This is a genomic window from Streptomyces sp. NPDC028368, from assembly GCF_055565615.1.
The window spans coordinates 228,468-457,916 of sequence record NZ_JBVHTY010000004.1; the positions used below are offsets into that span (position 1 = coordinate 228,468).

A 229,449-nucleotide genomic window follows, 5' to 3' on the forward strand; every position below is an offset into this window, starting at 1 on the left:
GCGCGGCCGTTCGCGCCGACGACCACGCTGCCGCGCTGCGCGCCCTGACCGCCCTGGCCGCCGGCGAGGCCGACCCCGCCGTGGACACGGGCACGGCCCACACCGGCCGGGACGCCGTCCTCTTCTCCGGCCAGGGATCGCAACGCATCGGCATGGGCCGCGAGCTGCACGCCCGATACCCGGTCTTCGCGGCGGCGTTCGACGCGGTCTGCGCTGCCCTGGACGAGCACCTGGACCGCCCGCTGCGGGACGTCGTCTGGGGCGAGGACGCGGAACTGCTGAACCAGACGGCCTACGCCCAGGCCGGGCTGTTCGCCATCGAGGTGGCCCTGTTCCGGCTCGTCGAGTCCTGGGGAGTACGGCCGCGGTACGTGGCCGGGCACTCCGTCGGCGAGATAACCGCCGCGCATGTCGCCGGGGTGTTCTCGCTGGCCGACGCCTGCACGCTGGTGGCGGCACGCGGACGGCTCATGCAGGCCCTGCCCGCCGGCGGCGCGATGGTGGCTGTCCAGGCCACCGAGGAGGAGGTGCTCCCGCACCTGACCGAGGACGTCGCGATCGCCGCCGTGAACGGCCCCCGCTCCACGGTGGTCTCCGGCGCCGAAGCCGCCGTGCTCGCCCTCGCGGCGCACTTCGAAGCGGAGGGCCGCAAGACCACCCGGCTACGGGTCTCGCACGCCTTCCACTCGCCCCTGATGGACCCGATGCTGGCCGACTTCCGTGCCGTCGCCGAGGGCCTGTCCTACGGCGAGCCGGAGCTGGCCGTCGTATCGAACGTCACCGGCGAACTCGCCACCCAGGACCAGCTGCGCACCCCCGAGTACTGGGTGACGCACGTCCGCTCGGCGGTGCGGTTCGCCGACGGGATCCGCGCCCTGTGTGCGCAGGGCGTGACGCGCTTCCTGGAGTTGGGTCCCGACGGCACGCTCGCGGCCCTGGCGCGCGAATCGCTGCCGGACGGGGACCCCGCCGGCCAGAGCACTCCCGAGGAGACCCTTCTCGTCCCCGCCCTGCGCCGGGACCGCCCGGAGGCGGCGACCCTCCACGCGGCCCTGACGCGACTGCACGTACACGGCACCGAGATCGACTGGACCGCATTCCTCGCCGGCCGGGACGCGCGCGTCATCGACCTGCCGACGTACGCCTTCCAGCACCAGCGGTTCTGGCCGACCCCCGATCACACCCGCACCGGGGACCTCGGCGCCGTCGGCCTCGAAGCGGCCGGGCACCCGCTGCTGAGCGCCTCCGTGGAACTGCCCGACGGCGACGGCGTGCTGCTCACCACGCGCCTGTCGCTCTCCTCCCACCCCTGGCTGGCCGGGCACGTCGTCATGGGCTCGGTCCTGTTGCCGGGCACGGCCTTCGTCGAACTCGCCATCCGCGCCGCCGACGAGGTGGGCTGCGACCGCGTCGACGAACTGACCCTGGCCGCCCCGCTCGTCCTGCCCGAACACGGCGGCGTACAACTCCAGCTGCGCGTGGGCCCCGCCGACGAATCCGGCCGCCGTGCCCTGACCGCCCGCTCCAGGGCGGAGGGCGACGGCGACCGCCCGTGGCTGCAGCACGCCACCGGCGTCCTCGCCACCGGCCCGCAGCCGGCCGCCGACGGCTTCGACTTCGCCACCGCGTCCTGGCCGCCCGCCGACGCCGAGCCCGTCGACCTGACCGGCATCTACCCGCGCCTGGCCGACCGCGGATTCGACTACGGCCCCCACTTCCAGGGCCTGCGCACCGCATGGCGCCGAGGCGACGAAGTCTTCGCCGAGGTCGCCCTGCCCGCCGCGGCCGAAGGCGACGCGCCTGCCTACGGCCTGCACCCGGCGCTGCTCGACGCGGCCCTGCACGTCGTCACCTTCAACGGAGTCGACCAGGGCGTCGTGCCCTTCTCCTGGGAGGGCGTCTCGCTGCACGCCTCCGGCGCCGCGGCGGTACGGGTCCGGGTCGCCCGGCACAGCGGCGACACGGTGTCCGTGGACGTCGCCGACACCGCGGGCGAACCCGTCGCCTCCATCGGCACGCTCGTCCTGCGGGCGGTCTCCGCCGACCAGTTGGAAGGCGGTGCGAACCCGGTCGGCCGCGACGCGCTGTTCCGCCTCCAGTGGAACCCCGTACGCCTGCCCCCGGCCGAGGCCGCGGAGACCGTCGCGGTGATCGGTTCCCCCGCGGGCCCGTCGTTCGAGCGGTACACGGACCTGGTCGAGCACTACGAGGACCTGGACTCCCTGGCCGCATCCGGCCGTGTGCCCGGTGCGCTGCTGGTGACGCCGACGACCGGGACCGCGGGAACGGTGGAGTCCGTGCACGCCGCGACGGCGTGGGCGTTGGGCCTGATGCAGTCGTGGCTGGGCGATGAGCGGTTCGCCGCTTCGCGTCTGGTGTTTGTGACGCGGGGTGCGGTGTCCGGTGCGGATCTTGCGGGTGCGGCGGTGTGGGGTCTGGTGCGGTCGGCGCAGTCGGAGCACCCGGGCCGTTTTGGGCTGGTGGATGTGGGTGACGATGCCGAACTGTCGCTTGTGCCGAGGGCGTTGGCGTCGGAGGAGTCGCAGTTGCTGGTGCGCGGTGGTGAGGTGCTGGCGGCGCGGTTGATCCGCGCTCAGGCGCAGCGGGCCGTCGCGTGGGACCCGTCCGGCACGGTTTTGATCACCGGTGGGACCGGTGGCCTGGGCCGTGTGATGGCGCGTCACTTGGTGGCGGAACACGGGGTGCGGAATCTGCTGCTGGTCAGCCGCCGTGGTCCCGCGGCCGAGGGCGCACAGGAGCTGGTGACGGAGCTTCGGCGCAGCGATGCCGAAGTGACCGTGGAGGCGTGCGATGTGACGGACGCGGTGGCTGTGGCCGACTTGGTGGCCCGGTACCGGATCAGGGCGGTGGTGCATACGGCCGGTGTTCTGGATGACGGTGTGGTGGAGTCGCTGACTCCGGAGCGGTTGGCGGCGGTTCTGTGTCCGAAGGTGGACGCGGCCTGGCATCTGCACGAGGCGACCAAGAATGCGGGCCTGGATCTGGACGCGTTCGTGGTGTTCTCGTCGGTGGCGGGCACGATCGGCAGTCCCGGTCAGGCCAACTATGCGGCAGGCAACGCGTTCTTGGACGCGTTGGCGCATCACCGTCGGGCGGTGGGTCTGCCCGCGGTGTCGCTGGCGTGGGGCCCCTGGTCTCAAGACGGGGGGATGACCGGCACCCTCACCGAAGCCGACCTCAAGCGCATCGCCCGCCAGGGCATGCCCGAACTCACCCCCGCACAGGGCGTGGCCCTCTTCGACGCTGCGCTGGCAGCCGGAGACGCCCAACTACTCCCCGTTCGCTTCGACTTGGCGGCACTGCGAGAGCAGGGGGAGGTGCCCCCGTTGTTGCGCGGCCTGATCAGGACCCGCGCCCGACGGTCGGCGGTCGGCGGCTCGGCCGCGGCAGCCGGTCTGGTGGGACGCCTGAGCGGACTGGGGGCGGGGGAGCGGCGCGAGGTGATCCTGGACCTGGTACGTACCCAGATCGCGGTCGTCCTGGGCCACGCGAGCCCGGAGACGATCGAGGCGACCCGCGTCTTCCAGGACCTCGGTTTCGACTCCCTGACCGCGGTCGAACTCCGCAACCGCCTCAACAACGCGACCGGTATGCGTCTTTCGGCCACCGTCATCTTTGACTACCCCACGGCGGACGCGCTCGTCGACTTCCTGCTGGACGAGCTGTTCGGCGCGCAGGAAGAGGCCGAATCGCCGGCGCGGGCGTCGTCACCGGCGGGGGCAGCCGACGACCCGGTAGTGATCGTAGGGATGAGCTGCCGCTACCCGGGCGGCGTCGCCGCCCCCGAGGACCTGTGGCGTCTGGTGTCGGAGGGCGTGGACGCGGTGTCCGACTTCCCCACCGACCGCGGCTGGGACGTGGAGACCCTCTACAACCCGGACCCCGAGGCACTCGGTACCTCCTACACCCGCTCCGGTGGATTCCTCCACGAGGCAGCGGAGTTCGACCCCGAGTTCTTCGGGATGAGCCCGCGAGAGGCGCTGGCGACCGACGCCCAGCAGCGGCTGCTGCTGGAGACGACCTGGGAGGCCATCGAGCGGACGGGTATCGACCCGACCACGCTGCGGGGCAGTCGAACGGGCGTCTTCGCGGGCGTGATGTACACCGACTACAGCGAGATCATGGTCGGCGATCAGTACGAGGGCTATCGAGGCAACGGCAGCGCGGCCAGCATTGCTTCCGGCCGGGTCTCCTACACCTTCGGCTTCGAGGGTCCGGCGGTCACGGTGGATACGGCGTGCTCGTCGTCGCTGGTGGCCCTGCACCTGGCGGCTCAGTCGCTGCGCTCGGGTGAGTGCTCGCTGGCCATGGCGGGCGGTGTGACGGTGATGTCGACGCCCACGACGTTTGTGGACTTCTCGCGGCAGCGGGGTTTGTCGGCGGACGGGCGCTGCAAGGCGTTCGCCGACGCTGCCGACGGCGTCGGCTGGGGTGAGGGCGCCGGCATGCTCGTGCTGGAGCGTCTGTCGGATGCGCGTCGTCATGGGCATCGGGTGTTGGCGGTGGTGCGGGGTAGTGCGGTGAATCAGGATGGTGCGTCGAATGGTTTGACGGCGCCGAATGGTCCGTCGCAGCAGCGGGTGATCCGGCAGGCGTTGGCGAGTGCGGGGCTGTCCGCGGCGGATGTGGATGCGGTGGAGGCGCACGGTACGGGTACGACGTTGGGTGACCCGATCGAGGCGCAGGCGTTGCTGGCCACCTATGGTCAGGAGCGGTCGGGGGAGCGGCCGTTGCTGCTGGGCTCGGTGAAGTCCAACATCGGTCATGCGCAGGCGGCTTCGGGTGTGGCGGGTGTCATCAAGATGGTGCTGGCGATGCGCCACGGCGTGCTCCCGCGGACGCTGCATGTCGATGAGCCGTCGACGCATGTGGACTGGAACGCCGGTGCTGTCGAGCTGCTGACCGCTCCGGCCGAGTGGCCGCAGAGTGACGGGCCGCGCCGGGCGGGCGTCTCCTCCTTCGGCGTCAGCGGTACGAACGCGCATGTGATCCTGGAGCAGCCCGAGCCGGTCGCGGCCGACGCCGAACCGGACGCCGCCGAGGACGAGCCCGGCGCGCTGGCGTGGGTGCTCTCTGGCAGGAACGAGGCCGCGCTGCGCGGCCAGGCGGCACGCCTGCTGCCCCTGGTCGCCGGCCGTGACGCGCTGTCCGCGCGGGACATCGGGCACTCGCTGGTGGCGGGGCGGTCGAGCTTCACCCACCGTGCGGTGGTGTGGGGCCAGGACCGCGACGCACTGGTGCGTGCCCTGTCCGCACTCGCGGTGGACGAGGCCGACGCCGGTCTGGCGGAGGGCTCGGCCGGTGCGGGGAAGACGGCGTTCTTGTTCTCGGGGCAGGGTTCGCAACGTCTGGGAATGGGCCGGGAGTTGTATGGCCGCTACCCGGTGTTCGCGGCGGCGCTCGACGCGGTGTGCGCGGCGTTGGACGAGCACCTGGACCGCCCGCTGCGGGATGTCGTCTGGGGCGAGGACGCGGAACTGCTGGACCAGACCGCGTACGCCCAGGCCGGATTGTTCGCCCTTGAAGTGGCCTTGTTCCGGCTGGTCGAGTCGTGGGGTGTGCGCGCGGACTTCGTGGCCGGACATTCGATCGGCGAGGTCGCGGCGGCGTATGCGGCGGGCGTGTTCTCGCTGGCGGATGCCTGTGCGCTGGTGGCGGCCCGGGGTCGGCTGATGCAGCAGCTGCCGGCTGGTGGGGCGATGGTGGCGATCCGGGCGACGGAGGAGGAGGTTCTTGCGCATCTGACGGGGGAGGTGTCGATCGCGGCGGTCAACGGGCCGTCGTCGGTCGTGGTCTCCGGCGTTGAGGCGGCGGTGCTCGGCATCGCGGCGCACTTCGAGGGGGAGGGCCGCAAGACCAGCAGGCTGCGGGTCTCGCACGCCTTCCACTCGCCGCTCATGGAACCGATGCTGGCCGAGTTCCGCGCGGTGGTGGCACGGCTGTCCTTCGGCACGCCGACGATCCCTGTCGTGTCGAACCTGACGGGCCGCCTCGCCGAGCCCGAACAGCTCGCCCACCCCGACTACTGGGTCCGGCACGTCCGCGAGACAGTGCGTTTCGCGGACGGGATACGGGCTCTGCGGGCGGAAGGGGCGACGCGGTTCCTCGAACTCGGCCCGGACGGTGTGCTGTCGGCGATGGCCCGGGAGTCGGCACCGGACGAAGCCGTACTCGCTCCCGTACTGCGCAAGGACCGCCCCGAGGAGACGACGCTGCTGGGTGCCCTGGCGCAGCTGTACGTCCGGGGCGCGAGCGTGGACTGGGCGGTGCTGTTCGCCGGTACGGGTGCGCGGTGGGTGGATCTGCCGACGTATGCGTTCCAGCACGAGCGGTTCTGGCCTTCGGGCGGGGCGGCGCGCGTGGGCGATGTGCGGTCCGCTGGTCTGGGCTCGGCGGGGCATCCGTTGCTGGGTGCGGCGGTGGAGCTGGCGGGTTCGGGTGGTTTGTTGTTCACCGGGCGACTGTCGGTGTCCTCGTATCCGTGGCTGGCGGATCATGTGGTGCTGGGGTCTGTGCTGGTGCCGGGTACGGCGCTGGTGGAGCTGGTGCTGCGGGCGGCCGACGAGGTCGGCTGTGACCTGGTGGAGGAGCTGACGCTCGCCGCGCCGCTGGTGCTGCCTGCCTCGGGCGCCGCGATCCAGGTGCAGGTGTGGGTGGGCGAGCCCGATGACGAGGGGCGCCGGCCGGTGTCGGTGCATGCGCGTGAGGGCGAGGGCCCGTGGACGCTGCACGCCGGCGGTGCGGTGACCACGGGGGCCGAAACGGCCTCCTTCGATGCCGCCGTATGGCCCCCGAAGGGCGCGGAGCCCGTGGAAGTGGCGGACTGCTACGACGAACTCGCCGATGCCGGGCTCACATACGGCCCGGCCTTCCAGGGCCTGCGGGCGGCCTGGAAGCTCGGCGAGGACATCTACGCCGAGGTGACGCTTCCCGAGGGAACCGACGGTGACGCCTACGGCCTGCACCCCGCGCTCTTCGATGCCGCGCTGCACGCGGCGGCGTTGGGCGGCGGAGAAGCGGGCGGAGTCCCGTTCTCGTGGACCGGAGTGTCCCTGCACGCTTCTGGCGCCTCGCACCTCCGCGTCCGTATCCGCAGCGCGGGCGGCGCAATGTCCGTCGCGATCGCGGACTCGTCTGGTGCGCCGGTCGCCTCGGTGGAGTCGCTGGTGGTTCGTCCGATCTCGGCCGGGCAGTTGCAGGCCGCCGACCGTGATGCCCTCTTCAAGGCCGACTGGGTCCCCGTCCCGCTCACGGAAGAGCGCGTCGAGCTCGGCACCGGTCCGGAGGGCGAGCCGATCCGGACCTTCGCGGATCTGGAGTCCCTGACGGGGGCGGCCGTGCCCGGGGCGGTCCTGGTCGCGCCGCCCGCCGGCGCCGCCGGAACGGTGGAGTCCGTACACGTCGCGGCCGCCTGGGCGTTGGAGATGGTGCAGTCGTGGCTGGCCGACGACCGCTTCGCCACCTCGCGCCTGGTGTTCGTCACGCGCGGGGCGGCCTTCGGCGCGGATCTCGCGGCCGCCGCCGTCCGGGGCCTGGTGCGGTCGGCACAGTCGGAGAACCCGGGCCGCTTCGGCCTGGTGGACCTGGACGGTGACGCCGATGTGACCGTGCTGGCGCAAGGGCTCGCGACCGACGAGCCCGAACTTCTGGTGCGCGGGAACGAGGTGCTGGCGGCCCGGCTGGCCCGGACGCAGTCCCAGCACGCGATGACGTGGGACACCTCCGGCACGGTCCTGATCACCGGCGGTACCGGCGGCCTGGGCCGCGCTGTCGCCCGGCACTTGGTGACCGAGCACGGGGTGCGGAACCTGCTGCTGGTCAGCCGGCGCGGCCCGGCCGCCGAGGGCGCCGAGGAGCTCGTGGCCGAACTGCGGGGCAGCGGCGCCGAAGCAGTCGTCGAGGCCTGCGACGTGACCGACGCGGCGGCCGTAGCGGACCTGATCACCCGTCATGTGCCCACAGCCGTGGTGCATACGGCCGGTGTTCTGGACGACGGTGTGGTGGAGTCGCTGACCCCGGAGCGGTTGGCGGCGGTTCTGCGTCCGAAGGTGGACGCGGCCTGGCATCTGCACGAGGCGACCAAGAACGCGGATGTGGACCTGGACGCGTTCGTGGTGTTCTCCTCCGTCGCAGGCACGATCGGCAGTCCCGGCCAGGCCAACTACGCGGCAGGCAACGCGTTCCTGGACGCGTTGGCGCACCATCGTCGGGCGGCGGGTCTGCCCGCGGTGTCGCTGGCGTGGGGCCCCTGGTCTCAAGACGGGGGGATGACCGGCACCCTCACCGAAGCCGACCTCCAGCGCATCGCCCGCCAAGGCATGCCGCCGCTGACCGCCGAGGAGGGTCTGGCCCTCTTCGACGCCGCGCTCGGCACCACCGAGCCCGCGCCACTCCCCGTCCGCCTGGACCTCGCGGCGCTGCGCGCACAAGGCGAGCCTCAGCCGCTGCTGCGTGGCCTGATCCGTACGAGGACCCGCCGATCCGGCGCCGTCGCGGCATCCGGCATCGTGCAGCGCCTGACCAGGCTGTCCACGGCGGAGCGGCGCGAGGCGCTGCTCGATGTCGTACGCGCCCAGATCGCTGCGGTCCTGGGCCACGCGAGCCCGGAAACGGTCGCTCCGGACCGGGTCTTCCAGGACCTCGGCTTCGACTCCCTGACGGCGATCGAACTCCGCAACCTGCTGGGCAAGGCCACCGGACTGCGGCTCCCGGCGACGACCGTGTTCGACTACCCGACGGCCGACGCCCTGGCGGGCCACCTCCTGGACGAGCTGTTCGGCGCCGAGACGGAGACAAAGACCCCCCTCCCGGTGTCCGCCCTGCCGTCCCTGACGGACGATCCGGTCGTGATCGTCGGCATGAGCTGCCGCTTCCCCGGCGGCGTCGGCTCGCCCGAGGACCTGTGGCGGCTGGTGTCCGAAGGAGTGGACGCCGTCTCGGACTTCCCGACCGACCGAGGCTGGGAGATCGAGGACACGGACGACCCCGAGCGGGAGGGCGCCATCGCCACCCGTTCCGGAGGATTCCTCTATGACGCCGCGGAGTTCGACCCCGAGTTCTTCGGGATGAGCCCCCGAGAGGCCCTGACCACCGACGCCCAGCAGCGGCTGCTGCTGGAGACGACCTGGGAGGCGCTGGAGCGCGCCGGCATGGACCCGGCCACCCTGCGCGGCAGCCGTACGGGCGTCTTCGCCGGCGTGATGTACCACGACTACTCGACGCTGCTCTCCGGGCGCGAGTTCGAGGGCTACCAGGGCAGCGGCAGCGCGGGCAGTGTCGCCTCCGGCCGGGTCTCCTACACCTTCGGCTTCGAGGGTCCGGCGGTCACGGTGGACACGGCGTGCTCGTCGTCGCTGGTCGCCCTGCACCTGGCCGCTCAGTCGCTGCGCTCGGGCGAGTGCTCGCTGGCGCTCGCGGGCGGTGTGACGGTGATGTCGACACCGCTGACCTTCGTGGAGTTCTCCCGCCAGGGCGGGCTCTCCCCGGACGGACGCTGCAAGGCGTTCGCCGACACCGCCGACGGCGTCGGCTGGGGTGAGGGCGCCGGAATCCTGGTGCTGGAGCGTCTGTCGGATGCGCGTCGTCATGGGCATCGGGTGTTGGCGGTGGTGCGGGGTAGTGCGGTGAATCAGGATGGTGCGTCGAATGGTTTGACGGCGCCGAATGGTCCGTCGCAGCAGCGGGTGATCCGGCAGGCGTTGGCGAGTGCGGGGCTGTCCGCGGCGGATGTGGATGCGGTGGAGGCGCACGGTACGGGTACGACGTTGGGTGACCCGATCGAGGCGCAGGCGTTGCTGGCAACGTACGGTCAGGAGCGGTCGGGGGAGCGGCCGTTGCTGCTGGGCTCGGTGAAGTCCAACATCGGTCATGCGCAGGCGGCTTCGGGTGTGGCGGGTGTCATCAAGATGGTGCTGGCGATGCGCCATGGTGTGCTTCCGCGGACGTTGCATGTCGATGAGCCGTCGACGCATGTGGACTGGAACGCCGGTGCCGTGGAGCTGCTGGCCTCCGAGGTCGAGTGGCCGCAGAGTGACGGGCCGCGCCGCGCGGGCGTCTCCTCCTTCGGTATCAGTGGTACGAACGCGCATGTGATCCTGGAGCAGCCCGAGCCGGTCGCGGCCGACGCCGAACCGGACGCCGCCGAGGACGAGACGGCCGGGTCCGATGCGCCCGTGCCGGTGCTGCTGTCGGGCAGGAGCGACTCGGCGTTGCGGGCCCAGGCAGCACGGCTGCTGTCCCATCTGGACGGTGAGCCGGGGCCGCGGGTCACGGATGTCGCCTACGCGCTGGCGACGGGCCGCTCGGCGTTCCAGCACCGCGCGGTGGTACTGGCCGCAAACCGAGAGGACCTGCTGCGCTCGTTGTCCGCCCTGGCCGAGGGCCGCAGCGAGGCGGCCATCGTGGCGCAGGACCGGGCCCACTCGGGCAAGCTGGCGTTCTTGTTCTCGGGGCAGGGTTCACAACGCCTGGGCATGGGCCGGGAGTTGTACGGTCGCTACCCGGTGTTCGCGGAGGCGCTCGACGCGGTGTGCGCGGCATTGGACGAGCACCTGGACCGCCCGCTGCGGGACGTCGTCTGGGGCGAGGACGCGGAACTGCTGAACCAGACCGCATACGCCCAGGCCGGGCTGTTCGCGATCGAGGTGGCACTGTTCCGCTTGCTGGAGTCGTGGGGCGTGCGCCCGGACCAGCTGCTGGGGCACTCCGTGGGGGAAATCGTCGCGGCGCATGTGGCGGGTGTCTTCTCCCTCGCGGATGCCTGTGCGCTGGTGGCGGCTCGGGGTCGGTTGATGCAGCAGTTGCCGGCTGGTGGGGCGATGGTGGCGATCCGGGCGACGGAGGAGGAGGTTCTTGCGCATCTGACGGGGGAGGTGTCGATCGCGGCGGTCAACGGGCCGTCGTCGGTTGTGGTCTCCGGCGTTGAGGCGGCGGTGCTCGGCATCGCGGCGCATTTCGAGGGGGAGGGCCGCAAGACCAGCAGGCTGCGGGTCTCGCACGCCTTCCACTCGCCGCTCATGGAACCGATGCTGGCCGACTTCCGCGCCGTCGCCAACGGCATGACATACGACGCACCGCGCATCCCCGTGGTCTCGAACGTCACCGGCGAGCCCGCCACGGCGGAACAGCTGTGCTCCGCGGAGTACTGGGTCAGCCACGTCCGCGAGGCCGTACGGTTCGCCGACGGGGTCGGCACGCTGCGCACGCAGGGCGTCGTGGCATTCCTGGAGCTCGGCCCCGATGGCGCCCTCTCCGCGCTCGTCGCGGAGTCCGCCACGGACGAGTCGGTACTGGCCCCCGTACTGCGCAAGGACCGGCCCGAGGCACCGGCACTGCTCACGGCCCTGGCACGACTGCACGCCCACGGCATGCCGGTCGACTGGGCCGCCGTCTTCGCCGGTACGGGTGCGCGGTGGGTGGATCTGCCGACGTATGCGTTCCAGCACGAGCGGTTCTGGCCTTCGGGCGGGGCGGCGCGCGCGGGCGATGTGCGGTCCGCCGGCCTGGACTTGGCGGGGCATCCGTTGCTGGGTGCGGCGGTGGAGCTGGCGGGTTCGGGTGGTTTGTTGTTCACCGGGCGACTGTCGGTGTCCTCGCATCCGTGGCTGGCGGATCATGTGGTGCTGGGGTCTGTGCTGGTGCCCGGTACGGCGCTGGTGGAGCTGGTGCTGCGGGCCGCCGACGAGGTCGGCTGTGACCTGGTGGAGGAGCTGACGCTCGCCGCGCCGCTGGTGCTGCCTGCCTCGGGCGCCGCGATCCAGGTGCAGGTGTGGGTGGGCGAGCCCGATGACGAGGGGCGCCAGCCCGTGTCGGTGCACTCGCGTGAGGGCGAGGGGCCGTGGACGCTGCATGCCGGCGGTGCCCTGGCCCCGGCCGCCGAGGTGGTGTCGTTCGATGCCGCGGTGTGGCCCCCGCAGGGTGCCGAGCCGCTTGACGTGGCGGGCTGCTATGAGCGGTTCGCGGATGCCGGGTTCGAGTACGGCCCGGTGTTCCAGGGCCTGCGGGCGGCCTGGAAGCTCGGCGAGGACATCTACGCCGAGGTGACGCTTCCCGAGGGAACCGACGGCGACGCCTACGGCCTGCACCCCGCGCTCTTCGACGCGGCGCTGCATGCGGCGCTACTGGGCGGCGGGGGAGCGGACGAGGGGGCTGTCCCCTTCTCCTGGAACGGAGTGACACTCCACGCCACCGGCGCTTCCCAGGTGAGGGTACGCATCCGTCCCACCGAAAGCGGCACGTCGATCGCCATCGCGGACACCGTCGGTGAGCCGGTCGCCTCGGTGCGATCCCTGACCGTGCGTCCGATCACCGCCGGACAGTTGCAGACCGGCGACCGCGATTCCCTCTTCAAGGTCGACTGGAGCAGCATCCCACTCACCGGCGAGGCCACGGACTCCCTCGCCATGCTCGGCAAGGACACCGAAGGCATCCTCAACGGAATCTCGCTCCAGCCCCACACGGATCTCAACGACCTCGCGGAGGCCGGCGGCCACGACACTGTGCTCGTCCCGCCGATGACCGGGACCGCCGGGACCGCCGGGACGGTGGAGTCCGTGCACGCCGCGACGGCGTGGGCGCTGGACGTGATGCAGTCGTGGCTGGGCGATGAGCGGTTCGCCGCTTCGCGTCTGGTGTTTGTGACGCGGGGTGCGGTGTCCGGTGCGGATCTTGCGGGTGCGGCGGTGTGGGGTCTGGTGCGGTCGGCGCAGTCGGAGCACCCGGGCCGTTTTGGGCTGGTGGATGTGGGTGACGATGCCGAACTGTCGCTTGTGCCGAGGGCGTTGGCGTCGGAGGAGTCGCAGTTGCTGGTGCGCGGTGGTGAGGTGCTGGCGGCGCGGTTGATCCGCGCTCAGGCGCAGCGGGCCGTCGCGTGGGACCCGTCCGGCACAGTTTTGATCACCGGTGGCACGGGCGGCCTGGGGCGCACTGTCGCCCGGCACTTGGTGACCGAGCACGGGGTGCGGAGCCTGCTGTTGGTCAGCCGGCGCGGCCCGGCTGCCGAGGGCGCCGAGGAGCTCGTCGCCGAACTTGAGCAGCATGGCGCGCAGGTCGCCGTCGAGGCATGTGATGTCACCGACGCGGTGGCTGTGGCCGACTTGGTGGCCCGGTACCGGATCAGGGCGGTGGTGCATACGGCCGGTGTTCTGGATGACGGTGTGGTGGAGTCGCTGACTCCGGATCGGTTGGCGGCGGTTCTGCGTCCGAAGGTGGACGCGGCCTGGCATCTGCACGAGGCGACCGAGAACGCGGGCCTGGATCTGGACGCGTTCGTGGTGTTCTCGTCGGTGGCGGGCACGATCGGCAGTCCCGGTCAGGCCAACTATGCGGCAGGGAACGCGTTCTTGGACGCGTTGGCGCACCATCGTCGGGCGGTGGGTCTGCCCGCGGTGTCGCTGGCGTGGGGCCCCTGGTCTCAAGACGGGGGGATGACCGGCACCCTCACCGAAGCCGACCTCCAGCGCATGGCCCGCTCGGGCATGCCGCCGCTGACCGCCGAGGAGGGTCTGGCCCTCTTCGACGCCGCGCTCGGGACCAGCGAGCCCGCGCCACTCCCCGTCCGCCTGGACCTGGCGGCGCTGCGGCGACAGGGCGACATCCCTCCGCTGCTGCGCGGCCTGATCCGTACCCCGGGCCGAAGCACGGCGGCGGCCGCCGCGACGGATGGCGACGCCGAGGTCGACTTCGCCCAGCGCCTGACCGGTCTGTCGGCGGCAGAGGGACGCGAGGTCGTACTGGACGCCGTACGCGGCCAGGTCGCGGCGGTCCTCGGACACGCCGGAGCCACGGAAATCGACCAGGACCGCGCCTTCCTGGACCTCGGTTTCGACTCCCTCACCGCGGTCGAACTCCGCAACCGCCTGAGCGCCCTCACCGGAATCCGCCTGCCGGCGACCCTGCTCTTCGACTACCCGACGCCGGCAGAACTCGTCGACCACCTCCATGCCCGGATCGCACCCGAGCCGTCCTTTGGCCCGGAGGCACTTCTGGGCGAACTCGAAAGGCTGGAGAAGACCTTCGGCGGACTCGACATCACCGAGGAGGTTCACGAGCAGATAGCCGGCCGCTTGGAAGTCCTCAGGGCAAAGTGGAACGCCCTGCGGGATACGGCCGCGGCGGCCGGGCACGACGGCTCCCCGGCCGACGAGGACTTCGACTTCGAGTCCGCCTCCGACGAAGAGGTCTTCGACCTCCTCGACAACGAACTCGGCCTGTCCTGATCCGAGGAAGCGGCCCCTACCGGTAACTCCCGGACACCATCGGCCGATTCGAGCATCGCCACCGTGCGCCGCCGGGCAACTCGGCGGCGCACAGTGCTGCGCGGCGACTGGTGCCGATGGCCAGGGCCTCTCGGCCGGCCGACCGAGAGGTCGGTCAGTCGGTCAGTCGGCCAGCCGGTCAGTCGGTGAGCAGCGCCTCCCGCAGCCGCTCCAGGTCCCGCTCGCTCAGGCCCAGCCCGTCACGCAGATAGGCGTCCAAGGTGCCGAAGCGGGCCTTGACCTCGCCGAAGGATGCGTTCAGGTACCCGGCCCTGGCGTCCAGGACCGGCTTGAGACGGGCGGCCATCTCGGGGGTCTGCTTGGTGAGGGTGGCGGCGTTGCTCGCGGCGAGGTAGTCATTGGTGGCCAGGTAGTCCTGCATGACCGTGTCGCGGTCCACGCCCAGGGCCGTGAGCAGGGCGGCGGTGGCCCAGCCGGTACGGTCCTTGCCGCCCTCGCAGTGGTAGGCCAGCGCGTAGGAGCCGGGGTCGTCGGCAAGACGGAACAGCGAACGATAGGCGTTGATCGCCGAGGGCTTGGAGACGAGCCACTGGTAGGCGCCGACCATCATCTGCTCGGACGCCTCGGCCGTGGCGGGCAACTCGCTCTTGACATCCTCGCCGAAGACATCCCCGCCGAAGACATCGGCGACGACGTAGCGCGCGCTCGCGGGCACGCGGTCCGGGGCGGCCTCGGCGCGCTCGCTCGGCATGCGCAGATCGAAGTCCGTATGGATGCCCAGGCGCTGGATCTTGGCCAGGTCGGCGTCGGTGAGCGCTTGCAGGTCGTTGGTGCGGTACAGCACGCCCATCTTCACCCACCGGCCGTCGGCGGTGCGATAGCCGCCCGCGTCGCGGAAGTTGGCGGCGCCCTCCAAATGCAGCGAGCGGTCGGCGAGAGTGAGCGGGTTGCCCCGGTCGGGGACGAGGCGGAACCACTGGCGGTCGGCGGCGGGCAGTCCGCGTACGGTGACGGCAGCCTCGGCCCCGCCGTGCGCCACGGCCTTGTCGCCGGCGTAGACGGTCACCGAGCCGACGCCGGGCGCCTTCCAGGACACAGCGAACGAGCTGTCCTTCTGCTGGGTCACCGTGGCGTCGGTGAACGGAATCCCGTGCGCGGCAAGCGGTGCCGGCGGCGCGTGCCGGCCCGCTCCGGTGGGCGCGCCGAGCGGCTCGGCCGAGGCGAGGGGCGCGGTGACCCCCACTGCCGATATGGCGGCCACGAACGACATGGCGATGCGGCGGGCGGTCAGCACCGCCGCCGGGGAAGGGGAGTTCATAGCGGGACCGTACGATCGGAAATAGCCTGAAATTACCTAGAATTGGCGAAGAGGGCCGCCGCCAGGCCGGGAAGGGGGTCGCGTCCGTCGGGCTCCCGCGTGCCGCTTATGGGTTGGGCCGGGACGGGGCGGAACCGGACTGCGGGCCGTATGCGGTCAGGAAGCGGTTGCGGAAGGTGTCCATGCGCCAGACCGGTGCCTTCGGGCCGGGCCTGAGGCCGGGCGTCCAGCGCCAGCCGGAAATGCGCTTCAGCACTGCCGGGTCGTGGGCGACGAGCGTGACCGGGACGTCATGGCTTGCGTGGTCGCCGGAGACCTTTGCGACGGGCTGATGGTCGCCGAGGAAGACGAGGACGGTGTTCTTGGTGCCGTACTTCTGCAGGTACGAGATGAGGCTGTGCAGCGGGTACTGGATGGACTTGCCGTACTCGGTACGTACTTGGGCGGTGTGCTTCCAGACGTCCACAGGTTCCTTGCCCGCCTTCTTGATGTCGTTGTAGACGGAGCCGTCACCGATCTCGTCCCAGCCGATCGTCTTGGGGAGGGGCGCCCAGGGGTTGTGGCTGGAGGTGAGGATGACGAACGACATCAGCGGCTTCGAGCGTTGCTCGGCTCGCTGCTCGGCCGGCTCTTCGGCGTGGTTCCTGCCGCGTTCCAGGCGCTCGAAGGCCGACAGAGTGTACTGGTCGGGCATCGTTGACCAGCTGAATTTCGGGCCTTTGTAGCCGAGGTCCCGGGAGTCGTAGACGTGGTCGAGGCCGTAGAAGGATGCCTCCGGCCAGCCCTTGGTGAGGCCCGGCATGATGCCGACTGTTCGCCAGGCGCCGGTGCGTTTGAAGGCGCTGGTGAGGGTCAGGTGGTCGCCGGCGGTGAGGGTGCGGTAGCGCTGTTGGTTATCGATCCACAGGCCCGACATGAAGGTGGAGTGGCCCAGCCAGCTGCTCCCGCCGTAGGTCGCCGAGGTGAGCCAGCCGCTCCGTGCGGAGTACCCGGCCGCGCGCAGCCGTTTGGTCCCGTCCGCAAGGGCTGCGTCGACTCCCGGTGCCATCAAGGGGTCCTCGATGGCACTGCGTCCGTAACTCTCAATGAACGTGAAGATGACGTCCTTGCCGCGCAGCCCGGTCAGCAACTGGTCGCCCGGGGTGTCGCGGAATGCGTCGGCGGCGGCCTCTTTCGCGAACGCCTGCTCGTCCGCCAGGCTCGCCCGCACCTGCTGCGCACGGTTCTGTACGAGCCCGGCCGCGCTCTCTGCGGCGACCGGCACGCCGGCCACTTGCACGCCGAGCGCCGTGCAGGCGACCCAGACGGTCCCGAGCACCAGGGTGGTACGAGTCGCGGTGGCGCTGTGCCGGGCCATGACATTGCTGAGCCGGACGACCGCCAGCGTCATGAGGACGAGCAGGGTGAGAACGAGGGCCAGGGCTCCGATCGCGACATCGATCGCCTTCGCCCGGCCGATCGAGTCCTCGAGGAACGATTCGCCATCGCCGAGCAGGGGCCAGTCGAACACCGGGTTGAACCCTCGGCCGAGAGTCTCGTTGAAGCCGATATCGAGGAGGTTCAGCACGGTCAGCAGGCCGAGACCGGCCCCGGCGAGGGCAGACGCCACCCGCCTCGCCCTCGGAGGGAGGACGAGCAGAAGCGCGGCACCGAAGATGCCCTCCACCGGGATGCGAGCGAACTGACCGGGGGTCAGGAGGGTGAGCTGATTCGGCAGGAGGAGGGCGAGGAGGACCAGGACGGTGGAGAGTGCTGTGGTGGCGTATGCGAGGGTCCGCGCGGTGGCCGGATGACGGTCGCGCCAGGTGCCGCCACCAGCGGCGTCGTTACCCGCGGAGGTATCGTCCGGGATCCGCTCCGGAGGACCGTCCGGCGGCGGGCCCGCATCCGTGATGGGCTCTTCGGCTGTGACTGCCTCGTCCGCCGTAGCCGCTGCGTCCGCATTCGGCTGCTGGTGACAGCGCGTGGAGGGTGACAACGCGAAGGTCCTTCCGTGTGGGGCCCGGCGGTAGCACGGCAGACCGGACTGCTTGACCAGAGCCGCCGCCCTTGTCTATACGGCCGGGCGGCGGATTCCGTTCACGGCCGGAGCAGCAGAATCCGCTCACCGTCGGCCGAGCGGGTCATCAACCGGGACGATGCGACAGAGGTTGACTGTTGCGGTGGCGCCCTGTGTCTGCCAGGTCCGGCCGTCCGGCTGCACGGCGAAGCCTTCGTAACCGCCGAGCGACTCGAGCCAGGCGCGCGCGGCCGGGCCCATGGCGAAGGCGGCGGTGGCGTAGGCATCGGTGAGGGTCAGGCTGCGGCCGATCACCGTGACGGAGGCAGGGCCGTCGGCGGGGGCGCCGGTGCGCGGGTCGAGGATGTGGGGACCGCGTTCTGCGGTTCCGGAGGTGGCGATGGCGAGGTCGCGGCCGGTGACCACTGCGCACAGTTCACCGGGGTGTGAGGGGTGGGCGATGCCGATGCGCCAAGGTGATCCGGGTGCCGCTTCGCCGTGCAGCTGGAGGTCGCCACCGCCGTTCACGCAGGTGTTGCGTGCCCCCGCGGCGTGGAGAATCCGAGCCGCGCGCTCGATGGCCCAGCCTTTGACCAGCCCTGACGGGTCGAGGGTGCCGTCCGGTGTGTGGCTGAACCAGCCGTCGGTGGTGCGTCCGACGCGCTCGCAGAGCTCAAGGACCTCGCTTACCTCCGACGAGCAGTCGTCGCGTCCGATCTCGCCTCGTGAGAGCCGGCTGATGACGCTGTCGTGGCGGTAGGTGGAGAACACCTCATCGACGTGGTGCAGCCAGCCGAGGGCCTGCCCGAGGGCATCGGTGATGGCGGTTGTCGGTGTGTCCCGGATGTCGAAGGAGAACACGGTGCCCATCGCCTGCTCGACGTGCCGCAGTCCCCCTTCCATGTCAGACACCGGCCTGGTCCAGTGCACTCTGGAGGGACCGGATGTAGCCCGCGCTGGTGTAGCTGGCGCCGGATACTGCGTCGATGCGGGCGCCCTGGAGGCTCAGCGCCTCGTGCGTCAGGCGTGGCAGGGCGTAGGCGGCGATCTCACGGTCACGGCCGTTCTCGGACGGTTCGTGCAGCACCTTTACGGCGGCCAGCCGTCCGGCCCTGACGGTGGCCGCGACCTGAACGGTGCCGTAGCGGGTGCTGATCGGTGCGCCGGTGTACGTGCCGTTGGCGGGGTGGGTGCCCCGGTGCGGGGTGCCGGTCGGTGCCGGAGCCGGTGTGGTGTCCGGCGGCGCGGCTTCGCCGGTCAGGCCGGCACTGTGGTGCGGCTTGAGGGTGAGCAGCAGGATGACCAGAGCGCCGGTGGACGCGGCGGTGAGGACGGCTCGGCGCACAGGGTGACTCCTCAGAACTCGAATGACTCGTGGTGGATGTGGCGGCGCGGCACGCCCGCCCCTCGTAGGGCACGTATGGCGGCTTCGGTCATGCCGGGCGGGCCGCAGAGATAGACCTCGTAGGTGGCCAGGTCCGGTATGAGGCGGTTCAGAGCACGGGCCGTGAAGGGCATGGAATACGCGGCCGGTTCGCTGACGACGTAGTGCACGACCGCGCCGCGGGCGGTGGCGATGGCGTCGAGCTCGGCACGCAGCGCGAGATTCTCGGGCCGCCGTGCCCGGTAGAGCAGTGTGACCTCGCCGGGGAGGGTTTCGAAGAGGGCCCGCAGCGGTGTGATGCCGACACCGCCGGCGATGAGAAGCACCTTGGGGGCTCTGAGGCGGGCCGCGGTGAGCGCACCGTACGGGCCTTCGGCCCACACCCGCGTTCCCGGCCGCAGTCGTGCGAGTGCCGCGCTGTGCCCGCCGGCCTCCTTCACCGTGATGCGCAGGCGGTGGGGGAGCGGTGGCGCCGAGAGAGAGTAGGGGCTGGCGGTCCACCACAGTCCTGGTGCCAGAAAGCGCCAGCGGAAGAACTGGCCGGGCTGCGCGCCCAGTTCGGCCAGGTGGTGACCGGTGAGATGGACCGAGACCACGCCCGGTGCCTCCTGGCGGACGTCGGCGACGCGGAGCCGGTGGCGCAGCGCCCGCCGTACGGGAAGCAGGAAGCGGTACCAGGCGATGAGCGCCGCCACGGCGCAGTAGAGGGTGTACCAGGCCAGTTGGGCAGGACGGTGGCCAACGAAGTCGGCACCGTTGGAGAGCTGGTGGCCGAAGGCGAGGAAGACGGCCAGATAGGTGGCGAAGTGGAGGTAGTGCCACGCTTCGTAGGTCATTCTGCGGCGCGCCGCCCGCGCCGAGACGATCCCGGTGGCGATCAGAAGCAGAAAGGCCGCGGTCGCTTTGAGCATGTCGGGAAAGTCGAGGACGAGATCGCTCGTCTCGCTCACCACGTTGTTGTGTGAGGCCAGCGAGTACCCCCAGATGATCAGCAGGGTGTGGGCGAGGACGAGGGAGATGGTGTACCGGCCGCCCATCGCGTGCCAGCGAGCCAGGCGGTCCGTTCCCAAGCGGTGATCCAGCAGGGGAACCCGGGCCATCAACGCGACCAGCACCGCGCAGGCGTATCCGGCGAGCAGGCCGGTGATCCGGCCGGCACCGGTGAGCCAGTCCGCGGGGCCCACCACCGATGTGGTGCCGGTCCACCACAGGCCGAGGACTCCGGCGGCGCCCGCCCAGATGACTCCCTGGGCCAGCAGTGGGGTGAGGGACGGTGGCAGACTGCGGGATGCACCGCGGCGGGTGTGCGAGATGGTGCTCATGTGGCTCCCTTTCCGTGGTGGGCGCCAGCGTCGCAGTGCAACCTCTGAAGAACTTCTGAGCGCCGCGAGGACTCCGCACCGCACGGGGAACCCAAGCGGGATTCACAGGAAACTCAGAGCAAGCTCTTAACCTTCGCGCCGGAGTGCGGGTGATGCTGGACAGACCATGAACACTCACCTCCCCACTGCCCCTCTGCGAAGCGACGACGGCTCGCCGATGCGGGTCCTCGTGATCGACGACGAGCCGGACCTCACCGAGGTGCTCTCCGGCGTTCTGTCCGGCGAGGGGTGGCAAGTCCGCACCGCGGCCGATGGCGGCACGGCGCTCGCCGTGGCGCGGACCTTCCGCCCCCACGCCGTCGTCCTGGACTGGATGCTGCCCGACATGGACGGCCTGCGAGTGCTGCACCTCCTGCGCCAGGAGCTGGAGACGGTGCCTGTCCTCTTCCTGACCGCCCGAGACGCCGTCGAGGACCGCATCGCCGGGATCACTGCGGGCGGCGACGACTACGTGACCAAACCGTTCAGCCTGGAAGAGGTGCTGGCCCGCTTGCGTGGCCTGCTGCGCCGGGCCGGCATGACACGGGAGACGGACGGTGACCGCCTGGTCGTCGGGGATCTGGTGATGGACGAGGAGGCCAGGGAGGTCATCCGCGCGGGCGAACTGATCGACTTGTCCCGTACGGAGTTCGAACTGCTGAGATTTCTGATGCGCAATCCGCGGCGGGTGCTGTCCAAGGCACAGATCCTCGACCGCGTCTGGTCCTATGACTTCGGCGGCCGGTCACATGTGGTCGAGCTCTACATCAGCTATCTGCGCAAGAAGATCGACGCAGGCCGGGCCCCGATGATCCATACGGTCCGCGGCGTCGGATATGTCCTCAAGCCGGAGTGGTGATGACGAGCGCCCCCCATGTCCGGACCCTGGTGAAGCGGCTGCTCCCGCGTACGCTGCGCAGTCAGCTCACCGCGGGGCTCGTCGCGCTCCTGGCGCTCGCGTGCGTGGCCGTGGGGGTGACCACGGTCGTCGCGCTCGACGGCTTTCTGGTCCGGCGCCTGGACCAGCAGCTCGCCGCGTCGGCCGGCCGGTTCGCGGTGAGTCTGGAACACGAGGCGCGGCCGGACGCCGACAACCGGCCCGATACCCGCGGCCAGTCGGAGGGCACCTTCGGCGCACGGCTGCTCCGCGGCACACCGACGCAGGCAGCCGTCGTGCGGCGGCAGACGGATGCCACGGTGGCGCTCACCGCCACCGACCGCCGGGCTTTGGCAGGCCTGCCCACCGACGGCACCGGGCATGGCATCCGCCTGTCCGCGCTGGGCCGGTACCGCGTCAACGCCGTAGCGGGGGACGACGGCGATGTGCTGATCACCGGCCTGCCGCTGCATCCCGTCGAGGAAACCGTGCACCAGTTGGAAGCGGTGGAGACGGCGGTCTTCGGCGGGGCACTCGTGGTCACCGGTGTGCTGGGGGCGCTCTGGGTGCGGCTGTCGCTGCGACCGCTGCGGCGCGTGACCGCCACGGCCGCGAGCGTGGCGGAGCTGCCGCTGGCCAGTGGTGAGGTGGCCATGCCGGAGCCAGTGCCGGTGGCCGACCCTCGCACGGAGGTCGGCCAGGTGGGCACCGCCCTCAACCGCTTGCTCGGTCATGTCGGAAACGCCTTGGAACGCCGTCAGGCGAGCGAGGAGCGACTGCGCCACTTCGCCGCTGACGCCAGCCACGAGCTGCGGACCCCGGTGGCCAACGTCCGCGGTCACGCAGAACTCGCCCTCCGCCACAAGGGGCCCGTGCCCGGCGAGGTACGGCGTGCCCTGGACCGTATCCAGTCCGAGTCGGAGCGGATGAGCCGCCTGGTGGATGACCTGCTGCTGCTCGCCCGCATCGACGCGGGCCGTGCTCTGCAGCGGAAGCCGGTGGATCTGACCCGACTCGTACTCGATGCCACCGATGACGCACGGGCGGCCGGGCCCGACCACCGGTGGCTGCTCGACCTTCCTCAGACGGCGGTGACCGTTGCCGGGGACGACCACCGGCTCCAGCAGGTCATCGGCAACCTTCTCGCCAACGCCCGTACGCACACCCCGGCCGGCACCGCGGTGACGGTACAGCTGGTGAGTGGCGAACAGGGCACTCGGCTGTCGGTTGCGGACGACGGCCCCGGCATCCCCGAAGAACTCCGGCCCGAGGTCTTCGGCCGCTTCGTGCGGGCCGATCACAGCCGTTCGCGGACCGCCGGCGGCACCGGCTTGGGGCTCGCGATCGTCCAGGCAGTGGTCATCGCGCACGGTGGCACGGTCACCGTGACGAGCCGTCCCGGGGGCACGTTGTTCACGGTGGCGTTCCCTCCGAACCCGAGCGCCGAAGGCTGACCGGTCGGCTCCGGGGTCTCGGGTGGCGCGCACCGCGCTCTGCCACGCCGAGTGTCCTGTGGCTGCGGTACCGCCGCGCGGGTGAGGGGCGCCGGAGTCACTCCAGCCCGGCCGCGTGGTCGGGAACGTACGTCTGCAGGTCCCGGGGCGGCCGCTGGTAGCCGGTGCCCGGCGGCCTCGGCGGCAGTTCGAGCGCCGGCGGGGCGATGTGGCGATACGGCACCGTGGACAGCAGGTGGGCGATCATGTTCAGGCGGGCCCGGCGTTTGTCGTCGCTTTCCACGACGTACCACGGTGACCCCGAGATGTCCGTGTGCACCAACATCTCGTCCTTGGCGCGCGAGTAGTCCTCCCATCTGGTCAGCGACTCGAGGTCGATGGGGGAGAGCTTCCAGCGGCGGGTCGGGTCCTTGAGCCGGCGCCGGAACCGCTGCTCCTGTACCTCGTCGCTCACTGAGAACCAGTATTTGCGCAGCAGGATCCCGTCCTCCACCAGCATCCGCTCGAAAGCCGGGCACTGCCGCAGAAACAGCTGGTACTCGGAGGGGGTGCAGAAGCCCATGACCCGCTCGACGCCGGCCCGGTTGTACCAGCTGCGGTCGAACAGCACGATCTCGCCCGCCGCGGGCAGGTGCTCCGTATAGCGCTGGAAGTACCACTGCGTCCGCTCACGCTCGGTGGGGCGGGGCAGCGCCACGATGCGCGCCACCCGGGGATTGAGATACTGGGTGACGCGTTTGATCGCGCTTCCCTTGCCGGCCGCGTCGCGCCCCTCGAAGACCACCACGAGCCGGGCCCCCTCGGTACGCACCCACTCCTGCAGCTTCACCAGCTCCGTCTGCAGCCGGTACAGCTCCGGTTCGTATACCGACCGCGACAACTTCGCACGACTCCCGCTACCCGGTGACTCCGCCATGCGACGACCGTACGAAGAATTGCCGCCCCCAGCTCGGGCAGGAGAGCCGAACGGGGCCAGGGGCCGCTCGAGGCTCCAGGCCGGGTGTCACCAGCCCGAGGCGGACGCCGTGCAGTCCCAGTCTCCGCAGGGCCTGACGGGTGCCCTGCAAATCGTCCCCACGACGTCCGGCGCAGTCTCGGCCACCGGTATGTCGGATTTCTCTATCCTGCGGTTCGCCCTCGAAGTCCCTGGAAGTCCCTCGAAGTCCCTCGAAGAGGTGCCGGATACAGCTTTCGTGCAGAATCCAGGCTTGGCACAATTCATCACCGACGAGTGCGAGACGGACTCTTGGTCCTGGAGAGTCGCGACCCGGACGACATCCCCCTTGGCCATTGGCTAATTCTGGTGAACATGGAGACCGGCATGTCCCGTCTTGGGGCAGTGGAAGACCGGCCCTTTTGCAAGGAATAGACCCAAATTTCCCTACGCCGAGGGCCCCACCAGGGGGCCCTCGGCGTTTTCTGTCTACTTGCCGGACTTCTCGTAAGCCTCACGAATGGGAGCGGGTACCCGGCCGCGTTCGTTGACCTCGTAGCCGTTCTCCTTCGCCCATGTCCTGATCGCGGCAGTGTCCGTAACTCCGGCGGCCGCGTTCCGTGGCTTACGGGACCTTCCGGTCTTACGGCCGGCCTTCAAGAATGGGCCCACTGCCTCCATCAGCTGGTCGTAGCTGTCGGGGGCCAAGTCGATCTCGTAAGTCACACCGTCGATGGAAAGGGTGTGCGTTGCGGCCTCGGAGGACTCTTCGCCCGTGAGGTCGTCTGTGTAGATGGTGACAATCTTCTGTGCCATGCGCAGAGTATAAAGGCGATTCCGGCTTGCCATCTCCGCGACGGCTGGGCCGGCGGACGTCGAAAGTTCCTCAAACAGCGGTCGGCAACGCGTTCAGTCGTTCGCGGAATTCGCGTACGGCCCGGTATGGGCCGATGTGTGGTGAGGCGCTCTGGAAACTCTTTCCGCCGCGATTCCGCGAAACCCCAGGTCAGCGGATGTGAGCAGGATCGTCCCTGCCAGGACATCCTCGATCGGTGAGACTAAGGGCTGTCCCGTAAAAGATCTCTGAGGCGTGTCCGGGCCCTCTGCGCGCCGGCCGCTAATCCGGCAAGGACGAGGTTGTGCAGGAGGGCGAGGCCGAGCATGGCGTGGTGGAAGCCGCCGCCTTTGGGGCCGATTCTGTTCTCCTGACTTACCGTCATCTCCGCCATCGCACGCCCAGCCCGTGTGGCGGCAGCCGTTCACACGACCTGTGAGACTTTGTAGGCGATTCCGCCTTCGACCAGGTATCCCGACCCCACGCAGACGATGTCGTTCAGCCATGCGTATCGCTTCGCCCCTGTTTCGAAGAGCGGATTCGTCCGGAAGTAGTAGCGAGCGGGGTCGACCTGGTGCCTCTTGTCGGCATTGGCCATGTCGGCCCGCAGTTCGGGCGGGGTGACCCAGCGGCCACCGTAGGTCATGTGCAGCAGATCATCATCGTGCGTGTGCAGTGTCAGCCGGACGTCGAGCGTCATCACTCCGTCGGGGCGGAACAACGTCCAGTCGCCGCCGCCCGCCAGCACTTCGCCCCGTAGCCTTGGCCCTTCGAACGTTCCCCCGGCGGCGCCGAAAAGAACTCGTTGTCCCATCGGGCCGTCGCCGATGTTCAGCCGCGGATTCAAATCGACGACCATGTCGAAGAGATGCACCGTCTTGATCTCGCCGACGTTCTTCACCCGTGGATCTGATGTCATGTTTCATCGCCTTTGATCGATTCGATCTGGCTGGTCGAGAACGGGGGATGCGGGCGGCTCGTGTCCAAGAAGCCCGGTTGCCGATGCTGATGCCGATGCCCATGCCGATGCCCATGCGGCAAAGCCTCGGGATCCACGGTGTCCCCGAACAGCGTTCGCCTGACCGCGTCGGCCGAGACACCTGACTGGGCACAGAGTGCCGACAGGTCGAAAAAGAACCGCTCGCCGGCGATCAAGCCGTCCTTGAAGGCGAACTGGATGAACACCGGAAACTCGGCACGCCTCCCGTTGGGGACCACGCCGAACCGGTCGCCCGTCATGGTCATCCTCGCTGTCCCCCAGCAGACCAGCGCGTCGCCGCTTTCGGCGTGGCCCTGGAGGTCGATGCCGTAGTCCGGAAACGAGGCAAAGAATCTGATCAGCGCCTTCTCGTTCTCATCCGGGCCGCGGGCCGTCGTCCCGAATGCCGGAGTCTCCAGAACCATGTCCCGGTGAAAGAGCTCCATGGCCGCGGACACGTCCTGCCGGCTTTTGGCGACAGCCAGCTCCTGCGCCAGTTCGAACATTCGATGGCCGTCCAATGTGCGAGCACCCCCGGTTGCCGTGCGGACTCCAAGCACCAGGACTTGCGTGCGCCAGAGACAGGAAGGAGTCCGCGATGAAGGGCGCTCAGGTGACCGCCCCAAACAAAACGTACGACCGGTCGTACTCTTACGCAAGGAGTCTGGCAAAATGACGGCGATGAGCGAACTGGAGCAGCGGTCGGATGCGGACGACGTCGTCCACCCAGGCGACGGCGAGGGTGCCGACGCGGTGATTTCGGACCAGCGCCTGCTGCGTGGCGCGCGGTCCAGGCGGACGATCGTCCGCCATGCCGTGGACGTGGCCTCACTGGAAGGGCTGGGCGGGCTCAGCCTCGGCCGGCTGGCCACCGATCTCGGGATCAGCAAGAGCGGTGTCCAGACCCTTTTCGGGACGAAGGAGAACCTGCAGGCCGCCGCAGTCGAGGTGGCCCGTGACGTGTTCAATGACGCCGTCGTCCACCCCGCTCGGACCGCGCCTCGCGGCGCGGCGCGAGTGCGTGCGCTGATCGAGCGGTGGATCGAGTACGCAGCGGTGCCGCTGTTCCCGGGAGGCTGCTTCTGGGCGGCGAATCTTGCGGACTTCGACAGCCGCCCCGGGCGAGTCCGTGACGCACTGTTCCATTGCCAGCGCGACTGGCGTCACCTCATCGCCGCCGAGCTGCGACACGCCGCCGACGCCGGGGAGATCGCCGAACTCGATGTCGACCTCGCGGCTTTCCAGATCGACGCGGTCCTCATCGCCGCGAACACCGCGTTGCGGATGGGCGACGAGGAAGCCGAAGACGTCGTGGACAAGGTCCGCCGCGTGGCCGAAGGGTTCCTCGCACCCCCACGCTGATCCGTCGTCCCGGGCACCGTGCTCGGGGGCGTGTCCCCGACGCGTGGAGCGGCATGACCAATGTTCGGTGAGACCGAACAGGTGGCATCGGTACTCGGCGAGGCACACCCGCGCGTGCGGGTCGGACGTGCCGCCCGACGTAATCGTGGCGTGGTCTTCGAAACGCGTGCCGGTCGACGCGAACCGCCGAGGGCCGTGGTGGTGATGTCTTCGACAAGCTTGGAGATGTCGGGGACGTGCTTGCCGAGCGCAGTCGCTGTGCCAAGGGTGGGAGCGGTGCCGGAGTGGGCGGATGCGGTGACGGGGACGGTGCCGTAGAAGGCGGCGATGGCTGCGGCGGGCTCGGATCGGTGGCGCTGGTTCGAGCACGCCGCGATGTTCGTTCCGGGGGATGGGCGTAACAATTCCTGGGCGTCTCCCCGCGATCCAGAACCCGCGTGACGTGAAGAGCGCCCCTAGCCGCCCCTGACCGATCTCCGGGAAGTGCCGTCATCGCCGCGGTCTGCGGGACGGGGTGCCGGCAGCCGGGACCGGCCGACCGCGGCAATCGGTTTCACACGTGCCCCGGAAGGGCGTGGGCGAACCGGTGGGGGCAGCCGGGTCGGGTAAAGAAAGACCTCAGTAACCTCGGCTCTTCCGAGGCCAACCAGCAACTCGACGGGGGACCCTCCCGTGGGCGCCAACTCCCTCCGCGCAGGCCTCGTTTCGCGTCGGCCGTGGCGGAGCCGATCGGGGGCGCGCATGGGTTGCGTCAAAGCGGCGACTGCGGGGCTCGCCTCATGACCCGCCTGGCGTAGCGTTCGGCTGCGGGCGTGTTTCGTGCACGTTAACTGGGCGCCCGTTCCTCGCCGTTGACAGGGGCTTCATGTGACGACCTCGCGTCAGTGCGTACCACCGTCCATACCTTCCTCCGCGCTCGACGGGCCGGTTGCCGTCGAGGCAGAGGGTCTGGTGCACCAACTCGCGGCCGAGGGACACCTCTTGGCCGACGCCGCCGGCCGGCGGGTCAGGGAGATTGCGGACGAGCTGGTTGCGACGGGCACCTACCGGCAGAGCGCGCAGGAGCTACTGCTGGGCACTCGAATCGCCTGGCGGAACAACCCCCAGTGCATCGGCAAGTTCTACTGGAAGGGACTGGAGATCCGGGACTGCCGTGAGATCGGTGCCGACGGAGGTGACGAGAGCGCCCTGGCCGAAGCCCTCGTGGACCATCTCCGGCTGGCCTGGAACGGCGGCAGGGTCCGCCTGCTCCTGAGCGTCTTCGCTCCGAGCCGTCCCGATCGGCCCGGCCCCCGGGTCTGGAACGGTCAGCTCATCCGCTACGCCGGTTACCGGCAGCACGACGGGTCCGTCGTGGGCGACCCCGAGACGGTGGATCTCACCGAGGCGGTCTTACGGCTCGGCTGGCGCGGTCGGGGCACCGAGTACGACGTCCTGCCCCTGGTCATCCAGTGGCCGGGGCGCGAACCCCGGTGGTTCGACCTGCCGCCGGACGCGGTCCCCGAGGTGCGCATCAGCCACCCCGACTACCCGTGGTGCGAACGGCTCGGCCTTCGCTGGCACGCCTTTCCCACCATCTCCAACCAGGTCCTGGAACTGGGCGGCCTGCGCTACACCCTGGCACCGTTCAGCGCCTGGTACACCTGCACCGAGATCGGCGCCCGCAACCTCTCCGACACCAACCGCTACGACAAGCTCCCCGAGGTGGCCCGAGGGATGGGCCTGGACACCGGACGGGACCGCACCCTGTGGCGTGACCGGGCGCTGATCGAACTGACCGCAGCCGTGTTGCACTCCTTCGACCAGGCCGGAGTCTCCATCGTCGACCACCACTTCGCCACCAAGCAGTTCGTGCGGCACGAGGAGCGTGAGCGCAAGAGCGGTCGCGGCTGCCCGGCCGACTGGTCGGCCATCGTGCCGGCCACCAGCGGGTCGACCACGCCGGTCTGGCAGCGCCGGTACGAGCCCACCAGGGAGCGTCCCAACTTCTCGCCCCACCCGGTGCCCTGGCCGTCCGGTGGCGCCGAGGGCTGAACGGATGCCGCTCAGCTCGTTCGTGGTGCCGGCCGGAGCGGTCCTCAACATCTGCGGCAGCGGCGTCTATGCGCTGCGAACGCTGCGCGGATCGGTCCGGCCCAACCCCGTCACCTGGCTGTTCTGGGCCCTCGCACCCGGCGTGGCGTTCACGGCCCAAGTCGCCCGCCACGTCGGCCTGCCCGCCCTCACCACCCTCAGCGTGGGCCTCGGTCCGCTGCTGGTCGTCCTGTGCGCCCTGCGCCGCCCGGGATTCCGCGGCACCCGGCCTACCTTGGCCGAACTCGCACGGTCTACGCCCTGATGGCTCTCAGTGCGGCGCTGACCCTTGTCACGCTGCCCGCCTGGACCTTCACCGCCGCCGGCTTCTCCTGCTATCTGCTGACGTTCTGCGGCACCCTGCTGGTCCTGCTGTGCCGGCGGTCGGACCCGTCCGGCGTTGGTGCACACCCGCTCTGACCTTCATTGGCGCCGTTCGATGGCGGTCACCTCGGGGCCCCGGCTGCCAGCAGCCGCACTGGGCCCTCGACCTGTACGAGTTCCCAGTCGCGCGGGCAGGCCAGCCTTTTTTCGACAGGGTGAACGGGAGCCAGTGGGGCATCGAGATTGGGAGCCACTGCTTCGGCAATGGGACTGAGAGCCACCCTGCCTGACGGCGGGTGACATGCCGCTGATGGCGTAATAGGGGCTTTGGGCTGTTTGGTGGGGTCACGCTGTGCTGCGTTGATCACGGTCGTGTCAGGAGCCCGTGGGTGTACAGGTCGCGTGAGTGGATCTTTGAGCGGATCCGCCGTGACCGCCGGTTGGATCCGACGGTCTCGGGGCGGGTTTTGGCTCAGCGGTACAAGGTGTCGAGGAACACGGCGATCGCCGAGGCGGGCATGTCGGTGCGCTACACCACCACCTCCGCGCTGGTGAACGAACTCGCCGAGGCCGACGCCGCCCGCCGGCTGTCCTCCGTGATCGCCCGCTACAGCAAGGTCGATCTGCTCTGCCTGGACGAGTTCGGCTACCTGAACCTGGACAAGAAGGGCGCGAGGCTGCTGTTCCAGATCTTCACCGAACGCGAAGAATGCAAGGCCACCGCGGTGGCCACCAACTCCCCGTTCGCAGAATGGGACAAGATCTTCGCCGACCCGAGGCTCTGCGCGGCCATCGCCGACAGGATCACCTTCCGCTGCACCCTGATCCAGACCGGCACCGAGTCCTACCGGTTCCAGGCCACCGGATCCGAACGCCAGGCAAGCCCCGGCCGGTGAACGAGATTCTCCCCGTCGACACGCACAAGCCTGGATCAGCGAGAGACTCACCCAGTTCCGCCGAATACTCACCGGCACCCTCGGCCCCCACCTCCAACTGTTCAACAACAGCACCTGGGCCGAATACCTCACCGCCCAAGTGCGGGCGATCGAATCCAACCTGGAGATGGCCTCCAGGCCCGGGGCGCACTGAACCGCCCGTCACCTGCCGAGGAGATCCTCGATCGCCTGGAGTACGGCATCTGGACGGCGAAAGTGGAACGTGGCGTGCCCAGCGCCGTCCACGAGACGGATCTCGCCGCGTGGAACTGACGCGGCCATTGCCGTGTAGAGCTTCCGCTTGCCGTCGATCTCCTCACGCATCAGCGATTCGGGGGTGCCCTGGGAGGCAGCCGCTTTGAAGGAATCGACCGCCATGGAGGACAGAACGATCAACGGCACGTCGGGCAGGGGCCCGGCGTCTCGCATCTCGGCATAGAGCTCGTTCACGTTCTTGGCCTCCTGGAAGCCGACGCGCATCCAGCCCGGGCTGACGTGCTGGTCGATGAGGAGGTCGCGAAGCTCCTGCGGCCAGTCGGCCAGCTCCTGGGCGAACAGACCGCGGTAGAGCTGCATGACTTCGTCGGGCAACTCGTCGGGCATCGCCTGGTCGGGATCCCATGCCTCCCACTGATCGACCAGTTGCTGAGGCATGTGGGCGTTGTAGTCCTCATGCGCGGGATCGAGCAGGACCAGGGCGGCCACCTCGTCCGGAAAGCGTGTCGCGTAGTGGCGGGCGTACAGGCCGCCGAGGGAGTGGCCGACCAGCAGGTAGGGCGCCGGAACGCTAGCGGCCCGAAGCAGTCGACGCAGCTCGTCGGTCACCTCGGCGGAGCTGCGGGGCAGTCCGACTCTGCTGCTCCAGCCCGTTCCAGCCCGGTCGTAGACCACGCTCGTGGTGAGCTGGGCGGCTCGCTCGTGGACGTTCCAGTAGTCGAGGCCGACCGTGCCGCCGCCGGCGAGGAACACCACGGACGGGCTCCCACTGCCAGAACGGTGCAGGTAAAGCCTGCGGCCTTCTATCTCGTGGTACTGCCCGAGCGGAGGCGCCGTCTCGGCTGTCTCGACGGATCGGGCTCCGGAAGGTTGGTCTGCCATTGCTGATTCCCCTGCTGCCGAACTGTGCTTTCCCAGTTTTGGAAGTGCTTTCCCAGTTTTGGAAACGGTACCAGATGTGGGATCGTTGTCCTGTGGACACCTTGGAGCTTCTCCTGCACCCGGTGAGGGTGCGCATCGTGCACGCCATGTCCGGCGGGCGCACTCGCACCACCGCCGACCTGTGCGCGGGCCTACCTGATGTCCCCAAGACCACCCTGTACCGGCACGTCGGCCTGCTGGCCGAGGCAGGAGTGCTCGAAGTCGTCAGCGAGCAGCGGGTTCATGGCGCCGTCGAACGCCTCTACCGCTTGCGTCGCGAGCGGGCAACGATCGATGCCGATGCTGCGGCGTCGATGTCGCTGGAAGACCACCGTCACGGGTTCACTGCGGCCCTGGCCGCGTTGCACGCCGAATTCAACGCCTACCTCGACCGGAATCATGCCGACCCGACCGCCGACTCAGTGGGCTACATCCAGGTCCCGCTCTGGCTCAGCAAGGACGAACTCGCCGAACTCATCGGCGAGGTGAGCAGCGCCATCGTGTCCAGGATGGAAAACAAACCCGCGCCGGATCGCAACCTTCACCTGCTGAGCCCAATCTTGTTCCCGATGGAGGAACGACCACATCAGGGCTGACAGAGAGGGCCCTTGGTCGGCTAAGCCGCTCTGCGCCACGGGAAACGATCACACTGCGGATGGGAAGCGATCTTCAACCCCTTCCCGACACCGCAGGTCATCCCCACTCGTGAACACCCGACGCAGCGGGACCTGGTCGCCGATGCCCACCGCACCGGCATCGTAAATCTCCAGGGCCTGGCCCTGCTCACCGACCTGCACAAAGCACTGCTGGTCGAACACGGCCGCACCCCGCCCGGCAACATGCCGCAGTGGACCGTCCCCAGCGCCTCCGTCCTGCCCGGCGAGCTGATCTGTGATGCCCTGGACCGGCTGTGCTCCCAGCACCTGCGCATCGACCCCATCGCTTGCCCGGTCAGCTTCCTCGGCGACATCGTCGTCGACGAACTCGACGTCGTTCAGTACGTGTTCGCACCTAACATCAGCAGCCTCGGGCACCAGATCGCTGGCATCGGGGCCGATGTCGGACCGCACCGCTGGTGGAACACCCGGGACGGCCACGCGGTGAACCTCGCCCCCGGCACCGCCAGGCCCTGGGCTCCGTCTATCTCCTGCCACCGGCCAGAGCTCTCACATAACGGAGCCGGGCCCACCTGAACCGCACCTGTCAGGGACACGGGGCAAGAGGGCCCGGGACCGCCAAGCTATCGGTTCACGACCACATCACTACCGCGGACACTCCCGCTCATCCCGGCACAGCCGGATGTCACCCGATAGGGGTGGCTCCCATTCTCGTTGCCGATCATGGACCTCTGTCGTGCTCCATCCCCGCCGTCAACGGAGCAACGTGGCTCTCGATCTCGTTGCCCCACTGGCTCTACTTCACCCTGTCAAAGACAGCCAGCCCCTTTGGGTCCGTGTCGCGGATCCGCAGCCCGTCCCCGGCGCGGCTCAACTCGGGCCGCAGGTGGGCACCGACGCGATGCGGCAGGGTGGAGCGCACGATCTCCCACCGGTCGGCGAGTACCCGGCCGACAGACACCTCGCAGTCCAGCAGCGCGGCGGCGTCCGCGCGGCGGCCGCAGCCGCGGACCTGTTCGACGAGCGGGACCAGCGGTGCGGGGAGTGGTGCGGACCGGTCCCGGGCGTAGCCGAACCAGGAGCCCACCCGGACCAGCACGCCCGTGCGGCCCTCCGCCGGATCCGCGAGAAGAGCGGCCACAGGGCAGCCCGTTGGTCGCTCGACGAGCTTCCAGTGCTCCAAGTAGTCCTCGTGCAGGCCCTCCTCGACCAGCACGCCGTCCTTCCAGTGCAGGGTGCCTGCGTCGGGAAGTGGCGCCGGCGGGTGCAGATCGATCCGGCGGACCCAGCTGAACGCGTTGGCATCCTCCTCCAACGTGCCGGCGAACGCCTTCTGCGCGCACAGCGCCAGCAACTGCGGGCGGTCCAAGTCGTCCCAGCACATCCCCTTGACAGTCTTCTCGAGACCGGGCGGCTGGCGCAGATCCCCGAACAGCGACGGACCCTGGACTCAAGTCGTGACGGTGTCACGGTCCGTCGATCCGTCCGCCTCGCGGGCGAGCTTTCGTCGCCAGACGCCGTACAGATCCGCGGTGGTGGGGCGGAACCTGGACATCAGCACTCCTTACCTGGAGAGGATGGAGACGGGCCGGGAACGCATCCAGCGGACCACGCTACGCAGAGAGTGCGGGGCGACCCCGGCAGGACAGGCGGCCCGGGAGTGCGTGAGGCGGGAAGCGGCCGCGCACTTCGAGAAGTGACGCCTGCTCCCGAGACGCGTCAGTGTCGGGTTGGGCAGGTTTGCCACCCGCCGCCGCTATCCGCGCACAGTGAGCCGGTCTTGCCTGATCGACGGCAGGGCGACGTTGAGGATGGTGGCGTCGAGGCTGACCAGCAGGACGCTCAGGCAGCAGACGGCCAGCACCAACGGCCGTCGGCCGCGGCCGGGTTCTCGCACGAGACACTCCCCTTCGGACAGCCCTTAGTGGTTCGGCCGGTCGGTGGCGTGGGCGTGGGCGTCGGCGAAGTCCCGTACCAGGGGGAGGAGTTGCTCGGGACTCTCGATCTGGGGCATGTGACCGGTGCGGTGGAGGAGCTCGAACCGGGCCTCGGGGATGGCTGCCGCGTAGGCGCGTCCGTACTCGGCGTCCACGACCTGGTCGCTCTCACCCCACACGACGAGAGTCGGGTGCATGATCTTGGCGAGGTGGTCACGGAGGGCGGGGTTGGCCATGGCGTGCGGCCCGGAGTAGATCTCCAGGGCGGCGCGGTTGGTGGCCATGACCGCGCGGGCGGCCTCGGGGAGGGCGACGGGGTCGACGGCGAACTTCGCGGGGTCGTGGAAGGCGAGCCGGGACAGTTCGGCGGGGGTGAGACAGGAGGCGTCGGCGATCGGGTGACCGGGGACCTGGATGCCGACGGCGTTGACGAGGACGACGCTGCTGATCCGGTCGCTGCCGAGCAGGGCAAGTTCGGCGGCGATCCAGCCGCCTATGGAGTTGCCGACGACGGTGACGTCCGTAAGGCCGAGTTCGTCGAGCAGTCGCGCATAGGTCCGGGCGAGTGTGGGGACGTCGGTCAGCCAGTCGGGCCGGGCGGTGCCGCCGAAGCCGGGGTGGACGGGCGTGATGACCCTGGCCTGCTGTTGGTCGGCGAGCAGCCCGGCGAACGGCGCGACCGTCTGCGGACCGCCGCCGCCGTGCAGCAGCAGGATGGGGCGGCCCTGGCCCCGGTCGTCGACGGTGACGTCGAGGTCGCCGGAGGGGAGGGAGAGGGAGTGGACGGTGCTGCTCATGGGGTTTCTCCTTGGATGAGTGGCCGTCAGGCGAAGTCGGTGGCGGGAACGGTGGCGTAGCGGCTCATGACCCTGACGGTCGACTCGGCGGTCAGCTCCTCACCGCCGGCGATCATGTCGCGCAGGTCGCGGAAGTACTGCACGTACAGGTCGGGAGTGAAGGTGTTGAGCATTACCGCCGGCTCGTCGCCGAGGTTGGCGAAGGTGTGCGGGGCGCCGGGCGGGATCATCGCGAGCGTCCCGGCCGGGGCGGCATGGGTGGTCTCCCCGATGGTGAAGTGCACGGTGCCGGAGACGACGTAGAAGCCCTCGTCGTGCTGGGCGTGACGGTGCTGCGGCGGGCCTTCGGTGTGTGGGGCGAGCGTGATCTCGCCGATCCCGATCCGGTGCCCGGTCGTGCTCCCGTCCTCAAGGATGCGGATCTGCGCCGGGCCCAAGCGGATCGTCTCGCCGCCGTCCGGACCGACCACGGAAACCTTGTTCATCAAATCTCCTTCGTGAGAGTTCGCTCTCATGAATGTAGAAGGATGACTCTCTTCGTGCAAGTGGACTCTCATGATGAGATTCCACCGTGCTAAAGTGGGTCCCGGCAGAGTGAGAGGAAGGGCGACGCGCTGATGGCAACGGAGCAGGCCGGCACAGGCCGCAGCAACCAGAAGAAGCGCACTCGTACGGCGATCGTCGAGGCCGCCCGCGAGCTCATCGGCACGGGCGCCGAGGTGACCATGCCCGCGATCGCCCGCGCGGCCCTGGTCTCCGAGGCCACCGCCTACCGCTACTTCCCCGACCTCCCCTCGCTGATCAGTGAGGCTCTCGCCGGCGTATGGCCCACCCCCGCGGACGCGCTGCGCCCGGTCGCGGACTCCGTCGACCCCGTCGAACGCATCGCCTTCGCCTGCGAGTTCCTGCTCCGCGGGATACTGGCCCGCCAGGGCGCGGTGCGTGCCATGATCGCGGCCACCATCACCCGGCCCGAGACGGCGACCGCCCGCCCCGGCATCCGCTTCGGGCTCATCGACGAGGCACTGGCGCCCGTCGAAGGCATGCTGCGGGCGGTGGACTCCGCAGCCTTCGCGCAGCTCAAGCGGGACCTTGCCGTGACGGTCGGCGCGGAAGCCCTCTTCTGCCTCACGGACCTGTGCGGGCTCGGCCCCGACGAGGCTGTCGCCAGCGCCGTGCGTACGGCGACCACGCTGACCGACGCCGCGGTGCGCAAGGCCGCCGAGCGCTGAGGCGCAGCCGGGGGAGTGAACGGCGCGTATCAGAGAGTCGGCAGCGTGACGGACCTGCCTGGGCGGGCATCGTTACGGGACCTGCCTGGGGAGGATGAACTACCCGGAATTGGTGTCGGTGCGGGCGAAAATACCCTCCAGCATTCCGGTGGCCTGCCCGACCTCGATCAGGTAGCCATCAGGATCGCGCAGGTAGCAGCGGACCTCGGCACGCCGGTCGATCGGCGGAGTCAGGAACTCCGCTCCTTTCGCGCTCCATTGGGCGTAGCAGGCCTCGATATCGGCGACGCGCAGGTTCATGAAGCTGGAGACGGTGTGCGGTTCGCTGGGCGGGACCAGCGTCACGTCGGGCTTGTCCGGGGTCGGGCCGCCGCCCGGATTCATGATGATCCAACTGTTGGCGAGCTTTACGATGCAAGGGTTCTCGTCCAGGACGACCTGCCCGCCCATCACCTCGCTGTAGAAGCGGCGCGAACGCGCCACATCACGCACCGTCAAGAAATGCGTCATCAGAAGCCCCTCACTCGGGGCTGGAATACCGTCGTTGACCATCTCCAGCCTCTCTCCGCCGACCGCGACACTCAGTGAGCCCCGTGGCGGCGCTTCCCTCGTGGACGGCCTCCGCCTTCCATGTCATCGCGCCACGGCGCCCGCTGCAACCCGTGGGTGCCCGGCCGGAGCCCGGACGGCCTTTCCGCCTGCTCGGGGGATGTATGGCACCTGCTGCCACTGACGGGACCGGTGAGCGCCTGCCGGGCGGGACGGGGCCAGGCGGGTGACGATGGAACCGGACCCATCTGACCGTGCTCTTTCCTGGAGGAGGCAGACGGCATGACATACCCCTCCGATTCCGCAGGCACCGGCCCTCCGCGCGGCACCGGCCCTCCGCACGGCACCGAGCCCGGAGATGTATCCCCGGCCGGGGGCCTGGGCGCCCTGGCGAACATGGGCTGGCAATTCCTGCTCACCATGGGCCTGGCTGCGATCGCCCTGGGCGTCGTTGTCCTGTCCTGGCCCAGCCAGACCCTGCGGGTCGTCGGTGTGCTCTTCGGCATCTACTTGCTGGCCACGGGTGTCTTTCAGCTGGCCGCTGCCTTTGGCACACACGTCCCTCGGCATCTGCGGGTGTTGCATTTCGTCGCGGGCGCGCTCTTCATCCTGCTGGGCCTGGTCTGCTTCCGGGGCACTCTGGAATCGATTCTGTTGCTCGCGCTGTGGATCGGCTTCGGCTGGCTGCTGCGCGGCATCATGGTGACCGCCACGGCGGCCTCCGCCGAGGACATCCCGGCGCGCGGCTGGCAGCTCTTCTCGGGGATCATCACCACTCTGGCAGGCATCGTGCTGATCGTGTCGCCCTTCAGCTCGATCGCCGCGCTGACCTTGGTGGTGGGCATCATGGCCATCGTCGTGGGCGCTGTCGAGGTCTTCCACGCCATCAAGATGCGCGTCGAAATCGGCCGCCTCACCCAGGGCACAGCCACCAAGCGGCGGCCCGTGTTCCACTCCCGCCCCCACCCCCAGCACTGATCACGGGGCGTGCTGCCACCCAGGCAGCGAAGCGTTTTCCGCCGGGAATTACGGCCCTGCCGAGCTTGCCGACTTGGTGTGCGCAGCCGTCGAGGCACAGAGCACGGTGGGACGGCCGGCCGCCGGACGCTGACCGAGCCCCGCTCTTCGGTCGGGTGGCCCCGATCACGACGCGGGCTCGGCCACAGCGCGCTCATCGGGCCGTTGGCTTCGTACACGGCCGTGCGGCAGAGGGAGGTGCCGAAGGAGCTCAGCCAGCAGCCTCCCGAGGAACGGCGTTTGCCGGCGGCTGGGGGTCGTCGGCCCGCAGCAGGCAGGCATCCATGATCCAGCCGTGACGCTCCCGGGCCGCGGCACGCAACTCCGTTACCCGGTCAGCGACTTCGGCCAGCGGGCCGGAGACGAGCAGTTCCTCAGGCGTGCCGACATAGGCGCCCCAGTACATCCACCAGCCCTCCTCCCGGTGCGCGGTGAGGGCCGCGCCGACATCGAGCATCACGGCGACGTCCTCGCCCCCGGCAAGTCCGGACCCGGCGATGTGCCGGCCGGGGGCGATCCGGACCGGCCTGCCGAGCCGGGTCAGCGTCGTACGGTGGCGGGCGGCCAGCACCGAGAGGCTGCTCACCCCGGGAATCACGTCGTACGTGAAGGACATCGCACCCCGGTCGGCAACCTCCTCCAGCGTGTCGATCGTGCTGTCGTAGAGAGCGGGATCGCCCCACACCAGGAAAGCGCCGGTCCGGCCCGGCGCCAGCTCGTCCCGGATGAGCCGTTCGTACAGGGCGGCGCGGCGGTGACGCCAGTCGACGACCTGTTCCCGATAGCCGGCCGGGCTCGCGGGGGAGCGGTCACGTCGCGGGTCCTCGGCCTCGACCACCCGGTGCCCGGGGCCGGCGTGTTCGGCCACCAGATCCCTGCGCAGCTGGGTCAGCTCGGACGCCCGCGCGCCCTTGTCCAGCAGGAAGAACACGTCGCAGGCCCGCATCGCCCGAACGGCGGCCAGCGTCACATGCTCCGGATCCCCCGAGCCGATCCCGATCACCAGGACCCGCCTCAAGCCCTCCCCGCTCATGAGGACACCGCCCCGGACGGCGCCTTCGCGCACACCGCCGGACCGGGGCGGCCGGGCGCGGGGCCGCCGTCCCGGCTGTCCGCGCCGGCCTCCCCCTCCCCGCCGGTCTCTCCCGGGTGCATGACCTGGACGTCGCGCAGCAGACTGTCCACCACGTCGTCCAGGTCGAGGCGCTTCTCCACTGAACGCAGGTCGGTCAGTCCGGCCCGGAGGGAGACCCGGGGTGGTGCGAGGAGCTTGCAGCAGTCCTCGTCCGGCAGTACGGAGATCTCCGCGGTGCCGATGGACCGGGCTTCGTCGATGATCTCTTGCTTCTCCCAGCCGATCAGCGGCCGTAGCACCGGCAGGGTGGCGGCGTCGTCGACGGCGGCCAGGTTCGCCAGGGTCTGGCTGGCCACCTGTCCCAGGCTGTCACCCGTCACCAGGGCCTCCGCTCGGGTCCGGCCCGCCAGCGCGGAAGCGGCGCGGACCATCAGCCGTCGCTGCGCGACGACCTGGAGCCTGCCGGCCCCTGCGATGGCCAGTTGCTTCTGGGCGTGGCCGAGGGCGATGACGTGCAGCCGCCCGCCGGGCTGGTAGCGGTTGAGTTCACGGGCGAGGGCGTAAGCCTTGTAGACGGAAGCGGCGTTCGTGTACGGAGCGCCGGTGAAGTGGACGAAGTCGCAGCGCAGTCCGCGACGCATCGCCCGGTAGGCCGCCACGGGTGAGTCGTACCCGCCGGAGAGCAGCACCAGAGCGCGTCCGCTGGAACCGACGGGGAGTCCGCCAGGTCCCTGGTGACGGGTCCAGGAGACGTAGCTCTCCTTGCGGTCGATCTCGACCGATAGCCGTACGTCCGGGCTGGAGAGATTCACCGGCAGAGGACCCAGGGCCTCCCGGACGCGTGCCCCGAGAAAGCGCTCGAACTGCGACGAGGTCATCTCGAAACTCTTGTCCCGGCGCTTGACCCGCACGGCGAAACTGATTCCGGGGCGCTCGGCACGGGCGTCGGCGAGCGCGTCCACGGCTGCCTCGGTGATGTCCGCCACGGCACTTGGGACGCGCAGGGCGGGCTCCACCGAGTTGAACCCGATCACCCGTCGGGCGCGCTCCACTAGGACATCCAGGGGGACCTCGCCGCCGAGCACGGTGACGTTCTGGCCGGACTTGATCCACGTGGAGCCGCCGATGTCCCGCAGGGCGCGGCGGAGGTTGTCGTGCAGCCGCTCGGTGAACAGGTGCCGGTTGCGGCCCTTGAGGAAGACCTCGCCATGCTTGAGCAGGACACAGGGCCCGCTCGGGTGGGGCGTTCCGGGGGAAGGGACGGAGGGAACGCTCGGTTCGCCGGGCACGAAACTCTCCTTCGCGAGTCGTCGTGAGGACCGGCGCCGGGCCGCGAACGGGATGCGGGCCCGCCCCGCGCACCAAGGGCACGGTGGCGTGAAACGCACCACTCGCTCAGCGGTCCCGCTACCGGGTCGCCATGGGATACGTGCGTGGTGATCGCACCCCGCACGAGCAGTGGCAGGTCTTCGGACTCGTGGGCACATCCCGAAGGACGGGACACCTACTGGCCGTCGCTTCCCAGGTCACCTGCGTACCCAGTGCTTGATGACGGCGGTCGTTCCCACTCACCGCTGCGAGGCAGTCCCGGACTCCCACCGGGTTCCCTCTTACGACACCACGCCTGGCGGACGGGGCGAACCAGCTGCGGGTCCAGGGTAGACAATGCGGCGCGCGGTCCGTGAACGAGGCGACGGGCGAGGACCCGGGGCACCGGCCTCCGTCCCCGCCTCGGTCGCTGCGTCGGGTGTCAGTGGCGTCCCAGAACCGGAACACCGGCCCCCAGACAACCAGCCGTCGGCGATCCTGAGCCTGGGGTTCGGCCCACAGGGGGCCCAGGACCACGCGACGTTCGGTGGACCAGGCGTTGACGATCAAGCTGTGAAGTTTGTCGGACGGGTTCAGCATGTCCATTGCCGTGTTTACGGCGCGTCGGGCCCGTCCACGTGAGCCGCTTTGGCTGCCGCAGGCGCGTCACCAGCCGTGGTGTCGCCCAGTGACCGAGCTACGTCACCAGCCGACACGGTCGTCAGCGCGGTCGCACCGCTTGCCGCAACCTACCCAACAGGGCCGCCGAGCTGGTGCGCCCCGCGTCGTCGGCCGTGCCGCCCTGCGGCCGGTTGGAACCCCGGCCGGGACTCAGCCGTCTCTCTTCTCGCCGGATACGCCCAGGCCAGTTTCGTCAAGAACATCGGCAGAAGCGATCAAAAAAAGCCATCATTCGATCGATTTTGCAGTGATTCTCGTAGGGATAAGTCAGAAGGCGCTACGTGTCCCCGGCCCAGACCACCGGATGTTGCAGCGTCCCGAGCCCTGAAGGAGAGGTATGCGACCGTTCGCTCTGAGCTACGCCCGTCCGCTGGCTCGGTCGTCGTCCGCCGTGCCGTACACCTACGACGCCACACGGCAGTTGAACGTTCTCCCTGACGGCCGTCCGGCGACGCACAGCAGGGCGGTGCTGCTGGCCACTGGCACCACCGCCTCCACTGCCGGTTCCAAGACCCACTTCGACGACTGATCCGCGATGACCGTCCTGATTCTCACCTGCGAGGAGGACGTGACGGCGGACATGGTGGTGGCGAGGCTGCACGAACTCGGCATCCCGCTCGTCCGCCTCGACCCCGCCGACCTTCCCGGGGAGGTCGCCCTGTCGGCGGAGTACGCCAAGGGCGACTTCGACGGCTACCTCAAGGCGGGCGAACGCGTGGTGAGTTTGAGCAGTCTGCGGTCCGTCTGGGTCCGCCGCCCCGGCATACCCGGAGCACGTGCCCCGGAACCGTCCGCATGGCTCACGGCCGAGTCCGAGCATGCCCTGAACGGTGTGCTCGACTGCACCCGGGCACACTGGATGAACCATCCCGTCGCGGCCGCACGAGCACGCCGCAAGCCCTGGCAACTGCGCGCCGCCCACCACAGCGGATTCCCCGTGCCCCCCACAGTGATCACCTCGTTCCCGGCGGTCGCCCGGCAGTTCGCCAGAACGCATCAGGATGTCGTGGTGAAATCGTTGTCCGGCGGGCACTCCACCGATCCGCCGATGGTGCTGCCGACCACGCGCATCAGCCCGGATGTGGACTTCTCCGGGGTGGCGGCCGGTCCGACCCTGCTCCAACTGCATATCCCCAAGCGGGCCGATATCCGGCTCACCTGCGTCGGAGGGCAGCTCTTCGCCGCCCGCAGGAAGGCCGACCCCGAAGAGGTGGACAGCCGCTTCAGCGAGGGCGGTCTCTGGGAGCCGGCCGAGGTGCCGGACCGCGTCCGAGACGCGGTGGACGCCTATATGCGTCATGCCCAACTCTCCTACGGGGCCTTCGACTTCGCCGAGGATGCCGACCGGACGTGGTGGTTCCTGGAGTGCAACCAGGGCGGCCAGTTCGGCTTCGTCCAGCTCGACACCGACCAGCCCATCGCTCAGGCGGTGGCCGCCTGGCTCGCAGCCGAGCCCTCCGCCCGTTGAGGCGGGCTCGTCGCGGACCTTGCCGAGTTGGCGTTCGGCGAGGGGCGAGGGGCGATCGGGACGGATTCCACGACAGGGAGAGACGATTGCGCGCCGGCGCGGAATGACTCTCCGCTGAGCACGGGCGGCGGCTCGATTGTCAGTGGCTGGCGCTACGGTGCACAGCATGGAAGCAAAGGCCTTGGAACGAAAGCTGCGTGAGCGCCCAGGCGACGAAGCCTCGTGGGATGCCTACGGCGGCTGGTTGTCGGAGCAGGGCGATGTCCGGGGCGAGTTGATACGTCTGGGACAGCGCCACGCGCATGCCAGGCCCGCCGACCGGGATGAACTCAAGCGCCGGATCGATCTGCTGGTGGAGGAGCACCAGAAGAACTGGGACGCGGAGCTGCCACCTGAGGTGACCGTCCCGGTGCGCCTGCACGGGTTCGCCCGGAAGGTCGCCGTCGAATGGTCCGAACAGGCGCCCACGCTGATCGGACTGGCCTTGCGGGGCCGCTTCGTGACCGGGTTGTGTATCCGGCCGAGCGATGAAGCGGAGGAGGCGGACGAGGACTACTACAACGACGAGCCCGACTTCGACGAGAACGACATGCCCCTGCTGCCGCCGCCCCACGAGGCCGGCTTCCTGGCGGACCTCGACTTCGGGGGGCTGACCGAGCTCAGCCTCGCGTACTTCCGCATCGGCGATCCCGGCGCCGAGGCCCTCGCCGCCGCGACCTCGAACGGGCGGATCGAGACGCTCGATCTGCGCTATTGCGGCATCGGCGATGCGGGCCTGGCCGCCCTCGGCACGTCCCCCAACTTCCGCAACGTCCGGAGCCTGCACCTTCAGCGCAACCGGCTCACCGCCCAGGGCGTGCGCGCGCTGGCGCCTTTCGAGCGGCTCGAGGAGCTCGACCTCCGTTACAACCGGATCGGCGCGGACGGGGCGCAGGCCCTGACCGAGGCGCCGTTCGTCGGCTCGCTCAAGCGCCTGCTGCTCTACCGCGAGGACGTCTCCGACGCCGGCGTGCAGATACTGGCGCACGCCCCGCAGCTTCCGACGGCCCTGCGCAGCTTCTGGAGGAGCGTGTGAGCATCGAACTCCGCGACCGTTTCTTTGCTCTGTCGACCGGCCAGGCTCCCGCCAACGAGGTTGCCCGGTACCGCGCCGAGGTCGACGCGACCGACACCGAGCCCGCCGCGACGCTGGACGGACTCGCGATCTCCTGGCACCCCACCACGCGCTTCAAGGCGGTGCGCTTCGTCGATGCCGAGCGCATCGACGATGGCGTGCGAGGGCAGTTCGCGCGGCCCAGTGAGCGGGCGCCCCATCTGGCCGCCGTCTTCGTCGACCCACGTGAGCTCTCGTTCCGTACCTTCGAGAACATCGTGCCGCTCGACCGCTGGTTCGCAGGCGGCCAGGACACCCCGCTGGAGCTCGAGCTCACCGAACCCGTGGAGCTCACAAAGGACGCATACGCGTCCACGTTGCGGCTCCCGGACGCCGACCGCGCCCGCCTCGAAGGCCTCGACGCGCTGAACCTCTACGTCCCTCCGCTGAACGCCGCCACCCGCGGCGGCGAACGCTTCATCTTCCACTCGGCACTGCTCGCCGAGGCACTCACCAAAGCGGTGGCCAAGGCGATGCCGGAGCCACTGCTCGACGGCTTCTCACACGTGAACCCCGTGTTCCGCTGCAACCGCTTCGAGCCCGGCGACTCCAACTTCCACCGCCACCGCGACACGCCCTACTACGACGCCGCCCGCGGGCACGTCTCCCGCTACACGGTGCTGCTCTACCTCACCGGCGGCTCGGCAGAGCCCGCTCTCGACCTCACCGGGGGCACGGCGGTCAAGGACATCGAAAGCTTCACCTGCGTCATCTTCGACCAGCGGTACGAGCACGAGGGCGCGCCCTTCCGCGAGGGCCGTAAGGTCTTCCTGCGCACCGAACTCATCTTCGCCGAGGTTCCCGAGGTCACCCACGACCCCGAGATCGGCGCGCAGTTCAGCAAGGCGTGCTACCTGACCGGCGAGAGCGTCTTCGCCCCAGAGCTCGCCCGCCACGCCGACGCCTACTACAACCAGGTCGCCGCCGCGCACTGGAACGGCCTCACCCGCGACGACCCCGCGCGCGAGCCCTACGTCCACAAGCAGTTCCGCGGCGTGCATTTCGTCGCGAATGGCTACGACTTCTGGTTCGGCAAGAGCGACAAGCTCTCGCTCGCCGAGTGTGCCGCGATCACGCTGCTCGACTACTTCAACTGCAAGCTCGCCGAGACGGCCTTCCGTGACCTGTGCGAATCGGCGGTGATCGAAGCCGAGGACGACGCATGGATCCCTGCTTTCCTCAAGTGCAAGGGCGAAGCCAAGGGCAGTGCCGGCGCATCGGCCGTGGCGCCGTTCGACAAGTCCACTCTCTTCCCCGAGTCGGAGCTGACGGACAACGTCTGCTGTCCGTTCCACGACCTTGGTCGGTTCGACCCCACGCGCTTCGACGAGATCGTCGACCTGAACGAGCGTGCGCAGAGCTTCGCGAAGGCGCACATCATGCCGGCGCCGATTCTGATGCTCGGAGAGGATGTGGTTCTCGATCCGGAGAAGTTCGTGATCCGGGGCAACCAGATCCACGTGCTGGGCAAGGAGTCGCTCACCCCCGTGAACTTCGCCGCATGCTGGAACGCCGGCGGAGTCCCGGGCAATTACATCGACGTGGCGGCCACCGTCGGCGCGGCTCACTTCCTCGTCCCGCCGATCGTCTTCTCCGAGACGGACGACTGCTACCACCTGCAGTTCGACTTCTTCCGCAACACCTGGATGGTGAAGCACCAGCAGGCGACCGTCCCCGTTCCCAAGATCAGCTCGCTCGCCGAGCTGGATCTCGATGAACTGGAAGAGGGCGCGAGCGAACCCTGGATGGACGCCGTCGATCCCTCGCTGGTCGACGGCAGCTCGGGCAAGCGGCCGACTCCGTGGTGGGCAGATAGCTCGCCCCTGGTCGACGAGCTCTACGACTATCTCAGCGACTATGAGTACGAGCACTACGACGAAGACGAAGACGAAGACGAAGATGAAGACGAGGAGGGGGGCGAGAGCGGCGCCTGAGAGACGCCGCCGGGCGGCGCGTCGCCGCGGGCGAGGGACTCGGTCGCTCGCGCGGAGGTTTCACCGCCAAGCTGCATCTGAGCGCGGACGGGACTTGTCGGCCCTTGTCCTTGACCATCCCCCCGGGACAGCGAGTTGACCGCACACAGTTCGAGCCGGTCATGAACAAGATCCGCGTTCCACGGACCGGCCTGGACCGGCCTGGTCCGTCCCCGTCGGCGCCTCGCGGTAATGGTGCACCTCGTCTCCTGGACCCCGGCGAACGGCTACGGCTTCGGCTTCGACGAGGACGTCGTACGCGTCCCGTCTGCGGTGGACCACCTGGACGGCATCGCCGTGGCCGGTGCCGGAGACGCTTGCCCTCCACGGCGATCTGATCACTGATGGGCTGGTGCGTTGAGGCGTCGCAGTGCGGTGTGTGTGGGTGGCTCCAGGTGGGCTTGCCTCCAGGGCGGCACCGGATGGCTGCCTCTCCGACGAGGATTCTGCTGAGGGCCCGCACACCGCCCATCCGCGAGCCCGGCTCAAGGTCGAGGATTCCGGGGATTCGACAGCAATGTGGCGTGACCGGAAGGTAGAGAGGATCGTTGCTGATCACAACTGAATATCAACGGCCGGATACACACGGCGCGATGGCATCATTCTGGCCAGTCGCGGGCAGTGCGGTTCGACCGCTCGAGTGGATCAGCTGACAATCCGGAGAACCGATGAACGCTCACCCTGTCACTCAGTCGCGCGCAGATGGTCCGGCGTTCGATGACACGGAAGTGCCGCGTTACTACGCACGCAAGACCCAGGACATACTTCACAAGTACGGTCCAGGGCCCCGGGTCCACTTCCATGTGGGCCTGTTCGATCCGGCAGGCAAGCTCAACACGACCGTCTCCCAGCGGGTGCTCAAGGGCCGGATCATCAGCGCCCAGGAGGCGATTCTCGACCGCGCCGCGCGCACCTGGGCGGACGGCCAGTCATCTCCTGCGCACTTGCTCGACATCGGTTGCGGGCTGGGCGGCGGCAGCCTCTACTGGGCGCAAGAACATGGCGCGAAGGTCACGGGTCTCACCGTCGTGAACGACCATATACCGGTCATCAGGGAACTCGCCCGGCAGGCAGGTGTTTCCGGCCGCGTCGCCCCTCGCGTCGGCGACATCCACGACATGACCCTCGAGCGCCGCTACGACGCCGCCTACGCCATCGAAAGCTCCGGCTATATGGACCGCCAGCGGCTGTTTCAGGTCGTGGCGAGGGCGCTGCGGCCCGGGGGTTGGTTCGGCATCCAGGAGCACTTCATCTGCCGTCCCGAATGGATCGACTGGATCGACGGCTACTACAAGACGCGGCTCGGCACCCTCACCGAGTACATCCGCGCTGCTGAGACCGCAGGCTTCGAGCTGGAGCAGGATGAGGACGTCACGGACGGCGTCAGCGAGTTCTGGCTACAGTCCATGGCCTGGAACACGGCCGAACTGTCCCGTCTGGAACAGGGCGGCGAACGGGCATCCTGGTCTCAGGAGAGGCTGCAACAGAGCGCCCTCGCCCACGGCAAACTCTTCCGCATCTGGCGCGACCACGCCGTGGAAACCCGCCTGCTGCATTTCCGGCTCGGAGGCAGCTGACCGTGATCGCCGAACACGGCCACGCTTCACGAATCGGCTGGCAACTCCCCCCGTTCTTCTGCCCCTTCGCCTCCACCTGCCACCCCAAGGCAGCGGAGATCGAGCAGCACGCCACGGAATGGATCGATACCTTCGGGATCTACCCCGACGCCACCGAACGCGCCTGGGGCCTGGCCACGCACAGCGCCGACTTCTCCTGCAGGATCATCCCCAACGGCAACATCGACCACGTGCTGACGTTCACATTGTGGAATTACTGGGCGAACGCCGTTGACGACTGGCAGGACTCCGGACCGGCCGCCACCAGTACCGCGTCGATCACCGACCACGGCGCCCGACTTGCCCGGGCCCTGGAGATGCCCGGCTGCGCCCTCCTTCCCCCGGGGCCCCTTACCTCGGCGCTGGATGATCTGGTGCAGAGGACACACGACCTGCTCACGCCATTTCAGCTGCGCAGGTTCGCAGAGGGAGCAAGGGACTGGTTGATCGGGGCGGGCTGGCGCACGGCTCAGGCTGAGCGCGGCCGCATGCCCGGCCTCACTGATTACGCCGGTCTTGGCGCTCTCGCGAACGGCACCCGGTTCAGCCTCACATGGGCCGACTCCGCGAACGGGATCGACCTGCCGCCGGACACCCTCTACGCGGCCCCGGTGCAGGCTGTGACCGACGCGGCGGGGTGGATCGTCGCCGCCGACAACGATCTCTTCTCCTACAACAAGGACGACGATCAAGTGCCATGGGAGCAGAACTTGATCAACGTATTGGCCCACGAGCGAGGATGCGTCCCCAGAGAGGCAGTCACTGAGGCAGTCGCCCTGCGGGACCGGGTGATGACCCTCTTTCTCCGTCTGCGCGCACAGCTCGCTCGGGGGGCGGACGAGCGGCTTCAGCGATACCTCGATTCCCTGCAGAGCTATATCGCCGGCAGCATCGCGTGGCAGAACGTCGCTCCCCGCTACGCGAGCCCCCGCAACCGCAACGCCTGGCCGGTGGAGGGGGCGACATTCGATGTGGTCTGGAGCGATTCCCCGAGCGATCCGAGCATCGCGCCGCCCGCCGTGCCGTCCTTGAACTGGTGGTGGCAGCAGCTGGAGCAGTGACCAGCCGGCGACGGCTCGGCGCACCTGGCGCCTGGGCCGAGCAGGGCAAAGGGCCCGCAGCGATGTGCTGCGGGCCCTCATAGCGGGGCTAGCGCCGGCGGAGCAGGCGGCTCAGCCACGACCACCGTGAAGGCCGCGGCCGGACTGTCGCCGGCTGAACAGCCTCCTCCGGCGGAGCGAGCGGCGGCAGCGGATCGGGCTGGGGTCGCGCAGCGGTGGCGGCGACAGACCTGGGCGCGAACCGCACCGGTAGCTGTACGAGGTGCTGGGACATCAGCGTGCCCCGGCGCTCCAGCTCGAAGTCGTGCACAGTCAGCTCGATGTCGGGCAAGCGTGCCAACAGGGCCTCGATGCCGGTGTCGGCGATGGCCCGACCGATGTCCTGGCCTGGGCATTCGTGGGCGCCCGCGCTGAATGCCAAGTGGGAACGGTTTCCGTGGACCGGCGCGTTCAGGTCCGGCCGGACCGCGGGATCGACGTTGCCCGCGGCGAGGGACAACAGGAGCATGTCACCACGCTTGATCTCCTGCCCGCCCAGCTTGGTGTCTGCCGTGGCCCAGCGGCCCAAGACGGTGTTGATGGGAGTCTGATCCCACAGCACCTGCTCCAGAGCCTCCGCCAGCGTCATGCGGCCACCCGAGAGGTTCGCGCGAAAGCGAGGATCGGTGAGGACCATCCGCAGGGTGTTCGCGATCAGGTTCGCGGTGGTTGCGTACGCTGCGACCAGGACCACTCGTACGTGCGCCAGAACCTCGACATCTGTCAGCTCGGCGGGGTGGTCGAGCAGCCAGGACGTGAGGTCGTACCCACGACTGGCCTTCTTGCTCTCCACCAGCTGATACAGCATCTTCGTGACGTACTCATCGCTTTCGAGGGCGGTCTCCGTGCCCTCCAGCATGTCAGGCACTGCCCGAACGAGCCTGGGACCGTGTTCCTCCGGAGCACCGATCAGCTGCGTCATCACCAGCATCGGCAGCTGACTGGAGAACTCCGCCACGAGATCGGCCTGGCCGTTGGAGGCGAAGGCATCGATGAGCTGGTGGGCGAACCGGGTGACGTACCGGCGAATCCCGCGCCGGTCGAAGCGCTGCAGGGACTCGAGCACCGCGCCCCTCAGCCGCTCGAAGACCGGGCCGTCATTGAAATTGATCACCGGCCACCAGGTCACCATCGGCGCGAGTGCGTACTTCTCGGGGACCACCGTCCCGTCCTGCACAGCGCCCCATTCGCGGGGGTCGCGAGAGAACCGGCTAGGGCTTCGGGCTACCTCCAGATTCTCTCGGTGGCCCAGGACGAGCCAGGCCGGCTGATCGTCATGCACCAGCACGGGCGCCACCGCGCCGTGCTTGGCGCGCAGTTCTTCGTACAGGGCCATGGGGTCGTGCTCTGCGGCTGGACCGTAGAGGCGCTGCGGACCGTCCTGGCCCAGGCCATGGGCCGGGCACCCGGGCGGCGGGAGGAGGGGAGGCGTGCTCATGAGGACTCCGTTACAACGAGGGAGTGCAGGTAGTGCATGAGGGAAATCAGGACGTCACGGCTGGAGTCGCGATGCCGCGCATCGCACGTCATCAGGGGTACGTGTGAAGGGAGGTCGAGGGCGCTGCGGAGTTCCTGCAGCGAGTGTTCTGGAGCGCCCACAAAGGAGTTCACCGCGACGAGGAAGGGCACGCCGCTCTCTTCCAGGCGGCCCATGACGTCGAAGCTGTCCTCCAGTCGACGGGTGTCCACCAGCACCACCGCGCCGAGAGCGCCTTCGAACAGCCCGTTCCACAGGAACCAGAACCGCTGCTGGCCGGGGGTGCCGAAAAGGTAGAGGACGAGTTCGTCGCTGATGCTGATCCGGCCGAAGTCCATCGCGACGGTGGTGGCCGTCTTGTGTTCCACACCCGCGCGGTCGTCGATTCCGGCGCCGGCCTGGGTCATGGTCTCTTCGGTGGTCAGCGGCCGGATCTCGCTCACCGATCCGACCATGGTCGTTTTGCCGACCCCGAATCCGCCCACGATCACGACCTTGACCGCCGCGGACGCCGTGTGGGGGAGCCGCTCCTCGTTGAGGGGCTCTGCGAGCTCAGAGCTTTTGAAGGCCATGGATCACCTTTTCGATGAGGGCAAGGTCGGGCAGATCCGCCGGCGGTACTGGCGGGCGCGTGAGCACCTGTTGCTCGTCCAGCAGGTCGCTGATCAGGACGGTGACGACACTCACCGGCAGTTCTATGTGGGCGGATATCTCGGCGACCGAGAGCGGAGCCTGACACAGGCTCAGGATCGCTGCATGCTCCGGCTGCATGCCGACCGTGGCGACTGTCCTGGCCACGATCAGCGTGACCAGGTCGAGGTCGTTGGATGCGGAGGAACGGCCACTGGTGATGACGTAGAGGCGCTCCGGACCTTCCTCCGTGCCGTCCTGGTGGGAGTCGCTCACCTTGCCTGCCCGTCACTGCGGGGCGGGCTGGTGATGTGAGCTCCGAGTCGCGCGATCAGGTCCCGCATGCGTTGGCCCATGAGCCCGGCATCCACACCGTCGTCAGCGAGCACCGCGAGGTAGGCCCTCGGGCCGGCCGCCATCAGGTAGAAGAAGCCGCCCTCCATCTCGATGACCACCAGCTGCATTTGGCCCGCCTGGTGCGGGAGCTCGCTGCCGACCGCACTGGCGAGGCTCTGCAAACCAGAGCAAGAAGCGGCCAGCCGCTCGGCCGACTCGGTTGTCCCGCCGTGGTGTCCCATACGCAGTCCGTCTGAGGACAGCACGAGGGCCGTGAGGGTCTGCGGCACGCTCTCCGCGAGGTCCTTGAGCATCCAGTCCAGGCTGGCCGTCTGCTGACTCACAGTTCTCCTCTCGGCTCGGCGGCGTCGTCGCCACCACTACTGCCCTCCGCCGACAGTCCGGTCTTGAACGCGGCCAGCCACTCTCCCGGCGCCCGCTGCCGTCCCTCCGCCGGCCGGGCGTTGCCCGCAGGCGCCTGCGCCTCCGGCACTCGCTCTCTGCGTCGCCGCTGGGGGAGTCCGTTTGCCGTCCGCTCCACCACTTGCGGCGCATCGTCGGCTCGAATCGCCGCCGGTGGCTTCGCCGTCTGGCGAGGCGATACCTGGCCCGGTTGACTCGCTGCCCGCGGACCGGAGAACGTCCCGATACCGTGCGCCACACCGGACGCCTCAGCCGCGCTGGTGATCAGCTGCTGAGGAACCACCAGCACCACCCGCACGCCCCCGTAGGCGGATGTGCGCAGTGAGACCTGCAGACCGAACGCCTGAGCAAGGCGCCCCACCACCGCCAGGCCGAGCCGCGGGGTCTCTCCCAGGTCACTCAGGTCGATGCCCTGCTGCGCCTGTTCAAGGCGCCGCTCGGCCAGGTGCCGGGCCTGCTCACTCATGCCCACACCGCCGTCCTCGATCTCCACCGCGACCCCGGACTGCACCTCCGCGGCCGTGAGATGGACCTTCGTGTGGGGCGGTGAATAGCGCGTCGCGTTGTCCAGCAACTCCGCCAGTACGTGGATGAGCGGCTCGACGGCCGGCCCCACGACGGCGCATTCCGTGCTGGTGCTCAGCTCGACCCGCTCATAGCCCACGATCCGCGACATCGCACCCCGCAGCACGCTGTACAGCGGCACCGGCCGGTTCCACTGTCGGCCGGACCGGGCGCCGCCAAGGACGGCGATGGAGTCGGCGAGCCGGCCGGTGAGCGCGGTGTTGTGGTCGATCCGCAGGAGATCGCCGAAGACGGCGGGGTCCTTGCCGTGCCGGTCTTCCATCTCGCGCAGCTCTCGCGCCTGCTGATGGACGATCGCCTGCATACGCCTGGCCAAGTTCACCAAGGCCCGCTGAGCAGAGTCCCTCAGCCCCTCTTCAGCAGCCACGGCATCGATAACGGTGCGCAGCACCGCCCAGTGGGCCTGCTGGAACTCGGGAGGAAGGCCGCTGTAGGAGCCCGCCCAGCGTGCCGTCAACCAGTTGAGAACCTCCTCCGGAGCCTCATCCAGGCGCAACCGCGTCAGCATCTCCGGCACCAGGCTGTCGGCCAGCCGCGCGGTCGCTTCCTGCTGCCGCACCGACGCAGCCGACTGCGCTCGGCCGGCTCCCTGCAGTTGCGCAACCCGCCGATTCCGACGCACGGCCACGCCGGCGGCGCCGGTTACCGCGCCCACAGCCGTGACGCCGATCCAGACAGCCGCAGTGAACACAGGAGGTTCAACCAAGCATGCCACCGTCACGGCAGCAACCACCGGTATGAGCCACGCATACACCACCACGGACGGCAATCCGGACAGCGACTTCTCCTGGACCATGAGCACCCTCAACCTGTGGGAATAGACGATCGTCCGAAGACCTGCGGGAGCGTATAGGCATATGCGCAAGGAAATTGGCGGAGCGTCAGCTGGACCACCGAGACGGGCGTAGCTTTCTCATTCCGGTGGCGATCCTCGCCTCAAAGGGCGATACTGCGCGCCGCGACGTGGGGGACGGACGGGGCCTTCCCGACTGCAACCGGCCACCTGCCGCACCAGGCCTCGGCGCAGGGCGTACGGGACCGCACGGCTGCAACCCGCCCCTGAACAGGAGAATCTGCGCCCCTGCGCCGGCATGACCACAGCCACGATGCCTACCGTCGGGTCTCCAGCGCGCAGCTCTGCGCAAGCGCGCTCGCGGGCGACGTGTTTGTGCGGAATCCGGGGCCGACAGGGCAACGGCGGGCGGCACAGGCGCGGTGCGCGTGGTGGCACGCAGGCTGCTGCCGCTGCTGCCGCTGCTGTTCGCGCTGTACGTCGTCAACTTCCTCGACCGCGCCAACATCGGCGCCGCCGCCCGCGGCGTGAGCGTCCGGCACCGAATAGCCCAACCCCGGTTCCCGGCAGGTCAGATGGCCTGCTGGACCTCTGCCGTGCGCACACATTTCTTCGTCCTTGGAGGCATGGCCATCATGGTGATCTGATGAGCTTGTCTCATGATCGCGCCGCCTCGCACTGGCCCTCACCAACAGACCAGCCGGCCCGGCCGGCGTCCTTCGCTGTGCAGTCCCTCTGAAAGACGACCGGTGGATCCAGGCTAAGCGGGCTGATCCCTCTGACCGCCAAGCGGCTCCGGAGAGGTGCACAAGCGCACGGCGAGGGCGGCGATGTCGTCGTCGAGGAGTCCTCTGCTGTAGTGGAGGAGGTCATGGTGAAGAGCGTTGAGCAGTTCGCCGGGTGGCCCCAGGGTCTGCCGACGCAACCAGGCGGCCACCGGGAAGAACTCGCCGTCGCGGTCGCGGGCCTCGGCGACACCGTCGGTATAGAGGAGCAGCAGGTCGCCGGGGGCGAAGCCGAAGGTGTCGATGCTGTAGTGATCACCGATCAGCTCTGCGAGGTTGAGAAGCGGCGAGGGAGCGGTGGGCTCCAGGGCGCGGACTTCCCCGCGGTTCAGGAGCAGCGGCGGGGGATGTCCGCAGTTGAGGATTCCGATACTGCCGCCCCCGTGTGGGATCTCGGCGAGAAGGGCGGTGGCGAAGCGCTCCATCATGCCCTCGGTGGGAAAGGCGGCGTTGTAACGGGTACTGCTGGCTTCCAGGCGACGGGCGATATTGACCAGGTCGGCCTCGTCGTAGGCTGCCTCCCGGAAGGAGTTGACCATCGCCGCGGCCGTGCCCACCGCCGGCAGACCCTTGCCCCGCACATCGCCGATGAGTAGCCGGACCCCGTACTTCGTGTCGACCACCTCGTAGAAGTCGCCGCCGATACTGGCCTCCGCCGCGGCCGCGAGATACAGCGCCTCGATCTCGACGCCCCCGAAGCGGCGCGGCATCGGGCTCAGGACCACCTGCTGCGCCGCGTCTGCGACGAGCCGGACCTGGAGCAGGGTCTGCTCCCGCTGGAGCCGGACATGACTTCCGTACGCGGCCGCCACGGTGACAGTCACGATCCCCGCCGCCGTCCACCACGTCCCCAGGTCGGGGAACACGATGCCGAGGCCGATCATGAGGAGAAGGCCGACCGTCCCCAGCAGGACGGTGGGGAGCACGGGCCACATGGCGGCGGCGAGGGCCGGCGCTGCGGGCAGGAGCCGGCTGAAAGCCAGATCTGGGGGAGTGGCGTACGCCAGGCCGGCGATGACAGCGGTCAGGATCACCGGAGACAGCAGAGTAAGTCGCCTCCGGCCGTGGCGATGACGGAGGCGCGGCCGTCCAGGCTTGATCACACTTCGCAGGATATCCACGCACAGCGGACATGGCGCTCTGGTGAGTCGGAGTCGGCCGCCTGTGCCCGGACGGTGCACCCTGGTGGGCGATGGTGCCGAGGCTTACACGCTTCCGGCTGGGATTCGAAGCCGAACGACCTGGAAGCGCCCCGCATCGCCTCTCGTCTACTGACCCGTATTGGGCTGAGGTCTGTCCGATGGGTCAGGGGGGCGGGGGATGGGCAGGGCGACGCGGGGATTCTCCGCCGAGGAGTTGGAGATCCAGCTGCGGTGAGATCGCCGTCCAATGCGAGCGCCGGCTTGCTGAGCTCGACGAAAGGGGAAGCCGGCCCATAGAGACTGCGGGGGCCGGGGAGATCCAGTGGCATCACTACCTTAACCCCGGCGAACGCTCACTGTATATGGAAAACTACTCCGCGTAACGGTGTTCTGTCGCGAGGAGAAGTTCATGGCGAAAGCGAAGTTCGAGCGCACCAAGCCGCATGTCAACATCGGCACCATCGGTCACGTCGACCACGGCAAGACCACGCTTACCGCGGCGATCACCAAGGTGCTGCACGACGAGTTCCCGGACCTGAACCCGTTCACGCCCTTCGAGGACATCGACAAGGCGCCTGAAGAGCGTCAGCGCGGTATCACCATTTCCATCGCGCATGTCGAATATCAGACGGCGAACCGGCACTACGCCCACGTCGACTGTCCCGGTCACGCGGACTACATCAAGAACATGATCACCGGTGCCGCCCAGATGGATGGCGCGATCCTCGTGGTCGCCGCGACCGACGGTCCGATGCCGCAGACCAAGGAGCACGTCCTCCTGGCCCGCCAGTCCGGCGTTCCGTACATCGTTGTCGCCCTGAACAAGGCCGACATGGTGGACGACGAGGAGATCCTTGAGCTCGTCGAGCTCGAGGTCCGTGAGCTTCTCTCGGAGTACGAGTTCTCGGGCGACGACCTGCCGGTCGTCAAGGTTTCGGCGCTGAAGGCGCTTGAGGGCGACCCGGAGTGGACCAAGACCGTCGTCGAGCTGATGAAGGCCGTGGACGAGAACGTCCCCGAGCCGAAGCGCGATGTCGACCAGCCGTTCCTCATGCCGATCGAGGACGTCTTCACCATCACCGGTCGCGGTACGGTCGTCACCGGTCGTATCGAGCGCGGCGTCCTGAAGGTCAACGAGACCGTCGACATCATCGGCATCAAGACCGAGAAGACCACCACCACGGTCACCGGTATCGAGATGTTCCGCAAGCTGCTCGACGAGGGCCAGGCCGGTGAGAACGTCGGTCTGCTGCTCCGCGGTATCAAGCGCGAGGACGTCGAGCGCGGCCAGTGCATCATCAAGCCGGGTTCGGTCACCCCGCACACCGAGTTCGAGGCCACGGCCTACATCCTGTCGAAGGACGAGGGTGGCCGCCACACCCCGTTCTTCAACAACTACCGCCCGCAGTTCTACTTCCGTACGACTGACGTGACCGGCGTGGTGACCCTCCAGGAGGGCACCGAGATGGTCATGCCGGGCGACAACGCCACCATGAACGTCTCGCTGATCCAGCCGGTCGCCATGGAGGAGGGCCTGCGCTTCACCATCCGTGAGGGTGGCCGTACCGTCGGCGCCGGCCAGGTCACCAAGGTCGTCAAATGACCTGGCGCCAATGACTTAAGGCGTGTCCGGTGGTGAGGCCGGACAACGATGAAGTCCCGGCCGGAATCCGGTCGGGACCTTCGTTTGACCTGATGGGCGAGTGTGGAGAATACGAGATTCGAACCCGTGAGGAGTTTCCCCTTCCGTTTGGCCATGCCCGTCGCAAGGGCTAAAGCGGTGCTTGTAGATCGTCCTGTCGAAGCCAGTGGGCCGGCCTCCCGCGCTGCCGCGGTGTTGGCGGTTGGCCCCCTGGTCCTTGCGCTCGGGAAGGGTGTGTGGCCCAGGCGCGAGACTCGGTGCGTTCGAGGACCGGGATCAGTTGCGGGGCATCGCCCCACTGGCCTGGGGTGATGACGAACGCGAGCGGACGTCGGCCGCCCTCACTGGCCAGGTGGATCTTGCAGGTCAGGCCGCCCCGGGAACGGCCCAGGGCCTCATCTGAACGATGCGCAACAGGCTGGCCGTGCCGGCCCGGGATGCTCGGCGCGTCGGTGCGGGTGCCCGTGGCGTGCTGATGGGCCCGGCAGGAGGGGTCTTCCAACGCCCGCCCCGCCCCACGTTGGAACTGCGCATCAAATCTGGTTCGCCGTTCCGCCTGGGGAATGGTCACCCGCTGCTGGCCGTCCCGTTCGGTGCCGTGCTGGGGAGTTTCTTGCCGAGGTCGGCAGGCACGGCGGTGGGCTCGGCTGCCTCGGCCGCGCCCTTCTCCCTGGCGAGGAAGGAGCCGAGTTCGCCGATGGTGCTCATGAGCGGTGCCGGGAAGACGACGGTGGTGTTCTTGTCCACGCCGATCTCCACCAGGCTCTGCAGATTGCGCAGTTGAAGCGCCAGCGGGTGCTGCATCATCGTGTCCGAAGCATCGCCGAGCGCAGCTGCCGCGAGCGACTCGCCCTGCGCGCTGATGACCTTGGCTCTCTTCTCCCGCTCCGCCTCGGCCTGCCGGGCCATGGCCCGCTTCATGGTCTCCGGCAACTGGATGTCCTTCAGCTCCACCAGGGTGACCTCGATGCCCCATTCAGTGGTCGTGCCGTCGAGGATCTGACGGATGTCCAGGTTGATGCGGTCGGTCTCCGAAAGGGTTTCGTCCAGTGAGTGCTTGCCGACGACCTTGCGGAGCGTGGTCTGCGCAATCTGGTTGATAGCCGTGTCGACGTTCTCGATGGCGATCACTGATTTGACCGCGTCGACGACCCTGAAATAGGCGACGGCCGAGACATCGACGCTGACGTTGTCCTGGGTGATGATTCCCTGGGACTGGATCGGCTGCGTGACGATACGCAGCGAGACCCGGTGCAGCACATCGACGAACGGGATGATCAATCGCAGTCCCGGGGAACGTGTCCCGACGAGCTTGCCGAACCGGAACAGCACTCCGCTCTCGTACTGCCTGACCACCTTGATGGCCATGGCCAGAATTATCACTGCCAGGACGACGGCGATGATCACGACAAGGATCAGAATTCCCATGTGACGCTCCTCCATAAGGCCCCGCGATCGCAGCGGTAGCCTTCGGGTGCCCGTGGCACGGCGCGGGTGCTCGTGGCACGGCCAGCGGGCCGCCTCTCTCGCAGTGACCAGGCTGGGCAGCCCGGCAGCATGGTGAGCCGTAGGCGGTGCCTCACGTCCAGCATCGCGCGCATCGCCGAGGAAATCAGGGGCCGAACGGCCCCGCTACGCTCCACCCGGGCGGCCGTCCGGTCCCCCCGGGGCGGCCGGTCCGGCTAGTGCGTCTCGACCGGGGAGGCCCCTCCCCCTCGGTGGCCTCGAAGAAGAAGCCGATCCGCTCCACCTCATCGTCCTGCCGGAAGTGCACGACCTGCACGAGCCGCCCCGCTGAGAAAGGAGGATCTTGTCGCCGTCGCGGACGATGACGTGGGTGTCGATGACGGCTGTGCCAGTTGTTCGCTCATGATTCCTGGGGGGCTGGTGGCTGAGGCCACCGACGGTAGTGGCAGGGGCGGGATGGCATCGGCGATCGGCTTGCGACCTCCGATGGGGTGGCATTGCTGGTGTCGAGGATGAGGACCTGGACTCCGGCATTCGTGAGGATCGCGCAGGTATCCCGATACAGATCGACTTCTCGGCTCGGCGCGGTGGGGTCACCGCGGAAGCGGTGCGCAACTCCCGATGCGGCGATCTGCCGACTCGCGCTCACGAAAGCTATCCGGTCGGTGTGGATGTCATCGACCAATGCCAGGCAAGTGATCTCATTGGCGCCGTGCGGTGCCCTCGGCTCCGTCACCAAGTCGAGATCGAAGGACAGGTCGCTGATCAGAAAGCGGGCCGTGGGGTGCACATCGAAGTGACGCAACGGAATGTAGATGCCGAGCCGGCGCAAATCTGGACGACCCTCCACGGGCTGTGCCGGTCATCATGCCTGAGGCTCTGACCGGCCTGCCTCGCATCGGGACGCCTGGACGGGCAGCATCGTGGCAAGGCGCAGCAGTGGGGACTCGCTGACGGTCCGGCGCGCGGTCGCCAAGGGCGAGACCCGAGCAGCTCGAGCACGGGGGTGGTCGATTTCCGCAGCTGCGCCCGGCCTCGGACGCCTCCCGGGGCGGGCGATGGTACGAGGCGCCGCGTCTCGCCACGCTCGTGCCACGGAGCCGGCTCGGCCATACAGCTCCGCCATATAGCTCCGCCGTACGGCTCGGCCGGTACGGCCAGAAAATCGTTCCCACGCACGCACGTGTGATCAAAGATCAAACCCCCGCTCAGCCACTCACAAGGAGATCGACCGTTGGTTGCCAGCAATCTTGTTCTCATCGCCAACGCCGGTGGCGTGGGCCGCACGGTCCTCGACCAGCTGCGCGCGCAGGACGTGCCGGTGCGCGCGATGGTCCGCCACGACGACGAGCGTGCGGCGGAGTTGCGTGCGCTCGGCGCGGAGGTCGTCATCGGAGATCTGACCCGACCCGAGAGCGTCGCGGCCGCGCTGAAGGGTGTCGGGCGGATGTACTTCGCGATGCCCGTATCGCCGGACCATCTGCTGGCGGCGACCGTGGTGGCCAGCGTGGCGCGCGAGCAGGGGGAGCTGGACGGCCTGGTTGGCATGTCCCAGATGACGGTGTCGCAGATGACCGCCACCAGCACCGCGGAGTCGCATCAGCAGCGGCTGCACTGGCTGGCGGAGCAGGTACTGAACTGGTCGGGTCTGCCAGTGGTCCACATCCGGCCGACGGCGTTCCTGGACAATCCGCTGTTCACCACGCTGGCGGCGCAATCGATCCGGGACAACGGCACGATCGCGCTGCCGTTCGGCACCGGACGCACATCGCCGGTCGCCGTGGACGACGTCGCCCGGGTCGTCGCCACCGTGCTCCGCGACCCGGCTCCGCACATCGGGCACGTCTACGAGCTGACCGGGCCACGCACGGTCGACATGACCGAGATGACCGAGGAGTTCTCACGAGCGCTGGGGATTCTGGTGTCCTATGTCGACGTGCCGCTGGACCGGTGGCGGACCGAGGTGCTCGCCAAGGCTGGGCTGCCGCCGCACACCGAACAGCACATCGCCACCATGGCCCGACTGCACCAAGAAAACCGCTACGACCGCAGATCCGACGACGTCGAACGCGTCACGGGCGTACCTGCCCAAACGATCGAGGCGTTCGTGGCCGCTCGCAGGGATTTCTACCTGGGCTGACCCCCTTCCGGCCGGGCCACGCCGCTGCACAAGAACCGTCCCTTGGGTGACTGCCGTGGCGGACCCGGCCCTCGTTGGCCGTGCCGGCCCGCAACCGACCGGGATCTCTCACCAACCGGCCGAGGAGACGATGCAATGCAACCTGCGCAGGAGAGCCCTGATCTGTCGAAACGTCGCGCCGCGCCCGGTTCGGCAAGCCGCCGAAGCGGAGGCCCACGCCGGGTAGTGAGTGCCGCCGCTGCACTGGCACCTCCCGAAAATCACATGCCCACCAGCTCGGATGTCCACCGACCGCCCGGTTATGCCTGCACGCTGTGGCCAACGCCCACCACCGAACTCGGCGACGCGCACGAGCTCCTGGGCCGGGTTCGCCTACGGATGACGTGCGGTGATCAGGTGAGACCGAGCTGTTGCAGCATGCCGAGCTCATCGCTGCTGCCCCAGCGCTCAACCATTCTCCCGTCGGCGAACCGGCTGATCTGCATGCCTCGGTAACTCACCGTCTTTCCCGTCGCACTGTGCCCCATCAGTTCACCGAGGTGTGTGCCCGTGATGGTGTATGCGAACGCGATTTCGTCGTCGGTGGCCATGACGTGCTCGACCTCGATGTGGAGATCCGGGAAGGCTCGCCTCATCGTGGCGAACATCTCCTCATAACCTTCGGGTCCAGGAACCTGTCCTGGGGCCGGGTCGTGGTCGACAGAGTCGGGCGCCACGTATTCCTCGAGCTCGCCGAGGTGGTCACTGTTCACCGCTGATCCGAAGCTCTCCAAGACGGCGACGTTGCTGCTGCGCGACATGACGCGCTCCTTGACGTTGCAGTCCTGGGCGACTGCACATCCAGGATGTGGAGTTGCCCCTTCCTCCCCTCCACGATAGGTCTGGCGGCCTGAGGTGGCCTGCTGGAACGGGAGGTGAAGACCCTCGCGAATTTCCGCGGGCAGGCAAGCCGAATGCGACCACCCCGCGCTTCTGGACTGCGCCGATGTCGCCCGGTCGCGTATTCCAGGGTGTCCTGCCGGGATCACTGTTCTGTTTGATCGGGTGGATACCGTCTATACCCAAGTGTGCGTGGTGGACGATGTGGCGTTCCCCAAGTGCGGCCCGCCGGCCGGCGACAGCGACGGGGCCGTGGAACTCCTGCGTCCGCTCTCCCCGCGCGACGCCTGCCATATCGCGGTGCGGCTGGCCGCGATGGCCGCCGACGCGCTCGTCGTCACCGAGGACGCCGGGGCGACCGCGCCGAGGCACTGGCGCAGTGGCAGCAGTGCATCCTCCGGCACGCGGTGGAGCACGGCGGCAGCTGCTCCCGGTGAGTGCCTTGTGTGGTGCTGTGAAGGTCAGCCCTTCCTCGTCGGCGGCTTGATCAGGTAGATCCGGCGGGCCAGGTCCAGCGCGGTCAGCAGCACATGGGCCCCGTTCCAGTTGTATTCACGGCGCTGCTGCCACACCTCGCCATAGCCGGTCGGGTCGGCGGCGCGTGCCTGGAAGACGACCCTGGAGCGCTGGTCCCAGTTCCTGATCTCGTCCGCGTGGTCGCCCACGACCCAGGACGTCCTGCCACGGATCGCTTGGGCGATCTGCGCGGGAATCGCCTGGAACCGCGCCCCTTCGGCCAGGGCCACGGCCAGTGCCTGGACTCCGGTCTCCAACGTGTGGGTGCTCGTGTTCGGGTCGTGATGGAAGATGGCGAGCGCCGCTTCCCGCAGGCGGCTCCGGCTGATAGTGGTTTGGGGGAGACCCCGGTAGGTGACGCCCCAGCCGAAGTGCTCCCTGCGGACGCCCGGGTACACGTTGTCCGGGATCATGTCCTCCGTGCGGCCGTTCCTTTGCTCGGTGAACGTGTAGAAGACCCGGCGGGTCGCGTCCCGGTTCTCCACGTAGAACCCAAGGAGATAGCTGTCGGACCGGCGGAAGACTGCTCGGAGCATGCCGCCCAGGATGAACTCGTCCTCGGTGAACCGTCCGATGTAGATCGACTGAAAGGCGCCGGGGTCGGGGTTCTGGATCAGGTGGCCGGCGCCGGGCCGTCGGACGCTCTGCTCTCCCAGCATCGAGCCGCGGACGTTCGCGACCGTACGGGTATAGAGGTCGGCGAAATCCTCGTCGTCCGTCACCGCCCTCGGCTGCGCCTGCATCTGGAGCTGGGCTTGGGCGCTCCGGTCCTGTCCGGGCCGGGCCGGTGCGCCGTAGGTGACCGCCTCTCCCGCGCCCAGCGTGCCCGCCAGCACCGAGACCACCACTGCCGCGCTGACCAACCGCCGCCGTACCGGCCCGCGTTCGGACCGTTCGGCCCGTCCAACCCTGCGCGTCATCTCTTCCGTGTCTCCCATGTCAGGCCCAGAACTCGAACTCGGCCTGGAGCGTGCCCTTGGTGACCCGGCCCCCGTCGCTGTAGTAGAGGGCCTTGTACTCCTTGCCCCTCGTCAGGCCCGCGTCGATCAGGGTCGAACCGTACGCGCCGCAGTTGGCGTTGCCGCAGGCCCAGTCCCACGTGACGCGCTTGCCGTTGCTGTCCTGGATCTCGATCCAGTCCCAGCCGTTGTACGGATCCCGCCCTGAGGGCGCCACCCACGTGACGCTGACGCCCTTGATGTGGGACTGGTACCAGTAGCCCCTGAACTGCGCCGGCGATACCTCACTGATCAGGTAGTCGGTGTTGATCTCGCCTGGCTTCGGGTCCTCGGGGCCGTCGGTCCGGACCGTCGGCGGCTGCCAGTGCTCACGCGCCGAGTCGGCCGCCGGAGCTGCCTGCACAGCGGCCTTCGTCGGTTCCCCCGAACCCTGCGGCGCCGCGGAAGCCGTCCCCAGCGCCACCACGGACACAGTCACGAGCGCCCCGGCCATGACCGCGGTCCGCCGCCGGGGCGCGTTCGCCCCGGCGTATAAGGAAGAGACCTTGCCTTTGCCTCGCGTGCGGAACAGCATGCGTACTTCACCTCGCCGTTGATCGGAGATCGATGCGCCAGAAACGTTAGGAAGCCGCGATCAACGTTCCTTTGACGACTGCTCAACGCGAGCCTTCACGTAGGCGAGGCATGAGCCGCGACGGTCACGGTGCCGTGGAAGATGTGCGCCCTCTTGTCGAATCGGGTGGCTACAGCGCGGGAGCCCTTGAGCGCGTTGATCGGTCGCTCGATGTCGATTCGTCGTTTGTAGGTTGTGTCGAAGCTGGTGGGTCGGCCGTGCGCTACCACGGCGCCGGCGGTTGGCTCGCTGGTCCTTGCGCTCCGGCTGACCGGTGGTGCAGCCACAGCGGCGCCGCCGGAGAACGGACCCTGTGTGCCACATATGAGAGACGCACCTGTCAAGAGAATCCGTCGATTTTAGACAAGGCGCCACATCGAGCGGTGTGCTGAGCGCGGCGTCAATGGGCGTCGTACTACGGACCACTTGTGCCCGGGCAACAACAAGCGGTCCCCCAGCCGTGAGAAGCATCGTTGTACGGGCCTTTCGGACGAGACCACGGCGATCCCGGACGGGACTCCGCCGGAAGGGAACGAACGACCGTGACATCCCACCGCACCGCTCGCCTCGCCGCCCTCCTTGTTCTGCCTGCCGCCCTGGTCCTCTCGGGTGCCGCCGCTCCGGCTACCGCCGGGGAGAAGGCGTACCAGATCAATCTGGACCAGCTGAACGACTCTCAGGGCAAGGGCACGGCGCTGCTCAGTCTCAACGGCACCCGGCTGACCGTGAAGATCGAGTCGGAGGGGCTTGTGCCGGGCCAGCCACACGCACAGCACCTCCACGGCTCCACCGACGGCCATGACTTCCAGTGCCCGGACGCAAGCGCCGACACGGACGGCGACGGGATCATCAACAACACCGAAGCCACGGTGCATTACGGCGATATCAACATCTCGCTCACCACCGACGGCGACACCAGCCCGGACAGCGGGCTCGCCGTCGACCGCATGCCCAAGGCGGACGCCCAGGGGAACCTCTCCTACGAGCGCACCATCCCCGTGTCCCAAAAAGTGGTCGATCACATCAAGGACCTCCACATCGTGCAGCACGGCATCGACCCGAACGGCAACAAGAAGTACGACTTCGGCGTGGGCAAGAGCGAGCTCGATCCCAAACTGCCCCAGGAAGCCACCGCGCCCGCGGACTGCGGAATGGTGGAGGGCGCGGCGGTGGGGTCCATTCCGGTGGGAGGCGTGGAGACGGGTGGCGGCACGGCCACAAGCGACGGGGTCCCCGGGGCACTGGTGGGCGCCGGCGGGCTTGCCTTCGTAGCAGCCGTCGGAGCGCTGCTCCTGAACCGCAGAAGGCGCTCGACCGCCTCTGCCGAGCCGACCGGACGGAGCGCCGCGTGAGGGGCTGGGGCAAGCGCGAAGCCGTATCCTGTGCCGCTGCCGCAGCGATGGTGCTGCTCGGCGGATGCGGGGGCCAGACGCCGGTCTCGCAGTCACCTCCTGTCCAACAGCAGTCCGCGCGGGGCGGCCAGGCCGCCCCGGGAACAGGAACAGGAGCAGGAACGGGAACAGGAACGGGAGCTGAGAGTGGTCAAGGCGGTGAGCAGGAAACGGGGGGTGCAGCGGGGAAGTCGGCTCCACAGCGGATCTCCGTCCCGTCGCTCAACATCTCGTCCGTCCTTGAGCCTTTGGGCCGGAAGAAGGACGGCACGATGGAAACGCCCGCTGACCCCGACAAGGCGGGCTGGTACACGCCCGGCCCAGCTCCCGGCGAAAAGGGCCCGGCTGTCATCGCCGGTCATGTCACCTGGAACGGAAAGCCGGGGGTATTCCAGCGGCTGTCCGCGTTGAAACCCGGTGACGCGATCGAGGTTGCACGGACGGACGGGAAATCCTCGAAGTTCACTGTCAGCCGCATCGCCCAGTACCCGAAGAACAAGTTCCCCACCATCGAGGTCTACAAGAACATCGATCATGCGGGGCTGCGTCTGATCACGTGCGGGGGGCAGTACGACGCATCGCAGCACTACTACCCGGACAACGTGGTGGTTTTCGCCGAGCTGGCCGGGGCGGAATAGCACCGCCACCGATCCAGATAGCCGGGCTCCGGTTGCCGGGTGACCGGTGCTGGTGCCAGGTGCCAGGTGCCGGCGCCTCCAGAGCGTCGCGGGGCCGGCACCTGGCGTCCCCCGTCGGCGTGCGGGGTCGTCATCCGGCGGGCGCACAGTTCCAGCAGCCTGGGAGGTTCGTCTCGTACGTCCGCCTGGTGCATTCCGCAACTGGGCGTCGACGGCCCTCAGGCGGCCGGTGCTGAACTGCCCGACACCCAGCACCTGTGCCCCGCCTGAGGAACGGACGTCGAGTCCGCCGCCCGCACTGATCACCGCGGCGCCATGGTTGATCCGGGTCATGGCCGGTCGGGTCTGGGCGCGGCCGGGCAGTTCGGGACTTTCTCCCACTCGATGGAGCTCATCCGGGAGCTCATCCGGGAGCATTCCGGGAGAAAGACGCCCCGGACTCAAGCCCGGGGCGTTCCTCGCAGACTTACTGGATTGGGGAGTCGGGCGGGGGGAGCTGGATGGTGCGCTCCCGGTCGACGGATTCGACGCCGTCGACCGTCTCCAGGGCCGGTATCCGGTCCTCGGCGACGGTGCCGGAGAGCGTGCCGAGCGTCGGCTGCTCGCCCGTGACCGTCAACCCGGCCCGGCGCAAGGCCTTGACCACGTCCGCGAACCGGTCGGGGTCGACCGCGAGGATGACCCCGACCGGCGCGGACTGGGACGACTCGCTCACGGTGCCTGGAGCAGACCCGAGCCGACGTCCCTGCCGGGCTGCGTCAGCGGGAACGCACTGGACAGCAGACTGGCCTTGAGATCGGTCGCAGAAGCGTTGGGATTCGCCTGGGCGAGCAATGCGAGGACACCCGCGACGTGCGGCGTGGCCATGCTGGTGCCGCTCATGCTCTGGTAACCGCCGCCAGGGGCAGCCGAGCGCACGTCCCTGCCGGGCGCGGCGATGTTGACCTCGCCGCCTTGGCCGTTGGTGCCGCCGTTGGAGAAGAACGACGGCGTGAGTGCCTTGTCGAGGGCGCTCACCGCGAGGATGGAGGGGCAGTTGGCGGGCCGGCTGACGGGAACGATTTCCGGGGGCCGATGGCTGTCGTTGCCCGAGGCAGCGACGATCACCGTCCCGCGCTCGAGCGCGCGTTGGGCCAGCTTCTCGTATGTCTGAGGGAAGAGCTCACCCGGTCGGACCCGAGCGCCGAGCGACATGGAGATCACCCGCGCGCCGTGGGCGACGGCCCAGGCCATGCCCGCCAGGATCTGGCCGTCGGTGCCGCTGCCCGCCGCGTTGCTGAGCACCTTCGCCGCGAGGATCCGGGCTTCGCAGGCCACACCGTAGCGGGGTCCCTGCTGGGGCTTTGCCGGACCGGCAGCGGTGCCGATGCAGTGCGTGCCGTGGCCATTGCCGTCCTCGACGGCCTCGCCGGGCACGAAGGAGGCCGACGCCTCGATGCGCCCGACCAGGTCCGGGTGGTCGGTGTCCACGCCGGTGTCAATGACGGCGATCTTCACACCGCGTCCGGTCAGGCTGGACAGATTGGCCCGGATCGCCTGCAGGCCCCAGGTCCAGTTCTGCTCGTCCAAGGCCGGGCCTTGGGCAGCTGCGATTTCGGCCCTGGTGTGGTGGGCGACCACTGCCTCGTCGCTGCGGTAGGCCGGGAAGAACTCGGTCGGTGCCTGCTGCGGGGCGGTGATCGGCGAGGCATAGACCATGCGCTCCGGCTCCGCCGCGATGATCGAGGATTCCGCCTCGGCCGTGGTCACCAGGTCGTGGCGCTTCTCGGGCCGCACCTCGACGACGGCGGCGCCGAGTTCCTCGAAGAGCACCGAGACGTCAGGGCGCTCAAGGAGTTCGGCGACGTTCGCGGCCTCGGTTCCTCGGACACGTTCGACGGACGCGATGTCGGCGGAGGAACGCAGTGCGTTCAGCCCGCTCTCCTGGTCGCTCGGGTCGAGCAGGACCACGTATCGACCGGTGTACTCCGCACCCTGGCCCGTGACGGGGCCATTGGGCTGTTCGGGATGCTCGCCGAAGGCGCGCCTGTCCATGGGTCCGTTCGCCATTGAATTTCCCGCTCTCTCTGCGCGTTTGTGGACGCGCGCCGATTCACGGAGTGCCAGGCGCCAAGGATGGTGGGGCGCGGATAAGTCGCGATATCGACGCGTAGTGCCGCCGCCTGCAAGGCTGTCCATTGCCAGGCTGTCGGCATGGCCCCCCGTACACCGTCGCACTGGGCACGGAGGCCCGCAACACAGCGCCGCATCCATGGCAGGAAAGCGCCGCCCCCGCCGCCCGGTGTTTCCGAGAAGCCGCCTTGCCGGCTTGCGGCCTCATCTGCTGGAGACGCCTCAAGAGAGCCCGACCATGATCGTGTTACGAGCTCCAAGGTAGGCGAGCCCCGCCCACAACACCTTCCAGGCCGACGCCGAAGCCGCGTTCCGGCCCTACCGGGCCGAATCGCCCAGCCTGGTGGCTCCGGCCGCCCCAACGACACCATCTCGCACGATGACGTCGCCCACGAACTCACCCATGGCGTTACCCAGTTCACCGCGGGATGGATATATCAGGACCAGTCCGGTGCCCTCAACGAGTCGACCTCCGACGTCTTCGGCTCGCTGGTCAAGCAGCTTGCCCGACGCCAGACCGCCGAGCAGGCGGACTGGCGTCGGGCAGGCGGACTGGCTGATCGGTGCCGGCCTCTTCACCCCCACGGTGCGTGCGCAGGGCCTGCGCTCGAATGCGCCGATCCGGAGCTCAGCGAATGCCAGGACGAACCGGTCGACCTGTGCTCCGGGAAGGCGAATAGGTGCCGCCACCCGTCGACCGGGCCGGTGACGCTGAGTGTGCGGCCCTGCACGCCGTGCGATAACGGCAGCATGACAAAGACTCCAACGGCCACGGCCGTGGAAATCAAGATCGGCTTTTCCGGAGACGAGGCCAGGAAGGCGGCCTGCGCGTTTGAACTCCAGGCCGACGAGGGCCGCAGTCGCACCATTCACTTCTGGGACAGTCCGAGGAAGGGCGGCGACGGCACCTCGTTGCCCTTTCTCGACCGCGGGGTCATCTTCCGCCTGCGTCTGGACGACGGGGACCACGGGTCCAGGCGCGAATCGGACATGACCGTCAAGCTGCGGCCGTGCCCCCCGCTGCCGCCCGACTGGCAGAAGAACCGCAAGGATGCGGACGGGGGCTGGGAGTTCACGATCGAGGAGGACCGGACCGGCCCCGCCTTCACGCCCGTGGTGTCCGCTTCGCTGCAGGCCGACCGGAAGGTCGAGGCGAAGCTCGTCGAGGCGGCGCTCAGGCCCGAGCCCGGAGCGCTGGACCACGTCCTCGCCAAGCCGCACCGCCACCTCCTGGAGGACGCCGCAGGAGTGAAGCAGGGTGACCTCGCGGATCTGAGGGCGCTCGGCCCTGTGTACACCGTCAAGTGGAAGCAGGACTGGGAGACTCTGCCCCGCCCCGTGGTCATCGAGGAGTGGATCGCCAAGGACCTGCGCTTCCTCGAGGTCTCGGTGCGTACGGGCACGGCCGACGCGGCTGAGACTGAGAAGCTGCTCGAACAGGCCCTGCGCCGGCGCAACGTCGCTCCGCCGCGATCCGGCGAAACCAAAACCCGGGCCGTGCTGACCGTCCTCGCCCGTGACCTGGCACTCTGACGACGCCGCCGTCGGGATCCCGTCGCCAACCTCCCCTTTCCAAAGGGGATTTGGTGGCACTTCAGGTTCAGGCGGCGATGTTTAGCCTGTTTGCCGGCTACGCCGCCGGCGCTTCAAGTCCCGCACTGGCGGCCAGAAATTTGGGCCTTTCACTGCAACGCCCAACACAGTGAGTTGATCTGGCCGTACGTGAGCAGGCAGCAGGCAGCAGGCAGCAGGCAGCAGGCAGCAGGCACGGCGGAGGAGGCATCGTGGATGTCTGGCCGCCGTTCCCAACGGACGCGGAGGTGATTGAAGCCATGCCGGCGGGCAAAACTCCGCTCGACCACCTATCGATAGGTGCCCAGTCCGGTACCGTGCCGGGCCCTGCGGCGGGCGATGGCGCATGCTGCACGTCCGCTGCGGAACCATGAGACCGTCCCGCTTCCTGCCGGCTTGCCATCGGCCTTCGCTGCCCACCACCAGGACGGCACTTCCCTCGGCATCTACGATCCGGCGGCCGACATCTGGCTCGGGCGCCCCGTCTGGCTCAGACGGGTTGGTGCTCCTCACGCTCCTGCCGCAACCTGGCCTGGTCACCGATTGACTGCGCGCCGGCCTCACGAGGCGCACGTGCCTCGGGAAGGCGTTTCAACATGCCGGAGCGATCACCCATCATCTACCTGCGGGGATATGCCGGTCCGCCGAGCGGTGTGGACAAGCAGGTCGACGACCCGTTCTACGGGCTCAACAGCGGCGCCACCCACATTCGCGTCGGCGGCGAGGGGACGCCGCGCTTTTACCAGTTCGAGGGCCCCCTGCTGAGGCTGATGAGCGACGAGAGCTATCAGCTCCTGGTGCGCGGCGACCAGCACGCGTATCTCCAGTCGCAGGCCGATGGCGCGGTTGCGCCCGAGTCCATCTGGGTGCACCGCTTCTACGACTATGCCGCGTCCACGTTCGGGACGTCCGTAACCGCGGCCCCGGAGGAATTCGACCTCGAAAAGGCGGCAGAGCGCCTGTATGACTTCGTCCAGCTCGTCCGCCGGAAGACCGGCGCCCCCAAGGTGCATCTGGTCGCCCACTCCATGGGGGGTCTGCTCGCACGCTGCATGATCCAGAAGGTTTCCCGCACGGCCGATCCGCGCACGGGTGAACCTCGCCGCCCCGGCAGCGAACTCGTGGACAAGTTCTTCACCTACGGCACCCCGCACGGCGGCATCGCCTTCGACCTCGGCGGAGGGCTCGTCGACTGGGCGATGGAGACCTTCGGGCCGAATGGATCGGACATCTTCGCCCCCGATCGGATGTACGCCTATCTGACCCCCGGGGCGTCCCACGGCGACGATCCCCCGCCGGGCTGGCGGCCCAACGAGATTCCGGCCGGGGCCTTCGACGCGCGCCGAGTGTTCTGTGTCGTCGGGACCAACGCGGCCGACTACGGACTGGTCGAGAAGGCGGTCGGACCGCGCAGCGACGGGCTGGTCCACATCGACAACGCCTATGTGCGCAACGCCCACCGGGCCTTCGTCCACCGCTCCCACTCAGGCCGCTACGGATTGGTGAATTCCGAAGAGGGCTACCAGAACCTGCGCCGCTTCCTGTTCGGGAACTACCAGGTTCGGGCAGACCTTCGCGGCCTGGACCTGCCCGAGCAGCCCTCCGGTGAATCACGGGTGTGGCAGGCAGAGGTGCGGCTGGCCGTCCGGGGCTTGCCGATCGTCATGCATGAGCAGCGCGCGGCCCACTACTGCCCCATCCAGCTGAACCAGGAAGCCGCCCAGCACGGCTCTGCGGAGGGCAACACCGGCGGCGTACCCCTGGCCACCGCTTTCCTCCTCGACCAGGTCAACGTACGTGGCGGCCGGGAGGACCGGCTGATGCTCCGCTCCCGCTACACGCTGGTGCTGCGCGTCTTCCACCTCGTGGAGAAAAGCGGCCGGTTCTTCTGGGAGGACCACCTCGAGCAGGTACCCGACTGGGAGGACACGCTCATCGTCGACGTCGGCCGTCGCGGCTTGAACGAAGAGACAGGTTTGCAGGCCTGGGCGGCATGGAATTCAGGCGTCCCCGGCAGCATCGACGACACCGACCCGATCGCTGCGGAACCATGTCGGATGGTCGGGGACGGCGAGGAACTGCACACCGAGATCCCGATGCCCGAGGTGGTCCGTCCCATCCTCGGCAGCGAGTCCCGACTCCGCCTCACAGCGAGCCGCTTCAGCTGAGCTTCAGCCGAACGAAGCCAGCTCCCGGTGTGCGGACCAATCGCGCAGTGCCACCTTGTCCTTGAAGTTTCCGACGCTCGTATCGACCGGGTCGTCGGTGTACTGGTGGAACATCCACGGGTGCTGAATGTCGGGCCGACCGGGATTGCCGTTGTACTGAGCTATCCACAGGCCGTCCCCGGCGAAGGACGTACTGTCACGGTGCAGCCAGAAATCCCGGTTGCAGTAGAGAACCGTCCTGTGCTCGGGCGCGCTGTGCTGCATGCGCTTGATCCAGTTGTCCTTGAAGGAGTTCGAGACGTCATGGTCCTCCCAGTCGAGGGCGAGAATATCCCCCTCCGCCAGCTTGATCTTGGAGAGGAAGAAATCGGCCTGGGCTTCAAAGGAGCCAGGCCGGGCGAAATGATAGAAGCCGGTCACCATTCCGGCGTCTCGTGCGGTCTTACGTTGAGCGACCCACTTGGGGTTCGTGTAGGTCGTCCCCTCCGTAACTTTGATGAATACAAAGGCGAATCCGTCGGTGTGGTATTGCTCCGGCTGGAATGACGAGACATCGATTCCTTTGACGGTCATGGTCAGCTCCTTAGGCGGCGGCGAGGCGCCTGGCGATCCTCGCGCGCATGCTATCCATCGTGAATCCTTTGGGATCGATCTTGCCGGGCTGCCACTCCAGGTGGCCGATCACGCTGCCGGCGTGCCAGTCGTATGCGCGGCAGATCGCGGCTGCTGCCTTTTCGATCGCCTCGAGCTGCTCCTCCGGCCAGGGGTCGATTCCGTCGCCGAGGTTCTCGCATTCGAATCCGTAGAACCTCGCGTTGCCGTCGGTGTTCTGCTCATTGTCAGGAGGCAGCGGCCTCTCGTCGATGACGGCCCGAAGCACATCGTCGTCACCCCCGCCGGCGTGGTTCGTGCGACCGTTGCCCACCATGTAGACGACTCCGTCCTTGCCGATGACGCCGTGGCACAGCGGGCCGGGGAGATCCGGGCGGCCGTCATAGCAGAGTTTGACGGTGTTCTTCGTGTCGGAAGTGACGGTGTGGTGGATCATCACGCCGTTCACATTGTTGAAAGGACCTTTGTGGTTGCGGTTGTGGTGGCGCCAGTCGCGGGTCTCCTCGACGACCAGGTCTTCGCTGCGGAGTGCCCGGAGCATCTGGTCCGCGGTCATAGGTACGGCCATGGTGTCCTCCCTCCAGCGATGGAGGGTTCCTGAACGAACCCCCCCGTTGCGGGGGACTCAGTCGATGGGCGTGCTGTGGTGCGCTACGGGGCCGCCTGCGGGGGTCCAGGAAAAATGCCCGTCCTGGAACCCGTTGTCGCGATGGAACCTGTTGTTGCGATTGCTTCCTTGCCCCATTTCATCCGAGACGGAATAGCGCAGGAACGAACGTTCCCATCCCGTGCGCTGCCACAGTTCGCGGATGGCACCGTGGACTTCATGGCCGGCGCCGGCGTCCACCGGTGCGCCGATCCAGGGGATCTGCCCCCACTTCTCGTCGATGGCGGTGAGGGAACCCTCCCGGGGCAGTCACGGGTTATCTCCATTTTCGCGCTGCGCCTCGACTGTGGCATCTGGATCAACCTGCCCGGCCGGAGCGCGACGCAGGCACCGGAACCACCGTCGGCTTTGCACGCCCAAATGCGGGAGGTTTGCGTCTCACCCGCGATGGTCGACGGGGCTTACCCGGGCACGTCGACGTCCACGCCCCGGCCTTCGATGCCGCGCTCCGCACGGTGTGGGGTGAGACGAAGTGACCGTGAAGTCCTTGCCGCCGCTCTGCACGGACCGCCCTGACCGCGTGGGGCGGGATCGGCCGGAGATCCTCACCGCGCTGATCGGCGCCCCGTCCTTCGACCCGACTTTCCGCGACGTCATCATCTGCGTCCCGCAGGACCCACCAGGTCTACCGGTGGGCCTGTGTGGCCGACGGCTGCGAGCGGGTCCGGACCGGTGGGATGGACCTTTGCTCGATTCACTTCCAGGAGTGGGGAACGGCCGCTGAGGCCGACGGCCGAGGGTCACCAAACGAGACACGAACCCCCACCTCGGCCGGTACTTCACGATGCGTCATCAACGCACCATGCAGGTTTCCCTGACCGCTTGGCGGCGGTTGGAGCCTCTCTAAACGGGACAGCCCTTAGCCGACGGTGTCGCTGCCGCCTCGTGTCGCGTCGGGCGACAGCGGATCGGAGGCGCTGCGCCGGCCGGGGGGAACCTGCTGGGCGAAGGCCTGCAGGGCCACATCGCTGTTCGGAGGCAGGACGGCCATCAACCCGCGGTCCTGCGCCTCGGCGACCGCGGGGGCGGCGGCGCTTCCTTCGGGGACGAAGGCCAGGCGGACGTGCCCGTCGCCGGAGCCGCGGCGGTCCACCGGCGCGACGGCGCCGTGAGTGCCGTCGGGCAGGGTCACCCACAGCTGGAAGTCGTCGTACCGGACGAAGTCCGCGCCCTTCACCGGCCAGGGGTAGTGGTGTTCACCGGGCACGCTGGGAAGGATGCCTTGGTGGTTCCCGTGGCTCAGGGGCACGCAGGCGTTGAACAGGGAGTCGGTCCACGCCTCGACACCGTCGGCGTCCTTGATCGGCGTGCGCAGCAGCTCCTCGGCGCGCTTGTAGCCCAGTTCCGCCAGGGCGGGCAGCGTGAGCGGGAAGGCGTCGACCAGTTGGGCGGCATCCTGCCGGAGCCGGTCCACCTTCTCGGGGTCGGCGCAGAACTGCATGCTCCACTCGATGCCGACTCGGGCGCGGTACATGCACCAGCCGCGGGAGCCCTTGACCCACAGGCTGCCGCCGTGGTGCATCTCCCAGCGCTCGGAATTCTTCGGCTCCTGCTTCGGATCTGTCGGCCTGGGCCCGTAGGGCAGGTCGGCGTCGTCCATGGCGTGGAGAATCTTCTGTGCTGTCGCTTTGGCCGCCCGGAAATACGACGATTCAAAGCGTTTCGGGTGCTCGACGAGACGAATCTTCCACGGATGGTTTTCCGATTCGACGCCGCCCGGCTGGGGTTGGGGGTGACCCATGGCTGGCCTCCTTGGCTCGGCCTCACGGGCTGGCCACCGGCTCGCGGGGCGAAACCCCCCCCTGTTTCCATCGTGCTCCGCGAACCGGCCGGCAGCGACTGGAGAACCCGGCCGGCAGCGACTGGAGCTGGCAGCGACTGGAGAATGATGATCGTGGGCAAGGCCCCTAACGCCGCCGTACTTCTGCGGTGTGACGACAGAGCGGCCACCGCAACCAGGGCCTCGGCGATTCGCCGCAGCATTCGCCGCATCGTGACCCCCTGTTCCGACAGCCAAGCGGAGAGATGTCGTCAACCAGCCTCGTCACCGATCCGAAAAGGTGCCGGACGTCGGCCGATTGACGTCGGCAGTCTGGTTGCGGGGCATTCGGGGGAGAGTAGCCTGGAGTTGATTTGACGGTTCTGGAGGTAGGCGATGTTTCACCGATTGCTGCGGCGCCGTAAGCCGCATCGGCTCGTCCTTCTCGGTAACGGCCGTCTGATCCGCGGCTTCAGCGGCGGATTCTACGACGGTCACGGATACCAACACTGACACCATTCACGGTGGAATCCTGGAGGATATGCGGTGGCAGAGGACCCCGATGCCCTGGCAGCCATGGCGGCCATGGCAAGGATCCTGTCACCGCATTGCCGTGTCACCCGGATGACCGACGGAGCGCTGATCGCGGACTGGAAGCGGACGCGATTTCTCGGATTGGCGACGACGGAAGTCCAGAAATTCGCCTCCGGAAGCCCTGAGGAACGCGCCGAACTTGTCACCGGTCTCATGCGTGCCGGGTGCGCGACGGGCCGCCGGAAGAAATACGCGGACGTCGGCGTCGGGCTCTGGCTGGGTGGAGTGCACCTGCTGATCCGGACCCTTGGATTCGGGCGCGTCCTCCGGCTGCTGTCCTTGGCCGCCCCGGGTTACGCCCGTGCGGATCTCCCCTCCGCGGAGGAGGTCGGACGGCTGAAACGAGCAGTGCAGTTTCGCAGCAGCAGAAGCTGGTTCGTCAACGGCGACTGCAAGTCCGAGGCGGTGACGGCCTTTGTCCTGCTGCGGCGGTGTGGCCTGAAAGCCGTACTCCACGTCGGTGTGCATGAACACCCGTTCGCCCTGCACGCGTGGACAGCCTCGGGCGGCCTGTGCATCCCCGACGCCGATCCGCGAGGGCACGCCTTCACACCGGTGCTCTCGATCGACTGCGGAGGACAGTGACATGGATGCGCTCCGCCTCGAGTGGGCCGGGGGCGCACCGAGGCTCCGGACCAGCGAGGCCATGGCGCGTCAGGGACTCGTGACGACGGTCTCCTCGCGGGCCGGCACCGCGGCGGTCGTCGGCTGGGTCGGCTCGGCCCGTGACCGGGCGGCGGGCGCGCGCGGCCTCCTCGACGACTCCGCCAGGCAGGGGGCCGCCCCGCCGTTGCCGACCGGCGACTACGCGGCTGTTCTGGTGTACCGCGACCGCATCCTTCTGACGCGCGACGAGCAGGCACGCATCCCGCTGTTCTTCAGGGAGTCCGGTGGGCGCGTGAGCGCCGTAAGCACCTCGGTCCGCTGGCTGGGGAGCGTCACAGAGCTGGAACCCCGCTACTTCTGCCGATACCTCACCGGGAACATGGCGCAACCGCACTCGGACCTCACCCCTTTCGTCGGGGTGCACCGCGTCCTCGGCGGCGAGGTGGTCGAGCTGTCCCTCACCGGGCAGATGCGCAGTCGTACGCTGCGACGCGCCCCTCGGGCCACCGACCCGCCCGAGCCGACTGCAGACGGGTCCGGCCTCGACGAAGCCGCGCAGGAGTTGCGCCTCGCGCTGGAGAACGCCGTCGGACGTCGCATGGGCACGACGACGGCATGCCATGTCTCGGGCGGCACCGACTCCACCAGCGTCGCGCTGCTCGCCGCACGCCTGCTGGCCGCGGAACAGGGCGGCGCCGGGGAACTGGTCCTGCTCGCCGGGCGTTTCTCCCGCGGGGAGCTGGCCGCGGAGCGGCCGTACCTCGACGTCGCGGTGGAGGAGATCCGCCGTCACACACCCGGGGCCCGCCCGGTGATCGTCGACGCCGACGACGTAGCCGACTTCGACGACTTCCAGCACCACGCGGGAGACGCCGACGAGCCCCATGCGCATGCCTTCCGCGCCCCGTTCTGGGCCAGGCTTCACGCCGCGGCCGCGGAACTGGGCTGTGACACGCTCCTGACCGGCTGCGGGGCCGATCCGATCGCGGACGCCAACCCGTTCCACCTGCACAGGCTGGCCCGCACGGGACAGCTCCGGCAGATGACCGAGCAGGCACGTGCCTGGGCCGCGGGCAGCGAGCGGGGCCTGCGGGACATCGTCCGCGACTACGTGGTGCAGCCGGCTTTTCCGCTGGCAACCGAACGGATCACCGCGCTCCTGCGCGGCGGAACGGTGCTCGGCGGCCTCGGCACCTTCAACCGCCCCGGATGGCTGCGATCCGGCTTCGCGCGCGCTCACGGCTATCGGGATGCGGGCATCGCGGAGAGCCGGTTCGTGTTCGGGCGCAAGCCGGAACAGTCGCTCTACGACGCCGCCAATTACGTCGCCGCTCCCGACCTGCTGTCCTGGCAGCGCGCACGACGGGACGGGTTCTTCCTCTCGCACCCCTTCCTCGACCCGGCGGTCGTCGCCACGATGAGCCGCCTGCCCGCCGCAGCCACGTTCCGGCCGGGTCGTCCGAAGGCCGTTCTCCGTGAGGCCATGGCGGATCTGCTCCCGGCCTCGATCCGCGGCAGGGCGGTCAAGGTGCCCTTCAACGACCTCTATGCCCGCGGCCTGCGGACACACGGCGACGAACTCATCGCCATGTGCCGCTCCGCCCGACATCCGCTGATCGCGGAGATGTTCGACGTCGAGACGCTGTGCCGGGCCGTGCGGGAGGCCCAGCTCGGCCTGGGGGACTCGTACTCCTGGGATCGTGTGAACAGCTCGCTCGCCCTGGTGGCCTGGCTGGAGCGATTGGACCGGCGTTCCGGCGAACTCGGCGCGGCGGTGCCCGTCACCGCTGTTTCTTGATGTCCCACAGGGTCCGCTCGACCGGGCCGGTGACGAGGTCGACGAGGCCGTACCGGCTCGCCAGCTCGCGTGCTTCCGCCGGTGGGGCTTGGTGGCTTTCCTCGCCTTTTCGCGTAATGGATGACCCCACGTTCGCGCCGTGCGGGCCGAACGTCCAGTAGACGGTGACGACACGCGGGTCCCTCGTGTGTTCGTCGATCGCATTGTTCTCGTGCACCCTGGCACGGGAGATGAGAGTGTCAACACCGCCCTTCTGTTGCTTCTTCACCCATCCAGGGACTTTTTGCGTACCCCAGGAGTACGCCACGAAGTCGAGCGGTGACTGCATCACGAGCCGGTCCTTGCGTGCGAGGCTCGCGGTGGCATAGAACGCCACCTGGTCGTACGGCGTGTCCATGGGCAGTTGCACCACCACTCGCGTGGCGAAGGTGTCGTTCGACTCAACCCAATTTCCATCCTGCATCCACGGTTTCGCCTCGACCAACTCGCCAGGCTGGTTCATCTCCCGGCGGGAGAGCGGGTTCACTTCCGAGGAGCCGCGCCACTGCTCGGCATCGGTCCGCCACTGCTGGCGGAGCCGGTCCTTCGGGCTCAGCGGCACCTTTTTCCCCATGGCGTGGACCTCGGTGCCGAGTACGTAGAAACCCGTGTCGCCGTGGTTCCGGAGGGTGATGTCGACCGGTACGGCGAATGCCGTGCGGTCCTTGCTCAGCACCGGCTTTCCCATGGACAACGTAATGAGAGGCCTGGTTTGTCGCTGGTACGGCTGATAGAGGTTCTGGTAGCCGAAATTGGCGATCGCGATGGCCGAGGAGACGATCAGCGCGGCGGCCACCCGCTTCGGAGCGGGGATCGCGACCGACGTCCGCCACACCGCGAAGACAGCGTATGCCGAACCCGCCGTGAGCGCGCTGAACAGCGCCGGGTAGGCCACGGAATCGCCGTTCTTGAGTGTCTGCACCAGGAGCATGGCGTTGGTCAGCAAGGCCGCGAACGTGCCGATCAGCGCGACCAGGCCTGAGTAGGGGAAGCTCTGCCGGATGTAGTGGTCCAGGACCGCGGCGGCGGCCACGAGCGTGGTGAACGAGACCACGAGAAGGACGGCACCGGTGATGCGACCGGCGAAGGTCAGATCATGGGCGAAGTCCTCGAGGCCGAACCGAGCCAGCAACAGCGTGGTCATAAGGAGGACCAGCACGATCACTGCCAGGGTCACCCGCGACTGCCAGGTTCTCAACGAGGGCTGTCGCATTTTCGGGTGCGAGTGGGAGTGAGGCCTCGGGGGAGTCCGCACGCGATTACCTCCTGAGGCCGCCGGTCGTGTCCCTGCACGCGTGCAGCGCGGACTGCAGGAGATCTGCCGCCGCGCCGAGGGTTCGAACACCATCGTCCGTGGCGATCCATCGGGTCGCCATCCGGATGCCGCCGCACGTGCGAGCCGGTGGTTGGCCAGGTGGGCTTCGCGACGTCGCCGTAGGACCAGCTGTGGCCCTTGTGGCCCTTGGACATCTCGAGATGCAGGTGCGGCCCTGTGGCGTTGCCGGTGGCCCCGACCTTGCCGAGCTGCCGGCCGGCGGTGACCTTCTGAGCGTCGTTCACCTGCCGCTGCGACACATGGCAGAGGTGTGGACATGGCCGTTGTCGGCGCGCAGCCCGACCCAATGGCTGTACGGTCCGCCCTTGCCGTTCGACCAGAAGATGGTTCCGTTGCGTGCGGCGACCACGGGGGCGCCCGGCGGTGCGGCGAAGTCCTCACCCACCTGGCGGCCGACGCCGTCCGGTTTCTCGGTGAAGGCGTGCACATCGACGCCTCGCTCACCGTGGCCCGGCTCAGCGCGCGCCCCGCGAGGCAATGAAGAAGCCTCACGTCATCAGTTTCGGCCGGTGCGGACCAGGCCATGCAACTCCGCGGAACGTTTGCGGACCGATGGATCGGCGACGAGACTCGAAACTGACGCGCCTCGCATTGCGGACGATGAGCGAGGCAGGCTTGTCGCCGGCGGGATGCCACCGTTCCTCGGTCTTCCGGATTGCTGGTGGGAGGACGGAACCATGCGAGTTCTCCGGCTGCAGACGAATGGCCCGGCGACCATCTCTTGGGGGCATGTCCAGGTTCTCCTGTGGATCCTGGTGGCCGCCGTCGTGGCCATCGGGGTCGTCCTGGTGGTCGCCCGGCGCCTTGTGCCGAGCCGCTCGGCGTCGTCGGACAGCATCGTCCGCAGCTGGGTCGCCATGGCACTCGTCACCGGCCTCGTGGTGTTCTGCGCGGTGGCTTTCGCCGTACGCGACACCAACCTCCGCAGCACACTGATCGGAGCGCTTGCCGCGGCCGTCGGCTCGACGGTGGCCTTCTACTTCTCGGGCAAGGTCGCCGAGGATGCCCGCAAGGACATGCTCAGTGCCGCGTTCGGGGGCCAGGAAGTGGTTCCCAATCTGCTCGGGTGTACCAGGGCTGAGGCGGCCGCGAAACTGGGCACGACCACGCTCAAGCTGGAGCCGGCACCCGATTCGGGACCATCCGCAGAACCGGCCACCATATCCCGCCAGGACCCCACCAAAGGAGCGACCGTCCCCAGAGGCACGGCGGTGAAGGTGACGTTTCCTTGATCTCTGACGAGGCAAGGGCAGCTGCAGCCCGTCAAGTCTGGTTGAGCTGTTCACGAGTTGACGGAGGATCAGGACCGTTCGCCAGTGGGTCGGTGCCTCCTTCGCTGGTGAAGCGGCCTCGTACCCGAGCCTCCGCACTCCGCATCGCCCGAGCTTGCTGCCCATCTCAGCAACGACATGACCGACCGGACGCCGGGGAAGGGCTCGTTCAGTCAAGATTCGCCTGGCCCCACGGATGCCCCACCACCGGCGCCGGTGCTCGCGTCTGAAGCCGGTGTGCCCCTGGAGCGGCGAACTTGATCGACAGCTCGTCGAAGGCGCGGTTCATCTGCTGTGTCGCGACGTGCCGCTCTTCGCCTTCCGGACTTGCTACGTCTCCATGTCCTACTGCGGCTTCTACTGGTGCCCTGGTGACTGTCCTGGTGTGACTCTGGTGTGGGGAGTTGCTGTCGGTGAGGGGTTCGGCCAGGGCTGCTCTTCCACTGGCGGTGGGCTCCACGGCGTGGGCTCAGGCGGCGGAGCGAAGGGACCCGCCTGTTTCTTCATGAGGACCATCATCACCACCACGAAGATCATGCTAATGACGATCAGTGCAAGGCCCACCGGGTTGTCGGGATTGTAGACGTACCGGTTCGTCCCCCACTGGCTCTTTTTGAAGACCGGCTCGTCGTCTTGATTCACGGTCCGGATGCTAGCGAACAAGGGAGCGATGGTTGAGGGGTTGAGCGTCCGCGCACGGTCCCCTCCGTGTCCCCGTAGGACGGGAACCCAGTCGTGATCATCGCTGGGCCGACGACGCGAACTCGTCAAGGTTTGTGAAACTCCAGGTCGGCAAAGGGTTTCGGATCGCCGTGAGATTCCTGCCTGCGATGAATACAGGCCCTGCCTTCACAGGCATCGCTGCCGAGATCATGACGCGTTCTTAATGATCAAGGTCGGTCGGGGCCGGTCAAGTTCCCTTAGCCTGGCCGGCGGATACGTGTTCATATCCGCCGACCATGTCCGGGGGAATTCTTGACGATCCGTCACCATGTGCGTGGTGCCGCAGCTGCGGCGTGCGGTGTGGCCGTGCTGTCGACCACAATGGGTGCCACACAAGCTCAGAATCCGACGCCGAAGCCCACCGCTGCAAGGCCGCGGAAGCCGGGCTGCCGGCATTGCTGTCGAAGCTCCGGGCGCAAGGCGTGGCGCAGGGCGAGGGTTCGCTGGCTGCGTCGCGGACTGGGCCGGCGTAGGTAAGTGAGAAAGTGAGTGCGTCATGGCAGCGTTGGAGCCCGAAGATCTCTTCGCTCCTGTCGACCACGACCTGCGGGCCTGCGGTCTGCGGCCGCGGCTGGTTTATACCGCCCCACCTGGTGAGGACCCGCAGCAGTGGCGGGACCTGGTCGTGTCCGGGGTACGGCTCGGCCCGCTCGAATTCGAGCCGGAGCCGGCCGGGGAGCCCGGCGCGGTAGTGGAGTCACTGGCCTTCCATGCCCAGGCGGCCGTCCTCGAGAATCTGCAGCTGATCGAGGGTGGCCGCGCCTGGCCTGTATGCCGAGCAAGGCACCGCCACCCCATGGTGCTCGCCTCCGACGGCGAGGGAGCCTGGCCGGATTGGAAGTGCCCGTCGGATCCCTCCTACCGCTGGCCGGTGGGAGAGCACCCCGGAGTCACGGATGCGGAGTGAGCGATCGTCAGCTCTTCGGCGATGGCATCAACATCCTGAGCAGGGATGACGAATAAGGCTGCGTTGCCTTGAAGGGAAGGTTGAGGGAACCGGAACGCGCGCACTCGGTTACGGGATTCTCGTTTTCGACTTTTCGGCTCGGGGGCTTCAGGACGCTTTCGGACGAACTTTCGCTGAGAACGCTGCACTGCGATTCCTATTCGTCTTCCTGCGGGTTGAGTACGTGTCTGTAGTCAGCAGGCCTGTTGGCGTATGGGATTGGTAAGGATCATTCGTGGCTCCGCACACCGGCTAAGGCTGCACGTAGAGTTCGATCATGGTGTCCAGGTTGAAGTACGGAGTGGTGGGAGCGGCTCGTGGCGGACGATGAGACCTTGAATGACCCGTCGTTGCTTTCATTGGGGAAAGAGCTTGAGCGATATGCTGCGAACTTGGAAGCCTATGTAAGGGGCTTCACCGAAAAGGTCAATACCGGAGAGGTTCGTGAAGGGCTCGACGGCCTCTCGCAAGCCTCGGAAGCGGCTGATGCCTGCATTGAGATGTCCAATGTCATGATGGAGTCGCTAAATCGTCTTCGGGGTCAACTTGGCCCGATGAGTGAGGCAAAGAGCCCGGGGGACAGCCCTTAGCCGGTGGTGACTGGCGCGGCTTGAGGCACGATCGGCCCGTGGTGGTCAGCGCCGCCTGTCGCCGAGTGCTCGCACCCGGCGACAGGCGGCAGGGGAGTGGGCGCCGCGCGCTATCCCGCCCGGACTTCGGGAGTGGGCTGACCCGTTTGCCCCACGAGGGTGGACAGGTATCCGGGGGCCTCTTCGACCACGAGGTGACCTGCTCCGGTGATCACGCCCAATTCCTTGCCGAGTGTGCTGCGTACCACTGGTTCGAGTCGCCGGGGCGGCAGGAAGGCATCGTGCTCCCCCGTGACGATCAGGCGGGGCACTGGCCGTGCCGGCAGAGTGGCGGTGCCTGGCGCCCCGCTGGAGCGTGAGTGCCGCGCGACCAGTGTCATCCACTCCACCAGTTCCTCGCGGGGAGGATGGCCAGGCGCGAGCATGACGCGCAGGAGCCGGGCGCTGTGTGTCGGTGCGGGCCGGAAGAACCATGCTGCTGAGGCGGCCAGCACAGCTGGGGTCAGCCTCAGCTTCGTCAGGCCGCCGGGGGAGACCAGCACCAGCCGGTCGATGCGGGGAGAGGCGCTGGACAGCGCGATGGCGGCGCCGAACGAGTGACCCATCACCGCTACCGGCTCGGCCGATATCTCCTCGACCACCTCGCTCAACCATGTCCCGTACCAGGACAACCGGCCGCCGGAGAGCCCGCGTTCGCCGGAACTGAGACCGGGCTGGCCCGGGACGTCCACCAGCGCAACACGGTGGCCCGCAGCGACCAGTTCGGTGGCCAACGGCAGGGACGCGGCGGCATTGAAGTTGGTGCCCGGGACGAACACGACCGTCGTCGTTCCGGAGCCGGCGAGGACTATATGGGTCTGTGCGTCCCTGGCCGTGACCGTCTTCCGTTCGTGTGGCACCGGCCACGCGGCGAGCTGGTCGAGGCACCAGCGTCGGATGAGGTTTTTGCCCGTCGCAGTGCGGTAAATCGAGTCCACCCGTTGAGTATCGCGCTCTGAGCCGTCCGCCGGTGGTGTCGCGGACATTGTCGGGGGTCAGTGCCTCGGACTTCCCCCGCCGCTGCCCGCCCGGTAGCGGTGGACGAGCGCGACGGCCATGGCGCCCTCGCCCACGCCGGAGGCCACCCGTTTTATCGACTGGGCGCGCACGTCGCCTGCCGCGAAGACCCCCGGCACGCTGGTCTCCAGCAGAAGGGGGGCGCGTTCCAGTGGCCAGGAGGCGGGCGGGTTGCCGGACCGTAGGAGGCCGGGACCGGTGAGGACGAAGCCGCGTTCGTCGCATTCCACGACACCGTCCAGCCAGCCGGTGCGTGGGCGTGCCCCGATGAAGGTGAAGATGAACCGTGCGGCTTCCTCGATTTCGGTGCCTGTCCGGTCGTTGATGAGTGTGATGCGTTCCAGGTGCCGGTCGCCGTCGAGGGAGAGAAGCCGAGTGCTCAGTCGTACCTCGATGTTGGGGGTGCGGTGTATCTCGTCGACGAGGTATTGGGACATGCCGGATTCCAGTGAGTCGGCGCGCACGAGGACGGTGACTTCGGCCGCGTACTTGGCGAAGTGAATCGCCGCCTGACCGGCCGAATTCGCGCCGCCGACGATGAAGACGTGGTGGGAGATGCAGGAGCTGCTCTCGGTCGTCGCGGCGCCGTAGTACAGGCCCTCGCCCTCGAAGCGGTCCGCGCCGGGGACGTCCAGGCGGTTGTACGACACGCCGGTGGAGAGCAGCACGGTCTCGGCGCTGATTTCGGAGCCGTCCGCCAGGGTGATGATGCGGGCCGGGTCGGCCAGGCGCAGTCCGACGACCTCTACGGGGTGGAGCAACTCGGCGCCGAATCGACCCGCTTGGCTCACCGCGCGCCGGGTCAGGTCGCCGCCGGAGAGGCCGGTGGGGAACCCGAGGTAGTTCTCGATGAGGCTGGAGGTTCCTGCTTGTCCGCCGGGGGAGTTGGCGTCCAGGAGGAGGGTGGCGAGCTCCTCGGAGGCCGCGTAGACGCCCGCGGCGAGCCCGGCCGGCCCCGCGCCGACGATGACGGTGTCGTAGTGCGGGCGGGAGGCGGTGGTGGAGAGGCCGAGCTGATCGGCGAGTTCGGTGTTTCCGGGGGCGGAGAGCACAGCGCCATCGGGAAAGGCGACGAGGGGCAAATCGGGGTTCGGGATGGGGTGTTGGTCGATGAGCCGTCGCGCCTCCGGGTCGGTCGCCACGTTCAGGAAGAGGAATGGCTGGCCGTTGCGGGTGAGGAAGTCGCGTACGGCGCGGGTGCCGGCCGACACCACATGGCCGGCGACGCGGATGCCCTGATAGGCGGGGCGGTAGGCGGCGAGCCAGTCGGAGAGCAGGTCGTCCAGGACGGGGAAGAGCCGTTCGGTGGGTGGGTCCCAGGGCTTCATGAGGTAGTAGTCGAGGCGCACCTTGTTGATGGCGGTGATGGCGGTGATGGCGGTGATGGCGGTGATGGCGGTGATGGCAGTGATGGCGGTGATGGCGGTGATGGCGGCGATGGCGGCGTCGGTTTCGGCGTAGGCGGTGAGCAGCACCCGGCGGGCGTCGGGGAATCTGCTCACGGCTTCCAGGAGGATCACCGGTTTGGCTGCCTTATCGGCCGGAGCCGGAGCCGGAGCTGGGGTCGGAGCCGGAGCCGGAGCCGGAGCTGGGGTCGGGGTCACTGGGGCGTCCCTTCGATGAACTCCAGGAAGAGCTGGTCCGGGAAGCACCAGCCCCAGTTCTCGTCCGGCTGGGCGGAGGCGACGACGGGATGGTGGGTGGACTCGTAGTGGCGGCTCGCGTGCCGGTTCCTGGAGGAGTCGCAGCAGCCGATGTGCCCGCAGGTGAGGCAGCGGCGCAGATGGACCCACCCGTCGCCGGACTGCAGGCATTCCTGGCAGCCGTCGGACGCCTGGGCGGCCATGGTGGTGATCTGGTCGAGGTGTGAGCAGGTGGGCATGGGTGTCTCCGTCGGGGGAGGGGACGTGGGGCGGGGCACAGCGGTTGTTCTGTCGCACACCGCTGTGCCCCGCCGAACGATCGAGCTGCCGCGCTAGGCCAGGGTTTCCGTGAAGTGCCGGGCCGCGATTCCGGCGGCCTCGGAGACCTTGGCGTCCTGGTCGTAGAAGTCGAACTGGGTGCCGCTCGTCCAGACCAGCCGCTTCGGGCCTTCGAGCGCGTCGTAGAACTTCTCCGCCCCTTGGGGAATCGCCCCGTCGCGGCTGTGCACGAGCAAGGTCGGCGCCTTGATGCGGGAGGCCGCCGGGTGCGGGTCGAACGTCCAAGCCGGTCCGCCGCCTATAGGCCCGCGGCGTGCAGGAAGAAGCCGACCGGGCCACCCTTCTGCGCGCCCACAAGCTCGCGTGCTGGGCCTCGTCCTGTTATGTCGCCGAACTCTCCGTTCGAAGAAGGTCGTTGACCGCCTGGAGCACGGCGTCCGGGCGTTCCTCATGGAGCCAGCCGTGTCCTGCGTCATCGAGGATGCGGTGTTCGCCGCGCGGGGCTTCCGCGGCCAGTTCCGCGTGTAGGGCGCGCTTGTTGTCGTTGATCTCGCGCAGCAGCTCTTCGGGCCAGAGGTGGGCCTGTGTGATGTCGTGTCCCATGGCGGAGAGCACGATCAGCGGCACGTCGGGGGTGTCCGGTGCGTGCCGGAATTCGTCGGCGACCTTGTCGTAGAGGTTCTGGTTCTCCTGTGAGGCGACCTGCCAGGTGGCGAGGTGGCGTTCGACCAGCGGCTCGCGCACGGCCTCCGGCCAGGCCGTGAAGTGGTGGATCATCTGGTCGCGGGACTGCTGGATCTGCTCCTCCGTGGGCTCCGCCAGCTCCTGGTCCCGCATCTGCTCCAGCATCTGGTCCAGCCGCTCCCGTGCTGCCAGGGGTGCGCGTATGGCCATGTCCTCGTGGAACGGATCGAGCAGGAGCAGGCCGGCGACCTCGCCGGGGAAGCGCCTCGCGTAGTGGCGCGCGTAGGCCCCGCCGAGGGAGTGGCCGACCAGCAGGTACGGGCCGGGTACGGCGGCGGTGTGCAGCAGTGCATGCAGTTCGTCGGTGACCTCGGCCGCCGTGCGGGGCAGTTCGACCGGGTCGCTCCAGCCGCTGCCCGCACGGTCGTAGAGCACGCTGCCGGTCAGCTCGGCGACACGGTTGTGGATGTTCAGGTAGTCCAGGCTCATCAGCCCGACTCCTGCCAGAAACACCGTGGTCGGGCCGCCACTGCCGGAGCGGTGCAGCATCAGCTGCCGCCCGTCGATGTCGTAGTGGCGTCCCAGCAATAGCGATTGGTGCGGCATGGTCCGCTCTTCCCCGTTCACTCGAACTCGCAGTTCAGTGGCCATTGGCCATCATTCTTAACTTTGAGAACAGTATCAGCTATGAGAAAGTAAGCCCATGGACACGGTCGATCTGCTTCTGCACCCGGTACGGCTGCGCATCGTGCACGTCATGACCGGCGGACGGACGCTCACCACGTCGCAGGTGTGCGCGCTGCTCCCCGACGTGTCGAAGGCCACCGTGTACCGGCACGTCGGACTGCTGGCCGACAGCGGCCTCCTGGAAGTGGAGGGCGAGCAGCGGGTACGTGGCGCCGTCGAGCGCCGGTACCGGCTGCGGCGGGAGCGGGCGGTGATCGACGCCGACACCGCGGCGTCGGTGTCGGTGGAGGACCACCGGCGCGCCTTCGCCGTGGCCATGGCCACGCTGCTGGCCGAGTTCAACGCCTACCTCGACCGGGACGGCGCCGACCCGACCGCCGATCTGGTGGGCTTCCGCCAGCACGCGCTCTGGCTCAGCCCCGACGAACTCGCCGAGCTGATCGGCGAGATGCGCGACGTGCTCGTCGCCCGGATGGGGAACAAGCCCGCACCCGAGCGCACCCGGCACCTGCTCAGCCCGATCCTGTTCCCCGCCGAGGGGCCACCCCCGGCCGACGACAGGCCCTAAGGGCCGTCCGGCAGGCACGAGGGGGGCCGGTTGGGCGTGTCCTTCCGGCCGTCCACCTTCGGCCGTAAGCGGCGCAAGGCCCAGGCCAAGGTCGGCCTGCGGGGCGACTTCCGCTTCTACGACCCGCACTGCATCGGCCACAGCCTGTCCACTCGGTCTGGCGCCATCAGGGACACCATGGTTCGGGCCGCGAGCCGTAACCCGGTGAACCTCCCTGGTCACAGCACCAGGGACGCTTCGCGAAGTCCAGCCCGCATTCGGTTGGTTGAGCGCACGCCTTGGGAGTGTCGTGGACCGGTGCCGTCGAGCGGGGAATACGGGGCGGGGCACCGAGAACGTCGCAGTGGGGGTTCACATGACGGGCACGGGTATCTGGCGCGTCGTGGAAGGGGTGACCTGGACCGCCGTCGTCGGAGCGCTCTGCGCCGCCGTCGTCGCTGTGACCCTGGGCGCCCGCATCCGGCGCTTGCGGACCCGCAGGGCCGAGGCGAGGGACCCGCGCCGCTTTCAGACCATGTCCGATCTGCGTGCGGAACTCGCCGCCGCCCGGCCGGACGACACCGGCCTGGTCCGGATCGAGGCGCCGCATTACGCGGCCCTGGCCCCGGCCGATCTGGCCCGCGCCGCGGCCAGACGGCCCGCCCGCCGTACCAAGCGCGCCAGCGGACCGCTCCCGGACAGCGTCCTCCCGCTGCGTAACAGAGCCGCGCTCGAGCTGGACGACGATGACGGCGGCGCGGACTGAGCGGCTACCACTGCGGCGGGAGGAGGTGATCCGGGCGCTGCGGTCCAGGTGCGGACCGAAAGGGGTCACCAGGCCCTTGCCGACGCTCTCGGTCAGCCAGGCGTCGTCACCGGCTTCGCCGCAGCGTACGTACAGGTGCCCGTCGATCTCCACGAGCAGTGCGGCCCGCTCGGGGTCCCTCCGGTAAAGCTGCTGAACTGAGCGCTTGTGGTGCCGGCTTGGCTCTCCGCTATTCCGTCTTGCTAAGTACTGGTAGTCAGCGTTACGGTGTACCAGTACTCAGTGTCGCTGAATAGCTCGGGGAGGAGGTGTTCCATGGCCAAGCTGCTGACGGAGATGCTCAAGGGCACGCTGGAGGGCATCATTCTCGCGTCCCTGTCCGGCCGGCCCGCCTACGGCTACGAGATCACGGCACGGTTGCGGGAGCAGGGTTTCTCCGACATCGCCGAAGGGACCATCTACGCGCTGCTCATCAGGATGGAGAAGCGCGGTCTCGTCAACGTGGAGAAGGTCCCCTCCGAGAAGGGGCCACCACGCAAGGTGCACTCCCTCAACACTCAGGGACGGGAGTACCTCGAAGAGTTCTGGAGGACGTGGAGCTTCCTCGCGGAACGACTGGAACAGCTCCGCGAAGGGGGCAAGTAACCATGCCCGATGTCGAAAAGAGCGGCTTTATCTCGAAGGTGATCGGGCCCAAGAAGCGCTGGAGGGCGTACAAGGCGCGCGTCAAGGAGCTTCCCGAGAACTACCGCACGGCGGTCGAAGCGATCGAGCGGTACCTGATGCACTTCGTGCCGACCGACGGCGACAGCAATGCGTCGATGTTCGAAGACCTTGCCGACCTGTTCGAGCAGGCCGCGGCGGACGGAACGTCGATTCGCGAGATCGTCGGGGAGGACCCGGTGGAGTTCGTCGAGGCGTTCGTCCAGAACTACTCGGAGGGTGGCTATGTCCCCACCCGTGCGCGGAAGCGGCTGACCGACGACATCGAGCGCGCCGCCGGCGAAGACACCGGAAAAGAAGACAAGGCAGTCTGACAACGACGCGGCACATCGTGCCCGGGGGCCGAGCACCACTTTCCTCGACTGTCCGCGCTACGTGGCCACGGGGTCATGCCCGGTCGGCCACCTCTCGCCGCATGTCAACGGCGACGTCACGACGGCGACAGCCGGCATCAGAGCGGTTGGCGATGGCGGATGCCATGACCGGTTCAGCGATTGCGCCCTCAGGGCTGCGAACCGGGCCACGCCGAGCGCGCCCATGCAAAGCCCATGAGCGCCACGCCGGGACGGGTCTCGCAAGATCAAACATCGTGTGCATCGAACACTTACACAGGGGGATTCATGATGCGAAAAGGCAATAGCGGCTTCTCCGAAGCAGGGCTGCGCAGACTGCGCGAGGTGCTGGCACGGCATGTCGATTCCGGGAAGATTCCCGGGCTCGTAGCCCTGGTCAGCCGGGGCGAGGAGACACACGTCGAAGCGCTCGGGACGATGCGCCATGACGGTGGCGTACCGATGCGCCGGGACACCATCTTCCGGATGGCCTCGACGACCAAGCCGGTCGCGGTCGCGGTGGCGATGGTCTTGCTGGACGAGTGCCGGCTGCGGCTGGACGACCCGATAGACCGGTGGCTGCCCGAGCTCGCCGACCGGCAGGTGCTCAAGCGGCCCGACGGCCCGCTGGACGACATCGTGCCGGCGCGGCGTCCGATCACCGTGCGGGACCTGCTCACCTCCACGTTCGGGCTCGGACTCGATATGACAGCGCGGACCTCTCCGATGATGGGCGCGCTCTTCGAGCAGGGGGTTTACGGCCAGGAGGACGGATGGCTGTTGCCGGCACCGGAACCGGATGAGTGGATGCGCCGCCTTGGCGCGCTCCCGCTGATGTACCAGCCCGGAGAGCGGTGGCTGTACAACGTCAGCGACGACGTGCTCGGCGTGCTCGTCGCCAGGGTCACCGGCCAGTCGTTCGAGACGTTCCTGCGCGAGCGCATCTTCGATCCGCTGGGCATGAAGGACACCGGTTTTCACGTGCCCGCTGACAAGATCGACCGGCTGCCGCCCCTGTACGCCCCCGATCCGCAGACCGGAGAGTTCATCGTGGCGGACGAGGTCGAAGGGGGACACCACAGCAAGCCTCCGGCGTTCGAGTCAGGCGGCGGCGGACTCGACTCCACCGTCGACGACTATCACGCCTACTTCCGGATGCTGTTGAACCACGGGATGCACGGGACCCAGCGGATCCTGTCCCGGCCCTCTGTTGAGCTGATGACCACCAACCGCCTCACGCCCGAGCAGTTGGCTGCCCGAGAAGCCTGGGGCCGCAACGTCGTCCATTTGTCACACGGCACGGGACAGCACGGCGGCTGGGGCTTCGGGATGGCGGTGCGCACCTACCGTGGTGACTTCGCGCCCATCGGCCAGTTCGGCTGGGACGGCGGAGCCGGCACCACTACGTACGCCGACCCGGCGAACCGGCTCGTCGGCATCCTGCTCACCCAGACCGGGATGTCCACTCCGGATTCGGCGCGGGCCATCCACGACTTCTGGACCACCCTCTACCAGGCAATCGACGACTGACTCGCCTACCTGGTCGAAGACAACTGGGACCCCGCCCCGAGTCCGACGACATCGCCGACAGCCACCTGGACCGCAGCGCAACCGCAGCACCGGTGCCCCCGTCCCCGGCGGGCGGCGACGTTGGTGGGGCTGAAGTTGGCCCATGTGGGGCGGGTTGGTCGACTGTGACGTAGCGGGCGATGTTGCCCGACGACAGCACCGTGTACCTGGATGCCGGCTACGAGTCGGGCAACACCCGCACCACCTCGCCGCACGCGGACTACGAAGCCGGATTGCGCACAAACCGGATTGCGCACAAAGGCGAGAAGGCCCCTGTCCAGGCCACCCAGCGCCGGCGCGTAGAGCGCACCAGCGCCTGGCAGAACGCCGTCTACCGGCTCGCACACTGCTACGAACGCCGCCCCAGCGTCATCAACGCCTTTTTCGACCTCGCGGATGCCGTCATCACCCTGCGCAGCCTGTTCCGACGCGCCTGGACCACCACCGCTGGGACCACCGACCCACCCGACGACCCTGCCCCCGACACCTATCCGAGCGAGCTCTTCCTCACCTGAGACGTCTTGCCTCCGGGCCGTGACCCGTGGATGTACTGGTCGGCCCAGGCGCTGATGATGTGGGCGGCTCGCTGCGCTTGTCCTCGTGCGGTCAGGAAATGATCTGCCCCTTCGAGCGAGACGAAGCTTCGCGGGTGTCGTGCCTCGCGGAAGATCTCCCCGGCGTTGTCGATGTCGACAGTGTTGTCGGTAGGCGAATGCAGGACGAGCAGCGGCAGGTCCAACTCACGGATCCGGTCGCGCAGATGAGCACGGCGGACGTCTTCGACGAAGGCGCGCTTGAGGACCAGGGTCCGCCCGCCGACGAACCACTCGTGCGACCCGTCACTGAGAACGCGATCCACGACCGCGTCGTACTGTCGCTCGACGTGGCTGGGGTCGGCAGGCGCCCCGATCGTGGCGACCGCGCGGACGCCGGTTGCCTCGGCCGCTGCGGCGAGGACGGCGGCGCCTCCCCATGAGTGCCCCACCAGCAGGTCTGCTGGAGTCCCTCGCTCCGCCATCAAGGCTGCCGCACGGACCGTGTCCTGGACCTTGACGGTGAAGGAACCGTCCCCCCAGTCGCCGTCGGAGTCCCCGATCCCGAGGTTGTCGTAGCGCAGCATGCCGATCCCCTCGCGTGCCAGCTGCTTGCTGACGCGCGAGGCGGCCGGCGAGTCCTTGCCGAGTGTGAATCCGTGCACGAAGATCCCCCAGCCTCGGATCTCGCCGTCTGGCAGGTCGATCGTTCCGGCCAGTTCGGGGCCGACGACGCTCGGGAATCTCACTTTTTCGGTCATGTTGCGATCACCTAGGCAGGGACGGTTCGTGGGGCAGAGGGGACGAGGGCGACACCGGCTGGTGCCACGCGCGTGCTCCGAGCAGGAGAGCAGTGAGCGCGGCGCTTGTCGCTGTCGGCGCGTCAGACGGTCGGCTTCTGTACGGAGGTCGGCTTGGTGGTGAGCAGTGCAGTGATCTCCTCGGCGAGGTGCGGGCCGAGCTCGCCCCAGCCCTCCTTGTAACCGTAGACGCCGGCCAGGGTGCGGGCCTCGTAGTCGCCGTTCATGATTTCGATGTCGGTGGCCGTGATGAGCGCCGGGTGGGCGACGCCGACGGCCGCCGAGACCTTTATCAGCTCCTTGCGGAGGGTGCGGAGGTAGACAGCGGCCCGGGTGGCCTTCGAGGTCGGGTCGAGGCCGCGGGCCAGCCACGGGTTCTGGGTGGCGATGCCGGTGGGGCACTTGTCGGTGTGGCACTTCTGCGCCTGGATGCAGCCGATCGACAGCATCGCCTCACGGGCCACGTTGATCATGTCGGCACCCAGAGCGAAGGCGACCGCGGCGTTCTCGGGCAGGCCGAGCTTGCCGGAGGCGATGAAGGTGAGGTCATCGGTCAGCCCCAGCTCGGCGAAGGCGCCGTAGACCCGGGAGAAGCCCATCCGGAAGGGCAGCGACACCGAGTCGGAGAAGGTCAGCGGTGCCGCCCCGGTGCCGCCCTCGCCGCCGTCGATGGTCACGAAGTCGACACCACGGTCACCACGCGCCATCAGCGTGGCCAGCTCCTGCCAGAAGTCCATCTCTCCCACCGCGCTCTTGATTCCGACCGGCAGACCGGTCTCGGTGGCGAGCAGTTCGACGAAGTCGAGCATCGAGTCGACGTCGCTGAACGCGGTGTGCCGCGACGGGGAGGCGCAGTCCTCGCCGAGCGGGATGCCGCGGATCTCGGCGATCTCCGGGGTCACCTTCGCGCCCGGCAGCATCCCGCCCAGCCCTGGCTTGGCGCCCTGGGAGAGCTTGATCTCTATCGCCTTGACCGGGGCGCCGGCGACCACATCCTTGAGCTTGTCGATGTTGAAGCTGCCGTCCTCGTTGCGGCAGCCGAAGTAGGACGTACCGATTTGAAGGACGAGGTCGCCGCCGTTGCGGTGGTACGGGGAGAGGCCGCCCTCTCCCGTGTTCTGCATCGTGCCGGCCAGCGCCGCTCCCTTGTTGAGCGCCGTGATCGCCGCGCCGGAGAGCGATCCGAAGCTCATCGCCGAGATGTTCACCACGCTCGCCGGTCGGAACGCCTTGGCACGCCCGCGAGGCCCGCCCAGCACCTTGGCTGAGGGCAGTGGGGCCTGCGGGTCGTGGGCGTCGGGCAGCGTGTCGGCGAACGTTCGCTGCTTCAGGTACGCGTGCCCCTGCATGTGCTCAACGTCGTTGTCGGTTCCGAACCCGAAGTAGTTGTTCTCCCCCTTCGCCGACGCATAGATCCAGGTGCGCTGGTCACGACTGAACGGGCGCTCCTCGTCGTTGGAGGTCACGATGTACTGCCGCAGCTCCGGCCCGATCGTCTCCAACAGATACCGGGCATGCCCGATCAGCGGGAAGTTCCGGAGCAATGCGTGCTTCTTCTGGACAAGGTCACGAGCGGCCACCAGTGCCAGTGCCGTTGCGGTGGCCGTGACGATGCTCCGGGCGCGCATGAACGTTCCTCTCCTCGATGATCGACGCCATCGCCATGCGATGGACGTCGTCGTGTCGTGTCGGGCGTTGGGCGGCGGACACGACCAAGCGGGCGTCAGCGTCCGTCGGAGAACGCGAAATGATATTAGAGGCCCGCACGGATGGGTACGGGGGCAGGGTCGTCGGGTGGGGTGGTGGTCCCAGCGGTGGTGGTCCAGGCGCGTCGGAACAGGCTGCGCAGGGTGATGACGGCATCCGCGAGGTCGAAGAAGGCGTTGATGATGCTGGGGCGGCGTTCGTAGCGCTGGGTGGCCTGGACAGGGGCCTTCTCGCTCCCGGCGAGGCTGGGTCGGCGATGCCCGGCAGATGGCCGGCGGGAGCGGCGCACGGGCCCTGGACGCCGACGGGGCCGGGTGGACGAAGGTGCCGTCGGTCAACGGCCAGGAGCCGCCAGCGATGCTAGAGCGCGACGGGAAGCTCCACATCGTCTGCACCCACTATCAATGGGGGGACCAGCAGGCGAGCCGGGGAGACAAGCCGTCAGAGCGGGTTCGGCGGCGCGATCCAGCCGAGCGAGCGCTCGACCGCCCGCTTCCAGTTCTCGTACTCCGACTGCCGCCGCTGGGGGGACATGTCCGGCAGCCACTGGGCGGCCCGGTGCCAGTTGCGGCGCAGGACCTCCAGGTCGGGCCAGTAGCCGGCGGCGAGCCCAGCGGCGTAGGCGGCGCCCAAGGAGACCGTCTCGACGGCCATGGGGCGCACCACGGGCACGTCGAGCACGTCGGCCAGGAACTGCATGAGCAGATTGTCGGACGTCATACCGCCGTCCACCTTGAGCACCTTGAGGGCAAGCGAGGAGTCGGCGTTCATGGCGTCGACCACCTCCCGGGTCTGCCAGCCAGTGGCCTCCAGCACGGCTCGGGCCAGATGCTCCTTGGTGATGTACGAGGTGAGGCCGACGATGACGCCGCGGGCGTCGCTGCGCCAGTGCGGCGCGTACAGGCCGGAGAACGCCGGGACGATGTAGCAGCCGCCGTTGTCCTCGACGGCGCGGGCGAGGGTCTCGATCTCGGGGGCGGTGCTGATCAGCCCCAGCCGGTCGCGGAACCACTGGACCAGCGCGCCGGTGACGGCGATCGGGCCTTCGAGTGCGTAGACCGCGGGCTGGTCCGCGATCTTGTACGCGACGGTGGTGAGCAGCCCGTGCCGGGACCTTACGAGCTCGGTGCCGGTGTTGAGCAGCAGGAAACTGCCGGTTCCGTAGGTGCACTTCGCCTCGCCGGGGGCGAAGCAGGTCTGTCCGAACAGCGCCGCCTGCTGGTCACCGAGTGCCGCGGTGATACGGACGCCCGGGAGGACGGAACGGGCGGTTCCGTAGGTCTCGGCCGAGGAGTGGATCTCCGGGAGCATCGGGCGGGGGACCCCGAAGAACTCCAGCAGCTCCTTGTCCCAGTCGAGGGTGCTGATGTTCATGAGCATGGTGCGGCTGGCGTTGGTGACGTCGGTGAGGTGCTTACCGCCGGCCGGCCCGCCGGTGAGGTTCCAGATCAGCCAGCTCTCCATCGTGCCGAACAGCACCTCGCCGTCCTCGGCGCGCTGCCGCAGCCCGTCGAAGTGGTCGAACAGCCAGCGGATCCGGGGGGCGGAGAAGTACGTGGAAGGGGGCAGGCAGCAGCGCTGGAGGAAGAACTCGTCCCCGGGCCGGCTTCTGAGCTCCTCGACCAGGGGGGCCGTACGGGTGTCCTGCCAGACGATCGCCCTACCCAGCGGGGTGCCCGTACGCCGGTCCCACAGCACGGTCGTCTCGCGCTGGTTGGCGATCCCGATGGCCGCGACCTCATCGGGGCCGACATCGGCGTCGGAGAGCGCCTGCGGCACCACGCGCTGGAGGGTGTGCCAGATCTCGACGGCGTCGTGCTCGACCCACCCGGGTTGGGGGAAGTGCTGCTGGTGCTCCCGCTGGGCGACCGACACCAGCCGCCCCTGGTGGTCGAACAGGATGCATCGGGTGGAGGTGGTGCCCTGGTCGATGGACATCACATACCGCTCAACCATGATCAGCCTTCCGTTGCGGTGCACAAGGGCGGCGGGGCTCACCAGCGGGCGGCCCCCAGATCTCTGGAGATCGCGCGGGCCGCGTGCCGCACCTGGGTCACCAGGGCCGGCTGTGGGACCCCTTTGGAGTCGCAGATCCGCTCGACCGTGCCGGAGATGCCGATGGCGCCCACCACGAGGCCACCGTGGCCCCGTATCGGCGCGGCGATGCCGGCCTCGTCCGTGATCATCTCTTGCACTTCGGCAGCCCACCCGAGCTCCCGGACCTCGGTGAGCGCGCGGGTGAGGCGCTCCGGGGCGACCAGGGTGTGCCGGGTGTACGCCTCCAGCCCGGCCTCCACGGCCGGCTCCAGGGGCACGCTGCCGAAGGCCAGCAGCACCTTGCCGAGCGAGGAGGCGTGCAGGGGCAGCAGCGCGCCCACGTCCAGTGTCTGGAGGGTGTCGTCGGGGCGGAAGACGTGGTGGACGATGAGCACCTGGCCCTCCAGGGGCGCGCCCAGGCGGACCGCCTCCCCGCTGCGGGCGGCCAGGGCGTCGGCCCAGTTGATCGAGCGGGACCGGAGCTCGTTCACGTCGAGGTAGCTGGTGCCCAGGTGCAGCAGCGCGGCCCCGAGCTGGTACTTTCCGGTCGCCGGGTCCTGCTCGACGAAGTCGAGATTCTGCAGGGTGCGCAGAATGCCGTGGGTGGTGCCCTTCGCCAGCCCGAGCGACGCGGCCACCTCACCCAGCCCGAGCCGACGGGGTCCGCTGGCGAGCAAACGCAGGATTGCCGCCGCCCGTTCGATCGACTGGACCGGGCCGGCCATGAGGCAATCGTAGTCCTGCGGTCGGCATCTGCCGGTAAGGATGGTCTCCGCAGGCGGGCGTTCGGTAATGCCGACCGATGTTCATTGACCGCGTCCACCGTCCCCCATAGCGTCCCTCTCAAGCCCGGCGTCCAGCCGGTAGTGGGCCTCGGAGGAGGCAGCATGACGGCACAGCTTGATGTGGTGGTTCGGGAGGCGGTCGAACATGTCTGTCCGCTGCCGCACATCCCCGAGGCCGTCTCGGTCGTACGCCGGCGGGCGCGTACGGTCCTGGCGGACTGGAACCTGGCCCCGGACCTCGCCGAGGACGCGCTCCTCGTGGTCTCGGAGCTGATCACCAACGCGGTCGTCCACGCCCTGCCTCCGGCGGTGCTGCGGCTGTCGCAGGTCGTCGACGGGCGCAACGCCCTGCGGGTTGAGGTCACCGACGCGGGGCCTGCGGCGGCGGGCGGGCGGCCGGTCGTCGAGCCCTGTGCGGGTGAGCGCGGCCGCGGACTCGGCATCGTCACCGCCCTGGCGGACGAGTGCGGAACGCGGGTCCATGCGGGCGGTATCACACGGTGGGCGGAGCTCCTCGCAGCGTGAGCCGGTGGGCCCCCAGCCGGCCCGGGGCAACGCACGCACGACGAGGCGCTTGCGGGCGGCGTCCCTCGTCCACGGCGGGCGGTGCACGGACGCAAGCGGCCCGAAGGCTGCCGGATTCCCTCACGGCCACTGCCTCCAGGTGCAGGGCGGGGGTCGGGTCCGGTCACCGCCGCGGACAGTGTCGCTGATCCTGCAGAGGACGCGACCGGGGCGCGGAAGGTCGACATTGGGATGCGCCGGGTGTCAGGGAACCCATCAGAGGTGCTACGGCGTTCGGAAGGCCAGGACCGCGTTCTGACCGCCGAAGCCGATGGAGTTGCTGAGTGCCGCACGCAGTCGCTGGGAGCGGGGGGCCCGGGTGACGACGTCCAGGTCGATGTCGGGGTCGAGGCGGTCGAGGTTGGCGATAGGCGGGATGGCCTGGTGTTGCAGGCTCAGTACGGTGACGGCGGCTTCGATGCCGCCCGCGCCGCCGATCGAGTGTCCAAGGACGCTCTTGTTCGCCGTGACCGGCGGCGGTGTGCCGAAGACCGAGCACAGAGCGCGCGCTTCGGCCAGGTCGTTTTGCTGAGTGGACGTCCCGTGGGCGTTGACGTGGTCGATGTCCGATGCCGACAGGGCGGCATCGGCGAGTGCGGCGCGGATGGCCCGTACCACTCCCTGGCCCTCCGGGTCGGGCGAGGTGGAGTGGTAGCCGTCGGCGGAGGCTCCGTATCCGGCGACGAGGGCACGGACCAGCGCATTTCTGGCGCGGGCGTCTGCCAGCCGTTCCAGTACGAGGACGCCCGCACCCTCGCCCAGCACGAACCCGTCCCGGTCCGCATCGAACGGCCGGCACGCACCGGCGGGGTCGTGCACCCTGGCGGACAGGGCTCCCATCTGACCGAAGCTGGCCGCGGCCATGGGGTAGCAGACGCTTTCGCTGCCGCCGGTGATCGCGATGTCGCACGCTCCGGAGACGAGCAGGTTGCGGGCGATGCCAATGGCTGTGCCCCCGGACGCGCAGGCGGTGGAGGTGACCAGGCTGGGACCCAGCGCCTTGAGGTCCGTGCTGATTTCGCCGGCGAGCATGTTGGCCACCGTACGCGTGATGCTCAAAGGGGAAATTGCCTTGTGCCGACCGCTGCTGAGCAGGTCGTACTCCTTTTGGCTCTGGTCGTTGCCGCCGTTCCCGTTGCCGAGGACCACGGCGACGCGGGCCCCGTCCCAGGAGGTGGGGTCCCATCCGGCATCGGTGACCGCTTCGCGGGTGGCGACCAGTCCCATCTGGATGAATCTGTCGATACGCCAGCTCAACCGGCGCCCAAGGAGGGCCACGGGGTCGAAGCCGGACACCCGGCAGGAGAAGTTCACCGGAAGGCCGGCCAGCTGCTCGTCCGTGGCGGCCGGCGACCGGCCGGAGAGCAGCCCGTCCCACGTTGCCTGGACACCGATCCCGGCTGGGGTCACCAGTCCCAGCCCGGTGACCGCGACATCCACCGCCGTCATGGGATGGTGGGGGTAGCCGGTACGTCCTGCCGGGCGGTGTCCGTGCCCACGGCCTCCCCGTCGTTGCGCCGCTTCTCGACGATCTGGCAGAACTCCCCGAGCGTCGGCTTGATGTCCTCCTCTGTCAGTTGGACGCCGAGCCGGTCCTCGATGATCACGGTGAGTTCGGTGATCGAGAGCGAGTCGAGTTCCAGGGCCTCGAAGGTGGCGTCGGGCTTGATGATGTTTTCGGGCACGCCCAAGTGCTCGCTGAGCAGGTCGGCGACGAATTCGTATGTGGTGGTCATCGGTATCCCTCGTGAAGTGCGTGCGGATGGTGGAGGGTTGGGAGGTCGGGAGGTCGGGAGGTCGGAAGGGGTGGGTGACTCAGTGGTCGGGTGTAGACGTTGCGGGCCGATGGATCAGCCCCTGACACGACGTGACATTCATGGTGGTCGGTGCGGTATACGGGCCCTGGCCAACCAGGACAGGACGTGGGCACGAACCCTCAGGAACGGAGCGGGGGCCCACCAGTTCCAGCGGCCTGCCAGGCCCATGAGGGCCGGCACGATCAGGCACCGTACGAGCGTCGCGTCGATGGCGACCGTGAGGGCCAGGCAGACTCCGAGCTCTTGCAGAACGGCCAGCGAGGAGGCCGCCAGTGCGCCGAGGACGATGACTACGGCGAGCGCACCGACGGTCACCAGCCGTCCGGTGCGCTGCAATCCGGTGACGACGGCCCGTTCGTTGTCCCCGGTGCGCAGATATTCCTCGCGAATACGCGCCACCAGGAAGACCTCGTAGTCCATGGACAGGCCGAACGCGATACAGAACACCACCGCCGGAATCAGCGGATCGACATGACCGGTGGCGGTGCCGCCCAGGAGCCGGGACAGATGCCCCTCCTGGAAGAGAGACACCATGGCACCGAACGCCACCGTCAGGCTCAGCAGATTCATGACCAGGGCCTTGACCGGGACGAGCACGCTCCCTGTGAAGAAGAACAGCAGCACCGCGACGGCGGCGATGATCAGCGCGGCGGCCCAGCCCAGGTGCCGTGCAAGGGTCTCCTTCATATCCACCAGCGCGGCCGTCTCCCCGGCCACCAGTACCGGGCCCGCCCCCTTCTGCGCCCTGACCGCGCCGACCAGCTGCTGAGCCGTCGCACTGTACGGTCCGGCTTGTGTGGTGACGGAGTACCAGGTCCCGTGCCCGACGCCGCCGGCAGGCCGGGCGGGCGACGCGGCGAGTCGTCGGCCGTCGCGGAAATTCCCCTCGGCACCCAGCACCAGGTCGGCGCCCGCCAGCCGGGAGAGGGCCCGGCCCATGCGGTCGGCGGCCGGGGAGCCGGCCCGGATCCCGGGGGTCAGCGCCGTGAGCGTGGTCCCGTTCAGCAGTGGGAACTCGGCGTGCGCCCGCTCCGCAGCGAGGCGCGGAGCCGCATCGCGGGGCAGCCAGTCCTCGTCGATGAACCCCATGCGCGCCCCGAAAGCAGGCACGGCGAGGAGTGCGAGGAACGCGGACACGGTGATGAGTACGGCCAGTGGGCGCCGCAGCACCGCGCGGGCCAGCCGCTCCCAGAAGCCCGGAGCACCGGCGTCCCGGGCCCGCCACCACCGTACGCGCACGGGGCGGCGGCTCAGGCGGCGCCCGAAGAGCGCGAGCAGTGCCGGCTGGACCACCAGCGCGGCGACACCGGCCAGGCAGACCACCGCCACGGCGCCGGCGCCCAGCGAGCGGTGGAAGGGGGTGGGGAAGAACAGCAGCGCGCAGAAGGACAGCGTCACCACGGCTACCGAAATCGCGACCGTGCGGCCTGCCGAGCGCACGGTGGCGCGCACCGCATCCGACACCTCCAGCCCGCGGTCCAGCTCCTCTCGGAAGCGACTGACCATGATCAGGCTGTAGTCCACCGCCAGCCCGAATCCCAGGGCGGTGAGGATGTTGAGTGCGAAGACGTTCACCTGATAGTGCCGCGCCAGAAGGTCCAGGGCGGCCATCGCGCCGGTGACGCTGACCAGCCCCATGGCGAGTGGCAGCGCACAGGCCAGCACCGAGCCGAACACCATCAGGAGCACGGCGGAGACCAGCGGAACACCGATCATCTCGGAGCTGACGAGGTCGCGGCGGCTCTGCTCTTCGGTGTACCGGTTGACGGACAGCCGTCCGGACGCCTCCACGGTCAACGGAGGCCGGGCACCGGCGTACTTCCGGATCAGGCGCTGCGCGGTGCGTGTCATCTGCTGGTCGTCCCCTGCGACGGCGAGCGTCAGCAAGGCGGCATGTCGGTCGGCCGACAGCAGGGACCGGGTGGGCGGGGACCAGGGGGCGCGTACGAAGACGACACCGGGTTCGGCGGCCAGTTCGGCGACGAGCCGCCGACCGGCTGCCGAGGCCTGCCGCCCGTCCACCGCACCCGTCGAACGGGCCACGAACACCAGCTTCGGGGTCCCGGATTTGTAGCGCTGTGTCAGCAGTCGTTCCGCACGGCTCGACTCCGCCGACGGGTCGAAGTATCCGCCGTCCACCAGGCGTCCGTGCACGCCGCCGGCGGCGATACCGGAACCGAGTACCGCCACCAGGGCCAGGCCCAGGATCAGCCATCGGTACGTCACGGCCCAGTGTCGAGGGGCGGCCGTGGCGGGCCGCTCCTTCTCCTGCTCCCCGACCGCTTCTCTGCTCATCATCACAGCCCGGCGCGCGCCGTCATCTCGTCCAGCTCATGCATCCACAGCTGCACCAGGCCGTCGCAGCCGCCTACTGTCCGGTCCGCGACGAAGCAGATCTGTGCGGTGGCGGCATAGCTGGAAAAGCATGCCGCGAGCGCATGGCCGGCCGGGAGGAGATTCAGCGGGATGACGTCGGTAATGACCCGGTCGCCGAGGCGGAGACGCTTCTCGGGTCCGGGAACGTGGGACGCCAGTACCGTCGTGCTCCGCGGGTGCAGATCGAGTTCGAGGAGCCAGCGGCCGAACCGGTCGGGGACCATCCGTCCCAGGGCGCCGGCGTGGGGATTGAAAAGCGATGAACGGACCTTGCGCGTACGGGCTTTCACGTACTCCAGTCGCTCAACGGGATCGTCCAGGCCGACGGGCAGCCGTACTGCCGCGCCCAGCACCGAGTTCCCCCTCTTGCCTGCGTTGTCCCGACGCCGCAGGGTGACCGGCACCATCATGCGCATCGGTTGCCGGCCGAGCGGTCGGCCGCGGTCCCCGGACCAGCTCTTGAGCGCGCCGGCCAGGGACGACAAGTACAGGTCGTTGGGGGTGGCTCCGTGTACGGCGGCGACTTTCCGGAAACGGGCCAGCTCCACGCTGCCCCACGCATAGTGCAACTTGCCTGTCAGGGGAAAGCCGTCCGGTACGAGACGAGCGGCCCGGCCCAGTCCGCCCAAGGCGCCGATGCCTTCGCGGACGGCGGTTGCCAGTTCGGCTGTGGTGCCCCGGCGGGCCGTGCGGCCAGGCGGCGGGGCGCCTGCCTTTGAGGAGGCGGCGGGCCCGCTGAGGGTGCCACGGAAGAGTTCGCTGAGCAGCATGCCGTCGAAGTGCGCATGATGCCCCCGCAGTACGACCGCGAACTCGTCGGGGGCGTAGCCGTGCAGAATCCATACTCCCCAAAGACGTTCCGGCAAGGGTGCCGCGGCCAGATCCGCCAGCGCGGCGCGCAGTCCGTCCAGCCGTGTCCCCGCGGCGACGGGCGTACGAAAGACATGGTCTGCGGCGGCGAACGGGGCCCCCGCCCCTCTGCCGGACCCACCTGGTGGTACTTCTGCGAGTTCCGGATAGCGGGCTACCGCAAGGTCCACCAGGAGACACATTTCCTCGTGGTCGGGCACGTCCCCCGTGATGCGGCTGACGCCCCCCACCGCGACCGATGTGCCCGGGTGCGCCGCTGCGTAGTCGAAGAAAGCTCCCCTGCATTCCCTGACGCCGGCCTGCCGCCCAGCTGTGGGCGCCGGATCCTGTCCGGCAGTGGCCCGACGAAGGGCATCTCGGAGACCCATCTCGATACCTTCCTGAAAGAGGACGAGGACGTGAACGCAAGAAATATGTGCTGGTCCGTCAGATATCGGTGTGCTCAAGGGCAATTGGGCCGAACGAGGTGTGCCAGAGAGCCGGCATCTGCCGCGCTCGGCGCCGGCAACACCCGGCACTAATTCAAAGGTCTAAAGAATCCGGGCGCGATGCCTGGCGAGTTTGCCGAGAGTGTCCAGGGAGTTTTCCGATCCGCTCAAAAGCGAGGAGCCGTCCCCGATGAAGCGTTCGCATATACCGATGTGCGCGGTGTACACCTCGTCCACGGCGTTCAGCAGATTCCGGCGGATTTTGCAGGAATCCCTGCATATTTCACTGTGCATTGCACCCCAGGCGCGCAATCGGGTGATGAGCACGCGGTGATCGGCCGACCAGAGTCCGGAGAACCCTTCGGTGGAATGCTGGGGCGGCGCCATGGAAGGCCGCACGATGCGCTCATACGTGGACCGGGAAAAGGAGGCGGTCAGGCGCATGGCGGCGGCACTCGCGTGCAGGAAGACGCGAGTGGCCTGAACTCCCGGCCCGCAGGAACGGGCGCGCGGTGCGGCCAGCGCGTCCTGCAAACCCACGATGGCCGCTTGGGTGAGCGTGAAGAACAGGCGGTGCCCGTGTATCCAGCGCTGCTGAGCGGCCGTATCGGGCGTCAGTCCCGGTTCCGCGACGGGAGCCAGGCAGACCGCATCCAGAGCCTGGTGGAGCGCCGGTTCGGCGGCGCCTTCAGGTAGCGAGGCCATTGCGCTCACCGTGGTGACCAGCGCCTCGGAAAGCAGCAGGGCCGGCGCACCGGAGACCCGGATGACACCGAAAAAGGAGTCGTAATCGGATTCCCGCGGGTCGGACAGCGGGCACCGGACCGAGCGAACCGGGCGACCTTCTCGAACGGATGAACGCCACAGCGACTCAAGTCGCTCTGGTAGCTGTTCCGGGTCAGGAAGCCGGAGTTCGACACGACGAGGATGCATAAGCGACATAATAGACAAAGCACAATAAAGCCGCTACTTTTCTGTTATGGGTGATGAGTTTGAAGAGGCGATAGAAACGGCCACCAGACAACTCGTCGCCCATTGGCGGGCATTGGCAGCCCGGGAGGTGCCGGTGACCCCACCGTGCGAACCCGGCTCGCTGCTCACCGCACTGCCGTCGGCGCCTCCCGAGCAAGCGGAGAGCCTCGGAGAGCTGCTGGCCGACACCTGGAAGCTCATCGTTCCGGGCCTGACCCATTGGCAGCATCCGGCATTCCTGGGCTACTTCCCGACCAGTAACTCCCCTTCGTCCGTGCTCGCCGAGTACGTCACCGCCGGGCTGGGCGTACAGGGCATGATGTGGTCGACATCGCCGGCGGCCACGGAGCTGGAGCAAGTGGTCACGGACTGGTTGGCCCAAGCCCTCGGCCTGCCGGAAGCCTTCCACCATTCGAGTGGCCGCGGCGGCGGAGTCATTCAGGACTCCGCCTCATCGGCGGTACTCGTGGCCACTGCGGCGGCCCTTCAACGGGCGTCGCAGGGGCGGTGGCGTACGGCCGGAACCGAGGGCCGTTACCGGATGTACTGCACGGAACGGGCCCACTCCTCCATCCCCAAGGGCGCCCGGCTCGCCGGCCTGGGCGAGCCGCAGCTCATCGCCACACTGCCGGGCACCGGCCGGATGGATCCCGACGCGCTCAGCGCACGCATCGACGTCGACCGTGCGGCCGGCTTCATCCCTGCCATCGTCGTCGCTACGATCGGCACCACCGATATCTGCGCCGTGGACCCCGTACCGGACATCGGGCAACTGTGCCGGCGGGAGGACGTGTGGCTGCACGTGGATGCCGCCTACGCGGGCTCCGCGACACTGTGCCCGGAATACCGGCACCTCATTGACGGCATCGCCTTCGCCGACTCCTACGCCGTCAACGCCCACAAGTGGATGCGTACGGGGACCCCGTGCGACGTCATGTGGACCTCCGACCGTGCCACACTCACCGACGCCATGAGCATCTCCCCCTCATACCTGCGGAACCCTGCGACCGACTCCGGCCGGGTCGTGGACTTCCGCGACTGGCAGGTACCCCTCGGCCGCCCTATGCGTGCCCTCAAACTCTGGTACGTGATGCGGGCCCACGGCGTAGAAGGCCTGCGCAAAGCCATCCGTCACGACATCCGCCTGGCGGCCCGGCTGGCCCGCCTCATCACGGCCGAGCCCGGGTTTCACCTGGAGGTGCACGAGCTGGGCCTGGTCGTCTTTCGTCGCGACACCGATGACAACACCCGTGACCTGCTTTCCCGCCTGCAATCCGACCCCACGCTCCTGTGCACCCCCACAAGCGTCAACGGCCGCCCCGCCGTCCGGGCCGCCTTCGGATCTCCGTACGTCGATGCCGACACGCTGCACTACGTCTGGAAACGGATCCGCACCCACGCCCAGTACCCGGAGAATCTCTCGGCCTCCCCTTCGTGACACGGCGGCATATGACGTCGTCTCAGCCCTCGCGATCACGCCGCAGAGACGCGCATCGGCGCGGTCAATCCGTCCCTCACGGCCATGGCGAACGCCCTACGGGTGGGCGACCACCTCGTGGACCGACTGAGCTGACCGCGGGTGTCGTTGGTCCGACCGGGCGGTGATGCTCGGCCGTGCGGACCAACAGCAGCTCGTGCGGGCCGCCGCTCCCCGCCGTCGGTGCTTCCGTGACCTTCGGACCCTGCCGAGCCGCAGTCCGGCGGACCGGTTCAGACAGTCGAGGAGGCAGTCGATCGTGAGTTCCACCGAGGGGGCACCGGCAGGCGTGGTCCCCGCTCAGCTGCTCAAGGGCCAGAAGGCGATGGTCACCGGCGCCAACTCCGGAATCGGCAGGGCCACGGCCATCGGTCTGGGCCGGGCAGGCGCCGATGTGGTCGTGAACTACGTGGCCGGCCGCGAAGAGGCCGAGAAAGTGGTCGAGGAGATCATGGCCTTCGGCGTGCGCGCCGCCGCGTACGAAGCGGACGTGTCGAACGAAGACCAGGTCGTGGCCATGGTGGACCGGATGGTCCAGGAGTTCGGGACGATCGACATCATGGTCGCCAACGCCGGGCTGCAGCGCGACGCCTCCTTCACTGAGATGACGCTCGCCCAGTGGCAGAAGGTGCTGGACGTCAACCTCACCGGGCAGTTCCTCTGCGCCCGGGAGGCGACCAGGGAGTTTCTGCGGCGCGGGGTCGTCCCGGAGGTGTCCCGCTCGGCCGGGAAGATCATCTGCATGAGCTCCGTCCATCAGGTCATCCCCTGGGCGGGGCACGCGAACTACGCCTCCTCCAAGGGCGGCGTCCAGATGCTGATGGCGACCCTTGCCCAGGAACTCGCGCCCCAGAAGATCCGCGTGAACGCGATCGCTCCGGGAGCCGTCAAGACGCCCATCAACCGCAGCGCGTGGGAGACTCCCGAGGCGCAGGAGGACCTGCTGCGGCTGATCCCGTACAAGCGCATCGGTGAGCCCGAGGACATCGCCCACGCGGCCGTCGCCCTCGCCTCCGACCTCATGGACTACGTCGTGGGTACCACGCTCTACGTGGACGGCGGGATGACCCTCTTCCCCGGCTTCGCCACCGGCGGCTGAGCTTCGTCCGACCTGTCCTCCCGAGCGGCAAGGGAACGTATGCACACCACGGTTCACCTGCTGGCGGACGCCCCGGCCCAGATGCTCCCGGCCAGATCCCTTATGGCCTTCACCCTCGCCTCCCACATCATGCTGGTGCCGCTGGGAGTGGCGCTGCCGCTCATCACCCTCGTCATGCATTCCCGCGGTCTGCGCCGGGGCGGTGGCGACGCCCTGCTGCTGGCGCGGCGCTGGTCGGCCGTGATGGCGGTGCAGTTCGCGATCGGTGTCGTCACCGGCACCGTCTTGTCCTTCGAGTTCGGCCTGCTCTGGCCGGGGCTGATGGGCAGATGGGGCGATGTCTTCGGCATCGGGTTCGGCGTCGAGGCCTGGGCGTTCTTCCTCGAAGCGGTGCTCATCGCCATCTACCTGTACGGCTGGCGCAGACTCAAACCGCGCACCCACTTCCTGCTCGGGCTGCCGCTGCCGGCCGCCGCGCTGCTCGGGGCCTTCGGCATTCTGGCCGCCAACTCGTGGATGAACACCCCGCGGGGCTTCTCGCTCGACTCCGGGGGCAACCCGGTCGACGTGGACGTCTGGAAGGCCGTCTTCACTCCGATGCTCGGGCCGCAGTACTGGCACTTCGTGGTGGCCATGCTGGTGACCGCGGGCTACGTCGTGGCGGGCATCTACGCCGTCGGATGGCTGCGCGGGCGCCGGGACCGCTACCACCGGCTCGGATTCACGATCCCCTTCGCGATCGCCGCGGTGGCCACTCCGGTGCAGTTCGTGCTGGGCGACTCCCTCACCCGGTCGGTGTTCCACAAGCAGCCTGTGAAGTTCGCGGCGATGGAGATCGTCTGGAAGACCGACACCCATGTGCCGGAGTACCTGTTCGGCCGACTGCACGCGGACGGATCCATCTCCGGCGGTATCAAGGTCCCGCAGCTGGACTCCATCCTGGCCGGGTCCCGCCCGGACACCGAGGTGATGGGGCTGACGTCCGTACCGGCGAGCGACAGGCCGACGGCCACTCAGGCCACGATCGCCCACTGGGCCTTCGACATCATGGTCGGGATCGGCTCCGTGCTCGTGCTCCTGGCAGTCTGGTACGGCCTGGTCTGGCTGCGCCATCGTCGGCTGCCCCGCTCCCTGTGGTTCTTCCGCGGCGCCGCCGGTGCCGGAGTCGCCTCCCTCGTTGCCGTCGAATGCGGCTGGATCACCACCGAGGTGGGACGCCAGCCCTGGATCGTCTACCAGAACATGCGTGTCGCCGAAGCGGTGACCTCGACCCGCTCCACCGCCCTGTGGATCATGTTCGGCCTGGTGATCGTGATGTACGTGCTCATCTTCGGATCGTTCCTCACCGTCCTGCTGAAGATGCGCACCCGCTGGCGCCAGGCCGACGAACAAGCAGGTGGGCGGCCGGGGGAGGCACCGGAAGCAGTCACCCCCTACGGCCCTCGCCCCCCGGCCGCGGCCGGTGACGCCCCGGCCTCCGGCGGCAGCGGTTCCACACCGGCCGGAGACGGCCGGTCGTGATCGCCGGCCTCGTCGCCTTCGTGCTGCTGGTCGCCGTGGCCGCCTACGCCTGCGCCGGGGGCACCGACTACGGGGCGGGCTTCTGGGACCTGACGGCCGGCGGAGCCGAGCGCGGCAAGCGCCCCCGATGGCTGATCGACCACGCCATGGCTCCGGTCTGGGAGATCAACAACGTCTGGCTGGTTTTCGTCCTCGTCCTCATGTGGACCGGATTCCCCGTGCTGTTCCAGACCGTGTTCACCGCGATGTGGCTGCCCCTGGCGCTGGCCGTCCTCGGCATGGTCCTGCGCGGCGCCGGATTCGCACTGCGCAAACCCATCCGCCGCCTGGCCCGACGCCGCGTCTACGGCGCCGTGTTCGCCATCGCCTCCCTGCTCACCCCGTTCTTCCTCGGCGCTGCCGTCGGTGGCATCGCCTCCGGCCGGGTCGCGCCGGGTACCGAAGCCTCGGCGGACGCCTGGTCCAACCCCACCTCCGTCCTCTTCGGGCTGCTCACCGTCGCCGCGACCGCGTTTCTCGGCGCCGTGTTCCTGACCGCCGACGCCGCGCGCTTCGATGCGCCCGACCTCGTCGCCTACTTCCGGCGCCGCGCCCTCGCCAGCCTGGTCGTCGTGGCTCTGCTGGCCGTGGCCACGCTCGTCGTCACCCACCGCGACGCCCCCCACGTAGCGCGCGGACTCACCCACGGTGCAGGCCTCGTTCTGACCATCGTGTCCGCGGTGTTCCTCGTCGCCACCGGACTGCTCCTGCTGCGGGACCAGGCCCGCCGGGCCCGCTTCAGCGCCGTCGGCGTCGTGGGCGGGGCCGTGTTCGCCTGGGGCCTCGCCCAGCGTCCCTACCTCATCCCTCCATCCCTGACCGTGGCGGACGCCGCAGGTGATCCCACGACGCTGGCCTGGCTGTCGTGGGTCAGCCTTGGCGGCCTGCTGCTCGTCGGCCCGGCCGTCTTCCTCCTCTACTGGCTGGACACCCATGGCGAGCTGGAACCCCTCACCGACGCCGAGCTGCAGCGGAGCCGACCCACACCGGGTGACACCGCCGACGGCGACTGACCTCCTGGGCCCGGCGCTGTGAGCGAGAGCGAGTGAGGGCATCCAGGGCACCCCGGTCGTCCCTGGCCCAGGCGGCGTACGAGACCAGGCGCCGTGCAGCACGTCGAACTCTGCCGCGGGCAGCCTTGACGGTCGTGCCGGACGGGCATGCGTGTCCATGGCTCAGCGCCGGTCCTCCGCGTCGAGTGCCTCGTCGAGGGTGATGGCGGCCATGATCAGGGATAGATGGGTGAACGCCTGGGGGAAGTTGCCCAGTTGCTCCCCGCTCGGACCGATCTCCTCGGCGAACAGCCCGACGTGGTTGGCGTAGGTCTGCATCTTCTCGAAGGTGTAGCGGGCCTGGGACAGCCGCCCCGCCCGGGCCAGTGCGTCGACGTAGAGGAAGGTGCACAGACTGAAGGTGCCCTCCGAGCCGCGCAGGCCGTCCGGCGATGCCGCCGGGTCGTAGCGGTAGACAAGGCTGTCGGAGACGAGCTTGCGGTCCATCGCGTCGAGCGTGGAGAGCCAGGCACTGTCCCGAGGAGCGATGAACCCGACCCTGGGCATGAGCAGCAGCGAGGCGTCCAGGACCTCGCCGTCGTAGTGCTGGACGAAGGCGCGCTCCTTTTCGCTCCAGCCGCGTTCCATGATCTGCTCGAAGACGGCGTCCCGCGCCTTGCGCCACCGCTCCAGGTCAGCGGGCCTGCGGAAGGACTCGGCCAGGCGCAGCCCCTGGTCGAGGGCGACCCACGACATCACCCGGCTGTAGGTGAAGTCCTGGCGGCCGCCGCGGGTCTCCCAGATACCCTCGTCCGGGCGGTCCCAGGCGTCGGCGAACCAGTCCAGGGTCCTGGCCAGCGCTTGCCATCCCTCGAAACTGGCCTGCTGCGCGATCTCGGCACCCTGGGACACCGCATAGAGGGCCTCGCCGTAGATGTCCAACTGGAGCTGGTCGGCGGCGCCGTTGCCGATGCGGACGGGGGAGGAGCCGCGGTAGCCCTCGAAGTGTTCGAGTGTCTCCTCCGGCAGGTCCGGGTCGCCGTCGATCCGGTACATCGTCTGGAGCGGCTCTTCCTCCTTGCCCGCGCGCTCGCGCAGTCTGTCCACCAGCCAGTGGACGAAGGCGGTGGCCTCCTCGACGAAGCCGAGGTCCAGCATGGCCCGTACGGACAGCGAGCCGTCGCGTACCCAGGTGAACCGGTAGTCCCAGTTCCGCTCCCCGCCGACCTGCTCGGGCAGACCCGTGGTGGCCGCCGCGATCAGGGCGCCGGTGGGGGCGTAGGTGAGGAGTTTGAGGGTGATGGCCGACCGGTGTACCCGCTCGGGCCACCGTCCCCGGTAGTGGGACTGACGCAGCCAGTGCCGCCAGAACAGGGCGACTTCCTCGAACTGCCCGCTGAGCCCGTCGACCGTGGGGGGTGCGGGCGCCTCGCCGCCGGACGCACAGACGGTGAACACGGCGCCGCCGGACTCGCCGGCGCGCAGCGTCACCTTTCCGCGTACATCCTGGCCGTCCCGCTCCAGCGGGAAAGTGGCCTGCAGGTGCCCGTCGATCCCGGGGGCCCGGAACAGAGCGCCGTTCTCGCCGAGTTCGAGTTCGAGCTCGTGCTCGGTCCGGCCGTAGTCGAAGCGCGGCCGGCATTCAAGAGTGAAGTCGACGGTCCCCCGCACGGCACGGATGCCGCGGACCAGGGTGTGCCGGTCGGTGGCGGTGCGGGTCCGGTCCGGGGGCATGAAGTCGACCACCTCGCCCACTCCGTCCGGCGACAGGAACCGGGTGACGAGGATGGCCGTGTCGGGGTAGTAGAGCTGCTTGCAGGTGACGTCGGGATGCTCGGGGGCCAGCAGCATGTACCCGCCGCGGTCGTGGTCGAGCAGGGCGGCGAAGATGCTGGGCGAATCGAACCTGGGGGCGGCGAACCAGTCGACGACACCTTGCGACGAGACGAGCGCAGCGGTCTGCAGGTCGCCCACCAGGCCGTGTTCGGCGATGGGAGGGTAGCGGTCCATTGCAGCTCCGAAGTCTCGGAAAGCCCCCTAAGTCCACTATCCGGCACCTCCATCACTCCTGCCACGCCCCAACTCGGGGCACGGGCACGGCAGCGCCTCGATGCCGCCGCCGGCCAAGCGGATGTTGGGCGTGCTGACACTCAGGTTCCAGCGGGCTGTCCGGCGGTGAGGGAGGCGCCGGCGCGCATTGCTCTTGCCCTCGGCTGCCGCGTTCACCGTCAGCTCTGCTCGATGTGCAGATGGATGGGACCTCGCAGGATGGGGCTGGGCCGGTAGGGCGGCGGGTCGGCGACCAGCCTGGGTCGGTCCAGGCGACGTACCAGCGCGTTCAGCGCGATCTGGGTCTCCAGCCGGGCCAGCGGTCCGCCGAAGCACAGGTGGATGCCGCTGCCGAACCCCAGGTGCTGGTTGTCCTGCCGATCGGGGTCGAAGCGGTCGGGATCGTCGAAGCGGTCCGGATCCCGGCTGCCCGAGGCGAGCATGAGCATGATCTGCGAGCCCTTGGGGATGGTGGTGTCGGCGACGGTGATGTCGCTGTATGCCGCCCGCCACGGAATGATGTGCACGGGGGGTTCGTAGCGCAGCAGTTCCTCGACCAGTCGCACGATCAGGTGCGGTTCGTCGCGCAGCCGCTGCAGCACCTGCGGGTGGCGCAGCAGGGTCAGCATGCCGTTGGTGATGAGGTTGACGGTGGTCTCATGGCCGGCGATGAGCAGCAGGTTGGCGGTGCTGACGATTTCGTCGTCGGTCATCCGCCCGTCGGGCCCGTCATCGTTGGCCAACCGGGTCAGCAGGTCGTCGCCTGGCCGGTCGTGGCGGTGTGCCAGCAGCCCGCCGAGGTACTGGCGCAGGTCTTTCCCGGCCTGCACGCCGTTGTCCAGTTTCTCCTTCGGGTCGGTCTTGGGGTCGTAGTCGAGCGAGTCGACGATGGCGTTCACCCACACGTGGAACCGCGGTTCGTCCTCGCGTGGCACGCCGAGCAGGTGGCAGATCACGGTGACGGGGAACGGGTAGGCGAAGTCGTCGACGATGTCGATCCGCTCTTTGCCCGCGAAATCGTCGATCAAGCCGCTGACGATGGCGGTCAGGTCCGGTTCCGTATCGGTCACCAGCCCCGGGGTTTTCGGGGGGCCGAAGTGGCGCATCGCCAGGCGCCGCAGACGGTCGTGCTCGGGCGGGTCGAGGTTGATGAACGACGGCGCGGCACGTCCCTCGGTCGCGGGCATCGGCCGCGACAGGTTGCGGACGTCGGAGCTCAGATGCGGGTTGTGCAGGAGGTCGGTGAGCTCGCGGTAGGTGCTGATGACGTAACTGCCGTCCTCCTGCAGGGCCACTGGGGTTTTGCGCAGTTCGGCGTACAGCGGGTACGGGTCGGCTCGGGCGGAGTAGTCGAGGATCCGGTGCAGGATGTCGGGCGTCTCGGCCGTGGTCATATCGCTTCCTTCCTACCGGTGCTGCCACGCAGCTGTGACGCGCCGCTCTCCCGGGTCATGGCCGGTGACGACCACCGTGGCGCCCGTGCTGAGCAGGACGGGGCCGGGGAAGTCGACGGGCACCGGTTTCGCGTCGGCCGGCTGGTCGGGCGCGGGGCAGGGCGGCGGGAAGGGCGCGGCCGTCTCGATCAGCTGCCGGTAGTGGTCCAGCCACTTCGCGTTGTTGAAGCTGACCGCCGCGGTGACGCGGCCCTGGTAGCCATATGCGGCGACGAAGCGGTGGTCGGACACCGATCCCTGGGTGACGACGACCTCGTCGGCGAAGGTCGGCACACCGACGGACTTGATGTTGACGCCGAACTGGATCGACCAGAACACCGGGATGGACAGGTGCGGCCAGCGGTCCGCCTGGGCGCTGACCATGTTGTGCGCCGCGACCTCGGCCTGCTCCACGGCGTTGGCCCAGTGCTCCAGCGAGATGAGCCGGTACTCGTAGATCGGGTTCGGACAGCGCGCCACGTCTCCGGCGACGAAGATGTCGTCAGTGACCAGGCCGTTGAGGTCGAGGGCGCGGCACCCCGTGTCGCAGGCGATTCCCCATACGCCCGCCGCCAGCCCCGAGTCCCGCAGCCAGTCGGTGTTGCGGATGCCGCCGAGCGCCACCACCGCCACGTCGGCGTCGACGGTGCTGCCGTCGGAGAAGTGAGCACGGCGAAAATGCCCCTGCGCATCACCCTCCAGCTGGGTGACCTTGACACCGCAACGCAGGTCGACGCCGTGGGCGCGCTGCATGTCCGCCGCGACCTGGCCGATCATGGCGCCGAGCGCCCCGACCAGCGGGGCCGGCGCGAGCTCGGCGACGGTCACCGGGATGTTGCGCTCGCGGCAGATGGAGGCGATCTCGGAGCCGGTGAAGCCCGCGCCGATGACCAGTACACGGGAGGGCCCGGCGGCGAGAGCTCGCTGCAGGCCGTCGGCGTGCTCACGGGTGCGCAGGACGAACACTCCGTCCAGGTCCGCCTCGGTCTCGACGAACCAGGGCCGGGCCCGTACCCCGGTGGAGATCAGCACTCGGTCGAAGGGAACCTCGCGGCCGTCGGCGAGATGCACGTGGTTGGTCGCCAGGTCCAGCCCGTCGGCGGGCACGCCCAGCAGCCACTCCGCATCGATGTCACGACGTCGCGGCAGCGTGGTGCCCCCGGCCGGCACCCACCCGGTCAGCACCTGCTTGGACAGCGGGGGCCGGTCATAAGGCTCGCCCACCTCGTCACCGATCATGGTCAGCGACCCGGTGAAACCTTCCGCGCGCAGAGCCTCCGCGGCCCGCAGCCCCGCCAGCGACGCCCCGACGATCACGATGCGGCCGTCGCGCTTGAACGCTTGCAGGGTGTCAGCGCTGCTCATGACGGCGGCGCCTCCACCGGTGCGTCCCGCTCCTCCAGCTGGTCGACCAGAATGGCCTGAAGCGGGCAGGCCGCCGCGGCGCGCAGCACCTGTTCGCGCTGGGCGTCGTCGGGATTCGGGTTGTACATCAGCGCTTCCTCGCCGTGCATCCGGAAAGCGTCCGGAGCCAGGAACGCACACTGCGCATACCCCTGACACCGGGAAAGATCAACGACAACTTTCATCCCGAACTCCATTGCAGGGACTGTGCAAAACTGCGGGCCCTGAGGCGGCACTACTACGGCGCCCAAAGCGCGAGGCACGCCTTCGAGGAAGGGATTCGGCAGCCGCTCACCCCTGCAGAGGGAAGGGTGCACCACGCTCGCCAAAGGTCTCCGCAGGAAGAATTGATCATTGCGAATGAGGTCCCGGCGTCTGCAAAACCGCCTGGAGAACCTGACCTTGTCGTCAAAAGCGTATCCCGCGCCCACGTCGTCCGCACCCTGGGACAGACGGTTTTTCAGTCGGTGACTCTGCGGTAGCTGATGAGGGCTGCGGCTATGCCGACGAAGGCGAGGAAGTGCTCTGCCTTGCGCTCGTAGCGGTGTTGCAGGCGGCGGTATCCGGTTGACGTGGCGCTGGAGGACGCCCCGGAACCGGCAGGCGAGCGGGGGCGGGAGTCGGCCGGCGAGGGCGAGAACTAGGATCGCCTCTCATGCGGATCGTCCGGATCATGCTCCTGGTGGTGGGAGCGATTGTCGCGCCCTTCGCCGGGTTTGTTCTCGGCGCGATGGCTGCCGCCATCCTCGCAAGGCAGCTGACCGGTGACCCGGCCACCGTGGACACGGCGATCCCGCTGGTGGGCATCGGCGGAGCTGCTGCCGCCGTCATCGGCTGGACCAGGCTGCTGCGCCTCGCGCACTACCGGCACCTGCGACGGTTGCGCCGCTCCGGCCCGGCCACGCAGGGGAGGGTCGTCGCGGCGCGCACCTCGTTTGCCAAGAACCCGCGGGGCCCGGGCCACTGGACGGTGCGGCTCGAGGTGGCCTGGACGGATCCCGGCAACGGACGCACACACGAGGCGAGCAAGGCTTTTCGGTTCTCCGAGCGGGACGGGGAGGGAGCTCGTGACTTCCAGCGTCGCCACCGCGCCGAGTCGGCGATCGGCGTGCTGCCCGGTCGGCGGCGTGGGTTCTTGCTCGACGTCCCGGAGCTGCCGGCCTGGTGGGATCGCCGCTAGCACCCGTTCCAGCCTGTCCGGTCAGCACACCTGGAAGCCGCTGGAGCCGGCCTCGTCGGCTGCAGCCGCTCGGCCGTCAGGAACTGGGCGAAACGGCACGCGAACGTCCCGAAAATCGCGCTGCTGACGGGAATCGGCGACAGGCGCATGAAGTACATCCCGCCCCCCGAGTTCCTCGACCTCGCCCACAGCAGCCGAACAAGTAACACGACGGAACCCGCCCCGCAGCACCCCTTCGTCCCGCGGTCCTCCTACGAGTGGACGATCGGTGATCTGGCGACGCTGTGACGGGGGATACGGAGCGGGGGTGGGGGCGTGGATAGGCTCCGTGTCCATGACATTCGCGGGATCTGGCGATGATCGGGGAAGCCTGCTCGGGCAAGGCGGCGGTCCGGCCGCTCGCCGCCGGGGCGGTCCGGGCGGGTACGCACTCGGGGCCCTCGGCCTCCTTCTAGCCTTCGCCTTTTGCTACTACGGCGCGACCAACGCGGCCGTCGCCACCGGGCTCGCAGGCACCCACGGCACGCTGACCGTGACCGCGTGCCAGAAGCGTTCGGGCGGAGCCCACTCCGGGCCGTCGCGAGACTGCCAGGGGATCTTCCGACCGGACGGTGACCGAGGGCCGGACGGCGACCGGGCCGGCGATCAGCGGGGTGGCGAGGACAGCGGCGGACGGGACTCGCGGGCGCATATCGCGTCATGGACGGCGCGGCCGGGTGACGTCATCGAGGTCCGGCAGGGCACCGGCGAGTATCTGCGCCCCGGCCACAGCTCGCCCTGGGGGTTTCTCGCCTTCGCCTTCGCCGGGCTGCTGCTGGCCTCCGCCATGCTGCCCGTCGCCGTCTGTGGAACCGGGCCGCGGCGGGCGCTCAGGAAGGGCCGCAGTCTCCTGACCGAGGTGCGCGGGACGTGGACAGGAAGAATCTCGAAGTGGCTGGCGATCAGCGGCGCCATTTGTTTGGCGGCTGACATCCTTCTTGCCGTTATCCGCCCATAAGACATATGAGCCGGAATCGCCATGTGCCGGTCGTGGTAGGGGAGTTGGACGCCATAGCGAGGCAAGGGTGGACTGATGTCCTTGGAGAGACCCCCTGAGCCTCAAGCAAGGGCATGCGTGGACCCGTAGTGGACGCACAGTGGACGGAAGGACCCGGAACGATCAGGAAAGGGTCGCGGAAGTCAGGACAGGGAACCGGCTCTGACCTGCGGCAACGGGAAAGCCGAGGCGGGCTGTACGTGGCGGCAGCTCCCGCCCGTCTTCGGCCCGTGCCGGCAACGAGGTCTAAAAGCGGGAGATGTCTTCTGAGAACTGCATTGTGCGAATATCCGGGGCCACAGACGCTACTGGCGCGTCACAGATCCGTCGGTCCGGAACGCGCTTCCGTTGCGCGGACCGAGGCTGGCTGTGACATCCACCCTCGGTGACGCTTCGGCTATCGAGAACTCCATGCTCGCCTCGGTGAGCCTGATCCTCGCCCCGTTCCTGGAATCCGGCTCCGAGCAGGCCCTGACCATCGGTGTGGGTCAGGCTGTCGTGAGTTGGCGGTCGGGGAGGGCGGGGCCCGGCGCCGCGCACTGCCGCACCGCCATGAGTGGGCGGACGGAGTTCCGCGTCAGCCCCGGCCGAGGACGCAGAACTCGTTGCCCGCCGGGTCGGCCAGGACGACCCAGGAGACGTCACCCTGACCCACGTCGGCCCGTATTGCGCCCAGGCCTTCGAGCCGGGCGACCTCCCTCGCCTGATCCTCGACGGGGTCGGACATCAGGTCGAGATGGACGCGGTTGCATACGACCTCGTCGTCGGGCGTGCGGCGGAACTCCAGGTACGGCCCGACGCCCTTGACGGAGCGCAGCAGGGCGCGGTCGTCGGTCAGCTCGTGGACGGTCCAGTCGATCGCCTCGCCCCAGAACCGGACCATGGCCCGCGGGTCGGCGCAGTCGACGACCACGGCGGCTATCGGCCCGGTGTCCCGGTAGAGCTCCCGGGGCTCCAGGACGCTGAACACGTTGCCTTCCGGGTCGGCCATCACCGTCCACGGCGCGTCGCCCTGGCCCACATCGGCGGGCGTCGCCCCGAGCTCCTTCAGACGTGCGACCAACTCCGCCTGATGGGCGTCGGAGGTGGTGGCGAGCTCGATGTGCACGCGGTACTTCACCGTCTCCGGGTCCGGGACGCGGACGAGATCGATGCAGACGGCGGACGGGTCCGGCCAGTCGAAGCCCACGGGTACCAGGTTGGTGACGCCGGGCCCTTCGCTGGAAACACCCCAGCCGAGCACCTCCGCCCAGAACTGGCCGAGTGCCGAGTCGTCCCGGGCCTTGAAGTTCACCTGAACAAGTTGCAGCGTCATGCCGCATACCCTAGGTGATCCCCCACCGGGCAGGCGTGCGAATATTCAGGCTCTCCTGCTGCATATATGGCTCAGGCGATTGCGAGTTGGCGGCCGGGGAGGGCGGGCTTGTCTCCGGCGAGGGTGAGCATGACGTGGGGATCGGTGGCGGCGATCCAGGCCGGCCTGGCCGCCTGGCGGTCGGTGAGATCGCTGGCGTTCTTCCACAGAACCAGGCCCCGCTCACGGCTCGCCACGAACCGTTCGACGATCGCTCCGACGGTGCGCCATGAGGTCCGCATCAGCCCGAACCGGGCACGGGCATCTGCTTGAGGCCACTGCGCACCGCATTCCGAAACGATCAGCTAGGCCTGGGCGGTTCCAAGGGCGTTGCGCAGGAACGCCGTTGCCTGGTCGATGGCTCCGCGGGCGGCTTTGGAGTGACTCAGCGAGTTGAGCATCATGAAGTCGTGGACCGTGCCGTCGTAGCGCACCGTGGTCACCGGAACGTCGGCTGCTCGGAGCTTGGCGGCGTACGCCTCGCCCTCATCGCGCAGCACGTCGGCCTCGTCGACGATCAGCAGTGCGGGCGGCAGGCCGGAGAGCTGCTCGACGGTGGCGTGGTTGGGAGACGCGGTGATCTCCGCGCGTTGGTTCGGGTCGGTCGTGTAGGCGTCCCAGAACCATTCCATCAGCTTGCGGCTCAGGTAGTAGCCGGTGGCGAATTGGTCGTAGGAACCGGTGTTCATGGCCGCATCCGTGACCGGGTAGTACATCGACTGCTGTACGAAATTGACGTCACCGCGCTCCTTGGCCATGAGGGCGAGTGCGGCGGTCATGTTCCCGCCGACCGATTCCCCGGCCACTGCCATGCGCTGTGCATCCAGCCCCTTGAACGCCCCCTCGCGGACGATCCACTGCGCGGTGGCGTAGCCCTGCTCGATGGCCACGGGATAGTGCGCCTCGGGCGACGGCGTGTACTCCACGAAGGCCACCGCCGCACGGGCACCGACCGCCAACTCGCGCACCAGGCGGTCGTGGGTACCGGCATTGCCCAGCACCCAGCCACCGCCGTGCATGTACAATACGACGGGCAGCGTTCCGGTGGCGCCCTTCGGCTTGACGATGCGTACCCGCACATCGCCCGCCGCTGCCGGAACCGAAACCCACTCCTCGTCGACCGGCAGCTTGTCGACCGGCGCGGCCTGGAGGTCGTCGAGCACCTTGCGCGCTGAGGTCGGATCCAGCTCGTACAGGAACGGATGGTGCGAGGTTGCGTCGGCGAGCTCCTGTGCCTCGGGCTCGAGGACGATGGAGGCGGTTTGACCAGCCATGGGAATGCTCCCTGGGAAATCCGCGAAGCGCATCATAGAGAGCGCGGGGCGCTGGGGAGCGCCGCGCTGCGCTCGGGCTGTGGGGCGGTCGGCAGAGCCTCCGCCTTTGTTCAAGCCCCTGATGGGCATATTTGTCCATTGTAATTGCCCGTCCTCCGCAGATGCATTCCAAGGAACCGCCTAATCCGTTCGCCGGGAGCGAGACGCGTTCTGCGGTCTTTTGCCGCAGACGGCGCCACGCACGTCGAAGGACGCGCACGCGTTGCCATTTCACCCTCAGGAGCGGAAAGCCGCATGCTCGCTCCGGGGCACTGGGGCGACGCCCCACAGCTCATCGCGGTCAGTCCCGGTTTGTCAGTGGCGGGTCAAATGCCTGGGCGGGGAGCTCGTAGGTGCCGGCGCCGGGCCAGCTCTTCGTCGTCGACCAGAGTGAGCATGGGCTGACCCGGTGCGCACATCATGGTGACGAGGAAGCGACTCCGAGAGTCCGTCCGGTTGTTTCCGTCCTGGTAGTGGATGACATCGCCGCCCGGCTCCCAGAACGTCTCCCCGGCCTTGATCACCCGCTCCGGCTCACCTTCCAGCTCGAAGAGCATCTCCCCCTCGAGCATGTAGCCGAAGGCAGGTCCCGAGTGCCGGTGCGGAGGGGTGCCGGGATCGCCGGGAGGGAACTCGACGAGAACCGTCATCGCCTCCGCCCCCTCCGGAACGAACGGCGGTTTCGCCGACTGCAGCACGGTGAGTGCCGTCTTCCATGCTTCCGAGCGCGGTTGACTCCCGGCGCTGCCTGCCACCTGTTCGTTGTTCGCCATGGCGAGGTCTCCAGCGGTGGGCCGGCCGGGTCAGGTGAGCCAGTCGGTGTAGTGGGTGGGGGCGATGCGTGCGTCGCCCTTGGTGGTGAGCACATCGCCGTCGACGGCGGCGAACATGCCGGCGGTGTCGTCGGTGATGACCGTGCGGCCGTCGGGACGGGCGTTCAGGGTGATTCGGCCGAGTTCGTCGAGGGGATGAACGTCGGGCCCGCCGACGTTGAGGGTTCCGTTCAAAGGGGTACCGGCGGCGACTTCGGCGACGGTGTCGGAGACGTCCTGGGCGGCGATCGGCTGGAGTGGGGTGGTGGGTAGGCGGACGGTGTCGCCCTCGGTGGTCCAGGACATGAAGGCGTCGATGAACTCCATGAACTGGGTGGCGTGGACGATCGAATAGGGGATCGGCCCGGCCTTGAGGATGTCTTCCTGCAAGACCTTGGCGCGGTAATAGGCGAGGTCGGGCACCTGGTCCGCGCCGACGATCGAGAGGATGACGAAGTGCCCCACCCCGCCCTTGTGGCCGGCGGCCAGGAGGTTGTCCATCGAGGTCTGGAAGAAGGCCGGAGAGGCGTCGTCGAAGGTCGGGGAATTCGTCAGATTGACGATGCCGTCCGCTCCGGCCACCGCCTCCTCCACGCCCTGGCCGGTGATCACGTCGACACCTGTGGTCTGCGAGTGCGGCACGGCCTCGTGCCCGGCGGCGTTCAACTTCTTCACGACCTGCGACCCGATCAGACCGGTACCGCCGATGACTGCGAACTTCATGGGTCACCTTTCGTCGCGCACCGATAGGTCATGCGTCCAGATTGCGGCGATGCAGTGCACGGCGCACGCTGGGCCGTGCACTGCTGGCATGCTGGTGGATCTGCTTGCGGGTGTTTGTGCTGATGGATGGGCAGTTATGGGCTGTGTCCGCATCGTGTGTAGTGACTGATGCGGGCTTGGTGCTCGCGTCTGCGGCGCCAGTGTGACCAGTGCAGGATGTGGTCGACGGGTGCGGGTTGGCGGTCGGCGAGTCGGGTGACCAGGCGTCTGATCTCGGCGAGGCTGAGGTGGATGAACTCTGCCCGAGCCGGGCGGCGTCGCGGGCGTTGGCGGCTTTGCCCCCGCCGCAGCCGCACCGCTGCCGGCGCCGGCAGGGCCGCTTCCTACCTGTCGTCCTTGTCCCGGCCGTCTTCGAAGACGAAGAGTGGCTTGGCGTGATGTGCGGGTGTTTCGGCGAGCGCGATGGCTTCAGTGAAGCGTTCGAGCGGGAACGGCCGGCCCTGGGGGATGCTCAGCACTTCATCAGCGACGAGACTGCGGACCTGGGACAGCGCGTGCAGCGCATCCTCCGGTGAGGCGGTGCCGAACCAGCGGTTCAGCCAGAAGCCACGGACCACTTTGGTCTCGTAGATTACCGAGCGTGCCTGCAGCGGGATCGTCAGCGCTGCCGGATCAGTCTGCCGGTGGGTGGAGAGCGCGCCGTAGACCACGACCTCTCCCCCCGGAGCCAATGCCTGGGACACCTGGGCACCTACGGGTCCCGCGACACAGTTGATGGCCTTGCGCACGCCGGCCGGTCCTGCTGTCTCAGTCACACGCTGCAACAGATCCTCGTCCTCGGTGCAGATGACCTCGTCACCACCAAACGCTTTGATCTCCTCAACGGCACCGCGTCGCCGCACGACATTGATCGTGCGAATACCCAGATGCCTGGACAGCTGGATCACGAGCCGGCCGACGGTGGAGCCCGCGGCCGTCTGCAACAACCATTCACCCGGCCGTACGTCGAGTTCGCGAGTCACGAGGAGCAGCGCGGTCAACGGGTTGACGGCGAGTTGACAGGCGCTGGAGTCGCTCAGATGGTCGGGGACCGGCAAGAGCCTTCGCGTATCGGCAACAAGGTATTCCTGCCAAGTTCCGGCCACATGGGGCCCGGGTACCGCCGGTACGGCAGCGACCACCACACGCTCGCCGACCTTGAGCCCCTCGGTATCCGGACTCAGGGCCTCAATACGGCCCACGCATTCCATGTGACCCCCGACAGCGGGAAACTCGGGGGAGAAACCGTAACGGCCGCGCAGCACGTGCAGATCACTGGCGTGGATCGGAGTTGCCTTCACGCGGATCAATGCCTGACCGGCTTCCGGCGTGGGAACAGGCCGGGATTCCAGCCGCAGGACATCGGTAGGCTCGCCGACCTTTCCGGCTACGAGCGCGCGCATGGATTGGGGCATGAGTGACCTTTGGTCTCTCAGCGCCCGACAGACTCGGCGGGTGATTTGGCCGCCATTTCACGCTACGTCCGGCCCCGGAAAGATTCCCGGCGGCGGACGATGCAGAGTGACGCGAATGCCCGCTGCGCCTCAGGAGGCGGCCGCGGGGTGCGGTACCGGGTTTCCGAGTCCGGAGGGCTCCAGCTCAACCACGACGATGCCCGCTCCCATCCCGTCCGCCATATACAGGCCGGCGCCGGCAGGGGAGGCACCCGCGAAGTCGTCGTTGTGGTCCAGTCCCCATTCCACGGCGGCGTCCAGCCAGGGTCAGGACCGTGAGAGTTCGTGGGTATGGCCTGTTCGTCCTCGACCTCTCCGCCGAAGAAGTTGAAGTGGCCGCCGGGGGAGGTCAGCGGTGTTGCCGCCGACAGGATGCGCGGCCCTGGCAGGACCCCTGAGGCGATGGAATCGCGCAGGCGGATGGCGAGGCCATTGCGGTCACCCAGGTCCCGAACGGTCGTGACGCCGCTGAGGACCAGTTGCTCAGCGCGCTCGGCCATGCCCTCCAGCACACGCCCGGCAGCACGGTGCCGTCCGGAAAGGACAAGGTGTGGAGTGCGTGGGGTGTGAGCTGCTCGAGTTCCTCGCGCGGGCCGACCGCGGCGATCTGGGCCCCGCGGACGAGAAGGGCGCCATCAGTATCGCTGGTGCCGTTGGCCGCGAGGTGGTCGTGGAGGTTGAGGGTGACTTGGCCGCCGCGGGCATGGGCGGGGACCTCGAGGCGGACCACATCGTGGAGTTCATCCCGGTGTGGGAGACGAAAGCCTCGGCATGCAGTACACGGCTGTCTGCGGGAAGTACGCCGGGCGATGACGGATCAGCCGCCGACGGCCTTGGCCCAGTTCTCACGGACGGTGCGCAGCGCCTTGTTCAGCTGGGCCTCGGTCGGGAACTGCGGTGTGCCCTCGACCGTCGGCAGCCGTGAGGCCAGGGCCTTGTTGAGGGTGCCGTTCTTCGCCATGGCCGCCATCAGCACCGGGCGGGCGTAGTCCACGAGGCGCAGGTTCTGGGCTTCCGGACTGAAGAGGTACTCCTGCCACAGTCGCGCCGCGGCCGGGTGAGGGGCGTCCTTGTTGATCGCTTGCGCGTAGTACTGCGAGAAGCTGCCGTCGAAGGGAATGGAGACCTTCCAGTGCACGCCCGTCCCGCGGAGCTGGTCGATGTGCTCCAGGCTGAGGTAGTCCCATTCGATGCTGATCGGAGTCTTGCCCTTGGCGATCGCGGCCGGGTTGGGGTCGGCCCGGTTGTAGTTGCCGACCTTGTCGAGCCGGGCGAAGAAGTCGATGCCAGGCTGGATGTCGTCGAACGACCCCCCGTTGGCGAGTGCCGCCGCGTATACGGCGGCGAAGGCCGACCCCGCGACCGTGGGTTCGCCGTGGATCGAGACCAGGCCCTTGTACTCCGGCTGGAGCAGATCCCCGAAGGACTCGGGGCAGGTCCGGACGCGGGTGGCGTCGCAGCCGATGGAGACATAACCGCCGTAGTTGTTGTACCAGCGAGCCCTGGGGTCCTTCTGCTCCGGTGGGATCTGGTCGAACTGCGCGACCCGGTAGGGGGCCAGCAAGTGCTGCCGCGCCGCGGACTGGGCGAAGGAATCCCCGAGGTCGAGCACGTCGGGGGCGCGCTCCTGGCCCCGGTAGCGCTTCATGGCATCGATCTCCTGCTGGCTGTGGCCGTTCGGATTGTCGACGACGACCTTGATGCGGTACCTCTTCTCGAAGCCGTCGATCAGCGCGCCGTAGCTGGCCCACTGGCGCGGTAGCGCGATCGTGTTCAGCCTGCCCTCGTGCTTCGCTGCCTTGATCAGTGCCGCCGTCCCGCCCACCTCCGCGACGGACCCGGCCCGGGAGGGCTCGACCGGCCGGGTGGTTCTCCCGTTCTGGCAGGCACCGAGACCGAACGCAGCAAGGCCGATACAGCAGAGGAGGGCGCCTGCGCGGACCCGGTGATGTGTAGCCACGACGCCTCCAGCAGGGCCAAGTGGGGAGCGGTCCGCCGGGCGGGTCGCGGACGCTGACCAGGGCACCAGGACACGGTGCGGTCGTACGGCTCGCGCAGCGGCCCGGCCGCCAAGGACAGCGCAGCCCGGAGGCGGGGCGGAACGCCGACGGGGCATCGCAGGCTCGCCGAGCAGGCGCCTCGGCACTCGCGCAGGACCGCCGACGTCTTGGCACGCGGGCGTTCCTGGCGCCACCCTGCCGCGACGTGTCACTGCCTGAAGCTTCTCTCTGTGGCAATAGTCCAAACCAGCGTACTCCGCCCCCTTGCGCGCCTCCGCCAGGACGGTGATCCGGCCAGGTCATAGGGCGAGTAGGCGCCACGCGCGCATGCAGGCACCACGCTCGTCCCGGGCGCGGGCGCCACGCGACGGCCTCACCACCCTCCACGGTGTTCCCAATGGCTGAGGAGGTCCTCGCTCGGCTCCTCTTCCGAGGGCAGGGCGTCGGGGCCGACCGCCTGAGCGGCCCAGATCGTCTTGCCCCTGGGGGAGTAACGGGTACCCCATTGTTCGGCGAACTGCGCCACGAGGAAGAGGCCGCGGCCTTCTTCGTCGGTGTCCTTCGCCTGGCGGATGTGCGGGGAGGTGCTGCTGCCGTCGGAGACCTCACAGATCAGGGTGCCTGTGTGCAAGAGCCGTACGTGGATGGGCTCGGCGCCGTAGCGAATGGCGTTGGTGACCAGTTCGCTGAGGATGAGCTCGGTGCCGAAGGCGATGTGCTGCAGACCCCAGTCCGCCAGCTGCCGGACGCAGTCGTTGCGGACCGGGCCCACCGCCGCCGGGTCGCGGGGCACGTCCCACTCGGCGACGTGTGCCGGGTCCAGCCGCCGGGTCCGGGCCACAAGCAGCGCGACGTCGTCGGCGGACCCGGCGGGCAGCAGCGATTGCATGACGGCGACGCAGGTGTCCTCCGGCGTACGGTCCGGTCCGGCGAGGGCCGCACGCAGTGCTTCCAGTCCCACGTCCAGGTCGCGGCTGCGGTTCTCGACCAGCCCGTCGGTGTAGAGCACCAGCCGGGAGCCCTCCGGCATCGACAGCTCAGCGGTCTCGAAGGGCAGGCCGGTGCCCAGACCCAGCGGCGGGGAGACCGGCGGGTGCAGGAACTCCACGCTCCCGTCGGAGTGGGCCACGGCCGGCGGCAGATGGCCGGCCGTGGCCGCGGTGACCCGCCCGGAGACGGAGTCGTAGACGACGTACAGACAGGTGGCGCCGGTGATCGCGGGATCCTCCTCGGTGTCCTCGTCCTGGACATCGATGCGGGTCACCAGTTCATCCAGGTGGCGCAGCAGTTCGTCGGGGGAGAGGTCCAGGGCCGAGAAGTTGTGCACGGCGATGCGCAGCCGGCCCATGGTGGCCGCCGCGTGCAAGCCGTGTCCGACCACGTCGCCGATGACCAGCGCCACCCGGGCGCCGGGCAGCGGGATGACGTCGAACCAGTCCCCGCCCACTCCCTCCTGGGCGGGGAGATAGCGGTGCGCCACCTCCAGGGCGTCCTGGGCGGGCAGGCCGCGGGGCATCAGGCTGCGCTGGAGCGTCATCGCCATCGTGCGTTCACGGGTGTAGCGCCGGGCGTTGTCGATCCCCACCGCGGCCCGACCCGCCAGTTCCTCGGCGAAGGACAGGTCCTCGTCGTCGAACGCAGGGGAGGTCCCCGACCGCCAGAAGTCCACCAGCCCCAGCACCACTCCCCGGGCGCGCAGCGGTACGACCGCCAAGGAATGCACCCCGTGGTCCAGGATGCGTCGGGCGCGTTCCGGGTCCTGGGACCGCCAGCCGGAAGCGCCGGCCAGGTCCGGTTCCACCACGGAGCGGCCCTGGTCCACACCCGCCGCAATCGGGGTGCCCGGGATGAACCCCATCAGCTCGCCGACGGGGTGGAGCGGATGGTCCGCCGCCAGGCCGGCGATGGCCGTCCGGCGCAGCTCGGTACCCGCCACGGCCGGCTCTTCGCCTTTCAGGACCGGATCCAGCAGCTCGACGGTGACGATGTCGGCGAACCCGGGGACCGCCACCTGTGCCAGTTGCTCGGCAGTGCGCTCGACATTCAGCGTGGAGCCGATCCGTACCCCGGCGTCGTAGAGGAGTCTCAACCGCTCCCGCGCCATCTCGGCACGGCCTGAAAGCCATCTCAGTTCGGTCGTGTCGCGCAGGGTCACCACGCTTCCCTGGTGGGCTCCGTGGCGGGCAGTGGACCGTTTGTTGAGGGCCAGCAGCCGGTCCTGGGACAGGTGCACCTCGTCGGTGGCGATCCGGTCCGACGCTAGGAGTTCGGCGGTGCGGTGGTCCAGTCCCAGGTCGTCGACGTGGCGTCCCTCCGCGTCCGCCGGCAAGTCCAGGAGCCGCCGTGCCTCGTCGTTGGCCAGCAGCAGCCGCCCGTCGCGGCCGACGATGAGCACGCCCTCCCGCACCGCGTGCAGCACCGCATCGTGATGCTCGTACATCCGGGTCATCTCGGTCGGTCCCAGACCGTGGGTCTGCCGGCGCAGTCGACGGCTCACCAGCCCCGCGCCGCCTCCGGCGAGAGCCAGCGCCCCGACTGCGGTGCCCACGAAGATGGGCAGCTGCTGGTTGACCGATTTCTGCACTTTCTCCACCGTGACCGGTGCGGAGACGATGGCGACGACCCTGCCCGAGGAGTCCTTGACGGGGACCGCGGAGATCACGGAGAGGCCCAGGGCGCCCTCGAAAGTCCTGGTGAAGGGCTTGCCCCGGGCGGCGTCGGCATACGGGCCGATGACGTGCTTGCCGATCTGCCGCGGGTCGCTGTGGGTGAGGGTGACCCCGTCGAGCTTGTACACGATGAGGGCGTCGACGCCGGAGGCTTTCCGAGCCGCCTCGGCGAGCGGTTGGAGCTTCGCGGTCGGATTGTTGCTGTTCAGCGCCTCCTGGAGCCCCCAGGAGTGCGCGAAGGACTCAGCGGCGGCGAGCGTCCGGTGCCGGGCATCGGTCATGGTGTCCCGTCGGGTCTGCACGACGATGGCCACCGCTGCCGCCGCGACGAGCAGCACCACGAGCACCAGCTGGAGGAGGAAGACTTCCCGGGCGACACTGCGCGTGGCCCACGAGGGCCGCATGTGCTGCCGGCCCCCGGCCCCCGCCGGGCGCTCGTCCTGCCGGTCGCTGGTGCCGTTCCCAGCAGGAGTCACGTCCGGGAGAGCGGAACGGCCGGGCGCACGGCTCAACCATCGCCGGAATCGACCCGAATGTCCGCTCATGGTTCATATTTATCCTGCTGCGCCTAGGTGCTGGCAAGGCGTGCCGGTTGTGCCGCGAATGCCTGGCGCAGGTCGTCGGTGTGGTGGTAAGGGCACGGCGCGTTCCACCTCCGAGCACCCTGCGGGCCGGGTCCCGCCGCCGGTAGCCGCTCGATGCGCGACCGGCTCGTCGCCTCCACCGTGCCGGGTGTTGGCACTGGGGATCACCTCGCCGCGGCGGTGCCGTGGCCGACCGGCACCGTCGCACCCGTGCTGGGGAGCGACTGCAGCCGCCCGTGATCTCCCTCGACGCACGACCGCCGTCAGCTTGGCTCCCCCCCCACTATCACCTGATTGGCAATATTGAAATGCTCCCCTATACCACCAGATGGCGTACTGGGAGCCGGCCTGTTGTGGCCTGCTGGCCTGGTTTCGGGGCGGGCAGGCGCACGGGCGGGGGACCGCGGCAGCGCTCGTCCTGCACCGGCTGCTAGAGGGCATGACGCTGGTGCTCCTGCCGTCTCCGGCGGTCGTTGCGGCGCTCGTCGTGCACTCCGGTAGTGAAGGGCTCGCGTTGACCGCTTTGCTGAAGTCCGAAAGCCGCCGACGGTTAGTGGTCTGGCTGGGGTTGGCCTCTGCCTCAGTCCGCTCCTGGGCGGCCTCGCCGCTCAGGTGGTGGTGCTGCCCGACGCGGCACATGCGCTGCTGATGGGCACCTTCGCGGGCGTCCTGGTGCGCGCGCCGCCAGTGCCGTCGCACTCGCACGGCGCGAGCACCTGGTGCACCGCCCCAGCGGATTGCCTGCCGTGATGGCCATGGGCTCTGCGCTGATTGTCACCGCAGCGGCAGCGCAAATCCTGCGCTGAGGGCCGACCCGGCACCGGCTGAGTTGTGGCCGGTGGGACGCGACTTTCGCTGCCCAGCACGTCAAGCATCCGAGATCCCCCGTATTCCGAGAAGGAGATCGTTGCCTGATGGTGCTTCTGCGAACCTAAAAGCTGTCCCGTAATGCCTGGTGGATCAGCGCACGGCGTCAGATGCACTGCGTTCGCTGCGCTCACTACGTCTCGGCTCTCCCTTTGCCATACGGATGCCGAGCTGCATCGCAAGGCCCGGCAGGCGGGCTGGTCAGCGAGCTCGGGGATGGTGGCCTTGATGCCGCGTCTGCGGAGGTAGGCGCGGAAGGTAGGGGTGGAGTAGCCCTTGTCGGCCACGACATGGTCGGGGAATCCGTGGCTGGCCCGGTCCGTTGCGGGGCACGTGGATACGGGCGATGACGGCTTGGGCCTGGGTCCAGTCGTTGCGGGTGCCCGAGGCAGGGTGGTCGCCTGCCGGGCAGGAGGTGCGTGTTGTCGTACCTTCCTGGCCGCGCCCGGAGGGGTGAACGGCCCCAGTGGTCTGTTCGGCGTCGTGCCGCACCACTGGGGCCGTCCGGGTCAGTCCACGACGATGCCCGGATAGCAGTGCTCGTGGTGCCAGTCTGGGGACACCGGGTAACCGCAGTGGCAGAATTCGGGCCGGGCTGACTCGCCGCTGGCACGCCGGGTCAGGGCGACGATCAGGGGCTGGCGGTCCAGCCAGGACGCCGCGTCGTCGCGGTCGGTCAGCCCGAGGGCCTCCGGCGTCACGTCGAGCCCGTCGGCGAGCAACTCGATGAGCTGGTCGGCCTGTTTACGGATGAAGCGCAGGACGTTGCCACAGTAGGACGGGGGCATCTCGTCCAGTCGGTGGCGGCGGTCCTGAACGTCCTGCCAGACCTCGTCCTGGTTCAGGAGGTTCACCCAGTGCTCCTCCGAGGTCCAGCGTGCCCTCGGCGCGATGGGTCCGCTGCTGCCCGCGGACCAGACCAACTCCTGGATCTCCATGGCCTCTTCGAGGGCCCGGCTGTACTCCGCGTGGTCCTCGGCCGCCAGGCGCCGGTAGATCGCTACGGACATGTCGGCGTCCCGGCGCGCGGCTGCGAGGTCACCCTCGGCACCGAGCCGGGCCTGGGCCGACTGGCGCAGGGCCTTCGCGTGGTCGCTCTCGTACCGGACCGGGTTGGCCGCCGCGAGCTGTGCGGTGATCCCAGCCGCCTCGTTGGCCAGGGTGAGGGCCTCCCGCCACCGTTGCAGCCTCCCCAGATAGGTGGCGAGCCGCGACGCGACGTCGGCCAGGACGGGCTCCTGCACGGCGGGCGCCACCGCGGCCAGCCGTCGGGCGATCGCGACCGCCTCCTCCAGCGCGCTGACTGCCTCCCCCCTGCGCCGCGACGCCCACAGCAGGAAGGACAGGTTGCCCAGGCACTGCGCCAGCTCGGACTCGTCGAGTACGAACGCGCGGGTGAGTAGCGACCCGGCGGGCGGGCCGGCCGCCAGGCCGCGCCGGGCGAACTCGATGGCACGTGTCTGCGCAGCCACGGCGTCCGAGAGGCGGCGCAGCTGCCAGGAGAAGATGCCGAGGTTGTTCAGGGCGAGCGCGAGGCCGGTCTCGTACTGGTCGGGATGGGTGGCCGCCAGACGCCAGAAGATCCCAACCGCTTGCTCCGTGGGGGCCATGGCCCGGTCCGGGTATCCGGCCGCAGCCAGCCCCCGGCCCACCTGTGCGAGGGCCAGGGCGAGGCCGGGCTCGCGGGCTGCTGGGTCCGCCACGGCCAGGTCCTGGAAGAGCGCGGTCGCCTCCTCGGCCGCGTGCAGGGCGCGGTCGGGGGCGTCGGCGTCGAAGGCGTGCTGGGTCAGGTGCAGCAGCGCGGTCGCCAGGCTCGCGGTCGGGGATATGTACGGCGATGTGGACGAGAATGCGGCAACGGAAGAGGACGGAGACGGAGAACCAGCCGGGTGTGTGCCGACAGCAGCCGCCTTCCGGAAGCAGCGCACTGCCTCCTCGTCCGCGGCCAGCGCTTCCTGTGCCCGCCCCGCCCGGCCGAGCCGGAAGCCGAGGCCCTGGTGCAGGCGGCCGCGCTCGGCGGGGTCGGTGGTGTGGGGGAGGCGTTCGGCGACCAGTCGGGCAGTGAACGTCGCGATGCCCGCGTCCAGGTCGAGCTGCCCGAACTCCGGGAAGCAGGTCTCCACGGAGGCGAGTACGGAGGCCGGAAGGGTGGTCTCGGCGAGCGCCGTGAGGGCCGCGCTGCCCGCGGCGACGGCCACCGACGGGTCCTGCCGCAGGATCTGCTCCAGGTGCCCGGCGATGTGCGGCCAGCGCCCCGGTGCCGCCGCGGCGGCCAGGAACGTCAGGCCGCGCGTAACCGACGGTGGAACCGCCCCGTCCGGGTCGCGGGCGCTGAGCGTGCGCGCTGTCGGTGCGGCCCAGGGGGCGGCTGGATAGCCGGTCACGCGGTGCCCGTCGAGGCTGAGGGCGAGGAAGTCCTCGGCGAGCCGGTCCGGGTAGAGCGGCTCGAGGACGGCGCCCGGCTCCGCCGCCGGGTAGCAAGTTCCGTGGTCGGTGAGCAGCTGCAGGGGCCGCTCCAGGCCGACCGCCGCGAGCAGGGCGCCGCCCTCCCCCGGTGACACGGCCCCGGTGAGGGCGGCCGTGAAGACGACGCGGTTCATGTCGCTCGGCGCGGTGCTGAAGTCCAGTCCCTCCAGGCGGTTCTCCCACAGCCGGGTCCAGTGTCGTCGCTCCCGGTTCAGGAGGTACGCGGAGAGGCCGGCCAGGTCGTTCGGGGCCTGTTCGCCGCGTACGTGGGCGTCGACGGCAACCAGGGCGGCCATATGCACTGCGAGGACGAGCCCGAACTCCGGGCGCCCCAGATCCTGCGGTTGTGCGATCACGGCCGGGTTGGGCACACCGTACCGGGCGGCGAAGCAGTCCCGGGCCGCAGCGAACATGGCCGACCGGGCCCGCGGGTCGCTGCCGGGGGCGCCCAGCGGGCTCAGCTCCTGGTCCCGTGTGCCGGCCATGACGTCTTCCAGGGCGGAGCGCACGGCGGGCCAGACGGTGGCCGAGCGGGCGAGCAGCAGCAGCCGGGTCGGCAGGGGGCCGGTGAGCAGCCGGTTGCTGAACAGCCAGGTGAGGTGCGAGACAGGCCAGCGGTCGGCGTAGTCGACCACGAGGAGCATGCCGCGAGCCCCGTCGGGCCGCAGGTCCGCGCTGTTCCCCTGGCCCGCGTCCAGGATGGCGCCCGGGCCGTGCGTGGCCGTGACGACCTTCCAGCCCGCGGCGGCGCTCTCGGCGGCGAACTCGTCGGCGAGGCGGCTCTTTCCGTGCCCGCCGGGGCCGTGCAGCCAGGTCGCCGAGAGCCGCGGCCCGGGGCCGTCCCGCCAGGCGGCGAGCTCGGCGCGCTCCCGCTCCCGGCCGGTGAAGTCGACCAGCCGGTAGCGGGCGTTGAGCATCCGGCTGGGCTGGTGAAGCAGCCAGGTGTCGTCCGGCGCGGGGGCCGCACTCTGGTGCTCGCCGAGCAGGTAGACGGGCCCACGATCCGGGAAGACGTGCAGGTCGGCGCCCACAACGCCGTACCCGAAGCCGCTCTCCACACGGATCGACTGGTGGACGGTCGCCTCTGTGGCGGGGCCGGATGGCGGTGCGCCGCCGCCAGTGGCGACCCGACGGCCCTGCCGGGTGCCCTCGTCAGCCCCTGTCACCGAGCGGCCCCGGGGGCCCCTTCATCACCGAACTCCCTTTCCCCACACGGAGGTTCGGCGGTACGACCCGGCGCTGACTCGATGCTGTGGTGGTGGTTGACGATGTTTCCGCCCTGCACCAGGAACGCCTTCGCGTTGTCCCGTACGACGACGTCCTGCACCCACTTCGGCTCGCTGTTCCCGGCGGGCCGGACCTCCTCGATCAGGGCTCGCAACTCCTCGGCCGCGGCCGGGTCGCGCTGCAGCAGCGAGCGCAGCTCGAGCTGCCACAGGGGAAGGAGTATCTGCCGCACCTGGTCGCTGTCGTCGGCCTCCGCTACGAGTTGGGCGTTGCTGTCGAGCTGGCCCTCGATCGCCTGCTGCCGTTCCTCGCCGCCACGGCGCCGGAACAGCTCCGCCACGCGGGCGCGGGCGAGCATCCAGGAGTCGGTGGCCATGGCTCCGACCACTGCCGTACCGCCGGCCATCACAAGTTCGTCGAGCACAATTCCTCCCTCAGCGGGCCGCGTTGACGTCGCGTACTCCGTGCGCCGCTGCCCCGCACCGACGACCGTAGAACATCCAGCCGGAATCCGGGGGTTGTGCTGGCCGTTCTCACCATGTGTGAGCGATCACTCGCTCCACGGTGGCCCCTGTGCCAGAGTTGGTTCATGCGCATGGCTGATGGGGGAAAGCAGGATGGAGCGGCCGCGTCGGGGGAATCCGTACCGGACCTGGTCCGCATGCGGTGGGGGGCCCGCCTGACCGACCCGCTGCCGGCCCGATTCGAGGAGCCGGGCTGGAGCTACGAGGAGAAGGTCCCGCGCCGCTGCCCCGCCTGCGGCGGCGAACTGCACTCACTGCGCAGGCCGTACGAGTCCCAAGGGCGCGTCTACCGCTACGTCGCCGTCGTCTGCCCGCGTTGCCCCGCTGCCTACGCCCTCGCGGATCTCGGCGTGAAGACGTACGACAAACTCATGGGCCACAGCGGCTGGGCAAAGGCGCCCACACCCACTCCCGCCGCGAAGCCGAATCCCGGCCCCGATGCCGACGATGCCTGGGACATGCTGCTCGGCCCGTGCCCCACGGGTGATGAGCCGGGCGGCCTGACCATCAGACCGATCTATGCCTCCCCCGGTGCGACACGCCGCCCTACGCCCGGCCCCGCACGCATCATTGCCTCCAACCTGACTTCACCCGGACCCAGTTGGCCCGCCGACCTGCCGCTGCCGGCCGACCCTGAACTGCGGCTCCTGTACTGGTGCAAGGTGACCGACCCGCACTGGCGGCCATCCTTCGAGGCTATCGATGCGGCTGAGGACATCCGCGTCATCATGCCGGACGGTCCGGAATTCGACGTCCTACGCGCGTACCTGACCGACGAGGACATTCCGTACCGCTGTGCACGGCACTGGCAGGAGTCAGAAGTCGTCGGCACCGTCAGCGACCTGGGGCAACGAACCGACCTCGTCGCGCGGCCCGTCCGCTCCGGCCCGCTGCCAGCGGCCCCGGTCGCGGGTCCCGGCGCTCATGCCGCCCGTGACGCGTTCGCGCTGCAGTGGGACGCTCTGGAGGAATTGCCCGAGGACGCCGACGACGCCTACGTCCCGGTGGCCGACCTGGTGCCGCCGGGCTGGTCGCGGTTCCTGAAGTACCCGACGTTCAATCCGGCGCAGGCCGACGCCGTCCCAGCGATCCTCGAGAACGACGGGAACGTCCTGGTTGTCGCCCCGACCGGCGCGGGCAAGACCCCGATCGGCATGGTCGCCGCCCTCAAGGCCAACGCACAGGGCCGCAAGGCCGCCTGGCTCGTGCCGCAGCGCTCCCTGACCGACGAACTCGACCATGAACTCGACCTGTGGCGCAGCAACGGACTGAGCGTGGTGCGCCTCACCGGCGAGTACGCCGTCGACGCCGAGCTGATCCGCAAGGCCGATATCTGGGTCGCCACCACCGAGAAGTTCGAGGCCATCTGCCGCACTGGCTCGCTGCGCGACGCCCTCGCCGACGTCGGCTGCCTCGTCGTCGACGAGATCCACCTGCTCGGCGACCCTGGCCGCGGCCCTGTCCTGGAGGCCCTGCTTGCTCGCGTCGGCGAGGACACCGGACAGGTGCGTGTCGTCGGCCTGTCCGCGACGGTCGCCAATGCTGACGAGGTCGCCGACTGGCTTGGCGCCCGCCTTGTGCGCACCACGTGGCGGCCCACCCGGCTGATCTGGCAGATACCCGTCCCCGCCGCGTCCACCAACAGCGACCGGGGCGCCCGCGCTGCGGCCCGCACCCGCGCCGCCGTACGTCAGGTCCGCACCATCGCCGATGAGGGCGGCAGCGCCCTGGTGTTCTGCGGCAGCAAACGCGGCGTGCGCATGACCGCGCTCGCCCTCGCCGAGGCGCGCGGGGCCCGCACCAAGGGTGTCGACAAGGACGACCCGGAGGTCGTCGAGCGGCTCTGCTCGCTGACGGGCGTGCGCATCCACTACCGGGACTGGCCCCACAAGCGCGAGGCCGAACAGGCATTCCGGAACCGCGAGGCAAACGCCCTGGTGGCGACGTCCACCGTGGCGGCCGGGGTCAACCTGCCCGCCCGGGCCGTCGTCGTACGTGACACCGAGATCGGCCTGGAACGAGTCGAAGTGTCCATGGTCCAGCAGATGTTCGGCCGCGCCGGGCGCGTCGGCGCCGGGGAGCGCGAGGGCTGGGCCTTCCTCCTCACCGACGGCACCGACCGGCCCGAGTGGCAGGCCCGTCTGGCCGCCGGCTACACCGTGCGCTCGCGCATCCGCGAACGCCTGCCCGACCACCTGCTGGCCGAGGCGGTGCAGGGCCGCGTGCGCACGCTCCGCGAGGCCGAGAACTGGTGGACCCGCACCCTCTCCTACCACCAGGGCAACGAAAGCTTCGACCCGCTGTACGACGCCGTCGAGTTCCTCACCGAGGCCCGCTACCTACGCCGTAGCCCCGGCCTTGAGCACGACGATACCCTCGTGGCCACCGAGCTCGGCACCCTCACCAGCCGCTTCATGCTCGCCACCGACCTCGCCGACGAGTTGTCCGACGCGCTGCGCGCCGCCCCCGTGCCCCAGGACCCGGACGAGGCCGAGCAGCTGCTCACTGCACTGCTCGCCACGCACCTGCCGAACCTGGAACAGGCCCAGTTCACCGACCGGGCCCGCGCCGTGCTGCTGCGGGTGCTGCGCAACGGCAGCCACCTGGACCTCCCGGACCCGGAGGCGGGCGACGCCCCGACGCGGCCGGTGGACGAACCAGTGGCCGCCGGGGACCTGGCGCGGGCAGTACTGCTTCTGGTCGCGCACAGCCCCAAGGTATTCCGCACCCGCTCCCCGTACGTCCTCGGCATTCCCTCCGAGAGCCTCACCGGCATCTATGAGGAGTCCCAGCGCTACCTGGCCTGGCTCGGCGCGCAGGGCCCGCTCGGCACCGTGCACCCCTGGGCCGCCGTCGTCGCCGCCGACCTGGCCGCCCGGATCCGCTGGCGTGAACTCGGCCCGCGCCGCGGCGCCGGGCGCCTGTTGTGGATCTGCGAGCAGATGGCCACCGCGCCGCTCGCCACCCGGCTCGTGCCGCAGATGTGGCGTGCCGCCCGCAAACGAGGCATAGGCGCCCCCGACTGGCCGGGCACCACGCCCCCCAACGGTTGCGCCCTGCCCGCCCAGCACTATCGGCGACTCCTCGCAGAGCGTACGACGGGCGCGCTCCTGGCCTCGGGCCCGGACGGTGTCCTGGTCCGGGACTGCCCGCGTGGCGCGACCATACGGCTGTGGGACGGCACCTCGGTGGAGTTTCACCCGGTCGAGCGCGCCCCGGTCGAACTCCCCTACCCACGCCCGGCACCGGACGACCCGGAGGGCGGCCACCGTGGCGCGGCCGTCTTCACTCGGAGCGACCACTTGGCCACAGGCTGGTTGGCAGCGTACAGCGGCTTGGTCTGAGAGCCGTCCCGGTCGGGGCAGCCCTTCGCGGTTGGTTGGTGAGGTCAGGTGCCGGCCAGGTGGTCGGCGAGGTCGAGAGCGTCGAGCGTCACCGACAGCGCCGTGTGGAGTCCGACCACTTCGCGCAGCATGGGATGGACGACGGAGGTCCAATCCCCCTGTAGGTGCGGCCAGGTGACGAGGGTGACCTCCAACCTGGCCAGGCCGAGACGGATGGGTGGGAGGAGCTGGCCCAGTTGGCTCGCATCGCGGATACGCCTGGGGCCGCCGACGCGGCGTAGCGCTCCCATTGGTCCGTGGCTGGTCCGGGAGCCGCGCAGATTCGCGGCGAATGCCGCCGGAAGGTTCCTGAGTGATTGTGGACAGTGACTGCGAGTCTGGGTTGCCTGGAGGGGCGAAGCTCCCTCCAGTCAACTGACTTGAGGCTCTAGAAGAACCCAAGTTTCTTTGGGCTGTAGGAACAAAGAAGGTTCTTCGTCTGCTGCCAGTACAGCACTCACGCAGATGCTGCCTGCTGAAATGGTGGTTGTGAGCGTTGGTCCGTGCGATCATCTGGCGCCGCCGCGACGGATACATGTTCTCCGACGGCCCGGCGGACTGGATCGAATACGAGAAGAATCAGTTCCGTTGGCTGAGCGTTAACGCTAACAGGATGGTTGTAAGGCCCTGGGGTCGGCGTCGTGTATCGCGTCCCCGGAGGCCTGCTTCGAGAGGCGGGCAGCTTCGCGAAGTCCATTGAGGCCCCCCTCACCGTCAGGATCCGGACGTTGTTTCCCTACCCGCCGGGGAGCAGCCTGGCCGTCTGTCACGATGAGTCGCCCGGTGACCGGCTGTGGAGAACGGCGTGCCCGCCCATTTGGCCGCGAGATGACGCGATGTGAAGGAGTGCCTGGATGACCACCGCTCGGGTCAGTTCGGCTGTCATGACCCATCCTGTGCGCAGGATCCAGGCCGAAGAGTTGAGCACCCGGCTCGGTCTGGGGGGCCTGGCCCTGGATCCGGATCCCGACGGTGATCCTTCGGCGTTACGGACAGCGTTGGTGGCCTGGGCCGCCGTATCCGGGACGGCGACGCACCACTTGGTGGTGCAGGACGATGTGGCCGCGCCGCCCGAACTGCTCGACGTCGTCGCCGGCTCGGTGGCGCGGTTTCCGGACGACGCGCTGATCTTCTACACGAACTGGCACGCGCGCAATGGCGCGGCGTCCCGGCTCGCCGCGCTGGCCGGGGCAGGCTGGGTGCGCGCCGTCCCGGAGGAATTCGCACCGACGCTGGCCATCTGCCTGCCAACCGGCAGGGCGGAGGAATTCCGCCAGTTCGCCCGGGACAGTACGGAGCGCCATGACGATGAGGTGATGGCCGCCTTCTTGCGCAAGGTGGGGAGGGCGGGCCTGCTGGCCGTGCCCAATGTCGTCGAGCACATCGGAACCAGTTCGATCAACGGCCATGCGTCACAAGGGGTCCGGCGGGCCGCCTGCCCGGTCGGCGCTGCGGACGCCCGCCCGCTGCTCGGCCATGGGTGGGTCCTGGAGGAGCTGGACTGGCTTCCGTACATGCGGTACGGCGAGGGCTATCTGCGGCCGGCAGGCCAGGAGAGCGCCGCCGATCCACGCCGGCACACCCGGTGGCAGGATGCGCTGCCGGGCACCGGTCTCGCGGAGGGGCAGCTGCGCGATATCGCGCGGCGCAACTGCCCCACGGATGTGGCGGACGCGGTGGGCAGTGCTTTCGGCGCGGCGTTCGCGGCGGAGCTGTGGATCCACTGTCTGCTCCTGGGCAGACAGGCCGAGGACGCCGCCCGCCGGCACGCCGGTCGGACCGCGGGCATCCGGGCCGCGGCCGGTTCTGCGGCCGGGCGGCTGCGCGATGCGGCCGTGTCGACCGTCGGCCTGGCGGGGCTGCCGCCCGAGCGGCGTCCGGACGTACTCCCGGCGCACGCCGAACTGCTCATGGCGTACGCCTGGAGCGCGATCAGGTGCGGGAGCCTGCTTCTGGATCCTGCTGACGCACCTCGTGCGTGATCCAGACGCACGGCTCCCAGTAGGCACCCCGGTCCACTCCGTGGTCGATGCGCAGGGTGCCCAGCCCACCCGGGAAGACGTACTCCCCGTCGTCGGGAAACGCCATCCCGGTCCACGCCTCCCATTCGGTCACCGTGCCGGTGATGCGTGACGAGCGGGCGACGGCGGCGGCGATCACTCCGCCGAGCCGTACCTGGGTGCGGATCCAGGGATCGAAGGGCGAGCCGTCGGCACGGGTCCAGGCTGCGTATCGCTCGATGGGGACGAGCGGATAGCGGTCCTTCCAGGTGGGGCGGACCGGCACGATCACATGGCCCAGGCCGTCGGGTCGGGCCAGGTCAGCCATCCGGTTCAGCAGGATCTTGGAGAGTCCCTTTCCCTGGTGCGCGTGCGGGATCTCGATTCCCAGGGCGCACAACGCAGCCGGCTCGGCCCCGGAATCGTGGTCGCGAAAGGCCGCCGCGATCGATTCGTCGAGCCCGGTGCCCAGACCTTCGGGGGTGCCGTCCCAGGTGCGGGGAAGTGCGCGCCCGGCACCCAGGATGTCGTCGTTCTCCTCGTCGTACAGAACGAATTGATACTCCGGCAGATCATCGAAGAGACGTGTCCAGTAGTCGTTGTTGATGTCGCCGTGCAGGTTGTATTCCGGGACCACTCCGGCGAAGAGTTCGGGGATGCGGTCCCAGAGTTCGGGATACTCGGAGTGACGCACCATACGGACGGTCATTGCCGACCCTTTCTGTCATGCCGGGATGAGGGCAGGAAGATCAGGAGGGGGAGACCGCTTCCCAGATGACGACGAGCGGAATACCGTCCCAGGCGGCGCGGGCGGCATCCGCGATGGACTCCTCATAACCCCCGGGAGCCAATCGCCCGTTGAAAACGGGTTCGAAACAGGACCGCACGTCGAGTCCCGCCGAAGCGAAAGCGTTCAGATAGCTGCTGGGCAGATGTACGTGGTTACGCACGAATGCCAGCCGGTCGGTGCCGTGTACGAAAAGACATTGGCCCTGTAGCGAGATGACGAACGGGTGCATATCGGTGATGATGACCCGGCCGCCCGGCCGGACGACGCGTGCCAGTTCCGCGACTCCCGCGTTCAGGTCCGGCAGATGCGTCATGGCGAGGGCGCAGACCGCGAGGTCGACGGAGTCGTCGGCCAGCGGCAGTTGCTCCAGGCGCCCTTCACGGTATTCGGCGTCCGGAGCGTTGTGGCGGGCCCTTTCGAGCATCTCCGGTGACTGGTCCACCCCAATGGTGCGGTAGCCGCGGGCCGTCAGGGCCGCCGTCTGGCGCCCCGTGCCGCATGCCGCGTCGAGGGCGGTCCCCACCGGGCCCTTGTCCAACAGACCGTGGACCACCGGCTCCTCGACTTCGATGTAGGAGCTCGGCAGGGAGTCGTAGACGGCGGACCACGACGCATAGCCGGCCGCGGCGTCGAGCTCGCTCACGGCCGCCCCGCCGTCCGGAAGGTCCGCCCCCTGCCCGTTGGCGAATTTACGGATTTCCGCCACCCGATCTTCCAGGAAATTCTCGTCCCCGCCCATCGCGTGACGCAGCAGAGCCAGACCCTCAATGCCCAGAACGAGTTCACGAACCCGGAATTCACTGCCCATCGATACCCCTCGCGGAGAGTAGCCGTTTGCCGTCCCTGCCGCACTACCCCCGCCGCCGCGACGACAGTCGCGCGGTAACCTCCTTGTCCGGAATTCGCTGGAGGACGGCTGGTCTCGCCGGCCCCATTGTTACGGGTTGACGTATCGCCTAGCATGACGCGCCGAGAAGAGGGCGAAGCGGAATTCTGCAAGATGAGGGATGGGAGTACACATGATCGAAGGGTATGTGGGACGGGAAAGTGTGAGGGCCGGGAGGATTCTGCTGCTCCATATCTCCACGGATGCGTCCAAATTCCGCGTCCGTTTCTACCGACTCGGGAGTGAACTGAACTTCGTTGCGGAGTCCGGCCCCTTTCCGGGAGTCTTACGGACCGCGCCACCGCATCCCGACGGCATCGCCGAGCACGCCTCGCCCGCCGTGGACTGGGACTGGCCGCCCTACCGCGTGCCGATACCCGACGACTGGCAACCGGGTGTTTATCTCGTCCACTTCATCGAAGGCGAAGGTCATGCCGCGACGGCCACGCCGCTTCTCGACGACACCGGAATCGAAGGATTCGGACGCGAGTTCTTCATCGTCAGACCGCGGCGCCCCGCGCTCACCTCCCGGATCCTCTACAAGAAATCGACCTTCACGCGGCACGCCTACAACCGCTCGGATCGCGCGGACCTGCAGCGCGCCAGCAGCCTCTACGACAACCCGGTGTACGACGCGGGCGGCGTCGGCCGGCGGCGCGGCCACCGACTCAGCATGCACCGCCCCGGTGGCGTCATTGATCTCGCCTACTGGGACGCCCCGTTCATCGCCTGGCTGGAGCGCACCGGTTACGACGTCGAATACTGCACCGACCTCGATCTGCACGAGGACCCGGACCTGCTCGCCCCGTATGACCTGCTGCTCAGCGTCGGGCATGACGAGTACTGGAGCACGGCGATGCGCGAGCACGTGGCGTCGTTCGTGCGCGCGGGCGGCAACGTCGCGTTCCTCAGCGCCAACACCTGCTGGTGGCGGGTCCATCTGACCGATGGGAACACTGCGTTCGTCACGGACACCGATCACCATGTGGGGGACACCTACCCGCACCTCCCGGCTACGGACCTGTGGTGGCCGGAGCCGCCCGACGGCGTCGGTGCACCCGAGAACAGCCTGACCGGGGTCAGCCTGCGCAACGGCGGTATGTGGCCGGGAGAGTGGCCAGGCGACCGGCCACGGGCGGGATATACGGTGCAGCACGCCGATCACTGGGTCTTCGAGGGAACGGGACTGCGCGACGGATCGGACGGTGGGAGCCCCGACGCGCTCGGCGCGGGGACCGCGTTGATCGGCTACGAATGTGACGGCGCAGCCTTCGTCCGCGACGCCGACGGCATCGCCCGCGCCACCGGCGTGGACGGCACCCCGGACTCCTTCCTCATTCTCGGCATCTACCTCCTGGATCCGGTGAACGAAGACTTCCATCACCTCAAGTGGGGACACTGGAACTGCCCCGCGCGTGAGCCGGCCGGCACCGGCCCGCGCGCAGCCACCATGGGGCTCTATACCACCACCGGTGGCACGGTGTTCACGGCCGGGACCACCGACTGGCCGGTGGTCTGCGGCCGCGAACTGGACGCAGGCGTCGTCCGCGTGACCCGCAACCTCCTGGACCGCCTCGGCGGCCCGGCTACAGCAGGCCGATGACCTCGTGCAGGGTGGCGATCCGCGCGGCCCGTTCCGGAACCGGCGGGGCCACACCCTCGACGGCCCGGTCCGCACGCCACAGATGCGCGGCTCGCATCCCGGCCGCCAGCGGGCCCAGTACGTCCGACTCCCACATGTCCCCGACGAACAGGGCCTGTTCGGGTCGCAGACCACAGCGGTCGAGAACCGCCCGGTAGATGCGGGGGTGTGGCTTGCGGGCACCGGCACGGGCGGAGGTGACCGCCACCTCCACCACCTCCGCCAGGCCGACGTCCTCCATCGCCCGGTCCAGGTCCCAGAACCAGTTCGAGCAGACCGCCACCGTCAGCCCCCGCGCCCGCAGTTCCGCCAGCACATCGAGCACATCGTGGAAGAGCGCCAGCCGGAGGTCCTTCATCACCCGGTCGATGTCCGCGGCCAAGCCGTTCACCTTGCCCGCAGGCACCCCACAGGCACGTGCCCGCTGCCGTAGTCGGTCCAACTCCCAGGCATGGTAGGTCTCTTGGCTAGCAGACTGCACCGCGTGCCACTCACCGTCCCGTGGCCCGACCGCCCACTGGTCGCCCCACTTCTCCCCGGCCTCGGCCAGGCCCCTGCGGGCGAAGACCGAGCGGTGGCTGGGCGGCCAGGGCGGCACCATGCGGACGAGCGTGCCGTAGAAATCGAAGATCACGCCCCGGATGTCCGCGGCCCGCCCGGCCGCCATGTCGCTCAACGGTCCCTCAGAACCGTCCGTACCGGCGGGGGAAGTAGTCCTGCATCTCCCCGTCGCGCTCGATGTCGACGGTCGCGCAGTGCAGTCCGCCGCCGAACGGGCCCACGGCGCGGAACGGCACCGGCACCACCTCGAACCCGTACGAGGCGAGCTGGTCGGACAGCGGCCCTTCCTTCTCCTCGATGCACAGCGTGTTCTCGTCGAGGTTGAGCATGTTCCCCGCCAGCCACGGGCTGCAGTACGACAGCTTCGGCGGGTGCTCCCAACTGGCCGGTTGCACCGCCTCCACGATCTCCCAGTCGTTGAGCTTGAAGAACTCCATCAACTCGGCGTCCGCCAGACGCTCACCGCAGTGCAGCACCAGTCCGGGCCGCAGCGGTACCCAGGTCGCATCGATATGCAGCGGGTGAGTGTTGGTCGAGGTCACCGCATGCACTCGGTGGTCGGGGAAGTGGCGCTTGAGCCAGTCGTATCCGCTGCGATTGGTGACGAACGACAGCTGGACGAAGAGGTCCTTGCCGAAGCGGGCCACATCGGCAGCGTCGAACAGCGGCTCGGCCTCGGTCAGCACCAGGTCGTAATCGCGTACCCGGGCCAACTGCTCCTGCGTGGAAAGGGTGTTGTAGGTGTCCCAGAAACCCGGATGGTACGAGGCGTCCGTCAGACGCGGCTTGGGGGCCGCCTCCCAGCGCATGTTCCGGTCGCCGTCGAAGAGCTTCTGCAGCAGGGGCCGGTAGCAGAGGTACTCGTACCAGCGGCTGCGGTACGACATGGTGGCTTCGAGGACTTCGTTGCCGACCGTGAGGAGCAGGTCCCGGGGCGGCATACAGCCGGACATCGAGTCCTGTGTCCAGTCGGGTGTGGAGACCTGCTGATGGAAGTCGACGGGATCCGGGCGGTCGACCCTGATGCCGCGACCACGCAGCATCTCGGCGAAGTTGTCCAGCTGCTCGTTGGCCTCGGCGGTCATCTCGGCCGGCATCGGGCCGTACGTCCCCAGCGGGAAGCCGTCATCGGGGAAGTCCCGTCGCACCGCGGGCTCGGGTGCCTGCACCACTGCATTGTCGGCCCGTCCGACGACGACGTGCCGCAGGGGATCCCAGCCGTTCCATGCGTTGACCCTCACAGGCCGTGTGGCCGGATCTGCGTTCGGCGTGCCGTACTCAGTCACGTGCGGACCCTTCGATAGGGGACGTGGGAGACACCCGGGCAAAGCTGAGGCAGCGGGGGCATCAGCGTCAAGGGCGGATCTTTTGCGCACCGCCGGGTTTGCGTCAATCCGCCGACGGCGCAGGAGTGCACGTACGGTGGTCGGATCGGCGTCCGGCCTGCCACCAGAGGGTTTTCCGTTTCCCTGGATGGTCGTTTTCGGTGGCCGGACTTTCTGGCCGGAAAACTTCCCTTGGGTAGATTGCCCGATCGCGCGGGGTAGATAGGCACCCGGTTCCGACAACCCGGACGGAGGAGACCATGGCGGAGCGTATCTTCCGGTATGGCGCGGCACTGGTTGGCTTTGCATTGCTCGGGTCTCTGGCCGGCTGCGGTACCGGAGGCGACGACAAGCAGCTTCCCGCCGCGGAGCGTTCCGGTGATCTGACGGTCTGGCTCACCGTGGATGCCCAGGAAAGCTGGCCGGATCTTGTCTCCACGGTCAACAAGCGCTTCCACAAGAAATACCCGAAGATCAATATCAAGGTGCAATACCAGCAGTGGACCAGTAAAAATCAGAAAATCGATGCCGCACTCTCCGGCCAGGATGCGCCGGATGTCGTCGAGATGGGCAACAGCGAGACCACGAATTACATCGTCAACGGTGCCTTCGCGTCCGTGGACCCGGCGAAGTTCGACCATTCCAAGGAGTGGCTCGGTGCGCTCAACGACGCATGCCGGATGGACGGAAAGACGTACTGCGTCCCCTATTACGCGGGCGCCCGAGTGGGGATCTACCGCACCGACCTGCTCAAGAAGGCCGGCGTCGGCCACGCGCCCCGCAGCTATCCCGAACTGATCGCGGATCTCACCAAACTGAAGCGGAAGTTCGGCGCCAAGGACAAGAATTTCTCCGCCTTCTACATGCCCGGCCGCTATTGGTATGCGGCCATGGCGTTCGTGAAGGACGCGGGCGGCGAGATGGCGGTCGAAAAGGACGGACGCTGGCACGGCGCGCTGTCCTCGGCCCGGTCCATCGCCGGACTGCAGTCCTGGCGGGACCTCCTCGACGCCTACTACGTCGGAGACCGCTCCAAGGACAACGGTGACGAACCGGCGGTAGTCGGCCAGGGACGGGTCGGGATGTTCTACGGCAACACCTGGGAGGCCAAGGCCGCCACCGACAGCCGGTCCGGTGGCGATCCGGCGCTTCGTGGCCGGTTCGCCACCTTCGCCTTCCCTGGTCCTTCGGGCAAGCTGCTGCCGCCGTTCCTGGGCGGCTCGACGCTGGCGATTCCCGCCAAGTCGAAGAACCAGGACCTGGCCGGGGAGTGGATCAAGATGTTCACCGCCCCCGCGTCACAGCGCCGCCTCATCGCCGCCGACACGCTGCCGAACAACACCTCCCAGCTGCGGGAAGTGGCAGTCGGCGGCGTCAACGGCCCGGCTGCGAGGGCCGCCGAGCGCGGCTGGGTCACACCGCTCGCCCCCGGCTGGGGAGCGGTGGAGAAATCCAACATCCTGCAGGAGATGCTCCAGGACATCGCGACCGGCAAGCAATCGGTGCGCGCCGCCGCGCAGGCCGCCGACCGGCGTATCGACGCGGTGATCAACGAGAACTGACAGTGACGCGGGTGTCAGGACGGCGATGTAGACCGCGAAGGACATTTCGAGGAGTGCGCACGCCATGGAAACCGCAGATCCGCCGCGCCCGACGACGGCACCGCCGGGTCCGGGCGCATCTGAAGGCCGCCTGCGTGCGAAGGCGCGCCCCGGCGGACGGGGCACCCTGCGGGCCGCCAGGCGGGTTGCACTGCCCTACCTGCTGATCGCGCCGACCGTACTCGCGCTCGCCGTCGTCCTTGGATATCCGCTGGTCGACCTTCTGTTGCTGTCCTTCCAGGACATGACCCGCAAGCAGCTGTTCGCCGGCACCGCACCACCTTGGGCCGGCCTCGACCAGTACCGGACGATCCTCTCCGACGGCTTCTTCTGGGACGTCGTCGGCCGCACCGCGCTGTTCACGGTCGTCTGCGTCGCCGCCACCATGGCGTTGGCGACGCTCGCCGCACTGCTGATGCGCCGGGTGTCGCCCTGGGTGCGGATGACGATGGCGGGCGTGCTGGTCGCCGTATGGGCCATGCCCATCATGGTCGCGGCCTCGATCTTCCGCTGGCTGACCGACGCGGACTTCGGCATCGTCAACTGGCTGCTCGGCCTGCTGCCGGGGCTGGACTTCAGCAAGCACAATTGGTTCAGCAACCCCTGGGAAGGCTTCGCGGTCATCGTCTGTGTCGTCGTCTGGGGCGCCGTCCCGTTCGCCGCCATCACCCTTCAGGCCGCGCTCAGCCAGATCCCTCCGGAGCTGGAGGAAGCGGCCATGGCCGATGGCGCACGCGGTCTGCAGCTGTTCCGGCATGTCACCTTCCCGGTCATCAAGCCGGCCTTCGTACTGGTCACTTCGCTCTCCGCGATCTGGGACTTCGGCGTGTTCAACCAGATCTGGCTGATGCGTGGCGGCCAGCCTGAGAAGCAGTATTACCTGCTGGGCGTCTACTCCTTCATCGAGTCCTTCGCCGTCAACCGCTACAGCACGGCGGCCGCCATTGCGGTGATCACGGTGCTGCTGTTGCTGGCGGGCGCCGTCGTCTATGTGCGCCAGATCCTGAAAATGGGAGACGCTGAGTGAGCATCGCCCCCGGTCCCCGGATGCCGGGCCGGCCGGGTCAGCGTTCCCGGCCGCGCGGCCCGCGCTCCCGGCGCCGCCGTTTCGGCGCCAACGCGCTCGGACTGCTCTTCAGCGCTGTGATGGCGTTCCCGATCTACTGGATGCTGCTGACCGCCTTCCGGCCGGCCGAGGAGATCCACCACATCCCACCGACGTTCTGGCCGCGGCAGCTGACGCTGGAACACTTTCGCAGGGCCATCGCCACACCCACCTTCTGGGACAACGTAGGCGCGAGCGTCTTCGTGGGCGTGGGCACCGTGCTGGTCTCCCTGATGATCGGCACCCTTGCCGCCTTCGCCCTCGCGCGATTGCGCTTCGCCGGGCGCAAGGCCTTCGTCCTGGTGATCCTGGGCATCCAGATGATCCCCCTCGCCGGGCTGGTCATCCCCCTCTACCTGCTGCTCAGCGAAGCCGGACTGACCGACAGCCTGCTCGGCGTGATCCTCACCTACCTGGTGTTCATGCTGCCGTTCACGGTCTGGCTGATGCGCGGCTTCATCGCAGGTATCCCGGTGGAGCTGGAGGAAGCGGCGATGGCCGATGGATGCACCCGACTGGGTGCCTTCCGCCGGGTCACCCTTCCCCTGCTGGCCCCGGGACTGATGGCCACGTCCATCTACGCCCTCGTCCAGGCGTGGAACGAGTACGTCCTCGCGTATGTGCTGCTGTCCAGCAATGACAAGCAGACACTCAGTATCTGGCTGGTGTCATTCCAGACCAGCTTCGGTACGGACTACGGCGGCCTGATGGCGGGCGCCACTCTCACCGCGCTCCCTGTCGCGGTCTTCTTCGCGCTCGTCCAGCGCCGGGTCGCCGCGGGACTCGCCGCCGGGGCCGTCAAGGGATGACCACGAGGACCACGCACGGCGGCCCCCACCAGCGGCCCCCGTTGTCCCAGGTCGATGTCGCCCGAGGGCCCCCGACAAGGCCGGCCCACGGCCGCGCGGACAAACTGCCCACTCCCGAACCCGCAGGAGATCATCGTGACGTACGACCGTCTGGACCTGGTGTCCAAGCTGTACCAGCCGTCGGGCTGGCCCCGGATCCTCGAAGCGGCTTCCGGGGCGCCGTCCAGCGGCCCATTGGTGGTAGATCTCGACCCCACGACCTTCTGTGACTTGGCGTGCCCCGAGTGCATCAGCGGGAAGTTACTCAACCAAGGGCGCTTCACGCCCGAGCGACTGGTCGAACTGGCCGGGGAACTTGTGGAGATGTCCGTACACGGAGTGGTGCTCATCGGCGGCGGCGAGCCGCTGGCGCACCGTGGCACCCGCGCGGTGCTCCGCGTCCTCGGCGAGGCCGGCATCGCCATCGGCGTGGTCACCAACGGCACCCTGATCAAACAGAACCTTCCGGAACTCGCCGAATTCGCTTCCTGGGTACGGGTATCCATGGACGCCGGAACCAGCGACACCTACCGGCTCTTCCGACCGGACCGCAAGGGCCGCAGCGTCTTCGACAAGGTCATCGGCAACATGCGGCTGCTGGCCGAGCACAAAAAGGGCGCGCTGGGATACTCCTTCCTCGTGATGACCCGGAAGGAGCAGGACGGAGGTGTCGTGAGCAACCACCACGAGGTGCTGCGGGCCGCGGAGCTTGCCCATGACATCGGATGCGACTACTTCGAGACCAAGGCCATGTTCGACGACGGGCACCACGTCGTGCAGATGCCGGCGGAGATCCTCGCCTCCGTCGAGGACCAGCTCCGGGATGCCGCAAAGTGGGAGAGCGAGTCCTTCCAGATAGTCAACTCCTCGACCCTGACGTCCCTGCGGTCCCGGGTCGGTCCTGTCCAGGAGAAGGACTACCACCGCTGCCGCGTGGCCGAACTGCGCACCCTCGTTACCCCGTCAGGGGTGTACGTGTGCTCCTACCACCGCGGCAACGACGGTGCCAAGATCGGCGACGCGGTGACCGACAGCCTGGCGGAGATCTGGCAGAACTCCGACCGCGGCATCGTGGACCCGAGCCGGGACTGCCGATTCCACTGCGCGCGCCACCGCTCCAACCTCGCACTGGGGGAGATCGGGGCGGGAACGGTGGCGCCGGAGCCCGGCAGCGACTACGACCCGTTCATCTAGTACGGGCCATTCCTCCAGGGGGTGTTCTCCGCCACCAGGTCCGCCTTACCCCGTCGCTCGTCCGCGATCTCCGGAGCGAGCCCTGTAGCCGCCCGGGTGGGAATCACCCGGGCCAGCGGGTGCTCGCGGCCAAGCGCGCGGCGGAGATCCCCGACGAGCGCCTCTTGATCCGACACCGGACAGACGCCGACCAGCGCCCCGCCTCCGCCGGCCCCGCTCAGTTTCAGCGGCAGGCCGGCGGAGCGCAGTGCCACCTCCCGCAGTTCCTCCAACAGCGGCGTCGACATCCCCTGGAGATCCCGCATCGCGGCATGGGCGTTGCTCATTGCGGCACCGAGTCCACCGAGATCGTGGCCGCGTACGGCCTCCCACACCGCCGCAGACGCCACATCGGCCCGCACCAGATACTGCGCGAGCCGCCGGTCGCCGACAGCCAGTTGCTCACGTACGGAGCGGATATGGTCGCTGGTGTCCTTCCTGGTGGCTGAGTCGACGACCACGACGGCCCAGTCCGACGGGAATTCCACCCGGCCACGGATCTCCGGAAGCCCGGTCGTTCTGCCCTCAAGCAGCAGGGCGCCGCCCGCGATGACCGCGAGATGATCCATCCCGCCGCCGTTGAAGATCGCGAACTCGAACTCGTAGGCCCATTGCGCCAGCGTGCGAGCGCAGACACGTGGCCCCGGGGCGCAGGTATCGGCGAACGCCCGGAACAGCGCCACGATCAGCGCGGTGGAGGACGACAGCCCGCTTGCGGCGGGCGCGGCACTGCGTACCGTCACCGCGGGGGCCCGTGTGGCGAGCCCAGGGAGCCGCTGCCGCAGGAACGCCCACACCTGGTCCGGCCAGCTCCCCGGCCCACTGTCGTGCTCCGCGGCACCCGAACGCCGAGAGGCCGGCGGGCATAAGGCGACCGACGTCGTCAGCTCCAGCGCGAGGCTGACCGATCTGCCGCCCAGCCAGTCCAGGTCCTCACCCGACAGACAAGCCCGGCACGGCACCACCGCGCGTCCCGCACTCTCGCTCATCACCTGGCCTGGAACCTTCCGGTCGAGTGGAACGCCTGGAACATCTCCAGGACCACGGCGGTGGGCGGATGCAGTGGACCGGGCGGGTTCGCAAGATCGCGGAATTCCGCCTCGGTCACCTCGTCCCGGCCCAAGGAAAGTTCGCCCGACCAGCGGCGGGCCAGGAAGCACAGCGCGAAGCAATGGGTGACGTCCCCGTTGGGGTACGTGAGCGTGTGGACCCGCGGATCGGAGAGTGAACCGAAGGCGACCAGGTCCGCCCGCTCGACGCGCAGACCGGTCTCCTCCGCGAGCTCGCGTGCCGCCGTACCGGCGAAATCGCTGCCTTCCTCGCAGGCCCCGGCCGGCAGCTCCCACACCCCGGTGTCGGCGCGCCGCTGGAACAGACCGCGGCCGGACTCGTCCAGCACAAGGACCTGGGCGCCGGGGACGAGCAGCAGCCGGCTGCCCACGTGCTGACGCACGGACCAGAGGTAGGAGCCTGCGTAACTCACGTGAGTGTCACCTTTCGTGGTGCCCTGTCCTGTTTTCCAGGTGCAGGCTGTCATGCGGCCGACCCGGTCAGCCAGCCCGGCACCGCCTCCGGTGTGGCGGTCAGCCAGCGCACATATCGCTCGACACCCTCCCGCACACCGATCCGCGGCGACCATCGCAGCAACTCACGGCACCGCTCCGTCGCGGCGAAACCGCCCAGCGGATCACCCTCGGGCCGGGGGGTGGTGATGAACCGGGACTGTGGGAAGTGCGGTGCGATGAGCTCGCCCACTTCCCGCACCGAAGTGGGCACTCCCGTACCCACATTGATGGTCTGTCCGGCCATCCCCTCCTCGATCAGGGCCAGCGCGGTGGCGGCGGCGATGTCCTCGACATGGACCAGGTCCCGTACCTGCACCCCGCCGCCGTTCAGCCGCATCGGGCGGCCGAGCCTGGCCTGCATCGACAGCCAGGCCACCATCCACGAATGGCTGCCGGGCTTGGGGATCTGCGGATCGCCGTATACGGAGAAGTAGCGCAGCACCGTGTACTCCGTGCACTGCGCGGCACCGAGCAGAAGCCGTGTCTGATGCTCCGCCCAAAGTTTGGAGTTCGCGTAGACGGAGACGGGAAGCAGCTGCTGGTCCTCGCGGAATTCCTGTGGCCCCTGGATTCCGGGATCGCCGTCGCCGTACACCGCCGCCGATGACACCAGCACCAGTCGGCGGACTGCGGAAGCCGCGGTTTCCTCAAGAACTACCTGGGTGCCCTGTACGTTCGCCCGAAAGGCAATGTCGGGGCGCCGGGTGCACGCGGCGACGTCCGCATAGGCCGCGGCGTGCACGACATAGTCCGCGTGCGAGACCACCTGGCGCACGGTTTCCCGGTCGCAGATATCCCCGACTACCACATCGACGCCGAGTTTCTCCACACCGAACAACGTGTGCGCCGATTCCGGGTATGCATCCAGGCGATCCAGCACCGTTACCTCGGCTTCGGCAGAACGTAATAACGCCACCAGCCTGCTGCCCACCAGACCACCTCCACCGGTGACCACCACCCGGGCGTCACGCAGTTTTTCCAGCCGGTTGGCGACCGTTTCCCGGGTCTCCGTCCCGGCGCCATTAGCTGTCCCAGACATGGAATTCCTCTCCCTGTAGATGACCGCGCCTCGATCATCCGGGTCAGCATGTCTTCCCCGGAATGCCGGGACCAGAGCGCCATTTCGGCGGTCTTGCGGGACTCATCGGGGCGGCCGTACTGTCCGGATCCACCTGGTGCCGCATTGACGGTGCCGCGGAATCGGCCGGAGGAATTGTGACGCGATATCGTATGAGCGGCGCCGTGATGACCCACCCGAAACGGCTCGAGGCGGCGGAAAGGCTGGCCCATGCCGCGCCACCCGGATCGTTACGGGTCGTCATGGACCCGGACCCCGCCGGAAGGCCGTCCGTGCTGCGTACCGCGTTGTCCGCGTGGTCGGCGATCGAGGACGGTGCCACTCACCACCTCGTCGTCCAGGACGACATGATCCTTTCCGATGCGTTCTTCGAGCGTGCACGGGCGGCGATCGAGGAGATGCCCGACGCGGCCCTCGCGCTCTTCGCGCTGTGGGATTCGCGCAACGGAGCCGCGGTGCGCTTCGGTGCCATGGCAGGAGCGCGCTGGGTGGGCGCGGTCAACGAGTACTTCCCGTGCGTGGCGATCATTCTGCCCAGGAGCGTGGCCGCCGGATTCGTGGCCTACGGCAGGCGCCGGCTCGATGCCTGGCCTGATGACATCCTGATGTACCGGTACTTGCGCGGCAAGGGAATCCCGTCGTACGTCTCGGTCCCGAACCTCGCCGAGCACGAGGACCAAGGAAGCATCTCCGGCAACGCGTTCCGTGGGCCTCGCCGTTCGGTGTGCTTTCTGCCCGATGACGTCCCCAGGGGGGAAGGGACCCGGCTTACCGGCCTGACAGTGCTTCCGTTCTTCAAACATGGCGTGGCGCAATGCGCGGTGCGCCTGGATGAGCCCGGGCCGCGGCGGTGGCTGCATCTCGACTGCGAGCAGTACCTCGAAGGCTCCGGCGTACGGGTGGAAAGGCTCCAATCGGCCAACAAGCGAATGTCCGAAGCCGCCACCCCACACGCCGCTACGGGGACCTGGCTCACCGCGTTCACCATGGGATTCGTGCATCGGCGCAAGGCGCACCGATGCGACCCATCGGTTTTCGACGGCGGGACACCCGACCCGGCCGTACTCGCTGAGGCGATGGCGACGGTGGGCCCCGGAGGCATCAGTTACGCACAGAGCGAGGACCGAATTGCCCACCTGCGCGAGGAGTTGACACGGATCACACGGGACGGCATCGAAGCGGGCATGGCAGCGGCCACCCGGCCGGGGAGCGCGAGCAGGACCATCCGGTCCCTCCGGGTCGGGGTACGCGGCTCCGCGACACCCTTGGGCGAACACCTCCTCCGGGGCCTCGCGGACCGCGGTCACCGGGTCACGGCCCTGAGCCCGGCCCGCGGCGCGCAACCGGTGCCCCAGGCACCGGAATCGTCGGCATTCGACGCGCTGATCGACCTGAGCTCACTCCGCGGCGGCGGGGGAGGGGAGCGGAGCGACGGCAGCGGCATCGTCTTCGAGATCCTCGCCCGGAGCGCCGGCGCACCGGGCCTGGGTACGAGCGTCGGCGCGGGCGCTGGTGCCTACACCCTGCACGTAGGAGACCTGTACGGCCCGGGCTGCTCGCGGGACTCGCGGATCGGCCGCATGGTGTGGGATGCCCTGCGCAACCAGCCACTGACCCTCGACGAGGGCCCCGGTGATCTGCTGCGTCCCCTGCACGTCAGCGACCTCGTCGAGGCGCTGTCACTGATCCTTCGTACCCCCCCGGCGGACCGTGCGCTCTCGCTCGTCGACACTGCCCCCTGCACGGTCGCCGAGATGGCCGAAGCGGTCCGCAAGGCCGTCCGGCCGGTACCGGTCGCCGCTACGACATCGGCACCGGCCGACACACCCAGGCCCAGTCCCGAAGAAACGGCGGTCCGGCCCGCCCCTCCGGGCTGGAAGGCGACCACTGACCTGACCTACGGCCTGCACACCTTCGCCCAATGGCTGGCCTACGAGGGCATCCAGCTCGCCCCGGACGTGTAGCGGCTGGTCGCCGCGCATGTCCTGGCCCGGGCAGCCGACGCGCTTTGCCAGTACGACGGTGTGCCCGGCCCACAGAGGGAGCCGGGCACACGGAGTCTTGCTGCGGGGTTCCGCGAAACGGGAGCCCCGAGGTGGCCCTAGATGATCGGCGGACGCCCCAGCCTCGTCATCCGCCACACCGTACGCCACCGCATCGGCTTGCGCCTCCCGCATGGCGTCCGGACGCCCTCGATGAAACCGCCGGCCCATGCCCGTAGCCCCGCCACCGACCGGTTCCGGGCGACCGTGAGCAGTGCCCACACCCCCAGGTAGACCGGAATCAGGAGGGCTGGGAGATGCCGCTTCGCCAACCACACGCGATTTCTGGCCACCATGCGGTGATAGACGGCATGCCGTGTCGGCGATGTCCAGGGGTGCTGCAGCACGACCTCCGGTGCGTAGCGGACCCGCCAGCCATCGTCCAGGGCCCGCCATGCCAGGTCGGTTTCCTCATGGGCGTAGAAGAACTCGTCGGGCCACCCGCCGATTCTGTCCAGCATCGGCATGGACAGGGCGTGTCCGCCGCCGAGGAAAGTCGTCACCAGGCCGCCGCACGCCGGGTCGCCGACCCGCAGCCGGGGGACATGCCGTCGCTGGGTACGTCCCCGCTCGTCAGCGATGCGGAAACTCACGATCCCCAACTCGCCGTCCTGGTCGTAGAGTTCCGCCAAGCGGCTGAAAACGTCCGGACTGATCAACAGCCCGTCGTCGTCCAGGTCGACCACCACGTCCACATCGCCGAGCCTCCGCAACTCTTCCAAAGCCACATTCCGGCCACCGGAGACCCCCAGATTCTCCTTCAGTTCAACGCCTGTTGTGCCGTCGGGCAGCGGGGGAAGCGGCGAACCATTCCCGACGACCACGATGTGAGTCGCCTGGGTGTCCTGCTTGGCGACCGAATCAAGCAGCGCCTGCAACTCGGCGGGGCGGTTCCCCATGGTCAAGATGGCGACGCCTACGCGCAGATGACGCACAGATGAATACTCCGTTCTTGATATCTGCCTGCGATGCTAGCCGCCGGGAACGCCGGTCGCAGACCCGTGACGCCGGCGAGGCACCAGGTACTGCCATCCGAAGGGCCGGACGCCGTACGGGTGGCCAGTGTCCCACCGCCATCCTGCTCATACGCCGCTACAGCACTGCCCTGCGTGCGAAGTTCATCATCGAACATCCTGTTCCTGCGGCCTGGGCAGCATCGGTCGGATCATCGGATCCTCGGTCCTGGTTGTGCCGTTGACTGCCGCGCAGAGGGTGCGGACCGAGCCGTTGCTCTGAGCACGGACGATCGGAATACCATGATGACTTGCTGTCGTCATGCTGCGGTGTATCGCCAAGGAGGTGCTGGCGCGCTGCTGGCAACTCCCCATGGGATTGCGTGCTTTGGATACCAGAAAAATGAACGTCTCCCCCCACGGGGCGATCTCGGCCTGATACGACTTCTCACCCAAGGGTTGTCCCGTAACCGGAGTTGAAGTGCACGGTTACAGCTCTGGGGGCCCGGATCGGTATCGGCGCGACTCCGGCCTGACAGCTGTGGCAGCCTGCGGTCATGCCTGAGCTGCGAGAACACGACGGACGTCACTACGCTGTCCGGCACCACTACGCCTTGCCCGACGACGCGTGGTGCCTGGAGCTGAGCGACGCCGTTCTCGTGCAGGCCGAATCCCCGAACCCCGTCACCTACCGGGCCGGCAGGGCCTTCCTTGCGGCATACATCCCCGACGAGGATCCAGACCTGGAACCGACGATCCACATTCACAGCCATGACGAGCACGTCATCCCCTACGCGATCACGCACTGGTTCATGGAGCGGGTGGCCGAACAGGTTGAACGCTGCCGCACCGCGTTCGCGCAGGGGGAATCCGAAGCAATGGGATGATCTTGATGTGGCTGGTGTGATCACGGCGTCGGAGTCGTCCTGGACAGGCCCCTTCACCGGGTTGAGCCCGCAGTACTTCGCGAAGCTCGTGACGGCGCTGCGGCGCGAAGGCACCGAAGGTGTGCTGCGCGGCCGGCCCTGGGGGCTGCCCCTGGAGGACCGGGTACTGCTGGTCGCGGCCTACTGGCGGACGATCCTGACGCTGCGTCAGCTGGCGCCCTTGTTCGAGGTGTCGAAGTCGACAGCAGACCGCGTCTGGTGCCCACCCGCGACCACACGGTGGCCGAGCAGTCGAAGAACTACCGGTACTCCACCAATCACCAGGTCGTCATCGACGCCGACACCCGCCAGATCGTCGTGGTCGGGCGCCCCCTTCCCGGCAACCGCAACGACTGCAAAGCATGGGAAGAATCCGGAGCCAAGGCCGCCGTCGGCAACTCCATGACGATCGCTGACGGCGGCTACCCGGGCACCGGCCTTGTGATGCCCCACAGGCGCCGCAAAGGCGAGGAGTTGCCCAGCTGGAAGCAGGTGCACAACAAGTCCCACAAGCACGAACGGGCGGATCAGCAACCGACCACGCCCGCACTCAGCTGCGGTGTCGCCCGGGCTGGGCACGGGGAACGCGCTGGTGGTGACGCTGCTGGTGCAGCTCGGGGTGGTGGCGGTGACGGGGCTGCTGAATCTGCGGCTGCCCCGGGTGGTCGGCCGAGAGCTGAGCGGGGCCGGCCGCGCCCGGTACGGCAGCAGAGCCCCGGTACGGCAGCAGGGCCCGGACCGCGCGTCGCGGTCCGGGCCCTGCCCCGTGCGGTGCCGCCCTGCGGCGGCGGTGCGTCAGCTCTGTGCGGTGTCGTCGCCCGCCTGCCCGGCGTCCTCAGCTGCGCCTGCCTTCTCGCGCATCTTGCGCACCAGCTCCGCCTTCCGGTCGGCCGCACCCTGGCGGTCGAGGTTGCGGTGCGGGCCGTTGTTCTGCCGTTCGGCGCGGGACAGCTTCTTGCGCTGGCCGCCGCCCATGCCCACGGGGTTGTTGATGTTCTTGCTCACGGTCACAGGTTCTCCCGGTAATGATGTGAAGTGATCTACGGATTCATCGGTGGGGGATGGGCGGCGACGTCGAAGGACGTCAGCAGGGGCCCATCACGCTCTCACTCGTAAATCGGTGTCTGGAAGAACATGACAAAGACGATACCCGGTTCCGTCGGCCCCGCACACCAACCTTTTCGCCGCCCCGGCGTCGGCCGGGCCTTCGGCGAGCGCCCGGGGTCAGCCGTTTCCTTCCGGGAATCTCAGCACCGCCAGCACCCGGCGGTGGTCGCCGCCCGCCCGGGGCAGCTCCAGATGGGCTGTACTGGGCCGCCGCGGGCGTTGTCAGTGATCGCGAGCACACTGACGGCGTGAGAATCATCTCACTTGCGCCCCGCCGTTACGGGACAACCTTTAGGCTCCCGCCCGAGGCGAGTTCTGCGGCCGGCCTGGCCCGTGGACCGGTCAGCAACGCGGCTTGCTGATCGTCTGTTTCGATGGCAAAGCTCGCTCACAAAGCCCGCCTTGGTGGGCCCCGTGGGGGCAGTGTGTCTGCATGGATTCGACCATGTGGGCAGCCGTGCACATCGCGAGTGAGGTAGTCGGGGCGACCGTCGGGGAGCCCCGGGTGGTGGGGAGCAGTCCGCGGAGCGTGGTGATGCGCTGTTCGCTGGACGGCGGGAGGGACAGTGTGATCGTCAAGGCGTTCAGTGACGAGCCGGAGGGGCGGAGGTCCTTCACGTCGGAGGTGGTCGGGCTCTCACTGGGGCTGGCCGGGCCGGCGCTGCTCGGGTCACAGAGGTCAGCCGGACCACCGAGGCCACCGAGCCCGGCGACGACCCCGCGGGATGCTGAACGTCGCGATGCGTACCTACTGCCGGATGCCGGTCACCAACCCCGGCCCGGCCCGGGCGCTGGTGGCCGAGCGCCGCCCCGACCGGCCGGTACCGCCGGTGGCCGGTACCGCCGCGATCGGGGCGGTGGTGCATCTGCCGGCCACCGCCACCGAGGAGGGCCGGGACCTGTCCTCGATGAGCGGCATCCTGGCCGACAGCGCCTACCGTCTGCTGCCGGCCTGACGGCCCGGCCTCACTTCAGGTGCCGGCCGAAGAACCGGTCCCCGTCCTCCACCTCGAACCACGGGGTGCCGGTGTGCCCGCCCAGATTGGCGTGCAGCGTCTTCTCCTTGCTGCCGAAGGCGTCGAACAGGTCCAGGGCCCGCTGCCGGGGGTTCCCTTCGTCGTCCCACTGCAGCAGGAACAGCAGCGGAATGGTGACCTGCCGAGCCTCCTCGTGCTGAGCGCGGGGCACGAAACCCCCGGCGAAGAAACCGGCGGCCGCGATGCGCGGCTCGACCACCGCCAGCCGAATGCCGATGGCGGTCATCCCCGAGTACCCGACCGGGCCGCCGATCTCGGGCAGCGAAAGGAGGGCGTCCAGGGTGGTCCGCCATTCCGGGACCGCCTTTTCGACCAGCGGGCCGACGAAGGACTCGAAGATCTCATCGACCGGCTCGCCGGCCTGCATCGCCCGGCGGAGGTCGGCGCGGGCCTGCTCGTCGGCGGCGGAACGGGGCCGGTCACCGTGCCCAGGGGCGTCGATGGCAGCCACCGCATAGCCCTGCTCCGCGCAGTACCGGGCCCGGGCCACCAGCCGCGGTTCCCGCTTGTGCAAGCCGCCGTTGTGGCCGATCAGGATCAGCGGGGCCGGTGCGGATCCAGGCGTCCACAGGGTGCCGGGGATCTCGCCGAGGGTGAATTCGCGTTCGAGGACGCCGTCGTCGAGGCGCTGTTCGGAAGTGAATTGCATGGTCGTGCCTTTCGGGAGTGCTCTTGAACGGCGCTCCCGGACGACCTATCGCCCGGCCGTGACCCCGGAGGGGAGCACCCATGTCGATACTGCGTTCACGGGTACCACCTCCTCGTTCTCTCGCACGGCCTCCGGGAAATTAGCAGTGGTCGCCGTGGTCCGCCAACAGGTTTTTGCGGAGGCTCCGTGGCCGGATGCCGCCTCACCACATAGGACACTGCCTTAGAGGGCGCGCTGGTAGGCGTGTGCTCATGGGCGGCGGATCGGGCGTTGGTTCCATCGGTGGGTCGTCCATGCCCGACGGATCAGGCTGCGCACGGTGATGATGGTGTCGGCGAGGTCGAAGAAGGCGTCGATGACGGTAACCCGGCGCTCGTAGCAGTGCGCGAGGCGGTGGAAGGCGTTCTGCCAGGCGTGGGTCCGTTCCACATGCCACCGCCGGCCGGCCTGGATCGGCGCCTTCTCACCCTTGTACGCGATGCGGCCGTGCAGGCCGCGTTCGTCGAGCAGGGCGCGGGTGGTGTCCGAGTCGTAGCCGGCGTCCAGGTGCACAGTGATGTCCTCTGGCAAAGGTCCCAGGTCGTTCAGGCGGTCCAGGGGGCCCGCAGAACAGCGCCGCGAGTGCGGGGAACGGGCGCACGGGCACGCCCCCGGCAGCACCGCCGTGACGAGGGACTCGGACGTTCCCGGGGCGGCCTGACCTGCAAGATCCATCTCGCCGGTGAGGGCGGGCGCCGCCTTCTGGCCCTGCTGATCACTCCGGGCCAGTGGGGCGACGCCCCGCAGCTCATCCCGGTCATGGAACGCATCCGCGTCAGTCGCCTGGGCGGCGGGCATCCGCGCACCCGGCCTGACCACCTCGGCGGCGATAAGGCGTACTCGTCCCGCCGCAACCGCGCTACCTGCGACGACGCCAGATCAAGCACACCATCCCCGAACCGAAGAACCAGCGGGCCAACCGCCAACCGCCAACCGCCAACGCCGGGGCAGCGGGGGCGGCCGGCCCGCCGCCTTCGACAAGACGATCTACAAGCGCGGAAGCGAAGTGGAGCGAACGATCAATGCGTTGAAGAACTTCCGGGCGGTGGCCACGAGGTTCGGCAAGAGGGCCTACATCTTTCACGGCACCGTGACCGTCGCAGCAATTCGCCTGTGGCTTGGCTCTTAAACCTGCCGAAGAGCCTGTAAGTACTCAGCATCACCGGACGAGTCCGATGGCCTCAATCTCGATCATCCACTCAGGGTTGGCGAGTGAGGAGACCTCCACGAACGACTCCGCGAGGTGAGGCTTGTCCGGGAAGTGCTCCGCGCGCAACTTGGCGAAGATGTCCTGCTGCGCGATGTCCGTGACGAACACGGTCGCCTTGACCACGTCGGCGAGGCTGGAGCCCGCGTTTGTGAGGACCGTCGACAGGTTCGCGAGCGCCTGACGGGCTTGCGTCTCGAAGTCCCCTGCGCCGATCGTGGCTCCCTGGGCATCAATCGGCGCCTGCCCTGAGGTGAAGACCAAGTTCCCGACCCGGACGCCGAGCGATATGCCGGCCGACTCGTACCAGTCGGGTTCCGCGGAGATGCGTACGCGCTCGGCGGCAGGCTGTGTAACGGACATACTGCTGACACTCCTTCAAAACTGCACACGGAGCCGGGCAACTGTGATCACCCCGGCTTGATCGACAGCTATGAGATCCTGAGATTCATTCCCGAGGCTTGCAAGTGCGCCTCGGCACAGCTCGGGTGACAGCCGCCCACCTACGCGAGCGCGCCGCATCCCAGGAATGATCCGCAGGGCGGACCCTAGGCACTCTGAGCCAGCGCCAACGTCGCACCTTGTGGATCCTGCACCACAGTGACGGCGGCCATTGAGGAATCCTCAAGTACGGCCAGTTGCATCGACGACTGTGAGTGATCACCGCTGTCTGGCATGACATGCTCCGCCCCGGTTCGCCGGCGTCCAAGCGTGATGGGCGGATGGCCGTCACTGCGAGCACCAGTGGCAGACGTGAGCCCGGCAAACGACGGTGGTACGGCCGGGGCTAGCCTTGCTGGCCATGACTGATCAAGAGCGCACCATCGAGGCCAAGTTCGAGATCATTGACTTCGACGAGAAGGTGTACGAGGAGCCTGCTGAGGGACCCAAACTGACCCGGGTCACGATTCGGAAGCACTACAGCGGCGTGATCGACGGCACGGGCGTTGCCGAGGTGCTCACGGCGCAAGGAGCCGCGGGCGGTGGCTACGTGGCGTCTGAGAGGATCGAGGGCACCCTCGACGGCCGTCAGGGCACCTTCGTCATCCAGCACAGTGGGCTGGCCAACGGGGATGACCAGAGCAGCGACGGGAGCATCATTCCCCACTCTGGGACCGACGGCTTCACCGGTATCTCGGGACGAGCCATGGAGCGCCAGTTTCAAGTGCTCACCCTGGTCTACACGCTCTGAGCGCTGCCGAACCCAGTCATGGCCTGCAGCCGACAGCCAACGGATTTCCCACGCAAGCGATCAACGGCATGAATCCCACCTGCCGTAACTCTTTGTGACTTTCGCGGCCAGTTACCTCCCCACGGGTTCGGGGGCGGGGGTGTGGACGCCCATGAGATGGAGAGTGTCGGTTATAGGGAGTTGGGCAAGGGTGATGCACCAGCCCTCGCCGTACTTGTCGATGAGATCCACGAGGTGGGGCCATTCTTGTCGGGTCAGTGGCCGATTGTGCCTAATCGGGCAACGGTGGTCCTATTGCGATGTGTTGCCCAGTTGCCGCGCCAGGAAGCACTGGGCAGCCAGAATGATCACGTGGTTGAACGCGTGCGGGTGCGGGAGATTGACGATCACGACCGGACCTCCTGGAGTCCTGGGGCAGTGTGTGAGTGAGCCGTTGGCGTCCAAGGCAGCGGCCACGAGCGAGGCCGGTGCCCTGCAGTACGGCCACGACGGAGCTGAGTCCCTCGCCGACGGGGGTAGTGAGGCCCAGGTCGGCGAGCGCCCGCAGGATCGTGGCCTGTGTTCGGGGCAGGTGGATGCCCCCCACATCGGGTGTGCGGTGGATGTCGCGTCGTACAGCGATGAGCCGTGTTCCCTCGGTGCTCGCCGGGTGCGAGCCGGTGGAGCGGCTGGGCGACCGGGCGGCCGGCCACGATCAGCACACGTTTCTCCTCGGCGTGCGGCAGGTACTCCTGGAGGACGCAGTACCGGTTGCGAAGGCGCATCAGGCCCCCTTTGGTCAGGAGATCGGTGAGGGCCGTGTTGCCGGTCATGGACTGCAGCAGGACCCTGTTGTTGCTCGATCCGGGCTCCAGGAGGTAGACGTCCGCGCCGGCGTCGCCGTCGGGTGGCTTGACGAGCCCGATGGTGTCGGGAGCGGTCCGGTACTCGGCCCACAGTTCGGTGAAGGAGTTGGACACCAGCGTGCGCGGGAGGTGCCGGCCCGGGACGATGGCCGGGAGCGCGGTCTTGGTGTTCAGCATCAGGATCACGGTCACGTCATTCACGAACGGCACCTGCTGGTTGAGGCACCACACAGGAGCTGCCGGGCCGCTTCCTCGACCGAGGGGTGGGGGTAGTTGAGCACCCACACCACGTCGATGTCCGCGAAGTCGCGCTGTTCCAGCTTGCCCGGCAGCGGCGCGAATGCCTCCACGGCTCCGTCGGGCTTCCCCAGTGGGCAGCGAATGTCGGAGCCCAGCGAGGACAATCCGTTGACCGTGCCGATCCACACCTCATGCCCCTCGGACATGAGGGAATTGGGGTACAGGGCGCGGCAAACGCGGCCGCCCCCGACGTCGCCCAGAAGTGGTGCAGGGCGACCGCGGCTACGACCACGACATCGCCCGCCGCGGTACCCAGCACGGCTCGGGCCTGGGTACCCAACGCTGGGTTGTGGAGCGAGTATTCGCCCACCTGCGCTGGTTCCGCCGCCTGCGGATCCGCTGGGAGATTCGCGACGACATCCACGAAGCATTCCTCACCCTCGGATGCGTACTGATCTGCTGGCGACGCCTGAAGTCATTCCGTAGGAGTTCTAAGCGCTCCGTGGTGGAAGGGCCCGCGGTGGCTGGAGCTGCGGGGAGGACCGGTGGCCCTCACCACCAGTCGACCTTGGCCGCTTACCACCGCACTTACCACCGACGCCCAGTTGCGATCTCGAAAGGGACACATTGTGCGAAGAGCCCGCTTACCACCGGAGAGGAGGATGGTAAACGGGCTGTTCGTCGGCGGGATCGTACGCGCGCCGAGGGCCGTGGCGGCACGCAGATGTGTGGTCGGGGCTGCGCAACTTCCGCGAAGCGACCGCTGAGCCGGTGCCGGCTATCGCGGCTCTCCCTGCGCAGAGCGGGGAGGGGTGGCGTGCCGCTCATGGGGTGGGCCGGGACGGAGCGGAACCGGACTGCGGGCCGTACGCGGTCAAGTGCACGGTTCTGTACGAGCCCGGCCGCGTTCTCCGCGACGACCGGCACGTGGGCCACCTGTACGCCGAGCGCCGTGCAGGCGACCCATACGGTCCCAAACATCAGGGTGGTACGGGTCGCGATGGCGCTGCTCGGCGCCACTGGGGGCAGGTCCTGGACGGGCTGCCGGCCGCTTCCGGAGGGCAGCAGGTGCCCCGTCTCAGCAGGTGTTTGGTGCGGCCTTGCCGGAGAAGCGGTCCGCGAGCCAGGGGACGCCTTCGACGCTTGTCCCTGCGGAGGCGGCGATGTGGGTGGGAATGTAGTTGCTGGTGAACTTCACCGTCGCGCCCCGGCGGCACCAGTCGGCGGCCAGCTGCTTGCTGATCTGGTGGGGGATGACGTCATCGAGGACGCTGTGGGAGAGCAGGATGGGCGACGCGGGCTTGCGCCTGCCGAGCTGCTGTTCCGCCACGATCGTGTCCCACGGAGCGTGCTTGAGGCGCTCCGTCAGCGGGCGTCCGTCCACAGTCAGAGAACGGGATTGCAGGAACGGGTACTTGCCGATGGCCTGCGTCGTGCACTGGTCGTCGCGGAGGTCGCTCGCCGCCCGCTTGCCACGGGAGTTCAAGTACGGGTCAGTGTCGATGCCGTACCCGGCGGCGAACCCTGAGAAGGCGTAGTTGAAGAACGCGGAGTAGGCGGAGCCGTCGAGGCTGTTGGCCACCTTGTCCAGATCCGCGGGGGGAGCGCCGACAACGGCGCCTCTGATCTTCAGTTCTGGCGCGTAGGTCCGGGCGAGCTCGGCCGCGGACGCCGCCGCTCCGCCGCCTTGGGAGTAGCCGTAGACGGCGACCTCGCCGGAGTCGGGGAGGTTTGCGGCTGTCAGACGCTGGGCTGCTCGGATGGAGTCCAGGACCGCGCGGCCCTGCACCTCGCGGTTCATGTAGGTGTGGACTCCGGGTGTACCCAGCCCCTGATAGTCGGTCACCACGACGGCATAGCCCTGGTCGAGAAGCTTCTTGATGGGAAGCGCCTCGTACTCGGTGCCTTCGGCCATCTGGCGGGAGGGGGCGCACTTGTCCGCCAGCCCCTGGGTGCCGGGGGCGAAGGCGATGATCGGCCGTGGGCCGCGCTGGATCGTCCTGGGGGTGAGCACGGTGCCGGTGATCGCGATGGGCTTGTCCAGGCGGTCGGTTGTGCGGTACATGATCCGGCTGACGCTCGCATTGACCTTGACCGCCTTGAGGGGATCCAGATAGAAGGCGGCCGGCTCGGAGCGGATCACATCACCGTTGCGCGAGGGCAGGCCCGTTGGCGGTGCGTAGAAGGGCGGCCGCTCTGCGGCTGCTGCCGTGGGGGAAGGCGGGGCGAGGGGAAGAGCAGCTGTCGCGGCGACGAGTGTTGCCACGGCACGCCTGCCCAGAGCACGAAGACACAGCACGGGGGCTCCTCAGCAGTCGGGGAGGAAGAGATCCACTAACTACCTGAACGGCGGCAGTCGGTTGAGGAGATCTGCTGAAATATGACTCGAAAGGGGGGCTAAGCGCTGAGGGGAGGATCCGTACCGCACGCGGCGGGCGACGACCGGGTTGCCTGCCCGTCTGCAGGGGAGGCGATACAGCACTCCCATGCGTCGCCCAACACTTCTGCGGCACGTCTTGGCGTGCCGCCACCGCCTCGCTCCGTGCAGGCTGTCGAGCCGAGGCCGTTCGTGATGTGTCGTACGGTTCGTCGTCGGATACCGGCAGTTCATGCCTGTCCTTACCTCATGCACTGCCTAAGGCGCGTCGTGTGGCACCGACGTGACCGAGCAACTGTCCTGTGTGATCCGGTTACCTGACCGCAGTCAGGTGGTGCCGGGCCCTGGGCGGACCCGGCACGCATGGTCACAGTCCGAGTTCTTCGGAGGCCATGGCCGTGCCACGGACCCGTGCTTCGATCTTGGCGAAGGCGGTGTCGCGTGAGGTGGAGGTGTCGTCGGCGAACGGGGCGAAGCCGCAGTCGTCGCACGTGCCCAGCCGGTCGGCCGGGAGGTACCGGGCCGCCTCCAGCACCCTGTCGCGGACTTGTTCAGGACTCTCCACGACCGGGTCGATCGGGTCGATGACGCCGATGAACACCCGGCTGCCGGGGCGTAGGTGGTCGGCGATGATCTGCAGGTTGCGCGCGGGGTCTGTCTCGCCGGCCATGTGGAGGTAGAAGTTGCCGGCCTTCAACTGGAAGAGCTTGGGCAGGAGATCGGCGTAGTCGACATCGAGGCTGTGGGTGGAATCCTGATCGGCGCCCGGGCAGCTGTGCACGCCCAGCCGGGCCCGCTCGTCTTCGTTGAAGCGTTCCAGGACCGTGTTGTTGACGGCGATGAGCTGGTCCAGCAGGCCACCGGAGGGGTCGAGCTTGAGGGAGAGCCGGGCTTCGGTGAAGTCCAGCTGGACGCCGTGCGCGCCTGCTTCCAGGCATCCGCGGATCTCGGCCGCGGCCTCGTCGGCGAGGTCATCGAGGAACTTCTCGCGGGGGTAGCCCTCGATGCCGGCGGCCGGGTAGAGCAGGCTGAGCATGGAGGGGGCGACGACCGCCTGCTTCAGCGGCCCGTCGGTGTGGTTCTGCGCGGCACGCAGGTAGGAATCGGCGCGGACCTGGTAGCGCAAGGGGCCCGCGGTCATGCGGGGCAGCTGACGCGTGTGGCCGTCGGCGAAGGGGATGACGGCGCCGTCCGGGACGACGGCGGTCAGTCCGGTGAGCGGGTAGGTGTAGGCACTGGGCTTGGCCTGTTCACCGTCGACCAGGACGGGACAGCCCAGATTTGCCAGCCTCGACAGCGTGTCGGTGACAGCCTGTTCCTGAACCTTGCCTAGGTCGGCGTCGCTGAGGTGACCTGAAGCGTGCTGGGCGTACGCCTTCTGGAGGGCTTGGGGGCGGGGGAGGCTGCCGATGGGCTCGGTAGGAATGCTCATGATCCGGACCCTAGGAGACATGCCGCAGCGTGTCCGGGACGCCGGGCGGCAGGTTCACCGCATCGGTGTCGTGGTGGAACTTCGTTGACCGGCCGATACGTAACACAGCATGGCGGATGCCCTGCCGCGATGTTCGACGCCCGCTTGCCGGATTGATCTGACAGACGGGCCGCGATAGCGCTCCCGGGCAGTCCCTTTCCAGGGCGACCGACTTGGTCACGTCGGTCCCTCAAGCGTGGGAACGGTTGCTCGTAGGACGATGCCGCGACGGACGGCAATCTGCCGCTGTGCTCGCACCCAAGCCCGCGCCCCCGGCCTGCACCAGATCGGACACAGCACCTGCCCGATCCTGCCCACCCAGCCCGGTCCACCCCCCCACGCCCCGCGAGGATTCAGCACCGCAGCCTGCGCCACGTCGATACACGCACCATGCCTACCAGCGATTTCATCGGAATTTGATCGACCATGGTTAGCGTCAATGCCGTCCGAGGGTTCCCGCTGCATGCACCACGCATTGCGACCCACCACTACAGAGGAAGGACGCTCAACTTCATGAGCAACACGTCCCGCATTGAGACCCGTGAGATAGCCGACGACGACCTCGACAGCGTCGCGGGTGGTCTCTCCGTCAGTGGCTCCGTGGACGGCCTGACCGCCACGTTCGCCCCGGGCCCCAATGGCATCCCTGTCCTGACCGGCGGCTCCGTGAAGTCCCTCAGCCTCACTGTCTCCGACATCCCCCTGGGCCCGATCGGCTGAGATGCAGCTGTAGCACGGTGCTCATCCACCGGGCCCCGGCACCACCCCGGGCCGTCGTGGGGTAATTCAGGGTCCTGTGTGACGTCGGCCTTCAAGACCTGCTTGTGGTCGTGGAGGCCGACATTGCCGTATGCGGCGGCTGACGATGTCTGTGCGGCTAAGGGGAGCCTGGCGATCCAGGACTGGGACCAGCAGGGACGGCTGCTCACCGACGAGGAGTTCGTGGACCTGTTCCCGTCGCGGGGCGAGCCGCACCGGGCCCACAGCCGGATGTCGCGGACCGCTGGAAGCGGATGGCGTTGTACGTGCCACGGACGCGGTTGCGCTGCGAATCGCGCGCGGCAGCCGCCGGCGAGTCGTGGCATCACCATGACCTGGCGCATGGCTCCCGCACCTGCTCGTCCTTCGAGCAGCGCCTACACGGCGTGGCCTGCGCGCGCGAGTTCTCCATGCCCAAGCTCTCCAGCAAAGGCCAACTCCCGGAAGCGAAGGACAACCTCCAACGCCTGCTCGCCACGATCCTTCTCACAGACGACAAACAGGGCGCTGTACACGACGGCCAGTCGGCGTTGCACCGGTCGGGGGCGATGATGACTACTGACGTACTTCTTGTCCATGGGGGGCCCGGATCTGGGCGGAGACGGCACGCGGGGCGGCCTCGGCGGTGTCGATGCCGGGCAGGCCGGTCACGGTGACCGCGGACGCGATGGCGGTAGCGGCCAGGACGCGGCCGGCCGGCCGCCACCGGGCGGGTATGTGAAGTGCTCTGTTCAAGCTGGATCTTCCCTCGCTGGTGGGGGCGTGAGGGGTGTGGGCGGCGCATTGGGCCCCGTGACGTGTACGCGCCGCCCGCTCACCCTAGGGACCGCCCCGACGAAAGTGCACGGGATATCGGCGTGCCGATATGTCAACTCGGTGCGGGGTGAGGGAAGTTCGACCCGTCACCGGCAGATGAAGTACGCGTCTTCCATGTCGGCCGTGGTCGACTCGGTGTGCCGCACGCGCAGCGCCGACAGGTTCAGGCCGGGAACGCCCCACGGGTCGGCGGCCCCCAGGGCCAGGCCGGCGAACACTCCCCATTCGATCTGGTTCGGGTCGTCGTCCAGGTTGATGAAGGCGTCCAGCTCGTCATTGTCGTCGAGGTGTTTCTGCGTCATGCCGAGAGCGGCGAGAACCGCTGCGGGGTCTCCGGAGACGACGAACGGCTCGTCACCGGTCCATCCGGCAGCGTGGAACATCGTCCCGTCGGGCAGCCATACGAGGTCTTCGGTGCGTGTGGCTCCGCAGTGGGTCTCGACGCGTCCCACGATCCGCGCGTCGGGGAAGCATCCGCGCAGGGCCGTTGCTTCGTCAAGGAGGGGATTGTCGTCGCCGTCGGAGACGAACGCCGGGTCGCAGACGGTCAGCACATTGCCCCACGCGCCGGCATGGACGATGTCCAGGTCCGCGAGCGTGCTGAAGACCGATGGGTTGGCGGCCGAGCGCGGGCCGAGGTCTTCCAGCACCGCATCCACCCTCGACAAAGACGCGGCGAAGGCGGCGGCCCGGCCCGGATCATGTACCGGGAACCCGGCCGTGTCCGAGGTGAACGGCGGCTGGAAGACGGTCATGTTGCCGTGGACCATGGAGCCGCGGACCATCTCGGCTGGGGGTATGGTCCAGAGACTTTGATCAGTCATGCGGGCCACCGTAGCGGCCGGAAACCTAGTGCGGGAATCGACTGCCGAAACCGGCAGCGGCCTGCTCGTCCGCGTCGTTCGCCTTGATGACGACACCGTCGATGCCGAAAGGCAGAGACGGACGCATGGCGGCTATCTCATCAACATGCTGCTGCGCCTCGGCCGGCGTCGCGCACACTCGCAGCCCGGTCAGGGTGCTCGCGGTGGTCTGCACACCAGCCACGGCGACTGCGCCGAGAACTTCGGCGTGCGTGGCACCGGCTGGAAGGACCTCGGTCAAAATGCTCAAGAGACTTGCCTGAGCTTCAGGCAACGTTCGCTCTGTCGACGAGGGCGCGTAGGCGTCGGTCGTCGGCGTGGCGGTTTCGCCGGACATCCGATGCGGTTGATCTGTCAAGCGGCCTCAGCGATGTCGGGGGTCTTGCGACCTCTGGCGACCGGGAAGAGACGCTGACCGGCACCCCGTTGTCAGCACGCACGCGATCGGGCGGGGTCATGACGGTGATGCTTCGGCGGCATCACAGCCGCCGCGTGGTGTGGCGTCACTTCCGCCGGGGTGATCGCCGCCGGATGATCGTCGGTTCCGGGGGACGTACCGAAAGGGCCTAGGCTGCCACCCGGCACCGGCACCGGCCTCGACCGAGGAGCACACATCATGTCCGACCCCGCCCAGCAGCACCCGTTTCCCGACGCCTTTGGACCGGAGGACGCACCTGTGCCGCATGCGCTGCTCGCGCCGGTGATCGGGTTCCTGGGCACGTGGGTCGGCCGGGGGCGTGGCGAGTATCCGACGCTCTCCGAGGAGTTCACGTATGCGCAGGAGGTCACCTTCACTCACGACGGGCGTCCTTTTCTCCACTACGAGGCGCGCGCCTGGTTGCTCGACGCGGAGGGCGCCCCGCTGCGGCCGTCGGCCCGCGAGAGCGGCTGGTGGCGGCTGGGGACCGACGGACGCGTGGAGGCATTGATCACCCAGCCCACCGGCATCGCGGAGATCTCGGTCGGCCGGGCCGGCGATGGCACGGCCGACCTCACCACCCACGAGGTGGCCCTCGCCCCCACCGCAAAGGAGGTCAACGCCACCCGCCGCCGCTACACCCTGACCGATGCGGACACGCTCACCTTCGTCCACGACCTCGCGGCGGTCGGTCAGCCACTGCAGCATCACCTTTCCGCACGACTTCGACGCAGTGGTACAAGCGGAGGCGCAAGCTGAGTCGCGCTGACGGATTGCGTGCGGGGTCGTTCGAGGACACCAGGGACGGGATCCGTAGGGGGTGGCCCTGATATCCGCCCGCAACGCCCTGCGGCCTACCTGGCGCCGTAGTCGTTGCCGTCCAGCAGTTCCAGCGCCTCGCCCCTGTCGACGAAGCGGCTCATGCCACAGTCGAGGCCGTCGTCGTCCAGGTCGTCGGGGTACGGGGCGCGCGCCCAGGACCCGTTCGCGTACCAATGGACACAGCCCAGTTCATTGCCGTCGAGCTGATCGTGCAGCTCCTCGAACGGGAGTCAGTCCGGGGCGTCCGCCAGCATGTCGATCGACGTTTCGTGCCATTTGACCTCGCTCGACTCGTCCTCGCCGAAGAGCACGAACCGGCCCTCGCCGATCTTCGCCGGCGTCCACCACGTACAGCCGCAGTCGTCGAGGTGGAGCCCGCCGTCGTCGATCCAGCAGCCCGTGCGGTACCCCTGGCGTTCCTCCCCCGCGGTGGTCGCCTCCATGACGGCAACCAGCGCCCAGCGCGCCCACAGCACCTCCGCCGACGGCAAGTCCCCCGGCAGTCCCGGTCGGTGAAGCGTCATGCCGCCCTCCGGCTGATCGTCAGGTTTGCTCTCCGGCATGGGTAGACGGGGTGGTGAAGGGGTTACGGAAAGGGCAGTCCCTATCTCGGCCCGCGTCGTAGGCCGCCTCCCAGGCCGCATCGCGGTCCGTTACGGATGGCCGGCTCGGCCGCCCGCAGTCGCACTCTCCTCCGCGGGGCCGCACCCCGTCCGAGGCGCGAGGTGGTGGCTGCGCATCGGGCGGGCAGGGACGGTGCGACTGGTTCGACCGGCCTGTTGTGACTTGAGGCGACCCCTGCGTTATCCCGTCGCTCTGATGTCTGCCGGGAGTGGGCATGTCTGACACCGATCTTCTGCGAAGGGCAGTTCCTACAAGAGTGATGGTCCCGACCTCTTTCAGGTCGGGACCATCGTGTTCATTTTGGCGCCGGCTCACGCCGACATCGCTGCTCCTACCAGGCGACCGGCATGCGCTCAGGGATGCGCTTCATGAAGCGGGTGCGCCACACGAGTTGGTCGACGGGGACGGCCAGGCGCAGGCTGGGCGTACGGGTGGCGAGGGCCTCGATCGCTATCTCGATGTGCTTCTTGCCGAGCGGTACGGCGGGGCAGTAGTGCCCGCCGTAGCCGAACGAGAGGTGAGCGGCCGCGTTGGGCCGGTCGATGTCGAGGTTGTGCGGGTCGGGGAACACGCTCTCGTCGGTGTTGGCGGCCTCGACCAGGACGAGGACGAGTTCGCCTTTCTTGATCTCTGTGTCGCCGAGCTGCATGTCTTCCATGGCCAGGCGGGGCAGACCGTCGGCGATGGACAGGTTCACCCGTAGCAGCTCATCCACGGCGGCCGGTATCTTGCCGGGCTCCGCGCACAGCCGCTCCCACACCTCGGGGTTCTGAAGGAGCGTGAACACGGCCATGGTCAAGGCGCCCATGGTGGAGATGACTCCGGCGCCGAACATGGTGACGCCGACGGTGGCGAGCATCTCGTCGGTGAGGTGCGCATAGTCGGGGTCACCACGGAGGGCGGCTAGTTCGGCCATGAGCCCGTCAGTGGCGGGGTCGTTGAGCCGCTCGGTCATATAGGCGATGTCACGGTCCCAGTTCAGGCGCGCCCCGGTGATGGGGCATGCCGAGTTCATGAACGCGATGTCGAGACTGGACGCCAACAGCGGTGCGTCGTCGCGGGGGATGCCGAGGATGTGGCAGTGGAGCTGCTCGGCGTAGGGGTTGGCGAACTGTCCGCGCAGGTCGACCGGCGGGCCGTAGCCGAGGATGCCGTCGACCAGGTGGCCGGCGTGGTCGGTCATCCACTCCGTCAGACCACCGGCCTTGGGGTTGATGGCCTTGAGGACGGCCTTCCGCAGACCGGCGCCGGTGATGTTGCCCATGTTGTTGACCACCTCGGGCGGGATGGTCAGCGCGTACTGCCGGGGAACGCCAGGGGCAGAGGTGTCCTTGAGGCTGAAGCTGGGGTCTTCGAGCACCTGCTTGCACAACTCATAGGAGGAGACGAGCCACGCCGGATCCCCGGCGATGGTGCGTACCCGCGTGACCGGGGTGGCGCGCAGCTGCTCGATCTCCGGCGGGAGGCGGTCGCCGCGCGGGGAGAACGGGAAGTCGATCAGGGTCGGGGCGGTCGTCACTGGTCGTGTCCTCCGGTGAGAGTGCCGGCGGGAGAGATCACGGCGTGGCCCTGGTTGCGCGTGGCGCGCAGGCCGTGCCCGCGTGAGTACAGGAGATCGGCCATCGGCAATGCCTGGTGGTAGCAGTTGAGCGATGAGGGGACGCCCATGATTGCGGGGGTGTCGATGAACAGCGGCGCCTCGGCACAGATGTAGTCGAGGCAGACCTGACGCTGACGGTCCGTGGGCTGCTGCCCATCGAGCACCTTGCTGGTGAGGAACTGGACCACGAGCTGATCACAGACCTCGCGGAACGCCGGGTCGGTGGACAGCCGGTCGTCGAGGCTCTCGCGGATGACCTGATAGGCGGGGATGTCCAGCAGCGCGGACATGGGGCGGCCGCGGAGCCTGGTGCCGTCCGGGTCGAGCGCGGCAACGGCGGCGGTCACCTTGGCCCGTACACCGCGCAGGTTCTTCACGGCCTTGCGCTGGGCGTCGATCGCTGGATATCCGAGCGCCTCATACATGTCGGCGACATGCAGATCCGTATAGATGAGGTCAACCTGACGGAAGTTCTCCAATCCCCAGGCGGCGAGGCCGAGGACTCGCTGATGGGTGAAGTAGGAGTTCCCAGGCGAGATGCCGATGACGGCGTGATCACCTTCGTCGGTGATGACCTGGCAGTGCGGGGTGTACGGACGGACGTGAAAAACCTCGGTCGCTGTCGTCAAGAGACGATGTCCCTACGTGCCGCTAGTCCCTGGGAACCCCGTGTTCCCGGTGTGGCGGCGACACCGAAAACCTACCTGACTGTCGGTTCCGAATGATGTCGAACCAGGAAGTAACTCCCAGGTCAGGCCGCCTAGTTGCGTTCATATGGCGTTCACAAGCGCGGACTGATGATGGCGAACGAGCGCGTCGCGAAGCCGCTCAGCCGAACCTTCGGGTCGGGGAAGGCGTGCCATTCCCCGCCTGTCCGCGCCGGGCACTCCGTCCCCGACCGTCGAACCCGGCAGTCGACCTCCGGCGGTACGCGTTGGGCCCTCGCTGTCGTAGGACGTGAGCGCAGTGGGGTGGGACATCCTCGCTGCGACGGGAGCGCCTGCCTGCTTGGCCGGCTGCGCGCGGGACCGTGCATCGCGGTCGGATACGGCCGCCACTTCCGTCCACCTTCGCCACGGCGCCACCCACGAGATCCGGGTGCGCCGCCCGGCCGCCGGACGCCCGGGCCGGGACAAGTGCATCTCCGGCAAGATCAGGCACAGCGCGGTGAAGTCCATGGTGGTCATCAGCCAGGGCAGGTCAAACTCCTGGCTGACGGACCTCCTGTTGAGACCTTCTCGTGGATGCCGGCTACCAAGGGTTCGGGGCCAGACCGGTGGACGCGTCGTGACGCCGCCGCATCGCAGGTTCAAGAAGAATCCGCCCAGTGGCACGAGGAGATGCACGAGCGCCGACGCAAGGCCGGCCAGCAGCAACACGCCCATCGACGCGCCACCGCCAGCCATGCACGGGCTCGTGAAGACTGTCCCGTAAGTGATCTCCGTTAGTCGGCCGGCCAGTTGGAGCGAAGCCCTGTGCTGCGCCGGGTCGTGGGAGATGATGCCGCTCATGACCTTCGCGATGACGCCCGCCATCCCCGCTGGGTCTCTCTCCGCGTCTGCCCAACCGCCCGTGCTGTCACCAGGCGCTGATGTACTGCTGCGGTCCTGGGAGGCAGATGACGCCCCCGTCCTGCAACGCGCCTTCCAGGACCCGTCCATCCGGCACTGGCACACGCACCACGTCACTTCTCGGGAGGAAGCCCGGGAGTGGATCACGGCCTCCCATGGAATGGCACAGAGCCGCGGCCTGCCGCTACAGTGCGATCTTTGTTCGATTCGGTAAGTGGCATAGGGGGAGATCGTGAGCGTCCAACTGCGGGAAACTGCACAGGCTTTAGCGCAGACGCTCTGGCGGGAACACACCGTCTACCGCGAGCGGTCCGGGGGAGTGGTCATCCGGGGTGAGCATGTGCAGCGCTGGATCAGTCTCGCGCCCGCTGGTGGTAGAGACGAGATCCTCGTCCGTGCAGGGCGCATCCTCGACGGTGGCACCACTGCGCCGGCGCGATCAGAGGCTGTGGTGTCGCTCTCCACTGAAACCGTCCAGCTGGCGGCGATCTGCCGCCGCCTGCTCGCCGAAGCGGCCTCGGGTCCCACGCCGGCCGCATCCAGACCGGCGGCACCTCATCAAGCGGCCAACTCCGCCGTGCGAAAGGGGCGAAGTGCGCGTGGGAGGGGCTTCGGCTACTGGGTGATAGTTGCTTGCGTGGTCGGGATTGCAGCCCTCTCCATCTACGGCGCTTCGGTGACTTCGTAACGGGCCTGGCAGAAGAACCCGCGTACGTCGAGCTCTTCGGAAGGAGTCCGAGGAGCTCGACGGTGCCGATGATGAGAGCGACGCGACCGGGAGTTCGGTGTTGGTGAGGTTGTGGAGATTTTGCGGACCGGCTTGGAGAGGGCCCAGCCATGGGTGAAGTTCGTGAACGAGCCATCGACGGTGTCCAGCGGGACCTGGCCGACGCCTTCGCGTTGGTCCGCTTCGGCTGTCAGCCGCGCCGGAGACTCTGATCATTCCCCGATGCGGGATGTGCGGCACGCGCTACAGCCTGGACGCGCCGTTCCGCGAGGCGGCCGACGCGGACCCGGACTGCGCCGCGCCGGTCTCGACCTCGCCGTCGACCAGCAGGTGGTTGCCGATGCGACCCAGACGGTCCCGAGCACCAGGGTGGTACGGGGCGCGGTGGCGCTGTGCCGGGCCATGAGATTGCTGAGCCGGACGACCGCCGGCGTCATGAGGACGAGCAGGGTGAGAACGAGGGCCAGGAAGCCGACGTCGAGGACGGTCAGCAGGCCGAGGCCGGCCGCGGTGAGGGCAGACGCCACCCGCCTCGCCTCCGTGCGGGCGCGGGGGTGGCACGGCAGACCAGACCTGCGAGGCCAGAGCCGCCGCTCCCTATACGGCAGGGCGGTGGATTCCGTTCGATCGAGCGCCCTCGACGCCACCGTCCAGCGACAGATCGTTGACCGCATCGGCGCCCTCGTCCGCGAACAAGGCGCGGCCGTCCTGCTGGTGACCGACGACCTCCACGTCGCCGCCGACCGGGCCGACCGGATCGCGGTGATCGACGGTGGGCGGATCGTGGGGAGGAAGACAACGCCGAACACCGATGCGTACGCGCCCGCGTCGAGCACACCTTCGCCCGCATGAAGAACTGGAAGATCCCTCCGCGACTGGGAGGACTCAGCGGTCTTGTCGTAGCGGGTGGCGATGCCGCGCCATTCTCCAAACGGTTGAAGCAGCGTTCGACCACGTTGCGCCGCTTGCGGATCTGGTCGCTCCGTTCGGGGACGGTGTGGGGGATGTTCCGGCGCCGCAGCCAGGTACGTATCGTTCTGGAGCGGTAGCCCTTGCCGCTCAGGATGTGGGCCGGCCGGATTCGGGGGCCTCCCGGGCGCCCAATGCGGAGCACCCGGATCGCCTCCATGAAGGCGGTGAACTGGGGGCTCATTGACGAACCGAGTCAGGAGAACATCCAGGCTTGCACCATGAAATCCGAGAGCCGGGCGAACGCCGGCTCGTCGGGCTCCCTTTCCTGCCGGTGCGCACTCGCCGACCTGGCGGTCACGGCGTCAAGTCGAGAAATTCCCAGTGTGCTTGGGGTTGTGCGCCGCTGAGCCATTTCCCGCAGTTCTGCAGGACCGTGGGGCTTGAGGTGATGTGCTGGGTACCTGTGCCGAGATCACGCAGAAACCGGTCGATCGGCCCGCGCCGGATCGCCGCCGTCCCAGCCCATCGGTGCACCGTCTGACCCACGTCCTGCACGGTCCACGTCGCGTGGTTGAGCGCCAGTCTGAGCAGCGTGTCCTGCTCGGCACTTGTCAACTCGCCCGCATCCAGGGTGTCTTCGATGCCTTGCCATACCTCCATCGCCCACGCCCGCGCCGAACGAAGCTTGGCTTCGGCGGTCGCGTACTCCGCGTGGAACTGCGCGGTGTCGACGGCGGCGTTACGTGTGCCGGATTTGGCCGCGGCGACCAACTTCAGTTCATCGAGCAGACGCCGCCCGACACCGAACGCCCAGCCGGTGTGCCCGATTGCGGACATGTTGACCAAGCCGAGGCGGTAGATCGCGCCACCGTTGACCGGGTTCGTCGTTGTGGCGAGATACGTGTGCGTCGCAGGGACATGTACATCGGTGCAGTGGTAGTCAATACTGTGCGTCGCACGCAGCCCGAGCACATCCCAGTTGTCGACGAGTTCCACCTGCGACTTCGGCATCGCCAGCACCCGCAGCTCACCGCTGCCCTCGACCTGGATCGCACCGTGGATATGGGTGGCGTGCGCCATACCGGAGGCGAACTGCCAACTACCGCTCACCAGATAGCCACCCTCCACCGAAACGGCCCGGCCGGGCCGGGTGCCGTGCCCAGACAACAACGCGTGGTCCCCACCCGCGACATCCGGGAACAAGTCGGCCGCCGCAACGGCATCGAGATAGGCCGCAGTGGTGCCGGTCATCAACTGCAGCGCCATCATCGTCCAACCGGCCGCGGCATCGTGGTAGCTGACCCGCTCGACCGTCTCTATCAATTGACGCGGGGAGAACTCGTAGCCGCCGAGGTTCTGCGGCAGCGCGGCCCCCACGACCCCAGCGCCCAGCAACGCCCGCGCGGTGTCCTCGGTGAGTCTGCCGAGTTCCTCGGCCGTGTCCGCGTCCGCCTCGAGCGCCCCACCGAGCGCGTCAATTCGCTCGAGCATCGCGGGAAATTCCGAGCTGACATGCAATCCGATCGAGACCGCCATGGATGGTTGCTCCTCGCTATCAGTATTGAGTCAGCGTCACCATAAGGGTGAAGCCGTACCGTTCCTCGGTCTGCCCAAGGAATAGCCGTTCTGAGGCAGGGAGTTACTGCTCGATCTACGCCGTGAGCCGTCGTTCGAGCTGTGTAGGCGATCGAGGTCCGCCTGGACGACGGAACCGGCTATGCGCTGGCAGAGCACCTGGACGCGCCGGTCGCCGCGCCGGAGCCGTCGGCCGCACTGCTGCCCGCGTTGGACCCGACCCGATGGGCTGGCGGGAGCGCGGCGCCGACCCGGGTAGCGGGCACCTCCACCTGTGCGCCCAGCCCGCGCAGCCGCTCGACGTCAGCGGCCACGGGCAAGGGCAGGACGGACAGGTTGGACGCCTCACGTACGCCGGCCCCTCCCCCCCGGCTCTGGATGGCGCCCATCAGCCAGGGCATGCCGGGGGCGAGGATGCGGAGGTAGATGTTTCCGTTGGTGGAGGAGTCGGGGTCCGGCTCGAAGGTCCAGCCCAGCAGCGGGCCGTATAAGTCCTTGACCGTTTGGGGATCGGCGGTGGCGAACTCGAACCAGACGACGTTTCCGGGGGGCATAAAGCTCATGCGGGCTCCTGTCGGCGAGGACGTGCGGTGTTCCGGAACCGTAGGAGCCCAATAGGTCACCGAACGTCCTCGCGCGTCTGAGCAAGGCATCTACTCGGTGAATCAGCCGCCCAGTGGTTGGGGGCGCGGCCGCCACCGGAAGCGGTCGCTCTGGAGGAAGGCGCCCGCGGAGAGCCTTGGCAAGGCACCGGCGGACGGACGCGCGGATACGCCCCTGTGCGGGACAGCGTGCGGTTCGTGGGACGGAACAACGGGAAACTCTCACGTGGCGAATGGTGCTCACGGCCCGCGGGGCTACCGCCGGCAACCTCCCGCCGTTCAAAGGGCACGTCATGAAGGTGCACCGCCATGCCGTGGCCAGCCCGCCTGGGTGGAACTCGCCGAGCTCACCCAGGACCCCGACTTCCGCGCCGCCGTCCGCCGCATGGCGGAGTACCAGGCAGCCGAGCGCGCCGAAGGCGAAACCACGGGCCTGCATCACGACCTCACCGAAACCGTCCGGGACAACGTCGGCCGCGCGCTCGACGCCGGCATCGCTCCCGCCTCGGCCGAGGCCGCGCCGATCATCGACACCCTCACCACCCGCTACGCGATCGATGATGCTGGGCCGGTTTTAAATCGGTTGGGTGGGTAGACCGCCGCTGGTACGGTCTGGGCAGCCGTGGAAGACGCGAGGAGGTGAGACCCATGAAGGCTGTATCCCTATGGGTGCTCCCCCTTTTCGTCACGGTGGGCGATTGATGTAGCTGTCGCCGGGAGCGCCTCGGACAAGGCACTCCTGAGAGGCAACACCAATGAATTCTGCGCGTTCCACTTCGAGCACGGGCCGCAACGCGGCCGTGATCACGCGGGTTTCGGACACACAGTGGCAGGCCGTGGAGGGCGACCAGACGGTCGGTCGCGGCGACGCTTTGCGCCGGCCCGACGGGCGGCTCTTCATCAGCATCGACGCGTGGCACGGCGCGGTCTTCGACCGCATCGCCGAGACGATGCTCAAAGACCTGCCGACCCCGCTGTACACCGTCGTCGACGAGGCCGACCCCGACTCCAGGTCCAGCTGGGAGCGGGCCGGCTTCACCGCCGCACGCCGTGAGCGGGGCTACCTCGTGCCCACCGACCCGCAGGTCACCGGGCTCGGCTCGGAGCGGCCCCCATCGGGCGTGACGATCGTGCCCTCCGGCCAGGCGGAGGACGGCCCGCTGCGCACCCTGGACCGCATCATCCGCGACGAGGTCGAGGCCGCCGTCGGATGGCAGACGATGCCGGCCGAGGTGCTGCTCCGCCCGGCGGGAATCACCCTGCTCGACCCGTCGAAGTACACGGTGGCGCGGCACTTGGACCAGTACGTGGGGCTGATCCGGGTGACGCTGCTGACCAGGCAGCCACGGATCGGGCTGATCGCCGTCCGCTCCGACAGGCACCGCCGCGGCATCGCCCGTGTGCTGCTGGCTCACGCACTGGGTTCCCTGCACCGCTCCGGGACTGCTTCGGCATGGGCCGAGGTGGACGAGTCCAACGCGGCGGCTACCGCCCTGTTCGAGAGCATCGGTGCCCGGCGCACGACCGGCACCCTGGAGCTCGTCTGCCGCTGACGCGCCGCCACATCGCACCGAGCGACCGGGCCGAGCCCAACAGGCGCGGTGACGCCGCTCCGACAAGCGGGCACCCGCCCGCCGCCGTCCACGAGTTGGCCGCGGACGGCCGTCGGTAGACGGCACCGCGCCCAACTGTCCACCGCATTCCCTTCCTAACGAACAGACCGTCACGTAACGAAAGAAACGAGAAGCCATGACAAAAACAGCAGGCGGCGTAGAAGTCGAAGGCACCGTCGTCGAGTGCCTGCGCAACGCCACCTTCAAGGTGGAACTGGAGAACGGGCACACGGTGCTCGCCCACATCAGCGGGAAGATCCGGAAGAACTACATCAAGATCCTCCCGTACGACCGGGTGCTCGTGGAACTCAGCCCCTACGACCTCACCCGCGGCCGGATCCGCTACCGGTACAGGTCATAGTGCAAGGGCCGGCCGGGTCGCCCGCAGGGGCGAGCCCCGCGCTGGATGGCCGGCCCGGTAAGGCCAGGGTCTCCAGCCCGCCTTCGAGACCGCCCGCACAGCCAATGACACTCCAAAGCCACCGGCGATCCCGGAATCGCTGTGGCCTGCCCACCGCTCACCCTGAACGCCTTCAGGTTGCTCATACCCCTCCCCCGTGCCGAAGCCGATCAGGACCGCCGCCCCGCCGTGCGGTAGCAACAGTGACGCGGAGGGCAGGGAAGTGCTCAGGACGTGCGGCCGAGCGCCCCCGCACCTGCTTGACGGCAAGCCCTACGGTAGTCGACTGCTGGTCGACCTGGAGTGTCATCAGATCTCCCTGACGTGCCCCGCAACCCTGCTCAACCCTGGCTCCACGGATTGATGGTGGGGAATGCGTGTGCGCCATTTGGTGCGGCCGGAATTATTTCCTACCTTGACCTTCTGTGCACCGACGGACGGATTCCAGGGGCGGTGGACTGCTCCTGGTGAGCGTACGTTATGCGGTTATCCAAATCTTCAGGCTGGAAATCAATATGGCGTGTAATCAGGCATCGCGTCGCGTGACGGGCGCGGACGTGGGAGCTGTGTTGAGGAGTCGAGGGGACGGCGAGTGCGAGAGTGATTGGGTGGAGAGGTTCCTCGAAGAGAGTGTCGATGGAGCTGTCGGGCTTGATGACCTTGCGCTTTTTGAAGGCTGAGGTGTCGGTCTCTCGGTAGGCCTTGGCGAACGGTCCCCAGCTCAGGTGGGCGCGGGTGTCTTGGGCGTCTTCGAGCTGGCGGTCGACGCCGGTCTCGAGGCCGAAGCGGTCAGAGGAGATGCGCAGGTAGGCGCCGGGGCGCTTGGGGGCGTATGCCGCAAGGTGGTCATAGAGGTTGAGGGTGACTTGGCCGCCGCAGGCGTGGGCGGGGACGTCGAAGTCTTCCCAGACGGCTGGGGCTGGGGCAGTGGACACGATGTCGGCTCGTGGTGCTCGGCGGCTCTGATAACGGGCACTTTCCCACGAACTCAGGGGTTTGGGGGTGTTGTGGATCCGCCGTAGGATCCGTGGCCGCCGGTGTGGATACTGATCACCATGCGCACTGACTTTGATCCCGCTGCCATGTCCCGCAACGAGTTCTACAAGCTCCTGACCGCGGTGGTTGTGCCGCGGCCTATCGCCTGGGTCTCGACGATCAGCCCTGATGGTGCTTCTGCGAACCTGGCACCTGCGAAGTTCTGAGGAAAGCGGTATCGGTCGGACTGACGTCAGCCCAGGCCAACCGAGACGCCAATTGTGTGGCGAGTGAACGCGGGGTCCGTGCCGTACCCGCTGTCCGCACTACGCCGGATGAAGACCTTTTGAGGCGTGGGGTGGTGAAGAGGAGCCCGGCTGGCTCGCGCGCCTACACTCATTCGCCGTTACCGGCGCCATGGACGAGCTTCCAGTCGTTCGGCAGGTAAGTCCGCAGCGGTTGCTTGCCGGCGCGTAGACTCGCAGGCACTGCCGGGATCGGGGGTCATGCAGGGACCATCAATCTCGGTACGTACATCATGCGGTGACGCGGGTCAAAGGATGAACTGCTCGACCGCGTTCGCGAAACCCTCCTCCTCGTTGCTCGTCGTCACCCGCCTCGCCGCGCGCTGGACCTCGTGGCTGGCGTTGCCCATCGCGATGGACAGTCCCGAGTGGGCGAACATGAGCACGTCGTTGGGCATGTCGCCGATCGTGGCGATCTGTTCGGGGGAGATCTGGAGCTTGGCGGACCAGTACTTGACGACACTGCCCTTGTTGGCCTGAGGATGGGTCACATCGAGGTAGTAGGGCTGCGAGCGGGCGGCCGAGACATGCTCGCCGAACTGCGCGCGAGTTGCGACCGCGGCCGCCTCTACGACCTCGTGGTCGTCGCAGACCCCGACGACCTTGGCGGCGCCCTGCTCGAGCCCGTCGAAGCTGGGAACGAGTGTGGGCGCGAACTGCACCGTCCAGCTCTCGCGATCCACGTGCGGACCCTTCGCGTCGAGGACGTACCAGTCAGCGCCCCGGTAGACCCAGACGCTGAGGCCGAACGACTCCATCAGCGCGACGACCGGGGCCACCACCTCCGCGGGAATGACCTGCTGCTCGACAACAGTCATATCCGGATCGACGATGAGACCACCGTTGAAGGCGGCGAGTTCAGTGGTCAGCGCCAGGGGCTCGATGATCATGGACATGCCCCGGGGTGGTCTCCCGCTGGTCACCGCGAAGAGGACGCCGGCGTCGTAGAGCTTGTGGACCGCCTGGACAGCGCGGTCGGTGAGGACCTTGTCGCTCGTGACCAAAGTGCCGTCGACGTCGGCAAGAAGCAAGCGGATCGGTCGGGTTGGCATCACGCCTCCGTAAGCTCTGGTCGCGGCCGGTCCGGGTGGAGAGGCAACGGCTCATGGATGCGGGGGACTTATCGGACGGGTTCCCGGTCGGCTTGATTTCCAACGCCTTTGCGGGCGCCCAATGCTTGGATATACCCCTGGAGCGTCGATATAGCTCCATAAGAGAGATCTGGCGAATATAGGGTATGTATGAGAATATAAGGGAAGTATAGCGAAGCTCTTGCGGGGCTGAATGTCCAAAATTCACACAACACTTTTGGGCCAGCCCCTGAGGGGAGCGGGCAGTGGCGCAGCCAATTCCGGACAAGACGGCCCACGTGCTGGGGGTCGACATCGGCGGGACCGGCATCAAGGGAGCGCCGGTCGACCTCGAACGCGGCAGCCTCATCGGTGAGCGGGTCCGGATCCCGACCCCGCAACCAGCGGCCCCGGAGGCAGTCGCGGAGGTGGTCGTGCAGGTGCTCTCCCAGATCGGCGTCCCGGGACCGGTCGGGCTGACGCTCCCGGCCGTCATCCGGGGCGGCAAAGTCCAGACGGCGTCCAATATCGACCCGGCCTGGCTGGAGACGGACGCGGCCCAGCTCTTCGCAGAGGCGACCGGCCGCGACGTCAGTGTGGTGAACGACGCCGACGCGGCCGGGATCGCCGAGATGCGCTTCGGCGCCGGCAAGGGACGCGAGGGCGTCGTCGTGATGGTGACGCTTGGCACCGGTATCGGCAGTGCCGTCTTCTCCGACGGGCTCCTGGTGCCCAACAGCGAGTTGGGGCACCTGCCGCTGCACCATGAAGATGCCGAGGACTGGGCCGCGGAGTCGGTGCGTGAGCACGACGACCTGTCCTGGAAGAAATGGGCGCACCGTTTGGAGAAGTTTCTCGAGCTCGTCCAGCGGCTGCTGTGGCCCGACCTGATCATCATCGGCGGCGGCGTCAGCAAGAAGGCCGACAAGTTCCTGCCGTACATCGAGCTCAGGACCGAGATCGTGCCGGCACAGCTGTTCAACGATGCGGGCATTGTCGGCGCGGCGCTCTTCGCCCCGGCCGGGGAAGGTTAACCCCAGCCCGCCGCACTCGATATGCGGGCAGGGGAAGTACCTTCAGGGAGGCTCGCATTGAGCAACATCGACCTGGAAACACTTTCCGTCAACACGATCCGCACCCTGTGCATGGACGCCATCCAGGCGGCCAACTCCGGCCACCCTGGGACGCCGATGGGAATCGCCCCGGTCGCGTACACGCTCTGGCAGCGCTTCCTGCGCTTCGACCCGGCCGACCCGATCTGGCCCAACCGCGACCGCTTCGTGCTGTCGGAAGGACACGCCTCCGCATTGCTCTGGTCGCTGCTCCACCTCACCGGCGTGCAGGCCGTCGACCCTGACTATGAGATCCTCGGCCGGCCCGCCGTGAGCCTCGACGACCTCAGGACGTTCCGCCAGCTCGGCTCGCGCTGCCCAGGGCACCCGGAGTACCGGTGGACCAGTGGCGTGGAGACCACGACCGGCCCGCTCGGCCAGGGCGTTGCGACCTCGGTCGGGATGGCGATCGCCGGGCAGTGGCTCGCCGCCCGGTACAACCGCGACGACTTCACCGTGTTCGACTTCGACGTGTACGCGATGGCCGGCGACGGCTGCATGATGGAGGGGATCTCCTCGGAGGCCGCCTCGCTCGCGGCCCACCAGCGACTGTCGAACCTTTGCTGGATCTACGACTCCAACCGGGTGACGATCGAGGGCCACACCGACATCGCGTTCACCGAGGATGTGGCGGCCCGGTTCATCGGCTACGGCTGGAACGTCACGACCGTGGCCGACGCCAATGACCTCGACGCCGTGGCCCGTGCGCTGCACACCTTCAAGTCCGAGAAGGAGCGTCCGACGCTCATCGTGGTGCACAGCCACATCGGCTACGGGTCGCCGGTCGAGGACACCCCGAAGGCGCACGGCGCGCCGTTCGGCGTGGAGGGCGTCAAGTCGACCAAGCGATTCCTCGGGATGCCGGAAGACAAGGACTTCTTCGTTCCCGACGGCGTCTACGAGCACTTCGCCGCAGGCGTCGGCGCGCGCGGTCGCGAAGCCCGGACGAGTTGGGAGGCTCGATTCGAGGCCTACCGAACCACCCATCCCGAGCTCGCCGACGAGTTGGAGCGTATCCAGCGGCGGGACCTGCCGGAGGGCTGGGAGTCGGCGCTGCCGACCTTCGCGGCCGACCCCAAGGGCATCGCCGGCCGTGACTCCAGCGGCGAGGTGCTCAACGCGCTTGCCCAAGCCGTGCCGTGGGTGGTCGGCGGGTCGGCGGACCTTTCGCCGTCGACCAAGACCAACCTCACGTTCGCAGGCGCCGGCGACTTCCAGGCCGATGACCGCTCGGGACGCAACCTCCACTTCGGGATCCGCGAGCACGCCGCCACCGCGATCACGAACGGGATGGCACTGACCAAGTTGCGCTCGTACTGGTCGGGGTTCCTGATCTTCTCGGACTACGCGCGCGCCGCGATCCGGCTTTCAGCGCTGATGGAGATCCCGGTCGTGCACATCTTCACCCACGACTCGATCGGGGTCGGCGAGGACGGTCCGACCCACCAGCCGGTCGAGCAGCTCGCGTCGCTGCGCGCGATGCCGGGTCTGCTGGTGTTCCGCCCGGCCGACGCGAACGAGGTCGTCGAGACCTGGCGGGTCGTCGCCGCGCTCAGGCACGAGCCGGCGGTGCTGGTCCTTTCCCGTCAGGCGCTGCCGACCCTGGACCGCTCCGAGGTGGGGGCCGCATCCGGGGTGGCCAGGGGAGCTTATGTCCTCGTTGACGCGGCGGACGGCAGGCCCGACGTCGTCCTGCTCGCCACCGGGTCGGAGGTGCAACTCGCGCTCGCGGCCCGTGACGAACTCGCCGCCGAGGGCCTCGCGGCTCGCGTGGTCAGCATGCCCTGCTGGGAATTGTTCGACCGTCAGCCCAAGGAATATCGCGACTCGGTCATCCCGCCCGACGTCAGGGCCCGGGTAGCCATCGAGCAGGCGGCGACCCTCGGCTGGGACCGTTACGTCGGGGACGGCGGCGCGGTCGTCGGCATGCACACGTTCGGGGCATCGGCGCCGCTCAAGCAGCTGCTGACCAAATTCGGCTTCACCCCCGAGAAGGTCACCCAGGTTGCCCGCGAGTGCGTGGATACCGGAAGGGAACAGGCGTGAACGTAACCCAGGCGCTCCACGAGCAGGGCCAGAGCATCTGGCTGGACAACATCACCCGTTCGATGCTCGATACGGGACAGATCCAGCACTACATCGACCAGTACTCGGTGACAGGGCTCACCTCCAACCCCTCGATTTTCGACAAGGCGATCGGCTCCGGTGACTACGACGATGCGATCCGCGCGAAGGCGGCGGGCGGGCGCAGGGGCGAGGAGCTGTTCTTCGAGCTGGCCATCGAGGACCTGCAGCGGGCCGCCGATCTGTTCCTGCCCATCCACGAACGCACCGACGGCGTCGACGGCTGGGTCTCGTTGGAGGTCTCGCCGACCGACACCCTCGCCATCGGCCTCGACGTGTACCGGGCGTACCGCGAACTGATGGCTTCGGAGCGCTTCCAGCGGCTGGAGAACGCCGGCGCGCGCATGCAGCGGCTGCTCTGGGCCAGCACGAGGACGAAGGACCCGGCCGCCTCCGACACGCTGTACGTCCACGGTCTGGCCGCGCCATTCACGGTCAACACGATGCCCGACGACACCCTGAAAGCCTTCTTCGACCACGGCGAGATCGGAGAGACGCTGCCGTCGGACGGGGGCGAATCCGAGGCCATGCTGGCCCGCTTCGCGACTGCGGGCATCGACGTCAAGGCGCTTGCCGCCAAGCTGCAGAGCGAAGGCGCCAAGTCCTTCGTCGCGTCCTGGAACGACCTCATGGAGCGAATCGACCGGCAGAGCAAGGCCGTTGCCTGACCTCGGCGCCGAGCGGCCGGACCGAACCCATCAGAGGAGCAAGCAATGCCATCGACCGCCCTGCGCGACCGTCCTGCGTGGAAGGCGCTGGCGGGCCATCACTCCGAGATCGCCGGGCGCCACCTGCGCGAGATGTTCGCCGCCGATCCGGGACGCGGCGAGCGGATGGCGGCCGAGGCCACCGGGCTGTACCCGGACTACTCGAAGAACCGGATCACCGACGAGATGGACCTGATCGGTTTCGGCAAGTCGCTCAACCCGCTCGGCAGCCACCACGACATCCTCTCGTCGAACGTCTTCGCCCAGGCCCAGGCGCTCGGCTTCGGCAAGACCGAGGACGAGGTGCGCGCCGAGGGGACGGCGCAGGACGTGGCGCCGCACCGGGTGATGGAGGGCAACCGCCCGACGAACGTGCTGCTGGCCGAGGTGCTCACGCCGTACCGGCTCGGCACACTGGTCGCGCTCTACGAGCACAGAGTGTTCACCCAGGGGACGATCTGGGGGATCGACTCCTTCGACCAGTGGGGCGTCGAGCTCGGCCACGACTCGTCCACGAACGCGCTGATCCGGCACTACCGCACGCTCAAGGACTAGGAGGCACCTCATGGCGACAGACAAGCCCATGCAGCTCGGGATGATCGGGCTCGGCCGGATGGGGGCGAACCTGGTGCGTCGGCTGATGCGAGACGGCCACCATTGCGTCGTGTCCGACGTCAACGCGGCCGCCGTCACCGAACTGGCCGGCGAGGGCGCGACAGGCGCAGACTCACTTCCGGATTTCGTTGCGAAACTGGACAAGCCACGGGCCCTGTGGCTCATGGTTCCGGCTGCGACCGTCGACTCCATCCTCGACCAGCTCGAGCCGTTGCTGGAGCCCGGCGACATCCTGATCGACGGCGGCAATTCCTACTACCGCGACGACATCACACGCGCCAAGCGTCTTGCCGACAAGTCGCTGCACTATGTCGACTGCGGGACCAGCGGTGGGGTCTGGGGGCTGGAGCGCGGCTACTGCCTGATGATCGGCGGCGAGGACGAGGTCGTGGCCCATCTCGACCCGATCTTCAAGACGATCGCTCCCGGCGAGGGCAGCGCCGAGCCGACGCCGAGCCGGACCCGGACCGACGGCACCGCCCCGCGCGGGTACCTGCACTGCGGGCCGAACGGGGCCGGGCACTTCGTGAAGATGGTCCACAACGGGGTCGAGTACGGGATGATGGCCGCGATCGCCGAGGGCCTCAGCATCATCAAGCGTGCGAACGCCGGCAAAAGCCGACAAGAGGCCGACGCGGAGACGACACCGCTGCGCGATCCGTGGGCCTACCAGTACGACATCGACGTCGGAGAGGTGGCCGAGGTCTGGCGGCGCGGCTCGGTCGTCGGCTCGTGGCTGGTCGATCTGACCGCCGACGCCTTCGCCGGCTCGCCCTCGCTCGACGCCTTCGCCGGGCGGGTCTCCGACTCCGGGGAAGGCCGCTGGACCGTCCTCGCCGCGGTGGACGAAGGCGTCCCGGCACCGGTCATCACCACCTCGCTCTACGAGCGCTTCGAGTCCAGGCAGGCCGGGGAGTTCACCGACAAGATCCTCTCGGCGATGCGCTCGGAGTTCGGCGGGCACGCCGAAAAGAAGGGCTGAGGGCTGTGCATCACGAACTCGACGTCGTCGCCGACCCCGATGCGGTCGCCGGCACCGCGGCGGCGTTCGTGGCGCGGCTGGCCCGGGCCTGCGTGCAAGCCCACGGACGGTTCACGTTCGCCGTCAGCGGGGGGCACACGCCATGGGCGATGTTCGCGCGGCTCGCACATGAGGACGTCCCCTGGGAGCACGTGGCGGTGTTCCAGGTCGACGAGCGGGTCGCGCCCGACGGCGACCCGGACCGTAACCTCACCCACCTGCGGGAGAGCCTCGGTGCGGCCCCGGCCGAGGTCATCGCGATGCCCGTGAACGACGCCGACCTTGACGCGGCGGCCGCCGCCTACGGGCGGTCGCTGCCCGAGCGTTTCGACCTCGTTCACCTGGGCCTCGGCCCGGACGGGCACACCGCCTCGCTGGTGCCACGGGACCCGGTGCTCGAAGTCTCGGACCGGCCGGTGTCCCTGACGGCGCCTTACATGGGCCACCAGCGCATGACACTCACCTATCCTGCGCTCGCTCGCGCCCAGCAGTTGCTCTGGCTCATCACCGGAGCGGACAAGCGCGAACCGCTCTCGATGCTCGTTGCGGGAGACCGGTCGATTCCCGCCGGCCGGGTCGAGGCGGCGGCGTCGCTCGTCCTCGCGGACGCGGCGGCGGCCGGCCGGAGCCCTGCTGGCGTCGGCTCCCAGTCGCGGGCGGGACCATGATGCCCGACCCTATTGCTGTGCCGGCTCCGTAAGGAGGATGAGGTGGCTTCGAACTCGTCGAACGTTTCCGCAGACGTGCTGGTCGTTTTCGGGATCAGTGGCGACCTCGCACGTAAGATGACGTTCCGTTCGCTCTATCGGCTTGAGCGGCGCAAGCTGCTGACCTGCCCGATCGTCGGAGTGGCGCGCGACAACTGGTCCGACGACGCGCTGCGTGGCCACGCCCGCGCGGCGATCAAGGCAGCGGGCGAGCCGCTGGACGACAGCGTCTTTGCCCGGTTCGCCGCTCGACTCAGCTATGTGCAGGGCGATTACGCCGACCCGGAGACGTTCCATCGCCTCGCCCGGGCGGTCAACGGCAAGCGGCGCCCGGCCTTCTACCTGGAGATCCCGCCGTCGCTGTTCGCCCAGGTGGTCGGGGGCCTGGCAGGCGCCGGACTGACCAAGGGCGCCCGGGTCGTCGTGGAGAAACCCTTCGGGCATGACCTCGCGTCGGCGCGCGCCCTCAACGCCGAGCTGCGTCACCTCCTCGATGAGGATCAGCTGCTGAGGATCGACCACTTCCTCGGCAAAGAGCCGGCGATGGACATCCAGTTCCTGCGGTTCGCCAACTCCGTGTTCGAGCCGGTGTGGAACCGCGACCACATCTCCTGCGTGCAGATCACCATGGCCGAGGACTTCGGGGTCGAGGACCGCGGCCACTTCTACGACCCGGTCGGCGCGCTCCGCGACGTCGTGCAGAACCACCTGCTGCAGCTGCTCGCCCTGGTGGCGTCCGAGCCGCCATCGGCCGGTGATGCGGACGCGCTCCGGGACCGCCGGGTTGACGTGTTCCGGGCGATCCCCGACGCCGACCCGGCGCACTACGTCCGCGGGCAGTACGAGGGGTACCTGCAGGTCCCGGGCGTGCGGCCGGGCTCGCGCACCGAGACCTTCGTCGGGTTGCGGCTGGAGGTCGAGAACTGGCGCTGGTCCGGGGTGCCGTTCTTCATCCGCGCCGGCAAGTCGCTCCCCGAGCGAGTGACCGAAATCCGGATCGTGTTCAAGCGCCCGCCGCGGCTTGCGTTCGCGGAGCGGTTCGCGCCCGAGCCCGACCAGTGGATCCTGCGGATCGATCCGAGCCCTGGCGTGAACTTCCGCATCCAGGCCAAGCAGCCGGGCAAGCAGGACACGCAGCTGGTGGACCTCGACCTCCTCTTCGCGGCCGAGCTCGGTGAGGCACCCGAGCCGTACGAGCGCCTGCTCAGTGACGCAATGCAGGGCAACGCGAGCCTGTTCACCCGGGAGGACTCGGTGGAGGAGACCTGGCGAATCGTTCAGCCACTGCTGGAGGCGCCCGGCGACCCCGAGCGCTACCGGCAGGGGACCTGGGGACCGGCGGGAGCGAGCAAGCTCGTCGCCGGATATCCGCGATGGCACGAACCATGGCTGCCGACGAGGCTTCCCGACTGACACAGCCGCGCCCCGGACCTGGTGAGCTCGCGTGGGGTGCCGCAGGTGAAGGTGGCCCGCCAGGGGCGGGGACCGGCGTGGGCGGCGGTCCAGCGGTGCTCTGGGCTTGAGGCGAAGAGATGGCAGGTGAGGGTGGTAGCACCGTCCGGCGATGTCAGGCACAGGTCACCCATGGCTGGCAGGGGCCGAAGGCGCCAGGTGGTCAAGTCCCTGACCGCTCGGAAGGCGGAGGACACAGAGCCCGGGCCAGATGGAGCGGCGTGACCAGGACGTGGGCGCGGGGGAGGGGAGTTTCGGGAGTCGTGGTGGGATCCAGGAAGACGGGCGGGACGGGAGGTGCTTACCGGCTGCGGGACGGAGGTGCGGGCGGTGCCGGTGCGCTTCCTAGAGGGGGCGCCTCCGCCGAGCGCACCGGCACCACGAGGGGCCTGTGGTTTATGCGGCTTCGCCGAAGTCGGACTGCTTCGGTGTGCCCTTGGCCAAGGCACGGGTGGTGATGCCGTCGGAGGCGCGCTTGGAGGCCGCGGACAGCTCGTCCGCGCCGGGTTCCTTGTACCAGGGACGCAGGGTGAGCATGGCGGCGCGCATGCCGGTGGCCAGGCACAGGGCGCTCCCCTTGGCGAGGGCGCGGATGCGGTCAGCGGGCATGATGCGTTCCTGCCGCATGCTGATGCTGGTGGAGGTGCCGGACTCGGAGGTGGAGGTCGACTTCGTCTCCACGTCGTGATCGCCGATCAGCCGGCTGAGCTTGTCGGCGAAATCGGGGTCATCGATGCCGGCGCCGATCACCTTGACCGTGGCGGCGGACCACATCGCGTCCATGCCCGCGTCCCCCCAGACCTTCTGACCCTGGCGGTAGGACTGCAGGATGAGGCCTGGCTGCCAAGGTGGGAGTACAGGTCAGGCAGGTCGCTGATCTTGCAGACGTTGGCGGTCTCGTCGAGGATCGCGAGCATCGGCGGGTCGAGGCGTCCGCCGGCGCGCTCTGCCTGCGCGGTGGCGGCGCGCATGACGGAGTCCGCGCACGCCGCGATCAACGCGCTGGCCCCGCCGCCATCCTTCGACAGCAGATAGAGGGTGTCGGTGCTGATGACGAAATCGGCCGGCTTGAACTCGGGCACGTCCTTCTGCGGGGTCACCCACCGGGCGATCTCGGCGTTCAGGAGGGGAGCGGCGTACTGGCGCGCGGTCTCGTACATGCCGTCGCGGGTCTCCGGCGGGCCTTCAACGGTGCCCTTCAGCTGGGCTGCGACCGCGGCGTGGCCGTGGTCGCGCAGGATGTCCAGCGGGGTGCGGTCGGCGGGGAACGCCAGCCAGGCCATCACATCGGTGATCGGCCTGTTGTCCAGCGCGGCGGCGAGGAGCAGCTGGGTGAGGATGTTGGATCCGGCCTTGGACCAGAAGTCGCCTGCTGACTCGCGTCGACGCTGGCGGCCAGGAAGTGCCCGGCGAGCCGGCCGGCGCCTTCGAGGGCTTTCGCGTCGGCGAGGGGATCCCACCACATTTCGCGGTCGGCGTGGGCGATCTGCTGCGGGTCCATCGACCAGGTCCGGCCGATGGCGGAGCAGGCATCGATGGTGGCGGTGTAGGCGTCGTTGGCCGCCTTGTTGGAGGTGAGCAGCACGGGCCCGGGGGCGCTGAGGATGGACGGGATCGCCAGGCTGGTGGTCTTGCCGGAGCTCGGCGCCATGATCGCGACGGCGACGTCCTCGTATCCCATGCGGACCTCGTGGCGGGTGCCGGCGAGGTTGCCGAGGAGGATTCCGGTCTCACGGGCCTCGACGTGCTTGGCGTCCTTCAGGCTCGGCCGCAGCGAGCGAGCCTTGTCGGTGATCGCCTTGGACATCAGCGGCTCGATGTCCTTGGCCTTGGCCATCCCGGCGAGGCGCTTGCTGCGCCCGCCGTTGCGGTTGTTGTGCCGCGACCAGAGGACGGCGGCGGTGAGAGCGAGGGCGATCACCGCGGTGATCGGCACAATGCGCGCACCGATCAGAAGAGACGTTTCCTCTGTGTCGGGCCACGGGCGTTCGGGGTGGAGGAGGGCACCGATGGGCTGGTACCCAGTCCAGGGACCGGAGTCGGTGGCCCAGGCGGTGATGTTGCCGCCGAGCCAGGCGAGGGTGGACAGGGGGACGGCGACGGCGAGGGCGCCGAGGAGGGCACGGAAGGCTATGTCGTAGCCGTCGGTGTTCGGGCGAGGGGAGGGGGTTGTCAAGAGGGCAGGTCCAGGGGGCAGGTGGGTGGTTCGGGCTACCGGGTGCGGCCCGGCGGCGGCTTGGGCGGCTGCGGGCGGGCCGGTTGAGTGGGGGTGGCCGGGTGGGCTGGCGGTGTAGGTGCGGGCCAGCGGAGGGATCGCCTCGGGGCGGCGAGGCAGCGGCCGGGAGTCGGCCACGGCGGTGGCGAACGCGGTGACGACCGGCAGCGGTGCGCGGGCGCTGAAGGCGGCGTGCCACAGCGTCTGGCCGTGGATCCGGCAGGTGGCGACCCAGGCCGTGGCGCCGTCGTGGCTGCGCATGTCCCAGGCGGCGAGCTGGTCGGGGGAGCACCGCTTGTGAAGCGAGCGTTGGCCGATGCCGGGGGTCCAACCAGCCTCGTCCAGGGTCTGGAGCGGATCGCTGGCCGGGGTGTCATCTGGGTGTGTGAGGGCCTGGGCGAAGGCGAGGATCGTTTCTGCGGGGGTGCGCGCGTCGAAGGACGCGTGCCAGGGGGCCTGTCCGGCGGGCGTGCCCAGCACGGTCCACCAGGGATGGTCCGGGTCGGGTTCCAGTCGCAACCGCAGCGTCCCGTCAGGGCTTTCGAGGTGCGCGTGGAGACGGCCGGGCTGGGAAAGATCGCGCCAGTCGTGTGTGCGCAGGTGGTCGGTGACCAGGCTGCTTTCGCCTCCGCCGGCGAGGTGGCGCGGGGCGATCACCACGTGCGGGACGGCGAGCGGTTCGGAGGATTGGGGCATGGTGAACTCATCTGCGGAGAGAGGAGGTTGGGACGCACGCGGGTGTGAGCGTCGGCGAGCGGACGCGGAAGGGTGCTTCGAGGGGCCCGGTACGGGTTGTCAGCGTCGGCGACGAGGCGGCATCTGCGGGGGCTGTGCCGGGAGCGGTGTGGGGTGCTTGCATCGGGCGGCGACGTCCTGGACGCGCCGTTCCAGGGCGTATGCCACGGCCTCGGCGGACACGGTGAGGCGTGTGGTGCCGATGTGACGGCGGACGTGGGCGGGCAGGTGCAGGGGGTCGCGGCGCAGGGGCGCGGGGTCGGCGAGCGCCTGGATGAGAGCGGTGATCAGGTGGGGTGGAGTGTTGCCGTCGAGGCGGGCTTGCCAGATCAGGTTCTCGGGGTCATCGCTGAGCGCCGTGGTGATGAACCAGATGTCCGAGCCGGTGTGGGTGAAGTGGTCCACGTGGACGAGGCCGTTGGCCGAGGCGAACATCCCGTCGTCGATCTGGTGCCAGTCAGCCTTGCGCAGCGGCTCGTACGGATCGACTGCGCGGGCGGCGGTGGCGTCCGGGGCGGTGAGGGTGTCGGTCAGGGCGGCGATGATCTCCACGGTGGTGCGGGCGTCGAACCGCGCCCACCACGGTGGCTGGGTCGCGTCGGGGCGTGCCGCACGGTCCACCACGGCTGGTCGGGATCTGGTTCGAGACGCAGCTCGGCCCGCTGGTTCGGGCTGGTCAGCAGGATGCGGGGGCTGAGGAACGTGTGCGTGGAGCGCCAGCCGCAGGCTTGGTGCAGCGGCACCGTGACCCAGTGGGGGTCCCCGCCGCCGGCGCAGCGACACCTTCCTGACCTCCCGGTCGCTGTACTGGACTGACGCGATACAGCCCCTGCTCGACGCCGGCTGGGAACGCAAGCCGCTCGCCTACGGCAAGGTGGAGATCCTCTCGCCGGACCGGCTGGCGGGCGCCAGCATCGACGTCGTCAGCACCGACCCGGACGCCGAGCTGGTGACGCTGTGGGCCGGACCTGACGGGTGGGGCACCCGCGCCGAGGCGCACTTCACCGCGCGCACCCCTCAGCATCTGATCGCCGCCACGGCAGCCGCCTTCGTCGACCCCACCCCCATCGCCCGCTACAAGGGCAACCTCAATCCCCGGCTCGCGAAACTGGCCCAGCTCACCCCCGTGCAGCCGCCGAAACCCTCAGCGCCCACCCCACTAGACATTCAGCGCGCTGCTGTTGCTCGCCGCCGCCCGCCAGCACTCGGGACGCGCAGCGTTCCCCGCTGGACCACCACCACGCTCCCGCCCGCAGCCCCCGCCGGACGCAGCGGCCCGCGGCGCTGACCTCCCCGTGGAGACGGGCAAGTGTCCCTGCACGTACAGCAGTTCTTCGCCAGCGTCCTCGCGTTGCCCTTCGACGGCCACGCGGTCATCGGAAACTCCTACTACGCCACCCCACAGCCCGACTCGGCACTGAGGCTGCGGATCGACTTCGCCCCCACCATTCGCCACGGCGAGTACGACGGGCTGCGCCTGCGCGTCATCCACCCCGAACAGGGCGTCGTCGACACCGCGATCCTCCCCTTCGCCGAGCATGGCACCTTCGCCCGCCGCGACGCAGCCCGGGACCTCGTGGCCGGCAGGGACGGGCACGCCGTCTTCCGCGATTGGAACAGCACCCGTACCGGCGAACCACCGTGGAAGGGCGCCGACGGCACCGGACTGCGTACGGCGATCAAGCAGTACGCCCGCATCTGGTTCCCCGGTACCCGGTCCGCATCTGCGCGCTCCCGCCCGCAGGCCCGAACGGTGCACGAGGTGCCGACCATGCCGGCCAGGACCATGCCTGCCCGCTCCCGCTGATCACTCACCTCACACGGAGTCCCATGTCCCCGCCCCGCTGGCTGCCCTCACGTCGCCGGCCCCCACAGCCGCACTCCGCTGCGGGCAGCGAGCCCTCCGCACCGCCGGGCCCGAACGGCTTCTGGCTCACCGACCCGCCTTCCGAGCCCGGCTGCACAGCGCTACGCTGACCATGCTCGACATCGTCGAGAACTGCATGTATGACGACATAACTCTGACCCGAGGTCCTCAACGGAGCGCGCTACCACGCCGTCGACCTGCTCGCCGGAGCCACGTTCACCCTGTTCGACTCCACGGGCAAGGAGGCCGCCAGCGGCAAGACCAACGCCGACGGACAGCTCGCCTTCAAGGACCTGGCATCGGGCGTGTACCGCCTGAAGGAGGTCTCCATTTCCCGAGAGTTCGCGAATTCTGAAGGGGCTGCGGGCGGGAACTCGCGGGGTGGTGCCGCGAAAGTCAGGGGATGAGGACCGGGGTTCGAGAAACCGCGGGCGGCGACGGTACCGCGGCGTGGCCAGCGGGGTCAGCCGACCGAATGGGGCTGGTCAAACCGACAGCATGTCGGTTTGACCAGCCCTCTTTTTTTACAGAACGTGTTCTGGCCCCGCCGCTTCGTGGGGGCCAGAACTGTTTGTGCTGTTCAGGAGGGGCGCAGGGGGTTGGGTGGGTCAGCGGCCTGAGAGGTGTCGTCCACGGTGGTCCTTCGGGGTTCCAGTCGTGGAGGTTCTTGAGCTTGTGCCGGTTGGAGGGGCGGCGCCTTCGATTAAGGGAGGGACATCTCCAAGCCGTTGGTGTAGTAGATCTCCATGGTCGCGGTGCCATGGCGGAACTGCTCAACCAGTGCCCCGGTCCGGTCTCCTCGCTGCCACGCCGCCGCTGCGTTCGGGCTCAGCTGTCGCAGTCCGAGTCCGGCGCTGTCCGGCCGGACGAGCTGGTCGGCCCAGGCAGCCCCCCTCAGGTAAGTTTCCAGCGCTGTGCCGGCGCTGAACTTGCACTCCAGGTAGCGATGCGGCGGCAAGCCGGCGCGACTGCCTATCGGCTGGCCCTGGAGCGCCCTGGCAAGCACGTCGCGCGAGGCGGCGTTCCAACCCACATTCGCGTGCTCGGCCTTGGCGGACCAGGTCGCGCCCCGCGACTGTGCGATCGTCAGGTCCGAGGTGGTGATGTTTCGGAGTATGAAGTGTCCCGCCATGTCTCTACTCCTTATGTTTGATTCACATCTCGCTGACGGAATGCCGTCTTCGGTGATTCGCTACGTAGACCGGGATGAGAAAGGGCAGTGTCCGTGTCCGGTTGCAGCGGGTGAGGATCGTGGGCGTGCTCAGCAGACTGCTCGGCCCGTTCGACCGCAGATGGGGCGGCACTGCCTGTGCGGAACGGCATCCAGAAGAAGGTGCACGGGGGCGTCGTGGCCAACGCTCACAGCAAAATCGACGGTGAACGCTTGGCCTTTCCCGATGAGAGCCGCGAAGCGTAGTGTCCGACATTTCCCGCGGTTCACCGCACCTCTCCGAATGGGAGATAGAACCAGGACCCCGAGTCATATCTATTGAGTGAGACTCGAGCGCCTTTCTTTACTGGGACAATGATGGAATCCTTTGTGTCCCTTGACAATGTGGTCGGTGCCGGCAATCCTCCCTGCACGGTAACCGACGAACTGGTGCCGTATCCGAAGACCAGTCCGTCCGTCTGTGGGATGAAGCTCTGTGTGATCTTCCACGGGTTGCCGAAGAGGCTCATGATGTGTGGCCGCAGAGTCATTCCTGGATGCATGCTCAGGTTATTTCCTACGACGATTCCGTCGGCGGGTACCCTCGCGTTGATGTAGTCGGTCTTGATGGTCTTTTTGCTGCCGAGAGTGATGTCGCCTTCGGCGGCGATGTTGCCGCGTACCGTGATGGTGCCATTGGTTGTGGTGGGGTTGATCCACATGGCTTTGAAGGTGTAGTTGGCTGCGACGGTGAGGTCATTGTTGGCCAGGATGGGGCCGTGAGCAGTAAGGGCCTTACCCGAGGCCACTGTGAGGCCGTCGTTGGCGATGATTTCGCCGGCTGCCTTGATCGCGCCGTAGCCGAGTTCGAGTTTCGCCTTGTTGGCAGGAGTGAGGGTGGGATTGTTCTCGATGGTGAGCGGGACGTTGGCAGGTGACTTGAGGCTGGGGGCGGTAACGCCCCCTCTGGCGACGATCGTTCCGGTGACGACGAGGTCTCCGGCGATGGTTACCGGGGTGTGGATGGCGGCGATTTCAGGGGTAATGATGGCGCCGCGGGGCTTGGTGGTGATCTCGAAGGAGCGGATGGCGATGCGGTAGCCCTGCGACTCTTGCATCCTCAGGAGCAGGTGGCGGGCGGACGTGGGCGTCGTGCCGTGGTACTCGGTTTGCCCGCTCGGGATTTCATCAAGGACGGTCCAGTTGGTGCCATTCGTCGAGTGTTCGAGAGTGCAGAGGGGCAGGGTGAAGTTCCCGTCGGGGTCGCCCAGGTAGATGCCGATATCCCTGATGTCGCGTTGGCTGTCGAGGTTGATCTGGACCCAGTGCCGGTCAGTGGGGTGGAGTTCGCTCCAGTAGTAGGTGCTCCGGTCGCCGTCGGTCATGTTGGACGGCAGGTACCGGACGCCGTCCGCATCGGTGATGAAACCGAGGTTGGTGATCGCGGTGCCGGGGCCGTTGCCGACGTCCAAGGTGCGGCTGACGTTCACGTCGCGTGCGGTGAGGTCTTGGTTGGCCACCATGACCGCGGTGGTGAGGGTGTGCGTGAGTGGCTTGCTGTTGCCGAGCGCGACGGTGGCTTGGAGCATGAAACCGGTGGGGCGGTCGAGGGGCGGGGAGAGCCAGTTGGTTCGGTCGCTGACGGGCTCGGATTCGCGGTCCCAGTACATTCGGTAGGTCGTGTTTGGGCCTCGCGATGTGTCCCACTTCAATTCGACTCGTTCGCCGTTGTCGACCATGATCCGGTTGGGCATCAGGTTCCGCATGTAGAAGCCGTCGGGGAACTTGTCCATCTGAAGCGGGGGGACGGGGCTTCGGTCCTCGAATTGACCGTTCGTCGGCGATGTCCGCTCGGTGGCTCCGATGACTGCGGAGCCCTCCAGCCTGTTCACCGTGAATCCGGCGATGTGCATGGTGAGCCGCCAGCTGCTGTCGAGCTGGGAGACCATGAACGGTGTGAAGGTGATGGCCAGGACACTGTCGCCGTCCTCCAACCGCTGCCGTCCGGTCCAGCCTCCGCCTCCGCCTCCGGTCTCCTCACTGCTGAACGTGACCGTCTTGTCCGCCGTCAGATCGTCCGCCTTCTCACCGATGGGGAGGCGGATCGTGATGCTCTCGCAGTACGCCGAAGCGTCTTTGACCTTCACGGTGATATGCAGTTCCCCGGGGCTGTCCTTGGAGGCGGTGCTCACGGTCAGCAGGTCGGGTTCCAGCTCGTAGGAGAACAGCGTGTCGCCGTTGCGGGCGTGGACGGCCATGGGACGTCTCCTCTAGGTCAGGGTCGGCGGGGGCGCAGTTGGAGGTAGCCGGCTCGGGCGGTGGGGATGGCGTCGTCGAGCGAGGCGGAGGTGTCGGCGGGCAGGATCGGCAGGCGCGCCCAGCTCGGGACCGGGCCGCTCTCATCGTGGGGTTCGGCCCAGGTCCAGTCGCCGAACCAGGCGGCGGGGCGGGGCATGACGAGTCCGTTGTCGCCGGCGTCGGTGGTCGCGGTGAAGGAGCGGATCGCCACCTGGGATGCGGAGTTGTCGGTGAAGCGGACCCGGATGTGCCGGGCGGTCACGGGCTCGGCCGGATTGGCGTGGAATTCCTGGCCGACCGGGGGGTCGGGGAGCGGCGTCCACTCTTCGCCGTCGGTGGAGGATTCCAGCTCGTAGGCGGGCAGCTGATGCGCGCCGATCGTGTCTGCGGGGTAGAGGTCTACGCGGCTGACGGTGCGGGTGTCGCCGAGGTCCAGGGCGATCCAGTCGCCGGATGTGGCGGGGTCCTGGCTGAGGTAGTAGGTGCCGAGGTTGCCGTCGAGGAGGTGGGTGAGTCCGTGTCCGTGCGCTTCGCCGAGGGAGGGGGAGGCGGTGGCGGTCTGATCGCCGGCCCGGGTGGGGGCGAGCAGGGGGTCGAGCCGGAAGGAGGCTTCGATCCGGGCCAGGGCCTGCTGGACGAGGTCGGCGTCGAGGGTGAGTCCGGTCACCGGCAGGATGTCGGTGGTGGCGTGGACGGCGGTGTGCGGGTCGGCGAGCAGAGTGAGGCGGTGGACGACCGTCTCGTCGCTGGGTTTCGCGGGCAGGGCCAGGTCCGCGCCGTTGGTGATGGGGCGCAGGTAGGGGTTCGTCGCGAGATCCGCCACGACGATGTTGAGGGTGTCGTAGTTGGTGTCGCCGCCGGGTCCTTCGGCGCTGGCGTAGTAGCCGATCAGACCGTCGTCGAGCCGTTCGGGGGCGCCGAGTTTCACTGGCCACTCATAGCTCGGGTAGTCCGCGGGCGGCGGGTTGAGGACCTGGTCCCAGGCGGGGCTGGTCAGTGGCGGGCCTTGGAGCTGGATGGCGAGTTCGGCGCGGACCAGCGCGACTGGCCGTCCGATGAGGCGGGCGGGGCTGCGATCGGCTTCGGCACTGGGGCCGGTGATGGATTGCAGGCTCTGGTCGATGGCGGTCAGAAGGGCTTCGAAGGCGCGCGGCCCGTGGCCGTCCGGTGGGAGCAGCGCGGTGAGCATCTTGGACAGCTCCGGGTACGCTCGGGCGAAGCCCGGGTCGTCGGGCCCCGGGTAGGGCGCGTGTGGCAGTACGGTCCAGGCGAGGCTGGTGTCGGCGCCGACCACGCGTAGTTCGCCGAGCGGGGAGCCGTCGGGGGCGTAGACCAGCAGGGTCTGGTCGAGGCGGTTGAACATCAACCAGCCGACCACCGGGGTTGCCGCGGGCTCGGCGGCGGGTGGCAGGCCCGTGTAGCGGGCGCTGTCCGCGGCGCGGATGGTTTCCAGGCGGACCCGGGCGGGTTGCAGGAGCCGTGGTGGCAGTTGGATGAAGCGGTGGGTGTTGACCGGGTCGGGGTAGAGCGGCTTGGTCAGGTCGGGCCGGACGCTGCGGGCCGGGTAGGGCCGCAGCGAGCCGGGGTCGTCGGGGTTGGACATGAACTGACTGGTGCGGCCGAAACGGTCGATGATCTGCAGCGTGTTGAAGAAGAACTGGCCGGCCCGTACCGGCTGGAAACGGCGGGGGCCGGGGGCGGCGTCCGGGCGGCCCGGGTTGGGCACTCGCTGGGGGTCGCCGAGTAGCGTCGGGTCGGCGTCGGTGGGGATGAGCCGGGCGGAGCCGTCCAGTTCGAGCAGCCAGTCGTTGAAGCCATCGAGGGTCTGCGACAGCACGTCCAGCTCGTCGTAGTCCTCCAGCAGGTGCGCCAGGCCCTCGCTCTCCTGGCCGGTGAAGGTGTCCAGGTAGCGGCGAACCTGCTCGCGCAGCACGTAGGCGGTGGTGGGGGTGAGGTAGGAGCGGCCGTGGAATGCAGGCCACTGGCTCTCGTTGCCGTCGAGAGACTGGGCTCCGGTGCCGTTCCACTGGTAGGTGTTGGTCGTGCCGTCGAACGTCCAGTGGTCGGTGCCGTCGCTGTGAAACGGGGTGGCGCAGTAGCGGATCTCCCACTGCAGGTACATCGGGGTCCAGGGCTGCTGCCACATCCCGGTGTACTCGGGCAGTGCGCCTTGGATGTGGGTCTGCGGGTTGCTGAGGGCGGCCTCCAGGGCGTTGGCACTGCCAGAGGGGGTGTTCGCCGCGGTGTCGAGCAGCGCGAACTCCCCTACGAGCGTGGCGCACACCGGCGGCAGGTTGGTGAGGTTGGGTTTGGGCGCTGTGCCGGGGTCGGGGGTGGTCGGGGTGTCGTTGATCAGGATGGAGGTGAGCAGGGCCGAGGGGAGGCGGCAGGGCAGCGGGTCCTCGGGGTCGCGGCCGAGTGCCTGATCGCCGCCGGCGCCTGTGGTGACCACGACCGGGTCGGCGGGGCTGTAGTAGGGGTCGTGGGCGGTGCGTTTGAGTTCGAGCCCGGCGGGGAGGTCGTGGTCGTCCGTGTACCGGTTGATGGCGGCCTGCAGATCTTCGGGGGTGTCGCCGTGGGGCAGGCCGTCTTCGCCTTGCGTCAGTTCGGCGAGGCGGTCGAGGTAGCCCTTGACCTCGGCGGCCAGGGTCCCCTCGTTCGCGGGGTCGAGCTGCCGGTCGGCTTCGGAGTCGAAGCCGACCGGGTGTTCGCCGTGGGCGTTCTCGGGCAGGTTGCGCAGCCACCACAGGTTCCACAGCCGGGGCTGGGTGCGGGTGAGGAGCTCGCTGAGGTCGTCGTACTCGGCTTGGTTCCGGTTGAGAGTGTCCAGCCAGGCGGGGGTGGGCGGCACCGGCTCAGGGTCCTCGGAGGGGCGGGCGACGATCTCCCACAGGTGGCCGCCGTCGCTGCCGGCGTACCAGGCGCGGCGGGTGGCCTCGTCGAGTTCGACGGCGCCGTCGGGTAGGCCGTACGTTTCGATCGTGCCGTTGAAGAGGGCTTTGACCAGGTCGCCGGTGAGGTTGGAGCGGGTCTGCTGGCGGATCAGTTCGGGGGCGGCGTCGGCGGTGCTGTGGCCGATGGCGAGCTTCAGGGCGGCGGGGTTGACGGGCTGAGTGGACTCCGGTGGGTTGCCGTCGGAGCGCCAGCTGATGCCTAGGGAGCTGCCGCAATACCGCGAGTGGCGCAGCGCGGAGATGTCGCCGGGCGCCTTCCACTCCAGCGCGTGCAGCAGGTCGTCCATCGTGTCGGAGCCGGGCGGCAGGAGGCCGGGGATGTCGCGGGCCCGGGTCAGGAAGTCCGCGTCCGCCTCGGAGTACCAGCCGATGACCAGGTAGCTCAGCTCGTTGTCAGCGGGGTCGTTGAAGCCGGGCTCGACGAGGTCCTGCAAGGTGTCGTGGAAGCAGAACACGTTCTTGTGGTAGGAGGCGAACGCGGCGAAGGCGGGGAGGCCGGGGCCGATCGCGGTGAGGAACGGTTCGCGGCGCTCGGGTTCGACCCAGGGCGCGGTGTCACTGAGTGCGTGGAGGCGTCCGATCAGGTCCACGTGCAGGTCTACGCGCTGACCGTCCGGGCTGCGGTCGGTGAGGTATCGGCTGGTGCCGTTTCCGTGTGCCCCGTTGTAGTCGCTGATCTGGAGGTAGTCGCTGTGCACCACCCAGCCCGCTGCCTGCCGTGCGCCCTGCCGGGTGTGGGAGTAGCGGATGACCAGCCAGCGGTTGGGCACAAGGGGGAAGGTCGTCTCGCCGGTGGCGGCATCGTAGTGGCCGCGGGTGAGAGCCTCGGGCAGTTCCCACTGGACGTGGACGCCGAACATGTTCTGCACCTGCTGGGTGGGGTTCGGCGGTTCGGGGTTGCCTGCGTCGTTCAGCATGGCCCCCAGGTCCGGGTACCAGCGGTCGAAACCCGCGACATGCTTGTTGACGACGAGGGTGTGCAGGCGGATCGGGACGATCAGGTCGGTGTCACTCAACGCGGGATCCTCCGGGGGCGGGCACCAGCTTCTGCTCGAGTGGCGCGTTGATCATCTCGACGGCGAACTCGCTGGGGCTCAGCCGCTCGGTGTGGGCGAACTCGCCGGACAGGGCGTGGACTAGGCCGCCTTCGCCGAGCAGGTTCAGGACGCCGTGGGGCCCTTCCCGTAGGAAGCTGTCGAAGATCGAACCCGATTCGGGGAAGGCGCGCTCCAGCGGGGCGCCGAGGTCGCCGTCGTCGGGGTCGAGTCGGCGCAGCGCGATCTTGCCAAACGGGTCGGTGCCGAAGTGGATGCCTTCGCCGGGTTCGCGGATGACGATGGTGTCGGGGACGTCGTCGAACAGCAGGAGCAGGACGTCGGGCGCCGGGTGGGCGCGGCGCAACTCGGTGAGGACGCGGTCGCCTTGGCGGGCGGTGAGGTCGAACTCGGGCCAGGCGGGGACGAGGGCCGAGCGCAGCAGCAGTCCTGCGGTGGCGGGTTGGGTGGTGCGGCGGGTGGCGACGGCGGCGTGGAGGGTGGCGTCGAGTTGCTGGTCGAGGGTGGTGTGCAGGCCGACGCTACGGGCGCCGTTGGTCAGGGCCTTGATCCAGTGGGGGTCGAGGCGGAACAGGCGCAGTGATTCGGGGGGCAGCATGCGCGGGTCGGGGACGAGGTAGCTGAAGGGGATGTCGTACAGCTGGCCGAGGCGGTCCAACCAGGCGGGCATGCCGGCAGTGCGGTGCTCGGCGGTGCTGCGCAGGGCGGCCTGGCGGGACTGGGTGCCGAGCAGGAGCCGCCGGTCCGTGCGGCTGAGGGGAGCGGGGGCCGGCTCCTCGGCCAGGGCGGTGACCGGCTGGGGTGCTGCCAGAGCCCTGGGCAGGTCGCGGCTGGCGGCGGCGAGGGTGCGCAGCCAGCCGAGGTTCGGGCGCAATTCCGTGTCGGGGTCGGCGGTGGCCTCGCCGGTGCGGGGTGTGCAGGCCCGGGCCCGGGCGGGGGCGGCGGCCAGGGCCATCAAGGCGACGGCGTGGTTGGACAGTTCGCGGCGGGCGCGGGTGAGGTCGGCGCTGTAGTCGGGGTCGGCCAGGGCCAGGGTGCGCCCGAGCGTCCAGGCCGAGGCGTAGCTGACGTCGTAGACGCCGTAGTCCTTGTCGTAGATGAGGGCGTGGTCGGCGGTGGTCTGGGTTTTGGGGTTCGCGTCGTACCCGTCGGGCAGTGGCTGGACGGTCACTGGGGTGCAGGGGCCGCGGTACCAGGCGTAGCTGAGCTCGCCCGACAGCAGGCGCTGCGGTACGGGGACGTAGCCTAGGGCGAGCCGCTGATGGGCGTATTGCTCGTCCGCGTCGGGGTCGCGATCGGGCGGGAGTGCCGGTTCCAGGCGCAGGGCGAGGCGTTCGGCGTTCGCCGGGTCGTCCAGGTCTTCTATGCCGGGGGCGACCAGCTGCTGCAGTAGGCCGGCCGGGTCCAGGCCGATGCCGGAGTCGTGGGTGAAGTTCCAGGACCACAAAGATGCCAGGCGCACGTGCGTGGTCTCGGTCTCGAAGTCGCCGTTGAGTGGGCCGTCGTGGCCTTCGAGGGAGACCAGGTGCACGGTGCGTGGGCCGTCCTCATCAAGGAAGCGGTTGCCGGTGACGACGGCGAACGAGCCTTCGGTGAGGACCTCACCATCCGCACGGTCGTCGGGCCGGGGCTCGTACACGTCGCGGACGTGGGTCAGGTAGTCCAGCTCTTCCTCGCGGGGGATCAGCGCGGTGAACAGCTCCTTGGGGACGTCGATGGTGCGGCAGCCGGAGGTCAGGGTCTTGGGGTCGAGCTGGTCCGGGTCGATCGCCGGGGGCTGGACGGCTTGGTCGCCGGTGCGCAACAGTTTTTCGACGCTGCGGGGCGTGGCGATCCCCAAACCTTCGGGGTCGTCGGGAAGTTCGCCTTCCTTGAACACCAGCAGGGCCATCCACGGCGCGCGGGCGGTGTCCCTGGACCAGCTGACGTCGCGTTCCCACGGCAGGATGGACCGGGTCAAGGTGATGTGCGGCAGGACGGTGTCGTAGCGGCCGGAGGATCCGGGCGGCGGGTACACCGTGTGCACGGTGCTCTCGTCGAGCACGAACTGAGCGGCACGCACCTCGAACTCGGCACCGACGGCGGGAAGCCCGTCGCCGCCGGTGATATCGCTCTCGCCTTCAAGGAGGGTGTGCTCGGCGTGGATGCGGTAGGTACCGGCGGTGAGGCGGGGAGCCAGGTAGTCGTAGAACTTGATGTGAAGGTCAGGTCCGGTGGCCAACGCAAGGCCCCTCTCTACTGCGCGGTGGTGGTCAGGGGCTCGTAGACGAGGTAGCTGCGGGCCTTGCGGGCGTAACCGCCCAGGGAGGCGCCGTCGGCGCCGGGTGCCAGGCCGAGCCGGTGAAGGGCGCTGTAGGCGGCGACGCGACGGGTCTTGGGACCCTCGGAGTCGGTGCCCTCGGAGTCGATGCCCTCGGCGATGATGTCGATGCTGTTGCTGGGGTCGTGCAGAGGGATGGGGCCCTGCTTCTGGTCCTCGCGCAGCGGGGTGCGGCCGCTGTCCAGGGGGGTGACGCAGAGGGCTTGGATGGGGAACGGGTCGATCTCGCCGTCGGTGGAGGGTTCGAGGACCTTGAACCGAAGGCCGGCGAGCTGGGCAGGCAGCAGGGCGGGCTGGTCGAGCGCATCGGAGGGTTTGTCGAGCGGAGATCCCCACAGGGCTGCGGGGGCATCGCGCTCGATCACCTCGATGGTCCAGTCTTCCTCCTTGAATGCCTTGGGGCCCGTGATGGTGACCCGGAATTCGGAGGTGATGGAGGCGTCCTTGCACATCGGCCGGATGCTGATCTTGTTGCCCGCTTCTTCGTCTTCCGGCTCGAACGGATCGTCGTTGAGGTAGATGCGGGTGGCCGGGACGACCGTCTCGACGGTGACGGCGAACCCGGCGGAGGCAACCAGGACGGGATCCTGGTCGGCGCGCCGGGCGGCGAGTTCGTCGGCGTCGACGTCGGCGAGCAGCCCTGCAAGCGGGGTGATGGTCAGCGGATCCGGAAGCTGGTCGCGTACTTCCCGCCATTCCGCCGCGTCCAGCTCAGGGCGCTCGGCGCCGATGTCGAAGCTGAAGGAGATGAACCAGACCTTGACGGTGACACGGCCGCCGAACGGCGGGGTCCACAAGGCGAGTTTGATGCCGACCTCGATGGAGACCCGGACCTTGACGAACAAGACCTTGATGGTGAACGCCACACCGATGCTGATGCCGAGCTCGGCGTCCAGCAGGAACGGCCGCCACTGGATCAATACATCGAGGTAGGCGGTGAACCAGGCGGACAGCAGGCCCTTGTCGTAGGTGGCGGCCAGTCGCCCGCCGACCATGAACGCGTTCGGCGTGAGCGCGGTGTAGCCCTCGGCCTTCACCATGATCTTGTCGTCCGGGGCCCAGACGAAGCCGAGCCGGGCCGGGCGCGGGTAGTGCGCGGGCAGGTTCTTCTCGAAGGCGGGGTGGTAGCCGCCGGCGGTGATGACGAAGTCGCCCGCGTGCCGGCCGGCCGTCCAGAGGTAGACGGCGATGCCGCCGGTGAGCCGACAGGCCGGGTCGAAGACGAACGAGCCGGCACCGACCGCCACATCAAGGGAGAACAGGCCCTGGGACTGCTGGTAGGCGAGTTTGAGGTCGATGTCGATGCGGGCGTGGACCTTCTTGCCGGGCTTGGTGTCGCGCGGGAAGGTCACCGAGGTGCGGCCGAGCAGCGCCAGGTTCAAGTCGTCGCCGAACTCCGCCACCGCAAGCGCCCGCGTGGCGATGAACTTGAACAGGGTGAACTCCAGCCCGGCTGCGGCCCAGTAGCGCCCTTCCGCGGGACGCACCCAGTCCGCCAACGCCTCCAGTGCCTGCTGCGGGGTGGCACCAGTGGCGCCGCCGGCCAGGTTGGAGATCAGGGGAAACTCGCCCAGCTCCTCGATGGCCGGGATACGCAGCGTGCTGTTGACCCCGAACCCGGCCGACACCGCGGTCACCGTGAACGGAGGCGCGACGAACAATGCCGCCCCGCCGACGGCGGCGATCTCGCCGAACAGGAACACCGACGACCAGCCATCCACACTGCGGGCGTAGCTGCCGGCCGCCTGCATGGCGAAGAACCCGGTCTCCACTGTGATCAGGCCAGCGATGTAGATGGCGAATTCGTCGTCGTCGCGGACCTCCAAGGTGCCGGTGACCTTCAGCGGGGCCAGGTCGATACGCACTCCCGCGCCCTGCAGCACCGGAGTGAGCTGGTAGTCCTTGTCCAGGCCCAGACCCAGGCCGATCGTGTCCAGCTGGACGGGGCCGAGGGAGAAGGTCGCATCGAAGGCGATGAACAGCACGCCGCGGCGGAAACCGAGGCTGACCTTCCGGATCCGGACCGGGCCGAAGACGTGGTCGACGTCCTGCGAGGACTCCTCCTGGGTGGCGTCCCGCTCTCGCCCGAGGACCACCTTCTCCGCCGGAACGCCCAGGGCGTCGAGGGGCCCGCAGGGCAGGGCCGCCGGGCCGCTTCCGGCCGGGGACGGCAGGTGCAGTACCAGGGGCGGTCGTGGTTCGCCGTCGATGGCCCACTCGATCAGCGTGGTTACCCCGGACCTGGCCGATTCGGCCGCAAACCGCGGTAGCCTGCGCGGGACCTGCGGGTCGATGGCGTCCAGTGCGGCATTGGTCTCGTCCGCCCGGTCGTCCGACCAGCCTTCCGGGGTGACGGTGAAGGCGATCGCATCCAGCGCCAGGTCATGCGCACCCGGGATCGCCTCGCCGATCAAGGGGAGATCTGAGGCGTGGGCGTCGAGGCGGACGCGCATCGCCGCCGCGTGCAGGCGACGTCCACCGGATCCGTCGGGCAGCCCGGCGTACACCCACCCGGTCTGCGGAGTGGCGGCCGTCAGCAGCACCCGGCGGGTGGCCAACTCGTACCGAACGGACAACGACTCCAGTACGGGCTGGAGCACGGGCGGGAGGTCGCCGGGAAGACCGAGCCCGATCGCGGTCGCCAAGTCGGTGAGGGGCAGCCCTGGCTGCCCCTCCCACTCTCCGCTGACCACGGTCCCGGCGCTGCTCTCCTGGTAGTCCGCCGCGAAGGTGAGCACGCGGTACCCGGGCCGCTGTTCGGCGTCCAGCAGGCGCTGGCCGGCGTCTTCGGGGCCATCGGGGAGGTCTTCGGACGCACCGGGGACGATCAGCTTGAGCTGTCCCGTGACGTCCTTGTCGTATCCGGCGTCGCGCCGGGTGAGGAGGGCGGTGAGGATGAGGGATGCGTCCGCGTCGCCGAGGGGGAAGCCCAGCTCGCCGGAGAGTTCGATGCTCTGTCCGCCGCTGTCGAAGGCGAAGCCGAGCTCCCGCAGCGCCAGTTCGGCGAACAGGGACGGGGGCTCGGCATCGAAGACCCGGAAGAGATCGGCTCCGGTGATCCCGAAGGCGGCACCGTCGAAGTGCCAACTACTGTCTTGGTAAGCCGCGTTGAGCCGGACCGAGCCACCTCCGATTGCCCAGTCGGCGGTCAGGGAGGCGGTCGGCGTGCCATCGGCGACATCGATCGTCAGCTCCAGCCCACTGAGCTTGATGCCTCGCAAGGGCAGCTGCCATTCGCCATCCAAAGCGAGGCTGAGGCTGTAGCTTTGGCCGCTACCCCCGGCCTGGGCGCAGAGCCGGAGCTCGGCCACGGACAGGGTGTTGGTCGGCAGCTCCAGCCCCGAGAAGTACTTCTCCAGCAGCGGGGCCAGCGGCACCGGCTGGGTGAGATGCGCGAACACCTGGAGGTCGGGCACCCGGAACGCGGCAGCGACTTCGATGTCCTCGACGAGGGTGACGACGCCACCGAAGAGCACACCGGCCTTGAAACCCTCCGGCGTGGGCAGGATATCGAACTCCGCCCGCAGCCCGGAGAGGGTGAAGAGCCCCGGGATGACAGTCCAGTCGGTACCGAGCCGGACCCTGATCCAGAAGGAGAGCAGCTCGCCCCCGCTTCCGTCACCGGCCGGCGCGAAGCTGACGGACATCCCGCTGACCTGCAGGGTGCCGACGCTGCCGATCTCCTGGGGGAGGTCGAAAGCCGAGCCCGTCAACCCCGGAGCCAGGGAGGCCAGGTCGGCCAGAGCATGGAGTGACACCGGCTCGAAGACGCCCGCAAGCTGCCAGGCCGTGTCCATGTAGCGAGGTTGGAACCCGGCCACATACGCTTTCGGCCCTCCGGAAGACCCGGACATCGGCCGCTCCGCACCGATACCGATGCGTGGGGCGGTGTTGCCCTCATGGTCCGCTGTGGCGTTCAGCAGCAGGTGCAGGACGTCGAATCCGGCGGTGCGCAGAACGTCCACACTGATGTCGAGGTGCTGGGGCGGAATGGTCCAGCTGGGGAGGGTGGCGTCCAGATGGACGCCGGCGACTTCCTCGCCGGTGTCATCCGGCAGGAAGAGGGCCGACACGGGCACGGGCTCCGCGAGGTGGCGGAGTTGTAACCGGCCGACCACGGTCAGCTCTTCGGCCATCGGGGCGCATTCGGTGATCGTGAGAGAATCGGTGCCGAGGTGCTCGGCGAAGAGATCCTCGGCAGCGGATATCCCTAATTCTCCTGCCACCAGGTGAAAATCCCTTCCCTGGCTTTCTGTTAGTTTCTCCTTGAGTGTCGCTACAGACAGTGCCATGCCGTCGACCCCTCACTTATAGGTGATCGAATAGGTGTTGGGGCCCTTGGGGTCGATCCGCAGATGCCAGTCGTAGCCCATGGAAATCTTGACGGCCTTGGAATCCTTGTCCTGCCCCTTGCCGGGTATCCGTGCAAGCGTCGTGGCGACCCCCTTGATGCCCGCCTCTAGCCGGTAGTGGGAGCCCTCGCCCGACGTTCGTGTCCTCTTCGGACGCGGCAGGGTCTCTGTGCTGCGGCTGAAGTAGGCGATATTGGGGAGATTCTTGTCCGCCGGGTTCTCTTCCACCGCGACCGGCGGGAGCTTCTGGTCCATCCATCGCTGGACGATCGTCTTCAGATGGGAGAACTTCGGGATCCCGGTGGCGCCGAAAGGCAGCGTCCCGGAACTGATGAACAGGCCGTCGGGCATAATGAGTTCCAGCCACTTGAGGTGAGTGGAAGTATCACTGCCGTGGTGGCCCACCTTCAGCCAGGTGTTGCCGGTCCGCTGCATCCTCGGGGTCCACGCCGTGTCGCTGCCCCTGGACGCCAGAACGCCCTCGACCTCGTGCCCGGCGTCCCCCATGAAAAACACCCGCTGCTCCTTGCCACCAGCAGCTTCCCCGACCAGCATCAAACAGATGGACTTCCGGTTGTCCTCCGCCTCGGCGGGAAGGTCGGGATCCGCAGTACGCGGCCTCTTGGCAGGCGTCGCACCGCTCCCTGTGGCGACGGTGTTGGCCGCGATCACATACAAGCCGGCGTCGCCGGAGCCGCTCCCGGCGACATCCAGCCGCTGAGGCTTGGTCGGCGTGGTGGCGACCTCTATCTTCCCGATCTTGTCCTTGTACTTGCTCGACGGGATCAGGAGGTCACGGGTGGACGCCTTGGTACGGCGATTGACCGTGTGATCGGCCGGTCTCCCTATGTGGAGTAGGTTCTTGACGGTGTACCTCAGGGCCGACTCGTCATCGTTCAACAGCATGTACGGAATCAGGTTGTAGTGGTCCACATCCGGGTGCGTGATGATGACGTAGTCAAGCGTGTTGGGGTGCTTGAGTCCGCCCAGGTACCCCGAGATTTTCTCCTTGACCCGTTTGATGTTCTCGGTCTTCGCCGTGTCGTCCTTTCCGCCCCCCGAGGCGTGGCCGGTCTCCTTCTTGGTACCGGCGTCGACCAGCACCGCGGACTCGCCTTTCATGGGGTCGCCACTGTGGAAGACGATCAGTGTGCAGTCGCCCTGGCCAACGTTGAAGAAAATCACCTCTGCTGGCATGAAGACACTCCCCAGATGTTCCATACAGACAAGTTGGAAATGCGGGAACGCACCGATTTTCACGTGGTGATGGGTGCGGAAAACGATCCGGTGAGGAGGGGAACCGTTAACCCGGCTCCGGAAGGTGTCGCTTGAGTTTGTCGTCGGATGCAGGCATGCAAAAGTCCCCCTGGCGGCCCGCGGTTGGCTTGAGAGCATGCAGGCCCACATATGCCCCCGGACTGCACCGGCGTATGGAACTACACAGCATGTGCAAGGCGCCAGGTGGCCTGCGGAAACCAGCCATCACGCCGAGCGCCAACGTCGGGTCAACTCTGCATGCGGGCTACGGGCACCACGTGACACCGACAGGAGCTTGATGCTGCTTGTGAGTGGGCTGGCGCGTGGTGTCACTGGTGGCGATCACTTCGCAGAGACAGCCGAGGAGGGCGTGGCGAGGACTTCGCCGCCTGAGAGTAGGCGGTGGACGTGGTGACGACAGCATTAATCGATGCCAGTTCGCCTTTGTAGGCACGGGCTACCAGCCGAAGTGTCTTGGGCACCGAGTTGTGCGTTCCGGAGCGAGGCGCCGCCCGTGCTGTGACACCGTCACACGGCGCCGACGGGCTCGGGAGGCGTCCGTGGAAGCAAAGGACAGGGCCTCGACCGTCCGCCGGTCACGGATGAGAACGACCAACTGTCCGGAGACAACATGATGCGCAGATCAAGCTCCGCACAAATCGTCTTGATGGCGTCCCTCCCAGTCTCACGGATCAGCCGACGGCGTCCGAGCCGGATCGTCTACGAAGCGCGCGCTACCACCATCCCGCCCGCCCAGCACAGCGGTGACGCGTCACGCCGCCCCGGCGGACAGATCGAACGATGCGTCAGTAACGAGCTCGTGCATGGTTGGCTGTGAGACGTCGAGGAAATCGCTGTGGCCCGATGCACATATCTGCTGAGCCGATGCCAGGTCCGTGGTCCGCTGAGGGGACAGCAGGCCGGCGACGGCTTGGACGGTGTCGCTCATGTGCTTGCGGCGGTCGAGGTGGCGGCCAGGGCTCGCCAGCGGTGTCCTGGTCGGCCACGGGGTAGAAGAAGGTGTCAGCCGATGTTGTCGGCGCGTGGCGATGGGCCTGGCCCGGAGTTGCGCAGGCGGTACTCGACGATGCCAGGTTGGTCGATGGTGGCGGTGTAGCGGAGCGCAGCCCCGACGGAGAGACCGAAGAGGTCGCAGATGCGGCGGGGGTCGCCGCCGGTGGCTTTGGCTTCGTGAAGGAGACGGTCCTCGCGAAGTCGACGGGCGGGCATGCCGAGAGTGTCGTTGATCCACACGTGGCTGACCCGGCCGGTGCCGCAGGCGGTTGTCTGGGAGATGAACAGGTGCGGATTGGCGGTGCGTGGCCACCGTTCGGTTCGGTATTCCCGGTACCTCTCCAGGCGGGTGCGTACTCGGTGCGCAGCGGCATCATCGCGGTGCGTTAAGCCGGCGGGGCCGGGGCCAATGGTGACGCTCACCCTTGACATAAGCGTCGGCGTTGAATCGCACGCGCTGGGGCAGTTAGGGGCGGGGCGCCTGGAGTTGGACTACGACCGTCTGGTCGCGCTGCGGAAGCAGAGCGCGGCATGGCGGCTGCTGACGGCCGGCAATGCCGCGCTGATGCTGAGCTTCTTCAACAAGGTCTTTGTCGAGCAGGGGACGCGCTCCAATGCCGGTGCGGACCTGGTCGAGCGTTTGGACGACGAATTTTCTGGCAAAGTCCACCTCGGCCCCAAGCCGGGGGCAGGTCCGCTCGGGTGCTCCGCCTTCGGCTCAAGGGGCAGTCGGAGTGCGGCGCCCACAGAGCAGAACTCGCCGACCACGGAGAGCTGCATGAGAATCCCCGCACGCACCATGCTTCGTATGTAGCCCAACGGAGCGTATTCACGGGGCATCCTCGCGGTGGCGCAGCAAGTGGACGACGATGAACGCGACCACGGCCGCGACGACGATCAGCGGCATCTGGTGGTACGCGTCGAGCCCATAGGCAGGACGGCGAGCAACGGCGAGCACGGTACCGGTCACCATGTGGTCGCGGCCGGCATGCCGAGTGCCAGGCCGGGATCTGTGCCGAGCCCGGGAGGCCGACACAGGCGATGACCCTCGCACGCGATGAGCTGCGGACGGGCCGATGTTCACCAGTGATCCGCCGACCGTGGCCGACGAGCGTCCGCGGGTGGTGTCTCTCGTTCCAACGCCCTTCACTGCCCGCCGGTCAGACGGCCTCCTTTTTGACGACGCACAGCGCCCAGATGATGAAGCTGTACATGGCGATCAGGATGAACGACCAGAACGGGTAGTACGGCAGCGACAGGAAGCTGGAGATCAGCAGCAGTGCCGTGATGAGGATGCCGCAGACCCGTGCCCATGTCGCGGCCTGGAACAGGCTGGAGCCCACCACGATCGCGACGATTCCGAGGATCAGATGGATCCATCCCCAGCCGGTCAGGTCGAACTTGAAGAGGTAGTTCGGGGTGTTGACGAAGATGTCGTCCCTGGCGATGGCCATGATGCCTCGGAAGACGGAGAGGACACCGGCGACGATGAGCATCACCGCGGCGAACAACGTCAACCCGCCGGCTACGGCCTTGGTCGTTTCGGAGCTGTGGTGCGCTTCTGCTGACATGTCCTCGGCCCTTCTGCGAAGTCCCCTCCTAGGAGAGGATGATGCCGATGAAGATCACGTAGAGGATGCTGAAGACCGTCCATGAGCACCCCGCCCGGAGGTCGCGGTCGGCGATCATCCAGAGCGCAGAGGTCAGTGGAGGAACTTTTCCTTGGCCCGTTGGAGCTCCGCCTCCGAGATCGTGCCGTTCGCCTTGAGGTTCGCAAGCTTGACCAGCTCATCAGCGCTGCTCGCGCCCTCGCCGCTTGCGGCCTCCCGGATGCTCGGGTGGTACCCAACGGGCCCTGGGGGTTTTCGGGGGCGGGGGCAGGGGCGGCGGACGATGCGCCCATCGCGTACTCCTTCGCTGCTACGCGCGGATCCTCAGTACACCGTCGTCACGCCCAAGGCGGAACCGCAACTGGGGCAGGTCCGCGGCCTGCAACCGGCGATCCACCACTGTGTTGGCCTGGGCCGCGAGGCGTCCCGCAGGTACGGCACCAGTGCGGCTGGCGGTGGCCGCCGGCGCCAGTGGGCCCACTGCGGGCCCAGAAGCTGCGGGCTGTCGACTGGTTCGCCGAGCAGGGACCAGACGGACTCCTCGTCGCAGGCGAGAGGGCGTGGCCGGTGTGGCGCAGCAGGCAACGTTGCCCCATCAGACGCCGCTCCGAAGGGCCGGGACGGATCCGCCTTCCGCTCATGGCGACGGTGCAGGCGTCGTCAGCCGGCCACCCAGGCACGGTCGTCTCGACCGGCCAACGATGGCGGCCCGGCCGCTGCGAGGATTCGATACGCCTGCACGCGTTGCGGTGCGTGGTGCCCTGGCTGCGCTGCATCAGCGCAGGTGGTCGAATGACGGTTCTCGAACGCCTTTCAGCACCCCTCTGGGCCCTTCCGTGCGAAGGGCCGGCATTTGACGCCAAGCCCGCGAAGGAATCACGTAGAGGTAGGGCACTTCCTGCGTAGAGGTCCATCTTGCTCAGCCTTCCCTCGCGGCCTCTGTGGTTCTCGGAACACATTGAGTGAGAAGGTCGCTGATCATGACAGCACAAGCTCCCGAACGCACCCTGGGTGCCATGGCTCAGGGTGAGCACCCGGTCTTCGAACAGCTGGCGCGGATGACCATTGAAACGCTGCCCAATTCCGGCCTTGACGAGCGCACCTACCACCTCGTGCGGTTGGCGGCGCTCATTGCGATGGACGCCGCGCCTGCCTCGTATCCGGCCAATCTCAGCGTGGCGAAAGAGGCCGGCCTGACTGCCGAAGACGCAAAGGCCGTCTGTGTGGCGATCGCGCCGATCGTCGGCAGCGCACGGGTGGTCGACGCGGCAGGCAGCGTTCTGCGTGCGCTCGGTTTCGCCGAACTCGTCACTGAGATGGAGACGTGACGACGCTGATGGCCGAGGGCTGATGAAGCGGGCAGCCTCCCGTCTTCTGTATCCGAAAACGTCGAATCCGGCCGACCGCCCTGCGGAGGGAGGGGGCCCAATGGGCTGCGTGCCGATAACCACGTTCCGCATGGGTGAGTGGTCGGCCGAGAGGGGGCGAGAGGAGAATTCATGGCAGGCCGGTGGAATTTGGCCTACGACTACCCCGTGCTGGGTACTTTCTGGACCATATTGTGGATCTTCCTCGGGGCCATATGGATCTTTCTGCTCGTCCGGATCATCATCGATATCTTCCGCGACGACTCGATGGGGGGATGGGGGGATGGGGGGATGGGGGGATGGGGGAAGACGGGATGGCTGCTTCTTGTGCTCTTCCTCCCGTTCCTCGGCGTCTTTGTGTACCTCGTGGCGCGCGGTAACGGCATGGGAAAGCGCGAAGTACAGCACGTCCGGGCTCGGCAGCAGGCGTTCGACAGCTACATTCGCCAGACTGCCGGTAGCGGTCCGGCGGGCCCGGCAGACCGACTCGCCAAACTCGCGGAGATCAGGAGCCGGGGCGACCTCACGGACGCGGAGTTCCAGCGTGCCAAGGAAGGGATCCTGCACTGACGAGATGAAGGCTTCCAGGCTCTTTCCGAACCGGTCGCCATGAGCGAACGCCGGAAGTAGGGGTGGCGGGATGGGAGCTTGGTCGGCTGCGCGTATGGAACGTCCATGGTCGCCGTGCTCACCCGTCGGCCGCAATGATTTCCTTGAGGCCGGCCAGGTCGTGGGCGGTGATCCCGGCGGGTCGCATCACGGCATTCCATCCATCGACGTACTCGGCCGTGTATGTGTGGCCATGGCCGGCCGGAACGTCGGTGGAAAAAGGAAGGTCTGCGGTGATCTGCCAGAAAGTCACGAAGGGAATCCAGAACATGTTCTTCAGCACGTCATTGCCCGCATGCTGACTGATCCATTCGGGCTCGTGGAAGACCAGACGGGGACTCCACCAGACGATCGGATCGGAGGGGTGCATCAAGTAGAGGACGCGGCTGCCTTCCCAGGGCTGGTCCTCCGGCGGAATCCCCGCCCCCGGGTTGCTGGCGAACCGTACGGTCCGTCCGTCCTTATAGATCGGCTGGACCTCAGGACTGCCTTTTTCGCGGTGGTCGCTGAATTCCCGGAAGAGTGTATTGAAATTTGGCGGGCCGACGAACAGTGTGCCCGCGGTGCGGTTGCGCAGGTCGAATTCTCCGCTGAAGGCGGCCTCGCCACCGAACGACCCCAGGCTTTCTCCGGCGACGAGCAGTCTGGGGCGTTTGTCCGGAGGGAGTGCCGACCATTTCTCGTAGACTGCGTCGAAGAGTGCCCGGCCCGCTTCTTTGGCCTTCGACTGGTCGACCAGGTAGGAAATCCAGGACGGCAGGTAGGAGTACTGGATCGCCACGGTCGCCGAGTCTCCACCGCTCAGGTACTCGAACGTGTCCACGGACGCAGGGTCGACCCAGCCGCTGCCGGTCGTCGTCACCACGAGCAGGTTCTTGCGCTGGAAGCCGCCCTCGCGCTGGAGGTCCTTGACCGCCAGCGCGGCCCGGGACTCCGCGTCGTCGGCAGACGCCAGCCCGGCATACGCACGGACCGGCTCCTCGGCCGGATGGTGGACGAACTTCGAGATATTCGCCGTCGACGGTCCGGTTCCGATGAAACTTCGCCCCTGCCAGCCGAGCGAATCCCACGGCACGACCGAGCCCGGCCCGCCTGACCGCGCGCTGGTCGTGGGCTGGTGGACCCCCTCCGGGGTCTTCGTGTCACGAACGGAAAATGCCTCGTTCGCCAGGCCGACGAAACCGTCGAGGAGCAGACCTGTGACGACCACATAGGCAACCCCCGCAACGAGAATCCACCCGACACCTTTCGCGGCACGCGGTCCGATCCAGCGTCCGAGATGTTTCGCTGCCCAGCGGTACAGGCCACGAACGGCGCGTCCTACGAGAAGAAGGACGCCAAAGGTCAGCGCCGCAATGAAAGGCGAGGCAACGGCGAGCGGGATGTTGTAGTCCGTCACGCCCATCAGCTTGCGAATTTCGTACTGCCAGTACTGCCCGAATCCGATGGAGACGGCGAGCAGGACAACCGCAGCGATGAGGAATACGCGCCAGGCCCAGCGTCGCGGAGCGCGAGGGCCGCGGTCGGCAAAAGCACGCCACACGAACGCGATCAGCACTCCCAGCCCGTAGCCGATGGCAGCGGTGATGCCAGAGATCACGCCCTGGAGGAGACCGCCGCGCGGAAGCAGCGACGGCGTGAAGGACAGACATGCCAGAAGGAGCGCGCCCCAGCAGCCCGGGAGAGTGACGTACAGCAGCTTCCGGTGGGCCGGGCCGCCGTCACTCCGGCTCTCAGCACCCGGGGATTCATCTGACGGGCCTCCCGGCGGCCCCGGTGTGGCCCGTGGCATGGCAACCTCCTGCTCCATGATCACCCGGCGGGTACGCCGGCGCCAGCGGTGCCCATCGTCCGGAGGCGGACCATGGCCCGGGCAGGCCGAGTGGTCCGGCTCAAGACCACGTCGGAGGATGGGGCAGCAGGGGGAGTGCGGCCGCAGCATGCCCGGGGAGGACAGGATGACCGGAAGGCGGTGGAGCCGCGGCGGACGCCTCCTGATGCGACTCCGCCGCACCGCGGCACCCGCGGTCGTCCTGGCCTGCGTCCTGGCCGTGCTGGGCCTGACCAACCTGGCCAACAGCGGCTACCTGCCCTCTCTCGGGCTGGTCAACGCCCTCCTGGCGATTCTGCTCCTCTCCGGCATCGTGTGGTGGGCGGGTGGCACCCGCGACGATGTCGGTCTGGGCGCGGGTACGCTCCGGCGCGGCGCGGTCTGGGCGCTGGCCCTGATCGGCGTCGTGGGCTCGGTCTACCTGGTCGGGGCACTCCTGCCGTTGACCCGTGAGTTCTTCGCCAACCCGCACACTACGCACGTCGGTGCCGGCGAGCTGGTCCTGCTGATGTGCGTCCGGGTGCCGTTGGGGACGGTACTGCTGGAGGAATACGGGTTTCGTGGTGTGCTGTACGGGCTGGTCCGCCGCTATGGCGGCACGGTGGCCGCCACCGTCGTCTCCTCGTTTCTGTTCGGCCTCTGGCACGTCGTCGGCGCCCTCCATCCGGCTACGCGTCATCCCGCCCTCGCCACGGACATCGCTCACCCGCATGCCGTCCCGATCGTCCTCGGCACCGTACTTTTCACCACGGCAGCCGGAGTCCTCTTCTGCGAGTTGCGCCGCCGCAGCAACAGCCTGCTGGCGCCGATCGGCCTGCACTGGGCAACCAACGCTCTGGGTTACCTGACGGCATTCACGCTGTCGCACGCGCACTAGCTGGAGATCATCAGGCGCATCGGCCCCGTCGCCGCTGTGTTCTTCCCTCGCGGCCCGGTTCCGAGCACCGTTCCTGCGGCATCGCAGGAACCTGCGTGAAGGGCCTCGTCCGTGAGGCGGTCGCGACCCGGGGGCCGGAGAATGAGAGCGGCGGCCTCGCAGTCGACCCATGACAGTCTCGGTGTTGTCGGATCCGGGGCCACCGGCCATGCAGTCTCTGACCGTTGAGACCTTGGACTTGCGAGCGCGCGGGCGGTTGAGCGATGAGGATGGATGAGCTGGCGCCCATAGCCGGCGACAGCACCCCACCCCAGGGAGCGAGTCGCGGTCCTGGTCCGCGGGCAGTTGCAGATCCGGCGCCGCCCCAGGTAGCTGAGAGGTCCGCCCGGCGGGACGAGGAAGCAGCCATCCAGGACGTCTCCGCAGCGTTGAAGACCGCCTACCCCTCGGTCGACCCGGCGATCGTGGACGCAGCGGTCGCGACGGCCCTCGGCACGTTCCAGCAGGCGAAGATCAGGACTTACCTCCCGATTCTGGTCGCGCGCAGGGTCCGGATCGTGCTCAGCAGCACCGGTCGTGAAGGTGCCTCCCTCGCGCCGGCAGCCGGAGGGGGCTGGGCCGGCCGTCTCACTGCCGACGACGCGAGGGACGGCGAGGAAGGCGACCGGGAGCATGGCGCGCTCGCCCCCGCGCGGCCGGTGGAGGCCCCGGAGGCTTCGGCCGTCGCGCACGTCGGACATGGGCGTCTTGACCATGGTGAACGCACCTGACCGTGTGGCACTCGGCGTGACCGGAAGGAGGCGGGCCGTCATGACGGACGCCAGGTCGAACGCATCGCGGAGCTCATCGAGCCACTGCAAGTGAAGCCGGGATCGCGGGTAATCCTGGGCAGGGACTTCGATCCCCGTTACAAGGCCGGCCTGAAGAAGAAGCGTGGTGTGGAGCTGCTGCGCACGGGTGTGTTGCTGCTCGCCGAGTACCAGGAGCGTCTGGCCGCCCAGGACACGTACGGAGTGCTGCTCTGTCTGCAGGCGCTCGATGCCGGAGGCAAGGACGGGACGATCCGGCATGTCATGAGCGGAGTGAACCCGCAGGGTGTCAAGGTGAGCAGCTTCAAGCAGCCCTCCGCCGAAGAGCTCGGCCACGACTACCTGTGGCGATACGCCGCCAGGCTGCCCGGCCGCGGCGACATCGCGATCTTCAACCGTTGGCACTACGAGGAGGTCCTCGTGGTGCGGGTGCACCCGGAGCTCCTCGAACGGCAGCGGCTGCCGGAGCACGTGCGAGGAGCGGATATCTGGGACCGTCGCTATTGTTCTGAGTCAGGAATTCTGTTCAGATGGCTGGCGAGGCGTTCGAGGATCTCGTCTGCGGTCTTCGTCCAGACGTAGGGCTTCGGATCGGTGTTCCACCCGGCGATCCAGTTGCGGATGTCTTTCTCCAGGGCCTGGACGGACCTGTGAACGCCGCGTCGTATCTGCTTGTTGGTCAGTTCGGCGAACCATCGCTCGACAAGGTTCAGTCAGGACGAGCCGGTCGGTGTGAAATGCAGGTGGAACCGGGGGTGGGCCGGCAGCCACTTCTTGATCGCGGGGGTCTTGTGGGTGGCGTAGTTGTCGCAGACGAGGTGGACATCCAGGTCGGCAGGCACCTCCTTGTCGAGCTTGATCAGGAACTTCTTGAACTCCTCGGCCCGATGTCTGCGATGCAGGGAGCCGATCACCTTGCCGGTGGCGACCTCGAGAGCCGCGAACAGTGTGGTGGTGCCGGCGCGGACGTAGTCGTGGGTCGCCCGCTCGGGAACCCCGGGCATCATCGGCAGCACGGGCTGGGACCGGTCCAGCGCCTGGATCTGCGACTTCTCGTCCACGCAGAACACCAACGCCCGCTCGGGCGGGTCCAGGTAAAGGCCGACGACATCATGGACCTTGTCGACGAAGTACGGATCCTTCGACAGCTTGAAGGTCTCCGAGCGGTGCGGCTGCAGGCCGAACGCCCGCCAGATCCGTGACACCGACGACTGCGAGAGGCCCATCTCCTTCGCCATCGACCGCGTCGACCAGTGCGTTGCGTTCTTCGGAGTGGATTCCAGCGTCCTGGTGACCACCGCGGCGACCTGCTCGTCCGTCACGGTCCTGGGGCCACCGTGGCGCGGCATGTCACCCAGACCGGCGATCCGGTACTGCACGAACCGGGCCCGCCAGCGGCCTGTGGTGTGGAACCGAGTCGAGCGGCCACGTCCTTGTTCGAGGCACCCTCGGCGCACGCCAAGATGATCCGACACCGCAATACCCATGCCTGCGGCGTGGAACGTCGCCGCACCCATTCCTCTTGCATGTCTGCGCCGGGGTGCCGAAGACGCCGAGGAGGTCGTCGCGCAGCTGGAAAGCCTCGCCGATCGGGCGGGCGTAGGCGCTGAGCGCGGTCTGCAGGTCGGGAGTGGCGGAGGCGAGGGCGGCGCCGATGTGCAGCGGTCGTTCGACGGTGTACTTGGCGGTCTTGTAGCGGACGATCGCCAGGGCTTGGTCGACGTTCTCCGTGGGGGCGGCGGCGGTGGTGATGTCGAGGTACTGGCCGTACATCAACTCGGTACGCATGGCATCGATCAAGGGCAGGGCGGCGGCGAGCTGTTCGGGGGTGAGGCCGGCGGTGTGCAGAATTTCGTCGGACCGGACCAGCGCGAGATCACCGGTCAGGATGGCCGCACTGGTTCCCAAGTGCGCTGAGTCGGGGTGCAGGACGTGCCGGGCAGCGAGGGAACAGTGCACGGTGGCGTGGCCACGGCGGATGGCGGAGCGGTCCATGATGTCGTCGTGAATCAGGGCGAAGGCGTGGAACATTTCCAGCGCCGCCGCCACCCGGATCACGGGGGCGGCATCACCATGGCCGCCTGCGGCATGCCAGCCGGTCACACATAGCAGCGGGCGCAGACGCTTCCCGCCCGCACACAGGAAGGCCCGCAAGATCTGGGGGATGTCATCGGGCAGGCCGTGATCCGCGCTGGTACGGGTCTTGGCGTCGAGGAAGTCCCGCAGCACCGCCTCGACTTGGGCGCGCAGTGCCGCAAGGTCCAACAGCTGGCTTGCAGGGACGGTGCCGGTCACGGTGCCCCACCCACCGCTCGTACCGTCATTTCGTGTCACCGCTTCCGGCCGCATCCGCCGTTCCGCCGAGTCATGGCTGCCCCCTGCACCGGGAACAGCCCTCACCCGTGCGCACTTCAACCTTCCCCCTCGCCTGGTCCGGCACGCCCCGCCAACAGGGGAGCGCGGTCCGCAAAGAGGTAGCGTGCATGACAAGGGCATGTGCCGCTTCCCCTTCCCGCGTCCCGCACGCCACCGCGCACCTCTCTCCGCGCATGTACTGGTCGACTTCGTGTTCCACGACCGGTTCCGGTGGCGGACGGGCGAGCTGTCGAGCACCGAGACGTCATGGTTCTCACGGTGAGCGGAACCGCGGGCCGTCCGTGTGCGTGGTGCAGAGAAGCGCGTTCGCGACCGGCGGCGGCCTACGAAGATCAAAGGGTCAACGGCTGTTCACGGCAGCGGAGTTGAATGTCTCGCGGTAAGTGCGCGGCGCTACCCCGACGTGTGCCTTGAACAGCGTCCGGAAGTTGGCCGGGGTGCCCAGGCCGCAGTGGCGTGCGACGGCTTCGACGGTGAGGTCGCTGGATTCGAGGAGTTCGCGTGCGCGGGCGAGCCGGGCGTCGAGCAGCCACCGCATGGGCGGCAGGCCGGTGTCGGTGTGGAAGCGGCGGATCAGGGTCCGGCGGGACATGCCGGCCCGGCGCGCCAACTGGTCGACGGTAAGCGGCTGGTGCAGGTTGCGCAGGGCCCAGTCGTACAGCGCAGGGCTGTCGGATGGCTCGGGTCGCACCGGCAGGTCGATGAACGGGGCCTGGCCGCCGGTGCGGTGCGGGGCGGCCACCAGCAGGCGGGCCTGCTGGTTCGCCAGGCGGGGACCGTGGTCGCGGCGGATGAGGTGGAGGCACAGGTCCAGGCCGGAGGACACTCCGCCTGAAGTGAGCACCTGGCCCTCGTCGATGTACAGATCCTCGGGCACGACCGTCACTTGGGGGTAGCGCCTGGCCAGCGCCTGCGCGTACAGCCAGTGTGTGGTGGCCCGGCGGCCGTCGAGCAGACCGGCGGCGGCGAGGGCGAACGCGCCGGTGCAGAGGGACGCCATGCGGGTGCCGCGGGCTGCCGCCCCCGCCAGCGCGGCGGTCACCTCGGCACCGGGTGCGTCCGGCTCCAGGTAGCCCGGGACGATCACGGTGTCGGCGGATGCCAGGCAGTCCAGACCGTGCGCGACGGACAGCGCAGGGCCGCCGTGCATCGGGACGGGGCCGGGCCGTTCGGCGCAGACCGTGAGCGTGTACGGGCCGTCCCGCCAGCTCCCGAAGACCTGCCAGGGGATCCCGATGTCCAGCGCGAGGACGTTTTCGAGGGCCACCACGACCACGTGGTGTGCCCCGCCCGATACCCGACCCGTCATGGCACGATTCTATCGCTTCATGGCACACGTGCCACTGACACTTGGGTCCGATACGCGCCTACGGTCGCCTCATGGACACTGAAGCCCACCTCCTGCCGGCACTCCCGGACACTCCCGTCGCCCGTGCCGCCGTCGAGCTCGTTCGCTCGCGCGAGAGCGAGCCCGTCGCCAACCACAGCATCCGCAGCTTCGTGTTCGCCGCGCTGCTGGCCGAACACGAAGGGCTGAAGCCCGGCATCGACTTCGATGCCGAACTCCTCTTCCACGCCTGCGTCCTGCACGACCTCGGGGCCTCGCCGTCGGCACCGGGCCAGGCGCGTTTCGAGGTCGAAGGCGCCGACATGGCCGCCCGGTTCCTGGCCGAGCACGGCTATGGCGCCGACAAGACCGACCCGGTGTGGGAGGCGATCGCCCTGCACACCTCGGACGGCATCGCCGAACGCCGTGGAGTGCTGGCCTACCTCACCCGCCGGGGCATCGGAGTCGACATCGGCTTCGGAACCGAGTTCGTCACCGACGCCCAGGGTGAGGCGCTCCACGGCTGCTACCCGCGGCTGGACATGGTCACCGTGCTGGTCGACGACGTCGTGCGGCAGGCCGCCCGCTCCCCGCAGGCCGGCGCCCGCTACACCGTCCCAGGCGAATTCCTCCGCGAGCGCAGCGAACCCGGCGCCGTTACCGCCCTCGAACTCGCGGCGCGGGCCTCCCGCTGGGGCTCCTGACGCCGACACCGCGCCGCAGGGCTGAGCGTCGGCACCGGGCACTCCCAACGGGCCGCCGTGCACCAGAGCTGCGCGCTCACATCTTCGCGTGACGCCGGGGCGTCCGGCTGGCTGATGACCTGGGTGCGATCCCGCGGGAGCAGGCCGACGACGCCGTCCGGCATACGGAGGCCAGTGGTGGGGAGTCAGCCCGAACCGACGCGGTCCCGCCGCGCAGACGTCGGCGCGGCCCGGGCTGCGGCAATCGACATGATCGCGCTCCCGGGCGCGTACGCGGCGCACTCGGCACACGAAGCGGAGCCGATCGCCAGCTGGCTCGGTGGGCTCGGCATCTCGGCGAGCGTGTTCCGGTACCCGCTCCATGCGCGCCATCCCGAGCCCCTGCCGGCGCTGCGAGCCGAGATCCGGCGCTGCCGCGAACAGGGCGCCGAGCGCATCGGTCTGATCGGGTGCTGGGGACGGGCCGGTGCAGTGCGCCCGTCTTTTCAAAGTGGCCAAGGACTCTGCTGTCAAGGGCCGCACACAGGCAATCAATCAGCTCAAGGCGGTCCTGGTTACCGCCGATCCGGACCTGCGTGAGCAGCTGGCCGGCCTGAAGACTCCAGCCTTGGTCAGGACTTGCGCGCAGCTCGAAGAGCGTGAGGATGACGACGGCGAGAAGGATGCCGTCGGGCAGGCCACCCGCATCGCCCTGTGTCTGTTGGCTCAGCGGATCGATCAGCTGACCAGGCAGATTCTTGACCTGGAGCGGCGCCTGTCTGGGCTGATGGAGCGGCACTTCCCGCAGTTGCTCATCAGGGTGGGTATCGGCCCGGATAGTGCCGCCACCTTGCTGATCGCGATGGGGGACAACCCAGAACGTCTGTGCAGTGAGGCGTCGTTCGCGGCGCTTTGCGGGGTCAGCCCCGTCGAGCACTCCTCCGGTCGTCAGCGTCACCACCGGCCAACCGCGGTGGCGATCGAAGAGCCAATGCCGCCCTGTATCGGATCGTGCAGTTACGGCTCCGGTTCGATGCACGCACCCGCAACTACTACGAGCGGCGCATCGCGGAGGGCAAGACCCGGCGCGAGATCATCCGCTGTCTCAAACGCTACGCCGCCCGAGAAGTGTTCAACCTGGTCCGCTCTGGCATCAGGCCCCGCGAAGTGGCTTATGACCTCATATCAATTGGCGAGTCCGTCGTGGCAGACGAGTGTTTCTGCCACGTTCCCGAAGCGCCGCCGACCGGGCTGCGGATGCCGTTGGCGGCGGGGTTCGGTCAGTCGCTCTCCCGGTAGTTCATGAACCAGTGGGTGTCGAAATAGCGGGCCATCGTGAAGGGGTGGTGCGGGTCGATGAGGATGCGGCAGACGAACTCCGCGGCCTGGCAGTCGAAGGGGACGTCCTCGCCGTCAAAGGACCGGACCGCGACGGGCCAACGGTCGGGGTCGTCGCCGTCGGCCCTCCAGCAGTACCGGTCCTCGTGCTCAGTGCCCGCCCAGATGAGCAGACCGTCCTCCCTGAGACTCGTCCACGGCTCCTGATTCAGGTCCAGATATCCGTCGAAGGCACCCTTGCCGAACGTCTCGACCATGCGCTTGTAGTCGCTCGGCAGTGTGGTGCCCAGACGCGACTCCACCTCCGCCCAGTCCACGTCCGGCCGCTGGGCGGGCTGTGTCCAGCCGGTGATCCGTCTGAGCCGTTCCATCCAGTCGACGTCCTCGTCCTCATCCGGAGCGGCCGCCAAGGGTTCTGGCACTTCCCTGTGAGCGACCACCAAAACCGGCCGCTCGGCCCCCTCGGCGTCCCGTGCCGTACCCGTGCCGACCCACTGATCTCCATACGCCCACGCCCTTATCTTCACGGCCCGGTCCTCGAAGGGGGCGAGGAGAGCCGCGCCCCTGGACTCGTCGACCGTCGGATCGGTGAAGCCGTCGAGGACGAGGGTGCGCGGGGTGCCGTACCTGCTGTTGAGCAGTTCGGTCAGGTCCTGCGGGTCCAGGTCGCTGGGCAGGTAGATGTAGCCGTTGCCCGGGCCGAGTTGGGCCAGCAGGTCGTTGACGGTCGCTTGCGTGAGCTCCATGGCGGACAGTGAAGCGCACCGCACTGACAATGCATGTGCTCACACGTATCTGACGTTGATCCGGGAGGCGTTGGACCCCGCTTCGCTCAGCGAGTCTGCGGTGGCATATGAGGGTCGCCGCAATGGCGGTGGAGGCTAGGAAGTGCTCGGGTTTACGCTCGTAGCGGCGGTGGGGACGCCGACAGCCTGGCAGCCAGGACACCGTGCGCTCCACGACCCACCGGTGCCGGCCCAGCCGCTGGGACGACTCAATGCCTTTGCGGGCGATGCGATGGCGGATGCCGCGGGAGTGGGCTGGCTGGACCTCCGCCGGCGCGCGAGCCTCAACGCACCCCGCACCCCGCACCCCGCACCCCGCACCCCGCAGCGCGCACGGGTCCCTCGCACGCCCGGGTCAGATGCCGGCATGCTGCGAACGAGGGGCACGCATACCTTCGCCTCATGGACTTCAACATCACCGCGGAGGAGGAAGCACTTGTCTTCCACATGGCCGCCCTCCTTCGGACAGGTCACTCCCCCACGGATGACGACCTGGCGGACGAGTTGGGCGACGAGGTCCGCCCTCTCCTCCAGTCCCTCCTTGGTAAGGGCTGGCTTGTCATCGAGAAGGAGCGGGAGCTGACCTTGTCGACGATCGCGCAGCATGCAGTGTCCAGCCGGAGGGACGCTGGAGGTCCGTGAGTGCGGGCGGGATCTGTCAGCCTGCTGTCGCTCCCTCCGCTCAGCCGAAGAACACCAGCAGCAACGACACCACGGTGACGGCACGTCGATCCCAATGTGGGCCACGCGGGCGAGAACCGCGATCGGCCCGTTGCTGACCGAGTGCGACCGCTTCGGGAAGGTGGAGCTATTGCCGATGAGGACACCATGACCGCGACCTACAGCCTGGCACCCACTCCACGCGTACTGCTGTTCCCCAGGCAGCTGCGCTATCTGCGGAGGAAGGGGTACCTCGACCCTGAGTTCATGCTGGCCCGCTTCGCCAAAGGGCCACACTGGGACGCCTATGACGACATCCTGCGGGATATCGCTGGCTGCGTCGAGTGGGATACCTCAACGATGTACCGCATTGTCCGCCAGGACTCTGCACTCCCGCTACTACAGGAGTTCACCCGGCGGGGCATCGTCGACCGGCTGGACATGCGGCGGCTGCCGTCGACCGCCGATGCCTGTCGCAGGCGGCAGTCGGGGGCCGACGAGGATGATTGCGCGCCGCGTTGTCTTCCATCCCTCGGACGCCCGTAAAGATGCGTCTGCGGAGCAGATTGTCGACGAGGCTCTTGAAGTATCGACCGATCGCGCTCTGAGCTGCGGGGGAGGTCAGCCGGCCGTGGCCTGCTGTTCGGCGCGGGCGCGGGTGGTGGCGAGTCGGTAGGAGTCGGTGCCGGTCTCGATGATGTTGCCGCCGAAGGTGAGGCGGTCGACAATGGCCGCGCAGAGCCGGGGGTCGGTGAAGGTCTTCCCTGAGGGCAACGAGTTCTGCGTCGAGTCCAGTGACCACGAAGTCGCTGAGGCAGTACGCCGCTTCGAGGACGAGTCGGACGAGCTGGATGGCCTGGGGGCGGAACGGCCGGCGACGACGGGGGCCATCCGCATCGACGCCCCATAGGGCGTTGGTGGCCCGAGCCAGGCCGGGCGGCGCCGCCGCTGCGAACCAGTCCTGCACCAGGCCAAGCCGGGCGGGTTCAGCTCGCCCGGGCTGTTGCGGCAGCGTCCGTTTCCGTTGTGACGCCGAATTGGGCACGGCGGTAGGTTTCTTCGATTACCTGCACTGATGCGTTGGGCGGATGTAGAGCTGCGATCCGGCATACCAAGATCATTGTTTCAAGAATCGTTTTCCGTGAAAGCGATACGGATTGCCCGCGTCCGGACTTGCTTTGTCAGGGCCGCTCTCGCCCTCCCCGGCATCACCCGGATCAGGCTGCCCTCAGCTTCAACCCTGCTGCTGCGACAGCGGGTTGGTGCAGGTCTTCTACCTCCACTCGAACCAACAGCGCCTCACGGCGCAACAAAAGTTGAGCCAGAACCTGAGAAACGACGGCACTGTCGTGTCCACGAACGTGGGACGGCGGCCAGCCTCTTGTCAGAGTGGCTGGCCGTCGAAGGGGTCTCCGGAGCCGGGCTTGAACGTCGTGCCGAGGTCGTACTGCGCGATCCCGAAAGGTTGAAAATCGACATCGGCAAGGACGCGGTAGAGGAACTCAGAGGTGGACATGTCGTACCGGTGCCATGCGCCGACGTCATTGGACCGTGCGAGGACGGGGAACTCGCCCGGCCGCTCGGCATCGATCAGCCAGAAGTACTCGTCGGCCCATTCGGTGGAGCCCCACTCAACCAGCCCTTTGCCGCCCGGCGCGTAGATCGCATAGGGCTCGACGGCGGAGACCTTTCCGAACTTGCTGTCCTGGTCGACCGACAGGTCGACCCGCCACTGTGTCAGGAAGTCGAAGGCGAGGCCCTCGTCGCGCCCCAGAAAGTAGACGGAATCACTGAAGACGCCGCCGCCGAACGCCTCGTAGAGCTCCTTGTAGTCCGCCGGCAGCGGAACCCCCAGCTCTCCCTCGATCGCCGCCCAGTCGACGGAGATCCCGAGCGGCTCCCACCCGGTCAGTTCGATCACTCGCTGAACCCACATACAACAATCTTTTAGCACCAGTCTTCGTTCCGATGTCCCTCAACCCCCTCAACCTGCAGGCAGCGCTCCGTGAGTGGCCGTCGGTATGGTGACCGACGCCTCCGGACTGCTTCGTCGACGTCGCCCACACCATCGAGATCTTCGGCACCTGCGGCGGCTGCGCCGCAGTCGCCGCCGAGGAGTGAGCTCCGGGCCCGCTCAGAAGTCGTAGCAGGAGTAGTCGCCGTCGGGGCCCCGGGCGATCCGGTCCGAGCCCCAGCAGTGCAGCATCGGCCCAATGCGGTAGAGGGCGGCGCCGCCGACCAGCAGCACGGCTGCGGCGAGCACGGCGGTCACGATCCGCATCACCTTCATCCGCCGTACGACCCACCATGCGCCGGCGACGGCCCACGCCCCCAGGATCAGGGCGATGGCCGAGACCGGCGCGTTGTTGTGCTGGAGCCCGGGGAAGGAATCTGGGTCCGCGGCCTTCTGGACGGCGGCGTAGGCGAAGAAGAACAGCACCAGCCCGAGGAGCAGCAGCCCAACGACGCCCGCTCCGCGCCCGACGGCCCGGCCCCGGCTCGGCGCCCTGTCGGCGTCCGGCGCCGCAGCGGCATCCGCGCGTACGAGGTGCCGATCGAGGATCGCCCGCAGCCGGCCCGCATCCTCCGGGTTGCTCAGGCCGCGCTTGGGCAGGACGACGACGCCGACAGCGGACTTGTCGGCGCTGAGCAGCACGAACAGCTCCGGGGTCTCGGCATAGCGCGGGTACAGGTGCCAGTCGAGAGTGGCCGAGCTGTGGGCGGTGGTGAGGCGGATCCCCGGGTCGTCGACGACGGCGCGGAAGTCGCCTTGCCGCTCGCTGAGCCGGTGGAGCTGGCGGGCCTGCAGCCGCGGCACGGCAGTCATGAAGGCGACGAAGGCCACCACCGCCAGGTACAGGTGCCAAGGTTTGTCACGGTGGCCGTCGCCGAGCGTCGACAGCAGGACCCCGACGGCCGCGACCACCAGCGTGTAGATCAGCAGCCGGCGCCGGAACCGGCCCGCTCTGGTGCCCTTCGCCCGGGTGCGGATCGCTGCCGCGAGGTCGTCGACGGTGGGCTGGTAGGCCAGCTCTATCGGTCTCTCCGCGACGGCGTCCGTCGCTTCCCGGCCCTCGGCCATGTCGCCTCCCCGGTTCGGTGATCAACCGGATCGTAGCGCCGGGGAGGGAGGGGACGTGCTCGGGGTCAGGAGGCAGTTCTGAGAGCGTCGCCGCCCGGTCGTGACCTGCGGGAACCGTGCTCACCGTGACAGTAATCGCCGTTCCGTTGTTCCCCGAGGCCGAAGAGCCTCGGGACGCCAGTGGGCGGAAGCGCCTCTACCGAGTCGGCGACCGCCTCGTGGAGGGGGCGGATGGAGACCTCACTCTCCGGCTTCGGCCGCAATCCAGTTCTGCCACACGTGGATCGTATTCGGCACCTCGGGGCGATTGAGGAGCCAAAGAACATAGCCGGCATGCCTCCGCGCCCATGGGTTGTCAGACCGAGCGGCAGTTTCCAGCCTGCCGCGCAGCTCCTCACTGTCGACGGCTCGAGCAACGCGCAAGTACTCGCGGTCCTTGCAGCGGTAGGCCCTCTGAACGACGATCTCGATCAGGGCAGTGAGTTTCGCCCTGACCGTCTCGCTGTGGCCGGCGACCGCCACGTCCCGTATGAGGCTCTGTTTCGTGCCCCACTCCTTGGCATGCCGGGTCCACTCCTGCGGATAGCTTGTTTGCGCGTGCATGGGTGGAGCGCCGGTGGACGGTGCTCGCACTGATGGGGGAGTACTGGGCCTCCCATCCCACACGGGCCGCGGGCCCAGAGATCAGGACATCCGTGACGATCCGGCGGTCGGTGGACCGGACCTCGACCTGTACGTCGAGGCCGTGACGGGACGCCGTGCGCGCGATTCGTTCCTTCATTGCCTTGTGCTTGTCGCTCTCCTGGGGCGTGGCGACATGGGTCATCGGAAGATGCGCGGCCACCAACGTCAGCCGCCCGTCGCGGCGTTGTCGGCGGACGAACATCCAGGGACTCTTGTCGGCCTGCGCGCACCCGCAAGAGCAGCCTTTGTAGTCCTGTAGGCACTGGAGCAGGTCGCGGGGCCGCTCACCCACGGACCGGGTGATCTCGTCGAGGAGACCGGGCCGATCCTCGTGGCCCAGATCCTCGTGCGTCAGATTGATCTCTATGCCGTACTTGGTGTGGAACACCCCGTTGGCCATGTCTATGACGGTAAGACAGCTCGGAGCTGTGCAGAAGAGGGCTGTTCGATGCCGCTGCGCCATCTTCCAGCACTCCGATCAGCGGCGGGCGGGGTGTTCGGTGATCCAGCGCCATGAGGAGTCATACAGCCCCTCTACGACGACACCGAGCGGCACGCAACCGACTCCCCGGAGGCCCCGAGACCCAAGCCGTACCTGCCTGGTGGGCCGGTCGAGGAAGGCCAGGCGGCCCAGACCGTGGCGGGTCAGGACGCGGTGCACGGTGGAGGCGGGCATCCCCAGGATCGGCCCGATGCGGGCCGGTCCGAGCTTGCGGCTTGTGCTAGGTGGCACACACGCGCTTCGTCTGTTGCCGAGGTGCGGTGCGGGGTCCTGTGCGGACAGCTGGCACGGTCGTGCAGTCCCGCATCTCCTTCAGCCACGAACCGTCGGACCCACTGCACTGGTGAGCCGTGGCGCGTGAGATGCCCATCTCGGCTGCCACATGGGCCACGGGACGACCGGACCGAACCCGGTCGACCAGCAGCCTCCTGCCGAAAACAGTCAGCCGGGCATTACGGTGGGACACGAAGACCTCCGGTGTGGTGAAGCCTAGACACCTCCACCACACCGGAGGTCTCCGCCATTGACCAAACCGACTGACTGTTAACAACGCTCGTGATCAATACACCTGGGCTCAGCTCACTTGCACTGGCCCGTGTGCGGCCCGGTCACGGTGTTGCCCGACTGCTGCAGGGTGGGTGCGTTGCCCGCGCAGCGCAGCGGCGCCGCGACCTGGTTGTCCTCGAACTCCGGGTCGCGGTCCTCAGGCAGCAGGCCGCTGCCACTGTTGTCGTCGATCCTCACCGGCGCCGACATGGTGTTGGACGACACCTCGAGGCCGCCGGTGTTGCGGTCCAGGGTCAGCGGGGCCTTGAAGGCGTTGCCCGCGCAGTCCGTCCCCTCGCCGTCTCCCAGCAGCACGAAGCCGCTGGTGTCCGTGAGGGTTACCGATGCGTCGAGGGTCGAGTGGCAGATGGTGACGGCGAGGGCGCCGTCCGAGGTCACCGGGCCGTTGATCTCCGCACCCGATATCGCCAGCGCTCCGCCGGGCTGCACCTCCACCGGGCCGTTCTGCGTACCGCCGGGGGCGATGCACAGCGACTGGTCGGCGGCCACGGTCAGCGGGCCGTCGTGGTCCGTGATGCACGGCTGGCTGAAGCCGACGGTGGCGTCGGTGGGCGCGTCCGTGGCGCTCGCCGTGAACACCGGGTCGCCGCTGTAGGTGGCGGTGATGGGGTGGTCGCCCGGCTGGAACTTGCCGGTGGTGAACGTCGCCTGGCCGTCTTTCAGTGGCACGGTCGCCAGCGTGGTCCTCCCGTCCGAGAAGGTGACCGACCCGCTCGGGGTGCCCGCGCCCGGGTTGGCCGAGGCCACGGTGGCGGTCACGCTGACGGCGCGGCCGAACAGCGGGGTGGCGGTGTCCGCGCTGAGCGCGACCGAGGTCCCGTACCGGAACGTGACGATCGCCTTGCCGTTGCCGCGGTGAACGCCCTGGAGGAGCGAGACGTTGGTCGCCGACGGCTCCGCGTAGCTGCTACCGCCGCCACCGCCCGCACCCGGGAAGTAGCCCGGGTTGCCGCCGCCGGAGCCGCCGCCACCGCCGTGCCAGCCGCCACCGCCACCGCCACCGCCGGGGCCGCCCGCACCACCGTTGCCGCCGGTGCCGCCGCTGCCGGGGTTGGGCTCGCTGGTGATCGGGTCGAGGTCGATGCCCGGGGTGCCGGGGCCGCCGTTCAGGGTGTTGGGGTTGCCGTGACCGGCCGCGGTCTGGGCAGCGCCGCCACCGGCCAGGCCGGAGCCCAGCGGACCGTTGCTCTGACCGCCGTCCTGGCCGACCAGACCGCCGCCGGCGCCGCCCTGCAACTTGGGGCCGCCGTTGCCCGCGCCACCGCCGCCGCCGGCCACCAGGACGCGGTCGGAGCCGCCGAAGTCGCCGACCCGTACGTCCGAGCCGCCGCCGCCCGAACCGCCTCCGCCGTGCGCACCGCCACCGCCGCGCCCGTGGCCGGTGCCGCCGGGACGGGCGAACTCACCGTGCCGGGACGAACCGGGGATGCCGGCCGCGCCGGTGGTGAGCTGGAGGGTCTGGCCCGGGACCACCGGCAGGGTGGCGCGGGTCTCGCCGCCGAGGCCGCCGGGCGCGCCGGAGATCGCCGGGTGCGGGTCGATGTAGCCCGCCGCGCTGCCGCCCTCGCCGCCGAACAGGTCGACGTCGACCGCGGTCACGCCGTCCGGGACGGTGAAGGTGTCCGTGCCCACCGAGTTGTAGGTGCACGTGGGCTGCGGCGCCGTGGTGAAGACGCCACCGATGCCGCAGGGCTCGGTCGCGTTCGCCGCGCCGGCATCGGCCGCAGTGAGGGGCACGATCGCTGCGGCGACGAGTCCGGTGACACCGGCCACCGACATCATCTTGGATCTGAACATGGTCCGACGGGAGGTCGGGCTGCTGTCGCTCATGGGTGTTGACACTGTTTCTCCGGCCCTGTGGGCAGCCAAGGTGGGGGAACGGGTGCTCCGCAGGCGGGCCGGGCCCGCCTGCGTCTCGGGTTCAACCGGTGGCTCAGACGCCGTCGTTGGCGCAGAGAGCCCAGACGTCCGAGTAGGTGTTGGGGGAGCTGGCTCCGCCGGTGTGGGTGGAGGCGGTCCAGTACGCGGCCGTGGTGGTCCCGTCGCTGACCGGATTGCCACTGCTGTCGCTGGGGAAGCTGCCGTTGAGGTGGTCGCCGCCCGAGCCCGGGCCGGTGAAGTCGGTGGCCGTGACGCTGCCGCCGCTGATGGCCGCGCCGCCGCTGACCAGTTTGCCGTCGGTTCCGCAGCCCACGGTCACGCTCTGGCCCGTGGTGGCCGAGGTCGGGCCGCTCACCTCGCTGTAGTGGACCTTCACGGTGACGCCGCTGACGTTGATGCCGTTGCCGCTGCAGATCGCGTACGCGTACGTGGTGTTGGTGGTGCCGCCACCGCCGCCGTTAAAGCCCACCGCCGTCCAGGAGTCGGGGTTGGTCTCACCGTCGGCCGCGGCCTTCAGGCCGAAGTCGTGCGCGGAGTTGTTGAAGGTGGGGAAGCTCGCGATCGGCTTGACGCTGCCGACATCGGCCGGGGTGGTCCGGGCGCCGCCGCCGAGCAGAACGGTGTTGGCCGGGCAGGTCGCCGTGACTGCGAGGGGCGTCGACGAGGTGGTCGGCCCGGCGGCCTTGTTCATGACGGTCTGGGTGTGGTTGATCAGGTTGCTGCTGAAGCACACCGCGTACGGGGTGGAGGAGAACGAGCCGTTCACCGCGCCGCCGCTGCCGCCGATGCCGAGCCAGTGGGTGTTGTCGGTGCCCACCACGCCGGTCGAGCCGGTGTACTCGGTGGAGCCGTCCGAGCTGGGCTCGGTGCCGTTCACGTGGTTGCCGTTGGACGACGTACCAGTGCCGATGGCCTGGTCGATGCCACCACCGGAGACGAGCCCGCTGCTGCAGTCCGCGTGGGTCGAGATCTCGGAGAACGTGGAGGTCGGGCCGGCTGTGGCGCCGGGGGTCCGCACGGTCACGCTCACGGTGTTGGCGTACGCGACCCCGGGCACAGCCAGGGCCAGCACGGCGCCAATCACCAGCGCCTTGCCGCCCACCAGGCGTGGCAGGAATGTGGTCTTCATCGGACTCTCCCTCTCTGATTGCAGCGCTGCGCACGGGGGACGGCAGCGCGGACGAAAGCCGTGCAGGAGAAGAACCGACCGCGTCGGGTAGCGGCCGTCACGGGCCCGAGGACGGCTGGGGGACCTTCGACGTGGGAGACGGAACCCGTACGAGCCGCGCTCGAACCGGCTCGCAGACGCGGAATTTAACAGTCAGCAAGAAGCCGCAGCTACAGGTGAATCACACAGAGTGGACTGGCAGATGT

General features: G+C 68.5%; 191 protein-coding genes, 26 pseudogenes and 1 riboswitch (1 of these 218 cut by a window edge). Of the genes and pseudogenes, 89 read left to right on the forward strand and 128 right to left on the reverse strand.

Features of this window, described 5'->3' with window-relative positions:
* Positions 1–14,237: the 3' portion of a type I polyketide synthase gene (locus ACZ4S3_RS11015; RefSeq protein WP_467930311.1), read on the forward strand. 6,223 nt of this gene lie to the left of the window's left edge; 14,237 of the gene's 20,460 nt are visible here — the last part of the coding sequence; its start codon lies off the left edge, out of view; its stop codon occupies positions 14,235–14,237.
* Between the two features lie 178 nt (positions 14,238–14,415).
* Here the strand turns inward: ACZ4S3_RS11015 and ACZ4S3_RS11020 are convergent, their stop codons facing one another.
* The 5 genes from ACZ4S3_RS11020 to ACZ4S3_RS11040 form a co-directional block, all read right to left on the reverse strand.
* Positions 14,416–15,555, reverse strand: coding sequence for a tyrosine-protein phosphatase (locus ACZ4S3_RS11020; RefSeq protein WP_467930317.1), 1,140 nt, complete (start codon positions 15,553–15,555; stop codon positions 14,416–14,418).
* Between the two features lie 106 nt (positions 15,556–15,661).
* The gene (locus tag ACZ4S3_RS11025; protein WP_467930320.1) at positions 15,662–17,533 is read right to left on the reverse strand and encodes an alkaline phosphatase family protein; all 1,872 of its coding nucleotides are present in this window, start codon (positions 17,531–17,533) and stop codon (positions 15,662–15,664) included.
* Positions 17,534–17,659: 126 nt separating this feature from the next.
* A complete protein-coding gene (locus ACZ4S3_RS11030; RefSeq protein ID WP_467930325.1) occupies positions 17,660–18,466 on the reverse strand; it encodes an FAD:protein FMN transferase in 807 nt (268 codons plus the stop codon).
* Complete coding sequence (locus ACZ4S3_RS11035; RefSeq protein WP_467930329.1) at positions 18,459–18,899, reverse strand: FMN-binding protein; 441 nt, start codon at positions 18,897–18,899, stop codon at positions 18,459–18,461. Before ACZ4S3_RS11035 ends, ACZ4S3_RS11030 begins: the two co-directional genes overlap by 8 nt.
* Before the next feature lie 11 nt (positions 18,900–18,910).
* Positions 18,911–20,260, reverse strand: a complete 1,350-nt coding sequence (locus tag ACZ4S3_RS11040) for a ferredoxin reductase family protein (protein ID WP_467930333.1) — start codon at positions 20,258–20,260, stop codon at positions 18,911–18,913.
* 166 nt (positions 20,261–20,426) lie between these two features.
* Between ACZ4S3_RS11040 and ACZ4S3_RS11045 the strand changes: the two genes are divergently transcribed.
* Both ACZ4S3_RS11045 and ACZ4S3_RS11050 read left to right on the forward strand, forming a co-directional pair.
* Positions 20,427–21,158, forward strand: a complete 732-nt coding sequence (locus ACZ4S3_RS11045; protein WP_467930337.1) for a response regulator transcription factor — start codon at positions 20,427–20,429, stop codon at positions 21,156–21,158.
* 29 nt (positions 21,159–21,187) lie between these two features.
* Complete coding sequence (locus ACZ4S3_RS11050) at positions 21,188–22,630, forward strand: sensor histidine kinase (protein WP_467931536.1); 1,443 nt, start codon at positions 21,188–21,190, stop codon at positions 22,628–22,630.
* Between the two features lie 97 nt (positions 22,631–22,727).
* On the opposite strand, the gene ppk2 is transcribed toward ACZ4S3_RS11050, so the two are convergent.
* From ppk2 to ACZ4S3_RS11070, 4 genes are all read right to left on the reverse strand, one after another.
* The gene (ppk2, locus tag ACZ4S3_RS11055) at positions 22,728–23,546 is read right to left on the reverse strand and encodes a polyphosphate kinase 2 (RefSeq protein ID WP_467930340.1); all 819 of its coding nucleotides are present in this window, start codon (positions 23,544–23,546) and stop codon (positions 22,728–22,730) included.
* A 507-nt stretch (positions 23,547–24,053) separates the two neighbouring features.
* Positions 24,054–24,380 carry a histone-like nucleoid-structuring protein Lsr2 gene (locus tag ACZ4S3_RS11060; protein ID WP_467930344.1) on the reverse strand — a complete coding sequence of 109 codons (327 nt, stop codon included), beginning with the start codon at positions 24,378–24,380 and terminating at the stop codon, positions 24,054–24,056.
* A 443-nt stretch (positions 24,381–24,823) separates the two neighbouring features.
* Complete coding sequence (locus ACZ4S3_RS11065; RefSeq protein WP_467930346.1) at positions 24,824–25,300, reverse strand: DUF3237 domain-containing protein; 477 nt, start codon at positions 25,298–25,300, stop codon at positions 24,824–24,826.
* Positions 25,301–25,314: 14 nt separating this feature from the next.
* The gene (locus ACZ4S3_RS11070; protein ID WP_467930349.1) at positions 25,315–25,884 is read right to left on the reverse strand and encodes an ester cyclase; all 570 of its coding nucleotides are present in this window, start codon (positions 25,882–25,884) and stop codon (positions 25,315–25,317) included.
* 166 nt (positions 25,885–26,050) lie between these two features.
* Between ACZ4S3_RS11070 and ACZ4S3_RS11075 the strand changes: the two genes are divergently transcribed.
* From ACZ4S3_RS11075 to ACZ4S3_RS11095, 5 genes are all read left to right on the forward strand, one after another.
* Positions 26,051–26,740 (forward strand): TetR/AcrR family transcriptional regulator, encoded by a 690-nt coding sequence (locus ACZ4S3_RS11075; protein WP_467930353.1) that lies wholly within the window; start codon positions 26,051–26,053, stop codon positions 26,738–26,740.
* Positions 26,741–27,607: 867 nt separating this feature from the next.
* Positions 27,608–28,774: a nitric oxide synthase oxygenase gene (locus ACZ4S3_RS11080; RefSeq protein ID WP_467930357.1), complete on the forward strand. Its 1,167-nt coding sequence runs from the start codon at positions 27,608–27,610 to the stop codon at positions 28,772–28,774.
* Between the two features lie 4 nt (positions 28,775–28,778).
* Complete coding sequence (locus ACZ4S3_RS11085) at positions 28,779–29,078, forward strand: hypothetical protein (protein ID WP_467930360.1); 300 nt, start codon at positions 28,779–28,781, stop codon at positions 29,076–29,078.
* Positions 29,078–29,233 (forward strand): hypothetical protein, encoded by a 156-nt coding sequence (locus tag ACZ4S3_RS11090; protein ID WP_467930364.1) that lies wholly within the window; start codon positions 29,078–29,080, stop codon positions 29,231–29,233. The genes ACZ4S3_RS11085 and ACZ4S3_RS11090 overlap by 1 nt, the downstream gene beginning before the upstream one ends.
* A gap of 293 nt (positions 29,234–29,526) precedes the next feature.
* Complete coding sequence (locus ACZ4S3_RS11095; RefSeq protein ID WP_467930366.1) at positions 29,527–30,033, forward strand: ATP-binding protein; 507 nt, start codon at positions 29,527–29,529, stop codon at positions 30,031–30,033.
* Positions 30,034–30,234: 201 nt separating this feature from the next.
* Here ACZ4S3_RS11095 and ACZ4S3_RS11100 read toward each other — a convergent pair whose 3' ends face one another.
* Complete coding sequence (locus tag ACZ4S3_RS11100; protein ID WP_467930372.1) at positions 30,235–31,044, reverse strand: alpha/beta fold hydrolase; 810 nt, start codon at positions 31,042–31,044, stop codon at positions 30,235–30,237.
* A 218-nt stretch (positions 31,045–31,262) separates the two neighbouring features.
* Between ACZ4S3_RS11100 and ACZ4S3_RS11105 the strand changes: the two genes are divergently transcribed.
* Positions 31,263–31,805, forward strand: a complete 543-nt coding sequence (locus ACZ4S3_RS11105; protein ID WP_467930376.1) for a helix-turn-helix domain-containing protein — start codon at positions 31,263–31,265, stop codon at positions 31,803–31,805.
* A gap of 48 nt (positions 31,806–31,853) precedes the next feature.
* Here ACZ4S3_RS11105 and ACZ4S3_RS11110 read toward each other — a convergent pair whose 3' ends face one another.
* From ACZ4S3_RS11110 to ACZ4S3_RS11130, 5 genes are all read right to left on the reverse strand, one after another.
* The gene (locus ACZ4S3_RS11110) at positions 31,854–32,279 is read right to left on the reverse strand and encodes a hypothetical protein (protein WP_467930378.1); all 426 of its coding nucleotides are present in this window, start codon (positions 32,277–32,279) and stop codon (positions 31,854–31,856) included.
* Between the two features lie 343 nt (positions 32,280–32,622).
* A complete protein-coding gene (locus ACZ4S3_RS11115; RefSeq protein WP_467930380.1) occupies positions 32,623–33,210 on the reverse strand; it encodes a hypothetical protein in 588 nt (195 codons plus the stop codon).
* 372 nt (positions 33,211–33,582) lie between these two features.
* Positions 33,583–33,723, reverse strand: a complete 141-nt coding sequence (locus ACZ4S3_RS11120) for a hypothetical protein (RefSeq protein WP_467931621.1) — start codon at positions 33,721–33,723, stop codon at positions 33,583–33,585.
* A gap of 24 nt (positions 33,724–33,747) precedes the next feature.
* The gene (locus tag ACZ4S3_RS11125) at positions 33,748–34,560 is read right to left on the reverse strand and encodes an alpha/beta fold hydrolase (protein ID WP_467930384.1); all 813 of its coding nucleotides are present in this window, start codon (positions 34,558–34,560) and stop codon (positions 33,748–33,750) included.
* A 26-nt stretch (positions 34,561–34,586) separates the two neighbouring features.
* Positions 34,587–35,045 carry a cupin domain-containing protein gene (locus ACZ4S3_RS11130; RefSeq protein ID WP_467930389.1) on the reverse strand — a complete coding sequence of 153 codons (459 nt, stop codon included), beginning with the start codon at positions 35,043–35,045 and terminating at the stop codon, positions 34,587–34,589.
* Between the two features lie 132 nt (positions 35,046–35,177).
* Here ACZ4S3_RS11130 and ACZ4S3_RS11135 point away from each other — a divergent pair, with 132 nt between their 5' ends.
* Positions 35,178–35,792 (forward strand): TetR/AcrR family transcriptional regulator, encoded by a 615-nt coding sequence (locus ACZ4S3_RS11135; protein WP_467930394.1) that lies wholly within the window; start codon positions 35,178–35,180, stop codon positions 35,790–35,792.
* 99 nt (positions 35,793–35,891) lie between these two features.
* Here ACZ4S3_RS11135 and ACZ4S3_RS11140 read toward each other — a convergent pair whose 3' ends face one another.
* The gene (locus ACZ4S3_RS11140) at positions 35,892–36,344 is read right to left on the reverse strand and encodes a VOC family protein (protein WP_467930399.1); all 453 of its coding nucleotides are present in this window, start codon (positions 36,342–36,344) and stop codon (positions 35,892–35,894) included.
* Positions 36,345–36,623: 279 nt separating this feature from the next.
* Here ACZ4S3_RS11140 and ACZ4S3_RS11145 point away from each other — a divergent pair, with 279 nt between their 5' ends.
* Complete coding sequence (locus tag ACZ4S3_RS11145) at positions 36,624–37,319, forward strand: HdeD family acid-resistance protein (protein ID WP_467930404.1); 696 nt, start codon at positions 36,624–36,626, stop codon at positions 37,317–37,319.
* A 250-nt stretch (positions 37,320–37,569) separates the two neighbouring features.
* Here ACZ4S3_RS11145 and cobF read toward each other — a convergent pair whose 3' ends face one another.
* Positions 37,570–38,391: a precorrin-6A synthase (deacetylating) gene (gene cobF / locus ACZ4S3_RS11150; protein ID WP_467930409.1), complete on the reverse strand. Its 822-nt coding sequence runs from the start codon at positions 38,389–38,391 to the stop codon at positions 37,570–37,572.
* A complete protein-coding gene (gene thiI, locus ACZ4S3_RS11155) occupies positions 38,388–39,722 on the reverse strand; it encodes a tRNA uracil 4-sulfurtransferase ThiI (RefSeq protein WP_467930411.1) in 1,335 nt (444 codons plus the stop codon). Before thiI ends, cobF begins: the two co-directional genes overlap by 4 nt.
* 154 nt (positions 39,723–39,876) lie before the next feature.
* Positions 39,877–40,095, reverse strand: a riboswitch (cobalamin riboswitch).
* Positions 40,096–40,759: 664 nt separating this feature from the next.
* On the opposite strand from thiI, the gene tgmA reads away from it, so the two are divergent.
* From tgmA to ACZ4S3_RS11185, 6 genes are all read left to right on the forward strand, one after another.
* Complete coding sequence (gene tgmA, locus ACZ4S3_RS11160) at positions 40,760–40,951, forward strand: putative ATP-grasp-modified RiPP (RefSeq protein WP_467930415.1); 192 nt, start codon at positions 40,760–40,762, stop codon at positions 40,949–40,951.
* A 6-nt stretch (positions 40,952–40,957) separates the two neighbouring features.
* Entirely contained in the window at positions 40,958–41,890 is a 933-nt protein-coding gene (gene tgmB, locus ACZ4S3_RS11165) for an ATP-grasp ribosomal peptide maturase (protein WP_467930419.1), read from the forward strand.
* Between the two features lie 166 nt (positions 41,891–42,056).
* Positions 42,057–42,965 (forward strand): hypothetical protein, encoded by a 909-nt coding sequence (locus ACZ4S3_RS11170; RefSeq protein WP_467930423.1) that lies wholly within the window; start codon positions 42,057–42,059, stop codon positions 42,963–42,965.
* The gene (locus tag ACZ4S3_RS11175; protein ID WP_467930427.1) at positions 42,962–44,977 is read left to right on the forward strand and encodes a hypothetical protein; all 2,016 of its coding nucleotides are present in this window, start codon (positions 42,962–42,964) and stop codon (positions 44,975–44,977) included. Before ACZ4S3_RS11170 ends, ACZ4S3_RS11175 begins: the two co-directional genes overlap by 4 nt.
* A gap of 707 nt (positions 44,978–45,684) precedes the next feature.
* Complete coding sequence (locus ACZ4S3_RS11180; protein WP_467930430.1) at positions 45,685–46,593, forward strand: SAM-dependent methyltransferase; 909 nt, start codon at positions 45,685–45,687, stop codon at positions 46,591–46,593.
* A gap of 2 nt (positions 46,594–46,595) precedes the next feature.
* The gene (locus ACZ4S3_RS11185; protein WP_467930435.1) at positions 46,596–47,693 is read left to right on the forward strand and encodes a terpene synthase family protein; all 1,098 of its coding nucleotides are present in this window, start codon (positions 46,596–46,598) and stop codon (positions 47,691–47,693) included.
* Between the two features lie 88 nt (positions 47,694–47,781).
* On the opposite strand, the gene ACZ4S3_RS11190 is transcribed toward ACZ4S3_RS11185, so the two are convergent.
* The 5 genes from ACZ4S3_RS11190 to ACZ4S3_RS11210 all read right to left on the reverse strand — a co-directional run bounded on the left by ACZ4S3_RS11190 (position 47,782) and on the right by ACZ4S3_RS11210 (position 51,979).
* Positions 47,782–49,068 carry a cytochrome P450 gene (locus tag ACZ4S3_RS11190; RefSeq protein WP_467930440.1) on the reverse strand — a complete coding sequence of 429 codons (1,287 nt, stop codon included), beginning with the start codon at positions 49,066–49,068 and terminating at the stop codon, positions 47,782–47,784.
* 98 nt (positions 49,069–49,166) lie between these two features.
* Complete coding sequence (locus ACZ4S3_RS11195) at positions 49,167–49,781, reverse strand: GTP-binding protein (protein WP_467930444.1); 615 nt, start codon at positions 49,779–49,781, stop codon at positions 49,167–49,169.
* The gene (locus ACZ4S3_RS11200) at positions 49,762–50,115 is read right to left on the reverse strand and encodes a DUF742 domain-containing protein (RefSeq protein WP_467930448.1); all 354 of its coding nucleotides are present in this window, start codon (positions 50,113–50,115) and stop codon (positions 49,762–49,764) included. The genes ACZ4S3_RS11195 and ACZ4S3_RS11200 overlap by 20 nt, the downstream gene beginning before the upstream one ends.
* The gene (locus tag ACZ4S3_RS11205; RefSeq protein WP_467931540.1) at positions 50,112–50,498 is read right to left on the reverse strand and encodes a roadblock/LC7 domain-containing protein; all 387 of its coding nucleotides are present in this window, start codon (positions 50,496–50,498) and stop codon (positions 50,112–50,114) included. The genes ACZ4S3_RS11200 and ACZ4S3_RS11205 overlap by 4 nt, the downstream gene beginning before the upstream one ends.
* Positions 50,499–50,515: 17 nt before the next feature.
* A complete protein-coding gene (locus ACZ4S3_RS11210; RefSeq protein ID WP_467930451.1) occupies positions 50,516–51,979 on the reverse strand; it encodes a sensor histidine kinase in 1,464 nt (487 codons plus the stop codon).
* 425 nt (positions 51,980–52,404) lie between these two features.
* On the opposite strand from ACZ4S3_RS11210, the gene ACZ4S3_RS11215 reads away from it, so the two are divergent.
* Entirely contained in the window at positions 52,405–52,623 is a 219-nt protein-coding gene (locus ACZ4S3_RS11215) for a hypothetical protein (RefSeq protein ID WP_467930455.1), read from the forward strand.
* Positions 52,624–52,736: 113 nt separating this feature from the next.
* Here the strand turns inward: ACZ4S3_RS11215 and ACZ4S3_RS11220 are convergent, their stop codons facing one another.
* Positions 52,737–53,795: a PP2C family protein-serine/threonine phosphatase gene (locus tag ACZ4S3_RS11220; protein ID WP_467930460.1), complete on the reverse strand. Its 1,059-nt coding sequence runs from the start codon at positions 53,793–53,795 to the stop codon at positions 52,737–52,739.
* A gap of 517 nt (positions 53,796–54,312) precedes the next feature.
* Here ACZ4S3_RS11220 and tuf point away from each other — a divergent pair.
* Positions 54,313–55,506, forward strand: a complete 1,194-nt coding sequence (gene tuf / locus ACZ4S3_RS11225; RefSeq protein WP_467930464.1) for an elongation factor Tu — start codon at positions 54,313–54,315, stop codon at positions 55,504–55,506.
* 174 nt (positions 55,507–55,680) lie between these two features.
* On the opposite strand, the pseudogene ACZ4S3_RS11230 reads toward tuf, so the two are convergent.
* The 4 genes and pseudogenes from ACZ4S3_RS11230 to ACZ4S3_RS11245 form a co-directional block, all read right to left on the reverse strand.
* Positions 55,681–55,782: pseudogene (locus tag ACZ4S3_RS11230) on the reverse strand (IS5/IS1182 family transposase); the annotation flags it as partial.
* Between the two features lie 25 nt (positions 55,783–55,807).
* Positions 55,808–56,035 (reverse strand): annotated as a pseudogene (locus tag ACZ4S3_RS11235) (IS5/IS1182 family transposase); the annotation flags it as partial.
* A gap of 77 nt (positions 56,036–56,112) precedes the next feature.
* Entirely contained in the window at positions 56,113–56,973 is an 861-nt protein-coding gene (locus ACZ4S3_RS11240; protein ID WP_467930468.1) for a slipin family protein, read from the reverse strand.
* Between the two features lie 439 nt (positions 56,974–57,412).
* Entirely contained in the window at positions 57,413–57,844 is a 432-nt protein-coding gene (locus ACZ4S3_RS11245) for a hypothetical protein (protein ID WP_467930472.1), read from the reverse strand.
* A 402-nt stretch (positions 57,845–58,246) separates the two neighbouring features.
* On the opposite strand from ACZ4S3_RS11245, the gene ACZ4S3_RS11250 reads away from it, so the two are divergent.
* Positions 58,247–59,152, forward strand: a complete 906-nt coding sequence (locus ACZ4S3_RS11250) for an NAD(P)H-binding protein (RefSeq protein WP_467930477.1) — start codon at positions 58,247–58,249, stop codon at positions 59,150–59,152.
* Positions 59,153–59,544: 392 nt separating this feature from the next.
* On the opposite strand, the gene ACZ4S3_RS11255 is transcribed toward ACZ4S3_RS11250, so the two are convergent.
* Positions 59,545–59,952: an ester cyclase gene (locus ACZ4S3_RS11255; protein WP_467930481.1), complete on the reverse strand. Its 408-nt coding sequence runs from the start codon at positions 59,950–59,952 to the stop codon at positions 59,545–59,547.
* 244 nt (positions 59,953–60,196) lie between these two features.
* On the opposite strand from ACZ4S3_RS11255, the gene ACZ4S3_RS11260 reads away from it, so the two are divergent.
* Positions 60,197–60,526, forward strand: a complete 330-nt coding sequence (locus ACZ4S3_RS11260) for a hypothetical protein (RefSeq protein WP_467930486.1) — start codon at positions 60,197–60,199, stop codon at positions 60,524–60,526.
* Here the strand turns inward: ACZ4S3_RS11260 and ACZ4S3_RS11265 are convergent.
* The 3 genes and pseudogenes from ACZ4S3_RS11265 to ACZ4S3_RS11275 all read right to left on the reverse strand — a co-directional run.
* Positions 60,493–61,467, reverse strand: coding sequence for a ribosome-inactivating family protein (locus ACZ4S3_RS11265; RefSeq protein ID WP_467930490.1), 975 nt, complete (start codon positions 61,465–61,467; stop codon positions 60,493–60,495). The genes ACZ4S3_RS11260 and ACZ4S3_RS11265 overlap by 34 nt on opposite strands.
* 19 nt (positions 61,468–61,486) lie before the next feature.
* Entirely contained in the window at positions 61,487–61,984 is a 498-nt protein-coding gene (locus ACZ4S3_RS11270) for a hypothetical protein (protein ID WP_467930494.1), read from the reverse strand.
* Between the two features lie 191 nt (positions 61,985–62,175).
* Positions 62,176–62,422 (reverse strand): annotated as a pseudogene (locus tag ACZ4S3_RS11275) (IS5/IS1182 family transposase); the annotation flags it as partial.
* Positions 62,423–62,661: 239 nt separating this feature from the next.
* Between ACZ4S3_RS11275 and ACZ4S3_RS11280 the strand changes: the two are divergent.
* Entirely contained in the window at positions 62,662–63,471 is an 810-nt protein-coding gene (locus ACZ4S3_RS11280) for a hypothetical protein (protein ID WP_467930498.1), read from the forward strand.
* Positions 63,472–63,518: 47 nt separating this feature from the next.
* A complete protein-coding gene (locus tag ACZ4S3_RS11285; RefSeq protein WP_467931543.1) occupies positions 63,519–64,148 on the forward strand; it encodes a class F sortase in 630 nt (209 codons plus the stop codon).
* Positions 64,149–64,614: 466 nt separating this feature from the next.
* Here ACZ4S3_RS11285 and ACZ4S3_RS11290 read toward each other — a convergent pair whose 3' ends face one another.
* Together ACZ4S3_RS11290 and ACZ4S3_RS11295 are read right to left on the reverse strand one after the other, a co-directional pair.
* The gene (locus tag ACZ4S3_RS11290; protein WP_467930502.1) at positions 64,615–64,863 is read right to left on the reverse strand and encodes a hypothetical protein; all 249 of its coding nucleotides are present in this window, start codon (positions 64,861–64,863) and stop codon (positions 64,615–64,617) included.
* Positions 64,860–66,197, reverse strand: a complete 1,338-nt coding sequence (locus tag ACZ4S3_RS11295) for a S8 family peptidase (protein WP_467930506.1) — start codon at positions 66,195–66,197, stop codon at positions 64,860–64,862. The genes ACZ4S3_RS11290 and ACZ4S3_RS11295 overlap by 4 nt, the downstream gene beginning before the upstream one ends.
* A 429-nt stretch (positions 66,198–66,626) precedes the next feature.
* On the opposite strand from ACZ4S3_RS11295, the pseudogene ACZ4S3_RS11300 reads away from it, so the two are divergent.
* Together ACZ4S3_RS11300 and ACZ4S3_RS11305 are read left to right on the forward strand one after the other, a co-directional pair.
* A pseudogene (locus ACZ4S3_RS11300) lies at positions 66,627–66,870 on the forward strand (M4 family metallopeptidase); the annotation flags it as partial.
* Positions 66,871–67,010: 140 nt separating this feature from the next.
* Complete coding sequence (locus ACZ4S3_RS11305) at positions 67,011–67,793, forward strand: hypothetical protein (protein ID WP_467930508.1); 783 nt, start codon at positions 67,011–67,013, stop codon at positions 67,791–67,793.
* Positions 67,794–67,942: 149 nt separating this feature from the next.
* Here ACZ4S3_RS11305 and ACZ4S3_RS11310 read toward each other — a convergent pair.
* Positions 67,943–68,173, reverse strand: a pseudogene (locus tag ACZ4S3_RS11310) (hypothetical protein); the annotation flags it as partial.
* Positions 68,174–68,428: 255 nt separating this feature from the next.
* Between ACZ4S3_RS11310 and ACZ4S3_RS11315 the strand changes: the two are divergent.
* Positions 68,429–70,000: an esterase/lipase family protein gene (locus ACZ4S3_RS11315; RefSeq protein ID WP_467930513.1), complete on the forward strand. Its 1,572-nt coding sequence runs from the start codon at positions 68,429–68,431 to the stop codon at positions 69,998–70,000.
* Between the two features lie 3 nt (positions 70,001–70,003).
* Here the strand turns inward: ACZ4S3_RS11315 and ACZ4S3_RS11320 are convergent, their stop codons facing one another.
* The 4 genes and pseudogenes from ACZ4S3_RS11320 to ACZ4S3_RS11335 all read right to left on the reverse strand — a co-directional run bounded on the left by ACZ4S3_RS11320 (position 70,004) and on the right by ACZ4S3_RS11335 (position 73,314).
* Positions 70,004–70,573, reverse strand: coding sequence for a glycoside hydrolase family 25 protein (locus ACZ4S3_RS11320; protein WP_467930517.1), 570 nt, complete (start codon positions 70,571–70,573; stop codon positions 70,004–70,006).
* Positions 70,574–70,586: 13 nt separating this feature from the next.
* Positions 70,587–71,180, reverse strand: a pseudogene (locus ACZ4S3_RS11325) (N-acetylmuramoyl-L-alanine amidase); the annotation flags it as partial.
* 57 nt (positions 71,181–71,237) lie between these two features.
* The gene (locus ACZ4S3_RS11330) at positions 71,238–71,459 is read right to left on the reverse strand and encodes an LGFP repeat-containing protein (RefSeq protein ID WP_467930522.1); all 222 of its coding nucleotides are present in this window, start codon (positions 71,457–71,459) and stop codon (positions 71,238–71,240) included.
* Positions 71,460–72,138: 679 nt separating this feature from the next.
* Positions 72,139–73,314: a DUF6424 family protein gene (locus ACZ4S3_RS11335; protein ID WP_467930529.1), complete on the reverse strand. Its 1,176-nt coding sequence runs from the start codon at positions 73,312–73,314 to the stop codon at positions 72,139–72,141.
* 270 nt (positions 73,315–73,584) lie between these two features.
* Here ACZ4S3_RS11335 and ACZ4S3_RS11340 point away from each other — a divergent pair, with 270 nt between their 5' ends.
* Together ACZ4S3_RS11340 and ACZ4S3_RS11345 are read left to right on the forward strand one after the other, a co-directional pair.
* The gene (locus tag ACZ4S3_RS11340; protein WP_467930535.1) at positions 73,585–74,217 is read left to right on the forward strand and encodes a lasso peptide biosynthesis B2 protein; all 633 of its coding nucleotides are present in this window, start codon (positions 73,585–73,587) and stop codon (positions 74,215–74,217) included.
* A gap of 1 nt (position 74,218) precedes the next feature.
* Entirely contained in the window at positions 74,219–76,036 is a 1,818-nt protein-coding gene (locus ACZ4S3_RS11345) for an asparagine synthase-related protein (protein ID WP_467930540.1), read from the forward strand.
* Here ACZ4S3_RS11345 and ACZ4S3_RS11350 read toward each other — a convergent pair.
* Genes ACZ4S3_RS11350 through ACZ4S3_RS11360 form a run of 3 tightly spaced genes read right to left on the reverse strand, consistent with a single transcriptional unit; the run spans position 76,020 to position 77,838 of the window.
* On the reverse strand, positions 76,020–77,219 hold the full coding sequence (locus ACZ4S3_RS11350) for a hypothetical protein (RefSeq protein ID WP_467930545.1): 1,200 nt from the start codon (positions 77,217–77,219) through the stop codon (positions 76,020–76,022). The two genes, ACZ4S3_RS11345 and ACZ4S3_RS11350, sit on opposite strands and share 17 nt — an antisense overlap.
* Positions 77,220–77,269: 50 nt before the next feature.
* Positions 77,270–77,650, reverse strand: coding sequence for a M23 family metallopeptidase (locus ACZ4S3_RS11355; RefSeq protein ID WP_467930550.1), 381 nt, complete (start codon positions 77,648–77,650; stop codon positions 77,270–77,272).
* Positions 77,632–77,838 carry a hypothetical protein gene (locus ACZ4S3_RS11360; protein ID WP_467930552.1) on the reverse strand — a complete coding sequence of 69 codons (207 nt, stop codon included), beginning with the start codon at positions 77,836–77,838 and terminating at the stop codon, positions 77,632–77,634. Before ACZ4S3_RS11360 ends, ACZ4S3_RS11355 begins: the two co-directional genes overlap by 19 nt.
* 250 nt (positions 77,839–78,088) lie before the next feature.
* Between ACZ4S3_RS11360 and ACZ4S3_RS11365 the strand changes: the two genes are divergently transcribed.
* Positions 78,089–78,643, forward strand: a complete 555-nt coding sequence (locus tag ACZ4S3_RS11365) for a PASTA domain-containing protein (RefSeq protein WP_467930557.1) — start codon at positions 78,089–78,091, stop codon at positions 78,641–78,643.
* Between the two features lie 396 nt (positions 78,644–79,039).
* On the opposite strand, the gene ACZ4S3_RS11370 is transcribed toward ACZ4S3_RS11365, so the two are convergent.
* The gene (locus tag ACZ4S3_RS11370) at positions 79,040–79,324 is read right to left on the reverse strand and encodes a hypothetical protein (protein ID WP_467930559.1); all 285 of its coding nucleotides are present in this window, start codon (positions 79,322–79,324) and stop codon (positions 79,040–79,042) included.
* Between the two features lie 577 nt (positions 79,325–79,901).
* Here ACZ4S3_RS11370 and ACZ4S3_RS11375 point away from each other — a divergent pair.
* Complete coding sequence (locus ACZ4S3_RS11375) at positions 79,902–80,312, forward strand: hypothetical protein (RefSeq protein WP_467930561.1); 411 nt, start codon at positions 79,902–79,904, stop codon at positions 80,310–80,312.
* Positions 80,313–80,668: 356 nt separating this feature from the next.
* The gene (locus ACZ4S3_RS11380; protein ID WP_467930565.1) at positions 80,669–80,941 is read left to right on the forward strand and encodes a hypothetical protein; all 273 of its coding nucleotides are present in this window, start codon (positions 80,669–80,671) and stop codon (positions 80,939–80,941) included.
* A gap of 110 nt (positions 80,942–81,051) precedes the next feature.
* On the opposite strand, the gene ACZ4S3_RS11385 is transcribed toward ACZ4S3_RS11380, so the two are convergent.
* The 5 genes from ACZ4S3_RS11385 to ACZ4S3_RS11405 all read right to left on the reverse strand — a co-directional run bounded on the left by ACZ4S3_RS11385 (position 81,052) and on the right by ACZ4S3_RS11405 (position 85,209).
* A complete protein-coding gene (locus ACZ4S3_RS11385; protein ID WP_467930569.1) occupies positions 81,052–81,918 on the reverse strand; it encodes an alpha/beta fold hydrolase in 867 nt (288 codons plus the stop codon).
* A gap of 57 nt (positions 81,919–81,975) precedes the next feature.
* Positions 81,976–83,499, reverse strand: a complete 1,524-nt coding sequence (locus tag ACZ4S3_RS11390) for an NAD(P)/FAD-dependent oxidoreductase (RefSeq protein ID WP_467930573.1) — start codon at positions 83,497–83,499, stop codon at positions 81,976–81,978.
* Between the two features lie 98 nt (positions 83,500–83,597).
* Complete coding sequence (locus tag ACZ4S3_RS11395; RefSeq protein WP_467930578.1) at positions 83,598–83,879, reverse strand: UBP-type zinc finger domain-containing protein; 282 nt, start codon at positions 83,877–83,879, stop codon at positions 83,598–83,600.
* A gap of 93 nt (positions 83,880–83,972) precedes the next feature.
* Positions 83,973–84,155 carry a hypothetical protein gene (locus tag ACZ4S3_RS11400; protein ID WP_467930582.1) on the reverse strand — a complete coding sequence of 61 codons (183 nt, stop codon included), beginning with the start codon at positions 84,153–84,155 and terminating at the stop codon, positions 83,973–83,975.
* Between the two features lie 145 nt (positions 84,156–84,300).
* A complete protein-coding gene (locus ACZ4S3_RS11405; RefSeq protein ID WP_467930584.1) occupies positions 84,301–85,209 on the reverse strand; it encodes an alpha/beta fold hydrolase in 909 nt (302 codons plus the stop codon).
* A gap of 97 nt (positions 85,210–85,306) precedes the next feature.
* On the opposite strand from ACZ4S3_RS11405, the gene ACZ4S3_RS11410 reads away from it, so the two are divergent.
* From ACZ4S3_RS11410 to ACZ4S3_RS11435, 6 genes and pseudogenes are all read left to right on the forward strand, one after another.
* On the forward strand, positions 85,307–85,858 hold the full coding sequence (locus ACZ4S3_RS11410; RefSeq protein ID WP_467930588.1) for a helix-turn-helix domain-containing protein: 552 nt from the start codon (positions 85,307–85,309) through the stop codon (positions 85,856–85,858).
* Between the two features lie 355 nt (positions 85,859–86,213).
* The gene (locus tag ACZ4S3_RS11415) at positions 86,214–86,603 is read left to right on the forward strand and encodes a hypothetical protein (protein ID WP_467930593.1); all 390 of its coding nucleotides are present in this window, start codon (positions 86,214–86,216) and stop codon (positions 86,601–86,603) included.
* Between the two features lie 315 nt (positions 86,604–86,918).
* On the forward strand, positions 86,919–87,248 hold the full coding sequence (locus ACZ4S3_RS11420) for a PadR family transcriptional regulator (RefSeq protein ID WP_467930597.1): 330 nt from the start codon (positions 86,919–86,921) through the stop codon (positions 87,246–87,248).
* Between the two features lie 2 nt (positions 87,249–87,250).
* A complete protein-coding gene (locus tag ACZ4S3_RS11425; protein ID WP_467930601.1) occupies positions 87,251–87,640 on the forward strand; it encodes a DUF1048 domain-containing protein in 390 nt (129 codons plus the stop codon).
* A gap of 309 nt (positions 87,641–87,949) precedes the next feature.
* Complete coding sequence (locus ACZ4S3_RS11430; protein ID WP_467930605.1) at positions 87,950–89,188, forward strand: serine hydrolase domain-containing protein; 1,239 nt, start codon at positions 87,950–87,952, stop codon at positions 89,186–89,188.
* A 182-nt stretch (positions 89,189–89,370) separates the two neighbouring features.
* Positions 89,371–89,702, forward strand: a pseudogene (locus tag ACZ4S3_RS11435) (IS5/IS1182 family transposase); the annotation flags it as partial.
* A gap of 12 nt (positions 89,703–89,714) precedes the next feature.
* Here the strand turns inward: ACZ4S3_RS11435 and ACZ4S3_RS11440 are convergent.
* The 5 genes and pseudogenes from ACZ4S3_RS11440 to ACZ4S3_RS11460 form a co-directional block, all read right to left on the reverse strand.
* Positions 89,715–90,521, reverse strand: coding sequence for an alpha/beta hydrolase family protein (locus ACZ4S3_RS11440; RefSeq protein ID WP_467930609.1), 807 nt, complete (start codon positions 90,519–90,521; stop codon positions 89,715–89,717).
* Between the two features lie 122 nt (positions 90,522–90,643).
* On the reverse strand, positions 90,644–92,188 hold the full coding sequence (locus ACZ4S3_RS11445) for an FMN-binding glutamate synthase family protein (protein WP_467931547.1): 1,545 nt from the start codon (positions 92,186–92,188) through the stop codon (positions 90,644–90,646).
* Positions 92,189–92,344: 156 nt separating this feature from the next.
* Positions 92,345–92,499, reverse strand: a pseudogene (locus tag ACZ4S3_RS11450) (IS5/IS1182 family transposase); the annotation flags it as partial.
* A 209-nt stretch (positions 92,500–92,708) separates the two neighbouring features.
* Positions 92,709–94,223, reverse strand: a complete 1,515-nt coding sequence (gene glpK, locus ACZ4S3_RS11455) for a glycerol kinase GlpK (protein WP_467930611.1) — start codon at positions 94,221–94,223, stop codon at positions 92,709–92,711.
* A gap of 38 nt (positions 94,224–94,261) precedes the next feature.
* Positions 94,262–95,029 carry an IclR family transcriptional regulator gene (locus ACZ4S3_RS11460; RefSeq protein WP_467930613.1) on the reverse strand — a complete coding sequence of 256 codons (768 nt, stop codon included), beginning with the start codon at positions 95,027–95,029 and terminating at the stop codon, positions 94,262–94,264.
* 162 nt (positions 95,030–95,191) lie between these two features.
* On the opposite strand from ACZ4S3_RS11460, the gene ACZ4S3_RS11465 reads away from it, so the two are divergent.
* On the forward strand, positions 95,192–95,614 hold the full coding sequence (locus ACZ4S3_RS11465; protein ID WP_467930617.1) for an ATP-binding protein: 423 nt from the start codon (positions 95,192–95,194) through the stop codon (positions 95,612–95,614).
* A gap of 264 nt (positions 95,615–95,878) precedes the next feature.
* Here ACZ4S3_RS11465 and ACZ4S3_RS11470 read toward each other — a convergent pair whose 3' ends face one another.
* From ACZ4S3_RS11470 to ACZ4S3_RS11490, 5 genes are all read right to left on the reverse strand, one after another.
* Entirely contained in the window at positions 95,879–97,102 is a 1,224-nt protein-coding gene (locus tag ACZ4S3_RS11470) for a beta-ketoacyl-[acyl-carrier-protein] synthase family protein (protein WP_467930622.1), read from the reverse strand.
* Positions 97,099–97,389: an acyl carrier protein gene (locus ACZ4S3_RS11475; RefSeq protein ID WP_467930627.1), complete on the reverse strand. Its 291-nt coding sequence runs from the start codon at positions 97,387–97,389 to the stop codon at positions 97,099–97,101. The genes ACZ4S3_RS11470 and ACZ4S3_RS11475 overlap by 4 nt, the downstream gene beginning before the upstream one ends.
* A gap of 138 nt (positions 97,390–97,527) precedes the next feature.
* A complete protein-coding gene (locus tag ACZ4S3_RS11480; RefSeq protein ID WP_467930632.1) occupies positions 97,528–99,765 on the reverse strand; it encodes an MMPL family transporter in 2,238 nt (745 codons plus the stop codon).
* Positions 99,766–99,767: 2 nt separating this feature from the next.
* Positions 99,768–100,916, reverse strand: a complete 1,149-nt coding sequence (locus tag ACZ4S3_RS11485; RefSeq protein WP_467930635.1) for a WS/DGAT domain-containing protein — start codon at positions 100,914–100,916, stop codon at positions 99,768–99,770.
* A gap of 330 nt (positions 100,917–101,246) precedes the next feature.
* Positions 101,247–102,077: a hypothetical protein gene (locus ACZ4S3_RS11490; RefSeq protein ID WP_467930640.1), complete on the reverse strand. Its 831-nt coding sequence runs from the start codon at positions 102,075–102,077 to the stop codon at positions 101,247–101,249.
* Between the two features lie 46 nt (positions 102,078–102,123).
* On the opposite strand from ACZ4S3_RS11490, the gene ACZ4S3_RS11495 reads away from it, so the two are divergent.
* The 4 genes from ACZ4S3_RS11495 (at position 102,124) to ACZ4S3_RS11510 (ending at position 107,265) form a co-directional block, all read left to right on the forward strand.
* Positions 102,124–103,554 carry a pyridoxal phosphate-dependent decarboxylase family protein gene (locus tag ACZ4S3_RS11495; protein WP_467930645.1) on the forward strand — a complete coding sequence of 477 codons (1,431 nt, stop codon included), beginning with the start codon at positions 102,124–102,126 and terminating at the stop codon, positions 103,552–103,554.
* A 298-nt stretch (positions 103,555–103,852) separates the two neighbouring features.
* The gene (locus ACZ4S3_RS11500) at positions 103,853–104,692 is read left to right on the forward strand and encodes an SDR family oxidoreductase (RefSeq protein WP_467930649.1); all 840 of its coding nucleotides are present in this window, start codon (positions 103,853–103,855) and stop codon (positions 104,690–104,692) included.
* A 39-nt stretch (positions 104,693–104,731) separates the two neighbouring features.
* A complete protein-coding gene (locus ACZ4S3_RS11505; RefSeq protein ID WP_467930654.1) occupies positions 104,732–106,213 on the forward strand; it encodes a cytochrome ubiquinol oxidase subunit I in 1,482 nt (493 codons plus the stop codon).
* Complete coding sequence (locus ACZ4S3_RS11510) at positions 106,210–107,265, forward strand: cytochrome d ubiquinol oxidase subunit II (RefSeq protein WP_467930659.1); 1,056 nt, start codon at positions 106,210–106,212, stop codon at positions 107,263–107,265. The genes ACZ4S3_RS11505 and ACZ4S3_RS11510 overlap by 4 nt, the downstream gene beginning before the upstream one ends.
* Positions 107,266–107,427: 162 nt before the next feature.
* On the opposite strand, the gene ACZ4S3_RS11515 is transcribed toward ACZ4S3_RS11510, so the two are convergent.
* The 5 genes and pseudogenes from ACZ4S3_RS11515 to ACZ4S3_RS11535 all read right to left on the reverse strand — a co-directional run.
* The gene (locus ACZ4S3_RS11515; RefSeq protein WP_467930664.1) at positions 107,428–109,254 is read right to left on the reverse strand and encodes a glycoside hydrolase family 15 protein; all 1,827 of its coding nucleotides are present in this window, start codon (positions 109,252–109,254) and stop codon (positions 107,428–107,430) included.
* Positions 109,255–109,472: 218 nt separating this feature from the next.
* Positions 109,473–110,687, reverse strand: coding sequence for a cytochrome P450 (locus ACZ4S3_RS11520; protein WP_467930668.1), 1,215 nt, complete (start codon positions 110,685–110,687; stop codon positions 109,473–109,475).
* A 12-nt stretch (positions 110,688–110,699) separates the two neighbouring features.
* The gene (locus ACZ4S3_RS11525; protein ID WP_467930672.1) at positions 110,700–112,091 is read right to left on the reverse strand and encodes an NAD(P)/FAD-dependent oxidoreductase; all 1,392 of its coding nucleotides are present in this window, start codon (positions 112,089–112,091) and stop codon (positions 110,700–110,702) included.
* Entirely contained in the window at positions 112,088–112,315 is a 228-nt protein-coding gene (locus tag ACZ4S3_RS11530) for a ferredoxin (protein WP_467931551.1), read from the reverse strand. Before ACZ4S3_RS11530 ends, ACZ4S3_RS11525 begins: the two co-directional genes overlap by 4 nt.
* A gap of 275 nt (positions 112,316–112,590) precedes the next feature.
* A pseudogene (locus tag ACZ4S3_RS11535) lies at positions 112,591–112,698 on the reverse strand (IS5/IS1182 family transposase); the annotation flags it as partial.
* Between the two features lie 87 nt (positions 112,699–112,785).
* Here ACZ4S3_RS11535 and ACZ4S3_RS11540 point away from each other — a divergent pair.
* The 3 genes from ACZ4S3_RS11540 to ACZ4S3_RS11550 all read left to right on the forward strand — a co-directional run bounded on the left by ACZ4S3_RS11540 (position 112,786) and on the right by ACZ4S3_RS11550 (position 114,307).
* Positions 112,786–113,310 carry a hypothetical protein gene (locus tag ACZ4S3_RS11540; protein WP_467930676.1) on the forward strand — a complete coding sequence of 175 codons (525 nt, stop codon included), beginning with the start codon at positions 112,786–112,788 and terminating at the stop codon, positions 113,308–113,310.
* Between the two features lie 147 nt (positions 113,311–113,457).
* Positions 113,458–113,598: a hypothetical protein gene (locus ACZ4S3_RS11545; protein WP_467930680.1), complete on the forward strand. Its 141-nt coding sequence runs from the start codon at positions 113,458–113,460 to the stop codon at positions 113,596–113,598.
* Between the two features lie 46 nt (positions 113,599–113,644).
* Positions 113,645–114,307 carry a hypothetical protein gene (locus ACZ4S3_RS11550; protein WP_467930684.1) on the forward strand — a complete coding sequence of 221 codons (663 nt, stop codon included), beginning with the start codon at positions 113,645–113,647 and terminating at the stop codon, positions 114,305–114,307.
* Positions 114,308–114,923: 616 nt separating this feature from the next.
* Here the strand turns inward: ACZ4S3_RS11550 and ACZ4S3_RS11555 are convergent.
* The 12 genes from ACZ4S3_RS11555 to ACZ4S3_RS11610 all read right to left on the reverse strand — a co-directional run bounded on the left by ACZ4S3_RS11555 (position 114,924) and on the right by ACZ4S3_RS11610 (position 130,278).
* On the reverse strand, positions 114,924–115,661 hold the full coding sequence (locus ACZ4S3_RS11555) for a VOC family protein (protein WP_467930688.1): 738 nt from the start codon (positions 115,659–115,661) through the stop codon (positions 114,924–114,926).
* A gap of 71 nt (positions 115,662–115,732) precedes the next feature.
* Positions 115,733–115,942, reverse strand: coding sequence for a hypothetical protein (locus ACZ4S3_RS11560; protein WP_467930692.1), 210 nt, complete (start codon positions 115,940–115,942; stop codon positions 115,733–115,735).
* Between the two features lie 63 nt (positions 115,943–116,005).
* On the reverse strand, positions 116,006–116,974 hold the full coding sequence (locus tag ACZ4S3_RS11565) for an alpha/beta hydrolase (RefSeq protein WP_467930696.1): 969 nt from the start codon (positions 116,972–116,974) through the stop codon (positions 116,006–116,008).
* A gap of 365 nt (positions 116,975–117,339) precedes the next feature.
* Positions 117,340–117,786, reverse strand: a complete 447-nt coding sequence (locus ACZ4S3_RS11570; protein ID WP_467930700.1) for a cupin domain-containing protein — start codon at positions 117,784–117,786, stop codon at positions 117,340–117,342.
* A gap of 30 nt (positions 117,787–117,816) precedes the next feature.
* Positions 117,817–118,548, reverse strand: a complete 732-nt coding sequence (locus ACZ4S3_RS11575; RefSeq protein WP_467930705.1) for an SDR family oxidoreductase — start codon at positions 118,546–118,548, stop codon at positions 117,817–117,819.
* A 383-nt stretch (positions 118,549–118,931) separates the two neighbouring features.
* The gene (locus ACZ4S3_RS11580; protein ID WP_467930709.1) at positions 118,932–119,990 is read right to left on the reverse strand and encodes a zinc-dependent alcohol dehydrogenase family protein; all 1,059 of its coding nucleotides are present in this window, start codon (positions 119,988–119,990) and stop codon (positions 118,932–118,934) included.
* Positions 119,991–120,131: 141 nt separating this feature from the next.
* On the reverse strand, positions 120,132–120,290 hold the full coding sequence (locus ACZ4S3_RS11585) for a hypothetical protein (protein WP_467930713.1): 159 nt from the start codon (positions 120,288–120,290) through the stop codon (positions 120,132–120,134).
* A gap of 100 nt (positions 120,291–120,390) precedes the next feature.
* Positions 120,391–120,771: an imidazolonepropionase-like domain-containing protein gene (locus ACZ4S3_RS11590; RefSeq protein WP_467930717.1), complete on the reverse strand. Its 381-nt coding sequence runs from the start codon at positions 120,769–120,771 to the stop codon at positions 120,391–120,393.
* 87 nt (positions 120,772–120,858) lie between these two features.
* Positions 120,859–122,001, reverse strand: a complete 1,143-nt coding sequence (locus ACZ4S3_RS11595; RefSeq protein ID WP_467930719.1) for an ABC transporter substrate-binding protein — start codon at positions 121,999–122,001, stop codon at positions 120,859–120,861.
* A 413-nt stretch (positions 122,002–122,414) separates the two neighbouring features.
* Positions 122,415–125,114, reverse strand: a complete 2,700-nt coding sequence (locus ACZ4S3_RS11600) for a SpoIIE family protein phosphatase (RefSeq protein WP_467931555.1) — start codon at positions 125,112–125,114, stop codon at positions 122,415–122,417.
* Positions 125,115–126,670: 1,556 nt separating this feature from the next.
* Positions 126,671–129,793, reverse strand: coding sequence for a tetratricopeptide repeat protein (locus tag ACZ4S3_RS11605; protein ID WP_467930723.1), 3,123 nt, complete (start codon positions 129,791–129,793; stop codon positions 126,671–126,673).
* Positions 129,790–130,278, reverse strand: a complete 489-nt coding sequence (locus ACZ4S3_RS11610) for a hypothetical protein (protein ID WP_467930727.1) — start codon at positions 130,276–130,278, stop codon at positions 129,790–129,792. The genes ACZ4S3_RS11605 and ACZ4S3_RS11610 overlap by 4 nt, the downstream gene beginning before the upstream one ends.
* Before the next feature lie 165 nt (positions 130,279–130,443).
* On the opposite strand from ACZ4S3_RS11610, the gene ACZ4S3_RS11615 reads away from it, so the two are divergent.
* Complete coding sequence (locus ACZ4S3_RS11615) at positions 130,444–133,722, forward strand: DEAD/DEAH box helicase (protein ID WP_467930731.1); 3,279 nt, start codon at positions 130,444–130,446, stop codon at positions 133,720–133,722.
* Positions 133,723–133,766: 44 nt separating this feature from the next.
* Here ACZ4S3_RS11615 and ACZ4S3_RS11620 read toward each other — a convergent pair whose 3' ends face one another.
* The gene (locus ACZ4S3_RS11620) at positions 133,767–134,012 is read right to left on the reverse strand and encodes a hypothetical protein (protein ID WP_467930736.1); all 246 of its coding nucleotides are present in this window, start codon (positions 134,010–134,012) and stop codon (positions 133,767–133,769) included.
* A gap of 603 nt (positions 134,013–134,615) precedes the next feature.
* Here ACZ4S3_RS11620 and ACZ4S3_RS11625 point away from each other — a divergent pair.
* Positions 134,616–135,743, forward strand: coding sequence for a hypothetical protein (locus tag ACZ4S3_RS11625; protein ID WP_467930741.1), 1,128 nt, complete (start codon positions 134,616–134,618; stop codon positions 135,741–135,743).
* Here ACZ4S3_RS11625 and ACZ4S3_RS11630 read toward each other — a convergent pair.
* Positions 135,694–136,470 carry a GNAT family N-acetyltransferase gene (locus tag ACZ4S3_RS11630; protein ID WP_467930746.1) on the reverse strand — a complete coding sequence of 259 codons (777 nt, stop codon included), beginning with the start codon at positions 136,468–136,470 and terminating at the stop codon, positions 135,694–135,696. The two genes, ACZ4S3_RS11625 and ACZ4S3_RS11630, sit on opposite strands and share 50 nt — an antisense overlap.
* A gap of 40 nt (positions 136,471–136,510) precedes the next feature.
* Positions 136,511–137,359: a class I SAM-dependent methyltransferase gene (locus ACZ4S3_RS11635; protein WP_467930751.1), complete on the reverse strand. Its 849-nt coding sequence runs from the start codon at positions 137,357–137,359 to the stop codon at positions 136,511–136,513.
* 211 nt (positions 137,360–137,570) lie between these two features.
* Here ACZ4S3_RS11635 and ACZ4S3_RS11640 point away from each other — a divergent pair, with 211 nt between their 5' ends.
* Positions 137,571–139,040, forward strand: coding sequence for a N,N-dimethylformamidase beta subunit family domain-containing protein (locus ACZ4S3_RS11640; protein ID WP_467930753.1), 1,470 nt, complete (start codon positions 137,571–137,573; stop codon positions 139,038–139,040).
* Here ACZ4S3_RS11640 and ACZ4S3_RS11645 read toward each other — a convergent pair.
* Complete coding sequence (locus ACZ4S3_RS11645) at positions 139,024–139,746, reverse strand: HAD family hydrolase (protein ID WP_467931559.1); 723 nt, start codon at positions 139,744–139,746, stop codon at positions 139,024–139,026. The genes ACZ4S3_RS11640 and ACZ4S3_RS11645 overlap by 17 nt on opposite strands.
* A gap of 16 nt (positions 139,747–139,762) precedes the next feature.
* Positions 139,763–140,809, reverse strand: a complete 1,047-nt coding sequence (locus ACZ4S3_RS11650; RefSeq protein ID WP_467930759.1) for a serine/threonine protein kinase — start codon at positions 140,807–140,809, stop codon at positions 139,763–139,765.
* A gap of 416 nt (positions 140,810–141,225) precedes the next feature.
* On the opposite strand from ACZ4S3_RS11650, the gene ACZ4S3_RS11655 reads away from it, so the two are divergent.
* The 4 genes from ACZ4S3_RS11655 (at position 141,226) to ACZ4S3_RS11670 (ending at position 145,713) form a co-directional block, all read left to right on the forward strand.
* Positions 141,226–142,527, forward strand: coding sequence for an extracellular solute-binding protein (locus tag ACZ4S3_RS11655; RefSeq protein ID WP_467930764.1), 1,302 nt, complete (start codon positions 141,226–141,228; stop codon positions 142,525–142,527).
* A 64-nt stretch (positions 142,528–142,591) separates the two neighbouring features.
* The gene (locus ACZ4S3_RS11660) at positions 142,592–143,593 is read left to right on the forward strand and encodes a carbohydrate ABC transporter permease (RefSeq protein WP_467930769.1); all 1,002 of its coding nucleotides are present in this window, start codon (positions 142,592–142,594) and stop codon (positions 143,591–143,593) included.
* Between the two features lie 20 nt (positions 143,594–143,613).
* Positions 143,614–144,480, forward strand: a complete 867-nt coding sequence (locus tag ACZ4S3_RS11665; protein ID WP_467931563.1) for a carbohydrate ABC transporter permease — start codon at positions 143,614–143,616, stop codon at positions 144,478–144,480.
* A gap of 135 nt (positions 144,481–144,615) precedes the next feature.
* Positions 144,616–145,713, forward strand: coding sequence for a radical SAM protein (locus ACZ4S3_RS11670; protein WP_467930773.1), 1,098 nt, complete (start codon positions 144,616–144,618; stop codon positions 145,711–145,713).
* Here the strand turns inward: ACZ4S3_RS11670 and ACZ4S3_RS11675 are convergent.
* From ACZ4S3_RS11675 to ACZ4S3_RS11685, 3 genes are read right to left on the reverse strand one after another with little or no spacing between them, the layout of a single operon-like run.
* Entirely contained in the window at positions 145,710–146,741 is a 1,032-nt protein-coding gene (locus ACZ4S3_RS11675; protein ID WP_467930778.1) for a mevalonate kinase family protein, read from the reverse strand. The genes ACZ4S3_RS11670 and ACZ4S3_RS11675 overlap by 4 nt on opposite strands.
* Positions 146,741–147,235, reverse strand: a complete 495-nt coding sequence (locus ACZ4S3_RS11680; RefSeq protein WP_467930780.1) for an NUDIX domain-containing protein — start codon at positions 147,233–147,235, stop codon at positions 146,741–146,743. The genes ACZ4S3_RS11675 and ACZ4S3_RS11680 overlap by 1 nt, the downstream gene beginning before the upstream one ends.
* 50 nt (positions 147,236–147,285) lie before the next feature.
* On the reverse strand, positions 147,286–148,356 hold the full coding sequence (locus tag ACZ4S3_RS11685; protein ID WP_467930783.1) for an NAD-dependent epimerase/dehydratase family protein: 1,071 nt from the start codon (positions 148,354–148,356) through the stop codon (positions 147,286–147,288).
* Positions 148,357–148,562: 206 nt separating this feature from the next.
* Here ACZ4S3_RS11685 and ACZ4S3_RS11690 point away from each other — a divergent pair, with 206 nt between their 5' ends.
* Positions 148,563–150,359 carry an NAD-dependent epimerase/dehydratase family protein gene (locus ACZ4S3_RS11690; protein ID WP_467930787.1) on the forward strand — a complete coding sequence of 599 codons (1,797 nt, stop codon included), beginning with the start codon at positions 148,563–148,565 and terminating at the stop codon, positions 150,357–150,359.
* A 137-nt stretch (positions 150,360–150,496) separates the two neighbouring features.
* On the opposite strand, the gene ACZ4S3_RS11695 is transcribed toward ACZ4S3_RS11690, so the two are convergent.
* Complete coding sequence (locus ACZ4S3_RS11695; RefSeq protein WP_467930792.1) at positions 150,497–151,372, reverse strand: glycosyltransferase family 2 protein; 876 nt, start codon at positions 151,370–151,372, stop codon at positions 150,497–150,499.
* A 575-nt stretch (positions 151,373–151,947) separates the two neighbouring features.
* Here ACZ4S3_RS11695 and ACZ4S3_RS11700 point away from each other — a divergent pair.
* Together ACZ4S3_RS11700 and ACZ4S3_RS11705 are read left to right on the forward strand one after the other, a co-directional pair.
* Positions 151,948–152,277: a hypothetical protein gene (locus tag ACZ4S3_RS11700; protein ID WP_467930797.1), complete on the forward strand. Its 330-nt coding sequence runs from the start codon at positions 151,948–151,950 to the stop codon at positions 152,275–152,277.
* Positions 152,278–152,284: 7 nt separating this feature from the next.
* A pseudogene (locus tag ACZ4S3_RS11705) lies at positions 152,285–152,841 on the forward strand (transposase family protein); the annotation flags it as partial.
* A 270-nt stretch (positions 152,842–153,111) separates the two neighbouring features.
* Here ACZ4S3_RS11705 and ACZ4S3_RS11710 read toward each other — a convergent pair.
* Positions 153,112–153,327, reverse strand: a complete 216-nt coding sequence (locus ACZ4S3_RS11710) for a DUF6243 family protein (protein ID WP_467930801.1) — start codon at positions 153,325–153,327, stop codon at positions 153,112–153,114.
* Between the two features lie 821 nt (positions 153,328–154,148).
* On the opposite strand from ACZ4S3_RS11710, the gene ACZ4S3_RS11715 reads away from it, so the two are divergent.
* Entirely contained in the window at positions 154,149–154,379 is a 231-nt protein-coding gene (locus tag ACZ4S3_RS11715; protein ID WP_467930803.1) for a hypothetical protein, read from the forward strand.
* A gap of 10 nt (positions 154,380–154,389) precedes the next feature.
* Here ACZ4S3_RS11715 and ACZ4S3_RS11720 read toward each other — a convergent pair whose 3' ends face one another.
* Positions 154,390–155,109: a dienelactone hydrolase family protein gene (locus ACZ4S3_RS11720; protein WP_467930807.1), complete on the reverse strand. Its 720-nt coding sequence runs from the start codon at positions 155,107–155,109 to the stop codon at positions 154,390–154,392.
* 249 nt (positions 155,110–155,358) lie between these two features.
* Positions 155,359–155,715 (reverse strand): annotated as a pseudogene (locus ACZ4S3_RS11725) (transposase); the annotation flags it as partial.
* Positions 155,716–155,757: 42 nt separating this feature from the next.
* Here ACZ4S3_RS11725 and ACZ4S3_RS11730 point away from each other — a divergent pair.
* Positions 155,758–156,277: pseudogene (locus tag ACZ4S3_RS11730) on the forward strand (IS5 family transposase); the annotation flags it as partial.
* Between the two features lie 30 nt (positions 156,278–156,307).
* Here the strand turns inward: ACZ4S3_RS11730 and ACZ4S3_RS11735 are convergent.
* Positions 156,308–156,718 (reverse strand): RidA family protein, encoded by a 411-nt coding sequence (locus ACZ4S3_RS11735; RefSeq protein ID WP_467930810.1) that lies wholly within the window; start codon positions 156,716–156,718, stop codon positions 156,308–156,310.
* Between the two features lie 439 nt (positions 156,719–157,157).
* Here ACZ4S3_RS11735 and ACZ4S3_RS11740 point away from each other — a divergent pair, with 439 nt between their 5' ends.
* A complete protein-coding gene (locus ACZ4S3_RS11740; RefSeq protein WP_467930813.1) occupies positions 157,158–157,547 on the forward strand; it encodes a DUF3224 domain-containing protein in 390 nt (129 codons plus the stop codon).
* A gap of 386 nt (positions 157,548–157,933) precedes the next feature.
* Here the strand turns inward: ACZ4S3_RS11740 and ACZ4S3_RS11745 are convergent, their stop codons facing one another.
* Positions 157,934–158,569, reverse strand: a complete 636-nt coding sequence (locus tag ACZ4S3_RS11745; protein ID WP_467931567.1) for an ATP-grasp domain-containing protein — start codon at positions 158,567–158,569, stop codon at positions 157,934–157,936.
* Positions 158,570–158,589: 20 nt separating this feature from the next.
* Positions 158,590–158,838, reverse strand: coding sequence for a hypothetical protein (locus ACZ4S3_RS11750; protein WP_467930817.1), 249 nt, complete (start codon positions 158,836–158,838; stop codon positions 158,590–158,592).
* Positions 158,839–158,858: 20 nt separating this feature from the next.
* Between ACZ4S3_RS11750 and ACZ4S3_RS11755 the strand changes: the two are divergent.
* Positions 158,859–159,116 (forward strand): annotated as a pseudogene (locus ACZ4S3_RS11755) (transposase); the annotation flags it as partial.
* 594 nt (positions 159,117–159,710) lie between these two features.
* On the opposite strand, the gene ACZ4S3_RS11760 reads toward ACZ4S3_RS11755, so the two are convergent.
* Together ACZ4S3_RS11760 and ACZ4S3_RS11765 are read right to left on the reverse strand one after the other, a co-directional pair.
* On the reverse strand, positions 159,711–160,898 hold the full coding sequence (locus ACZ4S3_RS11760; protein ID WP_467930819.1) for an alpha/beta fold hydrolase: 1,188 nt from the start codon (positions 160,896–160,898) through the stop codon (positions 159,711–159,713).
* A 478-nt stretch (positions 160,899–161,376) separates the two neighbouring features.
* Positions 161,377–162,441, reverse strand: coding sequence for a cobalamin-independent methionine synthase II family protein (locus ACZ4S3_RS11765; RefSeq protein ID WP_467930823.1), 1,065 nt, complete (start codon positions 162,439–162,441; stop codon positions 161,377–161,379).
* A 552-nt stretch (positions 162,442–162,993) separates the two neighbouring features.
* Here ACZ4S3_RS11765 and ACZ4S3_RS11770 point away from each other — a divergent pair.
* Positions 162,994–163,200 (forward strand): hypothetical protein, encoded by a 207-nt coding sequence (locus ACZ4S3_RS11770; protein WP_467930829.1) that lies wholly within the window; start codon positions 162,994–162,996, stop codon positions 163,198–163,200.
* Positions 163,201–163,794: 594 nt separating this feature from the next.
* Here the strand turns inward: ACZ4S3_RS11770 and ACZ4S3_RS11775 are convergent.
* The 3 genes from ACZ4S3_RS11775 to ACZ4S3_RS11785 form a co-directional block, all read right to left on the reverse strand.
* Positions 163,795–163,974 carry a hypothetical protein gene (locus tag ACZ4S3_RS11775; protein ID WP_467930833.1) on the reverse strand — a complete coding sequence of 60 codons (180 nt, stop codon included), beginning with the start codon at positions 163,972–163,974 and terminating at the stop codon, positions 163,795–163,797.
* 167 nt (positions 163,975–164,141) lie between these two features.
* Positions 164,142–164,879: a DUF6333 family protein gene (locus ACZ4S3_RS11780; protein WP_467930837.1), complete on the reverse strand. Its 738-nt coding sequence runs from the start codon at positions 164,877–164,879 to the stop codon at positions 164,142–164,144.
* Between the two features lie 25 nt (positions 164,880–164,904).
* Positions 164,905–165,255, reverse strand: a complete 351-nt coding sequence (locus ACZ4S3_RS11785) for a hypothetical protein (RefSeq protein ID WP_467930840.1) — start codon at positions 165,253–165,255, stop codon at positions 164,905–164,907.
* A gap of 279 nt (positions 165,256–165,534) precedes the next feature.
* Here ACZ4S3_RS11785 and ACZ4S3_RS11790 point away from each other — a divergent pair, with 279 nt between their 5' ends.
* A complete protein-coding gene (locus ACZ4S3_RS11790; protein WP_467930844.1) occupies positions 165,535–166,095 on the forward strand; it encodes a nitrobindin family protein in 561 nt (186 codons plus the stop codon).
* A gap of 293 nt (positions 166,096–166,388) precedes the next feature.
* Here ACZ4S3_RS11790 and ACZ4S3_RS11795 read toward each other — a convergent pair whose 3' ends face one another.
* The 4 genes from ACZ4S3_RS11795 to ACZ4S3_RS11810 form a co-directional block, all read right to left on the reverse strand.
* Complete coding sequence (locus tag ACZ4S3_RS11795; RefSeq protein WP_467930849.1) at positions 166,389–166,682, reverse strand: hypothetical protein; 294 nt, start codon at positions 166,680–166,682, stop codon at positions 166,389–166,391.
* 431 nt (positions 166,683–167,113) lie between these two features.
* Complete coding sequence (locus ACZ4S3_RS11800) at positions 167,114–168,301, reverse strand: cytochrome P450 (protein WP_467930853.1); 1,188 nt, start codon at positions 168,299–168,301, stop codon at positions 167,114–167,116.
* Positions 168,298–169,011, reverse strand: coding sequence for a cyclodityrosine synthase (locus tag ACZ4S3_RS11805; protein ID WP_467930857.1), 714 nt, complete (start codon positions 169,009–169,011; stop codon positions 168,298–168,300). Before ACZ4S3_RS11805 ends, ACZ4S3_RS11800 begins: the two co-directional genes overlap by 4 nt.
* A gap of 141 nt (positions 169,012–169,152) precedes the next feature.
* Positions 169,153–169,917, reverse strand: a complete 765-nt coding sequence (locus ACZ4S3_RS11810) for a hypothetical protein (protein ID WP_467930861.1) — start codon at positions 169,915–169,917, stop codon at positions 169,153–169,155.
* Positions 169,918–170,185: 268 nt separating this feature from the next.
* Here ACZ4S3_RS11810 and ACZ4S3_RS11815 point away from each other — a divergent pair, with 268 nt between their 5' ends.
* Both ACZ4S3_RS11815 and ACZ4S3_RS11820 read left to right on the forward strand, forming a co-directional pair.
* Entirely contained in the window at positions 170,186–170,641 is a 456-nt protein-coding gene (locus ACZ4S3_RS11815; RefSeq protein WP_467930866.1) for a hypothetical protein, read from the forward strand.
* A gap of 651 nt (positions 170,642–171,292) precedes the next feature.
* Positions 171,293–171,532: a hypothetical protein gene (locus ACZ4S3_RS11820; RefSeq protein ID WP_467930870.1), complete on the forward strand. Its 240-nt coding sequence runs from the start codon at positions 171,293–171,295 to the stop codon at positions 171,530–171,532.
* 414 nt (positions 171,533–171,946) lie between these two features.
* On the opposite strand, the gene ACZ4S3_RS11825 is transcribed toward ACZ4S3_RS11820, so the two are convergent.
* Positions 171,947–173,128 carry an acyl-CoA dehydrogenase family protein gene (locus ACZ4S3_RS11825; protein ID WP_467930872.1) on the reverse strand — a complete coding sequence of 394 codons (1,182 nt, stop codon included), beginning with the start codon at positions 173,126–173,128 and terminating at the stop codon, positions 171,947–171,949.
* 153 nt (positions 173,129–173,281) lie between these two features.
* Between ACZ4S3_RS11825 and ACZ4S3_RS11830 the strand changes: the two are divergent.
* The 4 genes and pseudogenes from ACZ4S3_RS11830 to infA all read left to right on the forward strand — a co-directional run.
* Positions 173,282–173,409, forward strand: a pseudogene (locus ACZ4S3_RS11830) (winged helix DNA-binding domain-containing protein); the annotation flags it as partial.
* Positions 173,410–174,100: 691 nt separating this feature from the next.
* Positions 174,101–174,364 carry a hypothetical protein gene (locus ACZ4S3_RS11835; protein WP_467930874.1) on the forward strand — a complete coding sequence of 88 codons (264 nt, stop codon included), beginning with the start codon at positions 174,101–174,103 and terminating at the stop codon, positions 174,362–174,364.
* A 160-nt stretch (positions 174,365–174,524) separates the two neighbouring features.
* Positions 174,525–175,322 carry a GNAT family N-acetyltransferase gene (locus ACZ4S3_RS11840; RefSeq protein WP_467930878.1) on the forward strand — a complete coding sequence of 266 codons (798 nt, stop codon included), beginning with the start codon at positions 174,525–174,527 and terminating at the stop codon, positions 175,320–175,322.
* Positions 175,323–175,518: 196 nt separating this feature from the next.
* Entirely contained in the window at positions 175,519–175,743 is a 225-nt protein-coding gene (gene infA / locus ACZ4S3_RS11845; RefSeq protein ID WP_467930881.1) for a translation initiation factor IF-1, read from the forward strand.
* Between the two features lie 449 nt (positions 175,744–176,192).
* On the opposite strand, the gene ACZ4S3_RS11850 is transcribed toward infA, so the two are convergent.
* A complete protein-coding gene (locus ACZ4S3_RS11850) occupies positions 176,193–176,717 on the reverse strand; it encodes a recombinase family protein (protein ID WP_467930885.1) in 525 nt (174 codons plus the stop codon).
* Between the two features lie 120 nt (positions 176,718–176,837).
* Here ACZ4S3_RS11850 and ACZ4S3_RS11855 point away from each other — a divergent pair.
* Positions 176,838–176,981: pseudogene (locus tag ACZ4S3_RS11855) on the forward strand (flavin reductase family protein); the annotation flags it as partial.
* Positions 176,982–177,310: 329 nt separating this feature from the next.
* Here ACZ4S3_RS11855 and ACZ4S3_RS11860 read toward each other — a convergent pair.
* Positions 177,311–178,114, reverse strand: a complete 804-nt coding sequence (locus ACZ4S3_RS11860; protein ID WP_467930889.1) for a Cof-type HAD-IIB family hydrolase — start codon at positions 178,112–178,114, stop codon at positions 177,311–177,313.
* A gap of 284 nt (positions 178,115–178,398) precedes the next feature.
* Here ACZ4S3_RS11860 and ppgK point away from each other — a divergent pair, with 284 nt between their 5' ends.
* The 7 genes and pseudogenes from ppgK (at position 178,399) to zwf (ending at position 185,831) form a co-directional block, all read left to right on the forward strand.
* A complete protein-coding gene (gene ppgK, locus ACZ4S3_RS11865; protein ID WP_467930892.1) occupies positions 178,399–179,166 on the forward strand; it encodes a polyphosphate--glucose phosphotransferase in 768 nt (255 codons plus the stop codon).
* A gap of 57 nt (positions 179,167–179,223) precedes the next feature.
* On the forward strand, positions 179,224–181,290 hold the full coding sequence (gene tkt, locus ACZ4S3_RS11870; RefSeq protein WP_467930893.1) for a transketolase: 2,067 nt from the start codon (positions 179,224–179,226) through the stop codon (positions 181,288–181,290).
* Positions 181,287–182,036, forward strand: coding sequence for a transaldolase family protein (locus tag ACZ4S3_RS11875; protein ID WP_467930895.1), 750 nt, complete (start codon positions 181,287–181,289; stop codon positions 182,034–182,036). The genes tkt and ACZ4S3_RS11875 overlap by 4 nt, the downstream gene beginning before the upstream one ends.
* A 228-nt stretch (positions 182,037–182,264) precedes the next feature.
* A pseudogene (gene pgi, locus ACZ4S3_RS11880) lies at positions 182,265–182,630 on the forward strand (glucose-6-phosphate isomerase); the annotation flags it as partial.
* Between the two features lie 10 nt (positions 182,631–182,640).
* Positions 182,641–183,672, forward strand: coding sequence for a phosphogluconate dehydrogenase (NAD(+)-dependent, decarboxylating) (gene gnd / locus ACZ4S3_RS11885; protein ID WP_467930900.1), 1,032 nt, complete (start codon positions 182,641–182,643; stop codon positions 183,670–183,672).
* A 5-nt stretch (positions 183,673–183,677) separates the two neighbouring features.
* The gene (gene pgl, locus ACZ4S3_RS11890) at positions 183,678–184,379 is read left to right on the forward strand and encodes a 6-phosphogluconolactonase (protein ID WP_467930904.1); all 702 of its coding nucleotides are present in this window, start codon (positions 183,678–183,680) and stop codon (positions 184,377–184,379) included.
* 42 nt (positions 184,380–184,421) lie between these two features.
* Positions 184,422–185,831: a glucose-6-phosphate dehydrogenase gene (gene zwf, locus ACZ4S3_RS11895; RefSeq protein ID WP_467930908.1), complete on the forward strand. Its 1,410-nt coding sequence runs from the start codon at positions 184,422–184,424 to the stop codon at positions 185,829–185,831.
* A gap of 435 nt (positions 185,832–186,266) precedes the next feature.
* Here the strand turns inward: zwf and ACZ4S3_RS11900 are convergent.
* From ACZ4S3_RS11900 to ACZ4S3_RS11910, 3 genes and pseudogenes are all read right to left on the reverse strand, one after another.
* Positions 186,267–188,046: pseudogene (locus ACZ4S3_RS11900) on the reverse strand (type IV secretory system conjugative DNA transfer family protein).
* Between the two features lie 171 nt (positions 188,047–188,217).
* Positions 188,218–188,781: pseudogene (locus ACZ4S3_RS11905) on the reverse strand (SPDY domain-containing protein); the annotation flags it as partial.
* Between the two features lie 99 nt (positions 188,782–188,880).
* Positions 188,881–189,444, reverse strand: coding sequence for an SPDY domain-containing protein (locus ACZ4S3_RS11910; RefSeq protein ID WP_467930912.1), 564 nt, complete (start codon positions 189,442–189,444; stop codon positions 188,881–188,883).
* Between the two features lie 250 nt (positions 189,445–189,694).
* Here ACZ4S3_RS11910 and ACZ4S3_RS11915 point away from each other — a divergent pair, with 250 nt between their 5' ends.
* From ACZ4S3_RS11915 to ACZ4S3_RS11925, 3 genes are all read left to right on the forward strand, one after another.
* The gene (locus tag ACZ4S3_RS11915; protein ID WP_467930917.1) at positions 189,695–190,108 is read left to right on the forward strand and encodes an SPDY domain-containing protein; all 414 of its coding nucleotides are present in this window, start codon (positions 189,695–189,697) and stop codon (positions 190,106–190,108) included.
* A gap of 21 nt (positions 190,109–190,129) precedes the next feature.
* Entirely contained in the window at positions 190,130–190,627 is a 498-nt protein-coding gene (locus tag ACZ4S3_RS11920) for a hypothetical protein (RefSeq protein ID WP_467930921.1), read from the forward strand.
* 257 nt (positions 190,628–190,884) lie between these two features.
* Positions 190,885–191,094, forward strand: a complete 210-nt coding sequence (locus ACZ4S3_RS11925; RefSeq protein WP_467931571.1) for a prealbumin-like fold domain-containing protein — start codon at positions 190,885–190,887, stop codon at positions 191,092–191,094.
* Between the two features lie 296 nt (positions 191,095–191,390).
* On the opposite strand, the gene ACZ4S3_RS11930 is transcribed toward ACZ4S3_RS11925, so the two are convergent.
* The 7 genes from ACZ4S3_RS11930 to ACZ4S3_RS11960 form a co-directional block, all read right to left on the reverse strand.
* Complete coding sequence (locus ACZ4S3_RS11930) at positions 191,391–191,819, reverse strand: hypothetical protein (RefSeq protein ID WP_467930926.1); 429 nt, start codon at positions 191,817–191,819, stop codon at positions 191,391–191,393.
* Between the two features lie 305 nt (positions 191,820–192,124).
* Positions 192,125–194,095 (reverse strand): discoidin domain-containing protein, encoded by a 1,971-nt coding sequence (locus tag ACZ4S3_RS11935; RefSeq protein WP_467930931.1) that lies wholly within the window; start codon positions 194,093–194,095, stop codon positions 192,125–192,127.
* A gap of 17 nt (positions 194,096–194,112) precedes the next feature.
* Positions 194,113–198,105: a discoidin domain-containing protein gene (locus ACZ4S3_RS11940; RefSeq protein ID WP_467930936.1), complete on the reverse strand. Its 3,993-nt coding sequence runs from the start codon at positions 198,103–198,105 to the stop codon at positions 194,113–194,115.
* On the reverse strand, positions 198,098–200,365 hold the full coding sequence (locus ACZ4S3_RS11945; protein WP_467930940.1) for a hypothetical protein: 2,268 nt from the start codon (positions 200,363–200,365) through the stop codon (positions 198,098–198,100). The genes ACZ4S3_RS11940 and ACZ4S3_RS11945 overlap by 8 nt, the downstream gene beginning before the upstream one ends.
* Before the next feature lie 14 nt (positions 200,366–200,379).
* On the reverse strand, positions 200,380–204,756 hold the full coding sequence (locus ACZ4S3_RS11950) for a DUF6603 domain-containing protein (protein ID WP_467930944.1): 4,377 nt from the start codon (positions 204,754–204,756) through the stop codon (positions 200,380–200,382).
* A gap of 12 nt (positions 204,757–204,768) precedes the next feature.
* Positions 204,769–206,013 (reverse strand): ComEC/Rec2 family competence protein, encoded by a 1,245-nt coding sequence (locus ACZ4S3_RS11955; RefSeq protein WP_467930949.1) that lies wholly within the window; start codon positions 206,011–206,013, stop codon positions 204,769–204,771.
* 1,083 nt (positions 206,014–207,096) lie between these two features.
* A complete protein-coding gene (locus tag ACZ4S3_RS11960) occupies positions 207,097–207,303 on the reverse strand; it encodes a hypothetical protein (protein WP_467930952.1) in 207 nt (68 codons plus the stop codon).
* A gap of 193 nt (positions 207,304–207,496) precedes the next feature.
* On the opposite strand from ACZ4S3_RS11960, the gene ACZ4S3_RS11965 reads away from it, so the two are divergent.
* Entirely contained in the window at positions 207,497–207,901 is a 405-nt protein-coding gene (locus tag ACZ4S3_RS11965) for a DUF3375 family protein (RefSeq protein ID WP_467930957.1), read from the forward strand.
* Between the two features lie 15 nt (positions 207,902–207,916).
* On the opposite strand, the gene ACZ4S3_RS11970 is transcribed toward ACZ4S3_RS11965, so the two are convergent.
* Together ACZ4S3_RS11970 and ACZ4S3_RS11975 are read right to left on the reverse strand one after the other, a co-directional pair.
* Entirely contained in the window at positions 207,917–208,060 is a 144-nt protein-coding gene (locus ACZ4S3_RS11970; protein ID WP_467930961.1) for a hypothetical protein, read from the reverse strand.
* Positions 208,061–208,247: 187 nt separating this feature from the next.
* Positions 208,248–208,658 (reverse strand): DUF7144 family membrane protein, encoded by a 411-nt coding sequence (locus ACZ4S3_RS11975; RefSeq protein ID WP_467930966.1) that lies wholly within the window; start codon positions 208,656–208,658, stop codon positions 208,248–208,250.
* Positions 208,659–209,677: 1,019 nt separating this feature from the next.
* Here ACZ4S3_RS11975 and ACZ4S3_RS11980 point away from each other — a divergent pair.
* Positions 209,678–210,025: a carboxymuconolactone decarboxylase family protein gene (locus ACZ4S3_RS11980; RefSeq protein ID WP_467930970.1), complete on the forward strand. Its 348-nt coding sequence runs from the start codon at positions 209,678–209,680 to the stop codon at positions 210,023–210,025.
* A 171-nt stretch (positions 210,026–210,196) separates the two neighbouring features.
* Positions 210,197–210,634: a PLDc N-terminal domain-containing protein gene (locus ACZ4S3_RS11985; protein WP_467930974.1), complete on the forward strand. Its 438-nt coding sequence runs from the start codon at positions 210,197–210,199 to the stop codon at positions 210,632–210,634.
* A 118-nt stretch (positions 210,635–210,752) separates the two neighbouring features.
* On the opposite strand, the gene ACZ4S3_RS11990 is transcribed toward ACZ4S3_RS11985, so the two are convergent.
* Entirely contained in the window at positions 210,753–212,273 is a 1,521-nt protein-coding gene (locus ACZ4S3_RS11990; RefSeq protein WP_467930979.1) for an alpha/beta hydrolase, read from the reverse strand.
* Positions 212,274–212,631: 358 nt separating this feature from the next.
* On the opposite strand from ACZ4S3_RS11990, the gene ACZ4S3_RS11995 reads away from it, so the two are divergent.
* The 3 genes and pseudogenes from ACZ4S3_RS11995 to ACZ4S3_RS12005 form a co-directional block, all read left to right on the forward strand.
* The gene (locus ACZ4S3_RS11995) at positions 212,632–213,381 is read left to right on the forward strand and encodes a lysostaphin resistance A-like protein (protein ID WP_467930983.1); all 750 of its coding nucleotides are present in this window, start codon (positions 212,632–212,634) and stop codon (positions 213,379–213,381) included.
* A 269-nt stretch (positions 213,382–213,650) separates the two neighbouring features.
* The gene (locus ACZ4S3_RS12000; RefSeq protein WP_467930988.1) at positions 213,651–214,151 is read left to right on the forward strand and encodes a three-helix bundle dimerization domain-containing protein; all 501 of its coding nucleotides are present in this window, start codon (positions 213,651–213,653) and stop codon (positions 214,149–214,151) included.
* 63 nt (positions 214,152–214,214) lie between these two features.
* Positions 214,215–214,694 (forward strand): annotated as a pseudogene (locus ACZ4S3_RS12005) (polyphosphate kinase 2 family protein); the annotation flags it as partial.
* Here ACZ4S3_RS12005 and ACZ4S3_RS12010 read toward each other — a convergent pair.
* From ACZ4S3_RS12010 to ACZ4S3_RS12020, 3 genes and pseudogenes are all read right to left on the reverse strand, one after another.
* Positions 214,691–215,718: pseudogene (locus tag ACZ4S3_RS12010) on the reverse strand (IS630 family transposase). The pseudogenes ACZ4S3_RS12005 and ACZ4S3_RS12010 overlap by 4 nt on opposite strands.
* A gap of 50 nt (positions 215,719–215,768) precedes the next feature.
* A pseudogene (locus ACZ4S3_RS12015) lies at positions 215,769–216,686 on the reverse strand (polyprenyl synthetase family protein); the annotation flags it as partial.
* A 220-nt stretch (positions 216,687–216,906) separates the two neighbouring features.
* Positions 216,907–217,875, reverse strand: coding sequence for a GlxA family transcriptional regulator (locus tag ACZ4S3_RS12020; RefSeq protein ID WP_467930991.1), 969 nt, complete (start codon positions 217,873–217,875; stop codon positions 216,907–216,909).
* A 71-nt stretch (positions 217,876–217,946) separates the two neighbouring features.
* On the opposite strand from ACZ4S3_RS12020, the gene ACZ4S3_RS12025 reads away from it, so the two are divergent.
* From ACZ4S3_RS12025 to ACZ4S3_RS12035, 3 genes and pseudogenes are all read left to right on the forward strand, one after another.
* Positions 217,947–218,597, forward strand: a complete 651-nt coding sequence (locus ACZ4S3_RS12025) for an HD domain-containing protein (protein WP_467930995.1) — start codon at positions 217,947–217,949, stop codon at positions 218,595–218,597.
* 841 nt (positions 218,598–219,438) lie between these two features.
* A pseudogene (locus tag ACZ4S3_RS12030) lies at positions 219,439–219,486 on the forward strand (hypothetical protein); the annotation flags it as partial.
* A 101-nt stretch (positions 219,487–219,587) separates the two neighbouring features.
* Positions 219,588–219,875 (forward strand): hypothetical protein, encoded by a 288-nt coding sequence (locus ACZ4S3_RS12035; RefSeq protein WP_467931625.1) that lies wholly within the window; start codon positions 219,588–219,590, stop codon positions 219,873–219,875.
* On the opposite strand, the gene ACZ4S3_RS12040 is transcribed toward ACZ4S3_RS12035, so the two are convergent.
* Positions 219,857–220,660 (reverse strand): SMI1/KNR4 family protein, encoded by an 804-nt coding sequence (locus ACZ4S3_RS12040; RefSeq protein ID WP_467930999.1) that lies wholly within the window; start codon positions 220,658–220,660, stop codon positions 219,857–219,859. The two genes, ACZ4S3_RS12035 and ACZ4S3_RS12040, sit on opposite strands and share 19 nt — an antisense overlap.
* A 97-nt stretch (positions 220,661–220,757) precedes the next feature.
* Positions 220,758–220,946, reverse strand: a pseudogene (locus tag ACZ4S3_RS12045) (IS5/IS1182 family transposase); the annotation flags it as partial.
* Between the two features lie 155 nt (positions 220,947–221,101).
* Here ACZ4S3_RS12045 and ACZ4S3_RS12050 point away from each other — a divergent pair.
* On the forward strand, positions 221,102–221,341 hold the full coding sequence (locus tag ACZ4S3_RS12050) for a hypothetical protein (protein WP_467931003.1): 240 nt from the start codon (positions 221,102–221,104) through the stop codon (positions 221,339–221,341).
* Positions 221,342–221,527: 186 nt separating this feature from the next.
* A complete protein-coding gene (locus ACZ4S3_RS12055; RefSeq protein WP_467931007.1) occupies positions 221,528–221,905 on the forward strand; it encodes a hypothetical protein in 378 nt (125 codons plus the stop codon).
* A 75-nt stretch (positions 221,906–221,980) separates the two neighbouring features.
* On the opposite strand, the pseudogene ACZ4S3_RS12060 reads toward ACZ4S3_RS12055, so the two are convergent.
* The 8 genes and pseudogenes from ACZ4S3_RS12060 to ACZ4S3_RS12095 all read right to left on the reverse strand — a co-directional run.
* Positions 221,981–222,121 (reverse strand): annotated as a pseudogene (locus tag ACZ4S3_RS12060) (ATP-binding protein); the annotation flags it as partial.
* Between the two features lie 622 nt (positions 222,122–222,743).
* Complete coding sequence (locus tag ACZ4S3_RS12065; RefSeq protein WP_467931012.1) at positions 222,744–223,295, reverse strand: SMI1/KNR4 family protein; 552 nt, start codon at positions 223,293–223,295, stop codon at positions 222,744–222,746.
* A gap of 198 nt (positions 223,296–223,493) precedes the next feature.
* Complete coding sequence (locus ACZ4S3_RS12070; RefSeq protein ID WP_467931016.1) at positions 223,494–224,441, reverse strand: YcxB family protein; 948 nt, start codon at positions 224,439–224,441, stop codon at positions 223,494–223,496.
* Between the two features lie 240 nt (positions 224,442–224,681).
* Complete coding sequence (locus ACZ4S3_RS12075) at positions 224,682–225,044, reverse strand: hypothetical protein (RefSeq protein WP_467931628.1); 363 nt, start codon at positions 225,042–225,044, stop codon at positions 224,682–224,684.
* A 55-nt stretch (positions 225,045–225,099) separates the two neighbouring features.
* Positions 225,100–225,588, reverse strand: a pseudogene (locus ACZ4S3_RS12080) (hypothetical protein); the annotation flags it as partial.
* 129 nt (positions 225,589–225,717) lie between these two features.
* Positions 225,718–226,093, reverse strand: a pseudogene (locus tag ACZ4S3_RS12085) (leucine zipper domain-containing protein); the annotation flags it as partial.
* A gap of 113 nt (positions 226,094–226,206) precedes the next feature.
* Entirely contained in the window at positions 226,207–227,991 is a 1,785-nt protein-coding gene (locus ACZ4S3_RS12090; RefSeq protein WP_467931019.1) for an Ig-like domain-containing protein, read from the reverse strand.
* Between the two features lie 136 nt (positions 227,992–228,127).
* On the reverse strand, positions 228,128–229,204 hold the full coding sequence (locus ACZ4S3_RS12095; RefSeq protein ID WP_467931022.1) for a hypothetical protein: 1,077 nt from the start codon (positions 229,202–229,204) through the stop codon (positions 228,128–228,130).
* Between the last annotated feature and the right edge of the window lie 245 nt (positions 229,205–229,449).

Coding starts and splice junctions, on each gene's coding strand:
- ACZ4S3_RS11565 (WP_467930696.1), bottom strand. CDS start 116,974: ATGGCTGGTCAAACCGCCTCCATCGTCCTCGAGCCCGAGGCACAGGAG.
- ACZ4S3_RS11195 (WP_467930444.1), bottom strand. CDS start 49,781: ATGGCCTTCAAAAGCTCTGAGCTCGCAGAGCCCCTCAACGAGGAGCGG.
- ACZ4S3_RS11700 (WP_467930797.1), top strand. CDS start 151,948: ATGCCTGAGCTGCGAGAACACGACGGACGTCACTACGCTGTCCGGCAC.
- ACZ4S3_RS11140 (WP_467930399.1), bottom strand. CDS start 36,344: ATGGTCAACGACGGTATTCCAGCCCCGAGTGAGGGGCTTCTGATGACG.
- ACZ4S3_RS11075 (WP_467930353.1), top strand. CDS start 26,051: ATGACGGCGATGAGCGAACTGGAGCAGCGGTCGGATGCGGACGACGTC.
- ACZ4S3_RS12095 (WP_467931022.1), bottom strand. CDS start 229,204: ATGAAGACCACATTCCTGCCACGCCTGGTGGGCGGCAAGGCGCTGGTG.
- ACZ4S3_RS11675 (WP_467930778.1), bottom strand. CDS start 146,741: ATGAGCGAGAGTGCGGGACGCGCGGTGGTGCCGTGCCGGGCTTGTCTG.
- tgmB (WP_467930419.1), top strand. CDS start 40,958: ATGACCGTCCTGATTCTCACCTGCGAGGAGGACGTGACGGCGGACATG.
- ACZ4S3_RS11465 (WP_467930617.1), top strand. CDS start 95,192: ATGACGGCACAGCTTGATGTGGTGGTTCGGGAGGCGGTCGAACATGTC.
- ACZ4S3_RS11170 (WP_467930423.1), top strand. CDS start 42,057: ATGGAAGCAAAGGCCTTGGAACGAAAGCTGCGTGAGCGCCCAGGCGAC.
- ACZ4S3_RS12055 (WP_467931007.1), top strand. CDS start 221,528: ATGACCGCGACCTACAGCCTGGCACCCACTCCACGCGTACTGCTGTTC.
- ACZ4S3_RS11545 (WP_467930680.1), top strand. CDS start 113,458: ATGAAGTACATCCCGCCCCCCGAGTTCCTCGACCTCGCCCACAGCAGC.
- ACZ4S3_RS11965 (WP_467930957.1), top strand. CDS start 207,497: ATGGTGACGCTCACCCTTGACATAAGCGTCGGCGTTGAATCGCACGCG.
- ACZ4S3_RS11445 (WP_467931547.1), bottom strand. CDS start 92,188: ATGCGCGCCCGGAGCATCGTCACGGCCACCGCAACGGCACTGGCACTG.
- ACZ4S3_RS11315 (WP_467930513.1), top strand. CDS start 68,429: ATGCCGGAGCGATCACCCATCATCTACCTGCGGGGATATGCCGGTCCG.
- ACZ4S3_RS12000 (WP_467930988.1), top strand. CDS start 213,651: ATGGATGAGCTGGCGCCCATAGCCGGCGACAGCACCCCACCCCAGGGA.
- ACZ4S3_RS11970 (WP_467930961.1), bottom strand. CDS start 208,060: ATGGTGACCGGTACCGTGCTCGCCGTTGCTCGCCGTCCTGCCTATGGG.
- ACZ4S3_RS11425 (WP_467930601.1), top strand. CDS start 87,251: ATGCCCGATGTCGAAAAGAGCGGCTTTATCTCGAAGGTGATCGGGCCC.
- ACZ4S3_RS11640 (WP_467930753.1), top strand. CDS start 137,571: ATGATCGAAGGGTATGTGGGACGGGAAAGTGTGAGGGCCGGGAGGATT.
- ACZ4S3_RS11985 (WP_467930974.1), top strand. CDS start 210,197: ATGGCAGGCCGGTGGAATTTGGCCTACGACTACCCCGTGCTGGGTACT.
- ACZ4S3_RS11430 (WP_467930605.1), top strand. CDS start 87,950: ATGCGAAAAGGCAATAGCGGCTTCTCCGAAGCAGGGCTGCGCAGACTG.
- ACZ4S3_RS11190 (WP_467930440.1), bottom strand. CDS start 49,068: ATGGCCCTGTACGAAGAACTGCGCGCCAAGCACGGCGCGGTGGCGCCC.
- ACZ4S3_RS11765 (WP_467930823.1), bottom strand. CDS start 162,441: ATGAGCATTCCTACCGAGCCCATCGGCAGCCTCCCCCGCCCCCAAGCC.
- ACZ4S3_RS12025 (WP_467930995.1), top strand. CDS start 217,947: ATGGACACTGAAGCCCACCTCCTGCCGGCACTCCCGGACACTCCCGTC.
- ACZ4S3_RS11125 (WP_467930384.1), bottom strand. CDS start 34,560: ATGAGCAGCACCGTCCACTCCCTCTCCCTCCCCTCCGGCGACCTCGAC.
- ACZ4S3_RS12050 (WP_467931003.1), top strand. CDS start 221,102: ATGGACTTCAACATCACCGCGGAGGAGGAAGCACTTGTCTTCCACATG.
- ACZ4S3_RS11840 (WP_467930878.1), top strand. CDS start 174,525: ATGAATTCTGCGCGTTCCACTTCGAGCACGGGCCGCAACGCGGCCGTG.
- infA (WP_467930881.1), top strand. CDS start 175,519: ATGACAAAAACAGCAGGCGGCGTAGAAGTCGAAGGCACCGTCGTCGAG.
- ACZ4S3_RS11520 (WP_467930668.1), bottom strand. CDS start 110,687: ATGACCACGGCCGAGACGCCCGACATCCTGCACCGGATCCTCGACTAC.
- ACZ4S3_RS12075 (WP_467931628.1), bottom strand. CDS start 225,044: ATGCACGCGCAAACAAGCTATCCGCAGGAGTGGACCCGGCATGCCAAG.
- ACZ4S3_RS11780 (WP_467930837.1), bottom strand. CDS start 164,879: ATGACTGATCAAAGTCTCTGGACCATACCCCCAGCCGAGATGGTCCGC.
- ACZ4S3_RS12020 (WP_467930991.1), bottom strand. CDS start 217,875: ATGACGGGTCGGGTATCGGGCGGGGCACACCACGTGGTCGTGGTGGCC.
- ACZ4S3_RS11060 (WP_467930344.1), bottom strand. CDS start 24,380: ATGGCACAGAAGATTGTCACCATCTACACAGACGACCTCACGGGCGAA.
- cobF (WP_467930409.1), bottom strand. CDS start 38,391: ATGAGCGGGGAGGGCTTGAGGCGGGTCCTGGTGATCGGGATCGGCTCG.
- tuf (WP_467930464.1), top strand. CDS start 54,313: ATGGCGAAAGCGAAGTTCGAGCGCACCAAGCCGCATGTCAACATCGGC.
- ACZ4S3_RS11785 (WP_467930840.1), bottom strand. CDS start 165,255: ATGTCCGGCGAAACCGCCACGCCGACGACCGACGCCTACGCGCCCTCG.
- ACZ4S3_RS11130 (WP_467930389.1), bottom strand. CDS start 35,045: ATGAACAAGGTTTCCGTGGTCGGTCCGGACGGCGGCGAGACGATCCGC.
- ACZ4S3_RS11420 (WP_467930597.1), top strand. CDS start 86,919: ATGGCCAAGCTGCTGACGGAGATGCTCAAGGGCACGCTGGAGGGCATC.
- ACZ4S3_RS11085 (WP_467930360.1), top strand. CDS start 28,779: ATGCCGCTCAGCTCGTTCGTGGTGCCGGCCGGAGCGGTCCTCAACATC.
- ACZ4S3_RS11930 (WP_467930926.1), bottom strand. CDS start 191,819: ATGGCGGGACACTTCATACTCCGAAACATCACCACCTCGGACCTGACG.
- ACZ4S3_RS11145 (WP_467930404.1), top strand. CDS start 36,624: ATGACATACCCCTCCGATTCCGCAGGCACCGGCCCTCCGCGCGGCACC.
- ACZ4S3_RS11655 (WP_467930764.1), top strand. CDS start 141,226: ATGGCGGAGCGTATCTTCCGGTATGGCGCGGCACTGGTTGGCTTTGCA.
- glpK (WP_467930611.1), bottom strand. CDS start 94,223: ATGGTTGAGCGGTATGTGATGTCCATCGACCAGGGCACCACCTCCACC.
- ACZ4S3_RS11580 (WP_467930709.1), bottom strand. CDS start 119,990: ATGCGCGCGCTCGTAGCCGGAAAGGTCGGCGAGCCTACCGATGTCCTG.
- ACZ4S3_RS11540 (WP_467930676.1), top strand. CDS start 112,786: ATGCGGATCGTCCGGATCATGCTCCTGGTGGTGGGAGCGATTGTCGCG.
- ACZ4S3_RS11550 (WP_467930684.1), top strand. CDS start 113,645: ATGACATTCGCGGGATCTGGCGATGATCGGGGAAGCCTGCTCGGGCAA.
- ACZ4S3_RS11285 (WP_467931543.1), top strand. CDS start 63,519: ATGGTGCTGCTCGGCGGATGCGGGGGCCAGACGCCGGTCTCGCAGTCA.
- ACZ4S3_RS11180 (WP_467930430.1), top strand. CDS start 45,685: ATGAACGCTCACCCTGTCACTCAGTCGCGCGCAGATGGTCCGGCGTTC.
- ACZ4S3_RS11615 (WP_467930731.1), top strand. CDS start 130,444: ATGCGCATGGCTGATGGGGGAAAGCAGGATGGAGCGGCCGCGTCGGGG.
- ACZ4S3_RS11255 (WP_467930481.1), bottom strand. CDS start 59,952: ATGTCGCGCAGCAGCAACGTCGCCGTCTTGGAGAGCTTCGGATCAGCG.
- ACZ4S3_RS12040 (WP_467930999.1), bottom strand. CDS start 220,660: ATGGAGCTCACGCAAGCGACCGTCAACGACCTGCTGGCCCAACTCGGC.
- ACZ4S3_RS12065 (WP_467931012.1), bottom strand. CDS start 223,295: ATGTGGGTTCAGCGAGTGATCGAACTGACCGGGTGGGAGCCGCTCGGG.
- ACZ4S3_RS12090 (WP_467931019.1), bottom strand. CDS start 227,991: ATGTTCAGATCCAAGATGATGTCGGTGGCCGGTGTCACCGGACTCGTC.
- ACZ4S3_RS11825 (WP_467930872.1), bottom strand. CDS start 173,128: ATGGCGGTCTCGATCGGATTGCATGTCAGCTCGGAATTTCCCGCGATG.
- ACZ4S3_RS11240 (WP_467930468.1), bottom strand. CDS start 56,973: ATGGGAATTCTGATCCTTGTCGTGATCATCGCCGTCGTCCTGGCAGTG.
- ACZ4S3_RS11935 (WP_467930931.1), bottom strand. CDS start 194,095: ATGGCCGTCCACGCCCGCAACGGCGACACGCTGTTCTCCTACGAGCTG.
- ACZ4S3_RS11395 (WP_467930578.1), bottom strand. CDS start 83,879: ATGCCCACCTGCTCACACCTCGACCAGATCACCACCATGGCCGCCCAG.
- ACZ4S3_RS11635 (WP_467930751.1), bottom strand. CDS start 137,359: ATGGGCAGTGAATTCCGGGTTCGTGAACTCGTTCTGGGCATTGAGGGT.
- ACZ4S3_RS11495 (WP_467930645.1), top strand. CDS start 102,124: ATGGGTGATGAGTTTGAAGAGGCGATAGAAACGGCCACCAGACAACTC.
- ACZ4S3_RS11415 (WP_467930593.1), top strand. CDS start 86,214: ATGACGGGCACGGGTATCTGGCGCGTCGTGGAAGGGGTGACCTGGACC.
- ACZ4S3_RS11350 (WP_467930545.1), bottom strand. CDS start 77,219: ATGACCACGCTGTTGCTGGCTCGGTTCGGCCTCGAGGACTTCGCCCAT.
- ACZ4S3_RS11115 (WP_467930380.1), bottom strand. CDS start 33,210: ATGTGCTGGGACGACTTGGACCGCCCGCAGTTGCTGGCGCTGTGCGCG.
- ACZ4S3_RS11975 (WP_467930966.1), bottom strand. CDS start 208,658: ATGTCAGCAGAAGCGCACCACAGCTCCGAAACGACCAAGGCCGTAGCC.
- ACZ4S3_RS11265 (WP_467930490.1), bottom strand. CDS start 61,467: ATGACGCGCAGGGTTGGACGGGCCGAACGGTCCGAACGCGGGCCGGTA.
- ACZ4S3_RS11480 (WP_467930632.1), bottom strand. CDS start 99,765: ATGAGCAGAGAAGCGGTCGGGGAGCAGGAGAAGGAGCGGCCCGCCACG.
- ACZ4S3_RS11625 (WP_467930741.1), top strand. CDS start 134,616: ATGACCACCGCTCGGGTCAGTTCGGCTGTCATGACCCATCCTGTGCGC.
- ACZ4S3_RS11860 (WP_467930889.1), bottom strand. CDS start 178,114: ATGCCAACCCGACCGATCCGCTTGCTTCTTGCCGACGTCGACGGCACT.
- ACZ4S3_RS11505 (WP_467930654.1), top strand. CDS start 104,732: ATGCACACCACGGTTCACCTGCTGGCGGACGCCCCGGCCCAGATGCTC.
- ACZ4S3_RS11070 (WP_467930349.1), bottom strand. CDS start 25,884: ATGTTCGAACTGGCGCAGGAGCTGGCTGTCGCCAAAAGCCGGCAGGAC.
- ACZ4S3_RS11470 (WP_467930622.1), bottom strand. CDS start 97,102: ATGACGGCGGTGGATGTCGCGGTCACCGGGCTGGGACTGGTGACCCCA.
- ACZ4S3_RS11570 (WP_467930700.1), bottom strand. CDS start 117,786: ATGGCGAACAACGAACAGGTGGCAGGCAGCGCCGGGAGTCAACCGCGC.
- ACZ4S3_RS11685 (WP_467930783.1), bottom strand. CDS start 148,356: ATGTCTGGGACAGCTAATGGCGCCGGGACGGAGACCCGGGAAACGGTC.
- ACZ4S3_RS11690 (WP_467930787.1), top strand. CDS start 148,563: ATGACCCACCCGAAACGGCTCGAGGCGGCGGAAAGGCTGGCCCATGCC.
- ACZ4S3_RS11790 (WP_467930844.1), top strand. CDS start 165,535: ATGTCCGACCCCGCCCAGCAGCACCCGTTTCCCGACGCCTTTGGACCG.
- ACZ4S3_RS11345 (WP_467930540.1), top strand. CDS start 74,219: ATGGATGCGCTCCGCCTCGAGTGGGCCGGGGGCGCACCGAGGCTCCGG.
- ACZ4S3_RS11210 (WP_467930451.1), bottom strand. CDS start 51,979: ATGGTCCAGGAGAAGTCGCTGTCCGGATTGCCGTCCGTGGTGGTGTAT.
- ACZ4S3_RS11560 (WP_467930692.1), bottom strand. CDS start 115,942: ATGCGGACCTCATGGCGCACCGTCGGAGCGATCGTCGAACGGTTCGTG.
- ACZ4S3_RS11600 (WP_467931555.1), bottom strand. CDS start 125,114: ATGCGGCCCTCGTGGGCCACGCGCAGTGTCGCCCGGGAAGTCTTCCTC.
- ACZ4S3_RS11950 (WP_467930944.1), bottom strand. CDS start 204,756: ATGGCACTGTCTGTAGCGACACTCAAGGAGAAACTAACAGAAAGCCAG.
- ACZ4S3_RS11665 (WP_467931563.1), top strand. CDS start 143,614: ATGCCGGGCCGGCCGGGTCAGCGTTCCCGGCCGCGCGGCCCGCGCTCC.
- ACZ4S3_RS11440 (WP_467930609.1), bottom strand. CDS start 90,521: ATGACCGAAAAAGTGAGATTCCCGAGCGTCGTCGGCCCCGAACTGGCC.
- ACZ4S3_RS11530 (WP_467931551.1), bottom strand. CDS start 112,315: ATGAAAGTTGTCGTTGATCTTTCCCGGTGTCAGGGGTATGCGCAGTGT.
- ACZ4S3_RS11660 (WP_467930769.1), top strand. CDS start 142,592: ATGGAAACCGCAGATCCGCCGCGCCCGACGACGGCACCGCCGGGTCCG.
- ACZ4S3_RS11040 (WP_467930333.1), bottom strand. CDS start 20,260: ATGAGCACCATCTCGCACACCCGCCGCGGTGCATCCCGCAGTCTGCCA.
- tgmA (WP_467930415.1), top strand. CDS start 40,760: ATGCGACCGTTCGCTCTGAGCTACGCCCGTCCGCTGGCTCGGTCGTCG.
- ACZ4S3_RS11405 (WP_467930584.1), bottom strand. CDS start 85,209: ATGCCGCACCAATCGCTATTGCTGGGACGCCACTACGACATCGACGGG.
- ACZ4S3_RS11645 (WP_467931559.1), bottom strand. CDS start 139,746: ATGGCGGCCGGGCGGGCCGCGGACATCCGGGGCGTGATCTTCGATTTC.
- ACZ4S3_RS11620 (WP_467930736.1), bottom strand. CDS start 134,012: ATGGGAGCGCTACGCCGCGTCGGCGGCCCCAGGCGTATCCGCGATGCG.
- ACZ4S3_RS11475 (WP_467930627.1), bottom strand. CDS start 97,389: ATGACCACCACATACGAATTCGTCGCCGACCTGCTCAGCGAGCACTTG.
- ACZ4S3_RS11490 (WP_467930640.1), bottom strand. CDS start 102,077: ATGCATCCTCGTCGTGTCGAACTCCGGCTTCCTGACCCGGAACAGCTA.
- ACZ4S3_RS12070 (WP_467931016.1), bottom strand. CDS start 224,441: ATGGCCGAGGGCCGGGAAGCGACGGACGCCGTCGCGGAGAGACCGATA.
- ACZ4S3_RS11735 (WP_467930810.1), bottom strand. CDS start 156,718: ATGTCCGTTACACAGCCTGCCGCCGAGCGCGTACGCATCTCCGCGGAA.
- ACZ4S3_RS11090 (WP_467930364.1), top strand. CDS start 29,078: ATGGCTCTCAGTGCGGCGCTGACCCTTGTCACGCTGCCCGCCTGGACC.
- ACZ4S3_RS11295 (WP_467930506.1), bottom strand. CDS start 66,197: ATGGCGAACGGACCCATGGACAGGCGCGCCTTCGGCGAGCATCCCGAA.
- ACZ4S3_RS11750 (WP_467930817.1), bottom strand. CDS start 158,838: ATGTCCGAGGGGCATGAGGTGTGGATCGGCACGGTCAACGGATTGTCC.
- ACZ4S3_RS11365 (WP_467930557.1), top strand. CDS start 78,089: ATGCGAGTTCTCCGGCTGCAGACGAATGGCCCGGCGACCATCTCTTGG.
- ACZ4S3_RS11770 (WP_467930829.1), top strand. CDS start 162,994: ATGAGCAACACGTCCCGCATTGAGACCCGTGAGATAGCCGACGACGAC.
- ACZ4S3_RS11020 (WP_467930317.1), bottom strand. CDS start 15,555: ATGAACTCCCCTTCCCCGGCGGCGGTGCTGACCGCCCGCCGCATCGCC.
- ACZ4S3_RS11320 (WP_467930517.1), bottom strand. CDS start 70,573: ATGACCGTCAAAGGAATCGATGTCTCGTCATTCCAGCCGGAGCAATAC.
- ACZ4S3_RS11715 (WP_467930803.1), top strand. CDS start 154,149: ATGCTGAACGTCGCGATGCGTACCTACTGCCGGATGCCGGTCACCAAC.
- ppk2 (WP_467930340.1), bottom strand. CDS start 23,546: ATGGCGGAGTCACCGGGTAGCGGGAGTCGTGCGAAGTTGTCGCGGTCG.
- ACZ4S3_RS11795 (WP_467930849.1), bottom strand. CDS start 166,682: ATGACGCTTCACCGACCGGGACTGCCGGGGGACTTGCCGTCGGCGGAG.
- ACZ4S3_RS11525 (WP_467930672.1), bottom strand. CDS start 112,091: ATGAGCAGCGCTGACACCCTGCAAGCGTTCAAGCGCGACGGCCGCATC.
- ACZ4S3_RS11630 (WP_467930746.1), bottom strand. CDS start 136,470: ATGACCGTCCGTATGGTGCGTCACTCCGAGTATCCCGAACTCTGGGAC.
- ACZ4S3_RS11810 (WP_467930861.1), bottom strand. CDS start 169,917: ATGGCGGGCGTCATCGCGAAGGTCATGAGCGGCATCATCTCCCACGAC.
- ACZ4S3_RS11980 (WP_467930970.1), top strand. CDS start 209,678: ATGACAGCACAAGCTCCCGAACGCACCCTGGGTGCCATGGCTCAGGGT.
- ACZ4S3_RS11305 (WP_467930508.1), top strand. CDS start 67,011: ATGACAAAGACTCCAACGGCCACGGCCGTGGAAATCAAGATCGGCTTT.
- ACZ4S3_RS11515 (WP_467930664.1), bottom strand. CDS start 109,254: ATGGACCGCTACCCTCCCATCGCCGAACACGGCCTGGTGGGCGACCTG.
- ACZ4S3_RS11575 (WP_467930705.1), bottom strand. CDS start 118,548: ATGAAGTTCGCAGTCATCGGCGGTACCGGTCTGATCGGGTCGCAGGTC.
- ACZ4S3_RS11135 (WP_467930394.1), top strand. CDS start 35,178: ATGGCAACGGAGCAGGCCGGCACAGGCCGCAGCAACCAGAAGAAGCGC.
- ACZ4S3_RS11045 (WP_467930337.1), top strand. CDS start 20,427: ATGAACACTCACCTCCCCACTGCCCCTCTGCGAAGCGACGACGGCTCG.
- ACZ4S3_RS11720 (WP_467930807.1), bottom strand. CDS start 155,109: ATGCAATTCACTTCCGAACAGCGCCTCGACGACGGCGTCCTCGAACGC.
- ACZ4S3_RS11740 (WP_467930813.1), top strand. CDS start 157,158: ATGACTGATCAAGAGCGCACCATCGAGGCCAAGTTCGAGATCATTGAC.
- ACZ4S3_RS11410 (WP_467930588.1), top strand. CDS start 85,307: ATGGACACGGTCGATCTGCTTCTGCACCCGGTACGGCTGCGCATCGTG.
- ACZ4S3_RS11460 (WP_467930613.1), bottom strand. CDS start 95,029: ATGGCCGGCCCGGTCCAGTCGATCGAACGGGCGGCGGCAATCCTGCGT.
- ACZ4S3_RS11745 (WP_467931567.1), bottom strand. CDS start 158,569: ATGCTGAACACCAAGACCGCGCTCCCGGCCATCGTCCCGGGCCGGCAC.
- ACZ4S3_RS11960 (WP_467930952.1), bottom strand. CDS start 207,303: ATGCCCGCCCGTCGACTTCGCGAGGACCGTCTCCTTCACGAAGCCAAA.
- ACZ4S3_RS11555 (WP_467930688.1), bottom strand. CDS start 115,661: ATGACGCTGCAACTTGTTCAGGTGAACTTCAAGGCCCGGGACGACTCG.
- ACZ4S3_RS11995 (WP_467930983.1), top strand. CDS start 212,632: ATGACCGGAAGGCGGTGGAGCCGCGGCGGACGCCTCCTGATGCGACTC.
- ACZ4S3_RS11955 (WP_467930949.1), bottom strand. CDS start 206,013: ATGCCAGCAGAGGTGATTTTCTTCAACGTTGGCCAGGGCGACTGCACA.
- gnd (WP_467930900.1), top strand. CDS start 182,641: ATGGCGACAGACAAGCCCATGCAGCTCGGGATGATCGGGCTCGGCCGG.
- ACZ4S3_RS11375 (WP_467930561.1), top strand. CDS start 79,902: ATGGCAGCGTTGGAGCCCGAAGATCTCTTCGCTCCTGTCGACCACGAC.